This window comes from Bacillus cereus, assembly GCF_015071065.1.
GTDB classification, from domain to species: Bacteria; Bacillota; Bacilli; order Bacillales; family Bacillaceae_G; genus Bacillus_A; species Bacillus_A cereus_BA.
On record NZ_VOVA01000006.1, the window covers coordinates 1 to 230,052 of the forward strand.

Here is a 230,052-nt window from a genome sequence, read left to right on the forward strand (position 1 = left end):
CTTTTATTAACGGGAAGTGGCTCAGCTTGGTAGAGCACCTGGTTTGGGACCAGGGGGTCGCAGGTTCAAATCCTGTCTTCCCGATTTTCCCAAAAACATGGGGCCTTAGCTCAGCTGGGAGAGCGCCTGCCTTGCACGCAGGAGGTCAGCGGTTCGATCCCGCTAGGCTCCACTTTATTTTTTATATGTCGGAGGTATACCCAAGTTCGGCTGAAGGGATCGGTCTTGAAAACCGACAGGCGGCGAGAGTCGCGCGGGGGTTCGAATCCCTCTACCTCCTCCATTTTTTTAAAAAGTGGTTTAGTTACATATAAAAATGAATAAGATATTAATTTTTCCTTCATGGAGGTATACCCAAGTTCGGCTGAAGGGATCGGTCTTGAAAACCGACAGGCGGCGAGAGTCGCGCGGGGGTTCGAATCCCTCTACCTCCTCCATTTATTTTTAAAACATAATATCGTCGCGGGGTGGAGCAGTACGGTAGCTCGTCGGGCTCATAATCCGAAGGTCGCAGGTTCAAATCCTGTCCCCGCAACCAATGGTCCCGTGGTGTAGTGGTTAACATGCCTGCCTGTCACGCAGGAGATCGCCGGTTCGACCCCGGTCGGGACCGCCATTTTATGTTGGCTCGGTAGCTCAGTCGGTAGAGCAGAGGACTGAAAATCCTCGTGTCGGCGGTTCGATTCCGTCCCGAGCCACCATTTTTTTTATTTTTATTTTTATTTTTATTTATGCCGGCTTAGCTCAATTGGTAGAGCAACTGACTTGTAATCAGTAGGTTGGGGGTTCAAGTCCTCTAGCCGGCATCATTTAGGGGCATAGTTTAAAGGTAGAACTGAGGTCTCCAAAACCTCCAGTGTGGGTTCGATTCCTACTGCCCCTGTAAAGTATATGGGCCTATAGCTCAGCTGGTTAGAGCGCACGCCTGATAAGCGTGAGGTCGATGGTTCGAGTCCATTTAGGCCCACCATATATATTCCGCAGTAGCTCAGTGGTAGAGCTATCGGCTGTTAACCGATCGGTCGTAGGTTCGAGTCCTACCTGCGGAGCCATGGCCCGTTGGTCAAGTGGTTAAGACACCGCCCTTTCACGGCGGTAACACGGGTTCGAATCCCGTACGGGTCATAAAAAAAGAGTCAGCATATTGCTGACTCTTTTTTATTATGTATAAGCCTCTTTTTATCACCTTATTTTCCTGAAATAAATAAAGGGATTTAGGAAAAGCTATGGTATGTATTAAAAGGAGGAGATAAAAAATGACACAAGTTAGAGAACTTATGAGTACTCATATCGTACATTGTACACCATTAGACAATGTATATGAGGCGGCTGTAAAAATGAAGGAAGAATCGGTTGGATTGATTCCTGTTATTGAAAATCAAAAAGTTGTTGGGCTTGTTACTGATCGAGACTTAGTTGTTCGTGGGATTGCTGAAAAACATCCTGGATCTAATCAAATTACAAATGTAATGACAACAAACATTGTTTCAGTTTCTCCAGATGATTCTATTGAAAAAGCTACAGAATTAATGGCACAATATCAAGTTAGACGGTTACCGGTAGTTGAGAGAGGTCAACTTGTTGGGATGTTAGCACTAGGTGATTTAGCTATAAGAAAATCAGCAGATGATCAAGCAGGGTTTGCTTTAAGTGAAATCTCGGAGCATACGGAATAAATTATGTATAAAGATCAGATACATTATTCTAGTATATACGGATTAAACTAATATGTTAGCGTGATGTATCTGAGACATTATATAATAGGTATAGAGTCAATATTTTTGACAGTTTTTTTAAATTTGTCATTCCTAATTTTTAATAAGAGAAAAAATGATATACTGAGAGATATAAGTATTATGATAGATTTTGAATATAACAATATTTATTGTTAATGATGTAATAATGAATTAATATTTCCTACATAGATAAAAAGGGAAGGGGAATTATATGAGGGCTGTACAGGGCGATCCAAATTGGAATTTGGTTACAGATACATATATAGAACCAAATAATTTCGCTGAGTTATTTTCTTTGCTTGTACCTTGTCATCCAAAAGGTGAAGGGAAAGAGCGAACTATATTAGTATGGAAAGAAAAAGAATTTTATAAAGAAGAAAATTTAGCGGCATTTATCGTATATGGCATGAATAAAGTAAAGAATTTACCGCAATTTCATAAAGATGAAATTCCAACTCTAGTACGTATTCTTCGTTTATGTCAAGAGATTGGTTGGTATGAAGAGGCAAATGCTTTTATGATAACCCAAGGGCTAGATGAATTTGTCCAAACTTCATTGGAGTATGAAACATGGGATCTTTTGACGAAAGCAGTTGCTTTAAACTATTTAATTATTAAATATCGTATTGGTGAATTAACAGCTGAGGATGTAGAAATTTGGAATCGAGTTAAATTTAATGAGAAATGTATAACAGATTGCAAACATCTATTATCTCATAAAGAAGTATTGGAATTTACATTCTTTTATATGTGTAAACGAGCGAAAACATTATCAAAAGAGCAATTAAATAGTGATATGATGAGTCTGGCAATGTATTGTAATACTTTTGTGTATGATTTATATACACATGACTTATTACGAAAGTATCGTAAGTGTACAGACTTCCTATCATATTATGGACCTAGTCAAGCAGTTTTAGCTTGTCAAAGAGCTGTACTTTCACAAATTTCCGATCGATTAGACCCTTTAAAGACAACTCATGTAGATGATTATTTATATGTGATGAAAGAAATGATGGAGCATATGACGATAGGGATAATGGATCGGTATGGTCATTTTATTGGAAAGTTACTATCATATGTACCGTTTTTCGAAATGATCCAAGTTCCACAGCATGCATATTATTGTGAAGAATTACTGTATATTTGTAAGGGAATTGAATACAAAGAAGAAATACTACGCAATTATATATTTATACAATTACATGATTGTTTACCATCATTCTTTAAACTATTTCTTAAAAATAAGCGTTATGCAACGATTCATGATATTCTTTTCTATTGGTGCGACGATGAACAAAGAATGAGCTTAGAGAAAAAATATAATCTTAGTTTTATTTATGAAAAATATGCTTGTGGATAAACCGTATTTTACATATTAAAAATTAATATAAATTAAAAAGGATCTCAAGTTTATGTGAGATCCTTTTTTGTTAGTAAAACAAGGAAAAAGTAACTAAGATAAGAAATAACATTCCATAAAGGAGAAATTGTGCAGTATAACTTCCTTGTATACCAAAAAAAGTATTCGTTTTTTCATATAAATTCAATATATATTTCATTGGATTATCTTTGAAAGATTGGTACACAGTGTCTCCTCTTTCTAAGCTTCTTGTTCATGTTTTGGGTTATTAGGAACATGAACGTATCTAGCTATGAATAATAAAACACCTATAAAGAATACAGGAAGTACGGTAGATAAATAAAAACCATTACTAATTATATTTGTTATAAGAGCACTCAAAAGAAAAATTGCATTATAAATATGGGCAATTTTTTGTTTTAGCCGCATTTGTAATGCTTCCATAATGATTTCTAAAGCAACAAAAGCAATAATAATAGATAAAAATACAGTGTTCGTATTATAAATGACTAAACAACAGATTAAACTTAAAAAGGCCAGGTATTCAATAAAGAGAGGTATATTACGTGGCATATAATTTACCTAACTAAATATGGCAGTGGGTTCACTGCATTTGTTTTTTCAAAATTCCATTCCCCATTATGTAATTCAAAATGGAGATGTTGCCCGTATGAATGACCTGTGTTTCCCATATGACCTACTAATTGTCCAGTTTGTACTTGATCACCAGCTTGTACAGTGCGATCCTTCATATGAGCATAAACTGTTGTATATAATTTCCCATTTATTTGATGGGCGATGAACACGACATTGCCGTAGCTAGCCGAATAATAAGATTTCACAACTTTACCTGCAGCAGCAGCTTGAATAGAGACATTTCCTTGTGCTGCTATATCTATACCATAATGCATTTGCTCCCAGCGCATATCAAAAGTGGAGCTGATTTTCCCTTGAGTAGGGAATTTGAAAACTGCTGGAATTGATGAAGGTTGAGCTGTTTTAGCTTGTGATTGATTTTGATTTTGCACTACATAGTGTTTTGCTACATATCCGTACCCTGTGCCAAAACGAATTTTATACCAAGTACCTACCGTTTCTACTACTTGTACTTGTGTACCATTTTGTAATGAACCAAGTAGAGTACTACTTGTACTAGCGTTGCTACGTACATTTAATTTTGGTGTTGCAACAGTATAAGAAGGAGAACCTTGTACAGTTACACCTTTTACTAGAGGTGTGGAGCCATTAGATACAAATGTTTTTTGTACGTATCCAATTTGACCGTTATGTAATATTTTGTACCAATCTCCTTGTTCACCTTGAATGGTAATGAATTGACCATTTGGTAATATATCTAGAATAGAAGACTCTGTATTAGGTTCAGAACGAACGTTTAATGCGTTTGCATTTACGATATATTGATTATTTGGTTGAACATTTTTTTTGAATAGAATTGCATCTTTTTTCATATAGCCTGTTTTGTTGTTAACAGATACTTTATACCAATCTTGAGTTGTCTCAAGAATAGCAACCGGGCTATTAAATCGAATGTTATCAATTATTGCACTGTCTGCATGGTTATTTTGATGTAGTGCAACGTTGTCAATTTTTACATATCCAGTTTTTACTGTAGATGGTTGCTTAGCAGCCGCTGTTTGTATATCGGATTCTCCCATAGAAGGAAGTAAAGAAGCAATTGCGATAGTAGTTGCTGTTAAAGCTGTAGCTTTCATATTCATGTAATAAAGACCTCCTCTAGTTGTATAGTTGTAATTTTATTATAGTATAAAGATATAATATATTGGTCGTATTCACATAAATGTAATATGAAATCAATAAAAATAATGTTAGAAGAGAGATTCGTATATAAATATTGTATATATCATTTGTGGGGTCACATTTATATTTGTTTAACACGTTAACATTTAATGCACAATTAAGAAAATTAAAACAGTTGATGATGTCTTATGGCGGTGTTATACTGACAGTGATAATTTTATAGTTTGCTAGGAGGGCTGGTGTTGCCAGCTGAGAGTAGGGCCGTAAGCCTTTGATCCTTTTTATTACCTGATCTAGATTATGCTAGCGTAGGGAAGCAATTCGGACATTAACAATGAGTCCCCGTTTCTTTGCGTATAGAGAAACGGGGATTTTTTATTTGAAAATTTCATATTAACACCACTAGGGGTGCTTTTCGTGCTGAGAGAGGAATAATCCTTAACCCTTACAACACCTGATCTAGATAATACTAGCGAAGGGAAGTGGAACAACGAATAAATTATAATTTTATTTGCTGTAACCACTTCTTATATACAGAAGTGGTTTTTTTATTGAGATAAATAGATATATAGGAAGGGGAATTATTAATGAAATTTTGTGAAAGATTATTTGATACGGTGCAGCCTGTTTGGGAGAAAAGTCATAATCATCCGTTTGTAGTAGGTATGGGGGATGGTACGTTGGAAAAAGACAAATTCCAGTACTATATTATTCAAGATTATTTATATTTGTTAGATTATGCAAAGCTATATGCAATTGGGGTTGTAAAGGCAACGAATCCACAAGTTATGGCAAAATTTGCAGAGCAAATTGATGGGATTTTGAATGGTGAAATGACGATTCATAAACAGTATGCAAAAAGACTTGGCATTTCTGCACAAGAAATGGAATCTGCGAAACCATCTGCTAAAAATTTAGCCTATACAAATTACATGATGTCTGTATCTCAAAATGGCACACTTGCAGAATTAATATCAGCTTTACTTCCATGTATGTGGAGCTATTGGGAGATTGGAAAGCGTTTAAATGATATTCCTGGAGCAAGAGATCATGAGTTCTTTGGAGAGTGGATTCAAGGATATAGTTCTGAAGAATACGGTAGCCTTTGTATTTGGTTAATAGATTTATTAAATGAAATGGCAGTTGGAAGGTCAGAGAAAGAGCTAGACCGATTAGAGGAGATTTTCTTATATTCCAGCCGATTTGAATATTTATTCTGGGATATGGCTTATCGTAAGGAGATGTGGGGTTTTGAGGAGCAAGAACATACTACAGTTTCATAATGTTTCCTTTCATTATGATGAGAAGCCAATCATCGATGAATTAAATGCTTCTATACAAGATAAAGAGTTTGTAAGTATTATCGGACCGAGTGGATGCGGGAAAAGTACTTTATTTCGCCTTATTACAGGCTTAGAAGAGGCAAGTACTGGACAGATAGAGCTGACAGAAACAAAGAGTCATCCTGTAGGGTATATGCCCCAAAAAGATATGCTCTTGCCGTGGAGGACGATTATTGAGAATGCAGCTTTACCGCTAGAGTGCCAAGGTGTGCAGAAGAAAGAAGCGCAAGTAAAAGCGAAAGAACTGTTACATAAATTTGGTTTACAAGGGTACGAAAAAAAATTTCCGAAAGATTTATCTGGTGGTATGAGGCAACGCGTATCTTTTATCCGAACTTTATTAACAGGCGGGGAGATATTATTGTTAGATGAACCTTTTAGTGCATTGGACGCTTTAACGAAGGCGTCTTTGCAAGAATGGTTGTTTGAACAATGGAAAGAGTGGGAAAAAACAATTTTATTTATCACTCATGATGTTGAAGAAGCATTGTTTCTTTCTAATCGAATTTTGGTTGTGGAAAATCAACCGATAGCAACTTTAACTGAGAGAATTGTGCCGCTTGATCGTAATCGAACGAGAAAAGATTTATATAAGCCTGAAGTTTTAGCGCTTAAAGAAGAGCTCCTTAGTATGTTACAAAGGCAGGTACTCGTATGATGAATCGCTTGAAGGAGTTATTACCTGCCCTCATATTAAGTGGAATTTTACTTGCTCTATGGGAAGTAGGAGCAAGAATTGTAGATGAGATGTACATTTTACCGTCACCGTCTGCAATCGTAATGAAGATATGGAAACTAAAAGATATATTATTTACGGTTCATTTACCAGCAACATTATATGTTGTTTTAATAGGTGTTGTTATTTCTGTCGTACTGGGCGTAGGGCTAGCAATGTTAATGAATGCGAGTACGTGGATGGAAAGAGCATTTTATCCATTATTAGTAGCTTCTCAAACAATCCCGATTACAGCACTTGCGCCGCTATTTGTTTTATGGTTTGGATATACCATTTGGAGCAAGGTTGTTGTCACTGTCTTAATTACGTTTTTCCCAATTGCGGTAAATACGTATGATGGACTGCGTAGTACGAAGAAAGAATGGGAGGAGCTCTTAGTTACGTATGGTGCAACAAAAAAAGATATTTTTCTAAAGCTAAAGTTGCCATCTGCTCTTCCTTACTTTTTCTCAGCGTTAAAAATTGCAGTTCCGCTTAGTGTTATCGGGGCAGCAATTGGAGAATGGCTCGGTGCACAAGCTGGGCTTGGATATTTCAGTAAAAGAATGATGACGCAGTTAGACGGAGCTGGTGTATTTGCACCAATTGTATTGTTATCATTATTAGCTATTTTTTTCGTCATACTTGTTTCGATATTAGAAAAGAAATTCATTAGTTGGAGGAAGCATTCATGAAATTTTTAAAACGCATCTTTGTATTTACATTATTAGTTGCAATGATTGTAGGATGTTCGAGTAATTCAGCATCAGATAAGAGTAAAAAAGAGAAAGAAATAACGGTCATGCTTGATTGGTATCCAAATGCGGTGCATAGCTTTATTTATGCAGCAATTGAAAAAGGATACTTTAAAGAAGAAGGAGTAAAGGTAAATATTAAATTCCCTTCTAATCCGACTGATCCATTAACGTTAGCTGCAGCAGGGAAAGTGACAGTTGGTCTATATTATCAGCCAGACGTTGTCATGGCCAGAGCAAATGAACAAATTCCAGTGAAATCAATTGGAGCTGTCGTACGTTCGCCGTTAAATCATGTTGTATCGCTGAAATCAGCAGGTATTAAGTCACCTAAAGATTTAGAAGGAAAAACAGTTGGATATTCTGGAACCCCTTTAAGTGAGGCATATTTAAAAACGATGGTAAAAGAAGATGGTGGTAATCCAGATACAGTAAAAGTAGTTGATGTTGGATTCGATTTAGTACCAGCGCTAATTACGAAAAAAGTAGATGCTGTAACAGGAGCATACATTAACCATGAGGTACCTGTGATGCGTCATGAGGGCCATGAGCCGGCATACTTTAATCCAGCTGATTACGGTGTACCGAATTATCATGAACTTGTATTTGTAACAGGTGATAAAACTTTGAAAAAGGATAAAGAAGCATTACAGGCCTTTTTACGTGGTGCGAAAAAAGGATATGATTTCATGAAGAAAAATCCGGATGAAGCATTGAATATTTTATTAAATCATCAAGAAAAAGAAAACTTCCCACTTGTACCAGAAGTTGAAAAAGAAAGTATGAAAATTTTATTAGAGAAGATGGAAACGAAAGATGAGCCATTCTTATCAGATACAAAAGAATCATGGGAGAAACAAAAAAAATGGCTGAAAGAGAAAGGAATGACGAAAGAAATCGTTCCATCCGATGAATTATTCGAAAACATTTTAAAGTAGGCGAATGAATATGAAAAATGAGCTCCATGTAATTTCAAATGGTCACATGCCATTCGAAGAGTTAGTAAATGTAGCGATGCAAATTGAGAGCGAGATTGATTATTTGCATATTCGTGAGCGTGAGAAAAGTACGAAGGAATTGTATGAAGGTGTGGAAAGTCTTTTGGGGAAAGGCTTTCCAGCATCGAAGATAGTGATAAATGATCGAATTGATATTGCTATTTTATTGAATATCCCGCGTGTGCAGCTAGGATATCGAAGCGCAGATGTAGGGTCAGTGAAAGAAAAGTTTTCTTATTTGCATGTTGGTTATTCAGTACATTCTCTAGATGAAGCGATAGTGGCATTTAAAAATGGAGCGGATTCACTCGTTTATGGTCACGTATTTCCAACAGCTTGTAAAAAGGGTGTGCCAGCAAGAGGATTAGAAGAGATTGCTGATATGGCAAGGTGTTTATCAATACCGATTACGGCAATTGGAGGAATCACTCCTGAAAATACGGGTGATGTTCTTGTAAATGGTGTAAGTGGTATTGCTGTTATGTCTGGAATTGTAAGCAGTAGTAATCCGTATAGCAGAGCGAAATCTTATAAGGAATCAATAAGAAAGTGGGCGAAAAAACATGTGTAAGAAGTATGATGTAGCGATTATTGGCGGAGGTGTAATTGGTAGTTCAGTTGCACACTTTCTAGCAGAAAGAGGGCATAAAGTAGCGATTATAGAGAAGCAAAGAATCGCATCTGAAGCTTCGAAAGCAGCTGCTGGTTTGCTCGGTGTTCAGGCAGAATGGGATGAATATGATCCGCTGTTTGAGCTTGCTAGAGAAAGCCGTGCTATATTTCCACAACTTGCAGAAGTTTTACGTGAAAAGACAGGCATCGATATTGGGTATGAAGAAAAGGGAATTTATCGCATTGCTCAAAATGAAGCGGAGAAGGAAAGAATTCTGCATATTATGGATTGGCAACAGAAAACAGGTGAAGATTCCTACTTTTTAACGGGAGAGCATTTGCGGAAAAAAGAGCCATTTCTATCTGAATCAATAATTGGAGCGGTATATTATCCGAAAGACGGTCATGTTATTGCGCCAGAGCTTACGAAAGCATTCGCACATTCCGCGGCATTTTCTGGAGCTGACATATATGAACAAACAGAAGTGTTTGATATTCGTATTGAAAATAATAAAGTGACTGGGATTGTTACGAGCGAAGGTGTAATCACATGCGAAAAAGTCGTTATCGCTGGAGGGTCATGGAGTACGAAATTACTACATTATTTCCATAGTGATTGGGGTACATATCCTGTTAAGGGCGAGGTTGTTGCAGTAAGAAGCAGGAAACCGCTCTTGAAAGCTCCTATTTTCCAAGAGCGGTTTTATATTACGCCGAAGCGCGGTGGCCGTTATGTGATTGGGGCAACGATGAAGCCTCATACATTTAATAAATCTGTACAACCAGAAAGTATTACTTCCATATTAGAGCGTGCCTACACAATATTACCTGCTTTAAAAGAAGCAGAGTGGGAAAGTACGTGGGCTGGGTTAAGACCGCAGTCTAATCATGAAGCTCCTTATATGGGAGAGCATGAAGAAGTAAAAGGTTTATATGCTTGTACTGGGCATTATCGAAACGGTATTTTATTAAGTCCTGTTTCTGGTCAGTATATGGCTGATTTAATAGAAGGAAAGCAGGAGAATCATCTGCTAGATTCATTGCTTTCTAAATCGGTTTAGAAAGGGGATAGAAGTTTGAATTTAAAAATTAATGGTAAGCAAATTGAAGTGCCAGTGAGTGTGAAAACAGTAGCTGAGCTACTTACACATTTAGAATTAGAGAACAGAATTGTTGTAGTAGAGCGTAATAAAGATATTTTACAAAAAGATGATCATAAAGATACATCTGTTTTTGATGGAGACCAAATTGAGATTGTAACTTTCGTAGGAGGCGGTTGATTATGTTAAACATTGGACCATTTTCATTTCATTCTAGACTTTTATTAGGAACAGGGAAATTCTCTGATTTTGATGTGCAGCAAAAGGCAATTGACGTTTCTGAAGCTGAAATTTTAACATTTGCAGTACGTCGTATGGATATATTTGATGCGAAGCAACCTAATTTATTAGAGAAACTTGATGTGAAAAAATATACGTTATTACCGAATACAGCAGGAGCAAAAAATGCTGAAGAAGCTGTTCGAATTGCGAAATTAGCAAAAGCTTCAGGGCTTTGTGACATGGTAAAAGTAGAAGTTATTGGGGATGATAGAACGTTATTACCTGATCCAGTAGAAACATTAAAAGCATCTGAAATGTTACTAGAAGAAGGATTTATCGTTCTACCATACACATCTGATGATGTTGTATTAGCGCGTAAATTACAAGAACTTGGTGTGCATGCCATTATGCCGGGAGCATCACCAATTGGTTCAGGGCTTGGTATTGTAAATCCATTAAATTTAAGTTTTATTATTGAACAAGCGACAGTACCAGTTATCGTTGACGCTGGTATTGGTAGCCCAGCTGATGCGGCATTTGCAATGGAATTAGGAGCAGATGGTGTGTTATTAAATACAGCAGTATCTGGAGCAAAAGATCCTATTAAAATGGCATACGCAATGAAATTAGGTATTGAGGCAGGACGATTAGGGTTTGAAGCAGGTCGTATTGCACGTAAACGTTGTGCAACAGCAAGTAGTCCTTTAGAAGGAATGAGCGTAGTTGAATAATCGATATTCTCGCCAAGAACTATTTTCTCCAATTGGGGAAGAAGGGCAACAAAAGATAGGAGAAAAGCATGTACTTATTATCGGTGCAGGTGCATTAGGTAGTGCAAATGCAGAGATGTTTGTAAGAGCTGGCGTTGGTAAGGTGACAATTGTTGACCGCGATTATGTGGATTGGAGTAATTTACAAAGACAGCAATTGTATGCAGAGAGTGATGTAGAGAATAACCTTCCGAAGGCTGTGGCGGCAAAAAAACGTCTAGAAGAGATTAATAGTGAAGTAAGAGTAGAAGCTCTCGTTCAAGATGTAACGGCTGAAGAGTTAGAAGAATTCGTTACAAATGTTGATGTAATTATCGATGCGACTGATAATTTCGAAACGCGTTTTATTGTGAATGATATATCGCAAAAATATTCTATTCCATGGGTTTACGGGGCATGTGTAGGAAGTTACGGCCTTTCTTATACTATTCTTCCAGGCAAAACGCCATGTTTATCTTGTTTATTACAATCGATTCCGCTTGGCGGAGCGACATGTGACACAGCGGGGATTATATCACCTGCTGTATCTCTTGTCGTTTCTCATCAAGTAACGGAAACACTTAAACTGTTAGTAGAAGATTATGACTCGCTTCGAGATGGGCTTGTATCATTTGATGTATGGAAAAATGAGTATTCATGTATGAATGTGCAAAAGCTTCGTAAACATAATTGTCTATCGTGTGGTGAACAGGCATTATATCCGTATTTAAATAAGGAAAATACTTCAAAAACAGCAGTGTTATGCGGGAGAAATACAGTTCAAATTAGACCACCTCATAAAGAAGAAATGAATTTTGAGCAATATAAAGAATTGTTGAATAATCGCGTGAATGATTTGAATGTAAATCCATATTTACTATCATTTTCTGTTGAAGAAAAGAGATTAGTTGCTTTCAAAGATGGTCGTGTACTTGTGCATGGAACGAAAGATATAAGTGAAGCGAAAACAATTTATCATCGCTATTTTGGATAGAAAAGGATGAGTGAGATGAAAGTGAATAAGGCTTTAACGATTGCAGGATCTGATAGCGGAGGCGGCGCTGGAATTCAAGCAGATTTAAAAACTTTCCAAGAGCTTGGTGTGTATGGAATGACAGCTATTACAGCAATTACTGCTCAAAATACGCTTGGCGTTCAAGGGGTATATCCAGTTCCGTTAGAAGGTATTACGGAACAGCTGAATTCAATTGGTACGGATTTAACACCAGATGCTGTGAAACTAGGGATGCTATTTAGCAGTGAAATTATTCAAATTGTGGCAGAACATATTAAGAAATTTGGCTGGAATAATATTGTACTAGATCCTGTTATGATTGCTAAAGGCGGTGCGTCATTATTACAACAAGAAGCAGTACAAGCATTAAAAGAATATTTATTGCCACTAGCTACCGTTGTAACACCGAATGTTCCGGAAGCAGAAGTGTTAACTGGGATGGAGATTCAAAATATAGAAGATAGTAAAGAAGCTGCGAAAGTATTGCACGAATTAGGGACTAAATATGTTCTTATGAAGGGTGGACATGCAGAATATCAAGGTAATGAAGTAATTGATTTACTCTTTGATGGAGAAGAGTTTATTGAATTTAGAAGTGAACGAATTCCTTCGAAGCAAACACACGGGAGCGGATGTACATTCGCGTCTGCAGTTACAGCAGGACTTGCGAAAGGATACTCAATTGGAGAGGCAGTTCAAGAAGCAAAACGATTTATTAGTATAGCGATTGAAGAGCCGTTGAATATTGGTAGTGGTCATGGACCAACGAATCATTTTGCATATAAGATGAATAATACACGTGTATAAAGACATGAGAAGCCAGTTTGTTAACTGGCTTTTTTTATGTTTACTTTTTCCAAATACAGGAGTAATATATCAGCCAGAATACATTTTTTGTAATACGCTGAGTCCAAATTTATGGAGCGGAGGAACCAATTTGTGCTTCGTCACTAGGGGTGAATCTTTCAATTTTGAAAGTAGGGCTACTCTCAAAGTCCGAATCCGACAGCTAACTTCGTAAGCGTCTTGAGAGAGGACGGTGCCCTGATGGATACATCACTTTATCGGTCTGATTAGTATAGGAGGATATCAATCTATGTTTGGATTCTTTTATGCTAAGGAGGATGAGGTATATGGAATTAACACTTATTTGTGTTGGAGAAGAAGACAAGATAAATAGTTTAAGAGAGTTAGTAGCATTTCAGCATGAGTTAATTATTTTTACAGCAAATGAAGAGATAGCAGCTGAAGTTAGGGATTATGGATTCGAATCAGCTTATAGCTGTAATAAGGAGCAGGATTTTACTAGTATTTGCGAGCGGATTAAGAAAGTAATTTTATTAGGAGATGAGCTTCCGATAGTTAGCTTTTTCACAGAACTCATTCGTTTTTCTTTTCAAGCGCCTATTACTGTTGTTACAAAGAATAAACGCTATCCAGCCAGGCTCTATGAAACAATTGGAGCTAAATTTGTAGTGTTTACGAACTGTGATAATATTTCTTTTTTATTTTTTGAATAGGGCGGGGGAAACGAAGATGAAGGTATTGTTACTAGGAGATATAGCGAATCGTTGGGTGGTATCGGTAGAGCGAGTTCAAGAATTGGTAGTGCTCGATCCTATTTTTCCAAGACCATATATAATATTGCCATCGAAAGATGCCTTATATTTAAAAACAGATATTATCGAATATGAGCAGCTACATGCAGAACTGTCACAAGTTTATATTCGAGGTAGAAATTTACGTGCATTTTTGCGTGGAGAATAAAGTAAAACTTTAATCAGTGGGGATTTTCTCCATCCTCCACTGATTATTAGTTGAACGAATCGGGCTCTTACTGCCCGTTAATGCGGGATAAAGGTTGAATGAAAAGAGAGCGAATGCTGAGTGCAACAAGCTATGCACTTCATGTCATTCGCTCTTTCTATTTCATATTTAAAAGATCATTTCTATGAAAAAGGAAGAAAAGACAAGGAAATAGATGAAAGAACATTAATAATACTCAATGTAAGCGTTTAAACGGCAGAATATTTTCTTATTTTAAGTAATTTACCTCTTTACAAGTTAAATATAGAGGAGTATATTTACTCTCATAAATCATTCATGAAATTTCCAAAAAAACCTAAAATCGCTGAGTTCCAGAAATGGAGCGGGGGAACCAATTTTGTGCATTGTCACTTGGGGTGAATCTTTCAGTTTTGAAAGTAGGGCTACTCTTTAGGCCCGAATCCGACAGCTAACCTCGTAAGCGTTTAGAGAGGAGGTTTACTTTGTGTTGTTCACTTCGAACACTAAGTAGAGCTTAGTGTTCTTTTTCTGATGAGTAAATGTCAAATTTTAACAAAAGCGAGGGGTATCTATGTTAGATGTTGTGATGGTCGGAATTTTTGTTGTATTAGTAGCATCGATGGCAAGCCTGGCAAGTTGGTCAGATAAAGTTGTGAAAGAAGGGAAGCAATCATGATGATTGCCTTATCGGTTATTGTTGCAGCGATTACGGTGTACTTAGTATACGCATTATTAAATCCAGAAAAGTTTTAATTAGGGGGAATCATTCATTATGATTTGGGTTGCAGTCGTTATTACAATGCTCTTGTTTATTCTAGTAGCAAAGCCAATGGGGATTTATTTAGAGAAAGCTTTTCAAGGGAGTAATAAGTTAGATAAAGTGTTTGGGCCTTTTGAAAAACTTATATTTAAAATTACAGGGGTGAAACAATACAATCAAACGTGGAAGCAATACGCATTATCATTAGTTTTACTCAATGGATTCATGATTGTTGTCGTATATTTCATTTTCAGATTACAAGGTGTACTGCCGCTAAATCCAGCACATATTGAAGGAATGGAGCCTACGCTCGCTTTTAATACAGCAATTAGTTTTATGGCTGATACAAACTTACAGCATTATAGCGGTGAAAATGGCTTATCTTATTTATCACAATTAATCGGGATTACATTTTTAATGTTTGCAGCACCAGCAACGACGTTAGCGCTCGTTATGGCTTTTATAAGAGGACTCGCTGGAAAAGAACTCGGTAACTTTTTCGTTGATTTTACGAGAGCATTAACGAGAGTTTTTCTTCCTATCGCATTTATTGCAGCGCTAGTCTTTGTCGCACTTGGTGTACCACAAACGTTAGATGGGGCAGTTACAGCACAAACAATTGATGGTGCGAAGCAAAGTATTTTGCGTGGGCCAGTTGCATCATTCGTTTCAATTAAGGAACTTGGGAATAATGGTGGTGGTTTCTTCGGAGCAAACTCAGCACATCCATTTGAAAACCCAGGACAAATGAGTAATATTTTACAAATGATGCTTATGATGTTATTGCCAACAGCACTTCCATTTACGTACGGAAGAATGGTAGGAAATAAAAAGCAAGGACGTATCCTTTTTGTATCACTGTTCATGGTCTTTTTACTAGGATTTATAACGATTACGACATCCGAATTACATGGAAATCCAGTATTGAACCAAACGGGTATCCAGCATGTGCAAGGAAGCACAGAAGGAAAAGAAGTACGATTCGGAACTGTATTTTCTTCACTTTACGCGACAGTAACGACAGCTGCTGAAACAGGAGCGGTTGATACGATGCATGATACGTTAACACCAATTGGCGGTTTAGTTCCACTCGTAAATATGATGTTGAATACAGTATATGGCGGCGTTGGAGCAGGCTTTATCAATATTATCATGTATGCAATTATTGCAGTCTTTATATCAGGATTAATGGTCGGACGGACGCCAGAGTTTTTAGGTAAAAAGATTGAAGGTAAGGAAATGAAATTAATTGCGGTGACGATATTATTCCATCCGTTGCTTATTTTAGGATTTTCAGCATTAGCTCTTTCAACAAGTTTAGGAACAGATGCTATTTCTCATTCAGGTTTCCACGGTTTAACGCAAGTTGTATATGAATACACATCGTCAGCTGCGAATAACGGGTCTGGATTTGAAGGTTTAGGGGATAATACACCGTTTTGGAATATTACGACTGGTTTAGTTATGTTTTTAGGACGTTATTTCAGCTTAATTACGATGCTAGCTGTTTCTGCTTCACTGAAGGAGAAAACGGTCGTACCAGAAACAGTCGGAACATTCCGTACGGATAATAGTTTATTTGGTGGCATCTTCATCGGAACGATTGTAATTGTTGGTGCGTTAACATTCTTCCCGATGTTAGTATTAGGTCCAATTGCAGAATTTCTTACATTGAAGTAATGGAGGGTAAATGATGAGACCGGTAGTAGTAAAAGAAAAACAAGTAAATCAGTCACAAATACATGCTGTAGAAGATGAGGTTAGACAAGCAAAAACGTTGGATCGTGATATCGTGACGCATGCGATAAAGCAATCCTTTGCGAAATTGAATCCAAAAGTAATGATAAAGAATCCGATTATGTTCATTGTGGAAATTGGATTTATAATAACGCTACTTTTATCCTTTCTTCCAAGTAGTTCGAGTAGCATACCAGGATGGTTTAATATAACAGTTTCTCTCATTCTATTATTCACAGTTTTATTTGCTAACTTTGCAGAAGCGTTAGCTGAAGGTCGTGGTAAAGCGCAAGCCGATTCTTTAAAACAATCGAAAAAAGATGTATTTGCAAATGTTGTAAAAGAAAATGGAGACATTGTTCAAGTTTCAGCAACTGATCTGAGAAAAGGTGACGTTGTTATTGTAAAACAAGGGGAAATGATTCCGAACGATGGTGAAGTAATTAAAGGATTAGCATCTGTAGATGAATCTGCAATTACAGGGGAATCAGCTCCTGTAATAAAAGAGGCGGGCGGTGATTTTTGTTCAGTAACAGGCGGAACGATGGTCGTAAGTGATGAGATTACAATTGTAATTACGAGTAACCCAGGTGAATCATTTATCGATAAAATGATTTCTTTAGTAGAAGGAGCTGCTCGTCAAAAAACGCCGAATGAAATTGCCTTAAATACAGTATTAACGAGTTTAACTCTTATTTTCTTAATCGTTGTTGTGACGTTGCCGATTTTTACAAATTATTTAGGCTTTCAAATTGATACAGCTATACTTGTAGCACTGTTAGTTTGTTTAATTCCAACGACAATTGGTGGGTTATTATCAGCGATTGGTATTGCTGGGATGGACCGTGTGACAAAGTTCAATGTATTAGCGATGTCGGGTAAAGCAGTAGAAGCTGCGGGTGATATTAATACAATTATTTTAGATAAAACAGGTACGATTACTTTCGGAAACCGGATGGCACATACACTGCTTCCTGTAGGAAATGAAACGATTGAGCAAGTAGGAAAATGGGCTGCGATTAGCTCAGTTTTAGATGAAACACCAGAAGGTCGATCAGTTATAGAATATGTACAAACGAAATCTATATCATATAATAGAGAAATTGCAGAACAAGGTGAATTTGTTCCATTTAAAGCAGAAACGAGAATGAGTGGTGTTGATTTACAGGACGGAACGAAAGTGAGAAAAGGTGCTGTTAGTGCAGTTATTGAATGGGTTCAATCGCAAGGCGGAACAATTCCGAAAGATGTGAATCAAAAAGCAGACTTAATTTCAAAAGAGGGCGGGACACCGCTTGTAGTTGCAGTAGATGATCGTATTTACGGTTTAATTTATTTAAAGGATACAGTAAAACCTGGTATGCGTGAACGTTTTGAACAATTGCGCCAAATGGGGATTAAAACGGTTATGTGTACAGGGGATAACCCATTAACAGCAGCAACAATTGCCAAAGAAGCAGGGGTAGATGAATTCGTTGCCGAGTGTAAACCAGAAGATAAAATTGCGGTTATTAAAGCAGAGCAAGATAAAGGGAAACTTGTAGCGATGACAGGTGATGGTACAAATGATGCCCCGGCATTAGCACAGGCTGACGTTGGATTAGCGATGAATAGTGGGACGACAGCTGCGAAAGAAGCGGCAAATATGATTGATCTAGATTCGAACCCAACGAAAATTATTGAGGTTGTAGGAATTGGTAAACAATTGTTAATGACGCGTGGTGCATTAACGACGTTTAGTATTGCGAATGACATTGCGAAATATTTTGCGATTATTCCGGCGATGTTTACACTTGCGATTCCGCAAATGGAAGCATTAAACATTATGAAATTAACATCACCGCTTTCAGCAATCTTATCAGCATTAATATTTAATGCAGTTATTATTCCGTTACTCATTCCGTTGGCGATGAAAGGTATCGCATATAAACCAATGAGTTCTAATGCATTGCTTAGCAGAAACTTACTCATTTATGGGCTTGGCGGAGTGATCGTTCCGTTCATTGGAATTAAAGTAATTGATATGATTGTCGGCTTGCTCATATAAGGAAGAGGGGAAAAAAGATGGCGAAAAAACAAAGTATACTTTCACCAATTATTCGTATTACTTTTACATTTCTAGTCTTGTGTGGACTTGTATATCCGCTTATTGTAACTGGTATTGCGCAAGCGGTAATGAAGGATAATGCGGATGGAAGTCTTATATATAATGATAAGGATGAAGTAGTTGGTTCAAAATTAATCGGTCAAAATTTCACAAATCCACGTTATTTTCATGGACGTGTCTCTAGTATAGAATATAAAGCAGAAGCATCTGGTTCAAATAACTATGCACCGTCTGATCCAGATTTAGCAAAACGAGTTGAGAAAAGTATTGAAGACTGGAAGAAACAAAATCCAACCATTCCAGTTACAGAAGTACCGATAGATTTAGTGACGAATTCGGGTTCAGGTCTTGATCCTGACATTAGTCCAAAAGCGGCTTCTGTGCAGGTAGATCGCATCTCGAAATTAACGAATATTCCGAAAGAAAAGCTGAATCAATTGATTAAGGATCAAACGGAAGGTGCTGCACTCGGCTTGTTTGGAGAAGATCGCGTGAACGTCTTAAAGTTAAATTTAGAATTACAGAAATTAATGAAATAGTAACAGTGCTACCTCAATCTAACGGATTGAGGTAGTGTTGTTTCGAAAGAAAGGTTGTGAGTGTTTTGTATGCGGATGACTATAAACCGGCGTTTCAAAGGCGAACACCAGAAGAGTATTTAGAATACATTCATCAGCAAAACCGGGGGAAATTAAAGCTATATGTAGGAGCGGCTCCAGGAGTAGGAAAAAGTTATAAAATGCTCTATGATGCTAGAGAAATGAAAAAGGATGGTATTGATATTGTAATTGGTTTAATTGAAACACATGGAAGGGAAGAGACAGAAGAAGCAATTGCTGATTTAGAAAAAGTTCCTTTAAAAGAAATACAGTATAAAGGAAAGGTGTTTTATGAGCTTGATGTGGAAGGAATTATAAAGCGTGCGCCGCAAGTAGTTGTAGTGGATGAACTTGCCCATAGTAATATACCAGGTTCTAAACATAAAAAACGTTACATGGATGTGCAAGAATTGTTAGAGGCTGGTATATCTGTATTATCAGCGTTTAATATTCAACATTTAGAAAGCGTTCATGATATTGTAGCTCAAATTACGAATGTCAAAGTACGAGAGCGTATCCCGGATTTTATTTTGCAAAAAGCAAATGAAATTCAGCTTGTTGATGCAACGCCCGAGGTACTCCGGAAGAGATTAATAGATGGAAAGATATATAAGAAAGAAAAAATTCAACAAAGCTTACAAAACTTCTTTACGATAAATAATTTAGGGGCATTAAGAGAGTTATCACTTCGAGAAGTTGCAGATGATATGGATGAGAAAATTAGCCAAACAGTAATAGAACCGATCGGTGTGAAAGAAAAAATTCTCGTTTGTGTACAATACAGTTCAACAGCAGAGAAATTAATACGGAGAGGTTGGCGCATGGCTGATCGGTTAAACGCTGAATTGTATGTCTTAAACGTAGAAGGGGAAAATATAGATTCTATTTCAGCTGGCAAAAAGCAAACAATTGAAGAATGGAAATCGCTCACGAATCAATTTGATGCGAGCTTTGTATTAGAAGAAGCAAAGGGAAGAAAACCCGCTGATGTTATTATTGAAGTTGCGAAAAGACTACAGGTGACACAAGTTTTACTCGGGCAATCTGCGAGAACACGGTGGGAAGAAATTAGAAAAGGTTCTATTGTAAATGAAATTATGAGACAAACGAAGTATATTGATATTCATATTGTTGCTGATCAAAGAGCTTAAAATAGAGACCATTTGTAGGTCTCTATTTTTCTTTTTGTGCAGTATGAGAATGTAGCATTTTTATTGCGTGTAAAACTATAAGTAGAAATGTAACTGCTATTACGACAGAAATGGGAATGACGAAGGGCGCAATCTCTAAAATTTGTACAAAGTTGTTTCAAAAGCAATTCGTTGAGAAGATGCAAATGTTAGATAATCAAAACGAAATTTTATTCCGCTTAACGGAAAGCGGAAATGAAATATATAAAGCTCATGAAAAATTGCATAAACAAGCTGAAGAAAAGTGGCTGTTACTTTTAGATGGATATACGAAAGAAGAGCAAGATTTTATTCAAAGGTTTATAAAGGATGTCTCCGATCATTTGGAAATATAATTGGAAGAAAAAACTCCTTTTTTCAAGCCTTTTGAATATAATTTCTGAAAGAACTCATATATAATAGAGAAAGATACTTAACATAGTGAATAATTAAAGAGTCAATATATAAAGAGGAGAGAATAACATGCTTGAAAATACGGGGTTAGTATTAGAAGGCGGCGGTATGCGTGGTGTATATACGGGCGGGATATTAGAATACTTTATGGAGGAAGGTTTATATTTTCCATATGTAATTGGTGTATCAGCTGGTGCTTGTCATGCAGCGTCGTATCTTTCCAGACAAAGAAATAGAAATAAAACAGTAAATATTGATTATGCATCACACCCACAATATTTATCGTATAAAAACTTGTGGAAAAAACGTCAATTATTCGATATGGATTTCATTTTTCATGAAATTCCAGAAAAACATGTCCCATTTGATTTTGAAACATACTTTAATAGTCCAGAGCGTTTCCTTGTAGGAACAACTGATTGTGAAACAGGACAGTCTGTTTATTTTGAAAAAGAGGGAACGAATGATGATGCGCTAAATTTATTACAAGCATCTAGTTCATTACCGTTCATTGCACCGGCAGTAAACTACCGAGGTAAGCAATTGTTAGATGGCGGGATTTCAGATCCAATTCCAGTTCGTAAAGCACAGGAAGATGGATTTAAAAAATCAGTCGTTATTTTGACGAGAAATCATGGTTACGCGAAGAAAAAATCAAAGTTTGGCTGGGTTGCAGCGAAAGCTTATAAGAAGTATCCAAACCTTGTGAATACAATGCTCAGTCGTTATGAAGTATATAATGAAACACTTCACTACATTGAAAAAGAAGAACAAGCAGGTAATTTATTTGTTATTCGCCCAGAAGTTCCGCTTCAAGTAGATCGTATGGAAAAAGATACAGCAAAACTACAAAGTTTATATGAGCAAGGCTATGAAGATGCAAAGAGACAATTTGCAGATTTACAGGCGTTTTTGCAACAATAATAATTAGGCTGTGGAGAAGGAGTTCTCCGCAGTTTTTTTTATTATTGATTTATAACTGAATACCGTTTTAGAAACAATTATACATGTTTTTTGTTATGGTATAATATGGATAAAATTATACAAAGGAATGATACATATGGAAAATGTATATAAAGGACTTAGACATACTGGATTTACCATGATGCTTATTTTTGGTGGTGTATTTCTACTTCGTTGGTTCATTCATGATGAAATGCTACTGGATCAGCTTATTGGGTTTAGTGTAGGAATGGTGATGGTTGTTTCATCGGTTTTTATTCAAAAATATAGTAAAGAATTACAGGTAGCTGATAAGTATTAAGAGGTTGTAAGCTCTCCTTATATTTGGAGGGGGGCTTTTATAGTTAAGTAGTTTGGCTGAAGAGGAGGCTTTCGTATGATTGTTGCAAAAGGAAAGTAGCGCATCGGAATTCGATGCGCTACTTTTTTATTTATAAAAAAATCCCTCTTTATGAGGGATTTTAATGTGGTAAGAAAACTAATTGATAAGCGAACAAGATTCCGAATAAATACACAAGTGGGTGAACAGCACGGAATTGTCCTTTTGCCACTTTCATAAGTGGGTATGAAATAAATCCAAGTGCGATACCTGTTGAGATACTTGATGTAAGTGGCATGCTTAAGATTACTAAAAATGCTGGGAATGCTTCATCGAACGTATCCCAATCGATATATCGAACTGAACCCATCATAAGACTACCAACGATAATTAATGATGGTGCTGTAATAGCTGAAACGCCAGAAACAGCGCTCACTAAAGGTCCGAAGAATGCTGCTACTGCAAATAGAACAGCTACTGTCACAGTTGTTAAACCAGTACGGCCACCAGCTGCAACACCAGCAGATGATTCAATGTAAGCTGTTGATGGTGTTGTTCCGAACATAGCGCCAATTGTTGCTGAGAATGAGTCAGATAGAAGAGCTCGTCCTGCTTTTGGAAGTTTTCCGTCTTTCATAAATCCGCCTTGTTGTGCTACACCAAGTAATGTTCCTGTTGTATCAAATAGTGTAACGAGGAAGAATGAGAACACAACGCCGTATAATCCGTAATTAATTACATCAGAAACAGCAGTAATTGGGTTTGAAACGATAATTCCTTCTGGTAATCCAGGCATTGACGTAACGCCATTTGAGAACGTTAATTGCCCTGTGAAATAAGCGATAATACCAGTTAATAGCATTCCGATAAATAATGCGCCATTTACATTTAAAGACATAAGGATAATTGTAATTCCAAGGCCAGCTAATGCTAGTAGAACTGGAGCAGAGTGAAGATCGCCAAGCCCAACTAAGTTTGCATCATTTTTTGTAACAATTCCTGTTAAGCGCAAACCGATAAAAGCAATAAAAAGACCAATACCAGCAGTAAGTGCATGTTTTAAGTTTTCAGGAATTACTTCCATTAATTTCGTACGGAAAGATGTGAATGATAACAAAATTAAAATCATACCTGCTACGAATACAGCAGAGAATGCAATTGCAAAAGTCATGCCTTCATGAGCTTTTACAACAGAGTAAGAGAAGTAAGCATTTAATCCCATACCTGGTGCAATTGCGATTGGTAAATTTGTAAAGATCGCCATAAATAATGTTCCGACAACAGCTGCAATAATTGTTGCTGTAAATGCTTGTTCAAACGGAACACCTGCATCCCCAAGGATGACAGGGTTTACGACAATGATATATGCCATTGTTAAAAAGGTAATAATACCTGCCATAATTTCAGTTTTAATAGAAGTTTTATGTTTTGAAAGGTTAAACATATAAACATCCTTTCTTTTTACGAATAATTTCCACAACAGTTATATATAATATTCGTTTTTTATCTATATTGCAATAGTTTTGCATAAAAACTTTAGAACAATTCATATTTTATGTCTTAAATTCGAATATTAACCGTGAAAATGAGCGTGAATCGCGGTTTTTTAATGTAAGTAGTTTTTATAATTGTGCACATTATAAGGGAAAAGGAGTTGAAGGAAGTTATGCCGCAGCAAAAAAACTTTTTAACAATGCCAGCGCAGCATCAAAATAAACAGCCTGGTATTGAATCATTAATGAATCCTCTTCCAAAGTTTGAAGATCCAAATTATAAAGGAAGCGAAAAGTTAAAAGGAAAGAATATATTAATTACAGGGGGAGATAGTGGGATTGGACGAGCTGTGTCCATCGCTTTTGCAAAAGAGGGAGCAAATATTGCGATTGCTTATTTAGATGAGGACGAAGATGCAAATGAGACGAAACAACTTGTTGAAAAAGAAGGCGTGAATTGTGTATTGCTGCCGGGGGATTTGAGTAATGAACAACATTGTAAAGATATTGTGGAAGAGACCGCCCGGCAGCTGGGGAGTTTAAATGTTCTTGTGAATAACGTCGCACAGCAATATCCGCAGCAAGGGCTAGAGTATATTACAGCGGAACAGCTAGAAAAAACGTTCCGTATTAATATTTTTTCTTATTTTCATGTCACAAAAGCGGCACTATCTCATTTAAAACAAGGGGATGTAATTATAAACACGGCATCTATCGTTGCGTACGAAGGAAATGAAACGTTGATCGATTATTCTGCAACGAAAGGAGCAATTGTCACTTTTACAAGATCGCTATCTCAGTCGTTAGTACAAAAAGGAATTCGTGTAAATGGTGTTGCACCAGGCCCAATTTGGACACCGCTTATTCCATCGAGTTTTGATGAGAAAAAAGTATCACAGTTCGGGAGCAATGTTCCTATGCAAAGGCCTGGTCAGCCGTATGAATTAGCGCCTGCATATGTATATTTAGCGTCTAGTGATTCGGCATATGTAACGGGACAGATGATACATGTAAATGGCGGTGTTATTGTGAATGGATAGTTTTTATTTATAAGAGCAAAGTAAAGCTAATTGCATTTATCCCGTTATTTACGGGCAGTAAGACTCCTACCTCAAAATTCGGTGAATGCAAGGAAGTTAGGTGGGAGATAACTGCCCGTAAATGCCCGATTGGTCAAAACCCCCACCGAGTAAAGTTTCACTTTATTATGATGTTAGTGCTAGGGAGGATTTAGATGAAGAAAGTATGGTTTATCGTAATCCTATTTTTCTGCCTGCCAGCTAGCGTTTTTGCTAATACAGATCATTTAATATTAGTTAACCTTACGACGAATCAGCTGTCTTTTTTTGAAGAGGGAAACTATACTAGAACATTTCCGATAACGACAGGAAGAGACAGGACCCCAACGCCTGAAGGGAATTTTTGTATTATAACTAAATATAAAAATAAAGAATACCATCGTAAGAAAATACCTGGGGGTGCACCAAATAATCCTCTCGGTACGAGATGGCTAGGTCTGGATAAAAAGGAATATGCCATTCACGGGACAAATCGTGAAGGAACGATTGGAAGTCGGGAATCAAATGGTTGTATTCGAATGCATGACCGCGATATACAGTGGTTATATGATCGGGTACAATTGCAAACGAAAGTAATTATTTCTCGTTTTCATACGAGTCCCGAATATGAAGCGTATAAGCTTGGTTATCGTGTTGTGAGTTGGAATGGTCGTAAAGTAGAAGAAGAACAAATTGGAATGCTTACGTTAGTAGATCGGATAAATATATATTGGCAAGAACCAAATGGACAGTTGACTAAAGTAAAAACGGTATTGCCAAATGAAAAATACACAGTGTATTCCAAACGACAAGATGGAATATATTATATAGGAAACAATTTGTATATTGTGGATGAAACGGGAGAAAAAATTCGTTATGAGCAATTACCTTATTCGATTTTAAGTAATATATATAAAAGGAAATATGATGTTCCGTAATAGCTACCGTGTATAGGCGGTAGCTTATTTGTGGTTAAGTTTAGTTGTTTTTATTGATTTCCTACCAATCGCGTACCTACAAATAGTGAGATGAAAAAATTGAAACAGCAACTATTATGTTTTGCTGAATATAATACAGTACAGATTGGGGGGCGGTCACATTATGAAAAGTGAATTTGCATTTAAAATTTTCTTAATCACGACTTGTTTATTTATCGTGTATTTATATGCGTTACTCGTCTTCTCCTTTTATGTTCCATATATTGATTTAATATTGTTCGTCGGATTTATTTGGGCATTTGTTAAAGCGAGGGAAGGGGAGAAGAGTGTATATCGACGCATTACTTTATGCGGGACGGTCCTTCTCGTTATTTTGTACTTTTTTATGATGCATGATGTTTGGAGGGGAATGTAAAAAAGCATACGACTAATCGTATGCTTTTACATCTGCTATTGATGGAAGTGAAGCGATTGCTCCATAGTTTGTACATGTTATGGCACCTACTTTATTTGCGAACGAGACAAACTCGGCTAAATCTGTGAATTGTTGAGGAAGCGTTTGTTCATTTTTTGAAATTTGATATAACATCGCTCCGACGAAAGCATCACCAGCACCAGTTGTATCTACTTGTTTAATGGAAATAGAAGGTACAATGATTCGAGCTTCTTTTGTTGCGAGAAGGGTACCGTCTTTTCCAAGTGTGATAGCTACAACTTTAGCCCCGTAATTTAATAATTTTAGTGCTGATTTCTGTAAATCAGTCTCTTTAGAAAGCATCGTTGCTTCTTCTTGGCTTACTTTTACAAAATGTGCGTGTTTTATAAAGGATAGGCAATCTTGAGAAAATTGTTCAACATCAGTAACAAGTGCATCTCGATAATTTGGATCAAAAGAAATAAAATGATTATTGTCTTTTGCATATTGTAATAGTTGAAAGTATGTTTCTTTTAATGGACTTGCTAATAAGGCCGTTGCCGAACCGAAATGTATTAGATCATTACTTTTTATTTTTGATAAATCGATTTTATTAAAGGTGTATTCGCCATCAGCTCCGCGCATAAAAATAAAATCGCGTTCACCATCTTTATCGATAGATACGAAAGCAAGCGTTGTTTGTTTATCTTTTATGAGCATTGAAGTGTCAACATGAGCACGTTGTAAAGTTTGTTCTAGAAAATCACCAAACGGATCATTTCCTACTTGGCCCATAAATGTAGCGTGTCCACCTAATTTTGTAATAGCGGCGGCAACGTTAGCGGGAGCTCCACCAGCCTTCTTTTCGAAATCTGTACCGTCCACTAAAGAAACATTGGAGTTTCGGCAAACGAAATCAATTAATAATTCACCTATACAAAAAATATTTCTCATACAATCCCTCTTTTAAGTTTATATTGTGTAATTGTAAAGTTTAGTTTTGCATCTGAAAAGATGGCGATATGATGTGTAATGTCTTTTCGCGGAAATACTCTAGACGTAAAGACAGTGGAACCATCATATAAGAAAATTTCTACGATGCTATTATCTACAAATATTCTTAGTTCTATCGTATCGCGAATATCAATTTTTTTACAGCGTTCATATCCATACTCTCCGCCAAATTGGTGATGGAAGTTGCTTCGGTCTATAGAAACAGTCCCTTTCTCGCGGTTAAATGTAATCGGGAAAGACTCCTCTTCATTATGGAAGAGAGAAAGGCCGAATTTGTTCGCATCATCTGTTTTAAGAGTAGCAATTAATTCATATGAGCATCCATAGTCAAGGGCCGCTAATACGTTTAGCCCAGTTGATATGTCACCTGAAATCTCTTTTTTTATTGTTCTTAGTTTTTTTAGTTCTGAAACTGGTTTTTGTTTTAATATATTATTTTCTAATGCTAGTTCTCGTGGAAGTGTTAAACAATGAGCCCACATATAATCATCAGAAGGATAGGTTATTTCGCTTGAACCCGCCCAAGCAAATAAAAGGCGGCGCCCAGATTGATCTTCTAAAGTTTGAGGGGCATAAAAATCGAACCCTTTATCAACTTCGTAATACGAATCAATATGGAAATATAAATTTTCAATATCGAAATTTCCAATTGCATATACGACATTATATACATTTTGAAAATTTTCCTCGTCTCTTTCAATTCCTTGAGGTGAAAAGAGCAGCACATCTTTCCTTGATAATTGGAAATAATCTGGACATTCCCACATGAATCCGAATTCTTTTAAGTTTGTTTTGATCTCACCTTGGAAAATCCAATTGTATAGGTCTAGTGACTTATATAATAATAGTGTCCCCGTTTTATTTTCACGTTGTGCACCAAGCAACATATAGTACGTATCGTTATTTTTCCATACTTTTGGGTCACGTACATGCTTCGTATATCCAGCAGGAATCATATCAATAACAGGATTATTACTATATTTAGTCATCGTATATTGAGAATCCATGGTTACCATACATTGTTTAGCATCCCGAGAATCATCAGGTTTCTTTATATTCCCTGTATACAATAAGTGAAGAAGCCCATCTTTTATAATAGAACCACCAGAATATGCGCCGTGTGACTCATAGCTTTCGGTAGGGATAATGGCCACAGGCATTCTTTCCCAGTTAATAAGATCTTTTGATTTTACATGCCCCCAATGTTTCATTCCGTGAATCGGGCCAAATGGATACCACTGATAAAAAACATGATATTCATCATTGTAGTATGATACACCGTTAGGATCATTCATTAATCCATATGGCGGATGAATATGATAAATCGGTTTCCATAAATCTTGATTTGCAGTTTCATATAAAGAATTTAATTCTTCTTTATTGGATTGCAGTATTGTTTTATATTTCGACATAGGTTTTTACCTCGTTGTTATTTACTTTCTTTATATAAAATGAGAGTGGCAACAAAAGCAGTAATAACTGCAATAGCGAAGCCGATTACATAATGAATCACATTCATCATGCCAAGCGGTGCAACAATTGTAAGCATTGGAATACCTGTTAAACCGTATGCATTGGCTGCGACTTGCATCCAAACAACGTAAGCGCCTCCAATCGCCCCACCAATAGCAGCTGCAATAAATGGTTTACCAAGCTTTAAATTGACACCAAAAATAGCTGGTTCTGTAATTCCTAAAAATGCTGACGCTGCTGCTGGAATTGCGATTTCTTTTGTTTTTTTGTTTTTTGTTTTGAAATAAACTGCTAAAGTAGCTCCGCCTTGGGCGACGTTAGCCATTGACCAAATAGGGAGTAAGAAATTGACACCGATATCTTTATTAGCAAGTAAGCCAGCTTCAATAGCGTGGAAGCTATGATGTAAGCCAGTAAGAACGATTGTTGAATATAGACCACCGAATATAAGGCCCGCTACTGGTCCTGCAAATTGATAAATAGTATTTAAAAGGTACGTAATACCGTCACCGATTTTATATCCAATTGGTCCGATAATAATAAGTGATAAAAAGCCAGTTATAATAATTGTTAAGAACGGTGTAACTAATAAATCTAAAGAGTTCGGAACTCGTTTGCGGAGTTCTTTTTCAATTGTACTCATAACGTATACGCATAATAAAATAGGTAAAACAGTGCCTTGATAGCCAATCATATCAATATCCATACCGAGGAAATGTAAAACAGTTGGTTTTGCGTTTGCAAGAGTCCAAGGATTCGTTAAGTTTGGGTGAGTTAATATGCCACCAATAACTGCACCTAAGAAAATATTTCCTCCAAATTCCTTAGCTGCACTAACACCGATTAAAATAGGTAAAATAATGAAAGCTGCACTTGAGAACATATCAAGTAATTGGATAAGTGGGTGATCGCCAGGAACTAATTTAAACGCTTTCAACATTCCGAGTAGCCCCATAAGTAAACCACTTGCGACGATGGCTGGAATAATTGGAACAAAAATATTGGATAATGTTTTTGCTAGGCGAGTAATCGGATTCATTTTTTTCTTAGGAAGATCGTTTGATGCCGTAGAATCAAGTTCGGTTATTCCGATTAGTTTTGAAAATTCATCATACACTTTGTTTACTACGCCAGTGCCAAAAATAATTTGGTATTGCTCATTCGTTGCGAAAGCGCCTTTAACCCCATCAATGTTTTCGATTTCTGACGTGTTTATTTTTGTTTCATCTTTTAGTACAAGACGAAGGCGAGTAGCGCAATGAGTAGCGCGAATAATGTTTTCTGTTCCTCCGATGTTCTGTAAGACTTGAGTTGCAATTTGTTTCATATCCATAAAAATTCCCCCTTACTATATACTTTTAATTTGTGGAACCGGTTCCGTTTTTGTTTAAAATAAAAAACAGGGACATGATGTAAAAAATCCTGTTTTTAAAATGTGGAACCGGTTTTAATTTTATTATAGAGCGCCTTTAAATTTTGTCAACGCTTTCTTGAATTTTTAATGTATAGCGCGAATGTAATGTTTTTGGAATTGTTTTGTTTTCAACAAGCTGCGAAAGAGAAATAGCAGCAAGTTTACCAGCGTACTCATAGTCAAATGCAATTGTCGTTAAGCTAGGGTGTACCATTTCAGAAATATCATAACCGCCGAATCCTGTTACAGAAATATGATTTGGTACAAAAAGGTGATTGGAATGAATTACTTTCATTGCTCCAAGAGCGATATTATCTGTAGCACATACGATAATAGTAGGACGGTTATGATCTAAAATATGTTGTACTTGTTTCATTGCATCTGCTGTTTGGAAAGTTGTTTCGTAATAAGATACGGTGCAAGTAGGCTCTAAATTTTCAATTGCTTTTTGAAAACCATTTTTTCGATTTACACCAACTGAAATATCATCTCTTGCTACTCCTAAGTAGGCGATATGGCGGTGACCTTGTGATAATACGTATGCTCCTAGTTCATAAGCGGCGTCAAAATCATCGTGAACGAGGCAATATTGATCCTCATATTGTTGACCAACAAATAAAATAGGGGTATTAGAATTAGCGATGATGTGTTTATGTTCTTTAGTTAAAGTCTTCGTTAATAAAATAATGCCAGCTACTTTTTGATTTATAAAGTTTTCCATCGCTTGAATTTCTGTTTCGATTTTTTGATTTGCATTTGCAACAAGCATTTGATAGTTATTTTCCCGTAAAGTATTATCAATCCCAATAAGTGTTTTCGTTGTAGCGAAGGAGTCTAATCGGGGGATAATAACACCAATTAAATTCGTTGTTTTTGCTTTTAAACTTTGCGCAAATGTATTTGGAGAGAAATTTGTTTCTTGAATAATACTTTCAATTTTTTGTTTTGTTTTATCACTTACATATCCACCGTTTAAGTAGCGAGAGACAGTACTTTTTGCAACCCCAGCTAATTTGGCGATATCTGCAATTGTTTTAGCCATAATATTCCACCTTCGTATTCATAAAAAATGTTAACTTTATTATAGGGAGAATTAAAGGTTACGTAAACAAGAAGAGGGGAAGAAAAAAACCACCTCACGTAAATGAGGTGGAATAAGTGTTAATATTTTGGTTTGAATGTTTGACAACAAGTTTCTACACTCGTTGTTACAGAGCTATCAAGCGTTTCATTTGTTAAAGTTGCGCTTGTATAAGAATTGTTTTCAGTTTGAGCTGCTTCTTGTGCATCGGGCTGAACAACGATTGCACTTGCTTGACAAAAGTTACCTTGTCCCCAAAATGAGCAATTGGAAACAGAACATCTTACTTCTGGCATAAAACCCCCTCCTTATACATTAGTGTGGGATTTTACGCCCATTTCATGTGTAGAAGGAGTTTCCTTTTCTCATTATTTCTTCGTTTGCTCAAGCCATTCTTTTAATTTGTCTTTCGGTTGTTCGCCGCTAATACGGCTCACTTCTTTGCCATCTTTAAAATGAATGATTGTTGGAGTTCCTTTAATTTTATAATCATCCCAAGGAGCATCTAATTTTTCAATATCCATAACTTTCATATCAATATTCAAGTCTTTAGCCATTGGTACGACAATAGGAGATAATTTTTGGCAATGAACGCAAGATGTTTGATAAAAGTATACGGTTTGCTCTTTTTTCTCTTCTAAATTCTTTTGGAGATCTGAAAGAGAAATTTTATTTGTATAGTAGTCCGGACCATCTGTTTGACTAGTAGTATTATTAAGTTTTTGACTTGTTGATGCGCTTTTTTCTTCCATTTGTGTTACAGCGAAAATTGCTGCAAACAAGGCGATAATAATACCGCCAAATATAAGCATTTTTTTCATTTTTTCATCTCCTTATTTGTTTTTGATTACAATGAAGCTACAAATAGCGATTGTGATAAAGCCGATAAGTGCTAAAAACGGGATTGTCACAAAGCCGAACCAGTTTATGTATTCTCCCGTACAAGGTACGCGTCCGCAAGCTGCTCCTGCAGCTGATAGTGCTGAAATTTTTTGAATTGCATAATGATATAAAGAAATACAAGCACCAATACTTGCAATTGGTAAGGAATAACTTGCAATACGATAATCTTTTTTTACTACAGCAATGCCGAGCCATAAAACGAATGGATACATAAAGATGCGTTGATACCAACAAAGGACACAAGGCTCAAATTTCATGATTTCGGAAAAGTATAGGCTACCTAGCGTAGCAATAAAAGAAGCTCCCCATGCAGTAAATAAAGCATACTCTTGCTTTTTTTCTCGTCCCATATTTTATACCTCACTTATAATAGTTACATACTAAATTATAGTATGAAGTAGCATAGAAAAGAAAGAGGAAATATGTTTATCAATAAAAGTTTTGTAAAAGAAAACTTTTATTGATATAAAAATGTTCAAAAAAGCGCCATTCTCTAAGAGAGAATAGCGCTATATTTTACATTTGAATTTGCTCTACTACTTCTTCTACATGTGACTTCTGGGATGCATGGTCAATATATTGAAATAGGAGCTGCAATTGTTTGTCAACTTCTGGCAATTCTTTACTGTATTGATAAGCGTGTAAAAAGTGTTCAATACGCTTAGAAAATAGTTGATCATTCGTTTGAACCATTAAAACGAGTAGTTTATCCCAATTACAGCAATACGTGTAATAGAGAGCTTTGTCATAGTCGTTATATGTTTGCACTGTATACCCTCCTTACTGAGGAGTTATATATAGTGTGTGACAAGCGAGGAGAAATACACTTGAAAGAATTTGTTAAGAAAAAAAGTGAATGAAAAGAAAAAAACGAGGAGTCTCCTCGTTTTTTAAGCTTTTGGCATTGGCGTAGGTGTTGGTTTCCCATATCCTTCTTTGTATTTATTATCAATATAATTACGAATTTCAAGCGTTGATTTTCCTTTTTGTTTCATCGAAGCAGATTCAACTGCGATTTCTAAGCAATTTACACAAGTTGTTGCATGGGAATCCCAAACAACTTCACCATTCTTTTTGATTTCACGAATAAAGCAATTTTTATTATTTTTATGTCCTACACTTTCACCACAACCGCAGTAACAAGGAATCCAATCCAGTAGTTCAGCATTTTGTCCAGCGACAGTATAGATGTCTTTCATTTGTGGATCAAGCTTGTCTAGGAAGGCCGGGAGTGTGTCGACTCCTTTTGTCTTTTCTTGAATGTCAGCTTGCTGAGTATGTGATGCGTGGTCATGCTCTTCTTTTGATTCAGAAGATTTTTTTTCATTTGTACCAGTACTCCCGCATCCAGCAAGGATTAGGCTTAGTACGGCAAGTAAAGAAAATACATATTTCTTCATACGCTTGTCCCCTTTACAAATGTATTAATCAAATTGTATCAGACTAAGGCATACCTAGGGAGAGGTTTTTTTTGAACGATTTTTGAAGCGCCATCTTAGTGAATGGAATAGAAATAAAATTGGTATATAGGCGTATACAATATATAAACCAGCCTGAGATAGCACTGTATTTAATGTATTGATACTTTCACGGTTTGTGAAAAAAAGAGACGAAATAAATACAAGTGCTATAAAAAATGGCACTGTAATTTTAAATGGTATGTGAAAGGAGCATTTAATAGTACGACAAGAAGACCAAATTGTTAAACAAAGATTAGGTAAAATAATAAGAAACCATACGAAAATAATAATGTATTCAAACCGCTGAATAAAGGGAATTTTAATAATTTTTAGCATCGTTAATGTAGGCCAAATTGTGTGGTGCAGCTGTCCTTGGCTATAGTACATAAGGGAAACAACTGCTAATAATACGTATAAAATAGTTGTAAAAGCAATGCCGCCATGTGCCCACTTTTTTAAAGATTTTCCTTTTTCAATTAATGGATAAAAGATAAGTATTGCTTCAAATCCAAGAAATTCTAATGCAGCTGCTTTAGCTGAATGTAGAATTTCTACGGGTGAATGTGTGAGAATAGGTAAAATGTTACGGACATGTGCGTATTTCATCGGGAAAACTAAGAAAAATAGTACGAAAATCGGGATTATGACGCCCCAAAAGCATATTCCTGTTACAGAACGAAAGCCGCCCTTAATTATGTAATAAGCCACAAATAAAAATAGTAAAGTTAATTTCCACGGTTTAATTGTAGGAAAGACCCAAACTTGAATGACTTCAATATATGTACGAAGAACAGTAAGGCAAAATAATAGAAGGTATGCGGCAAAGCATACGGAAAAAAATGTTCCAATCCACTTTCCGAAACATGTCATATGAATATTCATTAAATCATTATCTTTTTCTAACATTTTAAGCATACAAAATAATACGATATGAGTTGCAATACCCGCAACAATAAGGGAAATCCAAGCATCATAGCCAGCATGTTGCGAAATAATTCGCTGATATCCTAATATACCTACTCCAATTTGAAGAGAGTGTAATAAAAGAAATACGAAATAAGGAGAAACAGTATTCTTTTTATTTTGCTCATCCATTTTAGCACCTCATTATTCTCCGATACCAGATTGTACGATATTAACTTGCACATTAACCGCAACGTCTACGCTAGGATACATTTCTTGAATTTGTTTCATGTTCCATTTTCTTGAGTGGCTACGAATTTCTTCACGTATACCTACTGGATCAATATCTTTTTCTTGGAATTGTGTTATTAATTCGTTTAAATGTTTTTCAAGTGTTTTTTCAACATGTTTTTTTACGTAAGTTACATTCTCCTTTTTAGATAAATCAAGCCAATCAGGAGTGTTTTTTATGAGTCCATTTAGTTTTAAGTTGATGTGAACTTTTGGAATACTACCGTTTTGAGAAACGTCACAAATACTTTTTCCAGACAAGTTTTGAGTAGCGACTACTCCTTTATGTTTACCTTGACGTATCGGAACTTCGTAACGTCCATTTTTAGTTGGATTAATGAGTAATTTTAATAAAAAAGAGCCCTTTTTATCTGTATACATAGCCACTTTATCTTTTTTTAAAAAAGCGATGCCTTTAATAGAAGCTGATTTGTCTTCGTCAACTTCAATATAGGGAAGAAAGGGATCGCCCCCTGATGAATAAAAGTTATACAAAAAAATATTTAAAGCGGTTCGAGGAATCGTTTCAGTTTCTATATTTTGCTCCAGTAAATCAGATAGATATAGCGATCCATTTGCTTTAACATGCTTGAGAAGTTCTTCTGTTGATCCATCTACAAGTGCTAGTTGTACATCTCGGCCAATGTTAGGGTCACGTTGTAAGTTGTTAATAATGTCAGCGAGCCCGCGTTCACCAAATGATTTTCCAAATAGGGCAACACGCATTTGACCTATGGCGATCGTATGTGGTGATTTGGCGTTTAGCTGTGAAGAGATTGTTTCAATTGTATTTGCAGTAGTTGATTGAGTTTCTGGTTTTGATTGTACGCCCTTTGTATAATCTGGATAGAGAATTGTCCCGCGAAATTTATTGTCTTTCGTTATATCAAATCCACTTACATGAATAATCCGCTGTGTATCCACTATATTCGATTGCGTACAACCTGATTGGAAAGTAAAAAGGATCATAGTAAAGCATAGTAAAATCTTTTTCATTTCTTTTCACCATCACGTTTCGTTTTCGCTTTGTCCGGATTATAGCGCCATTTTGTTTTCGGTCTAAGAAAAGAAGCACGTGCAGCGGTTTGACTAAATGGTAAACGAAGGAGACCTTCCGCAGTTTTTACACCTCGAAATGGGTATAAAGGTAATAAATATGGCGATCCAAGTGACTTCAAACGAATTAAATGAGCTAATATGAAGACGAATCCGACAATGAGACCTAATCCGCCAAATGCTCCAGCTAAAACGATGAGCGGAAATCGAAGTAACCGGATAGTAGAAGACATCTTTACCGTCGGTGTTGTAAAAGACGCGAGTGCAGATAATGCAACCGCAATTAATAAAATAGTGCTCGTTAAAGCAGCCTCAACAGATGCTTGTCCAATTACAATTCCCCCAACAATACCGATTGTTTGTCCAACCTTTGTCGGTAATCGTGCCCCTGCTTCGCGAAGTAACTCAATTGTAATTTCTAAAAATAGGGCTTCTAAAACAGGAGGAAACGGTACATTCGCTCTTGAATAAATGATTGGTCCAAGTAAATCAGCAGGAATCATTTGATAGTGATACGTTAATATAGCTGTATAAATAGCTGAAGAAAATAGAGAGAATGTCGCTCCGAAAAAACGCACCATTCGAAGAAATGAGCCTGCTACCCATGGTAAATAATAATCTTCTGGAGAGACAAAGAAATCGAGTAACGTCGCTGGTCCAGCTAATGCGTAAGGGGAACCGTCTGTTAAAATGATGACGCTTCCATTAATTAATGCAAAAACAGAACGATCTAACCGCTCTGTAGGTAGTAAAACAGGGAAGGGAGAGTTACTGTTATCGCTAATAAACTGCTCAATCATAGTTGCATCAAAAGGAACATCAAAGTCAATGTCTTGTAGGCGCTGCATCGCAGTATTAACGTGCTGCTCATTCGTAATGCCTTCAATGTAAGCAACTACGACTTTTGTTTTTGATATAGAACCAACTATAACTTCTTTGAAAACTAATTGTTCTGTTACGATATTTCGCCGAAGTAAGTGTATATTTGTATCGATATTCTCAACAAACCCAACCTTTGGACCGATGACACTATATTCATTTTCTGTATCGTTATATAATCGTGTACCTAAAACTGAACTTTCAGCACGAATAAGTGCATATTCCGCTGAGTGAGAATCATTTTTTAGCTGTATGAGTACATACCCACTTAATAATTTTTCACGGATATCATCAATAGAAGGGTTAGTGACAATCTCCTCAAGTGTGACGATATTTGCTATGTCACTTATATTTTTAATGTGATCTAACTCTCTTTTTATAGGTGTTAAAATGAATCGATTAATGAGGAGTGATTCGGCTGTAGATTTATAATAAAACAAACACAATGTTCCATCGTCTACTATGTTATAAGACACGAAATCACTGGATTCTTTCATAGTGTGGATAAACTCTGGAATAGAACAGAATGCTTTTTTCTTCTTTTTAGATGATAAACGGAACATTTCCTCACCCCTTATCTACATCATTTACTTGTGTTAGTTTTTGGGAAATGCGGGAATTTATACTTGAAAATTGAAAGTTCAAAAAGAAAAGGAAGAGTATTGTATATCTCTTCCTTTTTGGCGTGCTAATTTGTTTTCTTTTCTTTAATAGACTTCACTAATTTAATCATCTCTGCTCGTATATCTTCTCTTTTCACATTTAACTTTTCTGCAATTTGTTTAATATTCATCCCATCTTTTTTCATTTTCAGTACATCATCGAGAGAAGTATTACTTTTTTGGGAGATGATTGTTAACACTGCGAGATGACGTAAGCCGATGTCATACTCTTTCATCGTTTTTTTCAGTTGATCTGGTGTAGATTTTTGCATATCTGCTAACTGTTGTAGCAGTGCTTTTTTTGTTTCTTTATTCATATGATGCTTTTTCAATTTACTTGGGTCTACACCGAAATGCGCGGCTGTTTTCTCCCAAGATTTATTTTGCTTATAGTAAGCTAAAACGTCCTTAATTTCTTTTTTACTTATTCTTGCAATGTGTGCAGCTTTCCAAATTTCATGTTTGTTATAGCCGAGTTTTTCGAGCGACTGCATTTCTTCTTCTGAGATGGGCTTATGATGGTGCATTGTTACTTCTTTTGGCGTGGCAGCGGAAGCAGGGAAGACAGACACCCCGCATAATAATGCTGCCATAGTCATACTTACTACGATTTTTTTGTACATATAAACTCCTCCTAGATGGGTAATGTGGAAAACTTACACATATCATTTCCATAAAATGTGAAAAACTTGTGAACAAGTTAAGTTTTTTTATTCACAGTATAAAAAGAAGTTTTTCTTGGTTTTCCAACATAAAACATTGATTAATAGTGAAAAACTAGGTTATAATCGAAATTGAAAATCAATATCAATACGGATTTATACATATAGATAAAAATAAGGGAGAGAAAAATATGACTACATATACTTCCATCGCAAACGTTATTAAAGAAAGACGTTCTGTTCGTACATTTAAAGATAAAGCAGTAGAAAAAGAGCTATTAATTGAACTATTAAATGAAGCAACGTGGGCGCCGAATCATAAAAACCGTGAACCATGGAATTGTAAATTATACATAGGAGAAGGCCGTCAGAAATTAGTAGACGCAGTATTAAACTCTTTCACAGAAGAAGAAAGAGCGAAACGCGGCAAAAATTTATCTGACCGTTTCTTAAGCACACCTGCACAAATCGTTGTGTACATTAATGAAGATCCGCGTCAAATTCAACGTGACGAAGATTACGCTGCAACATGTGCATTTATGCAAAACTTCCAATTGCTTGCTTGGGAGCGCGGCTTAGGATGTGTTTGGAAATCAGGTGGATTAAACTACAATCCACTATTTATAGAAGGACTTGGCTTAACAAGAGGCCAACGTATCGTTGGAATTCTTCATATCGGCTATTTCGATAAAGCACCAGAAGGAAAAGCTCGTACACCGATTACGGAGAAGATGGAGATTATTGAAGGTTAATTTGGGAGGCATTCTCGTTTTTACGAGGGTGTCTTTTTATTATGCAATCAATCCTCATGAAAGCTTGTTCTCCATCATACACTTTCTTAAGGGAAAGTGTAAGGAGGGAAAATAATGAGAGTAAGTGACGATAAAGCACTACAATATGCGATTGCTGAAATTACTGAAATTGCGACTGGATTTGGGCTTGATTTTTATCCGATGCGCTATGAAGTATGTCCAGCGGAAATTATTTATACATTTGGTGCATATGGGATGCCGACGAGGTTTTCACATTGGAGTTTTGGAAAACAATTTTTCAGAATGAAATTACAATATGATTTGGGACTTAGTAAAATTTATGAACTCGTTATTAACTCTGATCCATGTTACGCCTTTTTATTAGATACGAATTCTTTAATTCAGAATAAATTAATCGTGGCGCACGTTTTAGCGCACTGTGACTTCTTCAAAAATAATATTCGTTTTTCTAATACGAAGCGAGACATGGTAGAAAGTATGGCTGCAACAGCGGATCGTGTGAAAGCATATGAGCATAAGTACGGAAAAGCAGAGGTAGAAACGTTCTTGGATGCAGTACTTGCCATTCAAGAACATATAGATCCATCACTTATGCGACCAAAACTTGCATGGAGTATTGAAGATTTAGAAGAGGATGTAGAAAAGAAAAAGAGATCACAGTACGATGATTTATGGAATTTAGATGATCGAAACAAAAAGAGAGAACGACCTAATATGCATAAAAAGAAGAAAATCCCTCCGCAACCAGAGAAAGATTTACTCCTATTTATCGAAGAATATAGCCGTGAGTTAGAAGATTGGCAGCGCGACATATTAACGATGATGCGCGAGGAAATGTTATATTTCTGGCCACAGCTTGAAACGAAGATCATGAATGAAGGCTGGGCTTCCTACTGGCATCAACGCATACTTCGTGAAATGGACTTAACATCTGGTGAAGCAATTGAATTTGCGAAATTAAATGCAGGTGTCGTACAGCCATCAAAAACAAGTATTAATCCATACTACCTCGGTATTAAAATGTTTGAAGATATTGAAGAACGCTATAACAATCCGACAGAAGAAATGAAAAGGCGTGGTGTGAAGCCAGGCTCTGGTCGTGAGAAAATGTTTGAAGTACGAGAAATTGAATGGGACGTATCATTCCTAAGAAATTACTTAAATAAAGAACTCGTAATGAGAGAAGATATGTACTTATTCCAGCGCCAAGGTAAAGAATATAAAGTAATTGATAAAGAGTGGGAACAAGTACGAGATCAACTTGTAAATATGCGTACAAATGGAGGTTTCCCGTACTTAGTGGTAGAAGATGGCGATTACTTAAAGAATGGGGAATTGTACATTAAACATAGTTACGAAGGAATTGAGCTCGATTTAAAATACTTAGAAAAGGTATTACCGTATCTTCATCAGTTATGGGGAAGAACAGTGCATATGGAGTCGATTGTGGAGAGTAAGGGCGTTGTGTTTTCTTATGATGGGAAGATGGTGCATCGGAAGTATGTGTGATAAAAAGAACGGACATAGAATTTCTTGTCCGTTCTTTTTATTATATGGAGTTTTTGTTTACCAAACAGGTCGTATGCTCGATGATAATTTACCTGTATTTTCTTTATTAACGAATGTTGTTAAATCTTCTTTGAGAATTTGCATTCGTTCTGCACCTATGTTTGCAATCCATCGCTGTTCTATTTCAGCTACTATTTCTTCTTTTGCTTGCATTACTGCTAAACCACGTTCGGTTAAAACAATGATTTTACCTCTTTTATCAGTAGGATGCGTTTGGCGCGTGACATAACCACTGTTTTCAAGAGAATCCACCATTTTACTTATAGCTTGTTTTGAAACCCCTAAATATTCAGCTAGTTCTATACCAGTTGCTCCATTAGGAAGGATGCGTTTGAACATAAAACCATGCGCTGGCCTAATATTTTCAAATCCCAATTCACTTAATTTGTCATGTAGCTCAGTAATTAATGTGCTGAAGGATAATGATAAAAGTGAAGTGAGATCTAATTCGTCAAATGTTTGATGATCCATGTATATAACCTCCTTACTTATAGTCAATCAAATTGACTATAAGTAAAATCTATTGTACTATATAAGATATAGTCAATCAAATTGACTATATGATAGTGGTAGAACAAATAAAGATTTATTTAAATAGAATCAATGGAGGTTTCACATGGTTAATATCGTTAAAATTAGAGGGAGTGTATTTGCACCGTATGCTTCGCTGAAACCTATTCAAGATCCTGCAACAGGAAGAGTGTTTGAATATGCCGGAGATGCACGTGAGTTTACACCATACGCTGTGAACACAAAGCGTTCAAGATTAGAACAAGAAGTGAATATTGATTTTTATAAAAGAGAAATTTTCACATATGCAGATGCTTGTATCGTTACTGTGAAAATTACAAATCTAGATGGCTCAATTGAGTATCAAAAAGGAGAAACAAGTACAGAAAATATTGCATGTACAAATATTGTATGGAGTGAAGATGAAGTTTCATTTGAAATGAGAGCAAGTGCAAGTAATCCGTTAAACGCGGCAGCACCTGCAGCTGATTATTTTTTGACTATACGAGTTAATGAAAGTGGTACTGTACATGTTGAAGGTGTACATGATGGTTTCCCTTGCTATGAATTTTATAAACAAATAGACTTTGGTTCATTTGAATTAATATATACACATGATTTCAGGGAAACGGATGATACCCCAGCAGCACTAGCTGGAGAAATGGAATATAGCTTTAAAACGAAAATCTAGATATAAATATAGCGCTATTTTTTAGAAGGAAGTAGCAAACGTAAAAGAGAAAGCTACTGATTATGGGAGCGAAATTGTGGTCTGTTTTACTCAATATTATGCAGTAGCTAAAATAAAATTATAGAGGTGTTTCTTATGACGAATATCGTTAAAATTAGAGCCAGTGTATTTATTCCAATGTCTTGGACAGAACCGAGTAAGGATGTACAAACAGGGAGAGTAATACAATTCGAAGGTGATTCACGTGAATTTACACCACATGCGGTAAATACTATGTGCTCTAGAGTTGAGCAAGAGGTAGTAGTGGACTTTCATAAAGAAGAAGTGTTTTCATATGCAAACACAGGTATTACGACAGAGAAGGTTACAAATCCAGATGGTTCTGTGAATAAAAGAACGGGAAAAGCAAGTACCGAAAATATTGTGTGTACTCATATTGCATGGAATTCTGACGGTGTCCAATTCAAGATGAGTGCGAGTGCTAGTAATCCGTTAAATGTGTATGCACCTCCTGTGGACTATTTATTAACTGTATGTGTGAACAAGGATGGTAGTATTGATATTCAAGGAGAACATGATGGATTCCCTTGTTTCGAATTTTATAAGCAAGTAGATTTCGGTTCGTTTGAGCAAATTTATACACATGATTTTAGAGAAACTGGTGATACAGCTGCAGCGTTAGGTGGAGATATGGATTATAGTTTTACAAAGAGATTATAAGAAGTAGGATAATAAAATGGTTGATTCCTTGATTCGTAAATGAAATGAATTTTTTGTAGTAGATATATTGTATTAGTCATAGTATCCCCGCCGAGTATTAGCCATCACCAATTGGGCATTTACGGGAAGTTGATCTCCCGCCTAACTCCTTTTCTGTACAGCCGAATCCTTGGAAGAACTAAGCTTTTTTAACTCAAAGTAAAGAATGTAAGTAATTTTATTGTTTTGTTAAGTCAATGTAATTAATAATGATAATCATTATTAATTACATTGACTTCTAAGAAAAGAAAAATTAGAATTTATAAAGGGGATCCTCAATTGTTCGCTATCATTTATATAGGAGGTAAATTAAAGTGTATAGCTTTATTTCTATAAGATGTAGATTGGCTCTTTACAGTTTTGGTGTTCTCTTTATCTTTTTTTATATGGTATTTTGGGTGAATCAGAAGGTATATGCAGAAGATGTACCTTGGACATCAGTTTCGAATGAGGGAGAAAGAGTACTTTTTCAAGAACAATCTTTGTATAGTAATGATCTAAGAGGAGAAGATCTTGTTTCGCCTTCGTTTGAAGGGCGTAAACATGGTAGGGAAGATTGGGGATATTTATTGGAAAATACTAAGTTAAATTATTCACCTAATATTCTTACCTATTCTGTTATAGGAATAGATGATCGAATACGGGTCAATGATACAACTTCATATCCGTATAGCGCTATAGTCCATGTAGCAACTCAGTATAATAATGGAGAAATTTATGGGTGTACAGGAGCACTAATTAGTAAAGATACAGTGCTTACAGCTGGACATTGTATTTACAATAAAGAAATTGGTGGATGGGCGACAAATGTTATTGTAACTCCAGGTCGTAATGGAGGACAAGCACCGTATTTACCTTTTAAAGGAACAAAACTTTACTCAGTAAGTGGATGGACTGATAATGGAAATTCAGATTATGATTATGGAACGATTAAATTAAATGGGTCTCCCGGAGATTATACAGGTTGGTTGGGATATAGAACTACCTATGTAGATTCACCAAAAGGTTTACTTGCGGTGATTCCTGGATATCCAGCTGATAAAGTAGGAAATGAACGTTACACAATGTGGAGAGACTATGGTCCAATTGAAGGCGTTAACCCTAGAATTTTAACATATAGGATTGATACTTATGAGGGGCAAAGTGGATCACCTGTATACCATTATTTTGATACGGGTGTCAGAATAATAGCCATTCATACAAGAGGAAATAAAAATATGAATTCTGGAAATCGGATAACAGACGATGTTTTTAATAATATTAAAAAATGGTCTGAATAAATATAGTAAGTCTATTGGGATTTTGTTTTGTATATTGGTCATAATCTTGATGTCTAGTTGTATAGCAAATAATGAGGAGAATGTTAGTAAGGTTGGTAATCCTATAACTTTCTATGTTCAGAATAAAGAGAAACAACCGATAAAAGATTTTGAAATTATGCTTATAAAAGATGAATCACCTGGGCCTAGCAAAGAAATCGTAATTTCGATAGGGAAGACTAATCAAGAAGGAAAATTCATTTGGAAGACTCCCAGAAAAGGGAAGTATATAATTTTACTGCCGAATAATGAGAAAAAAGCGATTGTGATTAATGATAGAAATGTAGCTGAATTAATAACGATTAACGTAAATTAATGAATAAGGATAGGCCGAAACCCGTCATATGGTTGATTCGGTCTATTTTTATATGGTTAGAAAGTATAAATTATAGGCTTAAAATTAAAAACTTTACAATATACCCTAAAGGGTATATGATGTTATACAAAGTTACAAAGTAATGTATAATATAGTTATAATTACGGAGGTGGTCTATAGTGGAATACAATCAAGATATGAAAAATAGATTGAAACGTATTGAAGGTCAAGTTCGTGGTGTGCTTCGCATGATGGAAGAGGGAAAAGATTGCCGAGATGTTATTACACAGTTAACTGCATCCCGTTCTGCGCTAGATCGTACAATTGGACTCGTTGTGGGAACAAATTTAGAGCAATGTTTGCGTGAACAGTTTGAAAGTGGCAATGGCTCAAATGAAGATTTAATTAAAGAAGCTGTTCAATTACTAGTAAAAAGCCGATAATCTGTCAAACATATGTGTTGACAGATTTTCAAAAACATTTTAATATACCCCTACAGGTATACGTATGCTGATTATGGAGGAAATGATTATGAATATAAAAGTTGATATGAGTTTAGATTGTAAAGGTTTGGCTTGTCCGATGCCAATTGTGAAGACAAAAAAGGCGATGGAAGGGTTGGTATCAGGGAAAGTTATTGAAATAGAGGCAACGGATAAAGGATCGACGTTAGATATACAAAGTTGGTCAAGTAAAGTAGGGCATCAATATATCGGAACGAAACAAGAGGGAGACATATTAAAGCATTATGTAAGAAAAGCACACGAACATGAAATGAATGAAGTTGTAAAGTATCCTCATACAATTACGAATGGGGAATTGCAAAATATATTGTTAAGTGGTGAAGAGTGCACTGTACTAGATGTTCGCGAAGCAGCAGAATTTGCCTTTGGTCATATTCCATCCGCAATTTCGGTGCCGTTAGGTGAATTGGATAGCGCTATGTTAGATCATGCGAATCCAATTTATGTTGTTTGCCGAACAGGTAACCGTAGTGATATAGCATGCCAAATGTTGAAAGAAAAAGGTTTTTCAAACGTGAGAAATGTCATTCCAGGTATGTTAGAGTGGCAAGGAGATATAGAAAAATAAAATTTTTTAAATATAAATATACCTCAGGGGGTAATGAAATGAGTGTTAAAACGTTACAAGCAAAAGAAATAGCAGAGAAAGTTTTATTTGGAGAGTTGTTTATTTTAGATGTTCGTAATGAAGTGGATTATGAAGATTGGAAAATTGAAGGAAAGCAAATTTCTTCAATGAATAAACCGTATTTTGATTTATTAGATGGTGTAGAACATATTGTAGATGAATTGCCGAGAGAGAAAGAGATTTTAGTTGTATGTGCGAAAGAGGGTTCTTCTCAGTTTGTCGCAGAGCAATTGTTAGATGCTGGTTTCAATAATGTTTACTATTTAGCTGGTGGTATGAAAGCTTGGAGTGAATATGTGAAGCCGTTAAAAGTAGGAGATGTACAGGGCGGGGGAAGTATATATCAATTTAATCGTCTTGGAAAAGGTTGTTTATCTTATATGGTAGTTTCAAACGGTGAAGCAGCAGTCATTGATGCGGTAAGAACGATTGAAGCATACGAAGATTTTGCAAAAGAACACGGAGTTACTATTACTAACGTAATGGATACACATTTACATGCAGATCATATTTCTGGTGGGCGTAAGTTAGCTGAAAAGATAGGTGGTACGTATTGGTTACCTCCAAAAGATGCGGAGGAAGTTGTTTTCTCTTATGAACCGCTAGTAGAAGGCACTGTTATTACGGTAGGGGGTACCCGAATTAATATTGATTTGCTATATTCACCAGGGCATACGATTGGGAGTACGTCATTTATTGTAGATAATACGTATTTATTATCAGGAGATATTTTATTTGTAGATTCAATTGGTCGTCCAGATCTCGCCGGGAAGGCTGAAGACTGGGTAGGAGATTTACGAAATACGTTATATAAACGTTATAAGGAACTATCTCAAGAGTTAATTGTTTTACCGGCTCATTATTCAAAAGTAAGTGAAATAGATGAGAATGGTATTGTAAGTGCTAACTTAAAGGAATTATTTGAGTCTAATGCAGGATTAAATATTGAATGTGCGGATGAATTTCGTAAAATCGTAACAGAGAATTTACCACCTCAGCCGAATGCTTATCAAGAAATTCGCCAAACGAATATGGGGAAAATCCATCCGAGTATGGAAGAAGAGCGTGAAATGGAGATTGGTCCAAATCGTTGTGCAGTTCATGAATAATGAAATAAAGTGAAACTTTAATCAGTGGGGGTTTTGTTCATCCCCCACTGATTATTAGCCTTCACCAATCGGGCGTTTACTGCCCACAAATAGCGGGATAAACAAAAAATGGAGGTATAGATGATGAATATAAAACAAGTATTAGATGCGAAAGGTTTAGCATGTCCAATGCCGATTGTAAGAACGAAGAGAGCGATGGATACTTTACAATCTGGAGAAGTGTTAGAAGTACATGTAACGGATAAAGGGTCGGTAAAGGATATTCCAGCATGGTCAAAAACAGGTGGTCATGAAATAGTAAAGCATATAGAAGAAGACAATGTGTTGAAGTTTTGGATTAAGAAGGCATAGGGAAGAACTAGTTTTGTAAATGCGGAGAGGGTGGTTATATGAATACAATATTAAGTACGCTGTTCATTGTACTTGCTGCATGGTTTGTTATTTCACGTTTTTTACCGGTGAAAGGTGTTCAAAATATAAATGGAAAAGAATTAAAGAGTATAGCGGGAAAAAAGGGAAAACAATTTATCGATGTTCGTACAGTAGGTGAATATAGAGGAAATCATATGAAGGGATTTCAGAATATCCCGCTAAATGAGTTAGCTAGTAAAGTAAATCAGTTAGATAAAAATAAGGAAGTAATAGTTATTTGTCAGAGCGGGGTGAGAAGTAAACAAGCAGCAAAAGTATTAAAGAAATTGGGATTTCAGCGCGTTATAAATGTTTCAGGCGGTATGAACGCTTTGTAAGGGGAAGATAGTATCGGGTGTAGCCAGATAATTTGAGCCTTTTTACAATTTTTAAAATACCCCTATAGGTAATTAGGAGGAGAACAACATGGAAAAACAGAAAAAAACGACAATTGTTTTATTTAGTGGAGATTATGATAAATCGATGGCAGCATATATTATTGCAAATGGTGCCGCGGCGTACGATCATGAGGTGACTATTTTTCATACTTTCTGGGGCTTAAATGCCCTTAGGAAAGATGAGCATGTGAAAGTAAAGAAAACTTTTATAGAGAAAGTGTTCGGAAAGATGATGCCGCGCGGCGCTGATAAGATGGGATTATCAAAAATGAATTTTGCTGGTATGGGGCCAAAGATGATTAAAGGTATTATGAAAAAGCATAATGTGATGCCTTTGCCAGATTTAATTGATATGGCGAGAGAGCAAGGAGTTAAGCTTGTAGCTTGTCAAATGACAGTAGATTTATTAGGGTTAAAAGAGGAAGAGATTATGGAAGGGGTAGAGTTTGCTGGAGTAGGTGCATATTTAGCAGATGCTTCGGATGGGAATGTGAATTTGTTTATTTAAATTACCTTCTTTTTAGAAGGCGGGGGATACAATATGAGTTTAACAGTACTACTTTTTATTATTGGGTTTATAGGGTCGTTTATTTCAGGAATGGTTGGGATTGGCGGTGCAATTATTAATTATCCGATGATCTTATACATTCCAGTATTGCTAGGATTTGCTGGATATACATCACATGAAGTGAGTGGTATTACAGCGATTCAAGTGTTTTTTGCAACTTTTGCAGGTGCATGGGCACATCGGAAAAGTAATGATATGGACAAAACGTTAGTTGTGTATATGGGGGCTAGTATATTAATAGGAAGCTTTGTAGGTAGCTTTAGTGCGAATCTATTAGATGAGCATGCTGTAAACGTTGTTTACACATTACTAGCTACTATTGCGGCTATTATGATGTTTATACCGAAGCGAAGCGATCATAAGGGATCAGAGGGAATTACGTATAATAAATGGCTAGCTAGTTTATTAGCGTTTATTGTGGGCAGTGTTTCCGGCATTATTGGGGCTGGTGGTGCATTTCTCTTAGTCCCGATTATGCTAGTTGTTTTAAAACTACCGATACGTACGACAATAGCAACATCTATCGCTATTACTTTTATTTCCTCGATAGGAATTACTACTGGGAAAGTGATTACCGGACAAGTAGTTGTTATCCCAGCTCTTATCGTTGCGGTAGCAAGTTTGTTTGCCGCTCCGATTGGGGTGAAAGTAGGGAAAAGAGTGAATCAAAAAATTTTGCAATATGTATTGTCTACTTTAATTGTAGGCACTGCGATAAAGATGTGGGTTGATATGATATCAAAATAAAAAGATGGTGCTGCTTGCTGCACCATCTTTTTATTTACGCCCAAATAACTTGCATTAAGTTCTTATATTCATCGTTCGCTAATTTATATAGCATTCTCGTATGTTCAAAGACAAGAGCGGGATTAAAGTTTGGTTCTGAGAATGCAAGAGATGTTGAAATATCAATTGCATTTTGTTTGTTTAGCGTGAATTTTGCAAATCGATAAGATGTGTTTAATTCATTGATGACATGTAAAATGTCATTTTTTGATGTTGAATCAGGTACAAGAGCAACATTGAAGCAGTATATATCCACAGCAGGATGTTCGTTTTGGAAAGCAGCGATAAGTTGAATTTTTGCGCCAGCTTCTGTTTCTAGTCCTACTGAGAAATGTACAGAACCATCATTTTCATCTATATTTTCTTCCATGTATATATCGTTTGATTTTAAGTAGTCCTTAAAATCTGAAATGTTATGTTTTACTGCAGCTTTCATATGTGTGAGCCCCCTGGTAATTGGAATAGATTACTATTATTTATTATAATTTAAAAATATTAAAAAAGATAGTTGGAAAGTTCTGATTTTTTGTTTTGAAAGCATTAAAAAGAAGCAGTGCTCTACCTCCATAGAGCACTGCTTCACTTTATTCATTGTCATTAGACGATGTTTCTGTATCTTCACTGTTATTTTTATTCTTATTTTGAGTTTCATTGTTACTTGATTCGCGTTCACTCGTATTTTCAGACTTAGATTCTTTTGTTTTCTCTGAGCTTGTTTTTTTCGAATCAGAATCAGAATCAGATTCTGATTTTGTATATGCAGGTAGTCCAAGGTGACTACGAAGTTCGTTTGTAACATTAGCTAATTCTTTTTTATCTGGATTGTAGTAGTAAGTTCGGCCACCACCAGATGACTTACTACATGTATCATCACCTTTTGCCATGTAACAGTCTTCACCTTCAATTTGTAATTTCTCAATTGAAGAATCTGCTCCATATTTATAGAATGAAAGCATATCGTCGAATGTTAAGTTTGTAACGAATTGTCCGTTAATATCATCAATTATGTTACCAACTTTTGTTACGGATCCAACGCTTGTTAGTTTCTTTAAAATGGCTTCGATAACGAGTTGCTGACGTTGACCACGCATCGCATCACTATCAACGTGTCGTGTTCTAGCAAGAGCAAGAGCTTCTTCACTATTTAACTTTTGAACACCTTTTTTCAGGTGAATTGCATCGGCGTTATCATTACTATCTTGTTCAGTAAACTCAACTGGTACGTCAACTTCAATGCCGCCTAAATCATCAACGATTTTCATGAATGATTTAAAGTTAAATTTTACAAAGTAATCGACGGGAACATTCATTAATTTTTCAACTGCATCAATACTAGCTTGTGGTCCACCATCTTTTCCGTTTTTAGTAGAACCAAATGCATGAGCGTGTGTAATTTTATCTTTTTTCTTTTCTACTGGAATATAAGTATATGTGTCTCGTGGAATACTTAATAGTTTTACAGTTTTGCTATCTTTATTAAACGTTGCAAGTAATAATGCATCCGTTCTTATAGCGTCACCATATTCTTTCCCACGGACATCACTTTCATCAACACCCATTATTAAGACAGAGACATTATTCGTAATAGGTTTTACAGCTTTATCACGTAAATCAGATTTATCACCGCGCGCTAAATCGTGAGCGGCATTTCGAATAGCAGAAGATGCTTTATTTACTAAAAACCAAGTATAACCGCCACCTATTATTAAAAAGAATAAAATAACGCTTATAATAATTTTTGTTTTTTTCTTACCTTTTTTCGATGTACTTCGTGTATTTTCTTGCAAAGATGGGTTTTGCTCCATTTCTTGTACTCCTTCAGTTGGATTGAAATACGACACTCATATCCACTTATTATAATGAAATTTAGCGAAAAAAAACATTACAAATCATTTACATTTCGTAAAAATTCAATTTATTTATAAAAAGTCAGATTTTCTATATTTTATTTTTAGAATGTAGGATAAGTATAAGTTGTTTTAGTAGAAATGAAAATATGTATTGTGAGAAAGTGATAGAGAAGTAAGATTTGTTGAAATATAGCCAAGAAGAAGCGAATAGATTTATGGATATTTCTTATATAATAAAGAAAGAATTTACGGATGAAGGAGAGAGCGTAATGAATCATACATCATTCCGAGCAATTGTCGTGAAAGAAAAGGAAAATAATCAATTTGAAAGAAATTTTGTTGAAAGAAAAATAAATAGTTTACCTGAAGGAGATGTGCTAATACGGGTTCATTATTCTTCATTAAATTATAAAGATGCCCTTTCAGCTACTGGTAATAAAGGTGTAACGAGAACATACCCTCATACACCTGGAATCGATGCAGCTGGAGAAGTTGTTAGTAGTGGAAATGACTCCTTTAAGGAAGGAGATCTAGTCATTGTAACGGGATATGATTTAGGCATGAATACTTCTGGTGGTTTCGGAGAATATATTCGCGTGCCATCATCTTGGGTCGTGCCTTTACCAAAAGGAATGTCTTTGAAGGAAAGTATGATGTACGGGACAGCAGGTTTTACAGCTGCCTTATCGGTATATAAGCTCATTGCATTAGGAATTACGCCTAGTATGGGAGATGTTTTAGTAACGGGTGCTACGGGCGGAGTAGGTAGTGTAGCAGTTAGTATTTTAGGAAGGCTAGGATATAGCGTAGTAGGGGCAACAGGGAAAATGGAAGAGAAAGAGATGCTGCTACGTTTAGGTGCAAAAAAGATGATTCGCCGCGCGGAATTGAGTGATGAATCAGGAAGAGCGATGCTTAAAGGAATATATGCAGGTGTTATCGATACTGTAGGCGGAAACATGTTAGAAAGTTCTTTAAAGGTGGTTAAGTATGGAGGCTGTGTAACGACGTGTGGTAACGTAGCAGGACATACATTAAATACAACTGTATACCCATTCATATTACGAGGGATTAGCCTTTTAGGAATAGATTCAGTTCAATGTCCAGTGGATGTGAGAAGAGAAGTGTGGACATTGCTAGCCGGTGAGTGGAAAAATTCAGAGCTATTATCTTATACAGAAGAATGTACATTAGAAGAATTAGATGAGAAGTTTGCACTTATACTGCAAGGAAAGTTAAAAGGAAGAACGGTTATAAAGATGAAATGAAAAAAGAGACGCTCAAATTAGCGTCTCTTTCCTATTATAATGATTGTTTTAAATTTACTTTTCCTTGTTCACCTAAAACGCCATCAGCAATATTTACAGCGTGATCACCGATACGCTCTAAGTTACTTACCATATCAACGAAAATGATGCTTGCATCACCTGAACAGCTACGTTCGTTCAGACGTAATACATGACGTTTACGAAGAACACGTTCCATTTGGTCAATTTTACGTTCTTTTGCAATAACTGTTTGTGCTAATTCAATGTCGAAGTTTGTTAAAGCTCCAATTGCGTCTTGTAATGTTGAAATTGTTAATTCAAGCATTTCATTTAGTTCAGCTAGTGCTTCATCTGATAGTGAAACGCGGTTTGAAATTTGGAAATCTACAAGTTCTACAAGGTTTTCTACATGATCACCGACACGTTCAATATCTCCAACAACACCTGCTAGAACTGAATGCTTTTCAGAGTCTGTATGTGAAAGTGGTTTTTCTGATAGTAAAACTAAATACTCGGTAATTTTTTTATCTAAATTGTTAATAGCTGCTTCTAATTGAGTAGCCATATCCGCGTGTTTCTTTTCTTGTGTATTTAAAAATTGGTTTGCTTCTTTTAATCCGTGTAATGAAAACTCAGCCATACGAATCACTTCTTTTTGTGCTTCTGTTAGTGCAATGGATGGAGATTGTTCAATAAAAATCGGATTCAAATGCTGTGGTTTAAAGTCAATAGCAGCATCTTCACCGCGAATGATTTTTGTTACAATCCATGCTAATGCTGCAATGAATGGGAACTGAATAACTGCATTTGTTACGTTAAATGTTCCGTGTGCAAATGCGATTGTCATTTCTGGATTTAAGTTTAATGATGTTTGGAAATATTGAATTAAACTTGTAAATGGTACTAATAAAATTGTAAAGATGATTGTACCGACAATATTAAAGATAACGTGAACCAATGCTGCACGTCTTGCTGCAATAGAAGTACCGATTGCTGCTAATATAGCTGTAATTGTTGTACCGATGTTATCACCGAATAATACAGGAAGGGCAGCTTGTAAATCAATTGCACCTTGACCGAATAATTCTTGTAAAATACCGATTGTCGCACTTGAACTTTGTACAATTAAAGTGAAGACTGTACCAACAACGATTCCTAAGATTGGGTTATCACTCATGCTAACCATTAATTCTTGGAATGATTCTAAAGAGCGAAGAGGTTTCATACCTGAGCTCATTAATTCTAAACCGAAGAATAACATACCAAAACCGAATATAACTTGACCTAAAGAATGTACTTTTTTATTTTTAAAGAAGAATAGTAAGATTGCTCCAAGCGCCATAATTGGAAGAGCGTATTCTCCAATTTTAATTCCGATAATAAATGCAGTAACTGTCGTTCCGATGTTCGCACCCATAATAACACCAATTGCTTGTCTTAATGTCATAAATCCGGCACTTACAAGTCCGACTGTTAAAGCGGTTGTTCCTGAACTTGATTGAATTAATACTGTAACTAACATACCTGCTAGTACACCCATAAGAGGGTTTGTTGTAAAACGATCTAGAATATCGCGAAGACGATCTCCAGCTGCTTGTTGCAGTCCATCGCCCATGTATTTAATCCCGAATAAGAAAATACCTAATCCACCAATGAACTGGAAGATCATATCTTGAATATTGTATTCCACGCATTCCACTCCTTAAATTTCATGTACGATGTAATTATTAACTAAACCTTGAGGCACTGTAAACGGTTTATCAGTAAAATTTACACTAAATTTACAAAGTGATAAAAAGTTTACAAATCTTTAAAGAAACACCTGGATTTAATTGGTTTTTTAGATGATATATCGGATCGGTTTGTAAAGAAGTCACATTTATCACACTATTTGCGGATAGTAAAAATAGGAGAGGTAAACTATCCAAATTGGATGCGCTAAGTAAAGTGTCACCTTATTTATAATAATGGTTCTTTGCATATTTTTTGATTAAAGTTAGAAAAATATGTAGGGGAAATGGGGAGGTTTGAAATGAATGTATTAAATGAAAATGAAAAAAGCAGTGTGATTTTTTTAGGAATCCACTGCTTTTTTCAAATGTGTATACATGATTTTTTGGTCTAAGTACTTCGAAAGAGAACCAATTAGCATTACCCAACGGCTTTTTCTTTTGTTTTATTCCCCTGTTTTTGCTTCCGTAAGCTTGTGATGTAAATGAAAAGAAAAGCGATAAGTAATAGAGAGGAATATCGATATACAGTTGCATAGTTGGTAAAGTGTGCAAGGAATCCAAAAATAATCGCTCCAGCACCAATTCCAAGATCAAATGCTGAGAAGAATGTTGCTGTTGCTACTCCTCGTCGGTGTGGTGCTACTCGGTCAATCATCCATGCTTGTAGTGCTGGTTGAATTGCACCGAAACCACTTCCATAGCAGGCTGCCGCAATAATTAAACTAGGAATTGTAGTTGTATACGACAGTAAAATAATACCAGTAAACGTAAGGATAACTCCTGGAATGATGACGAATGTATGGCCTTTCGCATCATATAATCTTCCAGAAAACGGACGAGTTACAGCGATTGCAAGTGCGTTAAATAAAAAGAAGAGACTAATATCAGCAATCCCGACTTCCGTAGCAAATAATGTGATAAAGCTCCCAATTCCTCCGTACATTAACGTAATACATAATATTAATAATGAAGGAAGTAAAGCTTTACGCTCAATAAATCCATCTAGAAAAGTACCAGGTGATTGCTGTGGTGGTTGCGGCGATTTTTTGATTTGAAGTAGTTTCGTTAATATTAATGAAACTATTGTGCATGAAAGTGCACATAAAAAAAGAATCGTGAAGTTATATGCTTGCATAAGCCAAAGTCCGATAAGCGGACCGAGCGCCATGGCAATAGTTCCAGAAAGACCGAAATACCCCATACCTTCACCGCGGCGAGCTTGCGGAATTAAATCTGAAACGACAGTTCCGTATGTAGTCGTTGTAATACCAAAACCAGCTCCGTGTAAGATTCGAACGGCAAGTAATAGGAAAACGGTTGAAGCGAAAAGATAACTGCCCATAGCGAGTAAACAAATAGCGGTACCGATCATTAAAATGATTTTTTTGTTAAATTTTTGCAAGGCATTTCCAGTTAGCGGCCTAATAAAAAGTGCTGCAACGGTAAACATGCCGACAACGAACCCGATATTTGAACTTGTGCCTCCAATTTCTTTCACATAAACAGGTAAAGTTGGAATTAACATTTGAAATCCTAAAAACATACATAAGTTTGCTAGAATTAGCGCAATAAACTCTTTTGTCCATAACGGTTCTCGTTTTACGAGTACTGCCTCTCCCATATATTCATCCCCTATATAAAAGTTTTCCTGCTATTTGCCGGGCAGTAAAACTCCCACCTCAAAATCCGGCTGGAGCAAAGAAGTTAGGTGGGAGATCAACTGCCCGTAAACGCCCGATTGGTGAAGGCTAATAATCAGTGGGGGATGAACAAAACCCCCACTGATTAAAGTTTCACTTTATCTCTTTTCTTTCGAGTATATGTATTGGCCAATGTAACAGTCAAGGAAGGTGCCTTGAAAACGTATAACAATTTTTAAGGCAGAAAACTGACAAATTTGTGGAAAGGCTACACAACTATGAAAAAAAGATGTAAAGTATAGATGTATAGACTAGTAGTTGTTATGAATGATAGAAATTATTTTTTCTTTAAAGAAAGCGGATTCAAATGGTAGTGGGCGAGAAGGGGATACATACTTTTTCACTACATATATTTGAAAAGGTTTACAATATGATGAAGAAAGAGGCGTGTACATATGAGACGATTAGGTATTTCTATTTATCCAGAACATTCAACAGTAGAGAAAGATAAGGAATATTTAACATTAGCAAGTAAATACGGATTTACACGTGTATTCACATGTTTACTATCTGTGGATGGTGAAAAAGAGACAATTATAGAAGAGTTTAAGGAAACGATCTCTCATGCGAATGCATTAGGGTTTCAAGTATTAGTTGATATTAGTCCAGCTGTTTTTGAACAACTAGGTATTTCGTATAATGATTTATCGTTCTTCCATGAACTAGGTGCTTATGGTATTCGCTTAGATGTCGGTTTCTCAGGTTTAGAAGAATCGATTATGACATACAACCCGTACGGTTTAAAAATTGAGATTAATATGAGTAACGGTACGAAGTATGTAGATAACATTATGAGTCATAGACCAAATCGTGAAAATTTAATTGGTTGTCATAACTTTTATCCGCACCGTTACTCAGGATTATCATACGATCATTTCATTAAATGCTCGAAACAATTTACAGATTACGGTATGAGAACAGCTGCTTTTATTTCATCATTTGATGCAACATATGGACCTTGGCCAGTAACAGAAGGGTTATGTACGTTAGAGCAGCATCGTGAATTACCGATGACAACACAGACGAAGCATTTATTTGCGACGGAATTAATTGATGATGTTATTATTGCAAATGCTTATGCGTCAGAAGAGGAATTACAAGCACTAGGTGCATTAAATAAAGAGAAACAAACATTTGATATAGAACTATATGATACAACAACAGAATTAGAAAGAATTATCGTGTTAGACGAACCTCATTTTTATCGCGGAGATGTATCTGAATATATGATTCGTTCTACACAAAGTCGTGTGAAATATAAAACAGAAGAGTTCAAACCGCATAATACGCGCGAAATTAAGCGCGGTGATCTTTTGATTGATAATGAACAGTATGGTCAATATAAAGGTGAATTGCAAATTGCTTTAAAAGATATGGTGAATACAGGAAAAACAAATGTAGTTGGCCGAGTTGTAGAGGAAGAAATCTTCTTATTAGATTATTTACAAGCCTGGGATAAGTTTGGATTTACGCTAAAGAAATAATGAAAGCGGGATAAAAGGGAAAAAAGGGAAAAAACTACTGATTTCAGTGGCTTTTTCCCTTTTATATAAAGAGCGAGAGGAAGAGCTATGACAAAAGTGCATCAGCGATTAATTTCTATTTTAGAGGAGTTTTTAGAAGAGAAATCGATGTTAAATCGAGCTTTTTTAGCGAGCCGTTTATATGTATCAACGAAGACGATTCAAAAAGATATAAAATTATTAAATGATATATTGGCAGAAAACGGAGCGAAAATCGAATCGCAAAGAGGGAATGGGTACGAACTAGAAATTATACAAACGAAGAAATTTGAAGATTTTTGCGTAAATGTATTTCAAAAACAGACAGAAAAGATTCCCACTTCTTATGAAGAAAGAGTAGCGTATATTTTACAACGTATTTTAACGACAGATGGGTATGTGAAGCTTTCACAGCTAGCGGAAGAGATTTATGTGAGTAAATCTACTGTAAACTTAATTATGAAAGATGTTACGGATATTTGTAGTCGCTATGAGTTACAAATTGAAAAAAGACCATATTATGGTATACGTATTGTGGGAGAAGAATTTAATATTCGTTCTTGTTTATCACAATATGGTTTACCGCGGTATGACCATACTCCGTTTCATGAGAACTATGAGCAGACGGACACATATTTATCGTTACCCCATATTTCTCTCATCCGCTCAGTTATACTAAAGTATATCGAGGGAGGAACGATATATTTATCAGATATAGAAATTGATAATTTATCAATTGGAAGCGACTGAAGTAGAGAAGAGGGCGACTCTGCAAGAAGTACACGTAAGACGCGGTGACATAACAGAATATATGGTACGTTCTACAGAAGTACGTAAGAAGTATAAAGACTATGACTTCCCGGTACGCGAAAGTGTGCTGCAGGAAAGAGGCCAAGTTGTAATTGGTAACAACTCATTCGGAAAATATAAAGGTGAGCTACAAATCATCTTGAAAGAAATGCCGATAGATGAACGGAAAAATATTGTCGGTACAATTGCTGAAGAGGAGTTGTTCTTACTAGATTACGTAGGAGCTTGGACGCAGTTTACTTGTGTGGAATAGGGAAGATAGGGAGGGGATGCTATGGCATCCTCTTTTTTCTGTTGAAATGATAGTTTATCGTATATAGAATTCAAGGGAATAGATTTAAGAATGTAAGAATCATAAAAAAGAGTCAGCCTCAACGTTGAGACTGACTCTTTTTTATATAGTAATTAGTTTAAAACTTTCACTGTAACTGTTTTACGTCCCCAGTTACTTGATGTACCTTTATCTGGCATTAAAACATCAATTTTATTTCCTTTAATAGCTCCACCAGTATCACCAGCGATTGCTACTCCGTAACCTTCAACCCATACTTTTGAACCTAATGGAATTACACTTGGATCAACTGCAATTAGTTTCATGTTTGGATTAGCTGTTAAGTTATGACCCATAGCTGATTTTACTTGGTCTCCGGCTTTGTAACCATTTTCAAGTGGGTCTGCTGTGTAAGCTGTTGCTTCAACTCTTAATTCACGAGAAGAAGATGGTGCACTTGTTTCAGTTTCTTTCGCAACAGGTTGTTGTGTAGCTGGTTTTTGAGCTTTAGCCGCTTCACGAGCTTTAGCTGCCTCTTGAGCTGCTGCTTCACGAGCTTCAGCCGCTGCCTGAGTTTTAGCTGCTTCACGAGCCTCAGTCGCTGCTTGAGCTTCAGCTGCTTCACGAGCTTTAGCCGCCTCTTGAGCTTTAGCTGCTGCTTGAGCTTCAGCCGCTTCTTCGGCTTTAGCTGCTTCACGAGCTTTAGCCACTTCTTGAGCTTTAGCCGCTGCTTGAGCTTCAGCTGCTTCTTGAGCTTTAGCTGCCTCTTGAGCTTTAGCTGTCTCCCCGGCTTTAGCTACTTCTTGAGCTTTAGCTGTTGCTTGAGCTTCAGCTGCCTCTTGAGTTTTAACTGCTTCACGAGCTTTAACCGCTTCTTGAGCTTTAGTTTTTGCTTGAGCTTCAGCTGCCTCTTGAGCTTTAACTGCTTCACGAACTTTAGCTGTATCTTGAACTTTAGTTACTTTTTCAGCTTTAACTATTGGTTGAACTTTAACTGGCGCTTTCCCTGTTAAGTAAGGAACGTGTACATAAGCTGTTTTGCCGTTATATTCAAATTGAATCCAATCATTTTGTACTTGGTGTGTTGTTTCGATTACATCATCTTTTTTCAATTTACCAATAATCTCTGAATCTGTATTTGCTCCAGCACGTACGTTTAATACGTTTGCTGTTACGTAGTAAGTATCTTTTGTGTAGTCAGCGCTTATGAAAGCCTCTTTACCACTATTTAATTTAACTTTTGACCATCCGTTTTCTGTATGTAAAACGTCAACCTTATATCCATCTAATAACTTTCCGACAACTTGTGATTCAGTAGTTGGGTTTTCTCGTACATTTAGTACATCAGTTGTTACAATCGTTTCTGCTTTAGCAGATGTTGTGAAAATCCCAAGACCAAAAACCGCTGCTGTTGCTATGCCCATAAATTTTTTCATAATAGCCTCCATTGCATTTGTTTTCGTTGACCTCATTATAGCAACCATTATTTTCTTATTTGCGGAAAACACAAAACTACAAAGCATTCGTAACGAGGCATTAATATTCTGTAATAATTCCATTAATATCCTGATAGCGCTTTCTTTGCGTTTTTTGGGGGATTAGAACATATGATTCATAAAATCAATAGTTTTTTAATTACTAATAGATTAATAATGTAACGATAATATTACTGAGATGTTTCTGTAATGTTACAAAATGGAGGTGTTTAGCAGCTTGAACGATAATATAGTTATGGAAATATAATCTTTTTGTGTGTGAAGTCATATATATAGGGTGAATTTTAATGAAATAGAGATATAATTGTTACAAAATAAGTTGTAGTATGGAAAAAATTACGCCTTGAATTTGTTCTATTGCATATTATTTTTGCAATAATATGATTGAATGATAGCTTTAGCAAGAAGTGAAAGTTTAAATGATAAAAAGACTTCGAAAGATATTCGTAACTTAAAACATATATAATAGAAGAAACACAATTTGAAGGGGAGATATCGTTATTAATTGGTTCGCGAATCGCTGTAGATTTATATAATAGAAGTTAGAGGTTCTTATTTTTGTCAAACCGTCGATAAAATTGCATTTGCCTTCAACAAAATAAAAAACGTAGGAGTGTAAACTCCTACATTTTTTATTTACTCATATCGTAAACATTCGATTGGATCAAGTTTTGCAGCTTTGTTAGCTGGTAGTAAACCGAATGCAATCCCGATTAGCATTGAGATACCTACTGAAAGAAGTCCAAGTTCTTTTGAGATAACAAGTGGCCATCCGGCAAAGATTGAGACGATCCAAGCGAAGAAAATACCGAGCATGAATCCGATGAAACCACCGAGTCCTGTTAAAATACAAGATTCAATTAAGAATTGCGTTAATACTTTACCGCGTGTTGCACCAAGTGCTTTACGAATACCAATCTCACGTGTACGTTCTGTTACGGATACAAGCATAATATTCATTACACCGATACCACCAACAAGTAAGGAGATAGCAGCAATACCACCGAATACCATTTTCATCATGCCAATTGATTCGTCTAATTGCTTCGTAAATTCACCCATATCTTGGGCCTCAAATTTATGCTCAAATTTAGGAGCTTTCATTTCGTTTAAAACAGAAGCAGCTTGTTTTTCTACACTTTTACGTTCTGCTGGAGAAACTAGTGTTAGTCTTACAGAGTCATACTCATTTACTCCTGAGATTACAGGAGCGTTTTCAAGTGATGTATAACCTTCTGACATAGCCATTCCGAAATCATTTTTCGTTTCATAAACACCGACTACTTTATACGGCTTTCCTTTTATGTCTGTATATAAATTTGATTCCCAACCATTAAATAATTTGTTGAAAGCTTCTTCATTTAAAATAACAGCAGGAATTGCTTGTTTTAATTCACTATCATTTAATTCACGACCGTGAACTAATTTTATTTTTGCATCTGTCATGAAGGCGCCTGTTCCACCTTTTAAATCAAGAGAGACATCTTTTGAACCAGAAGATGCTTTTACTTTCATACTCACATCTGGATAAACATCTTTAACGCCTGGTACAGTTTGAAGACGTTTTAGCATATCAGCTGTAATTTTGGCACTATCAGTTCCGTAGTCAGGGTTGTTATAGTAAATCGTTACTTCAGTATCTTTTCCTTGGCCTAACTCTTTTTTAAACTTTGCGTTTGTACCATCACCCATTGAAATGATAGTAATAATGGCACTAATACCGATAATAATACCTAACATCGTTAAGATAGAACGCATTTTATGAGCAAAGATAGAGGAAAGGGCCATGCGTATATTTTCACTCGTGTTCAAAATTAACCTCTCCAATCTTGGACGATATTTCCGTCACGAATTACAATTTGACGTGCTGCAGCTTCCCCGATTTCACGGTCATGGGTAATCATAATGATTGTTGAGCCTTGTTTATTTAATTCGTAAAAGAGGTCCATAATTTGTGTACTCGTTTTCGTATCAAGTGCACCCGTTGGTTCATCGGCTAAGATGAATTTCGGGTTATTTACGATTGCACGGGCAACTGCGACACGTTGCTTTTGACCACCTGACAATTCGTTCGGTAAGTGAGTAGCACGATCAGCTAAACCTACTTTTGTTAAAGCAGCTAATGAGCGTTCGCGTCTTTCTTTTTTATCGACTCCAGCGTAAATAAGAGGTAGTTCTACATTTTGCATTGCTGTAAGTCTCGGTAATAACATGAAGTTTTGGAATATGAACCCGATCTCTTTATTACGAACGTGTGCAAGTTCTGTCTCAGACATGTTTGAAATGTTTTGACCAGCTAGTTCGTACGTACCTGTCGTTGGTTTATCTAAGCAACCGATAATGTTCATTAATGTTGATTTACCAGAACCAGATGGTCCCATAATAGAAGTGAATTCTCCTTGGTTCAGTGTTACATCAATTCCGTGTAATATTTGAACGGATTCTGCACCGTTTTGGAAGGACTTCGTGATGCTTTTTAAGTTAATCATTCCACGACAACCTCCACACCGTCTTTTAAGTCTTTTTCAGGTTTAGAGATAATTTGCTCTCCTTTTTTCACTCCAGAAACTTTTGCTTCGCTATCTGTCTCGAATTCAACAGTAACTGCTTGTTCTTTCGCTTTTCCATCTTTTACAACGAAGACAACATTTTTGTCACCTTTTTTCACAATACTGCTTTTTGGAACGATTGTACCAGTTGCTTCACCAGATTTACTTGTTACGTAAACATGAAAACCGTTTTGTAATTCTTCACTATTATCTAATGTGACAGTGAATTGATAATTAGAAACAGTTTTATTTTCGTCCATGCTCTTTACTGGTGTGGAACCGATTTCTGTTACTTTTCCTGTCCAAGTCTTACCAGCGACAGTTTTTGATGAAACAGTTACTTCTTGCCCAACTTTCATACTAGCAAGCTCATATTCAGAAAGTTGACCTTTTACTTTAAATGGACCAGCGTGACGAAGTGTAATGCCGCTCATACCTGTTTTTTCATCAGCAGTTTTCACGATATCATCAATTACACCATCAGCAGGACTCGTTACAGAAAGAGTGTTTACTTTCTCTTTTGCAGTTTTAATCATTTCATCGGCTTTTTCTACTTCAAACTTTTTCATTTCAAGTTGTGATTCTATTTGTTGCACTTCAATTTCCGATGCTTTTAATGCTTCCTGAGGAAGGCCTGCATTTTTATCTTTTTGTAATTTTTGTTTCGCTGCATCAATTTGTTTTTGATACAATGTTACTTCTTTTTGTGCGATTTTCTTTTGCATTTCCGCTTCCGTTACACCTTGTTTAGCAGTAGGGTCATTATATTTAAACAGAAGCTGACCTTTTTTTACTTCATCACCTTTTTTAACTGCTAACTCATACGTGCCTTTTGTTGGATCGAATGAAATTGTTTCAATTCCATTTGGAATAACTTCGCCGCCAAATTTTTGTGCATTTTCAATTTGTTTTTCCGTAACTTTATAACCGCTATATGCCATGGCTACTTCTGAACTACTGCCAGCTAAAGCAAAATATGATCCAGCTGCAATTCCGATTGCTACTACACTAGTAATTAACACTTTATTTTTCTTCTTCATCTATTTATCACCTTTTCGTTCGTTTTAGTATCTACATTAAGTATAGAAGAGATGAAGAATCTGACAAATCGTTTTAGCTTACAATAACCTTACAGTTTTGTAAGGTACGAATATGTAAATGTAAGGTAGAGGTTGTCCTAGCCTAAGCAAATGAATTGACTCGTTGTTTCTTTCCTACAATAATATTGGAGGAAGGAAAGGAGGAAGGAAGATGGAAGCTTATTTTAGTGCGCATCCATTAAAACCATTTATTCCATACTCAAGGCAACATGCCATTATATTATTTATTATGTTGGTGGGGATATTTCTTCTGTATCAATACCAAGATGTATTACGTCAAAGTGAGTGGAATATAACGGTTCGATATGCGATTGCATTTCTATTTATCGGAAGTGAAATTGGACTTCATATGTGGGAATGGAAAGTAGGCATTTTTCAGCTAGGCACGTCACTGCCATTTGAGTTATGTACAATTAGCTTATTGTTAGCATCGATTATGATTGTAACGAAAAGTTATAGAATATATGAGATTGTGTTTTTCACAGGAATTATCGGTGCATCACAAGCTATTTTAACGCCAAACTTGCAATACGCTTTTCCGCATTTTCGCTTTATAGAATTCTTCATTGCACATGTATTACTCATTTGGGCACCGCTCTTTATGACGTGGGTAGAAGGATATAGACCGACCTTGCAATCTATTAAGCGTACGATGATATTTTTAAACATAGTAATTCCAATCGTTTCATTCGTGAATTATAAAACAGGCGGTAATTATATGTTTTTAGCTCATAAGCCAGAAACGGCCTCATTACTCGATATGTTAGGGCCGCATCCTTACTATATTATTTCATTAGAACTTGCAGCGCTTATTGGATGTTTTATTGTGTATATGCCGTTTGCAAAAAGAGAAAAACATGTGCATAAAGAATCGCTAGGATCATAACCTAGTGATTTTTTTGTATTGTTTATATGATTATGAGTAGTTCACCGCGTATACAACATCGAATTAAATCATTTCTCATCTTCCTAGAATCCATTCCAGACATTCTTCTTATTTTAGGATCACAAATTTTAGTTATATGGTTTTTTAAACAAACAGGTTTTTTACCTTTTCAAATTGCGTCAATTGGAGGCGAGTCGATTAGAGGATTGCCAATATTTTGTTTGAGTATACCGACTACGATTATGTTTGTAAAAATGTTAGTGCTTCGTTTTGAAAACGAGCTAGAAAAAGATTATGTACTATTTGCTAAGGCGAAGGGGCTGGATTGCTTTCATATTTTAAATCGTCATATGTTACGAAATGTGTTGCTTAGTACACTTTTCTTTGCGAAAATGAATGTTTTTTTTATGTTATCCAATTTATATATTATAGAATGGATTTTTAATACGGGTGGTATTTTTATGTTTTTGAAATCGTATGAGGGTATTAGGGTTGAGGTTTTCATCGTTAGTGTGCTACTTATTTATATTCCGATTTTTATTTTATTTAAATTGTTTCATTATCTCATTCCAACTGCGATGAAGGAGAGCTTATAATATGTGGACGTATATAAAACGCGATAAAAGATTTTGGATAAGCATTGGGTTTCTTCTCATATTAGTTCTTTTGAGCATCGGAAATACGATATGGAATGATGGACAGATTAAAAAAGTTACACTGCAATATGATGCAGCTGGAAATCCAGAAGTGCCACCGTTTTCACCTTCATTACAATTTTTACTCGGGACAGACCGGAAAGGATATGACCTTTTACATTTAGTCATTGAAGGCGCGAAGTGGACGATTGGTATATCTATTTTAATTGCGGCACTTAGAATGGTAATAGGTGTGTTTTTCGGTGTTGTACTCGGAACATATATAAAAAGAGGATTTTCGAAGATTGAGGCTTTTTTTGATAGTTTCACAGTTATTCCGACGGTTATGATTGCGTATTTCTTTCTTCAATCTGTGAATAGATTTGGAAGTGGAGAGGAAACAACAACTTTTTTTGAAAGGGCTTCGTTTCAAGTTGTATTACTTGTAATGCTTGTGATGCCAGTTATTGCACTGTATGTTGCGAAGGAAGTTCGTAAATTACAAACGGAAGAATTTATTGATGCCGCGCGCATATTAGGTGGATCGAGAAGACATATTGTTATAAAACATCTTTTTCCACATCTCTATATGACGTTTATACTCGTATTTCTTCAGCAGTTTACGCAGACTCTTACTATTTTACTGCACTTAGGGTTACTGGAAGTATTCTTTGGCGGGACTGTTAGTTTTTTAGGGCCGGTAGAAGAAGTAGACTCTTACACACATGAATGGTCAGGTTTAATAGGAGTCTATTTTAGATCATTAACAGTGCATCCATGGATTCCTCTCGTCCCAATTACATTTTTCGGGCTTACCATTTTTTCAGGAAATATGATTGTGAAAAGTATAGAAGAAGCGATGATGAAAGTAAGGCTAGGCGGTGAGATAAAGAAGACAGATGTAGAAAAGGAACAACCTGCTGTGCAGTCAAAAGAAGAGTTGTTTACGTTTAAACATACGATGTGAAAATAAAGAAGAAGCAAGCATAATCAATGCTTGCCTCTTTTTTTTATTTTGTAGAAACTTCACCTTCAGCTTCTGTTTGCGGAATAAAGTATCCGATTATACCACCGATAATTGCTGGAACGATCCAACCGATTCCTAAGTTGTAAAAAGGAATTGTCTGCACGATATTAGCGATAAAACTTGGAATCATTCCCATATTATCAAGTGCATGAATACAGCTAATAATGAATGCCGCGATCATCGCTCCGATATAGACAGAAGGTTTACGTTTCGTATATTTATCAATAAATGATACGAAAATTAAAATGATTGTAATTGGGTACAAAATAATTAATACAGGTAATGTAATTTTGATTAATAAGCTTAATCCTAAGTTTGAAATAATAAAGCTAAAGATACAAACATATAGTACAAGCTTCTTGTATGAAACATTTGTTAATACTGTTGTGAAATAGTTGGCGAATGCACTTACAACACCGATTGCAGTCGTTAAACAAGCAGCTATAATCGCGATACTTAATAAAACATTCCCGCTTGTCCCAAAGAATTGATACATAACAGTAGCTAATAGCTGACCGCCGTTTTCAAATTGTCCTAAGTTCCCGTTTGAAGCTCCGATATAACCGAGTAAGAAATAAACAATTGTTAAGAAAATGGCAGCAATGCTTCCGCAAATAATTGTATATTTCGCAATGGATTTCTTATCTTGTATACCGTTTTGGCGAATTGCATTTACAACAATTGTTGATAATACGAGAGCTCCGATTGCATCTAATGTTAAAAAGCCTTCGAGAAATCCTTTGAAAAATGGGATTTCTTTATAGTCACCAACAGGTTCTGCGAACGATACTGGTGAAAGAATCGCTTTTGTTGCCATAATCGCAATAATTCCAAGTAAAATTGGCGTTAATATTTTACCGATATGATCTACTAATTTGGATGGATTTAATGATAAGAAGTAGACGACTGTAAAGAAAATCGCACTAAAGACTAACATAGAGTACCATTGATCTGGGAAAAGTGGTGCGATCCCAATTTCGTAAGATACAGTTCCAGTTCGTGGAATAACAAATAGTGGGCCGATTGAAAGGTAAATAATGATAGCGAATACTGCTGCGAATTTTGGATGAACACGGCTTGCTAAAGTATTAAAACTACCACCAGCAAGGGCAACAGCGACGATAGCAAGTAAAGATAAACCGACGTCTGTAATAATAAATCCTGTAATGGAAACCCACATGTTTTCTCCGGAAGAAAGGCCGAGAAGAGGCGGGAAGATCATATTACCAGCACCGAAGAAAACCGCGAATAGTAATAAACTAATCGAAAGTATTTGCGCTGGTTTTAAAGTTGTACGCATATAAAGAAAATCCTCCTAATGAGTGTTTTTGTCGAAAATTCAAATAATTTGTCGAGTAACTGTTATTATTTTAAAGGTCTGATGACTATAAAGCAAGAGGGAATTTTATAAATATTAAAAAATAATGCATTAAATTGAATAAATATACTATTTATATGTTATTTAGGAAGGATTTTACTTTTAACGTAAAAAAACACATATCGCTAGGATACGTGTGTTAAAAATAAATTTTTCGATCACGCTCTTCTTTTAAAATTTCGACTGCTTCTCGGAAGCGTTGTGAATGTACAATTTCTCGTTCGCGTAAAAAGCGTAAGCTATCATTTATGTCCGGATCATCTGATAAATCAATTAGCCATTGATAGGTTGCTCTTGCTTTTTCTTCAGCTGCAATATCCTCGTATAAATCTGCAATAGGATCTCCTTTCGCTTGAATATAAGTAGCAGTAAAGGGAACGCCACCTGCATTATGATAAAATAAAGCGCTATCGTGATTAGCGTATTGTGCGTCTAATCCGGCAGCTTTCATTTGTTCTGGTGTCGCATCTTTTGTTAATTTATAAATCATTGTGGCGATCATTTCTAGGTGTGCGAACTCCTCGGTGCCAATATCGGTCAGTAAGCCAACGACTTTGTCAGGAATAGTGTAACGCTGATTTAAATAGCGAAGGGCAGCAGCCAGCTCACCGTCCGCACCACCATATTGTTCAACTAATAGTTTGGCGAGTGCTGGATTACAAGTACTCACTTTAACAGGATATTGTAATTTCTTTTCATAAATCCACATATTTTCCTCTCCTTTATCCCGCTATTTGTGGGCAGTAAGACTCCCACCTCAAAATTTGGCTGGAGCAAAGAAGTTAGGTGGGAGATCAACTTTCCGTAAACCCCCACTGATTAAAATTTCACTTTATATTTGCCATGGCCAAGGTCCTTTACTCCATTCCCATGGAGCATTTGAATAACTATTTCCAAACTGCTGAAGTGGACCGTATTTTTCTTCAATTTTTTGTTGTAATACTCTTCGTTTATAGGAGAAATCGTTGAATTGATTTATAGCTGCAGTATCGTCTGGATGCGTATCTAAATAGAGGGTAAGTTCAACTAATACAAAATCAAATTCTTGTAGTTCTTCAATCCATTTGTAATATTCATCAGGCAATGTTTGTGTCACGTTTTTGTTCACCGTCCTTTTTTGTGAGGGTTTTCATAATAATCATAAAATGCAGGCCATAAAGTCCCTTTTTTTAAAGCTTCTTTTGGTGAGAATTGCGGTAAATTAGTTGGTTGAAAGCCCATGTATAAGTGGGGGGGAGTTGAGTAATATTTTTTTTCGATTGGAGGACAAGGATCGTTTGGGCCGTGATAAGGTATGAAGGATTTCATGAATTTATCCATGTTACACTCCTCCTTTATAAATGAAATATTCATCACTATGTATTGTATTCGTACATAATTGTAAATTATGACTCATATAGAAAACTAATAGAGACAGGGGGAGTGCGGATGGAAAGTATTACAACATGTATTGTATTAGAATCTAAAAACTTAAAGGAAACATTATATTTTTATGAAGGAATTTTAGGTTTTAAACCGAGCAAGGAAAGACCACAATTACGTGTAACAGGTGTTTGGTATGATATTGGTTCGACGAGAATTTGTTTTGTTGTAAATCGGAATTTTGGGAAGTATGGAGAGACTGTCACATCATCAGTGAAGGAAATATTTTTAAAAACTACAAATATCGAGCGAATAAAGAAAAAGTTAGAGTTTTATCAAATATCATTTGTAGAGGAATGCTGTGGTGAAGAAGTAAGAATAACTTTCTATGACCCAGATCGTTTTAAACTCCAAATTGCATTAAAAGAGAATACAGAATAGAGTCTTTTATAATGTAATAACCTTGATGTGATATGAAAAAAATATTGACAAGCCTCTCCAAATATTTTAATGTGATTGTATAAAATTGTGTATATAAAGGGGAGTAACTTATTACAGTAAAGTCGTCATTACAGGGAGAAACCCTCGGCTTTATTGGCAACGTTTCGTTGTTAGTGAGACCTTTACCAACAATGGTAAAGGCCCCCTTCTGTCTTTTTAGGACCCTTACCATATTGGTAGGGTCCTTTTTGTATACAAAGAGAGGAGATATTAAATGAAAAAACTTATAAGTAGATTAAGAGTTGTATTTCATGTCCGCCGATTTGTTCCATTTTTATTTGACTTTTTTACTTCAAAAGAGGTTTCCATAAAGAAGAAAATCTTATCTATTGCTTTTTTAGTTGGGTATGTTGCTATGCCGCTCGACTTCATTCCAGACTTCTTGCCGTTTATTGGTATTTTAGATGATATTGGAATTGTGTTATTCATTTTGAACCGAATCGTAAAGATGGCACCAGTTCAATTGCAAGAAAAGCATAATGTGAATATAGGATAGGGGTTAAAAGTATGGAGCAAATTATTTTAGATATAATTGAGTATTTAAAGCAGTTTTCTTATTTTGGAGTTGTGTTAGCTTTAACTTTTGAATTTATTCCAGCAGAGGTAGTTTTACCGCTTGTTGGGTATTGGGTGTACGAGGGTGATATGAATTTTTGGCTTGCTGTGTTAGCTGGAACAATCGGTGGAACGACAGGCCCATTAACGTTATATGCACTCGGTTATTACGGTGGTCGTCCTCTGTTAATAAAATACGGGAAATACTTCTTTATTAAAGAAGAACAAATTCAAAAAGCAGATGATTTCTTTGAGAAATATGGGCCGGTTGTAGCATTTTTAGGACGCTTCATCCCGGGAGTTCGAACACTTATTTCCGTTCCATGTGGTATGGCGAAAATGAATATATGGAAATTTAGCATATATACATTTGTAGCAATGTTCCCGTTAACGACTTTGTATATTTATTTTGGAATGAAATTAGGTCCGCATTGGGAAAAAGCGGCGGATGTTGTTGGACAATATATGCTACCGATATTAGGAGGCGTTCTTCTTATCGTGGCTAGTATCTTTATCTATAAATTTATGAAAAAACGAAACAAAACTGAATCTATCTAGTTATTAGCACTGAGTTTTGATTAATTTTTGAAAATGGATGAATAGTACAGGCAAAAGACTCTGAAGGACATACACATATAGGGAATAAAACAGAGAGAGGGGACAATTCTATGTCTTGTGAGTGCTCAGGGGCAGCGTTAACTTGTTGTCCAGATAAAAATTTTGTACAAGATAAAGTGTGTAGTCCATGGTCAGGAACTGTAGTTGCTACTGCAATTACAAATGTGCTGTATAACAATAATATTAATCAAAATGTAATTGGAACGGGGTTTGTTCAATATGACGTAGGACCAGTAGCAATAACGTTAACAGTTCTTGATTCAGCTGGTAATACAATTGATACCCAAACTTTAAATCCAGGAACTAGTATTGCTTTTACGTATCGCCGTTTTGAAACAATTGAGGTAACTTTACCGGCCGCAACACCTGGAACATATCAAGGTGAGTTTTGTATCACGACGCGTTATCCACTTTCATAGAAGAATAGGAGAGGGCTGAAATGGGAAATTCAAGTTTATCTTGTTGCTCTAATAATACGCTTGTACAAGATCAAGTATGTATAGATTGGTCAGCTACTGGTGCGGTAACGGAGACGGTGTATACGAATAATATTACGCAAGACTTATATGCATCAGGCTATGTGAAATATGATGTAGGTACAGCTCCAATTACAGTGAATTTTTTAGTAGGAGCGACAGTAGTGAATACAATTACTGTACAACCACAAAGTAGTGGTGCGTTCACAGTGAGATACTTTACTACAATTCAAATCGTTACAACAGGAACGGGAACGAGCCAAGGACAATTATGTCTTACAGTACGTTATCCGATCTCATAAGGAAAAGCATACCGTAATGGTATGCTTTTTTGTATAGTTTGTAAGTTAAGGTAGTGAAGAACTTTATAAGCAAAATGAGAATTGACAACAATATTTTCCTTCTATATATTGAGTTGGGTTATTTGGAATATTAATAATTGTCACAGATTGTAATGATTGACCTGTATATGACATTGTGTTGCCAGGATAGACAGTAAAAGTATTTGTCACCTGGCCAATAATTTGAACGGTAACTCCTCCAGTACTACTAGTACTATTATATACAGAAATGGTACCCGAGATTTTGAGTATACCATCTCCTTCCCATAAAATTAATGTAGAGTTTTCAGAAGGTGGAGGGATTTCTTTTGTTATAAAAAAATTACCAGCAAATTCATTTGTGACTAATTCACAAGTTGGTGGGATTGGGGGATTCGGCGGATTGTAGGGAGGGCATATGATAGATAAAGGGGCATAGCAGCCGATATTTTTTTTACAAGCCATTCGTAGAGCCTCCTTTCGTAGAGTTCCTTCATTACTATTAAATGTTGGAGGACGATAGTTGTGTTAATAAAGGACAAAAATTTTTAATTAAGTTTGTTTAATAGGCTTACATCGTATAAAAATCTATTAGACAATATGTGGTTGTTTCATATAAATGTGGGATGTCACGAAAAATTGACTGTATATTTACAAAACTTAAATAAATTTCATTCTTAATTTAAACGAAGTTAATATACGTTCGATACAATAACCATTGTAATTAGTTTATTATATGAGGAGGATTTACGTGGAAAGAACTGCTTTAAGAAAAGTAAAAGGACTTATTGGATTATTGATGGTTTTTGTATTAGCATTCGTGTCATTTCCGTGGAGTACGTCGGTTAAAGCGGAAGAGAAAAAGCAAGAAAAGGCACCAAGTGAGAAGAAAATCGTTTTCCCAGTTGTAAGTGATGTGCATATTAAGAATAGTGGAACAGATGATACGTTTCGTTGGAAACGAGCGATTGAGCAATTTAATACGCTTGCACCGAAGCAAGATGCATTTGTTATTGTAGGTGATTTTACAGATTCGGGAACAGTGCAGCAATACGACCGTTTCATGCAAGTTTATAATGAAAATGCAAATAAAGATGCGGTACGAATGAATTCTCTAGGTAATCATGATTATTGGAACGGTTTATCTGTAGAGGGAGCGCAGAAGCGTTTTTTAGAAAAGACAGGAATGGAATCAATTTATTATCATAATGTAGTAAAAGGGTATCACTTCCTTGTTATGTCACCAGAGGATGGAACAACGCATGGCTATTATTCGGACAAGCAAATTAATTGGTTAAAAGAAGAAATGGCAAAGGCACAAAAGGATGATCCGGAAAAACCAATTTTTGTGTTTTTACATCAACATATTAAAGATACAGTATACGGTAGTCATGAATGGGGAACACAAGATAGTGCAAAAATTAATGCAGTGTTAAAAGAGTACCCACAAGTCATTACGTTTTCAGGTCATTCACATTATCCATTAGATGATCCAAGATCGATTCATCAAAAAGACTTTACGTCTGTTGGTACATCTTCTGTAAGTTATATGGAAGTTGAAGGCGGTAAAGTGCAAGGAAATATCCCGCCAGGGGCTAGTACATTAAGCCAAGGTTTATTAGTAGAAGTGGATGATAAAGAAGTAACAATTAATCGCCGTGATTTCCATACAAACTCTTGGACAGGTGAGCCTTGGAAAATTAAATTACCAACGAAAAAAGAAGGATTTAACTATGTAGAAGATCGTGATAAAGAAAAGCCATACTTTGCGAAGGATGCAAAGCTTGCTGTATCAAATGTAACAGAAAATGCGGCAACAGTAACATTCCCGCAAGCGTTGGATAATCTGCTTGTTCATTCTTATCGCGTACAGGCAAAGGATAAACAAACAGGTGAGATTAAAAATAAGTTATTAGCATTCTCAGAGTTTTATCGTGATCCAGTTCCAAAAGAACTTACATTTACACTTGCAGGATTAGATGGCGGGAAATCATATACACTTGAAGTAGTTGCGATTGATTCGTTTGGCAATGAAAGCGCGCAGCCGTTAACGGCTGAAATTACTACGAAAAAAGATAATATTGATCCGAATGTAAAAGTGCCAAAGGCAGACGTTTTTGATGTGAATTTCTTAGATGGTACATTTAAAGATAACTCACCGTTTGGAACAAAGGGTGATGTGAAAGGGAATGTATCTATTGAATATGATAAAGCGTTGAAAACAAATGTAATGAAATTAAATGGAAAAGCTAATACATTTGGGTATCTTCCATTTTCAGCAGCACAAAAAGAAAAAGTAGCAAATTCATTTACGTTAGAAACTGTATTTTCAATGAATGAAATTCGCGGACAGGGTATTTTGCAAAATACAGAGAGTGGTGGAATTGGTTTTGAGTCTACAGGAAGTGGCTATGTAGAATTATGGGCTCATATTGGCGGAAGCTATAAACGTGTTGGCGTTCAATTAGAAGCAAACAAAACGTATCATTTAACAGGGACGTATAACGGAAGTGAAGTAGCAATTTATGTAGATGGTAAAAAAGTAAATAGTCAGCCAGCTAATGGGAAAGTGTATCATCCGAACGTGCCATTTGCACTTGGTGCAGATCCAGATGGCAACGGAAATGGCGGTATTCCGTTAAATGGACAAATTGCGTTGGCGAAATTATATAGTAAAGCATTAAGTTCCTCAGAAGTATTAGCAGCGTACAATCAGTTTTCTAATCGTACAAAATTAGAGCAAGTAAATGCTTTATATGAAGAGATTGGAAAAGTGAAAGAAGTGTTAGCTGGTACGTATGAATTTGGTGATAAGCCAGGTCAATATTCAAAAGAGGCATTTCAAGAATTAGAGAAAAGCTATAATAATGCAAAGCAAGTGTTTGAAAGTGTAGCAAGTACAGGAGAACAAATTGTTCAAACGTATAATGAATTAAAAACAGCAAACCAAACATTTGTACAATCAAAGGTAGCAGAAGAGCAGCCAAAAACACCGAAAGAAAAATTACAAGCGAATATTGAATCTGCAAAAGCTTTAGTAAAGAAAGCACAAGATGGAAATGTAACAGACGGTTCTGTTAAATCATTAAGTCAAAAAATCACAGTTGCAGAATCGGTGTTAAAAGATAAAAATGTAAAAGATGAGTATGTAGAATCAATGAATCGTACGCTAGAGCATGCTATTTCACTTGTTGAAAAAAGCATCAACAAATAAGGTATAAGAAAAAGAAGCTTATCATGATAGGCTTCTTTTTTGTTATACTAAAAGTAGTATAGAAAAAGGAGCGAATAATTTGGAAGAGAAAAAGCTAAAGAGAATTCTTGAATATGTATGGATCGCCGTTGTGCTCCTTGTAGGATATTATTTATTAAAAGATAAAAGTATATGGGTTCTATTTTTAATGACATTTTTATTAGCTGGATTAGGAACGCTATTTATTAACTTTTTCTTTGATAGTGTAAACGCGTGGAGAAAGAAAAAGAAAGAGGCGAAGTAAGGGAGAAGAAGTATACAAAAAGTTGCAGGTTATGTACTAACTTGCATCGATATATTTTTCCCGCTATAAACGGGCAGTAAGACTCCCACCTCAAAATTTGGTGAATACGAGGAAGGCAGTGGGGAGACAACTGCCCGTAAAAGCCCGATTGGTGAGAGATGGACAACGCCCCTCACTGATTAAAGTTTCACTTTATCATTTTACAGTCGTTAACGAAAAAACATTATAGAACATGAAAATAGCTCGCCTTTATTATAGGCGAGTTATTTTTTATGCTTCTTTTTTCTCATCACCTGTTTTTTCAGTAGCTAAATGACTTCACTTTGGACTCTCCCCCATTTTTCATCTCCATAACTGCGAATAGTGTGAACCGATTGGAAAAGAGTACGTAAGAGAATGAAGGTACAGTTATGGTATGTGGTTTTTTGAAATTTCCGGATTGATTTTATTTTAAATCTCAATATTCCGTCAAATAAAACTTTAACAAATAAAATGCTGGTTTTAAGGAGAAACTATGTGCAGAAATAGATGCAGGTTAACAAAAAGATTTATTTTATATAGTAGGAGAAGATGCTATGTTATTTTATTTCGAACTTGTTGTCATTTTACTTTGTACGAAATTAGCTGGTGATATTAGCGTTAGGCTTGGCCAGCCTTCTGTACTCGGTAAATTAATCGTTGGTATTATTATCGGTCCTGCTGTGCTTGGTATTATTAATAGTTCAGAACTTATTGATGAGCTTAGCGAGATCGGTGTTTTGCTACTTATGTTTATGGCGGGACTCGAAACAGATTTAGAAGAGTTAAATCGGAATTTAAAAGCGTCATTTGCAGTAGCGGCTGGTGGAATTATTTTTCCTTTCATCGGTGGATATGTAACGGGACTGCTTTTCGGATTGATGCAATCCCACGCTATTTTTTTAGGATTATTACTTTGCGCAACATCGGTTAGTATTACGGTGCAAACGTTAAGAGATTTAGGGAAAATGAATACGAGAGAAAGTACAACGATTTTAGGAGCAGCTGTATTTGATGATGTGATAGTCGTTATTTTATTAGCATTTGTAATGAGCTTTTTAGGAACGCAAGATGTGAATATAACACTTGTCATTGCAAAGAAAATTATTTTCTTTGTAAGTATCGTTTTTATCGCATGGAAAGTTGTTCCGTGGATTATGAAAATGCTCGTACCACTTCGTGTATCGGAAGCGTTAATTAGTGCGGCTCTTATTATTTGTTTCTCTTTTTCGTATTACAGTGAAATGATGGGAATTGCAGGTATTATTGGAGCATTTGCAGCAGGAATTGCAATTTCTCAAACAGAGTATAAGCATGAAGTGGAGCATAAAATTGAACCGATTGCTTATGCGATATTTGTACCAATTTTCTTCGTAAGTATCGGAATGGAAATTACATTTCAAGGTATCGGGAGCCAACTTTGGTTCATTATCATTATGACGCTCATCGCAATTTTCACAAAGTTAATTGGATCGGGTTTAGGAGCAAGACTAACGGGATTTAATTTACAATCTTCTATTAGTATTGGGGCAGGGATGGTATCGCGCGGTGAAGTAGCGCTTATCATTGCAGCAAATGGACTTGCAGCAAATTTATTAGCGCAAGAAAATTTCACAGCGATTGTCATTGTTGTCATATTAACGACAATTATTACACCGCCGCTTTTGAAGAAATATTTTGTATAGAGAGAACGGGCTTATCTTATATAGGTAAGCTCTTTTTTTTATCGCAAAAAGCAATGGTTATGTAGCATGAATAGGTTGTAATTATGGTAAAATCTACGTATATGCTAGGGTAAGGAGAGAAATTGATGAAGATTACCGAATTTACGATACGGGAAAGCCCACGCAGGACTTTAGTCCGTCTTTAGACGTGGTATGAAAGCATCGTTTTTGCATAGCAAAACAGGGTATACTTTATTCATAGTCATGCAAAAGACTCTAAAACGACTGTTCTCTGAAAACAGAATACATATGAGGTTGGGTAGCAAATTCTTCTACTCCGTAAAATGTATTAAGTCGTCATGCAAAAGACGTAAAAACATGTGAGAACCAACAATCTGTACGGTATGGTCACAGTACCGTAGCCCACGAACCTATATGGTCTGTTGTGGGAGTGGTGATGGCACACCGCAATCTTGCACGTCAGCGATACCAGAAATGGACTTCGCCTTTGGTAGCAAGAATCCCACTGACGTTAGTCAGCTGGCCCCTTTAGGGGTGGGAGTGTCAAGAAGGGAAAAGTTATAGGCGTAGTTATACTTCTTTCATTGTGCATACCATTTATTATAGGAAAAGAATCAAAGGTGAAAGATTTTCCAGTTTCCATGTTTTCTTCTCACGTGGAAGGCCGTTATCCACAAGAATATAAATACACTGCATTTTTGCCAGACTTTGCAGTTTGGATAAATGGATGGGAAAAGAAGTGGACGGAAGGGAAAAGAACCGTTTATCAAAAAGGGAAGCGTATTGTAAATGTGTTTCATCCTCCTGGTGATGATGGCTATTATCTTCATGAAGAAGTGGAATATACGAAATAAAAAGTAGCCACAAGAAGTGGAGGTTAAATGGTGAAAGCTTCAACATTACTATTTAAAATTGAAAATAATATGGATCAATTTTCACCAGCTGAGAAGAAGGTTGCCATGTATATAATGGGGAACGCAGAGATTGTTCCGAATTTAACGACGAAAGAAGTGTCTACAAATGCAGGAGCGAGTGAAGCGAGTGTTGTACGTTTTTGTAAAACAATCGGTATTGGAAGCTTTAAAGCATTTAAGCTAGCACTCGTTCGTGAATTAACAATTGCTGATTATAATATTAACGATTTTTCAGTGATGAATACAGAAGATGGGCCGTACGATTTGTTCAATAAAGTTACATATGTGAATAAAGCTGCAATTGAGGCGAGCGTTACTGCGATAGATAAAAAGGAACTTGAGAAAGCAGCAAATAGTATTGTGAAGGCTGGCAAGATTATATTTTATGGTGTAGGTGGATCAGCTACACCGGCAATGGACGGAGCTTATAAATTTACTCGGCTTGGATTTACTGCGATGATGCTATCTGATTTTCATATGATGTTGCCACTTGTAACGAATTTAAAAGAGGGAGATATATTTGTGGCGATTTCAACTTCTGGGCGGACGAAAGATGTGCTCGAAATGGCGCAATATGCGAAGAAGCGAGGAGCTACAGTTATTGCGATTACGAAGCTAGATCAATCATCTCCTTTATATAAAGCGGCAGACATTCGCCTTTGTATGCCGGATGTAGAGCAAGATCATCGTATTGCAAGTATTGCTTCACGAATGACGCAACTGAATATGATTGATGCTTTATACGTTATTACTTTTAATCGTATTGGTAATAATGTGATAGATCAATTTATGGAGACGAGAGAAGAAGCAGTAAGGCTACGGAAGTTAAAGTGAAAAGATGGGGCAACCCATTTTTTTTTGTGGCCGGACATAAATTTGTCATGAAGAGAAATAAAATTTCATAAAATAAGAAAGTGATATTGATTTTAAATTTCTTAAAGTTATAATTAAATTGTGAAATTAAATTTCAAAGAGGGTGGCAATATGTTAGAAAATTTATCTACAGAACATCGCAATGAAAAGACGATGAATTTAGATGAGATGAGTATAAAAGAAGTTTTACAAAGCATGAACCAAGAAGATCGAACTGTTGCGCTAGCAGTTGAAAAAGAGATAGAACAGATTGAAAAAGTTGTCCAAACTGTTATTACATCTTTTGAAGAAGAGGGCCGATTAATTTATATTGGTGCTGGTACGAGTGGCCGTTTAGGTATTTTAGACGCAGTGGAATGTCCGCCGACATTTGGCACAGATGACAAAATGGTGCAAGGATTTATAGCAGGTGGATTGAAAGCGTTTACTAAAGCGGTAGAGGGTGCTGAAGATCGCGAGGAGTTAGCGGTAGAAGATTTAAAAAGTATTGGGTTAAACGAGAAAGATACGGTTATTGGAATTGCAGCAAGTGGTAGAACACCTTATGTAATTGGCGGATTGAAATACGCAAATAGCGTGGGAGCGAGTACAGCTAGTATTTCCTGTAATAAAAATGCTGAAATAAGTAAATATGCAAAACTAAATGTGGAAGTGGAAACAGGCGCAGAAATTTTAACAGGCTCAACTCGTTTGAAGGCCGGCACAGCGCAAAAGTTAGTACTGAATATGATTTCTACAGCGTCTATGATTGGTGTAGGGAAAGTATATAGAAACTTAATGGTAGATGTTCAATCTACCAATGAAAAATTGGTAGAACGCTCAAAACGAATTGTTGTTGAAGCGACAGGCGCTAGTTATGAAGTAGCTACGGAGTATTATGAGAAAGCAGATCGAAATGTGAAAGCTGCAATCGTTATGATATTACTACAGTGTGAATATGGGGAAGCACTAGAAAAATTAAAAGAGGCAAAAGGATTTGTGAAGAAAGCACTTTAAACTCTGGGGAGGGGGATTCTATTATGAAGAAAGAAGAGATAATGGCGAGTAGGATTACGGAGCAACTTGGGGGAATAAAAAATATTCGTGGTATTGCTCATTGTATGACGAGGTTACGATTAACGCTTCATGATGAAAGTAAAGTGAACATGGACCTTTTGAAAAAGGTTGAAGGTGTTATGGGTGTTATTGAAGATGAAACACTTCAAGTTGTCGTTGGTCCAGGAACGGTAAATAAAGTAGCAGCTGAAATGGAAGTTTTAACAGGACTCAGAATTGGTGAGGTTGCAGATCATCACCTTGAAGATCTCGGCCGGGAGATAAAGTCAGAGATGAAGAAGAAAAATAATACACCAGTGAAAAACTTTTTAAGAAAAATAGGAAGTATTTTCATTCCGTTAATACCTGGTCTTGTCGCATCAGGAATTATAAACGGAGTCGCTAACTTTGCGAAAAACGCAGGTGCTGATCCGAATGCAACATGGCTACAAATGTTACTTCTAATTGGCGGGGGTATCTTTACATTCTTAGGGATTTTAGTCGGTTGGAATACTGCGAAAGAATTTGGCGGGACACCAGTTCTTGGGGCAATTGCAGGTATTTTAATTTTCAACCCAGCGATGGCAAATGTAAAACTATTTGGTGAAGCGCTAGTACCCGGACGGGGCGGATTATTTGCAGTTATTTTTGCAGCATGGCTCATGGTTGTAGTTGAGAGACGAGTACGAAAAGCGGTGCCAAATGCAGTTGATATTATCGTAACACCTCTTATTACTGTATTAGTGGTAAGTGTAGTAACGATGTTAGCGATTCAACCAATTGCAGGCTTCTTATCTGAGGGAATTACAAACGGAATTAATGCTATTTTAAATGTTGGTGGAGCATTTGCAGGAGCGGTGCTTGCCGGAACGTTTTTACCTCTCGTTATGGTCGGATTACATCACGGTTTAACACCGATTCATATGGAATTTATTAATCAAACTCACGTAACGCCTTTATTACCAGTACTCGCAATGGCTGGCGCGGGGCAAGTAGGAGCAGCGATTGCTATTTATGTGAAAACAAAAAATAAACGACTTCGAAATGTGATTAAAGGTGCATTACCAGTCGGTTTTTTAGGAATTGGTGAGCCGTTATTATACGGGGTTACATTACCACTTGGGAAACCGTTCCTTACTGCTTGTCTAGGTGCAGCTGTCGGTGGTGCATTCCAAGCAGTTATGAAAACAGCTGCACTCGGAATCGGCGTATCAGGATTATCATTAATTCCGTTAATTGCTGATAATAAATATTTATTATATTTCTTAGGGTTAGTAATTGCATATACTTTTGGATTTATCTTTACGTACTTCTTCGGATTTAAAGAAGAAATGGCAGAAAACATATAGAGAAAGGGATTCCTTTCTCTTTTTTTATATTAATAGAAGGAGAGATTTATATGATAGGAGTTTCAATTTATCTTTCAAAAGAGCGAGTAGAGAAGCAAGAACAATGGTTAAAAACAGTGAAAGAAAACGGATTTTCATCTATTTTCACATCTCTTCACATTCCAGAAGACGATCCGAATACGTATAAAGAGTTAATACAAATACTTGGGGAACAAGCGATGAAGTATGAAATGGAATTAATGGTCGATGTCTCTCCAAAATCTTTACATCACTTAGGAATGACATATGAAAATGTGGAAGAGTTAGTCGAGTGGGGCATTACTGGTTTACGAATGGATTACGGCATTGCTCCAAAAGAAATAGCACGCGTATCTCATAAGATGAAAGTGGCTTTAAATGCGAGTACGATTACAGAATCATTTTGGAAAGAGTTACTTGTGGAAAGTATAAGAGTAGATCATGTAGAAGCGTGGCATAATTTTTATCCGCGTCCAGAAACAGGACTAGCCAAATCATTTTTGAAAAAACAAAATAAGTATCTACATGAGTGCGGAATAAAAACGATGGCATTTATTCCTGGAGATGGTGTAAAACGAGGCCCTTTATTTGAGGGTTTACCAACTTTAGAAAAGCATCGCTATATGCGCCCGCTTGAAGCATATTTAGAACTTATTCAAGAATGTGATGTCGATAAAGTGCTAATTGGAGATATAAGCGGGAGCCTAGAAAGTGTACAAGAAATCGCGATGGCGCGTAATGGGATTATTCCAGTGCGATATGAGTCATTTATAAATGAAAGTGAAGTATTAAAAGTGGTAGAGCAAGTGCATACAAATAGGTTAGATCCGGCTCGTGATGTCATTCGCTCTGTAGAATCGCGTGAAGAAAATAAAGTTGTATTACAACCGATGAATACAATTTCAAGAAAACGAGGCAGTATTACAATTGATAATGAATTGTACGGTAGATATGCTGGGGAGATGCAAGTTGTTATAAATGATTTGCCTACAGATGAGAAGGTGAATGTTGTCGGAATGGTTGTGGAAGAGGACATGTCGTTATTGCCTTATATTGGTGCTGGAAAAAAGTTTCAACTTTTTCTGTGCGATAGAGTAAAAACTTGAATGAGCGCTATTTTGTAAAAAACATTATTCGTAAAACGGATAATGTTTTTTGTTTTCTTTCAAAAAAGTATTTGACGAATGAAAAGAAATATCGTATTGTTTTGTCTTGTGAATAAATGTTCACCATAACAAAACAAAAAGGAGAGCTCAGAATGAATCAATATATTGGTAATTTAATTATTCGTATCGTGTTAGGAGTTACGTTTTTTGCACACGGTTTAGCAAAGTTTCAATCGGGTATCGATAACGTAGCAGGATGGTTTACAAGCATCGGCTTACCAGGTGGTCTTGCATACGGCGTAGCAACAGTTGAATTAGTAGGTGGTATATTATTAATTATCGGTTTAGGTGTGAGATATGTAGGATTGTTATTCGCTCTTATTTTGGCTGGAGCTATCGTAAAGGTAAATGGAGCAGCAGGCTTATTAGGAGATGGAAAGAATCCGGGATATGAATTAGATCTTGCATTATTATCGATGGGTGCGTATTTATTCGTTGTAAAAGCAGAAGGATATGTAGATCGTTTCTTAAAAGAGAAAGTAATGAAAACGAAGTAAATTTCACTTTTAATGTGTTGACTTGACGACTTGGTGTAACTATAATGATTACATCAAGTTAATTAATAATAAAATGATTCGTATATTTTTTTATTCAAGTTGTAACTAAATTAGTTACAACTTGAATAAAGCTTAAAGAATAAAGAAATATAAAAGAGTAAATAAAAAGTGGAGGAAATAACATGTCAAAATTACATTTAGAGGTTTTTACAGGATCTAAGCAAGCATTTCAAGTTACATCCACAATTGTATATGGAGAAAAAGATGCAATTCTTATCGATGCACAATTTTTATTAAGTGATGCGCACCGTTTAGCAGCTCAAATTATTGAAACGGGAAAGAATTTAACTCATATTTATGTGACTCATTTTCACCCGGATCATTATTTCGGATTAAATGTATTACATGAAGCATTTCCAGAAGCGAAAATTGTAGCGTTACGAAATACAGTAGAAGATATTCGCAATACGTTTGAAAAGAAAGTGGAACAATGGAAACCATCTATTGGGCATAATGTTCCTCATCAACCAATTATTCCAGAGGCATTAACAGAAGAGAAATTAATTTTAGAGGGGAACGAGTTAATCATTAAAGGTGGCCTGCAAGGTGACACGCCGAATAATAGTTATGTATGGATTCCATCATTAAAAGCTGTTGTTACAGGAGATATCGTTTATAACAATACTTTCGTATGGACGTTAGAAACAGATGCTGAAGCTCGTCATAAATGGTTAGAAACATTAAGTGAAATTGAAAATCTTCATCCTGAAATTGTTGTAGCTGGACATCGTGATTATGATGCACCAAATACAGCAGATGCGATTAAGCATACTCGTAAATATTTAGTAGCATTTGATGAAGTCCTTGCAGGAAATCCTTCAAGTGAAGAAATTCAAACGGCAATAAAGGAACGATTCCCGCACGTTAAAGCGTTAGAAATTGGACTTGTTTTAGCAGCAAACGCATTTGGGGTGAAAAAATAATGGTACAAAAAACAAATTTAGAAATTGTTCGAAGCACATATGAAGGACCATCTTCTTCAAATGCAAAACATTTAGCGGAAGCTCTCTCTGAAAAAGTAGAGTGGACAGAGGCAGCCGGTTTTCCGTACGGCGGAACGTATATTGGTGTAGAAGCAATAATGGAAAATGTATTTAGCCGTTTAGGATCAGAATGGGATAATTATAAAGCGAGTGTAAATACGTACCATGAAGTAAACGGAAAAGATGTAATCATTGCTGAAGGTGTTTACTCAGGAGTTTATAAAGAGACGGGAAAATCCTTTGAAGCAGACTTTGTTCACGTATGGAAACTTGAGAACGGAAAAATCGTGAAGTTTAGGCAGTATGTGGATAGTTATATTGTACGAGAAGCGATGAAGGCTTAAAATAAAATAAGGAAACAAATGGAATCGACTATGTGCAGGCGATTCCATTTGTTTATGTAATTATTAGGGGGAATGTGGAGTACATAATATGAAAAAATGGATAATAGGGACAATTACAATGATTGTAATTGCGGTAGGAGCTTTATTCGGTGTTACTAAATTTCTTAATTATATAGAGGAGGAGGAGAAGAGCCTTAAAGTACAAAAAGTGATGGATCAACAGGAGAAGAGGGTAAAGGAAGAAAAGCCACAAGTTAGTGAAGATGAAATTATTTCTACAATGCATAGGATGGTACATCAAAAAGTGAAATCCTCTGAGAAATGGGGATTTATCGAAATGACAAATAAGGAAATTAGTAGTGCGAAAAACGCAGTAGAAAGCAGTACTAATTTAAAATATAAATCAAAGCTGCTTTCTACGTTGGAGCGCTGGGAGAAAGGGGATTTTTCACAAACGGTTGAGGAGCATAACTTTTTGTGGGAAATTCAAGGTGGTGATACTGGAAAGGCAACAGAACGCTTATCGCCAGAAGAAGAAAAACAGTATGTGAAAGAAATGAAAGGTAAATAAAAACATCGCCACTCTGGTGGCGATGTTTTTTCATTAAGAATGCTTTCGCACTAAAGCTCTAGTTGGCTGAGCAGTCATAGTTTTGAAATGTGAAAATAAATAACATCCTGTCACGACGATAATTGTTCCGAAAATTTGAATCCATGTTAGTTCTTCTCCGAGGAAAATAAATGCTAAAATAGCTGTAAAAATTGGATTGAAATTTAGAAAAACACCTGATGTAGTAGCGCCTAATTTCTGTACACCAATGTTCCAAAATACCATACAAAGTACTGTTGAAATGAGTCCTGTATATAAAAGTGATGTAATGAAAGAAGAATTGATATTGGAAATAGTGAAGTTCCCTATGTTAAATGGAAGCAATAAAATGACGCCAAAAATGCCAGAATATAACGTCGCCATTAGTGGTGTAACTGTTTTTGTTGCCCATTTACTGCAAACAGAATAAATGCCCCAAATACAAACAGCCGCAATCATCCATAAATCTCCGCTATTAAAATGTAGTGAAAATAAAAGTGCGAAATTTCCTTTTAAAAGGACGAGCATAACCCCGAAAAATGAAAGAATCATAGAAAGAATTTGAAATGTATTTACTTTTTCTTTTAGAAATAACACAGAGAATAATGCAATCGAAATAGCGCTTAATGTAGAAATAAGTCCTACATTCGTTGCGGATGTTTTTTCTAGTGCTAAAAATTGAAAAATGTTAAAAAGAACGACTCCTGAAATTCCCATAAGTATTAACGGAAGTATTGCAGAGCGTGGTGGAATGATTTTCTTCTCTTTAAACCATACCATTGGTAATAAACAAACAATCGCAATAATCCATCTTAAACTTGTCAGTGTCATCGGAGATGCATGATCGACGAGTGATTTCCCAACAACAAAATTTCCTCCCCATAATAAGCTCGTTAATAATAATAAAAAGACGTAAAAATAAGGCATGCTAAAAACCCCTTTTTTGAAATAAGAATGAACTGTAAATAATTTTAGCATTTTTCTTTATTATCTAATATATTCTTTTGTATAATGGTTAAAACTCGATAAAATGTTTTGTTAGAAATCTTATTCACAGAAAAATATTCAGTTTTATATAAGTTATGGGATGTTTCTTCGAATAATCATCGGTAAGAAAAAAGGAGGAATTTTGATGGAGTCATCTGTTATTAAAGTGCTTGATGATTTGGATGTAAAAATTTTAGATATATTGCAGAAGGAGTCACAAGTAAGTAATGCAGAGCTAGCACGCCGCGTTAATTTATCACCGGCTGCTATGCACGCAAGAATAAAAAGATTAGACGGGGAAGGATTCATTGATAAGCAAGTTGCGATTTTAAATCAAGAAAAGCTTGGGTTTGATTTATTATGCTTTATTTTTATGAGTACGAATATTCATCAATCAGATAAGCTAGAAGTGCTGGAAAAAGAATTAGAAGCGATGCCTGAAGTGTTAGAATGTCACTGTTTAACAGGAGAGTATGATTATTTATTAAAAGTTGCAAATCGTGATCGTAAGGAACTGGAGCAGTTTATTAGAAAGCTGAATAAGTTAGGGATTACACGGATACAGACAAGTTTAGCACTGCGTGAAATTAAATATTCGACGGTATTGCCGATACGAAATGAGGAACCAAGCATTGATTAGATTGCTTGGTTTTTGTTTGTGTAAAGTGAAACTTTAATCCGTGGGGGTTTTGTTCATCCCCCACGGATTATTAGCCTTCACCAATCGGGCGTTTACGGGCAGTTGATCTCCCACTTAACTTCTTTGCTTCAGCCGAATTTTGAGGTGGGAGTCTTACTGCCCGTTAATGCGGGATAAAATTCAGAAAAGTGATTGACGGAGAGAAAAGAGAGATGTATTATTATATGAAATTATGTATTAATATGTATTTGCTCTTATAAATATTATGGTGCTAGGTAAGGGGATATAATATGAAAATCTTTAATGCGGTTACAAGTGATGTGAAAGAAATTTATAATCTCATTGAAATGTATGCAAAAGAGGGAGTTGTTTTACCGCGGTCTATTCTGTCTCTCTATCAATATTTACAATGTTTATATGTCATGAAAGAAGGAGAGAAAATTATTGGAGTTGCTGGTTTACATGTGTTAGGAGAGGATCTTGCAGAAGTACGGTCGTTAGTAGTTTCGCATACATATGCAGGAAAAGGGATAGGGCGTATGCTCGTGAGTCATGTGATGGAGGAAGCGACGAAAATAAATGTAAAAAGAGTGATTTCTTTAACGTATGAAACAGTATTTTTTCAAAAGTGTGGATTTGATTTTGTAAATAAAGAATTGCTGCCAGAGAAAGTATGGATTGATTGCAGACATTGTCCAAAAGTCAATTATTGTGATGAGGTGGCGATGATTCGTTATGTTGGATGAAATTCTAGAGAAAAAGCACCCACTATTATTCAAATAATAGTGGGTATCTATATTTTAATACAAAATGAGATGGTATTAGGAATTTGAATTCGTTTTTCTCACGGCAAAATTATAAAGTGGATCTCTAAGTTCATAGTTATACGTAGAACCATCGACAAGTCCTACAACTTTATCGTTATCATAAAGGTCGAGCATAAATTGTGCCATTTGTTTTGCAGTATGAAATTTAGGTACAACACTATCATATTGAAACTCATCAATATCAAATGAACGTTTCGCAAATTCTGTTTCAGTTGCAGCAGGAGCTAAAACTTTTGCTTGTAGTTTTGCACCTTGTTCTTTCAGTTCGTGAGATAGTCCTTCTGTAAATGCACTTACATAGAATTTCGTAGCACAGTACGTAACAGCATTTGCAACAATCGTGTATCCACCGCCTGATGAAACGTTAATAAGCTGTGTTCCTTCGGTCATTGAATAATCTCGAACGAAAAGGGAAGATAGTATTGTTAGTGCTTCTATATTTACATGCAACATCGTTTCTATCTTGTTTAAATTTTGTTCAGCAATTGAGGCGAAATTACCAAAACCTGCGTTGTTAATCCACGTTTCGATTTGAAAACTTTGTAGACTTTCATAAAATTTATAAACTTCTTCAGTGACGGATAAATCAGTTCTTCGAATGACAACATCCAATTCCGGATTCATTTCGTTAATTTTCAATTTTAATTCTTCTAATTCTGCTTGTCTTCGAGCTACAAGTATTAAGTTTTTTCCGCGAGATGCAAAGGCTAAAGCGGACTCATAGCCAATTCCTGAACTAGCGCCAGTAATAACAGTATATTTCATATAAAAGCCTCCTAAATTCAAATTAATTTATTATGGTTAGATTGTATTTGTTAGAGTATACTCTAAGTCAAATGTTTTTTATAAAGTGAAACTTTAATCAGTGGGGGGGTGTTCATCCCCCACTGATTATCAGCCCTCACCAATCGGGCGTTTACGGGCAGCCCGACTCCCACCTTGCTTCTTTGCTCCAGCCGAATTTTGAGGTGGGAGTTTTACTGCCCGCAAATAGCGGGATAATTTGGATAAGGCAGTAAAATATATGAGAGTAAATGGCGTGTGGAGGGAGTATGATTATGTACACAATTAGCGAGGTAGCTAAATTATTAGGAGTGAGCACACATACATTACGTTATTATGAAAAGGAGAATATATTAATTGCAAATCGCGATGCAAATGGGAATAGATTGTATGAAGAGTCACATATAAAGTGGTTGCAGTTTGTAATGAAGTTAAAACAAACACAAATGCCGATAGCAAAAATAAGAGAATACGCTAGATTATATACAGAAGGTGAGCATACAACCGGAGCTCGTTTACAACTTTTAGAAGATCATAAAAAATCTATTCAAACTCAAAGAGAAAACTTAGAAGTTACAGAGAATATGCTTGAAAATAAAATTATTGCATACAAAGACTCGTTGGAAAGTAAATAGCGTACAAAATATTTTGTTCTTTGTTGCATGTTGAAAAGGGAGTACAGGTCTTTGTTTTGGAATTTATCTATGAGTATTTTATTATAATGTGCCGATAAATTAAAAAGGAGCAGTTAGCTAAAAGCAACTGCTCGATTCAAAGGGATCTCCAAGGGGGAATGGAGAAAATATTTTGTTACTACCATTATTGACAGATTATTAAGAAATATACATGTGAATTTAAGAAATTTAAAATATTTTTGGGTTAATAGAATCCGGGTGTTGACATTTTATCAATTGGTCATGTAGAATGTTTATGAATGACATTCAGTCATTTTTTATGTGAAAGGGTGTAGATAAGTAACTTTTATATGTAGTTAGCTTAATAACGGAACAAATATAAGGATAAATGAGGATGATATTGGTTTTTTAAATAGTAGTTAGCGTGAGATTATATTTTTTAAATTAAAAATGACTGACGGTCAGTCAGTAAAAAATAGAAGGTGAGAGATATGAAAAATAAAGCTTGGTTATATGTCATATTAACATGTATTTTTGAAGTCTTTTGGGTGTTTGGTTTTAATACGGCCCACACTTGGTGGCATTGGGCCATTATTGTAGGAGTTATCGCTGTTGATTTTTACTTCCTATCGAAAGCGTGTGAACATCTTGCAACAGGGACTGTATATGCTGTGTTTGCCGGAGCTGGTACGGTAGGTACTTTCCTAATGGATGTATTCCTTTTCGGCGGCAGTTTCAGTGTAGGAAAACTATTCTTTATCGTGATGGTCGTAGCGGGCGTTATCGGTTTAAAATTGGCTGATAATAAAGAAGAAACAGTGGAAGAAACTATGGAAGGAGCTGCTTAAAAATGGGTTGGATTTTCGTATTTTGTGCTGCAATTAGTGAAATAGTTGGTGTGATAGGCCTTAAAATGTATAGTAAAGATAAGACGTTAGCAAATGGAGCGATTTATATAGGTGGATTTGCAACTTCCTTCGCGTTTTTATACACATCTTTCTTGTTCTTACAAGTAAGTGTGGCTTATGCGGTTTGGATTGGCATTGGGACTGCCGGAGCAGTGTTATTAAACATGTTCCTGTTTGGAGAATCGAAAAGTAAAGCTCGTATCATTAGTGTAGCCCTTATCGTATGTGGAGTTACGGGATTAAAGGCTCTTTCATAAGAAAATGATATTAAAGTTGAATCTCCTAACGATTTGTTGGGAGATTTTTATTATGAAAAGTGCACTATAATTGACAGTACAGCTAGTTATTTTATAAAATGAGTGACAGTCATTCAATACGCGTGTGAAAGGGTTTAGATGATGAATAAAAAAGAAAAAATTGTCTATGCAGCTATTGAAGTATTTCAGGAAAAGGGCGTTGAAAAAACGAAGATTTCTGATATCGTGAAATTAGCTGGCATTGCGCAAGGAACTTTCTATTTATATTTTCCTTCTAAGTTATCTGTTATGCCTGCAATAGCAGAAGTGATGGTTGAGAAGATGATACTTGCAGTGAAAGAAAAAGTACAGAACGATGCACCTTTTTCAAGTAAAGTTGAGCAGGTAATAGATGCAGTGTTTAACTTTATAGCTGAATATCGTGAAATACAAGCATTAATGTATGCGGGCCTTGCATCTACTGAACATATAAAAGAATGGGAAGCTGTATATGAGCCTCTTTATATATGGCTAAGCGAATTTTTAAGTGCTGCAAAAGAATCAGGTGAAATTCGCGATTCGGTTCACGCAGAGCGAACAGCAAAGTTATTTATCGCTCTTGTTGAATCAGCAGCGGAACAAGTTTATTTATATGATCATAAAGATGATGAGCAAGTCGAGCTACAAAAGGCAGAAGTACTAGATTTTTTAACACATGCACTACATATAAAGAAGTAGTAAGATGAACCTGTCTGAAAAAGGTAGGTTCATTTCTATGAAAAACTGAATGATAATCATTCACCCTGTACTTATGTATGTGTGGAAGGATAGAGTGAAATTTTAATAAGTGAGGGCAATATCCACTTTTTATGAGCTCACGAATAGCGGGATAAAGAGAAAGTTTCCTGGGCATTATTTTTGAGAGGAACTTACGGGAAGAGGTGTTAAAAAGTGAAGAAACCGATAAAAGAACAAAAGATGGTATTAATCATTCTTTTGAGTAATATATTTATCGCTTTTTTAGGGATTGGATTAATCATTCCGGTTATGCCATCCTTTATGAATGATATGAATTTAACAGGAAAGACGATGGGCTATCTCGTTGCAGTATTTGCAATGGCTCAGCTTATTACTTCACCAATTACAGGCCGGTGGGTCGATCTTTACGGTAGGAAGAAAATGATAATCATTGGATTATTTATTTTTGGTGTTTCAGAGCTTCTTTTTGGATTAGGAAAAGATGTATGGATGCTTTATGCAGCGAGGGTGTTAGGCGGAATTAGTGCTGCGTTTATTATGCCGGGTGTTACGGCATATGTTGCTGATATTACATCTATTAAGGAGCGTCCAAAGGCGATGGGATACTTATCTGCGGCTATTAGCACCGGATTTATTATAGGGCCTGGAATCGGCGGGTTTATTGCAGAATACGGAATACGTGTACCGTTCTTTGTGGCAGCAGTTATAGCCTTTATAGCATGCATTATTTCTATATTTATTTTGAAAGAGCCGTTAACGAAAGAACAAATTGCAGAGATTTCTGCTAATACGAAAGAATCAAGTTTTATCGGGGATTTAAAGAAATCTTTAAATCCAATGTATGCAATCGCATTTATTATTGTATTTGTACTCGCTTTCGGTTTATCAGCATATGAAACAGTTTTTAGTCTGTTTTCTGATCATAAATTTGGTTTCACACCGAAAGACATTGCTGCCATTATTACGATTAGCTCAATCTTTGGGGTAGTTGTGCAAGTATTTATGTTTGGAAAATTGGTAGACATGTTCGGTGAGAAAGTATTAATTCAAATATGTTTAGTTGTAGGAGCAGTGTTAGCATTCGTTTCAACTATAGTCTTTAATTATTGGAGTGTACTTCTTGTTACTTGCTTTATTTTCTTAGCATTTGATTTACTTCGTCCAGCTTTAACGACGTTTTTATCGAAAGCAGCTGGAAAAGAGCAAGGATTCGTTGCTGGTATGAACTCAACTTATACGAGCTTAGGAAATATTGCAGGACCGGCGATGGGCGGAATATTATTTGATATAAATATTCATTATCCATATGCTTTCTCAGGCGTTGTTTTAATAGTTGGTCTCGGCATTACATTTATGTGGAGAGAGAAGCAGTTAGCTGAAAGTTTCGCGAAGTAATAAAACCCCTTACCATTGTAAGGGGTTTTTGTTTTACAAACTTAATCCAAACCGCTTTAATTCAATAAAAATCCCCTCTAATTGCTTTCCTTTATCCGTTAATGTGTATTCTACACGAGGCGGAACTTCTGGATATACTTTTCTCGTTATAATCCCTTGTGCTTCTAATTCTTTGAGGCGAAGTGATAATGTTTTCGGACTAATCCCATCCATTGATTTTTGTAAATCACTAAACCGTAATGTCCCTTCAATAAGAAGGTCACGAATAATTAAAAATGTCCATTTTGTACTAATTACGTCAAGAGTTTTAGCGATAGGACATGGGATTCCAGGTAAGCCTTTCGTTAATACAACCGGATCTATATTGTTCATGGAACTAGCCTCCATAAAAATTTTTTGAATGAATTTGCTTTATAGTATCACAAAACTATACTTTTGGTAACTATATGAAAAAAATATCACTACTTCCATAAAGGAAGTTAGTGCATATACAATAGCAATACGAAATACAAAGGGTTTGTATGAAGAGGAGGTGATTTCCATGGGTATAAAAAAGTTGTTTGCGTTCCTTAGTTTTTTTGTCATTTGCATTGTGCTTGTAGCATGTAGTGGTGAGCAAAAAACTGAAATTCAGTTATTAAAGGAAATGCCGAAGCCAAAAGCAATGACAATTGATCCTTCATTAAGTAAAAAGGAAGCGACAGAAATCGTGCATGCAGCTCAGCGTTTTTATGCATTTTGGGATACAGGTAAAGAGGAGCTTATTCCGCAGACTGTTTCTGAAAAATTTTTCGATAATACGTTGCCGAAAGGCCGTCCACAAGGCATTGAAGGATTAAAGTTTGCAGCGCAAAATTTTCGTAAAGTCGTTCCAGACATACATTGCGAGATTGAAGATTTGTTAGTTGTTGGAGATAAAGTAACAGCTCGTCTTTCTTTTACAGGAACTCATAATGGTCAGAAAATCAATTTTTTTGCGATTGATATTTTGCATGTGAAAGACGGAAAGGTAACGGAAGATTGGCATTTAGAAGATAATCTTACACTGAAACAGCAACTGGGCTTAATAGCTGAAGAGTAGATCATATAGGGGAGAGAAAAGCGATGAAAAATGTATTGATTATAAATGGACATGAAAAATACGGTTCGAAAGAAGGTCGATTAAATAGAACGTTAGTTGAGTATATGGTAACTGTATTAAGCGAGAATCATCATGTGAAAACAACAACGATTCAAGATGGCTACAATAGTAAAGAAGAACAAGATAAATTTCTATGGGCGGATGTTGTAATTTATCAAACACCAATTTACTGGTTTAGTGTTCCTGGATTATTTAAAACGTATATGGATGAAGTATATGAATATGGCTTGTTCTTTAAAGGTGCGGATGAATACGGAACAGGTGGTTTACTAAAAGAGAAGCAGTATATGTTTTCTACAACTTGGAACGCACCTGAAAAAGCATTCGGAGATAAGACGAAGTTCTTTGAAGGAGAAAGTTTAGAATCAGCGCTTAGTCATTTACATCGTGTGCAGAAGTTTCTCGGTATGAGTCCGTTAAAGAGTTTTGCTTGCTATGATGTGGTGAAAAATCCGGATATTGAGAAATTTTTGATGGACTTGAAGAATCATTTGGCTGAAGTAATTTAATAATAGTTTGCATCTTTGTGCGTAAAAAGGTTCATCTTTAAAAATGTAAAAGAAGGTACTACTAAGGATGTAGTACCTTCTCTTGCATTCATAAAAATTGCTTAGTTTTTCTTAGCTTAAAGTCTTCATAAGCGGAAATTAACCTTTTATGAAATACGTTGAAAATCTTTACTCATACAGGACTGTTTTAGTTTTTTTGATTTTATCAAATATTTAATATCAGAGGTGTTATCGTATGAAAGCTGAGTATGATAATAGTTAATATACTCAAATAATGCAAAAACATAAACAAATAGAGCGAATGATAGCCCGCCTAAAGGTAAGTGGGGATACCAAATTAAAAAATCGATAATAAACATAATAAGTCCTGTGATAATCAATCCGATATTTATTTTTTTTAGTATTTTTAAATATTGAATAATCCAAATAGGTGTAACAGATGTTTTTTCTTTTTTTAGTCTTTTCCACTTTACGTACCAGTAAAAAGTTCCTTGTAGTAAGAGAAACTCTAAAAGAAGAAATGAGACCCAAAAAGAATATAGGGAATATAAATATAATGTAGGATAAGCATAATTAAGTAAGTAACTTGTGAAAATAAAGGTAATGACTGAAAATAATTCACCTGTGTATAGATAGGAAAGCCTTTTTTCTAGGTTGCTTTTCATGGTTCTTCTCCTTTTATAAAAAACTTCACATTTTAACGCGGGGATGGCTGTATCCATAACTTCGCAAAATTTGCCCAACCGAATGAATCTATTGTTACATTTTTTAGAGAAGAGGGATATGTTTTCCTTTTTAAAACGTGATAGTTAAATAAAATGATGTGTTCTGCTTGTAAAAACTCTTCGATTTCATACATGAGCTCATAGCGCTTGTCTTTATTTCCTTCTAATAAAAAGGTATCTAGCAAACAAATAATTTGTTTTTCATAGTGCGGGTCCATGAACCGATTTACGAAGCAACTTTTATTTTTAAATACATTTAAGAATGCAATTTCATGATCGGTAGCAAATACTTCTCCCATTAAAATAATATCGGCATGTCTATCAATAGAACGATCCATATAATCTGAAACGAGAAATGGGTGAAGTTCTACGTGCACTCCTAATTGTTCGCAACGTTCTTTTAGGAAGTCTGCGTCATTTGCGCTATCTTTAAATGCGAAGAAGTAAATATGTATCGTCTCTCCATTATAGGTGCTCTTTTTCAAATACTCTTTTGCTTTTTCTAAAGAGTAGGATCTTCCCAGAGCTTGGCGGCTTCTTTCAGGGAAAAAGCTTGATGCAGCAATTGTTCGTCGCCCCTCTATATTACGAAGTATCGTTTCAACATCATATATTTCTCTCCAAGATTTACGAAAGTAAATGTCGTGGTGGGGACCAGGTTTTGTAAAGTTGAAGCCAGCATAAATACAGCCTATTTCTTCTATTTGTATGTCATGTCTTTCATTTTCATTCTCATTTGGTAATTCATAATCAGAATGTATTTTCACATGATCTGGAATACGCCAAAACTCAATACGGTCTAGTAATGCACGTTCTTTAAAATAATGCGTGAAAGCTTCTAGTACGATATTATCTTCAGAATAATGATTAAGTTTAAAAGGTCCAGTACCTATATAGTGATGATTTTGGATTACCGTATCATAGGGCAAAATTGCGAGTTGTATTGAACTTACATAATGTAAGAAAAACAAATTCGGTTTTGCTAAATGGAACCGTACTTGCAGTGGTGACGGTGTTTCAATTTGGACAATTTCCTGTGTTAACCATGTGTAAGGAGATTGAGCTTGCTGCAATCTTTCAAATGAAAATTGAACATCTTTAGAAGTTAAAAGAGTTTCATTATGAAAATGTATATCTTTTCGTAAATAAAACGTCCACGTAAGTTGATCCTGACTTAATTCCCACGTATGAGCAATGTGCGGTTCCATTTTTTCTGTAATATCGTTATAAATGACTAATGTATCAAAAATTTGGCTAATAAGATGACCCTCGGTTGTTACAGCCGTAAAAGCGGGATCTAATGGTAATATCTTTCTTGATATAGGGATCTTCAATATGTCATACATATCATTTGAAGGTTCGTATCCAAAATGATGATGTAGTTTATTTTCTATCTTTTTTTGAATTGCAAGAGGAAGGGGCTCTTTTAAAAGAAGAAAGACATCTTTTAATTTTTCTTGGGTTAACAGTTCATCTGTATAGGATTCAATCGCTTCTGCTAAAGTATGTGCAAATATAATTTCTGTTTTATTTCCGCGACCACGCCCTGGAGTCCAGTAAATTAGCTGTTCTTCGCTCATTTTCTTTAATAAAATCTTCACGTTTTTCGTACTGCAATATAAAACATCCGCTAATTCTTGTAAGCTATTTCGTATATGTTGTTGGTCTTGTGCATGCAACCTTAGTCTAATGTAATAATCCATAATTTTCATATGTATACACTTCCTTCTATAATAAAAGGGGAAACTCTTTAGAATATTCTAACCTTTTTCTTCCTCTTTTTCAAAGTAAAATGAATAAGCATAAGGAGGAGGAAACAATGGGATTTTGGAGTATGCACCGAAATATAAAAATTAGAATTATAACTTCGTTTTTAACACGTACTGTGTCCACAATGATTTTTCCATTTATGGCGATTTATTTTTCAATAAAGTTAGGTAGTGCTGTTGCGGGTGCTTTACTACTAATTAATGTAATAGCTTCATTAGTAATTGGTTTATACGGTGGGTATATTGGCGATCGGCTTGGGTGTAAAAAAGTAATGATTATAGGTCAAAGTATACAAGTCATTTCAATTGCTTGTATGGGAATTGCGAATTCGGATTATGTAGATTCACCTTGGTTAACGTTTTTGTTTATGTTAGGGAACAGTTTAGGATCTGGGCTTATGAATCCAGCAACCGAGGCGATGTTAATCGATGTGAGTACACCTGAAAATCGAAAAGTGATGTACAGCATTAACTACTGGGCTATTAACTTATCGATTGCGATTGGAGCGATATTTGGCGGATTACTATTTGAAAACTATAGATTCCAATTGTTTATCGTATTAACGGCTGTTGCTGTCATCACTTTATATATTATGGCTGTATATATGGAAGAAGTGTATGTGGCTCGAAAAACAGTAGCGAAGAAAAGCGTATTAAGAGATATGGCGGATAGTTATAAAGTTGTTATGAAAGACCGAGCGTTTTTAATTTTTTGTACAGCAAGTATATGTACATTATCTTTAGAGTTTCAAATTAATAATTATTTAGGGGTACGTTTGCAGAAGGAATTTGAAACGATTCACTTTTTCTTTGGAAATGGTTTTACGTTTGATTTAACAGGTATAAGAATGCTGAGCTGGATATCTACAGAGAATACAATTTTAATTGTATTATTTTCGGCGCTTGTTATTAAAATGTTGAAGAGCTTCAACGATTTAAAGATTTTATATGTAGGCTTATTCATTTATACAATTGGATTTACCATACTTGGAACGAGCAATAGCCTATGGATTTTATTAATTGCGGGGCTTTTCCAAACTGTAGGAGAGATGATGTATGTACCGGTTCGTCAATCTATTATGGCAGATATGGTGCCAAATGAGGCGAGAGGTTCTTATATGGCGATAAATGGAATGGTCTTTCAAGTGGCGAAAATGAACGGTGCATTAGGGGTTATGTTAGGTTCATTTATTGCCTCTTGGGGAATGAGTGTGCTGTATTTTATTGTTGGTATGAGCAGTATTTTATTATTTATGAAGGCGATCGGAAAAGAGAAGTATGAGGATGAGAAAGGAGTTTCTCAGATTGGATAAAGTTATCTAAAAAGCGAACCGGTTATGCTGGGACTCGCTTTTTAGATAGCTTCTAAAACGGATCAACTTCAGCTAAATTAGGATTGGCATTCGGGTTTGTTAATAAGTTTTTCAGTTCACCTACTTCTGAGAGAGCGACGAGAATATAACCACTAATGAGGACAATGAGTCCGATGACCCGTAATGTTTGCAATTTAATGTCACGGCTATTTTCTTCTGAGTTGTTTTGGGGCGTTGAAGGCGGATTGTTGTTCATAATAGAGCTCCTATCTTTTTTATTTATCCCGCTATTTGTGGGCGGTAAGACTCCCACCTCAAAATTCGGCGAATGCGAGGAAGTTAGGTGGGAGATAACTGCCCGTAAATGCCCGATTGGTGAAGGCTAATAATCAGTGGGAGATGGACAAAACCCCTACTGATTAAAGTTTCACTTTATATGTGCGAAATCATTATTTAACTTATGGATAGGAATCGTATAGTCATTTTCACTATATGAGAAATGCCTACGAAAAGTGATTAGAAATTTTAGGACGAGAAAAGAGGCTGCTGTGCGCAGCCTCTTTTTTAGTTATAAAGAAGAAATCCGTTTCTTCGTTTTTGGTACAATAATAAACTTTATCCATAGTACTCCGATTACTACAATGATCAAACTATGTAGTAATTGTCCTGTAGCAATGAGTATAACAACTGAAAATACAGCTAACTGAATGCTTATTAATGTGAAAAGTAAGCTGAGAAATTGATTCAGTCTTTCTTCAGTAGCAATCGGATATAATGCCACAATAATATTTCCCGAAAAATACTTCCACAGCGAACGAAGCTGCATAGAGATCATATATAGGACGCAGTAAGTGATAGCGCCTTTTACATATAGATTCGGTACGAAATATACGATAAAGGAACCGATAATACTTAAGCGAATATATATACCGAAATAATCATTCCCACGTAAAAACGATAGTGTATGTAAATAGAAGAAAGTAGCTTGTTTTTTATGTAGTAAAGGTTCAATCCAATTTGTAAGCCATTTTCTACCGTTTACTTGTTTTTTTAGCTGCGGAACATCAGTGAAGATGCTAGCGAATTGATAAAAGCGAATGTCCATTTTTTCTTCTTGCTCGATTACGTATTCCCACGGTATTCGTTTTGCGGGCTGTTTTTTTGTATATAGAAGTAGGAAAGCAAGAAGTAAGAGTAAGCCACCCAATACGATAACATTTGCTGCATAAAACAGCATGTAAAGAATAAGTGCATTACAAAAGGCGCGCACTATAAGCCATATGTTTTTTTCATGACTATCACGCCATATCCAATGTATGTATATATTCCAGCCTTTTAAAATCATTAAAACTATAAAGATTGTACATAAAAAAGGTACGGTTAGTTGTAATGATTGCATGGCAAGCGGTACGATAATAAGGAACATAAATACAAGCGGGAAAAGCTGAATGATGTAATTATATAGAAGAGATTTTTTGAAATAAGATGTTAATTTCTCTTCTAGTGCTAGTAAATAGACAGCGTCAGGTTTTTGAATAAATGTGCGAACTTGGCATCTCGTTATAATGAGTGTAAGTACGATCGTGATGAGTAATAAAGATATTCCTTTAGAAGGATCCGTTTTAAGAAACTTTGCGTAATAATATGCACCTACACATGAGACGAAGATGAAGCTATATAGCAAACCGTTAATCATACGTGCAAAGTATGTGATGGCATTTTGAATATGTTGTTGAAAGCGAGAGCTCCATAGTGATTCGATTGACATGTTTTTCACCTCTTTTTTCTATTATATATGTTTTATTAAGCAAAAAACGAGCAAATTGCGTTATGCAACTTGCTCGTTTTTCTTTTCTTTATTTTTTTTCTGATCACGATTCATTAATGGATAGAAGGCAAAGCCAATTACGAATAAACCAATTCCGAGAAGGAATGTTTTTATATCGGATGCTCCGGTTTTAATAACCCATAGTGCGTAGCAAATTGCGATCACTGCGACTATGCCATCCGTAATTCTTGCCCGCATTTCATTTTTATATGTTTCACCAGTTGCGACTAGCTTTAACTGGAAGATTGGTGAAACTAGATATGGAATGAGATAGGCTAAAGTTGATACGGTAATAACGAATGTATAAGCTTCCGCGATTGTTCCTGATAATGTTGAGAATAAGAACACTTGCGACATAATGTTTGTTAATCGTAGTGAGTAAATTGGACTTCCTTTTTTATTTGTTTTTGTGAAGAAGGAAGGGAAGAAACCTTCTTTCGCTGCTTGATAAGGTACTTCTGAGCTTAATAAAATCCAGCCTAATATGGAACCGAATAGGGAAGTAAGAGCAAGTAATGCCATAAGTTTCCCGCCGCCGTGACCCATTGCAGCGTTTAAAGCATCTGCTAATGGACGTTCAGAAGCTTGTAATTTATCAACGTGAAGTACACCCATTGTTAAAATTGTAATTCCTAAGTAAATTGCAACTGTAATTAGTAAACCAGCAACAGTGGCGCGTTTTACCGTTTTTGGAGAGGTAGCTCGGTTTGATAAAAGAACTGCTGATTCAATTCCGATAAATGCCCAAAGTGTTGTAAGAGCAGCTAAGTTCACTTGTGAAAGGAGGCCGTGTGATACGCCTTCTTTATCGATCATAGGTGTGTACCATTGCCCAAACTTTGAAGCTTCAAATGCAAATAAAGTAACGATGATGAATAGAAGGAATCCAGTTACTTTCGTTGTTGTTGCTAAAAAGTTTAATTTTCCAGCTCCACTTACACCGTTTGTTAAAATTAAATGTGTTCCCCATAGTAAGACGGAACAAATGGTAAATGTAATTAGTTTTCCAACTTCTATATCGAAAGAGCCAATTGAAAACAATAGACGTGTATCTTTCATAATCGGGAAGAAGAGTGATAAATATCCCGCGAAAGATGTAATAATGGCAACGTTACTTGCCCAGTTTGCTACCCAATATCCCCACACCATACTGAAACCAGCCATTTTCTTCTTTTTTGGTGATGAAAATAAAGCATATGCATGACTTTGTGGTCCTGTCGTTAAATCAGGACGACGAATTGCTAAATTACCGAAAACAAGAGCTAGCATTAAAACACCAAACCCTGTTGTTAACCAAGCTAAAGTGACACCGAGTGGGCTTGCTGTTTGTGCCAACGTACTTGGTACCATGAAAATACCAGCGCCAACCATGTTACCGACAACGAAAGCTGTTAGTACCCAAAAGCCCCATTTTTTTTGTTGCATAGAAAATACCTCCAAAGTTAGTATAACCAAGTCAAGCGAGGAGATATGTATGTCTTCCTAAGTCAGGAAGAGAAGTTCCAAACAAAACAAAAAAAGCACGTAAACTTGCCGCTACATGCTTTCTATCTTATAAGAAACCCACGCGACATACCTCTCGATAGCTCTCCACAAACGAAACGTTTGTGACAGTTCTGCACTTATTAAATGCAGACCCAGCAAGCGTGCATGGTGGACACATCTTACTTCGGCAACCATTCCTTTCTCATTCATTCATCAATGCCACTACATCTCCTGAAATGATACTCTTAATGATTGCAACCTCTACCTCACCGAGATACGAATGAGGATTTATGTATTAAATTAACATGTTTAAGAGTAACAAATGTATTTTTATACGTCAATGGATATAGCAATAATCAGATTATAGGGAAGAGTTTGTTATTAAGGGGTGGAGGGTTTGAAACGAATTCATTGAATAAATATATATTGAATTTTTAACAGGAAATTTACTTTTAATGGGGATGGAGAGTATTTAAATGATACGTGCTTATAGTGAAAAAGAGGATAGAATCGGTATGTTAAATTTAATAAAAAGTATGGGGATAGAAGAAGAGGTAGGTTCCTTAGATGATATTGTATCGAATTCCACGCATTTTCTTTTATATAACCAAAATGGGATTGAAGGGTTCGCATATTCATCTTTTTATACAAATAGTAATGAAGAGTCTATTGCTCAAATAAGTGTGTATGTGGAACAGGGTTCTCGATTGAAAGGTATTGGTTCTGCATTATATAAGGCAATAGAAGAGTTGATTTTTAAAATGAATCCGGATTTTGTGTGCACTTATATGAGAACAGAATCAGAAAATTGTATTGGTTTTGCTAAGAAAATGGGATTTGAAAGATGGTGGGGATCACTTGAATTGATATATAAGGGAGAGAGCTTTCCTGAAACGAATATGACGTTTATTAAATATGAGGATAGATTTTTTGAGCAGTTTGTAACAATGGTACAGGAATGTTATTACGAATTGCATGAAATGAATGATATGAAGCCTTATCTTGCTCCGAAAGATAGTATAAAGAAATACAAATTGAACAATGAAAGTAATGTGTATGTGGTTTTAAAAAATGACCAGTTTGTTGCATCAGTTACGGTAGGGGAAGGGACAGTAGAGAATTTAATGGTTGCACAAAGTCATCAAGGAAATGGATATGGGCGTAAAGCTTTACAATTTGTTATCAACAAGTTGTTAGAAGACGGGTACGAAGACATTAGACTATGTTATATAGAAGGAAATGAAAGTGCTGAGAGGTTATACAACTCTGTAGGATTTAAACCGCTTCGTAATACACAAGTGTACCGGAAATTTTTTTGAATAAAAAGAAGCTGATCTAAACATTAGATCAGCTTCTACATATAAGATTAAACTAAGTTTAATACAGTTACTTTTTGACGAGTCATAGACTCAAGGCTCTTACGAATACCTTGTGCGCCCATACCTGAACCTTTTACACCGATGAACGGGAAGTGGTCAGGGCCGCGCTCTGTGCGTCCGTTAATTTGAACAGAACCAGTGTCGATTTTGTTAGCAATTGCAAATGCTTTGTTAATGTCTTTTGTGAAGACACTTGCTTGCAGGCCGAACTCTGATTTGTTAGCAATTTCAATTGCTTGTTCATCAGAAGAAACACGGATGATTGGAAGGATTGGACCGAATGGCTCTTCCCAAGCGACTTTCATTTCTTCTGTTACGTGGTCGATTAATGTTGGATAAATTAAGTTACGCTCACGTTTGTTACCGATAACAATTGTTGCACCTTTTTCAGCAGCATCGTCAATTAAACCTTGAACGAAGTCAGCAGATTTGTCGTCGATTAATGGAACGATTGTGCTGTTTTGTTCTGGAGATCCAACTGATAGTTCAGCCACTTGCTCTTTTAATAAGCCAGCTAGTTCGTCTGCTACATTTTCATGTACAAGTACACGTTTAATAGCTGTACAACGTTGACCTGAGTAAGAGAATGCACCGCTTACGATATGCTTTGCAGCTTCTTGTAAGTCTGCATCTTCACAAACGATACCAGGATCTTTACCACCAAGTTCTAATACAAGTGGAATCATCGCAGCTTTTTTCGCTAAATGCTTACCTGTATTTGTACCACCTGTGAACGATACCATATTTACGCCAGGATGTTCTACTAAGTAGTCACCAATTACAGAACCGCGTCCTGTAGCTACGTTTACAAGACCTTTTGGTAGGCCTGCTTTATGAAGTGCTTCAACCATTTTAATACCGCTAATAGCACCTTGAGTTGCTGGTTTGAAGATAACAGCGTTACCCATAATAAGTGCTGGTGCAAGTTTTGCAGCAGATAAGTTTACTGGGTAGTTAAACGGTGCGATTGCTAATACAACACCAAGTGGTGCACGCTGAATAATCGCAAGTTTAGATTTAGATCCACCAGGGAAGCTATCACCCATCATGCTTTCTCCGTGCATATGAAGTGATTCGTCAACAGTGTAACGAATTAAGTCAGCTGTACGAACGACTTCTTTTTGCGCATCTTTATATCCTTTACCGACTTCTTTCATAATGATATCGGCAATTTCATCTTGCATATTTACGAGCTCATCAGCCCATTTATATAAATATTTTGCACGATCTTGTAGAGAAGCTTCAGCCCATGATTTTTGAGCTTCTTTTGCAGATGCAATTGCTTCATCAACTTCTCCGCGAGTAATTGCTTGTACTTGACCAATTACTTCGTGTAAGTATGGAGATGGAATTTCGATTGTTTGACCTGAAGAGCTTTCTCTCCATTCTCCGTTTAAATAAAATTTGTACGTATTGCTAGTTGTCATGATTAGTCCTCCTAAAATAGCAACTTGTAAGAGTGAGTATAAGGTGATTGTAGGTGGTTTGATAATATTTTTCAAATGAAATGTTTGTGAAAACGATTTCTTATTATTTTTTTATTTTGTATGCCCTTTCTTACAGAAGATTCCCTTATTTCAAACTGAATTATAAGTAGAATACATCACTTTCATTTTTTGTGATAAAAGATTATTTTATTCTAAAGCGAAAAAAACAATTGACAGAATACTCAATAAAGTTGTAAGATTATAAATGGAAAATAAATGAAGGGGGTGTGCGTAATGATTGTAATCGTAAATGTAATGGGCTTAGCTCTGTTAAATGGCGGAAAACATTCATATCATTACGCAACCCGTGCGGATATATAGGACCTTTTTGTCTTATGAGAAGCGTACGTTGCGTATATCGTAACGTACGCTTTTATGCATTCTATTGCATATCGTCAAGCGGCGGTATGCTTTTTTTTGTTTATTTTCCTTGTACCCATGCTTTGTATGGTTACTATAAAAATCAGAATTTGGAAGGTGGAAAAATGTGATGAAATTGTACGACTTACGAAATGTAAATGTGATGGATTTGGATAGCGGATAAAGAAATGTGGGTCAAACGAGAACGAGAAAGGAGAGGTTATATTGTTTTCAGTATTACTAAAGTTAAGCTGGTTTTTTAGGGAGCATTGGAAAAGGTATAGTATCGCAATTGGGGTGCTTTTAATTGTAAACGTGATAGAGGTAATTCCTCCGAAAGTGTTAGGAATTACAATTGATAATATTAAAACAGGAGCCTTAACGAACGAGGCGATTATGCAATATATTTTTATTTTACTTGGGGTAACGATTGGTGGGTATGTGCTTACCTTCATTTGGCAGCACCAACTATTTGGTGGTGCATTCGTACTTGAGAAAACGATGCGTTCAAAATTTATGGGGCATTTACTTAAGATGACACCGACGTTTTATCAAAAAAATCGTACTGGTGATTTAATGGCGAGAGCGACAAATGATTTAAAAGCAATCTCCATGACAGCAGGTTTTGGTATATTAACGCTCGTTGATTCTAGTCTATATATGCTTACAATCGTTTGTATGATGGGCTTTTCAATTAGTTGGCAGCTAACATTTGCTGCGCTTATACCGCTTCCGATTATGGCGTATGCGATGAATAGATACGGAAAGAAATTGCATGAAAGATTTACAGTCGCGCAAGATGCGTTCGGGGATATGAACGATAAAGTGCTCGAATCAATTGCGGGTGTACGCGTGATTCGTGCGTATGTACAGGAGAACGCTGATCAAGAAAGGTTTCATCATTTAGGAGATGACGTATACGAGAAAAATATGAGAGTAGCAAGAATCGATGCATTATTCCAGCCAACTGTGAAAATGCTCGTCGGTCTTAGTTATTTAATTGGTTTAGTGTACGGTGCATATCTCGTATTCCAATCAAAGCTGACACTCGGTGAGCTCGTTTCTTTTAACGTCTATTTAGGGATGATGATTTGGCCGATGTTTGCAATTGGTGAATTGATTAATGTTATGCAAAGAGGAAATGCGTCGCTCGACCGTGTAAATGAAACTTTAGCTTATGAACCAGATGTAAAGAATCCGAAAGATCCAAAGGTTGTACAAGAGCCAGATTACATTCAGTTTGATAACGTTACTTTTTCATATCCTTCATCAATTGAAACAAATTTAAAAAATGTTTCGTTCTCATTAAAACAGGGAGAGACACTTGGAGTTGTTGGGAAAACAGGAAGCGGGAAAACGACGCTCGTTCGTCAGCTTCTTCGTCAATACCCACTTGGAGAAGGTGATATTGCGGTTTCTGATGTGAAGCTAGATAAAATTACGAATGATAACGTACTTGGATGGATTGGGTATGTACCTCAGGAACACATTTTGTTTTCAAAAACAGCGAAGGAAAATATTTTATTTGGAAACAGAGAAGCGACTGAAGAAGAACTTGAAAAAGCGATTGAAATAGCTGCGTTTAAAAAGGATTTAGAGTTTTTACCAGAAGGTTTAGAAACGCTTGTTGGAGAGAAAGGTGTTTCTTTATCAGGTGGGCAAAAGCAAAGGATTTCTATTGCGAGGGCTGTTATTCAAAATCCGGAAATTTTAATTTTGGACGATTCTTTATCAGCTGTTGATGCTCGCACAGAAGCAGCAATTATTGAAAATATACGAACAGAAAGAAGCGGGAAGACGACGATTATAACGACGCATCGTTTGTCAGCGGTGCAGCATGCTGATTGGATTCTCGTTATGGATAACGGTGAAGTTATTGAAGAAGGTTCGCACGAGGCGCTCGTTCGAAATGGGGGCTGGTACGCTGAGCAGTTCGAAAGGCAGCAAGGTGAAAGTGAAAGTGCGGATAGTGGGGTGAAAATATGAGTGTTTCAAAACGGTTGTTTCAATATGCGATGAAAGTGAAAGGGCCGATTTTTGCAGCGATGGCAATGCTATTTGTTTTCGTCATTGCAGAACTCGCGGGTCCTTTCGTCGCAAAAACGATGATTGATGAGCATATCGTTGGAATAGAGAGACCTTGGTATGAAACAGAAAAGAGTGAGGATGCTGTTTCATATAATGGCGCCTTGTATAAGCGAAGTGATCGCTTTGAGGAAGGTGAGAAAAAAGGGAAAGAAGTCCGAGTGATTCAAGTTGGTTTTCAGTACTATTTTGTACCGAATAAAATAACGCTTGAAGGAACTCGTTCTGTTAAGGGTGATATAGTTACAGTAAAAAGTGGTAAGGCAGTGCAAGTGTATAAAGTAAAGCCATTAACGAAAGAAGAAGTATTTGCGTTTTATAAACCAGAAATAAGTCGGTTACTACTACTTGGCGGTGGATATTTCGCTTTATTAGTAGTCGTATCATTATTTGCATACGGAAAGCAGTTCTTCTTACAGAAGGCGGCAAACAAAATTATTCAAATTATGAGAGAAGACGTCTTTTCTCATATTCAAACGTTGCCGATTCGTTATTTCGATCATTTACCAGCAGGGAAAATTGTATCGCGTGTAACGAATGATACAGAAGCGATTCGTGACTTATATGTGACAGTGCTTGCGACATTCGTCTCTAGTATCATCTATATTATCGGGATTTTCGCTGCGCTATTTTTACTTGATGTGAAACTCGCGGCGCTATGTTTACTTATCATCCCAATTTTAATTGTTTGGGCGATTATGTATAGAAAGTATGCGTCTGTATACAATCATAAAATGCGTTCGCGTTTATCGGATATTAACGGAACAGTGAATGAATCGATTCAAGGGATGCCAATTATTCAAGCATTTCGTCAAGAGCGTGAAACGAAGAAGGAATTTGAAGAACTCAATGGTGATTATTTTAAATATCAAAATAAAATTTTAAATTTAAATGCAGCAACTTCGCATAATTTAGTGTCTGTATTAAGAAACATAGCTTTCACAGGCGTGATTTGGTATTTCGGTGGTGCTTCATTAAGCGCTTCGGGCATCGTTTCACTCGGGATACTTTATGCTTTCGTCGATTATTTAACGAGGTTATTCTCGCCAATTACGAACATGGTGAATCAACTTGCTAACTTAGAACAATCGCGTGTTGCATCAGAGCGTGTCTTTGAATTGCTAGAGGAAAAGGGAGAGGCAGTAGAAGAAGAACGTATGCCTCGCTTAACCGGAAATGTGAAATTCGATAATGTTTCGTTTTCTTACAATGGAAAAGATGAAGTGTTAAAAAATATTTCTTTTGAAGCGAAACAAGGGGAGACAGTGGCACTTGTCGGCCATACTGGATCAGGAAAAAGTTCAATTATGAATGTGCTCTTCCAGTTTTATGAATTTCAAAAAGGGAAGCTTACGATTGATGGTCACGATGTAACAGAGATGCCGAAACAAGCAACACGTGAACATATGGGAATTGTATTGCAAGATCCGTTTTTATTTAGCGGGACAGTGGCATCCAATGTAAGCTTAGAAAATGAAGGAATTTCAAAAGATCGCATCGTAAAGGCGTTACGTGATGTTGGTGCTGAAAGGTTTGCAAACAACATAGATGAAAAAATTACGGAGAAAGGAAGTACACTTTCAACCGGAGAACGTCAGCTTATATCGTTTGCTAGGGCACTTGCTTTTGATCCGGCGATTTTAATTTTAGATGAAGCGACTTCCAGTATTGATACAGAAACAGAAGCGATGATTCAACAAGCGCTAGAAGTTGTGAAAAAAGGACGAACGACGTTTATTATCGCTCATCGTCTTTCAACAATTAAGAGCGCTGATCAAATTATTGTGCTTGATAGAGGAACGATTTTGGAAAAAGGTTCCCATGATGAATTAATGAAAAAGCGCGGGCGTTATTACGATATGTACAAAACGCAAATGGAAGGAAACCAGAGCGCTTAATTTTTAGAAGAACTTGCGATTTTCGCAAGTTCTTTTTTGATCGTATTGTCCATTGAGAAGTTAATATATTTCACTGGCAGGAAAACTTATAAATAAGTAAGTATTGTTTTACCTTTTTCTTTATAAATGCTATATTTAAAAATGTTACTTATTTTTTGTATGTAGCAGTATTTTTCCATTTTGTTTGATTATGAAGAAAAAGGTTAAACTAAATAAGAACATTTTCATTGAAAAATTGTTCGAAATTGCATACAATCAATATAGTTTTTAAATTCCTATCAGAATACTTGGAGGACTACTATCATGAAAAAATTATTTTCAGTGCTTGCAGTAACTACATTAGCGATTGGGATTGTAGCCGGCTGTGGCAAAGAAGAGAAAAAAGATACAGCTAGTCAAGATGCATTACAAAAGATAAAACAAAGCGGTGAACTTGTAATTGGAACAGAAGGTACATATCCACCGTTCACATTCCACGATTCAAGCAATAAATTAACTGGATTTGACGTTGAATTATCAGAAGAAGTTGCAAAACGTTTAGGTGTAAAGCCTGTATTTAAAGAAACACAATGGGATAGCTTACTTGCTGGTTTAGATGCAAAACGTTTCGACATGGTTGCGAATGAAGTTGGTATTCGTGAAGATCGTCAAAAGAAATATGACTTCTCTAACCCATACGTTTCATCTTCAGCGGTATTAGTTATTGCAAAGGATAAAGATAAACCTGCTACATTTACTGATGTAAAAGGATTAAAAGCAGCACAATCTTTAACAAGTAACTATGCAGATATTGCTAAGAAAAATGGTGCGGAAATCACTAATGTAGAAGGCTTTAGCCAAGCGGCAGAATTATTAAACACTGGTCGCGTTGATTTCACAATTAATGATAAGTTATCAGTATTGAACTACTTAGAAACGAAGAAAGATGCAAAAATTAAAATTGTAGACACAGAAAAAGAAGCGTCACAAAGTGGATTCTTATTCCGTAAAGGTAGCGACAAGCTTGTACAAGAAGTAAACAAAGCGTTAGAAGATATGAAAAAAGATGGTACGTACGACAAAATAGCGAAAAAATGGTTCGGTGAAAATGTATCTAAGTAGTGCATTGATGTCAGATCGATTGTCTACTTGGATGGATATTATGCAGACTTCCTTCGCGCCTATGCTGAAGGAAGCCGTTTTTACGACAATTCCATTAACGCTTATTACATTTATTATCGGTATTATACTCGCGACGTTAACAGCGCTCGCGCGTATATCAGGTAGTCGTATTTTACAATGGATTGCTCGTATCTATGTATCTATCATTCGCGGAACGCCACTTCTTGTACAGTTATTTATTATTTTCTATGGTCTCCCAACTCTTAATATTGAGGTTGAGCCATATACAGCAGCAGTTATTGGATTTTCATTAAATGTAGGTGCGTATGCATCTGAAATTATTCGTGCTTCTATCCTTTCAATCCCGAAAGGACAGTGGGAAGCAGCTTACACAATTGGGATGACATACCCGCAAGCATTAAAACGTGTTATTTTACCGCAAGCAACGCGCGTATCAATTCCGCCGCTTTCAAATACATTTATTAGTTTAGTGAAGGATACTTCATTAGCGTCGCTAATTTTAGTAACAGAAATGTTCCGAAAAGCACAGGAGATTGCGGCAATGAACTATGAGTTTTTAATTGTTTATTTCGAAGCAGGTCTTATTTATTGGGCAATTTGCTTCTTATTATCTATCGTGCAACAAATATTAGAAAAACGTTCAGAACGTTATACTCTAAAATAACCCTTTCATAAAAGGAGTTTTTGTTTTTATGATTTCAATTCAACATTTACAAAAAAGTTTCGGAGATAATACCGTACTAAAACATATAGATTTATCAGTTGAGAAGGGCGAAGTTGTTGTTATTATCGGGCCATCTGGATCTGGTAAAACGACATTCTTGCGTTGCCTCAATGTATTAGAAACACCAAAAGCGGGTGTTATCCGTATTGGCGAGAAAGAATTAGATTTCTCGAAAAAAGTGACGAAAAAAGATATTGTAAACCTTCGTACGCAAACAGGCATGGTGTTTCAGCAACATAATTTATTCCCACATTTAACAGCACTTCAAAATGTAATGGAAGGGCTCGTTACAGTGAAAAAGATGGGAAAAGAAGAAGCAAAGAAAAAAGCGAACTATTTCCTTGAAAAAGTTGGTCTTGCGGATAAAGTGGATTTATATCCGTTCCAATTATCAGGCGGACAACAACAGCGCGTCGGAATCGCTCGTGCGCTTGCGATGGAGCCGGAAGTATTACTATTTGATGAGCCAACGTCAGCTCTTGATCCTGAACTAGTTCAAGAAGTTTTAAAGGTTATGAAAGAACTTGCTAAAGAAGGAATGACGATGGTCATTGTAACGCATGAGATGCGCTTTGCTCATCAAATTGCGAACCGTGTTATTTTCATGGATGGTGGTGTCGTTGTCGAACAAGGTACACCAGAAGATGTATTTACAAATCCAAAAGAAGAACGCACGAAGAAGTTTTTACAAATGTTGCAGTAAATAAGAAAGGTCTCAAGGCATATGCCTTGAGACCTTTTTGCCATGTATATTTATTTTTGGAATCCGCCAAGGCTTTGCTCAGCCATTGCAACTAAACGTTTAGTAATTTCTCCACCAACAGAACCATTAGCGCGAGCCGTAGAATCTGCTCCTAATTGTACACCAAATTCTTGAGCGATTTCGTACTTCATTTGATCGATTGCTGCTGTTGCACCTGGTACTACTAATTGATTGTAAGAACTTTGGTTTGCCATAGGAATATATCCTCCTTAGAGTTATAAAAGTTTTTTTGGTTGGACTAGCTGGATTTGAACCAGATTATCGCCCCGTTTGGCGCTAATCCATCGGTAATTAAGTTTGTACTCATAGTATGGATGTTACCTAGAAAGATATACGAAATAATAATTTGTAAATTTTGTAAAAAAATCCTCGTTATTTTGTAAATTATGAAATAAGAGTAATCGTTGTATTTTTAAGAAAGAAGGCTAAACTAAGAGCGAAATCATATGCGTTTTTTTCTTTGTATAACCAGCTTGGCTTACAGCTTAGTAAAATAAAAAGTAAATCGGCAACAACTGCATAGTTCTGTTTTAACCAGGGATGGGGAAGAAAAAGGAACTGACCGCTCCTATGCAAGGCTAGATGCTCTCTTCCATCTAAAAAAAAGAGTCTTTTTAATTGTTTTTAAACGATAACGTAATGGAGGAATCATGATGGGAATTTGCCCGCTTTGCAACGCACTAGAATCACAAACATATTCTTGTCAAAATTGCCAAGGAATACTCCAAGATTATGGGAAAGCCGTAGATTACATAGACGATTACAGTGCATATATGGATCAGGAATTATTAAGTGCGGTAGACGGTTTAACACATAATAATTCAAATGAGTACTGCAATCATATTTTTTATTGCGGAGTATGTAATGTGGAAACAGAAGTTGTAGTGAAGTTTGTATAAAGTGAAACTTTAATCAGTGGGGGTTTTGTTCATCCCCCACTGATTATTAGCCTTCACCAATCGGGCTTTTACGGGCAGCCCGACGCCCACCTAACTTCTTTGCTCCAGCCGAATTTTGAGGTGGGAGTTTTACTGCCCGGCGAATAGCGGGATAAATAGAAAACTTCCACCTTATGAGTGAGGTGGAAGTTTTTGTATTTGTATTTGCGAGTTAATCATAGGGGACGGGATATTTCCGGTGTTAGGTGCAGGATTTGATTGTATTTGAGATGTTTTTTCTTTCGGACCGCACAAAGAATGTTCAGTTAAATAGATGGCATATTCATAAAATAATTGGCGCGTAAGTTCACTTTGTTCTTTTAACTTTTCATCTTGGAATACAGTGCGCCCCGGTTTAGAATTTGCTTCAAATAGCCACGGATTTTCCGCGGTGTCTAAACCAATGTCAAAACCAATTTCTCCAATGTTCCCGGTTACTTGCCCATCGAGTGCATAACTGATTTGTAAGGCTGTTTGTTTTAGTTTATTTTCAATTTGAACTTGCTTTGTTGAATCCGGAAACAGTTCCTGAAGTAATTTTGTATCACCACCGCTATTTACATGAGTTGTTAAGCTACCTTTGCCGGCGATTTTTGCGACGATTGCACTGACTACCCAATTACCAAAATGGTTTTTATTTGTATGAATACGAAAATCGACGGGTTGACCTTCGAAGCGGAGCAGTGAGATACCTTGTTGTACGATAAACTTTTTTAAATCATGTCCTTTTAATACATGGTTCAGAAGTGTTTCTAATGATTGATACTTTCTTAGTTTATTTTGTTCATTTTCACGATAACGACAATAGTAGCGATTATCAGTTTGAGAATAGAGTATTTGATGGATATTTCTTCCGAAGCTACCGTGTATTGGTTTCATATAAATGTACTTATACGTACCGAGAAGTCGTTCTACTTGTTCAAAATGTTGAAACACTTCTGTATTTGGTAAGAATTGTTTAATTGAATCTTCTTTCATTAAAAGTTGATGCACTTCCCATTTGTTGAAAAATCCCGGATTAAACCATGGAATCGCATAGTCGCTTTCTAAACGTTTTTTTGCTCTTACGATAGGTTTGTAATTTTCTGCTTGGCGATTGGGTAAACGGTCGTAAATGACATTTGGTAAAGGGACTTTGTTTTTTACCCATTTGCTTTCTTGAAAGAAGTACCCTTCAATTGTTTCCTCTTCCCAGTTTATATGTTGAATGCCAAAGACAAATACAAATGGCTGCAATGTGAATGGTGGTGTTAGTAACTCACCGAGGGAGATGGAACGATTTCCTAAGGGAGAATTAGAATCATCGTTAAAGCCAGTTGTGAAAATCCCGATTAATGGACCGAAAACAATTGTTTGATTTTGTATGAAGGCATGGATTGTTGCTGAATGCGGTAGTAAAAGTTTAGCTGCAATTTGTTCTCCAATAATGATTTCTCGAGTGAATGAATAATGAATTTTAATATTCTCACATGTAATATAACGTAAGCCAAAGGAAAGGGATGTAATTGGTGGTGTAATAGAAAAAACGTAAGGTAAAGTAATACTATTTGGATTCTCATCTGAAATACTTAATGTATATATGTGCTCTTTCAACGGGGATTTCCTCCTTTTGTTATGGTGTAAATCGGCTAAACTTTAATGGACCATGAAAAATTTGTTCAGCCAGTTCGTCGTTGTACCTAGTATAAACTTCGTAAGACGGCATCGTATTGACGTACATAAGCCAAATGGCACCTTTTTGATCCATAATGGTAGAAAGCTCTAATTCAAATAATGACGAATAGGACTGATCGAGTGTTTTAAACACTTCATTTACAACATCATGTAAAGCATTTTTCAATAATTGAACACCAGTTGAAGAAAGCAAATATTTAATTTTGGAAAATGGATGTAACATGGACCGCTCTGTTACTGAAAGTAAAAATTGCGCTGGGAATGAAGACTTTTGTATGAATTGACCGAGCACTTTCCAAGTCTGTTCTTTATTTTTTTGCATAATGGTTCGAATATGAATTGGATATGATAGTTGATTTGGAGGTTGTAACATCGGATGGATCATATAACGGGATGAGTGTACGTTACATTTGCACCATGATATAAATTCATCTGTCCGTTTGAATTGCGTAGAGGTATGATGCTGTTCATTTATTGTATTGATATGAAATGTTTTGTTTTTGTAAGTGACCCGATATAAATTTTCATTGGAATGTATATTGAGAGGTCGTATAATAATATCTCTTGTTTCTAGTAGTAATTTGAAAATTCCTTGTACGGTTCCTTTTTTTATTTTTGGTATGTAAGGGGAAAGACGTTTGTTAGTAAGAAAAAGATTGTGCAAATCACTTGGATTAATAAGCGTGTTATTTAAAAAAGTAGTGGAAGAACGTTTGTGTAATGAATGAATAATTGGCCTTGCTTGTTGGAATTCCTCCTCCTTTTTGAAATGACAACGATCATATATATATGAAGGAATGGGAAATGTTTGATCGATCCAATTTCCTGTATCTGTATCGTAAATAAGACCGGAAACAAGATCTGTCTTTGAATCAATGCTAAACGGTGTGAATTGGGCGACGACGCTATGATAAAGACGAGCTCGTTTAGCGATTTCGGTGTAATACATTTGCTCGTGATGAAATTTAGAAGTTAAAAGACCAAGAACCAACGAAATCACTCCTTTATTAACAGGATGTTTGCATAATAGGCGAAGCTATATATTGCAAATACATTTTTATACCATTATACTTTTGTCCGTATGACGATATGCTATAGTTTTGGAGAAGTGAAAGGTTGATAATGATGAATATATGGTTAAATATGCTAACAACGACAGGACTCGGGGCGATTATTGGAGGATACACAAATCATTTAGCAATAAAAATGTTATTCCGTCCTCATCGTCCTATTTATATTGGGAAGTTTCAAGTTCCATTTACGCCAGGGTTAATTCCAAAGCGTCGTGATGAGCTTGCTGTCCAATTAGGGAAAATGGTTGTAGAACATTTGTTAACACCAGAAGGAATCGGAAAGAAATTAACAAATGAAGAGTTTCAAGCCAGCTTAATTCGCTGGGCACAAGTGGAAGTTGATAAAGTAATTACAAATGAACAGTTGTTACGGGATATGTTAGAAAAATGGAATTTAGAACATGTAGAAGAAGAGGTGACTCAAAAAATCGAACATGTTATTACAGAAAAAATTCATGCATTTTTAGCAGAGTACTATACATATACATGGGAACAGGCTTTACCTCATTCTGTTCATGAAAAGGTAGAAAATGCGATTCAAAATGTCGCATCTTTTATTTTGAATAGAGGAATTAGCTTTTTTGAAAGTGAAGAAGGAAAAGCACGCCTTTCAAAAATGATTGATGACTTTTTCGCTTCCAGGGGAACGTTGCTTAACTTAGTTGGTATGTTTTTAGGGAATGTAAGTTTAGTGGATCGTGTGCAGCCGGAAGTCATTAAGTTTTTAGGACAAGATGGAACAGAGCAGCTTTTAAGTGATGTACTGCAAAAAGAGTGGGAAAAGTTAAAAGGAAGAGACGTAAAAGAATTAGAAACGTTCGTAGAGAAAGAAATGATTGTGAGCTCTATATTGTCAGCGGTTAAAGTAGAGGAAACAGTGAGTAGATTTTTAAATCAGTCTGTGCAACAAGTATGTGAGCCAGTTCGAGAAACAATCGTTGAAAAAGTGGTCCCTAGCGCAGTAGAGAAAGGCTTGAAGTGGGGGACAGAAAACGTGGAGAGTATACTAAACAATCTACACCTTGCGGAAATTGTCCAGCAAGAAGTTTCTACATTTTCAACAGAGAGACTAGAAGATCTCGTATTGTCCATTACAAAAAACGAGTTAAAAATGATTACATATTTAGGAGCGTTATTAGGAGGAACAATTGGATTTATTCAAGGCTTGTTACTCTTGTTCCTTACGTAATAAAGATGGGTGCATAGAAATAAAAGTGAAATTTCTTCACATCTCTTGCATAGTTTGATATGGTAAGAAGAGGTGCATATGTAAACGCACTTAAAAGGCAGTGCGAGCGAAAAGCGCTAGCCTTCTAAAGGAGGAAAAATAAAATGACAAAAAACATTCATGATGTTGCATATGAATTACAAAAAGCAATCGCTGAAAATGAAGATTTCCAAACATTAAAAGCAAGCTACGAAGCAGTACAAGGAGATGCAGAGTCAAAGAACTTATTCGAAGAGTTCCGCATGGTGCAACTTGGTTTACAACAAAAAATGATGCAAGGCCAAGAAATCACTGAAGAAGATAATCAAAAAGCACAAGAAGTTGTAGCTCGCATTCAACAAGATGCAAAAATCACAAAGTTAATGGAAACTGAGCAACGTTTAAACATCGTTATTACTGACGTTAACAAAATCATTATGCAGCCACTTGAAGAATTATATAGCGCGCAACAACAAGCTTAATGATGGAAGACGCTCCTAGTATAGGGGGCGTTTTTTTTGTGTAGGAAATTTGATAGTCCTTCCACAAAAAAAACCTTCAAAATAGCCATGTGTTAGTGACTATTTTGAAGGGGATGTATGATGTATCTTTCAATTTTTCTTTTACATATATAATTATTTGTTGAAATACTCAGTTCTAATATTCTTTTCCTTCAAAAACTTTTCAATTTCTTTTTGCTTTCTACCATTAACTTTTTCAAAGCGCTTTGTAAAAGAAAAATCTGCATTGAATAAGTTACCATCTTGAGCGATTTTTTCTATTTCTTGATCTAGTTCTACTGAAAGTGCTGTAGACGATGAAATAAATTCATAGATTTCTTTAGAAGGCTTTTTGTAATCATCAGGTATAGTATTGTTACTAATAAAATCATGGAAATTCGCATCATTTTGTTTCGCTAAATCGATTAGTTTTTGTAATTTCTCTCGGTCGGATTCAATGACATTCTCGTCAGACATGGCTGATGAAAGTGGAACGATGTTTTCAAATAACTCTCCGCTATAATCCAAATAACTTTTTATACTTTGTTTCATTTCATTTTCATTAATAGTTTCATTTTTCTTTGAGGAAGTGAATATATGTTCTGGAATTTTAATAGTAACATCTTTAATAGATTGTACATCGTTTTCTTCGTTAGATTGTGCGCTGTTTGAACAAGCTGATAGAAATAAAAGGGTAAGCAACATAAGTGAATATAAAGTATATTTCTTCATTTTAATCTCCTTTTTCATTCATTAATATCTTTGTAAAATGGCCAAATTCCACTTTAAATATTTTACTAAAAGTGAGTATACATGTTTTATCATTTGGTAAGATATCACAGAGATTAGTAAGCCGATGCAAAAAGCTACAAATACATTATAAACATTTGAATAACTGATTTGATGAAACCCTTTAAAGAGGCCTACTCCTATTAATAAGATAGGTGAAATGATTAATAATGGAGTGGCAATTATAAGTGCTAGAAGAAGCGGTAATAGAAAGAGTAATACGAAAAAGGCGATAATGATAAATATAAAGTTTAAAAAACTTAAGCTCATAACAGAAAATAAAGCGGTTATAATGTTTTTGAGACTTCGTTTATTGTCAGCGTTGCTTATTGCATATGTAACATTAAGTTCTTTAGCGATAGTTTTAGGGTTTCCTAGTTTTTTAGAAATTTCTTCTTCAGATTTTCCATCCTGTTTACCACTGATAAAATGAGTTTCATACTCCGAGATAATATCCTTCTTTTCTAAATTAGGCATATTCCTTAGGGAGGAACTAAGTTGTTCTAAAAATTCACTTTTGTTCATTACAATCACTTTCCTTTATAAAATGATTAATCACATCTGAGAATCTTTTCTATTTTTTTATAAACAGCACAACCTTTCTGCAACTTTTGAAATGGATATATACTAATTTCAGTCCATATTCCAATTAATGGTTATTCAATTATTTACAAATATACCACTTACTAGTGTTCTTTGCAAGGTACCGTAATATTGTTAATACTATGAATAGATGAAAGTCTATTTATATATTTCTAGAAGAAGATATCAGAATGGTATTTTAAGATAAATAAATGATTGAAAGCGCATTCTATAATTATTGTAAAAATACTGTCAAATTAACATCATTGGAAAAATAATGAATTTGTACTATAATGATAAACGATACTTCACCACATTAATTAACTAGGTGAAGTTAAAATCTTTATTACACACATTATGAAATAAAGGGATGATTAGTTTGAGTACAGGTGTAAAAGCAAACGACGTGAAAACAAAAACAAGAGGAGCAGATCTTGTTGTTGATTGTTTAATTAAACAAGGTGTTACACATGTTTTCGGTATTCCAGGAGCGAAGATTGATTCTGTATTTGATGTACTGCAAGAAAGAGGACCAGAGTTAATTGTTTGTCGTCATGAACAAAATGCAGCATTTATGGCAGCTGCTATTGGTAGATTAACAGGGAAACCGGGGGTATGTCTTGTAACTTCAGGACCAGGGACATCAAATTTAGCGACAGGTCTTGTTACTGCGAATGCGGAGAGTGATCCCGTTGTTGCTTTAGCTGGTGCAGTTCCGCGTACTGATCGATTAAAACGTACGCATCAATCTATGGATAATGCTGCACTATTCGAACCAATCACTAAATATAGCGTAGAAGTAGAGCATCCAGATAATGTGCCAGAAGCACTTACTAATGCATTTCGAAGTGCGACTTCTACAAATCCGGGAGCAACTTTAGTAAGTCTTCCGCAAGACGTTATGACTGCGGAAACGACTGTAGAGTCTATCGGTGTGCTTTCTAAGCCACAGCTTGGAATCGCTCCCACACATGAAATTACATATGTAGTAGAAAAAATAAAATCAGCGAAATTACCAGTTATTTTACTCGGTATGAGAGCGAGCACGAATGAAGTAACGAAAGCGGTTCGTGAATTAATTGCTGATACAGAACTTCCTGTTGTTGAAACATATCAAGCAGCTGGCGCGATTTCACGGGAGTTAGAAAATCATTTCTTCGGCCGCGTTGGATTATTCCGTAACCAACCAGGTGATATTTTACTAGAAGAAGCGGATCTTGTTATTTCAATCGGTTACGACCCAATTGAGTATGATCCGAAATTCTGGAATAAACTTGGCGACAGAACGATTATTCATCTTGATGACCACCAAGCGGATATCGATCATGATTACCAACCAGAGCGTGAATTAATTGGTGATATTGCTTTAACTGTAAATAGCATTGCAGAGAAATTACCGAAGCTTGTATTAAATGCGAAATCAGAAGCAGTTTTAGAACGATTACGCTCGAAATTATCAGAGCAAGCAGAAGTTCCGAACCGTGCTTCAGAAGGTGTTACGCATCCACTTCAAGTCATTCGTACACTTCGTTCTTTAATTAGTGACGATACAACCGTTACATGTGACATCGGTTCCCATTCTATTTGGATGGCAAGATGTTTCCGTTCTTATGAACCACGTAGATTATTATTTAGTAACGGTATGCAAACGTTAGGTGTTGCACTTCCTTGGGCAATTGCCGCTACTTTAGTTGAACCGGGCAAGAAAGTTGTTTCCGTGTCAGGTGATGGCGGTTTCTTATTTTCTTCAATGGAGTTAGAAACAGCAGTACGTTTAAATGCACCGATTGTACATCTTGTATGGAGAGATGGTACGTATGATATGGTTGCGTTCCAACAAATGATGAAATACGGTAGAACATCAGCTACAGAGTTTGGCGATGTTGATCTTGTGAAATATGCAGAAAGTTTCGGTGCAATAGGTCTTCGTGTCAATACACCGGACGAATTAGAAGGTGTATTGAGAGAAGCGTTAGAAGCTGATGGTCCTGTCATTATTGATATTCCAATTGACTATCGTGACAACATTAAATTAAGCGAGAAACTATTACCAAACCAATTAAACTAATGGGGGCATGAGTGAGATGACTGTTGCGCAATTAATTGATATTGATGCAAAAAGAATGAAAACGAATAATGAAGTATATCAAACATCTACAATGCTTGCACTATTAGATGGTATATATGATGGTGTTATTAATTTTGAGGAATTGAAAGAACGTGGTGATTTCGGCATCGGCACATTTGATCAATTAGATGGTGAAATGATCGCATTTGATAACGAATTTTACCATTTACGTTCAGACGGCTCAGCAGAAAAAGTAGAACTGGAAGAAACAACACCATTTGCGACTGTAACGTTTTTTGAAAAAGAAATGAGTTATACGGTAGAGCGTCCGATGAATCGTGAAGAAGTTGAAGCGTTATTACATGAATTAATGCCAAGTAAAAACTTATTTTATGCGATTCGAATGGATGGTACGTTCCGTGAAGTGAGAACGAGAACTGTTCCAAGACAAGAAAAACCATATACACCGCTTGTTGAAGTGACGAAATCACAACCGATCTTTTCATTTAAAGATACAGAAGGTACGCTAGCTGGATTTTGGACACCAGATTACGCGCAAGGTATTGGTGTAGCTGGTTTCCATTTACATTACATTGACGATGAAAGAAGCGGGGGCGGACATGTTTTCGACTATGTTGTAGAAAACTGTACGATTCAAATTTGTCAAAAAGCTCATATGCATTTAGCACTTCCGGAAACAGCTGATTTTATGGGAGCTGAATTATCAAGAGAAAACTTAGAGAATGATATTGCGGCCGCGGAAGGTGCGGAGTAAAAAGGAATCGAAATTATGTATTCTCTATATAAAGAACCGAAGTCTTGTTCAGGCTTCGGTTCTTTATCATTGGTTCGCAATCTTCTCGTGAAATTCCTCGATCCAATTTCACTGCAGGCCTCATTATGTTTAATTTGTAAAATGAAAACTCAATTTTGAAGCAAAAGAAATATAAATTTCTCTCCAAACATATACATCAAAAGGATAGGGGGGATACGATGGAAAACTCCATTACTATTAGTTTATGCATGATTGTAAAAGATGAAGAACAGGCTATATCAAAATGCTTAGAATCGGTCAAAAGTGTTGTGGATGAAATTATTATTGTAGATACAGGTTCAACAGATGCTACAAAAGAAATTGTGAAGAAGTACGATGCGAAAGTTTATGATTTTCAATGGATTGAAGATTTTTCAGCGGCACGAAATTTTGCATTTTCTAAAGCTACAAAAGAATATATTCTTTGGCTAGACGCAGATGACATAATAGATACGGATGATGGAAAGAAATTGCTACAGTTAAAACGTACGTTAGATCGTAGTACGGATGCAGTATCTATGAAATATTATTTAACTTTTGATATAGAAGGAAATCCAACACATTCTTTAAGGAGATATCGATTAGTCAACAGAAGTAAAAATTTTCAATGGTATGGATTTGTTCATGAATATTTAGAGGTGTATGGAAATCTTATAAATAGCGATGTAGGGGTAAGTCATAAAAAAGACAAAGCATATACTAATCGTAATTTGAAAATATATGAAAAACATCTTGAGAGTGGAAAAGAATTTAGTCCCCGCGATGTGTACTATTATGCAAATGAATGTAAGGATCACAGATTATATGATAAGGCTGTTGAGTGGTATTCAAGGTTTTTAGATGAAGAAAAGGGTTGGGTTGAAGATAATATTCAAGCTTGTTTAAAAAGAGCCGAATGTTATTTTGAATTGGGGGACTTAAAAAAATCTATCCATTCTTGTTTACAATCATTTATGTATGATACACCTAGAGGAGAACTTTGTTGCCACTTAGGACGTGTATTTTTGCAACAAAGCGAATATTCCAAAGCAATATATTGGTACCATGCAGCAATTGACGGACCACGATCAAAAGATTCTCCATTTGTCCGGGAAGAGTGTCATACATGGTTGCCGCATATTCAACTATGTATTTGCTATGATCGAATAAAAGAATATGAAAAGGCAATTTATCACAACGAACAAGCTGCACAGTTCATACCTAATAATCCAAGTATTGAATATAATAGAAAATATTTTGATGGTTTATTCAAAAAATAGTATTAAATAATACTAGATAATCATTTCGGCTGCTGAGAGGAGTCTGATTCATGCTCACAAGTATAATTATATTAACTCATAATCAATTACAGTACACAAAAGAATGCATCCAAAGTATTAGGACTTATACAGTGGAACAAGAGTATGAGTTAATAGTTGTGGACAATGCGTCAACAGATGGTACTGTAGAATGGTTACAAAAACAATCGGATATTATACTAGTGGAAAATGCGGAAAATATGGGTTTTCCAAAGGGATGCAACCAGGGAATTAAAAAGGCGCAAGGTGATAATATTCTATTATTAAATAATGATGTGGTCGTAACTAAAAATTGGTTAAGAAACTTAATTTGGTGTTTGTATGAAAACAAAGATACTGGAGCTGTAGGGCCCGTAACGAATAATGCCGCTTACTATACTGCTATACCAACCTTTTATCAGGATATTCAAGGGATGCAGAATTTTGCAACTTTATATAATCAAAGTGATAAAAATAAATGGGAAGAACGTATGAAATTAATAGGGTTTTGTATGCTTATCAAAAAATCAGTGCTAGATGAAGTTGGAGTATTCGATGAACGATTTACACCGGGGAATTATGAAGATGATGATTTGTCATTAAGAATTTTTGAAAAGGGATATAAATTGTATTTATGTAAAGATACATTTATTCATCACTATGGAAGTGTATCGTGGAGAGAAGATAGTGTTAAATTTTCCGTGGTTTTACATGAAAATAATATAAAATTGTATGAAAAATGGGGATTTTATGGTGAAAGTTTATACATTCATTATGATTTACTAGCAATTGTAGATCGATTTGCGCCTGATCAAGTAAATATTCTTCATATAGGAGCTGGATGTGGTGCAACTTTATTAGAAATGAAAAGGCGTTATCGAGCGGTTTCCATATTCGGAGCAGAAGTTAATGAAAAAGCGGCAGCTCTTGCAAATAGGGTAGCTCCTACAACTTCTGGTGAGTATGAGAAGTTACATGAGGTATTTACAGATGAAAAATTCCAGTACATCCTGCTATCACATCCTATTGATCCAGCGCAATTACCTCATGTCATACAATCTATTTCTCAACTTTTAACTCCAACAGGAAATTTCATTATGTCGAAATTCAATCTAGATAATTATAATGCATTAAAAAATTCATAAAAAAATTAATGTTTTTTTAGGGTTTCCTCTTCGGAGGTGAACTGCATTTGGGGATTTTGGAGAGAAAATGGTTCCTTCAATATATGCAAAACCGAAATCCAAGCCCGGATTTCGGCTTTTTGATTTGCGATGAAATACGAAATTACCTTCGTATTTTTGTTAGTGTGGTCACTTGCAAATATACAGGATGGGGCGATTTTTTTATGCAAAAAAAAGAGCTATCCTATAAGTCAGTGAAACCAACTTATAGGATAGTTCCTTTACTTTGACACAAACGGATGCTTTTCATAATAAAACCGCCATGGATAGTGAACGGCTTCTTCTGCATAATCAATGTTAATACGAGGACCAGCTAGTATGTTATGTGTGGATGATAAATGCTCTTCTTCAGGAACTAATTCAATATGTAACGTATCACTTTGAAGTGATACGCCGCGCTCTTCTAAAGTGATTCCGAGTGCGCGGCATAGTTTTCCGGGGCCATTTGTTAAGTTTTTATACTGAGCTTTCGTAATGTCATTTTTGTTGTAGCGCGCTAGTTTCATGTCTTCGATTCCGTCTACAGGTTCAAGAGCACGAATGAGAACTCCTTGCGGGGTGCCGATTGGTGCTGTAATTACGTTAAAGCAATGATACATACCGTAAATTAAATATACGTAAGCATGTCCTGGTGCGCCGAACATTACTTCTGTTCGATTAGTCCGTCTTCCTCCGTAACTATGAGCGGCCTTATCATCTGGACCTTTGTATGCTTCTACTTCTACAATAATCCCGCTCCGCTTTATGCCGTCTACAATATGAACGAGTTTATGTCCGAGTAACTTCTTTGCGACTTCTAACGTATCGCCTTCATAAAAAGAAGGTGGTGCTTGCATTGTACTATCTCCTTTGCCAGTTGTATATGTATATAGTAAACCAAATTTACAGTAGTAATTCTAACTCGTTCTATTTACTACATTTATTTCATAAATTATGGATAGAGTACAACAGCGAAGAGGGGGAGTGCGACATGATTTATCGCTTACTAGCTCTTAATATAGATGGGACACTACTATACAACAACGGAAAAATCGCAAAAGGGTTACGGGAGACAATTGACTTTGTGAAAAGAAAAGATGTATACGTTACATTATTTACGAATCGTAATTTTCAATCTGCTCATAAAATAGCGAAGGCGTTAAAATTAGATTCTATACTAGTTACACACGGTGGTGCCTTCGTTTCAGCATCGTTAGATAAGCCGTTCGCTCAAAGGAGATTATCTGAAGAGAAAACCTTTAATATCGTGCAAGTGTTAGAGCATTTTGATTGTAATGTTCGCATTTCTCATGAACGATTTTCAATTGGGAATCGTGAGAGAAATACACCAAACTTAATTGCGCGTACTGTATTATCAAGCGCAGATCCTTTATTTTATCCGGTTCAATTTGTAGATTCACTAGGGGATGCCCTGCGTGATCATCCAGTAGCTGCACCAAAAATTGATATTGTTTTCCATACGAAAGGTGAAAAAGAAAGAGGGATGAATACGTTAAGAAAGGCATTTCAAGATGTAGAGTACGTCGAGTGTGATGCGAGGCGTATAGAAATTCTCCCTCAAAATGTATCAAAACTACGTGGTTTACAATTACTTGGGGAGCATTTAAATATTAACCTTAGTGAAATGGTTGCGATTGGAGATAGCATAGACGACTTAGATGTGATTGAAAATGTTGGACTCGGGGTAGCGATGGGGAACGCTCCTGTAGAATTAAAGCAAGCCGCAGACTGGATTACACGTTCTAATACTGAGAACGGCGTAGAGTATATGATTAAAGAGCATTTTCGTAAGCAATTCCCGCTTCCTTTTTTAAAGAATCATAAAAATACACCGAAACGATGAAAGAAAAACGTAGCTTTGTGGCTACGTTTTTTTGTCTAACTTATTTGAAAAGTTTAAGTTCATATTCCAATGAAAAATGAAAGCGTTTCAGGTGGAGAATTGTGTCTGTAATCCATGCAATTCACTTGAATACTTTAGAAAACTGTTGTAGAGTGGATGATGTTGCCAAAACAGTTACACCACATAAAATATTCTTCAGGTTAATTTCATTGAGCTCCCATAAGCAAAAGTGCTCCCGCATGTTAGTTTAGTTCACGTATTATCTCAAAAAATGAATTGTAGTAGTTTCGCCAATTAGTTGTAGAGCTTCTTTGTTTTATTTAAATGGATTATTTGTAAATTAGTATGAATAGGTTTTAAGTACATCTGAAATGTACTTCTTGTTATAAGTTTTTGAAATTTGAAAAGGGGGAATGAATTTCTTGAGGAAATCATTAAGTCAAAAAGTAAAAAAGATATGCAGTAGTTTTATAATTATATTGTTAGTATGTATGAATTTTTTAATCCATTTACCGTATAAAGCAGAGGCAGCTACAACAGAATTAAAAGGTTTAGGCGATACATCTTATTATAACGCAATCATTTTTGGTGATCATAGTGCAACGAGTGCAGATATTGAGGGTGCGATGGCTGTTCAAAAAAATATGAACGCATCGAGCTATACAGTCGTGGCGGCTGCAACTGGAGCGAACAACTTAGCTGGAGCAACATGGATAGATGAAGGATATCCATCATTATTATTAGGTGGTCAATTTAAGAAAGCGGGAACAGGACAAGTAATTATCCAAGATGGAACAGTGGCAATGACAAAAGATGGTGACCCAGAAGGCGCAATGAAATCATCATATGACCGTATCTCTTATAAAGAGCAAGCGGAGATTGATGCTAAATTTAAAGAATTTAGAAAAGATGTTGATGGTGTAATTGGGGATGCGGGTCAATTACACACTGATAAGCCAAAACCTAATATGAGCTTTGGGATCGGTGAAGATGTAAACAACCCTAATATTTATGTTTCTTCAGGCCAAACTGGAAAGAAAACATTTGATGTAAAAGATGTTTTTCTTCCGAATGTAAATAACAAAGATTTTATTGTTATTTATTCAGATGCAGAAGAAGTGAATTTTGCTAGTGGCGCAATTTTGTATGATACGGGAAATACCGGGATGGCAACAGATTTAATTAATACATCTCAAGCATATGATCCTAATTCACCTTTTACTGAGTTAGCTAGTAAAGTAATTTGGGTGTTTCCAAATGCTACAAAAATATCAACAAAGGGATATGGTGTAGTAGGAAGTGTATTTGCTCCAAATGCTGTTGTAGATACAAAGGGTGGCTCTATTAACGGACAAGCCTATGTTGGTGGACTGCATCAAAGAGATGGGTTTGAGGTTCACAATTTTAAATTTAACTGGCCAAAATGGAAAAAGCCATCAGTGGAAAAAGGAAATTTACAAATTAAAAAAGTTGATGCAAATGATGAAAACATTGTTTTAAAAGATGCAAAATTTGATGTTATAGACAAAGAGAATAATGTTGTGGCTACTGTTACAACGAATAGCAAGGGTATTGCTGAAGTTAAAGATTTACCACTCGGTGACTATTTTGTAAAAGAAATAAGTGCACCAGAAGGATATATAAAAGTTGATACACCAGTAAAAGTAACTATTGATAGCACAAACGTAATGGAAATTGTTATGAAGAATACGAAAAAAGTAGAAAATGGCCAATTTAAATTATTGAAAAAAGATAGTGAATCTGGTCAACTTCTACCAGGTGCAAAATTTGATGTTATAGATAAAGATGGAAATGTTGTTGAAACAATTATTACAGATGGTAAAGGCGAAGCTGTATCAAAACAACTTCCAGTTGGAACATATACATTAAAAGAAGTTGAAGCGCCAAAAGGCTATGAACTATCATCTAGCTCAGTCCGTGTTGATGTAGTATCTAATAAGGTTGTGACGGTAGATGCGTTGAATAAAAAAATCGTTGAAAAAGTAACAGGTCAATTTGAAATCGTAAAAGTAGATGCGAATGATAAAACGAAGCTATTATCGGACGCGGAATTTGAAGTGTATAAAGATGGTAAAAAAATAGATACATTACGAACAGATAAAACAGGTAAAGTCATCTCTAAGAAATTAGAACCAGGAAAATACACATTAAAAGAGACGAAAGCACCACAAGGATATAAATCACTAAAAGAAGAAATTGAAGTTACTGTGGAAGCGAACAAAGTAGTACCGGTAACAGTTGAAAATGCGAAAGAACTTGGAAGCTTACAAGTAATCAAAAAGGATGCTGAGAGCGGAAAAGTTCTAGAAGGCGCGGAATTTAGACTAAATGACGAAAATGGTCAAAAAGTTGGAGAGGCAAAAATAACAAATAAAGATGGTGTTGTTACATTCGAAAACTTAGTGCCAGGTAAGTACACGTTAGAAGAAACGAAAGCACCAGAAGGCTACAAAGCGGTAGAGGTTACAGTAGAAGTAAATGTTGTAGCAAATGAAGTAGCAAAACAAGAAGTTACGAACGAAAAGGTAACAGGTCAATTTGAAATCGTAAAAGTAGATGCGAATGATAAAACGAAAGTATTATCAGGTGCAGAATTCACAGTGTATAAAGACGGTAAAAAGGTAGCGGAACTGAAAACAGATGAGAGTGGAAAAGTGATGTCACCGAAATTACCATTAGGTGAATACACAGTGAAAGAAACGAAAGCGCCAGAGGGCTACAAACTTTCTAATAAAGAGTGGAAAGTAACAATTCAAAATGAAAAAGAAATCGTAAAAGTAGAAGCAGAAAATGAGAAAATATTAGGTTCTTTACAAATTATTAAAACAGACGAAAAAGATCAAGCGAAACGTTTAGCAGGTGCAGTATTTACTTTGAAAGATGCTAAAGGAAACGTTGTAAAAGAGGAAATTACAACAGATGAGTCTGGAAAAGTTAAGGTAGAGGGACTTGTGCCAGGGGAATATACATTAGCAGAAACAAAAGCACCAGAAGGTTATGAGCTAACAAAACAGGTAATTCATGTAACTGTTGATGGTGAAAAGGTTGTTGATGTAAAAGTAACGAACAGTAAGAGCCTTGGTCAATTTGAAATCGTCAAAGTAGATGCGAATGATAAAACGAAGCTATTATCGGACGCGGAATTTGAAGTGTATAAAGATGGTAAAAAAATAGATGTATTACGAACAGATAAAACAGGTAAAGTAATCTCTAAGAAATTAGAACCAGGTAAATACACATTAAAAGAAACGAAAGCACCAGAGGGATATAAATCACTAAAAGAAGAAATTGAAGTTACTGTGGAAGCGAACAAAGTAGTACCGGTAACAGTTGAAAATGCGAAAGAACTTGGAAGCTTACAAGTAATCAAAAAGGATGCTGAGAGCGGAAAAGTTCTAGAAGGCGCGGAATTTAGACTAAATGACGAAAATGGTCAAAAAGTTGGAGAGGAAAAAACAACAAATAAAGATGGTGTTGTTACATTCGAAAACTTAGTGCCAGGTAAGTACACGTTAGAAGAAACGAAAGCACCAGAAGGCTACAAAGCGGTAGAAGTTATAGTAGAGGTAAATGTTGTAGCAAATAAAGTAACGAAACGAGAAGTATTGAATGAAAAAGTGAAAGAAAAAATTACAGGCCAAGTAGAAATTACAAAGATAGATGCTAAGGATACAGATAAAACATTAGCGGGCGCAGTGTTTGAAATTTGGAAAGACGGAACAAAAATAGACACATTAACAACAAATAAAAACGGTAAAGCAATTTCTAAGAAGCTAGAACCAGGAGATTACATTTTAAAAGAAGTTCAGGCACCAGAAGGATATAAATTATCTGATAAGGAAACTAAATTTAAGATTTCTAATGAGAAAATAGAAGTTAGAAAGCTTCAAATTGCAAATGAAAAAGAAACAGGAAAAGGTCCAGAGAACCCAGGTGGGGAGACAGAAACACCAGGTGGAGAGACAGAAACACCAGGTGGAGAGACAGAAACACCAGGTGGAGAGACAGAAACACCAGGTGGAGAGACAGAAACACCAGGTGGAGAGACAGAGACACCAGGTGGAGAGACAGAAACACCAGGTGGAGAGACAGAAACACCAGGTGGAGAAACAGAGAACCCAGGTGGAGAGACAGGAACACCAGGTGAAGGAACAGAAAAGCCAGGTGAAGGAATAGAAAAGCCAGGTGAAGAAACAGAAACACCAGGTGGAGAAACAGAAAAGCCAGGTGAAGAAACAGAAACTTCAAGTGAAGAAGTAGGAAAGCCTAACTTACCAGAAAAAGAACAAGGCGTTTCTAATAATCAAAAACTTCCAGCTACAGGGCATAATACGAATTACCTTCCATTTATAGGTGTAATTCTTATGTTATTAGGAATACGTTTAAGATTTATGATTAAAAATAGCTAATAGGTTTATAAAAGGCATAAGAGAAATGTTATTTCTTATGCCTTTAAGTTTTTAATAGAAGAAATAAGGTAAAAGCTTCTGTATTGACCTGCAAACGCCCTTCAAGTAAACTAAAGAGAGTTTGCAAATGAAAAGGTGATAATGTTGTTAATTTCAATTAAAACGTTACAAGATGATCGTTTTTTACGTCCGCTACAAAATATTGGCGGTTTATTTTTTGAAGAGAGCACGATAGGGTTTGATAAAGAAGAAGCAAATCTTATCGTTGATATACAGATAGAAGGTAATGTGACAGCATCGGCTCGTTTAACAGATGTTGCAACCGGAAATGTATATGAAGAAACATTCGCGAAAGATTTATCTGCTTTCACAGAAGAAAAAGAACGTATGAAGCAAGTGAAACATGTCGTTTCTTACGTATATCTTTCTGTTCTTCAGCAGCTAACTGGACTTGAACAGAGCTGGGGAATATTAACTGGGGTACGCCCAACGAAGCTTCTTCACAAATTGCTTCAAAATGGTATGTCAAAAGAAGAAGCGCATAAAGAACTTCGTGAAAGTTATTTAATTCATGAAGAAAAAATTGAACTTCTTCAGCGTATCGTTGATTGCCAATTAGCGGTTGTTCCGGATTTATACCGTTTGAAAGAAGAAGTAAGTATTTACATCGGTATTCCGTTTTGTCCTACAAAATGTGCGTACTGTACGTTCCCAGCTTATGCAATTAACGGACGCCAAGGATCAGTTGATTCGTTCTTAGGCGGGTTACATTATGAAGTTCGTGAAATTGGTAAGTTTTTAAAAGAAAAAGGTGTTACAGTTACGACGATTTATTACGGCGGCGGTACACCGACGAGTATTACAGCAGAAGAGATGGATATGCTTTATGAAGAAATGTACGAAGCGTTCCCTGATGTGAAAGATGTGCGTGAAGTAACAGTTGAGGCAGGTCGCCCAGATACGATCACACCAGCAAAGCTAGAAGTGTTAAATAAATGGAATATTGACCGTATTAGTATTAATCCGCAGTCATACCATCAAGAGACACTAAAGGCAATTGGACGTCATCATACTGTAGAAGAAACAATTGAGAAGTATCATTTAGCACGTGAAATGGGAATGAACAATATTAACATGGACTTAATTATTGGTCTTCCTGGTGAAGGATTAGACATCTTTAAGCATACGTTAGATGAAACAGAAAAGTTAATGCCAGAATCGTTAACAGTTCATACGTTATCATTTAAACGTGCTTCTGAAATGACGCAAAACAAACGTAAATATAAAGTAGCAGGTCGCGAAGAAATTACTGCGATGATGCATGAGGCGGAAGAGTGGACGAAGAACCATAATTACGTGCCATACTATTTATATCGCCAAAAGAATATTTTAGGTAACTTAGAAAACGTTGGGTATGCAATGCCGACGCAAGAAAGTATCTATAATATTGTTATTATGGAAGAAGTACAATCGATTATCGGACTTGGTTGCGGTGCATCAAGTAAATTTGTTCACCCACAAACAGGAGCAATTACACACTTTGCGAATCCGAAAGATCCAAAATCATATAACGATGGCTTCGTGAAATATACAGAAGATAAACTGAAAATTTTAGAAGAGCTATTCGTGTAAGGAGAAGAAGGCTGTCCCAATTTTGGGATGGCCTCTTTTTAATATAGGGGACTATTGTTGTCAGTTTTTGTTGATAAATCGATATATCTTAAAAATCGCCAATATAATTTCATTTACCGTCGAGCGGTCCATTTGTAAAACTATGTCGATAATAATCAGAAAAATTAGTCATATTATTAGAGGACAATGTCTACTTATAGACGAAATGATAGATTTATGAAAGAGAAAAGGGGGAAATTGTTGGCATGTACATGACGATAGGGAGAATTTTTGATTTGGCAGTTGGCAAGTATCCGAATAAAGAGGCGTTAGTAGAACCAGAAAAAAATATTCGTTGGACATATAAACAGTGGGATGAGCAAATAAATAAAACAGCGCAAGCTCTATTGAAAGAAGGAGTAAGAAAGGGAGATTGTGTATCTGTTTACTTATATAACTGTCGTGAATTTGTAAACGTTTACTTAGCTTGTGCCAAAATTGGAGCGATCTTTAACCCGATTAATTTCCGCTTAAAAGCAAAAGAATTATCGTATATCCTCCAAGATGCAGCCTCGAAAGTAGTTGTCTTTGAAAAAGCAGTTGAATCAACTGTTACTATGATTGAACGAGATTTTCCAAATTCGTCTTTTTGGTATGTAGAAGACGATGCACCTTCCTATGCTAGTTCTTACCATGAAAAAGTAAATGAAGCATCAGCTGAAAGAATAGATATTGTAGTCGATGAAATGGATTATTGCTCTATGCTTTATACGAGTGGTACGACTGGTCATCCGAAAGGCGTACTACATCGCCATCGTGATATGGCTGAGCATAGTATGATTTGTACGTATTTCATAAAATATAACAGGGATAGCGCCGGGCTTGTGGTAGCCCCTTTATATCATTGCGGAGAGTTAAATGCTGGAATCATACCGCGCATTCAAGTTGGCGGAAAGAATGTTATTTTGCATCATTTTGATACGGATAGAGTATTACATACCATTCAAGAAGAGAAGATTACGACGTTTTTTGCAGCACCGACGATGTGGAATATGTTATTGCAAGAAGATCTAGCTGAGTATGATTTAACTTCGATGAAAATCGGTGTATATGGCGGGGCTGCGATGGCTCCAGCGCTAGTGAAGGAATGTAAAGAGCGTCTTTATATTGATCTTGTCCAAATTTACGGAATGACAGAAATGGGACCAGTTGTTGCGTTTCTTGTAGAAGAGGATCAAATTACGAAAGCTGGTTCAGCAGGAACACCATGCTTTAGCCATGAAATTCGTATTGTCAAACCGAACGAAGACGCACCAGCAGAGCCAGATGATATGTTGCCTCCTTATGAAGTAGGGGAAATTATTTTGCGCGGTCCAACTATGATGGCTGGATATCATAATCGAGAAGAAGCAAATGCAAAATCGATGTATAAAGGATGGTATCATTCTGGTGATTTAGGCTACTTCGATAAAGACGGTTATTTATTCGTTGCAGACCGCGTTGATGATATGGTAATTAGCGGTGGTGTAAATATTTATCCTCGCGAAATTGAAGACTTCCTTCATAGTCACCCTGGTGTATTAGATGTTGCAGTACTTGGTGAGCCAGATGAACTATGGGGAGAGCGTGTCGTTGCGATCGTTGTAAAGAAAGATGAAAATATTTCAGAAGCTGATTTAGAAACGTATTGCAAGGAAAGTGATGAATTAGCAGATTATAAACGTCCGCGTCATTACTTATTTGTAGATGAACTTCCTCGTAATGCGAGTGGAAAATTGCAAAAGTTTGTGCTGAGAGAGTCGTTGAAAGGTGCGAAAAAGTAAGTGGTAGAGCGGTTGTCTATACAAATAAGGCTATCTTTCTTAATAAGGAAAGGTAGCTTTATTTTTTAAAAATTATTAAATATGATATATAGAGGGATCAAAAATAGTATGTACCTTCTATTTATAATTACTTCCTATTATTATAGTAGAATATATTTTACGACTTAACGTTTTGACTTCAAAATCATATTATTCGTTTTAAATAAGGGTGTTTTTGAAGAGGATGAGAAATGCGAAAAATAGTAACGGTTGGTTTGTAATTTTGAAATATGTTCGTACTTTAGTACTAGTGGAATAAAGTTATTAGAGGAGAACGGCGGTGGATAATATTTGAAAGAGAAAGATTATCGGTCATCAGATGACCTTATGACCAAAGGGGTCAATTAGTATTTTTTGGTAGTATGAATATAGTAACAAATTAATATACAAATAAACAGTCTTGTAATGCATTTTCATAAGTACTAATATTTATTGTTGGCTGCCAAAAAAAAGAAGTAGAAAGGACAATATGGTTAATGAAGCGTGTTGTTTACTGCTTTGTTTTGCATAATTAAAGATAGTTTGATGCTGCAAATATTCTTTAGTTGTAACCTTTTTTTAAGGTGGTTTAGGGTGAAAAGAATTTCATAATAGAAAAATGTGATAATTAAAATTGGAGGCGTTATGAGTACATATTTAAAAAGAATATCTGTAGTTTGTTTTATTTTTACTGTTATTATTGGACAAGTTTTTATGCCTATCATAGGGCATGCTCAAGAATTAAACACAACAGGATTTGTTGATACATTTAAGTTCGACAAAACGGATCTAACTTACGGAGAACGAACGGGAATAAAAGTTGATTTTAGTGATAAATCTGGAAATCAAATGAAGGCTGGAGACACACTAACATTAACATTACCACCTGAATTACAGGGGTATGCTAGAACGATTGATTTAAAAAATGATGCAGGTGTAAGCTTTGGTACTTGTCAAGTAACGTCAACGAATGTGGTATGTACATTTAGCGATGTTGCTGAGAAACTTCAAAATATTAGAGGATATTTTTATTTTGGAGTTCAAGCAACTAAGAATGTAGCAACGGGACAAACGCTCACAGTTGATACAAACTTAGGTACACAATTACAAACACAAAGTATCACAATTAAGGGTCCAACTGAAGGTGGTGGAGGTACAGCACCATTTGTCTATAAAACAGGTAGAATGGATGCGGATGCTCCAACTAAAGTGAAGTGGGAAATACCTATAAATAATAACCAGCAACAATTTAGTTCTGATATAGTTTTGACTGATACTTTAGAGGCGGGACAAACGCTGGATCAAGATGGTTTTAGTATAGGTGTTGGAAATCAAAATTTAACACCTCAACAATTTAATGATGGGGGTTATGGGACGATTACCTTTAATGGTAATTCTTTCGAAGTTAGGTTTTATAAAGAGCAGAGTAGCGGTAAGAACCTATTTTTAAGATATACAGCTACTGTAACTGATAGTGGAATGAAGCAAAAAACTTTTTTCAATAACTATACGATTAATTACCAAATTTCAAATGAGCAACCAGTAACGTTTTCAGAGCAGGCCTGGGCTGATAATATAAACGTAGGTGGGGGTGCTGAAGGAGATTTACCTCCTAAAGGAACGTTAAGAATCGTGAAGCACATTGCCGGAGATGAAACAAAACTCCTTCCGGATGTTACGTTTAAGTTGTATAAGGAATCGGGTGAACAAATTGGCGATACTTATACAACGGATGGACAAGGTATGGTTGAGGTCCCTAATCTAGACTCAGGAAATTACTATGTAACAGAGATTAAAGCTCCAGACTATGTGGATTTTGATCCTCAAGTAAAAGTGCCTTTTACAGTTGATGCAAATGCTGAAACAGGCGTAAAGCTTAAGATCCCGAATAAAGTGAAAACGACATCCGTTTCAGGAACGAAGACTTGGAATGATAACAATGCAACAGATCGTCCGAGCACGATTCAAGTAGACTTACTGAAAAATGGTGACGTAATCCAGACACAAGACGTAACAGCAGAAAACAATTGGAATTATACATTTGCAAATATACCTGCATATGATAATGACGGTAATGCCTATACATACACAGTGAAAGAGCAACCAGTATCAGGATATCAATCGAAAGTTAACGGATATGATATTACAAATGTAAAGATACAGGAAGCAACAGAAGTTGAAGCAGAAGGTAAGTTGGAAACAACAGAAGAAATAAAAGATCTAGAAAAACCGGAAGAACCAAAGGTAACAGAAGAACCGAATGTGCTAGAGAAGCCAGAGGTAACAGAAAAACCGGAAATCTTGGTAACACCGATCGAAGAAGAAACTAAAGAAGAAACAACAGAAGAGTTAAAAGAAGAAAAACCGGAAGAGCCAAAGGTGACAGAAGAGCCGAATATGCTAGAGAAGCCAGAGGTAACAGAAAAACCGGAAATCTTAGTAACGCCGATTGAAGAAGAAACTAAAGAAGAAACAACAGAAGAGATAGAAGACCAGTTAAAACCGGAAACACCGAAGGTAACAGAAGAGCCGAATGTGCTAGAGAAACCAGAGGTAACAGACAAACCGGAAATCTTAGTAACACCGATCGAAGAAGAAACAACAGAAGAAACAACAGAAGAGTTAAAAGAAGAAAAACCGGAAACACCGAAGGTAACAGAAGAGCCGAATGTACTAGAGAAGCCAGAGGTAACAGACAAACCAGAAATCTTGGTAACACCGATCGAAGAAGAAACTAAAGAAGAAACAATAGAAGAGTTAAAAGAAGAAAAACCGGAAGAGCCAAAGGTGACAGAGGAGCCGAATGTGCTAGAGAAGCCAGAGGTAACAGACAAACCGGAAATCTTAGTAACGCCGATTGAAGAAGAAACTAAAGAAGAAACAACAGAAGAGTTAAAAGAAGAAAAACCGGAAATGCCAAAGGTGACAGAAGAGCCGAATGTGCTAGAGAAGCCAGAGGTAACAGACAAACCGGAAGTACAAAATAAAGTAGAAGTACAAAACAAACAAGATGTAAAAAATAAATCTGAAGTACCATCTAGTAAAGAAAATAATAAGCAATCAAAGTTACTTCCTCAAACAGGGGGAGCATCAACTGAATCTACTTCTATTATTGCAGGTATGTTCGCATTAATTTTTGGAGCGATGTTGTTTAGACGTAAAAAAAATTAATGAGCGTGAGAGTTAGTTCGGAAATAAAATGTATGTGAAAAAGCGGAGACTATGGGTCTCCGCTTTTTATTATTTTTGTACATAGCTAAGTGGGATGCTACTTATTGATGAAAGATTTAAATGAAATGATTATTATTTTAATGTATACGTTTTAAAATTACATGCTTTATTTTTTTGCGAAATCGGGTGATTAGCGTAATGATAATAATACCGAAGATAATTTTCCAAATGTGTTGTTCAAGTACTAGGAATATATTTTCTAAGTTTTCCCCTAGCCAGTAACCACCGATTAAGAAGAATGATACCCAAAATAGGGCGCCTGAATAAATTGTCATCGCAAAGCGGCGAAATGGTAAGTTGATAATTCCTGCAAAGTATCCTGTGAAGTGGCGGACGCCTGGAATGAAAAAAGCGATAAAAATTAGAAAATATCCGTATTTATCGAACCACGTTTTCGTTAAATTAATTTTTCGTTCTGTTAAAAATACATATTTCCCGTATTTTTGAATGAAAGGCATGCCAAGTTTATTTCCTAAAAAGTATTGGAATGTCATACCTACGCTTGTCCCAATAAAGGATAAAATAATTAAAATTGGTAAACTCAAATCACCTTGATGTGATAAAAATCCTGCATAGGCTAATGTTGGCTCTCCTGGAAACGGAAGAGCAATATATTCTAAAAGTAATCCGACAAGTACTACATAATACCCATATTGCTGAAATAATTCATGAATCCATTCCATGTTGTGCGCTCCTTTTTAAATTGAAGTTGTTACACATCTTCCTCTTTTTCGCACTAATCGAACTGAAACAATAGTAGTAGAAGAGTTTGGCTGGAGGATTTAAGCTAGTATGATTTTTTGATAACCACTCGCTGCATTTATAGATAGGAGTGATATCATACTGAATATAGCTCTTTGCTAATTAGCAAAGAGCATCGAAGTGTAAATGTTACTATTAGTTAAAGTCATAACGGTATAAAAATATGTTGAAATCTTCTTCTTTTGGTCCAAAATCAACTGCTTTTTCTTGTATACGTTGGAAGTTTTGTTTGTCATAAAATCCGTAGTTACAGTTATTGTCTGTATATAAATATAAAGATGTTACATCTTCGGTTGTCATATATTGGAACAAGTAGTTCATTAAAGTTTTCCCAACCCCAAGACCTCTAGATTCTTCGGATACGATGAATAATTGTATACAGCCTTGAAAATGATCTTCTTTTCCTTGAATGAGTTCTTTATATGTTTTTTTAACTTTTATAAATGCTTTTAAAAATTCTCTATTCTCTTTATTAGTCATGAATAGTTTCATCATGTTAAAGGTAATGCTAACAGTATTATCGAATCTTTTTAAACGGTTTTTATCTTTTTTGGAATCGCCTAAAATGACACCGATAATTTTATTATCTTTTTCAGCTACCTTACTAAAGGAACTTCCTAAAATGCAACTGTGTAGATAGAAGTTTAATACGGAATCTAAAAATTTTTTATCTGTAATGAATTCATTAAATCCAAATGCCTCGCCAATTAAATGTTTTATAGGCTCATAGTCTTCCTTAGCTAGACTTCTATATTTTACTGTGTTCATAATTGTATACTCCCTTTATCAATGTAAATGACTTATTATAAATAGTAAGGTCTCCTCTAAGGGGAGAGTCAATGGTTGTGTGAGAAAAATATGAGGGAAGAGATTCAAATGAAAAAAATATTCTCTATTGGAGAAGTTGCAAAAATAAAGGATATAACGATAAAGGCGTTAAGGTACTATCATAAGATGGGAATTCTTATTCCAAAACATATTGATGAATCAACAGGATATAGATATTATTCTATAGATCAATTCATTCACATTGATATTATAAAAAGCTGTAGAGAGTTGAACACGAGTATAGTAGAACTTCAAGAGATTTTTAAGGAATGTGATATGGATAAGTTGCTGCGATTTTTACAATTGAAGAGGGAGGAAGCGGAAGAGCATATAAAGAAAATGAAAGAGGTAATTGAAACGATTGATGACTTAAATGCAAAAGTAGGGAGTTCACAGGAAATATTAAAGAATGATGAAATAGCTATTAAGTTCTTTGAACAGCGTTATGTAGTTGTGGCGCCTTGTAAAGAAGTAGGGAGTTTACAGGAGTTACTGTATTATTCCGATTTAGAGAAAATCGCTCAAGATTATGAAGAGAAAATGTCAATGGAAATGGGTATTCTATACAATGTCAATGAAAAGTGGGATGTAGAACCAAAGTATGTTTTTAATAAGGTACAAGATTATGTACATATGGAAGAGATGCAAAATATAAAAGTATTACCGAGCGGGAAATATGTAACATTAGCGTATAGTAAAGAAAATGAAGAAGAACGTAGAAATACTATGATTAAATATATAAAAGAAAACGATATAGAAGTGGAAAGTTTTATTGAAGTGGAGTTAGTTAATGATTTTTTTAATACGGAGACGTATAGTTGTCAAATTCAAATTTTTATAGGGGATAGTGAGAATAAGAAGTTTTGATTCCATAATTTTATGGAATGGAGTTATGTTCTTATTGGGTAAAATTGCAACATAACTCTCATTATATCGACTTAAATACAAAATACGACAATAATAGCCTACCTATTAATAAAAAAAGGGCCGTCCCCAAAAAACTTTTGGGACGGCCTCATTAGTAGTAAGGAACGTATTATTTACGTGAGAAACCTTCTTCATCAAGGTATTCCGCAGCTTCTGGATAAGAGTTGAATGTACCGTCTAAGTTTACGCCAGCGTAAACGTTCCACATATCGTCTTCCTGAATAAGAGTAAGGATATGGCCGTCTTCGTTACGCCATTCCTCTTCCTCAGCAGGTGCCATCGGTGCAACAATTTCTTCTTGCTCCTGTGATAGACGTTCAATTACTTTTTCAATTAATGAACGCAGTTCTTCTTCTGAAAATTCACGGATGTTAATCATGCCTTTATCATCTGTTCTATAACCTTTAATGAAGTTTGCATATACAAATCCGTTTCCATTTGGGTGTAAATGATATACAACGTTCTTTTTATCTAAACGACTTTCTTCAAAGTGAAAGTTTACGCGTTTTAACGATACGTTCTTTCTTTCTAATTCCGGGAAAGATTCAATAATTGATAATTTTTCTTCAAAAGTTAGCATAGTGCCTCCAAGTATATAGTAAAAGATTTAATTTGTTCATTATAGCATAGTCAAGTTTGTTTCCAAAGGTAGATTCGTCATATTGCTGTTTTTTAGTTTGACTTGGGAAGGCTATTTGTAAATGTAGGCGTTTACTTCACGAGACTGTAAAGAGTTTTTTATAAATACGCTAACGAATGATTTGTTTTAGATGTACAATGGAACGTGGACTTTATCCCGCTATTTGCGGGCAGTAATTCTTCTTTTTAGTAAAAATCTAGAAGATAGATGGGAGTAACTGCCCGTTACTGCCCGATTGGTGGGAGCTAATAACCAGTGGGAATGAAAAGCTCCTCACTGATTAAAATTTCACTTTATACGAAGGTGGTTATTTATATGTTTCAAAAAATAGCAAAGGAATGTTTAGCTGGGTTTACTGTTGCGATTGTTGCTTTGCCGCTAGCAATTGCATTTGGTATTGCAGCGACGGGAACGTCTGAAGGAGCGCTAGTCGGATTGTATGGTGCGATTTTTGCAGGTTTATTTGCGGCGTTATTTGGCGGTACACCGGGGCAAGTAACAGGTCCGACTGGGCCGATTACAGTTATTGCAACAGGCGTTATTGCAACTCACGGATTAGAAGCAAGTTTTATTGCATTTATGATGGCAGGGTTATTTCAAATCTTATTTGGTGTATGTAAGCTCGGCTCTTACGTTCGTTATATTCCGTATCCTGTTGTTTCAGGATTTATGAATGGGATTGCACTGATCATTATTTTAGGTGAAATGAAGCACGTACAAAATAGCTTTCTACTTGTGTTATTAACGATCATTGTAATGATTGTTTCTGGAAAATGGATTAAGGCCATTCCATCAAGTTTAGTAGCATTAGTAGGTGTTACAGTAACGTTACCGTTATTTTCTTCTATGCTACAAGGAATTACGGTAAACTTACCAGTTGTCGGAACTCTTTCTTTAAATAAGATGATTGAAAAGATAGGTGCAATTCCAGAGGCGATGCCATCTCTTCACGTACCGACTTTAGACGCACATGGCATGTTAGCACTTGTATTACCAGCACTTAGTATTGCTTTACTAGGATCAATTGACTCATTATTAACATCTGTCGTAATGGATAATGTGACGGGGACACGTCATAAAAGTAATAAAGAGTTAATCGGACAAGGTATTGGTAATGTTGCGAGCGGTTTGTTCGGCGGATTAGCAGGAGCAGGTGCAACTGTTAGATCCATCGTCAATATAAGAAGCGGGGGGAAGACGGCACTTTCAGCTTGTATGCATAGTGTCATCTTATTCATTTTCATTATGGGACTCGGTTCAGTGGTACAATATATTCCGCTTGCGGTATTATCAGGCATTTTAATTTTAACTGGCATCGGGATGTTTGATTGGGAAAGTATGAGGAAAGCGCATGTAGCTCCAAAGGGTGATGTGATTGTTATGTTCGTGACGATGGTTGTGACAGTGAAATTCGATTTAATGGTTGCTGTTGCGTTTGGCATTATTCTTTCCTTCATTATATACATGGTGAAGTGTAAAGAACGTAAAGCTTCTATTATAAAAGAAAAAGAAGCGACGTATACGATTCAGGGACCACTTTCATTTTTATCAGTAGATCGTATTTTTGCTTCTTTACAACATGTGAAGTCACCAGTTATTTTGCGTATGAAAGATGTACGCTATATGGATGTATCAGGAGCTATGGCGTTATTAAACTTTGTTGAGCAATCGGATAAAGCAGGAGCGAGTGTGACACTTGAACATGTACATCCGCATGTTGAAAAGACGATAGTAATGATGGCGAATGATGAGCAAAAAGAGAAATTACAATTTTTGAAAACTAAAGCGATATAAAAATAATAAGAACTTTCACACTCTACAAAGTATTTCGTGTGAAATTCGTATATCTAGATGTTGCGCGTTTGTTGACAATTGATTTTCTACACAGTATAGTAACATCTTAGATTAGCAATGTGCTATTATAATAAGGTATATGAATTTTGAGATTCCTTTATATTCAGAAGGAAGAGCTTTAAGCTGGAGGGAATATTTGATGTACAAACAGTTACCACATGGAGTGAAGATCGGGATTACACGATCAATTGTTGTTTCTTTTGAGAAATATATGAAAGAAATTGAATGGAATGAAGAAAAATTTGATATGCAGCAATTTGTTGAACAGTGGAAACAATATTTATACACAAAATCAACTTGGATTAATAAAGTAGACGACGAGTTGAAAGGACATCCAGATTTCCATCAAGCATTAGCGATGAAAGTAAATGAAAAAATTAATGAGCTTATTAGTGAGCAGCCGAGCGAAGAACAATTAGAGCTGTTAAAAAAGAGAAACGTAAAGCATGTAGATGAAATGTGTAAACTAGAAGCGGAGTATCATATTGAACGTTTATTAGTAACGAAGTAGATTTTACATAAAAAAGAGCCTATCCTAAAAGGTGTGATGACCATCTTTTAAGATAGGCTTTTTTGTATATTAGTCTTGTGGTACAAATGCTTTCCAGCTAGATAAATCCATATTTTGTTTCAAGATGGATGAAGCAGGGAAAACAAATGACCATGGTTTTGTAGTATTTGCTTTAATTTCAAGATTCGGCAACGTGAAAGCACCTTTAACAACGACTTCTCCAGAAGCATCTTCAATGTGAAGAGGAAGTTGTTCTAGTTGAATGTTATCTTTACAGCCGTTACGGATTAGAAGCGTTGTATGTAAATCGCCGTTCTCTTTCAATGCGGCTTGTAAACCTAGGAAGTTAATTTCACCTTCATTTGGAGGTGTTAAATTATCTACAAAATTACGTAAAGCTTCTTTGCTTGCTTCAGGTAACTGAGCTTCCCAAGATGGATCTAAATCTAGTTGATGTTTACTTTCAAGTTCGAAAGCTAATTCCCAATCTGATTGAGATAGCTCATTTTCAGTTATTGTTTCTTGCTCAAATGTAAATACGAACGGCATATTTACATTTTCAGGAATATCGCCAAGAGCAGACAGGTTAAATGTTTTACGTGCGCAAAGCTTTTTATCTTTGTTTAATAGAAGTAATGTAACTTCTTCGAAAGAAATCGGTTTTGGGACACTGCTGCGAATGAAAGCAGCTACATCGTATGCGCCATCACGTTTTTCAATTTCAATTCCTGATAAAGAAATTTGATATTCTTGTAACCGTGGTAATTCTTTATGTAAGAACTGATAAATGTATTTTTGTTCTTGTGCTACGTCACCCCAGCTAGGATGGAAGTAAAGAACGGGCTTTACCGTTTTATTTTGAGAAGTAGTTTCTTCTTGTCCAAATAATTGATTACTAGAAACAGTAGTATCTTTTCCTTGTTTCTTTGCCTTTTTCAGGAATGATAACATAAATTTTCACCTCATGATTGTACGTTTTCTGGAACTGCTAAATGTCTCGCGATATAGCGGCACATTTCTTTTTCGAAATTACCGTAAGTGTATAAGAAAATATCCAAACCTTCTTTTTGGTAAAGGCGAGTTGGATCTTCTTGTTGATATTGTCTTAAGCCAATACCTTCTTTCAAGTGAGTCATTGCATCTAAGTGATTTACCCAGTTTTGATCTAGGAAGTGTAAACCAACGTAGCGCAGTGATTGTTGTAAATCCGCATGGTCATTTAATTCTTGTACACGCCCTATATAGCTAGAAATTGTATCTTTTAAAACGATTTGTAAATCCTCAGGCGAATGTACGTCGTTCGCAGATAATGGCGGCAAAGTTTCAGCCGGTAAAACTTCTTTAATAGATGCTGTTAAACTAGTGAAATCCCATTCTTCAGGAAGCATTCCTTCGAAAAGGTGCTGCTTAGCAATTGCATCCACAGAGTGTTCAATCATTGGAATAACGAGTTCTATCATATTTGTTTCTTCTTTTAGAAGGTTGTTACGTAGTGTGTATATAACATTACGTTGATCATTAATTACGTCATCTAATTTCAAATTATATTCACGCATTGAGAAATGACCACCTTCACAAATTAATTGTGTACGGTTGATGAAATCATGAACTTTAGGCGCGTTAATAAGTCCCGTTTTGTCAGGTTTCAGTGATTTTATTAGCTTTTCTATTTCTTCATGAGCAAAGCGTTTTAGCATCTCATCTTCTAAAGATAGGAAAAATTGAGAGCTTCCCGGATCACCTTGTCGGCCAGCTCGTCCTTTAAGTTGGTTATCAACACGGCGAGATTCATGACGTTCTGTTCCAATTACATGTAATCCACCAAGGGCGTGGACACCTTCACCTAGTAAAATATCAGTACCTCGGCCTGCCATATTGGTAGCAATTGTAATTTGACCTTTTTGCCCAGCAGTTGCAATTAAGTCTGCTTCTTGCTCTGCACTTTTAGCGTTTAATAATTGATACTTTATGTTTGCCTCATCTAAATAACGAGCAACAGTTTCAGATTGCAGGATAGACATCGTCCCAATTAAAATAGGGCGTCCTTGCTTATGCTGTTTTAGAACTTCTTCACGCACAGCTTTATATTTATCATCAGCTGTTACATATACTACGTCATTTTTATCTTCACGAAGAAGAGGACGGTTTGTTGGAATTGGAATAACTTCCATATTGTATACACGGTTGAATTCTTTTTCTTCCGTTTTTGCTGTACCTGTCATACCTGATAATGCCGGATACATACGGAAGAAGTTTTGAATTGTAATAGAAGCTTGTGTTTGGTTTTCTTCTGTAATTTCTAAACCTTCTTTTGCTTCTAGTGCTTGATGTAAGCCGTCACTTAAAGAGCGACCATCCATAACACGTCCTGTGAAAATATCTACAAGTAGTATTTTTTCATCATGCACAATATAGTCCACGTCAAGCTGGAAAGCGACATTGGCACGTAATGATTGAATCATATAATGGTATAGAGTTTGATGCTCTAAATCATATAAGTTATCGATGTCAAATAAATCTTCTATTTTTGTAATACCGTCTTCTGTAAAACTAGCTGATTTCGATTCTGCATCGTATGTATAGTGAAGGGTATCTTGGAATGATTTAATAACTTTTGCACATAAATAATGCAAATCAGAGCTACCTGATTTCTTCCCAGCAATGATAAGTGGCGTTTTCGCCTCATCAATTAAAACGCTATCAATCTCATCGATAATAGCAAAGTGATAGGGGCGCTGAACTTGCTCATTTTGTGAAGAAGCCATATTATCGCGAAGATAGTCAAAGCCAAACTCTGTTCCAATACCGTATGTAATATCAGCTTCGTACGCAAGTTTCTTTTCAGAAGGATCGATTTGAGGAATATTTAATCCAACTTGTAAGCCGAGAAATTCATGGACTTGGCCAATTAACTCTTTATCACGCTTCGCTAAGTAATCGTTTACAGTAATAACATGAACGCCTTTTCCTTCAAGGGCACGTACATATGTTGGGAGAGAGGAAACTAATGTTTTTCCTTCACCAGTTGGCATCTCCGCAATATTACCTTCTAGTAATACAAGTCCTCCGATTAACTGCACATCGTAATGGCGTAATCCAAGCACACGTTTTGCGGCTTCACGTACAACAGCGAATGCTTCTACTTTTATGTCATCAACTGTTTTACCATCCTTAAGCATACTTTTGAATGTGACAGTTTTGTGACGTAATTCTTCGTCAGGTAAATCAGACATTTGTTTTTCTAAATCATTAATATCTTGAACGAGTTGTTCATATTTTTTTAGCTTTCTTTTTTGAGAATCTCCTAACAATTTCTTTACCGAATTCAGCATGTTGCAAACACTCCTCTTACTGACAATAGCTACATTATAGCACATGTTTATCTTGAACAAGTAGAAGTAGTAAATTGAAGAAAAAACTGGATAAAAATACGCGTATCTTGCACATATTATATTTGAAGCATGAGAAGAAAGAGAGTATTCAATTTATAAGAAATTTGGTATGATAACTAAATGAGATAAAGTGATAATTCTCAAGATGCATGAACAATACGGATTTAATATTTTATGTAGATTATATATTGAAAGAAAAGAGATAGAAGATGAATAAAAAGTTTGTAAAAGGCGCTGCGATTTTAACCGTTACAACGTTTATATCGAAAGTAGTGGGGAGTTTTTTTCAAATTCCATTGCAAAATATAGCAGGGGATGAAGTACTTGGGATTTTTCGCCTTGTTTTTCCTGTATATATGATAGCCTTAACTTTATCAGTAGCGGGAGTCCCGCTAGCAATATCCCAGTTAATAGCTGATCTTCATGAAAAGAATGATCGTGACGGAATAGCTAAATTGTTTACGTCCGCATCTATTATCGGTGTTATATTTGGGGTGCTCGGATTTTTAATTATTATCATTGGATCGAGTAGCATTGCAAATATGCTTGGTGGACAAGAGACGAGGCTAGCATTAATTATTACTTCGTTTGCTTTATTAATCGCACCGTATATGGCAGTGTACCGTGGATATTTCCAAGGGTTCGGAGATATGATACCTACCGGTGTATCACAAGTAATTGAACAGTTGATTCGCGTGTTCTTTATGCTAACAATTGCTTATATATTTGTATATTGGAATAAAGGTAGTGATATCATAACAGGCGGAGCGATGATTGGTTCTTGCTTTGGTGTTATTACGTCACTTATATATTTGCGAGTGAAATATGTGAAAAGCACGTATCGCTATAAGAGTGAAACATATTCATTACAAGACTTTAAGAAAAACGCGAAAAACATACTCCGTGTTTCAGTTCCTATTGCAATTGGAGCGTTATCGATGCCTGTTTTAAATTTAGTTGATTCTGTAACAATTCCACATGTATTACATGAATCTTCTACAACGATTCAGGAACAATTTGGTATATATAGCCGTGGTTTTGCATTTACGCAATTAATTGTTGTATTTGCAAGTGCGATAGTATTTCCGTTAATTCCATTATTAACAGCTGCTTTAACAAAAAAAGATATAGATTTAGCTAAACTGACAGTAAAACGTACAAATGAGTTTGCGCACGTTTTAACAATGCCAATAACGATATGGCTTATGGCGCTTGCAGTACCGCTTAATGTTGCGTTATTTACAGATACAAAAGGAAGTGGCATGTTAGCTATTTTAATTGGTAGCTCGTATTTCACATCACTTATGGTATTATCAATAGGAATCTTGCAAGGGATTAATCGTTCGATGCGAGCAGCATGGATTGTCATCGGTGCAAGTTTTGTAAAAATTATATTAAATATAGCGCTAGTAAACCAATTCGGTATAAATGGAGCAGCGTATAGTACTCTAATTATTTATATAATGATTTGTATTGCAAATCATATTTATATTAGAAAAGATCTTTCCTATCCAATAGCTATAGGGAAATTTTTGGCTGTGATTGGAGTATCTAGTATTTTAGGTATAGCATTATACTTTGTGTCTACATTAATCAATGTGACAGATTCCAGGATTTTAGCAATGATATATAGTGCCGTAGCGCTAAGTGTAGCTTCAGTATTATATGGCATATGTGCATTGAAACTAAACTGGATATCGAAAGAACAAATTCCATTTTTACGTAAATAAAATCGTTTATTATAGAAAATGAAAAATATTATAAATAGGTATGACTTGTTAGATGTTTGTGAAAGAAATCAATTTGAAGTTATCAAACCTTTCTCGGCAAGGAATGGATAACAATTTGTTTAATTACAAAAAGAGTTGATTGCGAAATGTTGGAGGAGATTAAGAGTGCGGTTAGTTTTATCAGGATATTATGGTTTTTATAATGTTGGGGACGAAGCAATTTTGCAATCAATTATTAAAGCGCTACATGAAGAGGATCCTACTCTTGAGCTTGTTGTACTTTCAAATGACCCTGACTATACAAGTAAAATGTACGGTGTAGAAGCAGTAAATCGCTGGGATATAAGAGCAATTTACCGAGAAATAAAGAGAAGTAATGGTTTAATTAGCGGAGGCGGAAGTCTCTTGCAAGATAAGACAAGTATTAAGAGTATTTTATACTATACGGGTATTATGCGGCTTGCTCGTTTTTTGAAAAAGCCGTATTATATTTACGCCCAAGGAATCGGACCTATTACGAAGAAGCAAAATCGTTTATTAGTGAAATGGCATGTATCAAAGGCTGAATATATATCAGTGCGTGATGAAGACTCTTTTTTGTACTTAAAAGAAATTGGTATTAAGAAAGACATTGAACTTGTTCCAGATCCAGTATTAGCTTGTCAGCCAGAAGAAAAGAAATCCGATTGGCTTCAAAAACATTCTCTGCAAGGAAAAGTCGTTGCGGTTAGTGTAAGGTACTGGGATGCAAAAGAAGATTATATGAAGAAGTTAGCAGATACGCTGAAAAAGCTTAAGCAAGAGGGATACCATATTTTATTTGTACCGATGCATGGACCATTTGATCAAAATGCATCAAGGGATATCATTAATTTGATGGGAGAAGAAGCGCACATGCTCCCTTATAAAATGGATATTCATGAGAAAATCTCTATTTTATCAGAATGCTCTCTTTTAATAGGGATGAGACTTCATGCTCTTATATTATCGGCAGTTGCAAACACACCTATGATTGGGATTTCATATGATCCAAAGATCGATTCATTTTTACAACAAGTAAATCAGCCGATTATTGGGAATGTGGATGGAGACTGGACGACAGAAACATTACATAGTATGGCGATTAAACAATTAGAGCAAACAGTATATGTACAGGAAACGTTAGGACAAAGGGTAGAGGAATTGCGAGAACAAATTTCCATAGCGTCCAAATATATTATTAATGACTTACATGCAAAAGAGTCTATAAAAAGAGGAATGGAATCTTAGAATGAGAGGCCATTCCTCTTTTAATTCAATAATTGAGTGGAAAGAAGGACAGGAATCACCTGTTCTTTTTTTTGTTATGTAAGTAAGAATTTGAAAGAGAAGCGTATGAAAGAAAAAATAAAAGGTCGACAAAAATATAAAAATGTAGAATAATGTCGAAAAAAATAACGAGTTGAAGTTTTAGTTGTTCCTGAATAGGTATGTTTTTATCTTGAAATCTTAACATTAGCATATAGAGAATATCGTTATAAAGCGTTTTATATAGAAACACCTGACTGATGGAGCGGGTTTTGTTCAAAAAAACGAATTTAAGAATAATGTCGAAAATTTAAAAAATATAGTGTCGATTAATGTCGTAATATCTTTATAGTTAAATATTGAAATTGCAAACGCTTTTCTGCTATAGTTGTAAATGGTTATATAAATATTGCTCAAATGTAGTTCTGATGCATTGTTTCGTACATTTAAAATATTCTGTTATTATAATCAGGTTATTTGAATTTAAAGTCGAAAAAAATGGACGTTAGAATTACGAAAATTCACTTTTTTGTCGAATTTAAGGATTTAAATTCGAATAAAAATGGTGTATTATTCTATATTGTGGAATCATTTCTACATATAGGATATTTTAACTACATTTATATTTACTAGTTTCAACATTAAATAGAATATCTATTTAAAACATTACGGAACTAGTATTACATTCCTGAAGGAGGAAATATATAAAATGGCAAAGACTAACTCTTACAAAAAATTAATCGCTGGTACAATGACAGCAGCAATGGTAGCAGGTGTTGTATCTCCAGTAGCAGCAGCAGGTAAAACATTCCCAGACGTAGATGGTCACTGGTCTAAAGAATCAGTTTACTACCTAGTAGAAAAAGGTGCTATCGCAGGTAACGACGATGGTACATTCGCTCCTGATCGTGAAGTAACTCGTGCAGAAGCAGCTACAATGATGGCTAAAATCTTAAACTTACCAATCGATAAAGATGCTAAACCATCTTACACTGATTCTCAAGCACACTGGGCTACTCCAATCATCGCAGCTGTTGAAAAAGCTGGCGTAGTTAAAGGTAAAGGTGAAGGCAAATTCGATCCAGACGGAAAAATCGACCGCGTTTCTATGGCATCTCTACTTGTAGAAGCTTACAAATTAGATACTAAAGTAACTGGTACTCCAGCAACTAAATTCAAAGATTTAGAAGATAGCTGGGGTAAAGCGAAAGCTAACATCCTAGTTGAATTAGGAATTTCTGTTGGTACTGGCGACAAATGGGAGCCAAACAAAACTGTAACTAAAGCAGAAGCAGCTCAATTCATTGCTAAGACTGACAAGCAGTTCGGACAAAAAGAAGAAGCTAAAGTTGAGTCTATTAAAGCAATCAACGCTAAAGAGATCGAAGTTAAACTTGGTGCTACAGTGAAAGAAGAAGATGTGAAGAACGCGAAATTCACTCTTTCTCAAGGAGCTAATAACGAAATAAAAGTTACTGCAAAAATCGGTGAAGATAAAAAATCTGTAATCTTAACTTTAGAAGGTACTAAAAAACTTGAGAATAACAATGCTTATGTTGTAACTGTTGAAAATTTAAAAACTGCTGAAGGTAAAGAAATTCCAAAGGCATTAGAAGTTATCTTCTTTAACGATGAAGTAGCTCCAACTGTATCTACAGTATCTACTCCAGAAGGAAAAGTTAAAGTTGTATTCAGTGAGAAATTAGATACAAATAAACCTGTTAGAGTAGTAATTAACGGTCAAGAAGTTGCAGGAGCAGTTAAAGATAATACTTTCACTTCTACTAACGCTTTAAACCTTGAGAATGGTAAAGAATTCTCAGTTATCGTAACGGGTGCTCAAGATTTATCAGGTAACGCAATGGAAATGTACGAAGGTAAAGCTACTTACAAAGTAGAAAAAGACACTACAGCTCCAGAATTTAAAGATGTTAAAGTGAAAGAACTTGTTGAAGGTACAGCTACTTTAGAAGCTACATTCTCAGAAGAACTTTCTGCAGCAGGTAATGTAGTTGTTAAAAAAGGCAATAAAGTAGTAGAAAGTGCTACAATTGCTCTTGATCAAGATAAAACTAAAGCAATCGTAACAGTACCAACTGCTCTTACAAAAACTGAAACAGCTGCAAACCTTACAGTTGAATTTGTTGGCTACAAAGATTTAGCTAACAACGTAGGTAAGCAAGTATCTAAAGAAGTAAAAGTTACAAAAGACGTTGTAGCTCCTAACTTCGTAAAAGCTGTAGCAGAAAAAGAACAAGATAAAGCAGCTACATTTACATTTGATAAAGAAATGGATATTAATAAAGTCAACAAAGCACACGTTCGTGTTATTAACCAAGATACAAGTGAAGATGTAACAAAAGATGTAGCAGTAACAGAAGTTAAAGATAATAAAAAAGCTATCACTTTAACATTCCCAGCTGAAGGTAACTACAAAGTTGCTGCTTCAAAAGGCTTCATTACAGATACAGCGGGTAATGAATCAGCAGCATTCACTACAGAAGTAAAAGTTGCGAAGAAAGATACTGTAACACCACCAGTAGTAGATAAAGTAGCTCCAAAAGTAACAAATGATGATATTGCATTTAATAAAGAGCAAAATACTGTTACAGTAAAATTCGATAAAGAAGTAAAAGGTGGCCAAGCTGCAGAATCTGCTGCTAACGTAAACAACTACACATTAGCTGGCGCTAAATTACCAGAAGGTACTTTAATTACTCTAACTAATGAAAAAGAAACAGTAGATGGAAAAGAAAAAATTAAATCAACAACAGCAACAATTGAACTACCAAAAGCATTCACTTTCGAAAAATCAGAAACAGTGAAGTTCACAGTAGCTAATGTTGCAAATGCATCTGGAGTAAAAATGGGTACAACAAACCTATTATTAAAAATTGAAGATACAAAAGCTCCTGAATTCAAATCAGCTAAAGTTACAAATGTAGGGAAACAAGAAGTAACTCTTACATTCTCTGAAGCTGTAAAAGTTGATGCAACTGATTTTGAATTCGACTTAAATGGTGTTCCATTTACAGTAGCTACAGCTCCAACAGAAGCTTCTAAAGAAGTAGTACTTGGGCTAAAAGCTAAAAATGATGCTGATGTTAACTTTGCAACTGGTACATTAACGCTTAAAGCTAAAGAGCTTAAAGATAATGCAACTTTAAATACAGTTGATACAGCAAATAACAAACTTGTTGCTTTCAAACCAGTAACAGTAGCTCGCTAATTGAAATTTATTTCAATGGAAAGAGCCCACATTATGTGGGCTCTTTTTTATGGTCTAATTTTCATATAAAACGATCTCTGAAAAACAGATCATATTTTGAAGATTAATAGTTAATTTTATTGAGAAATAAATTGACAGCGTTTTCAAAAATGGAAAACCACCCCATTAATATGTAAATCTTTTGTAAATTCACACCTTTTCTCGTTAAAAAAACATTCGAAAAGAAGAAGAAAATGTCGAATTACAATAATTTAAGTCGAATATAGTCTGAAAATTGTATTTATTGTAAAAAATATTTAGGTGATGAAGTGGAAATATATGCTATAATTCCAATTGTGTATTTGATATGAAAAATATACGAAGAGCAGTGTGAGTAGTTTTATAGGAAAAAAGTTTGTTCATTTCTATATTTTAGTATTATTAATATCTTAATAATACGATCAAAAGACCGAATTATCAGAATGTGTCGAATCTTCTTTTGAGAAAGTTCTTGATAACGAATAGTTTTGTATAGTATGATGAACTTGTTTCAAAAAATGGTATTTAAACCTTATATTTACATTTAACGGTTTGTATCATTTTATTATGTGAACTACTTTATAGTATTTTGTAGTTTTGTTTATGTTCTTATTGTTTTATGGCTTTTTTAACTAACTAGTTTTCAAATTACATATGATATGAAACTAGTAGCACATAGTCCTGAAGGAGGAAATTTATAAAATGGCAAAGACTAACTCTTACAAAAAAGTAATCGCAGGTACAATGACAGCAGCAATGGTAGCAGGTGTTGTGTCTCCAGTAGCAGCAGCAGGTAAATCGTTCCCAGATGTTCCAGCTGATCATTGGGCATTAGATTCTATCAACTATTTAGTAGATAAAGGTGCAATCAAAGGTAAGCCAGACGGTACATATGGTCCAGCTGAAGCAATTGATCGCGCTTCTGCAGCTGTAATTTTCAGTGAAATTTTAGGTTTAAAAGTTGATGAAAATGCTAAACCTTCTTTCAAAGATGCTAAAGATTCATGGGCTGCTAAATATATCGCAGCAGTTGAAAAAGCTGGTATCGTTAAAGGTGATGGAAAAGAAAACTTCTATCCGACCGGCAAAATTGATCGTGCTTCATTCGCATCTATGTTAGTAAGTGCTTATAACTTAAAAGATAAAGTTAACGGTGAGTTAGTTACAACATTTGATGATTTAAGAGACACTTGGGGTGAAGAAAAAGCAAACATCCTAATTAATCTTGGAATCTCTGTAGGTACTGGCGGTAAATGGGAGCCAAATAAATCTGTATCTCGTGCAGAAGCAGCTCAATTTATCGCATTAACAGATAAAAAATATGGAAAAAAAGATAATGCACAAGCATATGTAACTGATGTGAAAATTTCTGAACCAACGAAATTAACATTAACAGGAACTGGCTTAGATAAACTTTCTGCTGATGATGTAACTCTTGAAGGAGACAAAGCTGTTGCGATTGAAGCAAGTGCTGACGGTACATCTGCAACTGTAACACTTGGTGGTAAAGTTGCTCCAAATAAAGATCTTACTGTAAAAGTGAAAGATCAATCATTCGTAACGAAATTCGTATACGAAGTTAAAAAATTAGCTGTTGAAAAACTTACATTTGATGATGATCGTGCTGGTCAAGCAGTTGCCTTCAAATTAAATGATGAAAAAGGTAACGCTGATGTTGAGTACTTAAACTTAGCAAACCATGACGTCAAATTTGTAGCAAATAACTTAGACGGTTCACCAGCAGAAATCTTTGAGGATGGAAAGTCAACTTCTTCTACAGGTAAACTTGGTGTTGGTCTTTCACACGGTGATTACAAAGTAGAAGTGCAAGTTACAAAACGTGGTGGTTTAACGGTTTCTAACACAGGTATCATTACAGTGAAAAACCTTGATACACCAGCTTCTGCAATTAAAAACACTGTATTTGCGGTAGATGCTGATAAAAATGGTGTAGTATACGGTAATACACTTACTGGAAAAGACTTCAAGCTAAACAGCCAAAATTTAGTTGTTGGTGAAAAAGCACAAATTCATAACGTAGTTGCTACAATCGCTGGAGAAGATAAAGTAGTTGATCCAAACTCAATTAGCATTAAATCTTCAAATCATGGTATTATCTCTGTAGTAAACAACTACATTACTGCTGAGGCTGCTGGTGAAGCTACACTTACTATTAAAGTAGGCGATGTAACGAAAGATGTTAAATTTAAAGTAACTACTGATTCTCGTAAATTAAAATCAGTAAAAGCTAACCCAGATAAATTACAAGTTGTTCAAAACAAAACATTACCTGTTACATTCGTAACAACTGACCAATATGGCGATCCATTTGGTGCTAACACAGCTGCAATTAAAGAAGTTCTTCCAAAAACAGGTGTAGTTGCAGAAGGTGGATTAGATGTAGTAACGACTGATGCTGGTTCAGTTGGTACAAAAACTGTGGGTATTACAGGTAACGAAGTAGGCGAAGGCACAGTTCACTTCCAAAACGGTAATGGCGATACTTTAGGTTCATTATATGTGAACGTAACAGAAGGTAACGTTGCATTTAAAAACTTTGAACTTGTATCTAAAGTAGGTAAATACGGCGAATCACCTGATTCAAAACTTGACCTAAATGTTTCTAACAAAGTTGAGTATCAATTATCTAAGTACACTTCAGAGCGCGTATACTCTGATCCTGAAAACTTAGAAGGTTATGTAGTTGAATCTAAAAATCCAGCAGTAGCTACAGCTGAAATTGTTGGAAATAAAGTTGTTGTTAAAGGTTTAAAACCAGGTAAAGTTGATATCCACTTAACGAAAAATGGTGCAACTGCTGGTAAAGCAACACTAGAAATCGTTCAAGAGAAAATCGCTATTAAATCTGTAAACTTCAAACCAGTTCAAACAGAAAACTTCGTTGAGAAGAAAATTAACATCGGTACTGTATTAGAGCTTGAAGGAAGTAACCTTGATGATATCGTTAAAGGTATTAACTTAACGAAAGAAACACAACATAAAGTACGCGTTGTGAAATCTGGTGAAGACCAAGGTAAACTTTATCTTGATACAAATGGCAATGCTCACTTCGATTTATTCGATCAAGAGCTTGGTCATGTAACAGTATCTCAAACAAGTGATTCTGCACTTCCAAACTTCAATGCAGACATCTACAATACTTTAACAACTAAGTACACTGACAAAGGTACATTAGTATTCAAAGTATTAGGTGAGAAGGATGTTCTAACAAGCGAAATCGGTTCACAAGCTGTACACGTGAACGTGCTTAACAACCCAAATCTATAATTCGATTATAGATAAAGTGAAAAGTCAGTGGGAATGAACCCCCACTGACTTTTTGCTGCCCGCAAATAGCGGAATTAATACAAAGAAGCCTCTTGTAAAAAGTACAAGAGGCTTCTTTTAGTGTTTAAATTTAAACATCTCACCACTCAAGTTCGAATCACTATACACAAACAATACCATGTTAATGTTGTTGTCTTTAATGTATTGATATACATCCTTTTCGTGATAGTGACGGAGGTCAAGGATGGATGTGTGTTTAAAGCTTTGTGCTAAGTGAGGCACGATTGCGTTTGCGAATGAATCTTTTAGGACTAAAGCTCGTACATTATTTGGTGCATTGTTATTTTCGATGACGATTTCTGGATAGTCGTTTGTGTAATAACCTGCGTATGATGTTGTATCATTTTGTTTTTCTACACCGTATATTGCGTCTAAGTTTTGATAAACATTACCACCCGCATCTTTTGCGGCTACGCTCGTGAAGTTGAAACCGTCTTTCGGTGTGTAGTAGCATAGTTTTTCTCCAGTCGCATCGATCAGCTGGTATAGCTGGTTGTTAAAGCTTCCGACTAGATGTTTATTGGGAGCACACGTACGAGTGTAATCTTCTTTTTTTATTTCTTTTCCTTTATATATAGAAGATTGTTGCGCGATTGTGTTCATTATATATTGATAGCCTAAGAAGGCGCCATCCATATTCCAGTGATGGTCTGTTTTGAAGTACATACTTTGTATTTCTTCATTTGTATAGTTTTGCTTAAAATAATCCATGAGTTTAATTGGCTTTACGTCCGCCGGAAGTTTGTTTAGAAAATAATTTAAATTTTCCTGTGCATATGTGTGAACATGAGAAGGTAATTTAAATGATAATGCATTCGTTTTGGATGGTGGTAAAGCAAAGTAAAACTCAATATTTTGTTCTTTTAAAAACTGAGATAAGTCGTTTACAGCTGGCATAGCTTGGTCGATTTCATTATATTTTGTAGTCCAAGCAGGGTTTTTTAGAAGCCATTTATCATCAGTTAGAATAATATCGTTAATGAGAGACTTGCCCATTTTAATTTGAGTAAGTGTATAGTTTTTTATGAGATCATCTCTTCCGATTAATTGATCGTTTGTATATGTCTCAAAGTCTTTAAAGAAGCTTCCTTTTACAAGGGCTTCTTTTGTAAGAGCTGGTTTTTGAGCGAGCGGACGATTTTCAACGGGTGAAATTGCTCGGTCAGTTTTGAGAAGCGATAATATGCCAAATGAAAAGATAATGGTGAGAAAACCGATAAATAGGACGATGTTCCCCAATTTTTTCATAATAACTTTTCCTTCCTACATAAAGTGAAACTTTAATCAGTGGGGGTTTTGTTCATCCCCCACTGATTATTAGTTGAACCAATCGGGCTTTTACGGGCAGCCCGCCCCCTACCTAACTTCGTTGCTTTCGCTGAATTTTGAGGTGGGGGTCTTACTGCCCGGCGAATAGCGGGATAAGTTAAAACCTGAAGTAAATAAATGGATTATAAGTCGAATTAATTAAATACATAATCGAAATCATAAATAATGATAGTAATAATATAGGACGTACAACTTGCATCGTGAACATGTACGTTTTGGGTGCAAGTTCTAATATGTTTTTAACACGTTTCAAAATCGGTGTCGCTGCGATAAAGGCAATGATAAATATGACAATGTATTCATGTATATATAGCATTGTGTTGTCATCGATGAAAGATTGTCTTTGCATGCAAAACATCGCTTTTAAATATTGGAACGAGTAAGCGAAGTTATCAGCTCGGAAGAAGACCCAACCGATCATAACGATGATTAGTACATATGCATGTTGCAGCGGCTTCCATAGCCTATTTAATATTTTCTCAAATCCAGCTTTTTCAATGGAAATAATAAAGCCGTAATATAATCCCCAGGCGATAAATGTCCAGCTTGCTCCGTGCCATAAACCGGTTAATCCCCATACGATGAAGAGGTTACGATAATTTGCTAGTTTGGAAACACGGTTTCCGCCGAGCGGAATGTATATATAGTCGCGGAACCAAGAACCTAGTGTAATGTGCCATCTTCTCCAAAATTCTGAAATAGATTTCGAGATGTATGGATAATTGAAGTTTTTTGGGAAATCAAATCCGAACATTTTTCCAAGTCCAATTGCCATATCAGAGTATCCTGAGAAATCGAAATAGATTTGAAGTGTATAGGCGATAATACCGATCCAAGCTGTTCCAACACTCATTTCAGACGGCGGTAAGGCAAAGATTTTATCTGCGACAAACCCGACTTGATTGGCGATTAACATTTTTTTTGCTAGTCCTAAGACGAAAATTTGAATACCTTCTGTAAATCGTTCAAAAGAATGGATGCGCGTTTTAATTTGCTCAGCAACGATATTGTAACGAACGATTGGTCCGGCAATAAGCTGCGGGAAAATTGATATATATAACGCTAAGTTAAGTGGATTCTTTTGAACTGCGCCATCTCTACGGTATATATCGATGACGTATGACATCGCTTGGAACGTATAGAATGAAATTCCAATTGGTAGTGGAATAGGTTCCACATGAATAGATAAGTGTAATGTTTGATTTAAAATGTCTGTGAAAAATGAAATATATTTAAAATAAGAAAGTAATAAAATATTCCCGACCACAGCCATAATTAAAAATGTGACTTTCATATTTTTTTGTTTATCATAATGATGCACGAGTAGGCCGAAGCAGTAGTTTAAGAGAATAGAAAAGAGCATTAAGAGGACGAATCGAGGTTCTCCCCATGCATAGAAAATTAAACTAAATGCAAGTAATACGAAATTACGTAGCTCGGCACGCACTATAAAATAGAAAAATAATACGAGAGGTAAAAAGATAAATAAGAAAACAGAACTACTAAATACCAAAGGACTCTCCTCACTTTTTCAAAAATACATTTCGTGCAAAAAACCGACATTTCTATTATATATTTTTTTATATAAAAGCGCCTTTAATATTTTATCATGTTAATAATTCGATTAAAATGATTAATATATATAATAGAAGAAAAGAGGAGCGGAATCCTTTTGACACTCACTATTTGGATAAGATAAGATGAATAAGGTGTGATTTGTTTGGAAGGGAAGAGATGGTGTGTTATTTAACTCATTTGAGTTTATTTTTTTATTTTTACCGATAGCATTTCTTTTATATTTTCTATTAAATAAATTTGGACATGCTACATTAGCGAAAGCTTGGCTCGTTGCGGCCTCTTTATTTTTCTATAGTTATTGGAATGTGAAATATTTACCGCTTATGTTAGTGTCGCTCATTGTGAACTACTTTATCGGAATGAGGCTCGTAAAACATAAGAGTAAATTTCTTTTAACGGTAGGATTAATGTTTAATATAGGGATGCTTAGTTATTTCAAGTATTATGATTTTTTCTTACAAAATGTGAATGCATTAATTGGAACTCATTTTACATTATTATCATTAACGTTACCGCTCGCGATTAGTTTCTATACGTTTCAAAAGATCGCATTTTTAGTAGATACGTATCGCGGGGAAACGAAGGCATGTCATTTTCTTGATTACGCATTGTTTGTAACATTTTTCCCACAGCTTATCGCAGGGCCGATTGTACATCATGCGCAAATTATGCCGCAGTTTGCGGATAGTAGTAAAAAGAACTGGCAATCGAAGTATATCGTTCTTGGGATATTCGTATTTGCAGTTGGTATTTTCAAGAAAGTAGGTATTGCAGATGTATTATCACCCCTTGTACGTGAAGGGTTTGATGTACAGCAATCATTAACATTTGTTGAAGCATGGCTTTCGTCGTTAGCGTTTACGTTCCAGTTATATTTTGATTTTAGTGGATATAGCGATATGGCAATTGGAATCGCTTTAATGTTTAATATTAAATTACCTCAAAACTTTAATTCGCCGTATAAAGCAGTGAATATACAAGATTTTTGGCATCGTTGGCATATGACGTTAAGCCAGTTTTTAACGAAGTATGTATACATTCCTCTTGGTGGGAACCGAAAAGGGATTACGCGTACATACGTGAATATTATGATTATATTTTTAATAAGTGGACTTTGGCATGGAGCTGGTTGGACATTTATTTTTTGGGGTTTTCTGCACGGTTTGGCTTCTGTTATTCATCGTTTATGGAGTAAAGGAGGAGGGCGTATGCCAGCCTTTGCTGGTTGGTTCGTTACGTTTTTCTTCATTAATATAACGTGGGTATTCTTTAGGGCAACATCTATGTATGATGCAGTGAAAGTGTTAAAAGGAATGTTCGGACTAAATGGAATCGAATTAGCAAATAGCGTATTCCCGGCATTTATAATAGAGAAGCTGCAATTTTTAAAAGAGTACGGTGTTTCATTTACAGAAGGGTACCATGTTTCTTTATTAGATCCGACAATGGTAGCGTATATTTTCGGAGCGTTATGTATTAGTTTCTTCTTAAAAAATTCAATTCAGTTAAAAGATTCATTCCGTCCGAATGTATGGACTGCTTTATTTACTGCAGTATTGCTCGTATATAGCGTGTTACATTTAACGAGTATTAGTGAGTTTTTATACTTTAATTTCTAGGTGGAGAATATGAAAAACAAACATTGGCTTATTTTCGTTTTTGTATGTGTTTTTGTTCCTCTGGCAGGTGTCGGGATATTTAATAGCTATATAGATTCACTTTGGTTATTCCCGCATAAAAACAAGTGGAATGATGTTCAGTACGGGTTTAACGAGAGACAACAGAAAACGAATTATATAACATACCGTCCGTTTACATATGATGGAGTTATACTTGGAAGTAGTAGAACGACTTTTATCAATGAGAATGACTTCACCGGGTTAAACGCATTTAATTATGCGGTAAGCAGTACAGACCCGCGTGAATATGATGCATATATTGAATATGCAAAAGAACAAAAAGGTAGTGAACTCGAGTCTATTGTACTTGGTTTAGATTTCCTTGGAACGAACAAAAATAGGGAAATTGGTTTTGATAAACCAGAAGCGTATATTAATCAGGCGCAAAGTTTATTGTATCCGATTAAATCGTATGTAAGTATGGACGGGATTACTTATTCAAAGAATACAATTGCAAATTCCACTCATCATAGTACGAATCTTGACCGGTACAATCGAGAGAATATAAAATCGATGCGCGATTATACGAAAGAAGAACGTGATGCGCAAGTCACGGCGCAAGTAGATAAGTTTAGTAACGAGATTTATGGCGGGAATTATGAGTATCAAAATATGAAAGAAATATTAGGAACAGTAAAGGCCCATAATCCGAATACGAAGTTTTATATTTTTACAACACCTGTTTCAGAGCCTTTATTCCGTACGATGATTCAATCAGGACGATGGGAAGATTATAAAAAATGGCTTCATGACGCTGTAGATGTATTTGGAGAAGTTCACCATTTCATGTATCTCAATTCCGTTACAATGAATTTAGACAACTATATGGATGGGCATCATTTCAGACCGGAAGTTGGAAAGTTGATTGCGCATAAAGTTGTGAATGAAGAAGATAGCAACGTCCCGAAAGATTTCGGTATTGTCATTACGAAGGATAATATTGATGAAGTGTTGGAGCAGATTCATGCATCTTTTCAATAGGGAAAGTTTGAAAGGCTAGATCATAATGTGATCTAGCCTTTTTTTGTAGATTGCCGCTATTATTATATGTTGTCGGTAAATCGATATCTTCTGTAGAATCGTTAATATAATTTCATGTAGTACTTTCAACAGAAGAAGCAGCATCCATTTGGATGCTGCTTCTTTTATTCCGCCTCTAAATCAACAATTAAGTAAGCGAGTATAACAACGAAGAAAATACTAACGGACGGTGCTGTTAATACGTGCCCGGACATAAAGGCAATTCCAAGTGATAGTACAATGGTGCTAGCTAGTAGCATATATTTCACAGTTAATATTTTCTTGAAATTTGTAATGATGCTGAGTAATAATTTAATACCGAAGTAAAGGAATGGTAGGAAGTAAATAAGAGAACCGATGATTCCGAATGCAAAGAATATGTCATGGAAGTCCATTTCGATTAATTTAATTTTAACCGTATAGTTACCAGCATAGCCCATTCCGAATAATTTTTGTGATAGTGGTGCGTCTTTATAGTATTGTTTGTATACTTTTAAAAACTTATCGCGATCACTGTAAATTAAACTTTTCACTTCAGAGTCTGTTAGCTCACCTTTTGCGTGTCTTTTCTCTGCGTCTGGATCTTCTTTAATTACTTTTCCTTCTTTTCTATCCTTTTCTTCTTGTACTGATTTTTTGTATTCGTATATTTGCATGTGGATGCCCATATTTTTTGCGATAGGAGTATGCGGTGTAAGGGCAATTAAACCTCCTAGTACAATAGCGGCAACAACTGTATTTATGAGATATGTGAATCTTTTTCCTTCTTTTTTGCGATGAATCATATATTCAATGAATGAGAATAAAAGTGCCACGCCAAGCGTTAGAACAATTGCACCATACCCCACTTTCGTCCCGACCATAATACTTGCATACATCGCAAGTATTGTTGGAATCCAGTAATAGACTTTCGAGAAAGAAGTTGTTTTATGAATCGAATATAACACTACGATTGGGAACATAATTGCAAAAATAGAACTTAAATCATTTCCAGCAAAGAACCAACCTCTTGAACCAATCTTTGAGTGAGGATAGCTTGGGAAATCTGTACCCGTTTGCATGGCAACAATCAGTGTGATGCTTAAAATTAAAGTTGCATATAAGAAATATGTAATGATTTTATGAAACGTATATTCTTTATTTTTTAACTCTTTAAAGACGATAATATATCCAAACAGTAGCACAATTGGATATATGCTCTTTAAAATAAATTTCACTTCTTCGCCAAATGAAACTGGAGATTTAATCATCATATTATTTGCAAGACCAATTGCTAGTACGATCCCGAGTAGGCATAAATAGAGAATGTACTTTTTCGCCCCATGTTGTTTTCTATGAAGAAGTAGATAACCTAATGCAAGAAGCATAAAGGCGAAACGGACTACGATTCCAACTGTTGCGCTCATGTGTAATACATAGATTGAAAAAGACGTTAATAAATCTAAAATTGGTTGAAACACAATGAATAGCAATAGGAAATGCGGGAAGTAGTTATCCGTTTGTTTCAACTTAGTAACCATATATTCCTCCATTTCTTCATTCCTTTAGTTCAATACCCAAGAGATGGGGATAAAAGCCTTATTTACATAATAAGGCGAATGAATTTCAATATTTGTTTTTTTGCATCAAACTTAAGAATACACCATTTCATTGTAATGGTAAATAGATGAAAAGCATTGATAAACCGACTTTAATTTCTATATTTTTTAACGAAATTGTATGTTTTATACGGAGATATATATACAAATTATGAGGGTATTAGACAGAAAATTAAGAAAAAAGAAGGATTTTTCATGTGCTTTCTATAATTATATAAGTATAATCTTTATGTGGAAAAGAGGGGTATATATAATGGAAGTAACAAGTAAAACAGAATCTGTTGTTGTGAAATATGAAGGGCGCGTGGCGACGGTTATGGTCAATCGCCCAGAGGTTTTAAATGCATTAGATGAACCAACGTTAAAAGAGTTATTACAAAAGTTGAAAGAAGTGGCGGAAAGTTCTGTTCACGTTGTTGTGTTATGCGGAAGTGGCCGTGGTTTTTCTGCGGGTGGAGATATTAAATCGATGCTTTCAAGTAATGATGAAAGTAAGTTTGAAGGCATCATGAATACAATTTCTGAAATCGTTGTGACGTTATATACGATGCCGAAGCTTGTTATTAGTGCAATTCATGGGCCAACTGCTGGACTTGGATTAAGTATTGCATTAACAGCTGATTATGTCATGGCAGATATATCATCAGTTATTGCGATGAACTTTATTGGAATCGCTTTAATTCCAGATGGTGGTGGCCATTTCTTCCTTCAAAAGCGCGTCGGTGAAAATATGACGAAGAAAATCATTTGGGAAGGGAAGAAATTATCAGCGACAGAAGCACTAGATATCGGTTTAATTGATGAAGTAATCGGTGAGGATTTCCAAACGGCTGTGAAGCAAAAAATTAATGAATGGTTACAAAAACCAATCAAGGCGATGATTCAAACGAAACAAATTTTATGTGAAGTAAATCGTTCTAATTTAGAACAAACGCTTCAGCTCGAAAAGCGTGGTCAATATGCGATGAGAAAAACGGCTGATCATAAAGAGGGAATTGCTGCATTTCTAGAAAAACGTTTACCAGCATTTAAAGGGGAATAAAGTGAAACTTTAATCCGTGGGGATTTGTTTATCCCCCGCGGATTATTAGTCTTACTGCCCGTTAATTCGAGATAAAGGGAAGAAAGTGCTAACACATTTTAGTATAATTGTGTTAGCACTTTTTTTAGGAGTAATAAATGAAGAAAATGATCGGTGTTATCGTTATTATTTTACTTACATATTATGCTTTGCATAGTACACCATCTCTTGCGGTACGGGCTGCATTATTCTTTGAGGGACATCCAACTGTTGCTTTCTCTGGTGAAGTGAAGAAAGAACGGGATGTGAAAAAAGAGGCGATTCCTGATGAGTATCAAACCTTATACAGCAATAAGAAAGAAGAACCAGAGCATTACTTCTTTCCGGTAGTAAGGGCGCACGGATCAGGAATTGATATGTTAAGTGCTTGTGTGAAAAAAGAGTGGTTTTTCTATAAAGCAGAGCTTGGGTGTTATTAAAAATAGGAGGAACAGTGATGTCAACTTATAACAAGTTAGTAAGAGATCGTGTCCCAGAGAAAATTTTAATGTCTGGAAAAACATATACAGCACAAAAATTAACAGGACAAGCTTACATACAAGCGTTAGCGAAAATTGGTACTGAAGAAATTCGTGAATTTGCTTCGATGAAAGATCGTGAACATGCGCTAGATTCACTTGCAGATGCACTTGAAGTTATTGTTTCATTAGCTCGCGCAGAAGGTGCAACAATTGAAGATGTAGAGCTTATTCGTAAGCGGAAAGAAGAAGAGCGCGGCGGATTTACAAGAGGGATTTATTTGATGGACGTTTCGGAAGAGTAGTTTCATAGAAAAAGCACAGCTTACTTAGTAGCGCTGTGCTTTTTTGCTGCAATTAAGCTAACGATTAAAAAGATAGCTGTTAATGTCCAGCCGATTGCAATAGAAGTATTAGTGTGAACGACATAAGAAACTTGTAAACATAGTAATGATGATAAAAACCAAATAAGTACAATATGAACATGTTTTTTCGTTACATTCATTTTTGTTATCTCCTTTTAACTTACTAAATCTAATTTTACTATAATTTAGAAAATTAGAATATATGAGTAGAGGTTTTATCGTAATTTCGCTATACTAAATAGTAGAAAAAATGAGGAGGAAAACGACAATGGCACATCATGCAAAAGAAACGATGGAACTCATTAAGGAGCTTGTCTCTATTCCGAGTCCATCTGGAAATACAGAGAAAATCATTCGTTTTATTGAAAACTATGTAAGTGAGTGGAACGTAGAAACGAAGCGTAACAATAAAGGAGCACTTATTTTAACGGTTAAAGGGAAGAATGATGAGCAGCATCGTTTATTAACTGCACATGTTGATACGTTAGGTGCGATGGTGAAAGAAATTAAGCCTGACGGTCGTCTTCGTCTATCTATGATTGGTGGATTTCGCTGGAACTCTGTAGAAGGGGAATATTGCGAAATTGAAACGTCAAGCGGTAAGAAGTATACAGGTACAATCTTGATGCATCAAACTTCTGTCCATGTGTACAAAGATGCAGGGGAAGCGAAGCGCGATGAGAAAAATATTGAAGTTCGTATCGATGAGCGTGTGTTTTCAGCAGATGAAGTACGTGAGTTAGGAATTGAAGTAGGAGACTTCGTTTCATTTGATCCACGCGTTCAAATTACAGAGAGTGGATACATAAAATCACGTCATTTAGACGATAAAGTAAGTGTAGCAATTCTATTGAAATTAATTAAAAGATTGCAAGATGAAAAGGTAACATTACCATATACAACACATTTCTTAATTTCTAATAATGAAGAAATTGGGTACGGTGGAAACTCAAATATTCCAGAAGAAACGGTAGAATATTTAGCAGTTGATATGGGAGCGTTAGGTGATGGACAAGCATCTGATGAATATACAGTATCCATCTGTGCGAAAGATTCTAGCGGTCCATACCATTACGCTTTACGTAAACATTTAGTTGAACTGGCGAAAGCGAACACTATTGAATATAAAGTGGATATTTATCCATACTACGGATCAGATGCATCAGCTGCGATTCGCGCCGGATTTGATGTGAAACATGCATTAATTGGAGCTGGTATTGATTCTTCTCACGCATTTGAACGTACGCATGAAAGCTCGATTGCACATACAGAAGCACTTGTTTATGCATATGTGTTATCAGAAATGATAGTAGAATAGTGAGAGGGTGGTTGATTCTATGAATCAGCCACTTTTTTGTGTATAAAAAATACTTTAAGTGTATTTTATTTTACAATATTGAGAAAGTAGGTTTACTACAGAATTCTAGTATTATAAAATGATAGAGGCGCACTAATTTTTTTTGTTCGTTTTTATTATGATTTGCATATTAAGATTACGCGTTATTATAAGCGATTTTTGAGAGGAGTATTATTTTTTATGAAGTATCGTGCAGTCGCGGCAGGTCTTTTAGCCGCAAGTTTATTATCGTCTCCAGTTAGTAGTTTCGCAGCAGCGAAGAAGTTTTCGGATGTTCCTACATGGGCGCAAGAATCAGTTGATTATTTAGTAGGAAAAAATGCACTTGATGGAAAACCAGATGGAACATTCGCTCCATTTGAAGCAGTAGACAGAGGGTCAGCTGCAAAGTTATTGGCGACCGTTCTTGGTTTACAAATTGATCCAAAAGCGAAACCATCTTTTAAAGATTCACAAAATCATTGGGCAGCACCATATATTGCTGCAGTAGAAAAAGCAGGTGTAGTTAGTGGAGATGGTACTGGGAATTTCAAGCCATCAAGCCAAATTGATCGTGCATCTATGGCAGCTATGCTTGTACAAGCATATTCATTAGATAAGAAAATTATTGGAGAACTTCCAACACAATTTCAAGATTTAGAAAAGCATTGGGGTAAGCAAAAAGCTAATATTTTAGTAGCTTTAGAGATTTCAATGGGTACAGGAAGTGGCTGGAATCCTGATGGTACTGTAAGCCGTGCTGAAGCAGCTCAGTTTATCGCAATGGCAGATAAAAATAAAACAAATACATCGAAAAGAATGTATATGAATAGAAACTTTATCACATATCATCAAGCATCATTATCATCTGGTATTACTGACACTCAACATAAACCACAAATGATTGAAGTGAAAGAGCAAAGAGCGGATGGTTGGTTGAAGGTTGTAACAAGTAAAGGTGAGAAGTGGACACCTTTAACAGAGAAAACAGATGTTATTAATGAAGGATTTACTGCATACGAACAAGCTTCACATGGGTCTAAAGTGCTAGGTACATATAATGCACAAAAAGTAACGATTATCGAAGAAAAAGATAGCTGGATTCGTATTCGTATGGGCGCTGGTTTCCAATGGGTGGATAAAAATCAATTAAACCCAGTGAAACAAGGTAATTTCTTAGAAGGTAAAGCGATTATTATTGATCCAGGTCATGGTGGAATGGACTCAGGGAATCCTGGTTATTATGAGAAAGAAAGTCAAACCGTATTAGATGTATCATTACGATTACAGAAAATATTTGAGAAAAAGACACCGTTTACTGTGTTATTCACTCGTACAGATGATACACGTCCAGGAACAAGTGGTCCTGATTCTTTAAAGAAACGTGTAGAATTTGCACAGCAAAATAATGGAGATATTTTTGTAAGTATCCATGCTAATGGCTCTGACTTGAAAAATGGACAAGGCACAGAAACTTTCTACTATGAATCAGCGACAGCAAGAGGAACAAACCCGAATGTATCAGAAAGTCGTTTATTAGCAGAGAAAATACAAAAGCGTCTTGTACAAGCACTTGGAACAAAAGACCGTGGTGCGAAACCAAATGACTTATACGTAACTAGAGAAAATACAATGCCAGCTGTATTAACAGAATTAGCATTTGTAGATAATAAAAGTGATGCAGATAAAATCGCTACACCAGCACAGAGACAAAGTGCAGCGGAAGCTATTTATCAAGGTATTTTAGATTACTACGAAGCAATGGGTAACGACGTATCTTCTTTCCGTTAATAAATAAAAGAGATTGCCAATAGGCAGTCTCTTTTTATTCATGAAACAAATTATAAAGGTTTCTCTTTATTTCGGGCATGTGATATCATTTAATTTTATATAAATAGTATTCGAGTAATTGTAATAATAACAATTTAAAACGATAAAGGATGATCATAGATTGAATAATCATAGTAAAATACCTGCATGTATATATACGTATGCGTTTCGCGAAGAGGAGCGTGCTTTATGTTACTTGGAAATGCGCTCGTTCTTTGGGATGGAGTCTCACGTTAATATTTTGAAAAGTGAAGTCAAGATTGCTCCGAGTAGAAGTCCGTTTATTAAAGAGCGCGTTGAGGTTATGTATGAAGGGGACGACTTAGAAAGCATTTTAGAACAAGTGGAACAAATTGATTTAGCGGGAGCGACATTCAAAGTTATCTTCGTTAAAATCAATGATCTTGGTAAAGAAAATAAAATTGAATATGGGGAAAGACGTCTTATTGAGCGAGACCTCGGCATGCATATTGAAGGAGAAGCGGATGTTCGTAATCCAGAGCGTGTATTCGGGATTGTTCCTCTTGGAGGACGCTGGTACTTCGGACACTATGTAGAAAGTGATCCGGTTTGGTATCATCATATAAAAAAACCGCATAGCTATTCGACATCACTGAGCACACGTGTTGCTAGAGCTGTCGCAAATATCGCTGTGCCAAACCCAGATGGAGTGCGAGCAATTGACCCGTGCTGCGGCATTGGAACAGTAGTAGTAGAAGCACTTTCTATGGGGATTAACATCGTTGGTAGAGATATAAATCCACTTGTAGTTCTTGGAACGAGAAAAAACATCGCACATTTCGGGTTTGAAGGAACAGTAACAAAAGGACCGATTGAAGAACTTACTGAGAACTACGACGTCGCAATTATCGATATGCCGTACGACCTATTTACGCACGCAACACCAGAAGATCAACTCTCGATTCTTTCAAGTGCGCGCCGCATTGCAAAAAAAGTAGTCGTTGTCACGATGGAAACAATGGACGACATGATTCATGAAGCGGGATTTGAAATTACAGACCGCTGTATCACAAGAAAAGGATCATTTTCTAGACAAATTCTTGTTTGTGAATAAGAAAAAAAGGTCACCCATTTGGGTGATCTTTTTTAGTTTGCAGTCTGTTTTGTAATTGATTGCTAGTTTAGTTACAATTGTGAATTTAGTTAGCAGAATGAAGAAGAGGTTTGGCGTAATTTGTCGAAACGTCGATATATTTTGAGTTGTGTTCGATATCATTTTATTAGTAAATTACTTTTCTTCGTTTTTCTCTTGTTGTGCGATTAATAAATTGCGTAATACGTGTCCGCGGTAATTTTCTAGTTTACGTCCGTCATGATAACGAATACCTAATTTTTTTAGTTCAGCTACGTACCAGCCTTTTGTTCCGTAGTACATGAGATCACTTCCTTTTTGCTTTTGAACAGTATATGTGCTGGGGCGAGAGAATTTTCTTTTTTTATTCATGAAATTTGCGAAAGTGAACATTGAATATTCAGTCTACTTGTATTATGATTAACTTATTATCGGATGACAGTGATTAGCCTCTCTGTAAGCCCGAATGCCTTTTTGAAAATGAATAGAGGAACAACACTTCTTTCCACTTGAACTTCCTTAGCAGGAGGACGAGCCATAAGGATAGGGGCAGTAAAATTCAATGCAGTTGTATGCGTTGTTTTTCTGGCTCTTTTTATTTTTTCTTGAGAAGTAGGAGGGGGTTTTTAGAAAGCGTTATCAATGGAGTATGGTGCACGTTCACGCTAATGGAGGGGCTGGTGAATTGTTTGGCTAAAGAGAAAAAGGAGTTACAGAAGGATTTAAAAACTCGGCATATAACAATGATTTCGATTGGCGGGGTTATCGGGGGCGGTTTGTTTGTAGGAAGTGGAACGATTATTCAATCGACGGGTCCAGCAGCGATTTTGTCCTATATTATCGGCGCTTTAATGGTTGTGCTCGTGATGCGGATGTTAGGAGAGATGGCAGCAGAAAATCCTGATAGCGGTTCTTTCGCAACGTATGCGAACAAAGCAATTGGGCCGTGGGCAGGGTATACGATTGGTTGGTTATATTGGTTTAACTGGGTCATTATTATCGCAATCGAAGCGGTGCTTTTAGGCGTGATGATTAACAATTGGTTCCCTTCGGTTCCAGCATGGCTGGCGAGTTTATGTATGGTCCTTTTAATGACGATGACGAATGTATATTCAGTAAAATTGTACGGTGAGTTTGAATATTGGTTAGCATTTATTAAAGTTATTGCGATTGTTGCATTTTTAATTTTAGGAATTTCTATGTTTTTTGGACTTGTTCCAGGAGTGGAGAGACCGAGTCTTGCTATTATTACGGAACACGGTGGGTTCTTCCCGAATGGAATTGTCCCTGTCTTACTGAGCGTTGTTTTTATTTCTTTCTCTTTATCGGGAAGCGAAGTAGCCGCTATTGCAGCCGGGGAATCGGAAGATCCAGAGAAGAATGTTATAAGGGCTATTAATAGTGTAGTATGGCGACTTATGCTTTTCTTCGTAGGGTCGGTAACAATTTTAATTATGTTTATTCCGTGGACGGATAAGGAGTTATTAAAACTTCCGTATGCAAGTTTATTTAATATGGCAGGAGTACCTGCAGCCGCAGAAATTATGAATGGTGTTGTATTTCTATCATTGCTTTCCGTTATGAATTCAGGTATATATACGAGTTCGCGTATGTTATTTTCACTTGCTAAAAAAGGCGATGCTCCGGCTAGTTTCTCACGGTTAAATAGTAGAGGAACACCGGTTGTAGCGATATATGCAAGTATCGTATTTGCATTCATTTGCGCGATGTTGAAATTTATATCTCCTGATAAACTGTTTGCGTTTTTAGCGAATAGTTCAGGCGGGGTAACGATGCTGATGTATATGTTCGTTGCAGTTTCACATGTCAGGTTAAGACGAGAAAGGGAAAGAGAAAGAGAAGGGGCTGGAAAGCTGAAAGTGAAAATGTGGTTATTCCCTTATCTCACATATGCAACGCTTTTAATGATTATTACGATATTTGTTTCACAAGCATTTATAGCAGATATGCGGATGCAGTTTTACATGACATTACTAGCTACAATCCTAGTAATAATAAGTTATTTTCTAAGAGTTAGAAATTTCGATAAGCAAAAGTTGAATGATTTTACGATTATAAAAGATTCGGAAGTTAGCATAGAAAAAGAATAAGAAAAGGGGTTATGTTCCATGTTGAAAGAAAAGAAAGATATTACAACTACAAAGTCTAGCATATTACATGAAAGAAGAAAAAATGCGGTGCCAGAAGGGCCTTACAATATTACAGAGTTGTATGTGCAATCAGCAAAAGGAGCGATTATTACTGATGTAGATGGTAATGAGTTAATCGATTTTGCGGGCGGAATTGGTATGCAAAACGTCGGGCATTGTCATCCGAAAGTAGTAAAAGCGATTCAAGATCAAGTGGAATCTTCTATTCATAGTTGTTTTCATGTAGCGCCTTATGAAAGTTATATTGCATTAGCTGAAAGGCTGAATGAGTTAACGCCAGGTGATTTCAAGAAAAAAACGATGTTTGCGAATAGCGGAGCTGAAGCAGTAGAAAATGCGGTGAAGATTGCTAGAAAAGCAACGGGAAGAAGCGCGATTGTTTCGTTTGAGCGTGCATATCACGGGCGTACACTTTTGACGATGTCATTGACAAGTAAAGTGAAACCGTACAAGCATGGATTTGGGCCGTTTGCATCAGAAGTATACAAATTACCATATCCGTACTATTACCGTGCTGAAGAAGGACTGACACCAGAAGAAGTAGACGCGCAAATTTTAGCGTATTTTGAGCGCTTTATGTTAGAGGAAGTAGCAAGTGATAATATCGCTGCGATTATTTTGGAACCGCTTCAAGGAGAAGGCGGATTTATCGTTCCGACGACTACATTCATGCAAGGTGTCCGAAATGTTTGTGATAAGTACGGAATTGTTATGATTGCGGATGAAATTCAAACTGGTTTTGCTCGTACGGGAAGCTTATTTGCAATGGATCATTTCGGCGTAGCTCCTGATTTAATGACATTTTCAAAATCAATTGCTGCTGGAATGCCGCTTAGTGCAGTAACAGGAAGAGCAGATTTGATGGATGCACCTGGACCAGGTCAATTAGGTGGTACTTTTTCAGGAAGTCCGGCTGCTTGTGCGGCTGCATTAGCTGTTTTAGATGTAATCGAAGAAGAGAATTTAGTAAAGCGTGCTGTAGAAATTGGTGCACGCATGATGGAAGTGTTTAATAGCTGGAAAGATAAATACGAACTAATTGGTGATGTCAGGGGTCTTGGTGCTATGACTGCAATCGAGCTTGTGAAGGATAAAGAGACGAAAGAGCCAGCAGCAGAAGAGGTTAAAGCGATTATGAAGGAAACACATAGTAAAGGGGTCATTACGATAAGCGCTGGTATTTATAGTAACGTACTTCGCTTCTTACCACCTCTCGTTATAACAGATGAACAGCTTGAAGAAGGGCTTACTATTTTAGAAGCTGCTATTGCGAAACTATCAAAATAAAAATGGTGGGGGCAGGGGCATGAGGTTTTTCAATTATATAAATGGTGAGTGGAGAGAACCTTCCACGAATGCATACGTTAAAAATTATAATCCGCATAACGGGGAAGTGCTAGGTGAATTCCCGTTTAGTTCAGTAGAAGATACACGAATAGCAATTGCATCGGCGAAAGAAGCTTTTCATAAATGGCAAAGGTTATCGTTTCAAGAAAGAGCGAGTTATTTATGGAAAGCGGCAGCTATTTTAAAAGAAAAGGTAAATGAAATTGGTTTAGATGTAACAAGCGAAGAAGGAAAGACGATTGCGGAAGGAAGAGGAGAAACGAAGCGAGCGATTAGCATTCTTGAATATTACGCCGGGGAAGCGAATCAGCCGATCGGAGAGCTCATCCCGTCTGCTAATGAAAGTACAATGCTTTACAGTAAACGTGTGGCAGTAGGGCCGGTTGGATTAATTACGCCGTGGAACTTTCCGATTGCGATTCCGGCGTGGAAAATGGCGCCGGCATTTATTTACGGAAATACGATTGTCATTAAGCCGGCTGAAGTGACGCCAAAGTCTGTGTACCATCTTGTGAATGCTTTTCATGAGGCAGGCATTCCGGCAGGGGTTATCAATTGTGTGTTCGGTAAAGGCTCTGAAGTTGGGGCAGAATTAACGGGAAATCCTGATATACAAGCGGTATCGTTTACTGGTTCTAATCACGTTGGAAATATCATTCACAAAGCAGCCGTTGAAACAGGGAAAAAAGTACAATTAGAGATGGGCGGGAAAAATCCGTTAGTTGTATTAAAAGATGCGGATATTGATAAGGCAGTAAATATTGCGATAAAAGGTGCGTTTATGTCAACTGGGCAAAAATGTACCGCAACAAGTAGAGTGATCGTGGAAGAGGATATTTATGAAGCGTTTCGCGATCAACTTTTGCAGCGCACTGAGTCTCTTACAGTTGGAAACCCGCTAGAACCGGATACATTTATGGGTCCATGTGTTTCAAAGGGGCAGCAGCAATCTATTTTATCGATGATTGAAGTAGGGAAAGGAGAGGCTTCTTTACTTTATGGAGGCAGCGTGCCGCAAGAAGCTGAATTGAAGCAAGGGTGCTATGTTTTACCGACTATTTTTGAAAATGTCGATAAAGATGCAAGCATTGCAAAAGAAGAGATTTTCGGCCCAGTTATATGTTTATTTAAAGTGAATAGTTATGAAGAAGCAGTTTCTTTAGCGAATGATACAGAATACGGACTAAGTGCATCGATTTGTACGAACAATTTAAGTTTATCGCAAAGGTTTATTGATGATATGGAAGTTGGAATGGTACACGTGAATTCAGAAACTGCAGGAGCAGAACCACAAGTTCCGTTTGGCGGAATGAAAAACTCTAGTGCTGGACCACGTGAACAAGGAAAAGCGGCTAAAGAATTTTATACGAGAATCAAGACCGTATACGTAGATCAAGTATAAGCGACAAAAAACATAGTAACGGAGGATGAAATATGCGTAAAGGGACATTTTTTATGGCGGGACATTCGAGACTTCCGAAAGGGATGGCTGTTCGCAGTATGTATGAGACATTAACAATTACAATTGAGGCAGATCATAAATATCATGTCATTATTGAAGCATCATGTACGCTTGCGACAGAGCACGGTAGAGACTTCGTCGCTCAAATTTTGAGAGGACATAGTTTGCAAGATGGTATTGAAGAAATCGTTCAAGATATTATGGAACATTATCAAGGAAAAGCGCAAAATGCTATCGTCAGTGCGGTAAAAGATTTACATCGCCAATATGTAAGTTATTTAAATGATGAACAGCCTGGGCGTGAGTACGAGGAAACAACACCATAAAAACTGTCTAGTTTATCGCATTTATGTTCATAAACGAGAGCCAGTTGTATTTCCTTTAAAGGGATACGACTGGCTTATTTTATTTGGGAGGCAAGGAACATGAAAAAATTAAGTGAAGTTCAAGCTGTGAAACAAGAGACGAAAAAAAGAGGATGTGGGGAAAGTAAGGGGATTTGTAAAATGTGTAAAGTATGTAGGGAAAAAAATAAAAAACGAATTGACAGTTATAATATTTTGAATTATTATTTAATTAATAAGATCCATACGAGAAATTAGCCTTCTCTATATCCGATCTTGCTTTCCTGTTTTACAAATATTTTCATACAAACTGTCTATTATTATTGTACTTTAAGAGATTAAAGAACACTCGTAATTATGAGCCAGTTGTACGTTTCTACGGTTTTATTTCGTGGATGCGTATGACTGGCTTTTTCGATGTTAGGGCAGTAAGACCGAATCTCAGCATAAGAAGATAAGGATAACTGTCTGTAAAAAGCGTCAATAAGTTCTTCATATTTAAATTAGGGAGGAATTGAAATGTCGATTATTACAGAACAAAGTACAAAGATGAAATTTGCAAAGAAATATGGGGGATATGAGATTGTTCCTCATCCAGAGCATAAGCGTTTATATCATATTGTGTTAAATCAGCAATTGCTTAGGCAGTTTTTTGAAGAGGTAAAAGAACATTCAGAGCAGTCATTACAATACATTCCTTATTCTCGATTTAATCTTGCTGATGGAATGAGAAAGATTTTTGGGCAATCATTTATGGATAACATTCGCGGCATTGTTCATGACCGTGAAACGGGCGGATTTACAATTGGGGTGCAAGGTGAAACGTCAGATCCAGCAGACTACGTGAAATTTGCAACAGCATTAACACATTTAATCGGGGCGCCAAACTTTGATGCAATGACAGGAACGTATTATGCTAGATTTAATGTGAAAGATACAGATAGTAGTGATTCTTACCTTCGTCAAGCGTATCGATTGTTTACACTTCATACAGACGGTACATTCGTTGATGAACCGACAGATTGGCTTCTTATGATGAAAATTGAAGAGCAAAATGCAGTAGGAGGGGAATCCCGTTTACTACATTTAGACGATTGGGAAGATCTTCAAAAATTTAGAGATCATTCGCTCGCATCTGTTAAGGTTACGTATAAAGCGCCACCAAGTAAAAATGCGCAAGAAATCGTCTATCGTGAAACATTTTTTGATGTGAATAACGCACCATGTATTTGCTTTATTGATCAGTTCGCTTATCCAGATAATATTGAACAAGCAAACTATCTGAAAGACTTATCATATTCTGTTGAAAACTCACCAGCAACACATGCATTGAAATTACCAATTGGTGACTTAGTTCTTTTAAACAACTTATTTTGGATGCACGGAAGAGCTGCGTTTGAGAAAAATAAAGATTTATATAGGGAACTAATGCGTCAACGTGGTTGTTTTTCTAAATAATATGTACGGCGGGTCTTTCAAGGAGACCTGCCTTTTATCCCGCTATTTGTGGGCAGTAAAACTCCCACCTCAAAATTCGGCTGGAGCAAAGAAGTTAGGTGGGAGTCGGGCTGCCCGTAAACGCCCGATTAGTGAAGGCTAATAATCAGTGGGGGATGAACAAAACCCCCACTGATTAAAGCTTCACTTTATACTATTAAGGGGGAAGTAGGATGTATGACTTTATAATTATTGGCGGGGGAATTGTTGGCCTTTCAACTGGAATGGCTTTAACGAAAAAATTCCCTCGTGCGAAAATCGCGATCATTGAAAAAGAAAAGGAACTTGCACATCATCAAACCGGACATAATAGCGGTGTAATTCATTCTGGAATTTATTATAAACCAGGGAGTTATAAAGCAAAGTTTGCCAAAGAAGGAAACGCAGCTATGGTTCAATTTTGTAAAGAAAATGACATCGCTTATGACATGTGCGGAAAAGTAATTGTTGCTACAGAAAAGGACGAACTTCCTCTTTTACATAATTTATATGAGAGAGGCTTACAAAACGATTTACATATTTCAAAAATAGATAAGGAAGAATTAGCTGAAATTGAACCTCATGTAAAAGGACTTGGGGCAATCCGTGTTCCTTCTTGCGGGATTGCTGATTATAGAGGAGTAAGTTATGCATTTGCCCGCTTAATTCAGGAAAGCGGGGGAGAAGTACATTTAGGAACAACAGCGCAGCGAATCGCTGAGAAGAAAGACGCTGTAACAATTGAGACGAATCAAGGTGTATTTAAAACGAAATTTCTTATTAACTGCGCTGGATTACATAGCGATCGTATTGCGAAAAAGACAGGTATATTAACTGATATGAAAATTGTTCCGTTTCGTGGTGAATATTACGAACTTGTCCCAGAAAAACGCCATCTTGTAAAACATTTAATTTATCCAGTTCCAAATCCAGAATTTCCGTTTTTAGGTGTTCATTTTACAAGAATGATAAACGGAGACGTACATGCAGGGCCAAATGCAGTATTAAGCTTTAAGCGAGAAGGCTATACGAAAACGGACTTCGATATTAAAGACTTCATGGAAACAATGACATACACAGGCTTTTGGAAAATGGCGATGCCAAATATGAAAGAAGGCATAAAAGAAATGGTGCGCTCATTTAGTAAACAATCATTTTTAAAAAGCTTGCAGCGCTTAATACCAGAACTTACAGAGAAAGACATCGTGCCAACACATGCAGGTGTAAGGGCACAAGCCATTTTATCAAACGGAAATATGGTTGATGACTTCTGCATTATCCCTGGCATAAATTCCCTGCATATTTGCAACGCACCATCCCCGGCGGCAACAGCAAGTATAAAGATTGGTGAGGAGATTGCTAAGCAAGTACCGGATGTGGTGGCGGTTAGGGTATGATGGGGTCCCCCGGGTTTCGGGGGATTTTTTTAGTTTTGGATGTCTGAGTGTCCTCAGGTGGACCGGTTGTGGGATTGGTTGGTGGTCCCCCGCACTGATTAATGTTCTACTTCGTAAGTAATCCCGTACTTCTTCAGTTTCTTATATAAATTAGCCCGGGACATACCTAACTTTTTCGCAGCGATGCTTTTGTTTCCGTACGTATCTTCGAGAGCTTGTAAAATGCGAGTTTTTTCTAAGGTCTTTTTCTCATCAGTAAGTGAACGTTCCGTTTGATAGACAGATTTTTGCGAAGGCAATAGCTGCAAAATATTTGCTTCACGTATTTCTTTACCTTCATGAAGGACAATTAATCTTTCTATTATATTGCGCAGTTCGCGAATATTACCTGGCCAAAAATATGTATGCAGTCGATTCATTGCTTCTTGATGAACGAAGGGTGCGGGCTTGTTATATTTAAAAGAAAATTCCTTTAAGAAATGATGAGTTAAGAAGGAAATATCGTCTGTTCGCTCTCTTAGCGGCGGGATGTGCGCTGTGAAAACATTTAACCTATAAAACAAATCAGATCGGAATGTCCCGCTGAGCACCATGTCTTCTAACATACGATTCGTTGCGGCGATAATTCTTACGTTTATTTTTTTCGGTGTTTGCCCCCCAATTCGGTAAATCTCTTTTTCTTGTAAAGCGCGAAGTAGCTTCACTTGCATATCAAGCGGGAGTTCTCCTACTTCATCTAAAAATAATGTACCGCCACTTGCTAATTCTAGCTTTCCTGCTTTGCCGCCCTTAGCGGCACCAGTATATGCCCCGGATTCATAACCAAATAGCTCACTTTCAAAGAGGGCGGCAGGAATAGCGCCGCAATTAATTGGGATAAAAGGTTGCTTGCTTCTAAGGCTCGCTTCATGAATGGCCTGAGCAAATAGCTCCTTCCCAACGCCACTTTCTCCTGTAATTAAAATCGTCGCATCAGTTTTCGCTACCTTTTTCATGTTGTGGATAATGTGCTGAAGTGTTGCGTTATTTCCTTTAATCGTGCTGAAGGGGTCATCTTGTTGATGTTGAATCATTTGCTTTAATTGCTGTAATTCTTCAGAAGTAGAGGATAATTTTTCATTTAACTTAATCGTTACGGAAATATCTCTTTCTACAGACATAGATCCAATTAATTCATTGTTTTCGTCATAAATAGGAGTCGTACTAATTAATACGTGCTTATCTGGCCGCGGAAGGTGATAAATATCCCGGACTGGTTGCCCATTCTCAAGAACTTTTAAATTCATAATATCTTCCTTTGAAAAAAACTCTTGCACATTTCTACCGATAATATCTTCTTTCTTAATGTCATACATTTTTTCTGCTGCCTCATTCCAGTACAACATAACGCCCTTCGTATTTACGATAGAAATCGCTTCTTCCACGTAAGAGAGGAGTGTATGCAACGTTGGAACTGCAAAGTTATCGAATTGTTTCATAGCATGGCCTCCAAAGAATTTATCCCGCTATTTGTGGGCTAATAATCAGTAGGGGATTTATAAAACCTCCACTGATTTTATAAAAAAGTAGACAGTAGTATACAGATTTGTTGCCAAAAGGATACACCTTTTTCAGAAAAATGTAAACAAATTAACGCTCTGCACTTTGGCATGGTATTTGCAATGAAAATGATATAAAGATATGAAGGAGAGATAGAAATGAAGATTAGTAAAATATACACAACAATTGATGCTCACGTAGCTGGGGAACCACTTCGAATCATTACAGGCGGAGTGCCAGAGATAAAGGGAGAAACGCAGCTAGAAAGACGCGCGTACTGTATGGAACATTTGGATCATCTTCGTGAGGTTCTTATGTATGAACCGAGAGGACATCACGGCATGTACGGTTGTATCATTACGCCGCCCGCAAGTGCTCACGCTGATTTTGGTGTATTATTTATGCACAATGAAGGCTGGAGTACGATGTGTGGTCACGGAATTATCGCTGTTATTACAGTAGGAATTGAAACTGGTATGTTTGAAGTGACAGGTGAAAAACAAAAATTCATTATTGATAGCCCTGCCGGGGAAGTCATTGCGTACGCAAAATTTAACGGGAGCGAAGTAGAGTCCGTATCATTTGAAAACGTTCCTTCGTTCGTATATAAGAAAGACGTTCCTATCAAAATAGATAACTATGAATTTCAAGTAGATATTGCATTTGGCGGAGCATTCTACGCTGTTGTAGACTGTAAAGAATTTGGTTTGAAAGTCGATTTCAAGGATTTACCTGCTATTCAAACGTGGGGCAGTAAAATTAAGCACTACATTGAGAGTCAAATGGAAGTAAAACATCCACTTGAAGAAGATTTAAAAGGAATATACGGCGTTATTTTCTCAGACGAACCGAAAGAAAAAGACGCTACTCTGCGAAATGTAACGATCTTCGCTGATGGGCAAGTAGACCGTTCCCCTTGCGGCACAGGAACTTCCGCAAGAATCGCAACCCTTTTTGAAAAAGATGCCTTACAAAAGGGAGAAACTTTCGTCCACGAATGCATTACTGACGGCCAATTTGAGGGGGAAGTATTATCCGTAACAGCGGTAGATACATATGAAGCAGTCATTCCGAAAGTAACGGGGAATGCATTTATTACAGGATTTCATCAGTTTGTTGTAGATCCGAGGGATGTTTTGAATCGGGGGTTTTTGTTAGCTTAATGTTTTCTTAAGGGAGGGACCTTTGGATGAAGTGGTGGCGAAAATTAAATTTACCTGTGAAAATTTTGATAGGGGCATTAATCGGTATTGCGTTAGGGGTAGTATTTGGACCGAAAGTAGCTGTTTTAAAACCGATTGGGGATATATTTATTCGTTTATTACAAATGATTATCGTGCCGTTAACTTTTTTAAGCATCGTCTCAGGTATTGCCGGGCTTGAAAATCCGAAAATGTTAAGGGCAATTGGCGGAAGAATTTTCATTTACTATGCAATGACAGCTGTAGTAGCGACAAGTATTGGCGTAGTAATTGCTTATATTATCAATCCTGGTAAAGGAGTAGAAGGTCTTCTTGCGAATGGGCAGAAATTTAAAGAAGAGAAGTTTAGTTTTATAGATAATATCGTACAATGGTTTCCTTCTAACGTCATTCAAGCGGCTGCAGAAACAAGTATGCTTCAAATTATTATCTTTGCTATTTTTGTCGGCATGGCACTTATTCTTCTTGGCGATCAAGCGAAAGGAACTCGTAAGTTAGTTCATGAAGGATCAAAAATAATGATTAAAATTGCGGAGATCGTTATTGGATTTGCTCCGTACGGAATTATGGCGTTAATTGCTCATGTAGTTGGCACATTTGGAGCAGACATGCTTACTGCGGTCGTTAGCTATGTAGTAGCTGATTATTTATCATTGCTACTCATTGTGTTCATTATGTATCCAATTATATTGAAAGTCTTCGGGAAAATTGGCCCTATTCATTTCTATAAACAAGTGAGTCCAGCTATGATTGTAGCTGCTAGTACAACATCAAGTAGCGCAACTCTTCCGGTAACGATGGAAGTTGCACAAAAAAGACTTCGTATCCCTGAGTCAGTAGCTGGTTTCACCATTCCGCTTGGGGCTACTGTTAATATGAACGGACTATCAGCAGCGCTCGGTGTTTTAGCGGTCTTCGCATTAAATGTATATGGTATTCCGATTACATTTGGTCTTATTATGCAAACTGTATTTTTAGGAATCGTCCTTGCAGCTGGCTGTGCCGGAGTAAAAGGTGCGGACGTTATTACTGCGACCATTTTACTCTCTACACTAGGGCTTCCGCTAACAATTATCCCGATCATCGCAGCTGTTTCTCCGCTCGTTGACATGGGTCACACAGTTGTAAATATTACGGGTGATTTAGTAGGAGTACAGGTCGTAAACGAAAATATTGCATCTAGTGAAGAGAAGAATTTAGAAAAGGGTGAACAAATATGCTAGTCATAAGCGCAAACGAACAAAGAAATTTAGTAAATATGAATGAAGTCATTGAATACGCGGCGCTTGCTTTAAAAGAGTTTTCCGCAGAAAGAACGATTACACCAATTCGCGCCTCATTACCATTTGCGAGTGAACAAAATACCGCGTTAATTATGCCTTCAGTCGCGGAAGGACTTGAGGCGCTTGGAGTAAAAATAGTAACGGTAGCCCCTCATAATAAGAAGCTCGGAAAGAAAACGATAAACGGGATTGTGATGCTATCAGACTTTCAAACGGGAGAACCACTCGCACTTTTAGAAGGTTCTTATTTAACAATGATCCGAACAGGCGCCTTATCAGGAGTAGCGACAAAACATTTAGCTCGTCATAACGCAAAAAACTTATGCATCATCGGCACAGGGGAACAAGCGAAAGGAATTGCAGAAGCTGTATTCGCGGTTAGGGACATTGAAAAAGTCATACTGTATAACCGAACGGAAGAAAAGGCCTATGCATTTGCACAATATATACAAGAAAAATTCAATAAACCGGCTTATGTCTACAGGGATCCAAATGAAGCAATAAGTGAAGCAGACATCATCGTCACAACAACAAATGCATCCACACCAGTCTTCACAGAAACATTGCAAAAAGGCATCCACGTAAACGCCGTCGGTTCATTCAGGCCGAGCATGCAAGAACTACCATCCCATGCCATCGCTAACGCAAACAAAGTAGTAGTTGAGTCAAAAGAAGCAGCACTAGAAGAAACAGGTGACCTCCAAGTGCCGATAAAAGAAGGCTTATTTGATGCGAGCGGCATCCATGCTGAACTTGGTCAAATAATAAGTGGAGAAAAACCTGGCCGGGAAAACGATGAGGAGATTACGGTTTTCAAATCAGTTGGTTTAGCGGTAGTAGATATTATCGTTGCGAAGTACTTGTATGAAAAAGCGGTGGAGCGTGGAGTGGGTACTACGATTCAGTTGTGAGGCTGCCTTTGGGTGGTCTTTTTTTGTATGGTGAGGTTGGTTGGCAGGTTATACAAAGAGGCCACCTCTTTCAAGGTGACCTTTTGTAATTTATTATTTTGAGCCAGTACCGTTCTTTAAAGTGTTTCCACCACTCAACTCCGCCTCAATCTGCGAAGTCTTCGAAGACTCAGCCATACGCCAATACGTAATAAAGCTTATCGCGATACATCCAGCTACGTAGAAGTAGAATAATGATTCCATTCCGATACTTTTTAGCCATAATGCGATGAACTCAGCTGTTCCGCCGAATATCGCAACTGTTAGTGCATAGGGTAAACCTACGCCAAGTGCGCGAATTTCAGTTGGGAAGAGTTCTGCTTTTACAATTGCGTTAATTGATGTATAACCAGTAACGATAATGAGACCGACCATCATAAGTAAAAATGCTACGATTGGTTCTGTCGTTTTTTCCATAAAGAAGAAAATCGGTGCTGTTAGTAACGTTCCGAGAATACCGAAAGTCATTAATAGTGGGCGACGCCCAATTTTATCTGATAGTAGCCCCGCAATCGGTTGAAGTACTACGAATATAAGTAGTGCGACAAAGTTAATCCAGCTTACAATTTCTTTCGGAAGACCAACTGTATTTACCATGAATTTTTGTAAATATGTTGTGTACGTATAGAATGCGACAGTGCCTCCTAGTGTTAGTCCAACTACTGTTAATACTGCTTTCGGGTGTTTCATAAGAGCGCGAATTGTTCCAGCACTTTCGCGATTTTTAGATTCCATTTTTGAGAACTGCTCCGATTCATCCATCGTGCGGCGAAGCCATAATACAGCTACTGCGCCCATCGCTCCAATAATGAATGGAATACGCCATCCCCAAGCTTTCATATCTGGTTCGCTTAGTAATTGCTGAAGAACAATTTGAACGCCTAACGCAACCATCTGTCCAGCAACGAGCGTTACATATTGAAAACTTGAATAAAAACCACGGCGACCACTACTAGCCATTTCAGATAAATACGTTGCGGAAGTTCCGTACTCTCCGCCGAGTGATAACCCTTGAAGCAAGCGGGCAAGAACTAAAATAATTGGTGCCATAATACCGATGCTTTCGTAACTAGGTGTACAGGCAATAATTAAAGAACCACCGGCCATAATCGTAATGGAAAGAGTTAATGCTGCCCGGCGTCCGTGCCGATCTGCATAACGCCCCATTAATAAACTTCCGATAGGGCGCATTAAAAATCCAACTGCGAAAATAGCGGCTGTGTTCAGTAATTGACTTGTTGGATCTCCTTTAGGAAAGAACTCTGCTGAAAAATAAACAGCGAAAGCAGAGTAAACGTACCAGTCATACCATTCAATTAAATTGCCGACAGAACCTTTGAAAATATTGCCAGCGACTCGGTTAGATTTTGCTTGAGCCATAATAATTCCTCCTCTTGCTTATAAATAAAAGTTATATATGAAAGCGTGTTCATTGTAGTTGAATTGTACTGTCTTTTAATAGAAATCTCAATATTATGACAATTTTATTCTTTTTGTACTTTATGTACATGGGTATTTTTAATAGTTGCTTCATTTTCAGTTTTGTCATAATAATAGAAAAGGAGATTGATATTTTTGAATATTTTATCAAAGGGTATGAGATATGAAGAAATTACGTAAAGTGTCATTACAAACGAAAATATTAGGCTTAATTATTACATTAATTTTATTTGTCGTTCTCCTACTAGCGGGAATATTTGTTTACATTCAGTCCGTTGATACGAAACGTCAAGTGGAGCAGTTAGCTCTGCAAACGGCTAAGTCACTTTCTTTTATGCCAGCTATAAAAGAGGCTTTTCAATATAACGAGCATAAAAATACCATTCAATCCATTGCGGAACAAGTTCGCGAGCAGGCTGGTGCCGATTATGTAATTGTGGAAGATCGCTATGGGATTATGTATTCACATTCTAATTCGGAGTTGATTGGCACGAAGAGTAACAATCCATATAACTATGAAGCACTTACTTTTGGAGGGTATTATACGCTCGAAGGAAATGGTGAAAGTGGTCCGGCTTTAATGGCGAAGGCACCTATTATTATTCATAACGGAGACTACGATCAAGTCGTAGGCGTTGTTACAGTAGAGTTTTTAATAAAAGGTATTGAATCTAACATATTGAGCAGAACGGAAGAAATTATACTCTTTTCCTTAGCGGTATTACTAGTTGGAATTGTTGGTGGCATTCTTTTAGCGCGTAGCATCAGGAAAGATACACTAGGTTTAGAACCGAATGAAATCGCAGCGCTATACCGGGAACGAAGCGCAATACTACTATCTATAAAAGAAGGAATCATTGCCATTGATCAAAACGGTTTTATTACTATGATGAATACGTCTGCGGAAGAGATGCTGCATGTAAGTGGTGATTATATGCAGCAGCACATTTCAAAAATTTTACCGGATTTTAATATGGAAAGAGTGCTAGAGAGCGATCAAGAAATAGCGTTTCAGGATAAAGTGTTTATTTTAAACATGACACCGATACTCGAAAATAACAGTACGGTAGGCGTTGTATGTAGTTTTAGAGATAAAACGGAATTGCAAAACCTTGTTAACACAATATCTGAGGTAAGAAAGTATTCAGAGGACTTACGTGCTCAAACACATGAATTTACAAATAAACTTTTCGTGTTATCTGGTTTATTGCAGTTAGGACATTACAGAGAAGCGATTGAATTTATCCAGCAAGAATCTACTATTCATCAAAGCCAAAATCATATTTTATTCCATCAAATTCATGATGCGAAAGTACAAGCTATTTTATTAGGGAAACTTGGAACGGCGTCTGAGAAGAAAATTGATTTTCATATTGAAGGAGATAGCGCGCTTAATGCGTTACCAGACCATATAAAAGTTTCGCACCTTATTACGATTCTTGGAAACATGATCGACAATGCGTTTGATGCGGTGGGTGAACAGGAGGAAAAGAGTGTTTCCTTCTTTGTTACTGATATTGGGCACGATATTGTGTTTGAAGTGATAGATAGTGGGATAGGAGTACCGGCAGAAAAAATAAGTACCATTTTTCAAAAAGGATTTTCGACGAAAGGAAACAATCGTGGTTACGGCCTAGCAAATGTGAAAGAAATGGTAGATCTACTACAAGGAACAATTGAAATTCAGAACGAGAAAAATAGGGGAGCTATTTTTACAATTTACCTTCCGAAAACATTGAGAGAAAGTAAATGACAAACAGGGGGATGGGCATATGTTGAAGGTCGCAATTGCAGAAGATGATTTCCGCGTAGCGCAAATTCAGGAAGAGTTTTTATCGAAAATAAAGGATGTAAAAGTGATTGGAAAAGCATTGAACGCAAAAGAAACGATGGAACTACTACAAAGGGAAGAAATCGATTTACTTCTATTAGATAATTATTTACCAGATGGAATTGGAACCGACTTATTGCCGGAAATTCATGCTGACTTTCCAAACGTTGACGTCATTATGGTAACAGCGGCGAATGAAAACTATATGTTAGAAAAAGCAATTCGAAATGGCATAAGCAACTACCTTATAAAACCGGTCACGTTAGACAAATTTGTTCGCACAATTGAAGATTATAAAAGAAAGAAGCAACTATTACATAGTAACAATGAAGTAAATCAAGCACTAATTGATAACTTCTTCGGCACTTCGCAAATACAAGACATGAAAAACTTACCGACAGGTGTTGATCCTTTAACACTGCAAAAAGTGAAAGGAATTATAAAAGGATTCGAAGAGGGAATTACAATAGAAGAAATGGGAGAACAAATGGGGGCATCCAGAACAACCGCAAGAAGATATTTAGAATACTTAGTAGCAACAAACGAATGCACAGTAGAATACACATACGGCATTATCGGACGACCAGAACGAAAGTACCGAATAGGACGAGGATTATGAAAAAACGATTATTATTATGTATATGGATCATGACAGGAGTATTAGCTGGTTGTTCTTCGGAAAAACCTCAAACGAATACAGTAAACATAGACAAAGTAGAAATCGTTGCGCCAAACGTTCAAGGAGCCGGATGGGACTTAACAGCACGAGCGATGCAAAAAACGCTGACAGAAGAAAAAATCTTCACAAAACCAATCACTGTCACAAACAAAGTAGGTGGCAGCGGTGATGTCGGATGGAAATATACGAAACAAAAAGGCGGACACGTACTGGCGATTAACTCAAGCTTACTCATAACGAACAACCTACTAGGCCACAGTAAACTAACATATAAAGACTTCACCCCGCTCGCAACATTAGCGTCGGATTGGGAAGTCGTTGTCGTATCAAAAGACTCAAATATAGACAACGCAAAACAATTGATGGAACAACTAAAGCAAGACAAGAAAAACTTCAAAATCGGAGTTGCCCCCGGTCTAGGAAACGACGATCACCTATCCTTCGTACAAGTAAGCAAAGCCTTCGGCATAAACCCTGCCGAACTACAATTCTTTGTCTACGAAAACAAAGAAAAAATCATAAACGCCCTAACGAACAAACAAATCAACGCCGCAACCATGACCCTATCCGAAGCCGAAAAACAATACAAAGCCGGCAAAATAAAAATACTAGCCGTATCCTCCGAAAAACGACTAGACCGACTACCGGACATTCCAACGTGGAAAGAACAAGGAATCGATGTTGTATTTCAGCACTGGAAAGGGATTATGGGGCCGAAAGATATGACGGAGGACGAGGTTGCTTATTGGGATAGTATTATTAAGAGGATGGTGGAGAGTGATAGTTGGAAGGGGATTTTGAGGGAGAGGGGTTGGAATTCTTTTTATAAGAATAGTGGGGAGAGTAGGGTGTTTTTCGAGGAATGTGATTTTAGGTATGAGGAGATGATGAAAAAAGAGGCTTAAGAGGGAAGTATTCGATCATGCTTTATTTTTGTAGTTACTTCTATATAATATAAAAGAGATGAGAGTGTTAGGCTAATTACATTAAAGGTGCTAGATAGGAATAGATAAAATCTATCTTACTGATTAAAAATATATTAGTCGTTAAAAGATATAAAAGGCATTTTTCAGTCTATAAGGTGTGGAAACGTAAATTATAGAGTTTCTGTGAGATTTAAGGAGGACATAATGAAGAAAAATATTTATGTTGTTGGAGCAGTAATTGTCCAAGATGAGAAAATTTTATGTGCACAAAGAGGACCATCTAAATCGCTACCTCTTATGTGGGAATTTCCAGGTGGGAAAATAGAAGAGGGAGAAACACCTCAAGAGGCGTTAAAGCGTGAAATCAATGAAGAAATGCGTTGTAGCGTGCAGATTGGTGAACAAATTGATTATACAGCCTATGAGTATGATTTTGGTATTGTTCATTTGAAAACTTTTTATTGTAAACTTGTTGAAGGAAGTCCAGTTTTAACTGAGCATGTAGCAATTAAATGGTTATATCCGAATGAACTAGCAGCTTTAGAGTGGGCACCTGCGGATATCCCAACTATTGAGAAATTATCAAAGGAATCGCTTGTAAAGTAATTTGATTAAAAACTATTCGTTTTATGCGGATAGTTTTTTATATTGTAATAAATTTGCACTTTAAATCAGTGAGTAATACAATTAGTATAAAAATTTGTCATAAATGGTGATCATATGGAGAATTTCATTCAAAAATTAGAGGCATCTTTATATAAGGGATTTATTGATCAAAAACATAATCATCCTGGAATATATAAGCCTAAATTATTAGTAAATAATACGAAAAAAAATGAAAATGTTTTAAATTCATTGTTAGAAGAGCTTGAAAATAGTACATCCTTTATTTTTTCGGTTGCTTTCATTACAGAGAGTGGGCTAGCAACTTTAAAATCACATTTCCTTGACCTTAAACAAAAAGGAGTTAAAGGGCGTATATTAACATCTACATTCTTAAATTTTAATACACCAAAAGTGTTTAGAGAGTTAATGAAACTTGAAAATGTAGAAGTAAGATTAACGAACTTAGCTGGTTTCCATTCAAAGGGATACATATTTGATAACAAAACACATTGTTCGCTAATTGTCGGTAGTTCTAATCTAACTGCACATGCTTTGAAGGTAAACTATGAATGGAACGTCAAGTTAACATCGCATGAAAATGGAGAGATTGTTCACCATTTTAAGAATCAATTTGAAGAAGTTTGGGAGCATTCTCAAGTATTAACTGAAGAGTTAATTGGAAATTACGAAACAATATATGAACAAGTTGCAGAAAATAAGTTACTAGATCGAGTTATAGAATTACCTGGTCAATATCATAATTCAATTGAAGAAGCTTTGAAAATTACTCCAAATAAAATGCAACAAGCTGCGTTAAAAGAAATACAAGCTATTCGAGACGCTGGAAAAGAAAAAGGATTAGTTATCTCTGCCACAGGAACGGGGAAGACATATCTTTCAGCATTTGATGTCAGAAATTTTGCACCTAAACGAATGCTATTTATTGTTCACCGAGAGCAAATATTAAATAAAGCGAAATCAGATTTTCAAAAAGTTCTTGGTGGGATAGATGAGGACTTTGGAATTTTATCAGGATCAAATAAACAAATAAATGCTAAATATTTATTTGCGACGATCCAGACTATTTCAAAGGAAGAAAATTTACAACAATTTGATCCTGAGCTGTTCGATTACATTCTAATAGATGAAGTTCATAAAGCGGGTGCTAGTTCTTATCATAGGGTTATTGATTATTTTAAGCCGAAATTTTTAATGGGAATGACTGCTACACCTGAACGTACAGACAATTTTAATATTTATGAGCTATTTGATTACAATATTGCTTATGAAATTCGTTTGCAAGAAGCACTTGAAGAAGATATGCTTTGTCCTTTCCATTATTTTGGAGTAACTGATTTTGAATATAATGGTGAAAAGATAGATGACACTACGGTTTTATCTAAACTTGTTACGGAAGAACGAGTGGATCATATAGTTGAAAAAGTAAAATATTACGGTTTTTCCGGTGAGAAAGTAACAGGACTAATGTTTTGCAGCCGAAAAGATGAGGCAGAACAATTATCATATGCCTTAAATAATAGAGGTTTTCGCACATTTGCATTAACCGGCGATCATTCCCAACAGGAAAGAGAACTGCGCGTGAATCAATTAGAAAATGGCATACTCGATTATATTTTAACGGTAGATATTTTTAATGAAGGAATTGATATTCCGAGTGTGAACCAAGTTGTTATGTTAAGACAAACTCAATCAAGTATTATCTTTATACAGCAGCTGGGGCGTGGACTTCGAAAACACGATTCGAAAGATTTTGTTACGATTATTGATTTTATTGGAAACTATAAAAACAACTATTTAATTCCGATTGCCCTTTCAGGAGATAGATCGCAAAATAAAGATAACATACGTAGATATACAAATGATACGAGTTATATTAAAGGTATTTCAACAGTTAACTTTGAAGAGATAGCGAAAAAGCAGATCTTTAAAGCAATTAATAATAGTAATTTAAAAGAAATGAAAGTATTGAGGGAAGCTTTTGCTGAATTGAAAAATCGAATAGGCAGAATTCCATATCTATATGATTTTATAGTAAATCATTCCATTGATCCAGTTGTACTTGTGGAAGGACATTCAAACTATTATCAATTCCTAATGAAAATGAAAGAAAAGGTTCCTACATTAACAGAGTACGAGAATAAAATTTTAACAATGCTTTCGTTGGAAGTATTGAATGGAAAACGTAAAAATGAAATTACTCTGTTGGAATTGTTACTAAAGCAAGAAAAAGTTGATAAAGATGAGTATATAAAACAACTTGAAAAATCTAATTGCTTAACAGATGATGATACGATTACTTCTGTGCAGCGGATTTTTGAGTTATCGTTTTTCACACAGAATAACCAGAAAAAATATGGTGAAAAGCCAATTATCGCATTGCAAGAAGATAAGACGTACATGTTTAATGATCTAATCCGAGAAAGTTTAGAACAGAATGAATACTTCAAGTATATGGTAATGGACATCATTAAAAGTGCGAAAGAAAAGAACAAAAACTATGAGTGTGATAGTAACCTTACTATATATAAAAAATACTCAAGAAAAGATGCATGTAAACTTTTAAATTGGCACATTGATGAGACTTCAACTATGTATGGCTATAAAACCAAATACTCTACTTGCCCAATATTTGTCACATATCATAAAAACGATGAGGTAGAATCCAGTGTGAACTATGGTGATGAATTCCTTAATCAAGATGTTCTGAAATGGTATACAAGAAGTAATAGATCATTAAAGTCAAAGGAAGTTCAGACAATTATTGATGCTAAAGAAAATAATATTGATGTCCATATTTTTGTGAAAAAAGATGATGATGAGGGAAGCGACTTTTACTATTTAGGAAAAGCGAAACCTGATAAAGCAAGTGTAGAACAAACTGAAATGCAAGATAAAAATGGGAAAGAACTACCGGTTGTGACAATGAATATGATTATGGAGAAATCAGTTGATAATAAGCTCTATGATTATTTAAAGGATGGTAATGTTTTGTAGGTAGATTTGATTTTAAATGCTTGTATAGCTCAAAAATGATTAAGGGAATAGTAGTATTAGTGGATAAGATAAGGCTGTATCAAAATGGCATAGGAGTATGCTTTTGATATGGTCTTATTTATTGGATTGTAGTGTTTTTTTGTTGATTTTTGTAGGTTCATTTCAGTGATGTAGGCAGAATGGGATGGATCTTTCTCATATGCTGCAGTGTGTAAATAGAGGTTATCAGAGTAGGTGATGATAAGGCTTATATTATTAGTGAGTTTGCAAATGATGGGGATAGGATGTTACGGTGCGGGCGCTTCGCTCTCCATTAAGACGTTATCCAAGTTAAGCAAGACGATTTATATGTAACGTTAGATGAAAGTAAAACTGCAAAAAGAACGTTCAAACATCCAGAAACAGACGAGGTAATAGAACTTTACTTCCAGAAAAGAAAGGGTTAACTGGGAAATTCAGTAATAGCAAGCAAACGTGATTCCGGTTAGGCTCGAACTCACGACCTCCACCCTGTCAAAGTGAAAGTCTTATTTTATCTATATTAGTATTACTAAATTTTTTCTATATAATCCCCTTGCACGTCCCCCAACGTCACCTCCTAGCCTAAAGAAGACAAAACAAAAAGGGAGGCCAAAACCAATCATGAAAACCACCACAAAAAAAAAAGAAAAACCATCATCATGCTATTACTCTCAGCCGTAATAGGAATATTTTCACCACTACTCATGTACATCACACTGGCACGTAAAAATGAGGTATACAAATACCATTGCCAAAAAGTATTCAATTTTCATTTATTAATCCTTCTTCTATTTAATATTAGTTCGCGTATTAGTGATGTTTGGTTTTGGATTGTGTTTGCCTTTGAGGTAGTTCAAGTGATTATTGTTGCGTGGAGAGTAATACGTGACGAGTCATATCGTTATTTCATTCGAATTCCGTTATTTAAAGGAGATAAGTATGTAGTGGAAGGAGAATAGGTGATGAAACAAGAAGTGGAGATAAAGGGAAAGCGAATTTTATCATGGTCGTAGAGTTGTTTATTGCGATTTATATAGTTTTACGAAAAAGAAAGTATGAGTATTTTTATGATGGTATTAGTGAGTATGAAAATCGTTATAGAGGGAATGTTCCTTTTTTATTGTTTGTTGTAGGTAGAATGAGATGAGTTTTTCTTATCTGCTTCAGTATGTGAGAGAGAAGTTATTGGAGTCGGTGATGGTATGGCATGGATGATTAGTGAGTTTGCAAGTGTTGGGGATGTTCTGGTGCGGACGCTTTGTATGTGCTGCAGCAAATTTCATCATTTTTATTTTTTGTTTGAGGAAGTTCAAAACATTATATTGAGGTGCGTGTCCCTTTCCAAACTAGATAAGGTATACAAAGAACAATGAAAAGGCTTCCCAAAGGGGAAAGCCTTACCTTCTTTTATTCGCAGGATGCTTGTTATTTTTTGGGGACCTACCTTGAATTTGTTGCAGTTGTTCCTGTAATTTACCTAATTCTTCTAATCCATTCGCAATATTTCCAAATGCTGAACTATCACCCATCATCATATTAGTAAATACATCTTTTGTAACATCTACTTGTGCTGTTTTTTCATAGTTTTCAATCTGTTTTTCCATTTCAAATTTCATTTTTTCTATATCAAGCAAAGTTTGTTCTCTCATTCGTTGTAACTCTGCATTTTGTTGTTCTCTCATTTTTTGTATCTCTACTTGTTGCTGTTCCTTTATCTTTTCTAAATCTGCTTTCTGTTGTTCTCTTAATTTTTGTAATTCTGAAGTGTGTTGCGCTTGTGCTGTTTTTAGTGCATTTTTCGTCTGATTTCGAGTACCTAAATATGTAAGGATTGAAGGCACTAAAGCGACACCAAGAGGAACCATAACACTTGTCAAAATATCAGCCAATAAACATCCCTGCCTTTGCATTATTCTCCTATTGATTTTATCATATTCTACCATTAAATTGAAAAAGAAAGCCTCTATATTTAGCGAAGAACTTCAGGGGAATAAGGAAAAGGGAACCCTAAAACTAAATCATGAGCTTGGGAGAGTATAGTGAGCTCGTGCTTTTTTATTGTTTTGCTTTATTAGCTGTATGTAGTTATTTTGTTAATCAAGAAAGGATTTTCATAGATAATTCGATTAGTGGATTATAACTTCATTATCTGACAAATCAATCAAATAATTTATTGTTGAAAAAAACATTAAAACATGGGAATATATAGTTGGTATGAAATGAATTGTAATTATATTTAGGAATGAGAGGACTAATTGATTTGAATACTTTATTTGGATTATTGTTTTTTGTATGTTTAATAGCATTAATTATTGGGATTATTAAACCTCAAGTAGTAGTTAGATGGGGATCAGAAGAAAAACGAAATAGAAAAAGTGTACTAAAGTTCTATGGAATAGGCGTAATAGCAATGTTTATTTTATTCGGTGTAACTTCTGATAATACGAAAAAAACAGAAGAGGCGAACACTGAGGCTAAGCCAGCTAAAGCTGAACAGAAGAAAGAGTTAACAGCAGAGGAAAAAGCAGCAGCAGAACAAGCAGCGGCAGAGAAAGCAGCGGTAGAGAAAGCGGCAGCAGAGAAAGCAGCAGCAGAGAAGGCAGCAGCAGAACAAGCAGCGGCAGAGAAAGCAGCAGCGGAGAAAGCGGCGAAAGAGGAAGAAGAGCGAATTGGATATGAAACAGGAATTACATATGATCAATTAGCTAGAACACCGGATGATTTTAAAGGAAAGAAAGCTAAATTTACAGGAAAAGTCCTTCAAGTAATGGAAGGACAAGGTGAGACACAATTAAGAGTAGCAGTTAATGGGAATTATGATAAAGTATTATACGTTGCTTATAAAAGTGATATTATAAATTCAAGAGTGTTAGAAAATGATAATGTTACTATTAAAGGGAAATCTGCAGGTATATATACTTATAAATCTACTATGGGTGGCGAAATTAGTATCCCAGCAATGTTAGTAGAAAAGATTGATATTAATTAATAAGAAGAAAAGAAGGAGCTGTTCCATAAGTCGGTTTTACCGGATTATGGGCAGCTCTCTTTTTTATGAGTAACCATTTGACTACTTTCATTAATTAAAATATGGAACAATTAATATTAACAATGAATTATAGCAATTTCATTCCAGTGGATCCTATTGTGAGAGCCATTCATGATATGGTGGTCGTGGCTCGTATCATTAAAAAATAATACTTTTCTAAGAGAAAAGGGGGTTCTAGAACCAGTCCCTTTTTAATTAACAATACTCAATAGAGAGAGCGTTATTTGTTTACCTTGTTAAATATTTCGTTGTTGTGATAGTCAATAAACTCTTTAGAGATGTTATGGACTTTAACGTTTTTTAACATGGAATGATTTAATAGAATGGCACCATAATCACATAGTGCGTGATGATTAGGGCACAAAACAATAATATTTTCACGTATGTCTGGGCCATCATGAGGGCTACCTAATGGTTTTATGTGATGAGCTTCCGAATAATGTTTATCTTGAGATAATTCGAGTCTTTCACCGCAAATTTGGCATGTATGTTTGTGTAATCTTTTTAAGTCACGAGTTAAATTTGTATCTCGTATAATTCTATTTACCTCTATTTTAAATTTTTTTGGTGGGATTGCAATATCAGTAGCTTCAATTAATGTTTCTTCATTTCTAAGCGCCCAAGTCCCTTCTCCTAATCCGTCTACTGAATAAAATAAATCTTTTTTTTCATTAAATATTTTTGAATGAGACGAATGTAATTCAATTGTATTTCTTATAATACTTTTCCAAGATTCTGGTAATGGCTCAGTTCTAACTTTTTTTACTTCTGCATAAAGGTCGTCATAATGGCTGACACCATCTAAATTATTAAAAGCTGTTATAATGTCTTCTAACCAAGTTGTCATAGTGTATCTCCTATTCTTCTGAAAATATATTAATATACTTTATATATTATTCCTGTTATTGGAATATCCTCTTTTTTGGATGGGAAATTAGAAAAAATTTGATTTAATTATAAACCACCCCCTTCCATACCCCTACAAAGCCCCTACCAAGTAATAAATCACTAAGAAAAAACATAACAAAACAAAAACAACTACAAACACCGTAGTAGTAGTCAAAAAAAATTTGAAATAACACGCCAAAAACCCACCCCTCCTTCCTATATATAGTACAAAGAGGAATTTTTCATTTTTGAATGAGGACGGGAGGAACTTTGATGGCGGTGTATCGTAATGTGCAGGTGAATTTTTGGCAGGATGATTTTGTTTTGGATTTGACGCCGGAGGAGCGGTATTTTTATGTGTATTTGTTAACTTGTTCGAAGACGACGCAGTGCGGGATTTTTCCGTTTCCGAAGCGGTTAGCTGAGATGGAGACGGGTTATAACAGGGAGACTGTTGATAAGCTTGTGCAGCGTTTTATTGATTATGGAAAGATTCTTTATGATGCGGAGACGAGGGAGTTATTCGTTTTAAATTGGCTTCGTTATAATCCTGTGACGAATACGAATGTGGAGAAGTGTGTGCTTCGTGAGCTTAAGGGTGTGAAGAATAAGGAGTTTGTACATATGTTTCTTCATAAGTGTGCGGAGGAGGAGCTGAATGTTCCGATGCTTTTAGCACATTTCGGTATGCCTAGTGATTTGGCTATGGATGATGTTGATCCGGTTTGTGAGGAGATAGAAGAGGAAGAAGAGGTTGTAGAGGAAGAAACGGGAAGTAAGGTGTTCACGTTTTATGAGCAGAATTTTGGTAGTTTGTCTTCTCATACGGTAGAGGAATTGAGTGCGTGGATGGTTGATTTGTCAGAGGAGCTTGTGCTGAAGGCTCTTCAAATTGCGTATGAGAATAATAAGCGGACGGTTGCTTATGTGAAGGGGATTTTGAGGGGTTGGCATGGGAAAGGATTTACGAAAGTGTCGGAGGTTGAGGCGGATACGGCGAGTTTTCGGAAGAAGGAGTCGTCTGTTAGCGGTGGGGAGACGGAGAATTTTTTGGCGAAGTGTGAGGAGTGGGAGAAGAATGCACCGTCAGAGGAAGAGTTGCAGCGCTTTTTAGCGGAGCGCGGGTGGCGACCATGAGTATTCAAAATGTGGAGGCGGAAAAGACGGTGTTAGGTTCTCTATTACTTGATGGAGAGCTTATTAAGGAGTGCCGTTTGACGGAGCAGTATTTTTCTATGCCAGTGCATAAGTCTATATTTCAGTTAATGCGAAAAATGGAAGAAGAGGGGCAACCGATTGATCTTGTGACGTTCATTTCTAGGGTAGATCCGAATTTTTTGAAGGGGATCGGGGGAATGGAGTATTTTATAGGATTAATGGATGGTGTGCCTACAACTGCCAACTTCTCTTATTATGAGGGGCTTGTTCGAAGTGCCTGGAAAATGTATCAGGCGGGTGTTCTCGGGCACAAGATGGGAGAGCGTCTTATTGCGGAGAAGGACGAGAAAATTATTGGTGAGACGATTACGGAACTTTGTGAGTTAGAGGAAAAGGACTGTGTATGTGAGTTTGATTTGACGGATGCGTTAGTTGGTTTGTATGAGGAGCTTCATCAAGATACGAAAGAGAATACTGGGATTGAGACTGGTTATACATCGTTAAATAAGATGACGTGCGGCTTGCAGGAAGGTGATTTTGTCGTTCTTGGTGCACGTCCTTCTATGGGGAAGACTGCTTTTGCGTTAAATGTTGGACTACATGCGGCGAAGTCTGGAGCGGCGGTTGGGTTGTTTTCATTAGAGATGAGTAGTAAGCAATTGTTAAAAAGGATGGCTTCTTGCGTAGGTGAAGTGTCAGGAGGTAGGCTGAAAAATCCGAAGCACCGTTTTGCGATGGAGGACTGGGAAAAGGTGAGTAGGGCGTTTGCGGAGATCGGTGAGTTACCACTTGAGATTTACGATCATGCAGGCGTTACGGTGCAAGATATTTGGATACAAACTCGTAAGTTAAAGAGGAAGCACGGTGATAAAAAGCTTTTAGTCATTGTAGATTATTTGCAGCTTATTACGGGCGATCCGAAGCATAAGGGCAATCGGTTTCAAGAGATTAGTGAGATTTCTCGTAAGCTTAAGTTATTAGCGCGTGATTTGAATGTTTGTGTAGTGGCGTTGTCGCAATTGTCTCGTTCTGTAGAGTCACGTCAAGATAAGCGCCCTCTTTTATCTGACTTAAGAGAGACGGGACAAATTGAGCAAGATGCAGATGTCATTATGCTTATGTATCGCGAAGATTATTACGATAAGGAAACGGTGCAGAAAGAGATGACGGAGATTCATGTGGCGAAGCATCGGAATGGGCCTGTGGGGAGTTTTAAGCTGAGGTTTTTGAAGGAGTTTGGGCGGTTTGTGGAGGGGAAATAGTTAAAAGACTGGAGTATCACTTTGTAAATAGAATAAAGCATAAGTGTTCCATTTCATTAACTTATGCTTTATTTTTTGATTCTTTGAATATGTTTCTTATTTTTCCATAAAGAAGGATTTTCTCTCTGTAGTAATCCATTGCTCCAAATCATCTTGGCTACGTTGTACAAGTCGATTCACTAAAACATCATGCCATACATAATCCTCTAATAGGTATATATGAACAGGGTCATCTGTATAGAAAGCAACATTACGCTCCTCAAGTGATGGTCCATAAATCATCTCTTTAGAATCTATCGATAAAATAAACCAATGTTCTGTAGACCGGGTTTCTGTATAAGGTGTTATACGGTGGGTTTCTAGATTTTTAATGGGATTTTCAACATGTAGGGTAATACCTTGTACCGTGACTTTATCAGTTACCTCAGATAGTTCCTGTTTTAACACTTCGTACATATCATCCCACATCGAAATGACAATACGCTTTTCTGCTTTTTTTATTAATGCCTGACAATAGCTAATTATTGCTTTTTTATCTTTTAAAGTAATCACCCGATTATCCGCTTTTTCCTCGGAAGTTTCTAGGTTTTTTAACGAATCACTGATTACTTCATAAGTAGATTGCCATTCTGATTGAGCCTTCTGCAAAAAGATTTCGACAGGTAGAGGTGAATAGCGAGTGGTGTCATTTATTTCTTCCTTCATGACAATTCCTTTTTCTACAAGGTTACCCAAAACCTCATAAATTCGCGCTCTTGGGATACCTGAATCCTTACTTACTTGGTAGGCTGTAACAGGCCCTTGTTTAACAAGAGATACATAAGATTTAGCTTCATATTCATTAAAACCAATTTTTTTAAGCTGTTGCACTATGTAGTCCACTTTTTTCGTCCTCCGATGTTTGCTTTTATATTTCAACGTTACAATAACTCTTTACATTTAGCAAATTATTAGTTACTATTCCAATAGTGACTAAAGGGGAGGCTGATAGTATGGATTTTTATTTAGACCCATCAGTATTAATTATTTTGATTGTTTTTGGATTTTTAACTGCATTTATTGATTCAGTTGTAGGTGGTGGTGGACTGATTGCCTTACCAGCTTTATTATTTACAGGACTGAATCCAGCAAGTGCAGTAGCTACGAATAAACTAGCGTCGACAATGGGGTGTGCAACTAGTAATATTGTGTTTTATCGTTCTGGTAATCTTGATTTGAAATCGGCGTTTAAATTATTTCCACTCACTTTCATAGGTTCCATAATAGGGGCATGGACCGTTCATTTAATGAACCCAGAAGTACTGAAGCCATTGATGCTGATCATGCTTGGTGCGGTTGCTATTTATACGATATTCAAAAAGGATTGGGGTAGTATTTCCACTCATAAAAAATTGTCTGGTCGACACGTCATTATCTTTACTTTTTTTGTTTTTGCTATTGGTTTTTATGATGGATTTCTAGGTCCTGGAACAGGTTCGTTTTTAATGTTTTCTCTTTTATTTATTGGGTATGATTTTTTAAAAGCAGCAGGTAATGCGAAGTTTCTTAATTTAGGAAGTAATATTGGTGCATTGTTGATGTTTATGTATGTAGGACAAGTAAACTATGCGTATGGTTTCATAATGGGAATTGCTCAAATTGCTGGAGGGATCATTGGCTCCAAATTTGCTATAAAAAAAGGAAGCGGGTATGTTCGTGCCCTTTTCATTACAGTAACCTGTTTATTGTTAGCGAAAAATCTTTATGATTATATTCATTAAGTAATTTTTAACATTTTTTAGATGCTACCTTATTCGAAGATAGCATCTAAAAAAAGGCTCATTTAAAAGAAAATTTAAGTTAAGAGAATGAAAATAATACAAACGACTATTTTCGGGGTATGTTTATCTATCTTAGTGAAATACCTATTCCACATTCTTCTTATAATTCACCTTCAACAACCCCTTAAAATCCACCTCAGCAATCAACACACTTACTAATATAAGCGTCGCCCCTAAGTATCCTTTTCCTGTAAGTGTTTCACCTGTGAAAACGAAAGCAAAGCCTGCGGAAAAGACAGGTTCTAGTGAAAAGATAAGACCTGTATGTGTAGGCGTAGTGTATTGCTGGGCAATCACTTGCACAATGAAAGCGACTGCGGTGCAAAATATGCTTAACGCTAAGATTATTAGCCATGAGTCGATAGTGCCAGGAAGTTTTGGGGTTTCCATAACTAATGAAAAAATAAGACTAAATAGGCCCACGAAACCGAGTTGTATTACTCCAAGTGCAATGGAATTTACATGTTTCGTTACGTTTCCGGTAATGATGACGTGAATCGCATAAAATAAGGCAGACAGTATGCAAAATATATCGCCGTTACCGATCTTGAATTCACTAGTTAATGTTAATAAGCCAATTCCTATTATCGTTAACACAATTCCTAATATAACTTTCTTTTCAGGAATGTGCTTTAAAAAGATAGCTGATAATATTGGAATGAAAATGACTGTGAGACATAGTAAGAAACCAGCATTAGAAACGCTTGTATACTTTGTACCGAAAGTCGCGAAAATGTAAACGATAAATAAAACAGAAGCTAGTATAAATGCATATTTTACAGTTTTAAAATCGATCTTGAATAAGTGTTTGTAAAATATTAAACCTGATAAAAGAAAGGCAATAATAAATCGCAATGCGATTAAATTATATTCTTCTATGCCATCAAGTCCAAGCTTTGTAAGTAGGATGGATGCACCCCAAAAAAATGTAACTAATAGTAGCATTAAATCCGCTTTTAATTGAATTCTCATTTCTATTCCCTCGTTATGTATAATTTGTAATACCCGTAGCTCCATTTTTTATTTTAATATTAATTCTGAATATTTGGAACAAAAATTTATCGACGGTTTTTTCTCCATAATAAAGAGGCTATTCTATAACCCGGTAAAACCGGTTTATAAAATAGCCCCTTTGCATTTGAAAATTCCTATCCAACAACAACCCAAGCTGCTCCGCAACGGTCAGGAAGTCCCTTCATGAAGTACATTTTTACTACTCCTATGATGGTTGCTCCGAAGAATGTAACGATCATGGCTTAGCTGAACCCTTTGTTTATTCCTTTATTTTTGGAATAATATTTTCTTCTACGATTATGAGAAATTTTTTATATATTTCTCATACATTCATCATGTTTCTTTCATTCTCTTCTCACGTATAAGTCGTACACTCATATGTATCAAAGGTAAAGGGAGGTAATACATTTTTTACTTATCTCAAAACGAATGATAGATGGTGGTGAACAGATGAAAAAGAATAAACGTAAAAAATTGCGTTGGTTAAAATGGATTTTGATCCTTCCGTTACTTCTGGCATTACTATTGTTTGGATTACATAGTATGAAGTTTGACAGGTGGGATCATGAGAAGCATAAGCAAGCGGCGTATACTGTTTCTCACGATAAAGAAAGAGACGCTTTCGTTACACAAAAAGAAAAGTTTAATAACTTTGAACGAGATCAGCATCATGAAAAAGAGTTTGAAGGTTTATTCTTTATACCATTCCTGTTAGCGTTTGGATTTGTTCTTTTCGGATGGTTCATGCTTCGTAAGTCTGAAGGGAATATGGTTAAAAAGTGGACAGGCATATTGCTTCTAGTTATTGGTTTATTACCGGTCCTTCCGATGCTTGCATTTGTTGCAGCGATTGTTTGGGCATATAAAAAGTTTAAAGAAAAAAGAATGGCAACTGATATAGATTTATACAGCGATTTTCAAGTACAACAACAAGTAGATGTTTTAGATCAATGGGAACGCAACATTCGTAAGGAGGAGAAGTAATAATGGGTATTTTAAAACGTATTAAAAATATTGTCGTAGCGGATGTGCATCAAACGTTAGATAAGGTAGAAAATCCTGTTAGCATGTTGAAGCAATATCTTCGCGAAACAGAACAGCAAATTACGAAAGCTCAAAAAGCACTCGCTCATCAATATTATTTAGAAAAGAAATACGAAGCTTTAATTTCAGAAACGGATGCTCTTATTGCGAAGAGAACTCGCCAAGCTGAGCTTGCAGTATCACGCGAAGAAGATCAAATGGCACAGTTAGCCCTGCAAGAAAAAATCGTGAATGAGAAAAAAGCGGAGCTATATCGCAAGCAGTACGAAATAACAAAAGAGCAAACAGCGACGCTTTATGAACAAATTGACAAATTGCAAAAGAAATATGGAGAGTTGCAATATAAAGAACTAGTTCTTGTCTCGCGGTTAAATGCGGCGCGAGCGATAAAAGAGAGCAATACGGCAATTGATTCTTTCCATTCAGAAAGTACATCGAAAGGCTTTGCACGAATTGAATCTTATGTGCAAAAACTAGAAGCAGAAACAGCTGCTAGTAACTATTTTTATAATTTGAAGTCTCCTAATCAACAAGAAGTATTAGATCAAAATTTGCAAGAAGAAGTACAGCGGGAGTTAGAGAAGTTAAAAGAGAATAAATAGTGTGTAAAAAAGAGACCGTTCCAAAAGGTATTTTGGGACGGTTTTATACTCTATATAGGTAGGTTATTGTTGTCGTGTTTTGTGGTTAAGTCGATTGGAATTTTACACAATAAGAACATAACTCCAGTCCAGAGTTTGACTTATAGGACAGCTCCTTTTAAGTTTTAGAAACTAAAGACGCTTCAATAATGTATCGATCTGGAGCCTCACCGATGTAGTTGAAGGGATAACGGTTTAACATCTGGCTCCCAAGGTGCATGTACACTTGGATTAATCTGTATCGTTTTTCTTAAAAGAACATAAAAGCAACGGGGATTTTATGCTTTTTTAAGAAGTTGTAGATTCATGTAAGAAGACATCTTTATCTCGTAAAGATGTCTTCTTACATTTCTCTCGTAATATCATACTGCAACAATTGCCTTTGATCATAAAATCTCTCAAAAATAATGCACATTATATAGAAGAATAATAGACCGAAGCAAATGTGAATGAGTGTAAATGTAGCTCCGAATGAAGAAAATTCATATACGATAATCGGTAATTTCGCAGTTGTCCAAACGCCTAAGAAAAATACGATGTATCTAATACTTGCGCCTTTTTTTAATAGTAGTGCTGCAATCGGAAAGGCAACATAGAGGGGACCAGCTGCAATTCCGCCTAATAATAAAGAAAATAAGATTCCATATATGCCCGATTTTTCTCCCATGTATTTCATTAGTGTTTCTTTCTTCACCCACTGATCAAGTAACCCTACAAATATTAGGACAGGGGGGAGTAGAAACAACATATCTAAAATGCTATTCCCTGTTAATTGTAATGCGCTCCATCCTAAAGATTGGTTTATAAAAGTTAATAAGAGGAGCCCAAACAGTAATATGAAAAAGAAGCGATATCTTTTTAGTTCATTCATACCATCACCACCCAAATGATATATGAGAATAGGAGTGACATGAGTAATGCAGATGCATTACGAGCGTAAGCAAAGCTTCGTCCGAATATCTTTTGTTCCATCGGCAAGGTTGTAATTCCTACTGACATTAATGTAGACATGAGCGCCGCAACTTGAGGAAGGCCTGCGCCGTGCTGTACTAACGTATTACCAAGTGGGAACACGACAAAGCTTGGAATGAGTGCCACAGAGCCGAGGATCGCAGAATAAACAATACCTAAGAATCCAGACTGTTCTCCAATGATGGAAGAGATGAAGGGCGGTGTTAAGATAGAAAGTGATAGTCCAACGAAAAGCATAATGGAGAGCATGGCAGGGAGGAGGTTTTGGAATATTTTCCATGATTTTAATAGGGCAGCTTTCGTTTTATTCTGATCCTTCATAAAAGAAATCCATGTAAGAATAATGGCCAAAGTGTAAAGGATAGCGCCATTAATCATGATTAGATTCCTTTAAGTCTTTATATTTGTCTAAGAAAAATGATAAGTTTTTCATTTTTTCCTCAATATCCATTTGAAAATCCGCTAATTGTTCTTTGCCGGCTGTAGTTATTTTGTACATCTTTCTCGGTTTATCTGGAACGGATGTACTTACATAAGATTCAATAGCACCTTCGTTTTCTAATTTCTTCAGCGTGCGGTAAAGGATGGCACTATCGATTGGATTGACCGGAAGTTCTTCTTCACATTTCTGAAGTAGCTGTCCGCCATAGTTATCACCTTCTGCTAAAAATAACAAAAGAAATGCACCTGTATGTCTTCCTGTATGTTTCATGAATATACCTCCTAGAATGAATTGGAATGTATACTGTTAATGACAGTATACTGTTGTTAACAGTATATGGTGCATGAAGTGCTATGTCAATTTTAAAATGTGCGATTCAAATGTCACTGAGGAGAAATGGTGATCCCTGTTCTAATCTTATTAAATAACAAAATAAAAGCCTACTGTTTTCTTGTGACAGTGGCTTTCATAGTTGGTAAACTACTATATTACGCTTAGGGAATCTCGCACTTTGATAGTAACACATATATGTTAGTTGCATATTGAGAAATAAAAAAAAGACACTCTCAAGAGTGCCCTTCCTTAGCAGCCTAATCCGCCGCCCCAACAGCTAGCTCCAACGATGATTAACAAAATAAAGAGCACAACAAGTAAGGCGAATCCACCGCCAAAACCACAGCCTCCACCACAACTACCACCATAGCCTCCACCACAACTACCACCATAGCCCATATTAACTCCTCCTTCCATAAAGTCCATATATTAATGGATTTATTTCACTTTATGTTTTTACGGATAAACTTGAGCAGGTCCTTTTGAAAAATAAAAGGGAGTCAATATTTTAAGAGAGTTGACGAACTTATTTTTGTCACGAGTATTAGACTTATTACATATGGTATTTTATTCTGTGCATTGGGGGGAAAGGAGATCGTTATGGCTAATTCTGAGATGATATTACGTTTACTTACGGATTTAAAGATTGAGCAGCAAGCTTTAAGAGAACAGCTGGAGAAAATGCAAACAGCATTGACCATTCTTGAAGAAAAACCAACTATTCTTGAAGAGAAATCAACTACTCTTGAAGAGAAACCAGTTGTTACAAAGCAACGTGGACATTCTGGGTTTCCAACATCTTTTCGTGATTGGAGAGCATCTACTCAAAAGAATTAAGGAATCCTGTTATAGTGAGTTATACAAAATCATAAATAAAAAAGTACAGTCTACTGTAGTTAATACAGAGGCTGTACTTTTTTGTTATGTTAGTATAAGTTGTGATAGGCGGTTTATCTATTTTGTAGAAAAACCACTTTTACATTTTCTTTTGACTATTCAACTTTTAACTCGATCCCTTTATCCAACATATCGCCACTCACTTTTAAAGTTAATCCTTGCGTATTTTTCGGTACATCGAATACAATATTCCCTTCCGAATTTTCATTAGGATTAAGAACACCAAATTTAAATGTAGCGGTATTTGCAGCTTTAAGTACTAATTGAGATTCATTAGAAATGTAATATTCTCTTCCGATTCCGTCAATTAATTTAAAGTTGTTGCTGTTTAGTGTAATGGGTTCTTCTTGACGATTATAAACTACCACGTCTAATACTTTAAATACACCTTGTGCTTTAACTTCTCCATTACCTATAACATCTAATGAATCGACAGAGCCTATTGATATGTATACATCAGAAGAATCTCCATGGGTGGGAAGTTCTTTTTGAGGATCCTTGTTGCTAAGTTCATCATTCTTTGTTTCTTTAGAAGTCTCCTGTTCGTTTTTCGTGTCATTGCTAGATGTATCATGTGAACTGCAAGCTGATAATCCAAATAAAAATGCGCTACATAATAATGATGGTAATAACTTTTTGTTCATAGTTTGTTCCTTCCTTCCAAAATAAAAGCACTTTCATGGGTGCCATAATGATTTAATAAATCTATATTTTTCTTTATATGTATTAAAAACTATGTTTTTACTATATCTTATTATATTGATTTTAAAGAAATAAAGACACCTTAAAGGTGTCTTTATTTTGGTAGATAAGAAGTTAGGTTTCCAATCTAAAATAAAATATTGTATCAGCTCTTTGAGAGTATATCACAATCGATTAATGAATTAGCATGCATTATTGCATATTCGTTTGTTTATAAAAAAAGAAAAGACACCAGAAGGTGCCCTCACTATGACTTGAGGATTTTTATGTATTAATAATGAACAGTTATAATAATGCAATCCCATTGTGCTTTAAAATGATCCCCATAAGAAATAAACCATACCACTAACAAAAAACACTAACCCTAACACAAAAACAATTAAAGCAAGTACTCCATTTTTATTATGTTCCATAAAATTAGCTCCTTTTTATAGGTGTTTATTTTTTTACAAAAAAAGCCTTTAGTCATAATTATGGCTAAAGGCTTCGATCATCATACTTTTTAGTTAATAAAAATTTATCCCGCTATTTACGGGCTGCTCGTAAAAGCCCGATTGGTGAAGGCTGATAATCAGTGGGGGATGAACCCCCCGACTGATTAAAGTTTCATTTTATAATGAGATTTTTCTTATGAATAAAATCTAAATTTGGAACTGAAAATGTACTAGCTTGATAATGAAGCTTGGCTATTAGAATTGAAAAATTTTAGTTTTATTATAATGAATAGAAATGATAGTAGTGTGAATATAAATCCGCTCCAAATAAGCTGATGAATACCTAGGTTTGAAATGAACCAGCCTCCAATAGTTGTTCCTAAAGTAATTCCAAGATTTGAGAACGAAACGAATAGACTATTACCAAATTCAGGTGCTTCTTTTGCTTCGCTTATTAACCATGTTTGACCAACAATTAATCCGCCAGCATGTACGATTCCCCAAATGAATACTATAAAAATCATTGGAACAAGGTAGGAGCCTAAATAATAAACCAATACGTAAACAACAGAATATAAAATAGGGAATGATATTACGGTGTTTATTATGCTTTTTTGCAGGAGACTACCAAATAAATGATTCCCTAAAATCATAACTATACCAAATATGAATAGCATGATACTGATGAGAGATCCATTCATGGAAGTTACTTTTGCAAGGTACTCGGCGAAGTAGCTGTATACGGAAAACATGGCTGCAAAAAGGAATGTGACGGTTAAAATATTTAACCATAATCCTGGTTTGCCGAGTATACGAATTTGTTTTCCGGAAGACATTTTTTCTGTAACAGGCATAGAAGGAAGGAAGAGTAGTATTCCAATGAATGCAAGAGTGTTAACAAATGCTCCGAATAAGAAAGCAATTTCGAGTGAAAATTGGTCTGCAAGGTAAGAGGTTAATGGTACACCTAAAGCAAAGCCAACAGTAATTCCCATAAAAACTTTTGTAACCGCTTGACCGCTCTTTTCTGGAGGGACAAGTTTAGCAGCTGTTACAAGGGCGATTGAAAAGAAGAGTGGATGAAGTGCTGCCGGTAAAATACGAAAAATAAGCATGATTTCAAATTGTGTTGTATAAGCGTAGATTATATTTGAAATAACAAATATAAAAATTGCTGTTAATAAAATTATTTTGCGATTAATACTAGAGACGAGCAGAATTAAAAATGGACCAGAAATAGCAACAACTAGTGCGAATATACTTACTAAAAATCCTGCTTGAGCAGTTGAAATACCAAATTTCTGAGTGATTTGTGGTAATACACCGACAATACCCATCTCGGTAGTAATAATTCCGAACACACCTATTGCGAGTGTCAGAATAAGTAAAGGATTTACTTTTTTCATTTATAAAACTCTCCATTCGTATCAGTATTTTGAAAGTGAATTCATTAGCAAAGAAGCATTATTACAAGCATAATTGGATGTCAATATTATTAGGATTATGTAATTTGAAACACAATAACAGATATCTAAATAACTAGATGTGATATATTAAAAAATTTTCTCCTTTCTATGTTTCTTGCTTTTATAGGTAGTGCAATTTTATAAAAAAGTAATTGGATACCTGTAAAAAAGCAGAATGTGTGAAAGCTACTAATCAATTGATATGCTAATTGATTAGTAGCTTTTACTTTATAATTCGTTTTGGACGTATTCAGAAAACCTTTGTATTGTTTTTTCATTTCGACGATAGTATGTCCATTTTCCAATTCGTTTAGATTCTAGTAAGCCTGCTTTTTTCATAGTTAATAAATAACTAGAAATAACCGATTGGGCTAGGCCAGTTTTAAGCTGGATATCTCCTACACACACTCCAACTTGAAAGTTAAGGTCTTGTTCTAGATAAGGTTTTTCATCGAAATGGTTTTCTGGATTTTTCAACCATGATAAAATTTGACATCTTGTTTCATTTGACAATGCTTTATAAATTAATAAAGGTTCCATAAGGATATTATATCTACTTTTATAGATTTGTAAATGGGTTTTGTTGATTTTAAGGAAAGAAGGTATATGTAGATTCTTTTACATGTGAATGAGATGCTCTAGTAATAGAGCTTTTTTTCTGGATGTGAATTTATAAAAAGTTGCACTGTAATATCGCTTTAGAATACTTTTGTCTAAAGAGTAGGTGATGAATATATGCAGGAAACAAAACAATTCAAAAAGAAAAGACACCCATATTAAGAGAGTGTCTTTTCCGATAGTTTTTTTAGCAGAAGCAAGAAGCTCCAACTATGATTAATAAAATGAATAACACAACTAATAAAGCAAAGCCTCCAGAAAATCCACAGCCGCCACAACTACCACCAAATCCCATAATAGTTCCTCCTTTAGATAAGAGGGGAAAACAAAAGGTCACTCATGTATTTTAACGGATTCAAATTACTTTATGTTTTTACGCATGAATTGAGCAGGTCCTTTTGAAAATAAAGAAAAGACACCTTAAAGTGCCTTCTATCGATTTGAATTATGTATTGTATGTAATTCATATTCGTCAGCATAAAATTCTTTTATTAGTTTTATTTCATATGTATCTGGGTTAAACTTAAATATTTTAATTTGATTAGATTCGTCTTTGTATGCAAATGTATTCTCGCTAATTTGAGTCACATTACTGATGTTTAAGGTAGGATCGCTATCATGATCAGTGATCTCCACAGTTTTCTCACGATCCCAGAATGCACCGACAATGATTAAGCTGATAAGGCATATACGTATGTTACGTAGTTCTCTTGTGACAGAATTATCTATTTAATAGTCTCCTTTGTTGTTTGATAGTTTTTGTGTATAAAAGAGATAATTCCTATGAGAAAATAATGAATAGAATATAAATAAAAAAGACACTTTACAGTGTCTTTTTTATTTGAGTTATGCGCATTGCTTAATAAGACGCTAGTTCCTCAGTCTGACTATGAGTAACTATGTAGGGTGATTTAATTGTAACATTTTAACTAATAATGGGTCTATATGGAATTTGGAAAAGAACTGAAAAATTAGTATGCCGTTGTTTTCCCTTGTAAAAAAATGTTCAATAATTCGTTATTGCAAACGCTTACTAACTGTGTATAATAGAGTTAAGTTAATAATTAAAAGGATTGTTACTGTTCGGCAGGCAAAACCTAAATTGATCTGGAGGCTACGGGTGTAGTGCGGCTTTTGGAATCAGTTTAGGTTTTTTTATTACCTTTTGTGATTTTATAAGAAAAAGAAGGCGGAACAATATGAAGATCCATAAAATCTTAAATAATAATGTTGTTTGTACGACAAAGGAGAATGAAACTGAAGTAGTACTAATGGGCAGAGGTTTAGGCTTTCAGAAAAAAATAGGTGATAGAATCGATGAATCTAAGGTAGAAAAAATCTTTGTTTTAGAAACAAAAGAATTATCGGAGAAACTTGCTAGGTTGTTAACTGAAATTCCTGTGCAGAATTTAGAAATTACGGAGAGAATTATTCAATTCGCTAAAACAGTTTTGCCGGGACCTTTAAGTGATTATATTTACCTTACATTAACGGATCACTTAAGTTTCGCATTGACACGGCATAAAGAAGGAATGGATCTCAAAAATACTTTGCTTTGGGAAATTAAGAGGTTCTATCAGAAAGAGTTCGAAATCGGTCTACAAGCTTTGAACATTATTGAAGAAGAGACTGGGTTTAGACTTTCTGAAGATGAAGCAGGGTCAATCGCGTTGCATTTAGTTAATGCGCAGCAAGGAGAGCCGGCGATGCAGCAAACGGTGGCGATGACGAAAATCGTCCAAGATATTTTAAATGTTGTTAAGTACCACTATAAGATGAACTTAGATGAAAATTCATTTAATTATAGTCGGTTTTTAACACATTTACGATATTTTGCCCAGCGTTTAATGCAGAAGGAATTAAATTCGGCAGATGATGATTTTTTATATGAGCAAGTGAAAAGTAAGTATCATGAAGCGTATTGTTGTACAGAAAAAATAGAAGCATACTTACGAAAAGCACATAATAGTCATCTTTCAAAAGATGAAAAAGTTTATTTAACGTTGCACATTCATCGTGTAACGAAACGCAATGAATTATGTAATTGAATAAACGGGATTGTTACTGTTTGGCAGGCAAAACCTAAATTGACTTTTAATGGAGTGATTCGTATGTATCACGCCGTTATGGTTAGTTTAGGTTTTTTCTTTTATAAAAATGATAAATGGGATGATTGTAAGGAGGGAGAACTACTATGAAGTATGAACAATTGGCAAAAGACATACTGAAACATGTTGGCGGAAGAGAAAATATAAATAGCGTTGTACATTGTATAACGCGTTTACGATTTCAGTTAAAAGATGAGGGAAAAGCAAATACGGAAATACTGAAAAGTATGGAAGATATTGTGACTGTTATGAAAAGCGGTGGACAGTATCAAGTTGTTATTGGTAACCATGTATCTGACGTGTATAAAGCGGTTATTGTTGCCGGAGGATTTCAAGAAACAGAAGAAGAAGCTACGAGTGAGAAGAAAAAGAGTAGTCTTATAGATATTCTTTCTAGCATTTTCACTCCTATTTTAGGAGTATTAGCTGCAACAGGGATGATTAAAGGATTTAATGCACTATTTGTAGCGTTAGGTTGGTTAAGTACTCAGTCAGGGACGTATCAAATATTAAACGCGGTTGGGGATTCGTTATTTTATTTCTTCCCAATCTTCCTAGGATATACAGCAAGTAAGAAGTTTGGAGGATCGCCGTTCATTGGTATGGCAATTGGGGGAGCTTTAGTCTATCCGGCTTTACCCGGTTTAAAAGCAAGCGAGCCATTATTTACGCTATTTGCAGGAACACTGTTTGAATCACCAATTCATATTACGTTTTTAGGAATACCAGTTATTTTAATGAATTATGCATCATCTGTTATTCCAATTATTCTCGCTGCTTATTTTGGAGCGAAAGTAGAAAATTCTTTAAAGAAAGTTATTCCGGATGTTGTGAAAACATTTTTAGTACCATTCTTCACATTACTAATCGTTGTACCAGTCACATTTCTTGTTATTGGCCCAATTGCGACGTGGGCAGGACAATTTTTAGGACAGGCTACACTTTGGATTTACAATTTAAGCCCGTTAGTAGCAGGTGTAGTACTTGGTGCTTTCTGGCAAGTACTCGTTATTTTCGGACTTCATTGGGGAATTGTTCCGATTGGCTTTAATAATTTAGCAGTGCACGGTATCGATCCTATATTAGCGCTCATATTCGCTACTTCATTTGCTCAAATTGGTGCTGTTCTTGGAGTTTGGATGAAAACGAAAGACCAGAAATTAAAAACGCTAAGTATTCCAGCTTTTATTTCAGGTATTTTCGGAGTTACAGAGCCGGCGATTTATGGTATTACACTTCCTCTTAAAAAGCCGTTTATTATGAGTTGTATTGCTGGAGGAATTGGCGGCGGAATACTTGGTGTATTCGGTACACAAGGGTATATGACAGGTGGACTTGGCATATTTGCGCTTCCAACATTTATTAGCCCTAAAGATGGTATTACAGCTGGATTTTGGGGAGCGATTATTGCGATGGTTGTCTCCCTCATACTAGGTTTCATTCTTACTTACTTGTTTGGTTTCAATAAAAAACAACAATCTACAGAAACAGAAGAACCAATTGTTAGAACAGCTGCATCAGAGCAAGGTGAAATAATTTTCAGTCCTTTTAATGGTGAGGTAAAGCCGTTACAAGATATTGATGATGCTGCATTTGCATCAGGTGCTTTAGGAGAAGGCGTTGCGATTGAACCTTCAGAAGGAAAGTTGTTTTCGCCGGTTTCAGGTACAATTTCTGCACTTTTCCCAACGAATCATGCGGTAGGAATTGTAACGGATGCAGGTGCTGAAATTTTAATCCATATTGGGATGGATACTGTGAAACTAGATGGTGAATTTTTCTCTTCTCGTATTGAGCAAGGAGCGATAGTAGAAAAAGGTCAATTACTTATTGAATTTAACATAGCTGAAATTAAAAAGGCGGGTTATATTGTGACAACACCAATTGTTGTGACAAATTATGATAAATATAGTATCACGACAGCTGAAATAGGAAATGTTCAAGCAGGAGAATCTTTAATAAAACTAGGAGTTAAATAGTATTTACATTTCATACGGTTTAAAACGAAGAAGGACATTTTTTAAGTGTTAAAATGTTCTTTCTTCGCTAATTCTTATACAAAGGAGTTTTTATATATGTCTAAAGTTATTTTTCCTAAAGGATTTTTATGGGGTGGCGCAATTGCTGCCAATCAAGTTGAAGGAGCATATTTAGAAGATGGAAAAGGATTAACGACAGTTGACCTATTACCAACTGGTGAAAAACGCTGGGATATTATGAAAGGGAAAATTCATTCTTTTACACCGATAGAAGGAGAGTTTTATCCATCACACGAAGCAATTGATTTTTATCATCGTTATAAAGAGGATATTGCTCTTTTTGCAGAAATGGGCTTTAAAGCGTTACGCGTATCTATTGCTTGGACACGTATTTTCCCAAATGGTGATGATGAACAGCCGAATGAAGCAGGGCTAAAGTTTTATGATGATTTATTTGATGAACTGTTGGAGCATGGCATTGAGCCAGTCGTTACGATGGCGCACTTTGATGTTCCTGTTCATTTAGTAGAAACGTATGGAAGCTGGAGAAGTAGAAAACTTGTAAACTTCTTTGAGACGTATGCAAAAACTATTTTTAATAGATACAAAGATAAAGTGAAATATTGGATGACATTTAATGAAATTAATATGCTTTTACATTTACCTTTCATGGGAGCAGGACTAGCTTTTAAAGAAGGTGAGAACAAAAAACAAATTCAATATCAAGCAGCGCATCATCAACTTGTCGCAAGTGCTTTAGCTGTGAAAGCGTGTCATGAAATTATTCCAGATGCAAAAATCGGTTGTATGCTTGCTGCAGGTGCGACGTATCCGTACACATGTAATCCGGATGACGTTCTTCGTGCGATGGAACAAGACCGTGAATCATTCTTCTTCATTGATGTACAAGCAAGAGGTGCATACCCTGGATACGCAAAACGCTTCTTTACAGATAACAATTTAACAATTGAAATGGAAAAAGAAGACGAGGAAATTTTGAAAGAGCATACAGTTGATTATATCGGTTTTAGCTACTATTCAAGCCGAGCAACAAGTACCGATCCAGAAGTGTTAAAAAGTATAACGAGCGGAAATGTATTTGGTTCTGTTGAAAACCCATATCTTGAAAAATCAGAGTGGGGCTGGACGATTGATCCGAAAGGCTTCCGTATTACAGCGAACCAACTTTACGATCGTTACCAAAAACCTTTATTTGTCGTTGAAAATGGTCTTGGTGCAATTGATCAATTAAATGCTGAAGACGAGGTAAACGACGACTACCGTATTGATTACTTACAAAAACATATGATTGAAATGTCAGAAGCAATCCAAGATGGAGTAGATCTTATCGGATATACAAGCTGGGGCCCAATTGACCTTGTAAGTGCCTCTACTGGAGAAATGAAGAAACGTTACGGATATATATACGTTGATAAAGATAATGAAGGAAAAGGTTCATTAAAAAGATCGAAGAAGAACAGTTTCAATTGGTATAAAGAAGTAATTGAGACGAATGGTGAGAGTCTTGATTCTTAAGTATGAATTAATATAGTAATGATTGTATAAGAAAAGAAGACATCAATGAAGATGTCTTCTTTTACTTGTACAATCCAAATGAGTTAAGAAGGTATATCAGATTGCTTTAAAACTAAGAAGAAAATAACAATTGTCGACTCCTATTTTAGTATAGCATTTAATAATAAGAATTTTTTATGTAAAAATGCATATGTTGTGCTGAAACGTCAATATATCTTAAAAAGGAGCTCTCTTTATCAAGAGAGCTTCTTTTCCTATTTCTTCTTCTTTTCTGTCGGTTGACTTTGTTTAGCAAAATTAGATGAGTCATCGAAATTCGGTTGCTTTTTACCAGCATTATTACTTCTACCTTTTCCCATATGTAATGCACCTCCCCTCACCCTTACTATTCCCAATAAAAAAATCCTCTTGCATCCAAGAGAATCTTTTATTTGGCTCTTATTAATAATGCCCAACTGTTCCCGTGCATCATTGTTTATAGGGGTAGCGTCAGGTTTATGCGGATTTACAACGTTTAGGAATTTTTAACCCATTAAAAAAGTCGATCTTGTTGAAGTGACCCCAATTGTTAGACAGTGTCTAATAATTGGGGTGCATTTCAAAGTAAAGTGAACCCAGTGGAATGCATGTGTGACCTCACGTTTTCTCCTAAAAGAGAGGGATTAATATGGGATATGGCGGTAGTTGCGGTGGAGGCTGTGGTGGCGGATTCGCATTACTTGTTGTGCTCTTTATCTTATTAATAATAGTTGGAGCTAGCTGCAGCGGATTCGGTTGCTAAGGAGAGGCACTCATGAGAGTGTCTTTTCTTTATAGGGTACTACACCGTAAAATGAAGAAATTCATTGTTCTCCATAACGGAAATTTGATTTTTTTACAGTTATTTAAGATAAGAGGTTCTGGTGCAAAAATAGGTCTAGTCTTACTTTCATTCCCAGATACAACTTGTTGAACTGATAAATAGGAGTGATGAAAGGGTAGTTGGTACTACTCCTTAACGTAGAATGGTGAAGGGGAAATTTTTTGTCGTAGAGAATATATACAGAATAGGAATATAAGTATGTACTTTCAGGTGGAGGGAGAAATCTCATGGATAAATTTGTGAATGACAAGTTTTATGAAACGAGAAATAACCTACTAAAGGAGATTACTTTATTAAGTGATGCTCAATTCGATAGTAAGCCAGATATGAATAAATGGAGTATAGCACAAGTTTGTCATCACTTAGTTTTATTAGATGAGGCAGCTATAAAAGTTATTTCATTTGGATTAAAAGAGATTGATAGTACCCAAAAAGAGCGTCAAGAAATTCACTCTATATTGTTAGATAGAACGAAAAAATTTACGGCTCCAGAAATTCTTGAACCAAGCTTGGAACCATTTGAAGTTCAACAAATGATTGATTTGTTAAACGATTCGAGAAAAAAGTTGATGACTTTTCTTAGTACAATAGAAGATGAATCCATGTTAGCGAAAAAATCAGTGAAGCATCCTGCTCTGGGAGAGTTACTTCTTGATCAATGGATAGAACTGATATATTTGCATGAACAGCGTCACATAGAACAAATAAAAGAGATGAAATTACTTTTGAAAATAGTTTAAAATAAGGAAGTATTTTATAAATATATATTTATAAAAATAAGGACAAATCATAGTTACATAAGCAAAAAGACACCATTTATGGTGTCTTTAATAATTAAATCTATAATTTATATAATGCATCGTATAATTTCGATTTGAAAATTCCAGGCTTCATTTTACTAACTGATTTATAATTACTATAGAATAAGCCAATGGAAGAGAAGAAGGGGATGGATATTTATATTGGATAGTATAAACCCCTATATTCTCTGATCAATTTTATTTAATCTTACCAACTACCCACACCAACATCCGCCTGCAACCACTTCACCCAATCCAAATCCTCTACCTTAAGCAGACTGAGCGAAACACCTTTCATATCTAAAGAAGTTAGAAGGGTACCGACCTTGACGAATTTAATCTGTAAGCCTTCCAGCTCACATAAACGGCGAATGTCGTTTGCGAAAATGTATTGTTCCATTAATGGTGTCGCACCGAGTCCATTAATGAGGATCGCAAAGTTGTCACCTTTTCTCCAGCGATAAATGCTTTTAAGTTTGTTCATCAGTTCAATCGCTAATATTTCAGAAGAGGATAGCGCTTCTTTACGGTAACCTTGTTCGCCATGGATGCCGACGCCGTAAAAGACTTCATCGTCGTTTAATGTAAATGAAGCTTTTCCTTTCACTGGATCATTCGCAGGTGAAAGGGCGACTCCTAATGTGTGTAAGTTTTCGGTGACAGAACGGCCAAGTGTTGTTAGTTCTTCTAAAGAATGTCCGTGGGGAGCGGCCGAGCCTAGTATTTTTTGAACGAAAACGGTGCCAGCTACGCCGCGTCTTCTTTTATTAAAAGAAGCATCATCTTCAATTGAAACGTCGTCATTTACGATGACATGGTCAATTTGTCTTCCTTCTTCTTTGGCGATTTGTTCTGCCGCTAAAAAGTTTTCTACGTCATCTTTAAAGTTTTTAATGATGAATAAAATACTTTTATCTTTTGGCATGAGGCGAGTTGCCGCTAATATTTGTTCCACTGTAGGCGGAGCGAAGATACTGCCGTTTACTGCCGCTGTAAGCATTCCTTTTCCTACATAACCAATATCAGCTGGTTCATGTCCGCTACCACCGCCGCTTATAAGGACAACGTTTTGCTTCAGTTTTTCGATATCTTTTACATAAATGATGTTATTCGTTTCGTCGTAATTTACTTTGTCGTTATGTTCAAAATAAAAGCCATGCAGCATATCTTGAACGATATTTTGTACATCATTCATAATCTTTTTCATTGCTTTGGCCACCTTATGATTACTTTGCTGATTGCTCGAGTAAAAGTAGTAATTGATTGTTTATCATATTTTTCATGAGAGAAGACATAATGGATGGATCTACTTCGCACTTGCTTTCAATCCAATCTTTTATCGTTCCAACGAAGCCGTGACTATAAAAAGAGGCAATCGTATTTTTTGTTTCAATCGAAAGAGTTAATTTACAGCTCAAAGATAGCTCATCAATAATCTTCATATATAAGTTTTTCGTATGCTCAAATAAATAGTGATTAAACGAGTTTTGCTCAATGACTTTAAAAGCATTTCGGTAAAATTTTTGATTTTCATAAAAGTAATCAAATAATAAATCGAAAATATTTTCCCATGTTTCATAATCAAGAAAGTCTATAATGTTTTCTTTCGTTTCTTCTCTATAAATCCAGCTTAATAGTTCGAATTTATCTTTAAAATGATAATAAAAAGTTTGCCTACGCATTTGACAGTGTAACATAATATCGCTCACTGATATTTTATGAAACGATTCCGTTGCCATTAAATGTTTCAATGAATTCGCGATTATCTTTTTAGAAATTATAGAAGAGGTCATCTGAATCATCCCTAGAATGTAGTAATATGAAAATCCTATCTATAAATGAGAGCGGTGTCTTTAGACAGATTGTCCATTTTGTCCGTTTACTATAAAACGCTTTCATTTTAACATGAGTAGTAAGAAGAAGATTTCAAATATATCACAATATATTAAAGGAATTGAGGGAGAATCACAATGAAAAAGATTATAAATAAACCAGAAACATTAGTAATGGAAATGTGCAACGGAATGGTTATGGCTCATCCAGAGCTTGAGCTTTTGAAAAAATATAAAGTGATTAAGAAGAAAGAGATGAATGAAAATAAAGTAACGCTAATTAGTGGCGGAGGTAGTGGTCATGAGCCAGCACATGCAGGATTAGTCGGAAAAGGAATGTTAGATGCGGCAGTGTGCGGAGATGTGTTTGCTTCTCCTTCGCAAATCCAGATATATCAAGCAATTAAAGAGACGGCTAGTAAAAAAGGTACATTATTAATTATTAAAAATTACAGCGGCGATATTATGAATTTCAAAAACGGTGCGCATTTAGCGACTGAAGATGGAATTGAAGTAGACTACGTAAAAGTGGACGATGATATTGCGGTAGAAGATAGTCTATATACAGTAGGGCGCCGCGGCGTTGCGGGAGTTATTTTCGTTCATAAAATTGCCGGCGCAGCAGCGGAAGCAGGTATGGATTTAGGAGCGGTGAAAGCTGTCGCAGAAAAAGCAGCGGCTAACGTGCGCACAATCGGTTTAGCGTTAACTTCTTGCACAGTTCCAGCGAGCGGATCACCTACTTTCACACTTGCGGAAGATGAAATGGAATACGGCGTAGGTATTCACGGTGAACCAGGTATTAAACGTGAAAAAACGCTGTCAGCAGATGACTTAGCTAACCGTATGACAAATGATTTAATGAAAGATTTAGGAGTAAAAGATGGCGAGGAAATCGCGCTTCTTGTAAATGGTTTTGGCGGAACACCGCTGCAAGAACTTTACTTATTTAACAATGCAGTGACGAGAGAATTAGCTGCTAGAAACATTAAAATCAATAGAGTATTCGTCGGTAACTATATGACGAGTATCGATATGGCTGGTATGTCTTTAACAGTAATGAAGCTAGATGATGAGCTAAAAACGTTATTATCGAAAGAGTGTAATACACCTGCGTTTAAAGTAGATGGACCAGTTGAGAGTGTAGAGTACGTGAATGTGCTTGAAGATGTAGAAGAGAAGGAAGTTTCCTTTGAAATAGAAACGGCGGAAGAGCATGCTGTTATGAAAGATAATGTCATTACATTAAACAATATGATCTATCTCGTTGATAAAATGAGCGACATTATTATTAAAAATGAAGTACCGTTCTGTGAGTTAGATACACATGCAGGTGACGGAGACTTCGGAATGAGTGTTGCGAAAGGATTTAAGCAATTAAAACGTGAGTGGCATTCTATTGTAGGACAAGAGAATGTAACGATTGGCTCGTTCCTTGACGGTTGTTCGATGATTATTATGGAACATTGCGGCGGTGCATCTGGTCCAATTTGGGGCGGTGCATTCCGTGCAGCTAGTAAAGCGGCAGGCGAAAAACGTGAGTTAACAGCCAAAGAATTTGCTGAAATGTTACAAGCGGCACTTCAAGGTATACAATCTATCGGTGAAAGATCGTTCGGTAGAGGAGCGGTAGTTGGTGATAAAACGCTTGTTGATGCACTTGCTCCATGTGTAGACTCTTGGTTAGACAGCGCTTCAAACGAAGTAGACGTAAAAACTGCCTTTGAAAAAGGAGCAGAAGCAGCGGTTAAAGGCGCAGAGTATACGAAAGAAATCGTCGCTCGCATGGGCCGCGCCGGTACAGTTGGCGAAAGAAGTTTAGGATATCCAGATGCAGGCGCACATGCGCTTGGGGTTATCTTTACGGAGATTGCGGGTAGTTTGAAATAGAAATTAGAAGATCCCCTCTACCTTATGGTGGAGGGGATTTTTCTATAGTTGATTGATATATAATTTTGCTAGATGCTCTCTCCGTAAAGATATGTATGTTTATAAATACTAAGATAATAGTTTTAAAAGAAGCAACGTGAGCTCCTATAAATATGGAATTCACGTTGTTTAATTGTATTTTTGCAAAACTGCCCATTCGACAGAAATTACTTCAAAAGGTGGTATTAATTGTTTTGTGATTCAAAATTATGGTTGGATATCTTGGGAAGTGGGTTTGGGAGGGATCAAGATATTATTTTATAAGGTGTACCTTTGTAGACTATGAAAGTTTTTAAGAAATTACAAAGTAAGAAGAAGGGTTTTTCATTTTCTTTTTCCAATGACAATTATCAAGTTATTAGGAGGAAGTTCAAATGGAATTACTATCTTTAGATTTTTGGGTATTTACACTGGAATTATCGGTGAATTTATCTTCTCCATTGTTAATGTTAAAGGTATTTTTACTGGTATTGGGTACGTCCATTATGGAATGGGGGTGTCCTTACTGTTTTTGCTATAATTAAATGATCGTTTCTTAAAAATATAATTTTACAGTGGTTTCAGAAAATTTTTAGGGGGTCTAGCTGCCATGGCGGAAAATGAAGAGAAGATGCTTGAACAGATATATGCAAAGGTATGTGAAATGGAGAAGAAGGTAGATAAATTAGATGGTAGAATGGATAGCTTAGATAATAAGTTAGATAAGTTAGAAGGTAGTTTTAAAGGATTACAATCCACATTCACCCAAGGCTTTGCTGATGTACATAAAGGATTAAATGAGATAATCGAAATAAATAAGAATCGCAAGGCAGCAAAGGAAATCGTTGAGGGCATCGCTGGGAATGGAAAATAAAAGGAGTTTTTATAAGTTGAGAAAAAACAAATCGAAAAGTTATGTGAAAGTGTTTATTCTTTATTTCATTATATTGATCCTATATGCTGTATTGTTTGAGTCTGGTAAAGAGTATATGGAGGTAAGAATGGATAATGTTCTTTTACCTCAATTGTATTTGGCTGTAGGGCGTACGCTGTTGGGATTGTCGATATGGCTTCTTCCGGATAAGTTAGGTATTAAGATTCATTTTATTTGTAAAATTCTTATATATGTCATTACGATGATACCCGTGTTTATCTTTTTAGATGTGTTGGGTTTGTTGGAGTAGTAGAGTTTGATACTTCCACCCCTACTAGAAAAATTGTCTCCGCGTGAACGTGAAGAACTTGAAAAATTTAAAAAAGAAGCAAGTATCTCTAAACTAGAGGAAAGTAAACAATAAAGAAAAGAGGTTGCCTAAAAGTAACTATTCAGCGACTTTTGGGACAACCTCTTCTTTTTGTTGTCGATTTTCAAGAAAATTTAGAATAAAATAAAAATATAGTCACCTACCTATTATTCACTAATGAAAAGAAAAGGGGATAGCGAAATGCACTTGAAGTATGGGAAGCACATTAATATATTATCTATTATTCTAACTTTGTTCTCTTTTTTCGCAATTGTAAGTTTCTCTACCTGGTTGAGTGAATATTCAATTCCCAACATTTCTAAAATGCTTAAGGTAACAATGTTGAGTGCATTTATTCTTGGAATTATAGGGTTTAGACAAGAGAAAAGCGCACTAGCGATTATAATTATGGGAATATGTGCCTTTGCTCTAGTCGTTCTATATATTTATGCGGTTATAAGTTTTCTTGAGCATTGAACACCATGAAAAAGAAACGAACATTTTTGTTCGTTTCTTTTTTTGGGATGATTATTATAAAATAGCCTCTTCTAATGATTGAGTGCTGAATCCAAGAATTGATTTTTGAGTGTTATTTTCATGATCTTTTACAATGATATATGGAACGCCCTGTACGTTAAAGGATTCAAACTCTTCTTTTCCTTCTGGGGTATTAGGGGTACCACCCCATGCCCATCAACTTAAGAAGGAAAATAAAGTGAACTTTCGTTCATATGAACGAAAAAAACTTAAAATATTTTGTGTCCTTAAAAATGAACATACCAAATAAACCTAGATAGGTATCATTTTTAAAAATTATGCTGCTTTCTTTTGTTTTCCAAGCCTACTATACTCATAGACAACACCTATAATATCAAAGACTGTCTTTTTCTCATATCTATGAGATTTCCGTCCATTCTTCTCTAGGAGGTGGAATAGGCGGATTAGAATCTTTGTCATTTCTATGGTGCTTTGTCGTATAGCTTGATACAACAGGTGTAAATGATCTTGAATCATTCCAATCGCTTTATATTCGTTTAATTCTCTTTTCTTCTTTTTTAAAAGAAGTTGACGCATTTTAAACATAGTAGAGGAGCACAGGAAGATAGCGATTAGCTTTCCATATAATTGGCACTCTAATCGTTCCTGTTTTACATGACGATAATGGTCTATTTTGAAAAGTGATTTCCACGTTTTAAAGATAATCTCTATTTGCCAACGTAAAGTATATAATTCATGTACCTGTTCCATCGGAACCCATTCCCAAGGTATATTCGTCACGTACACGTTTAATCCAGCTACCAATTTACTTTTCTCTGAGTACGTTCTATTTTTAGATTTTTCTTTTTCCGCAATCTTCGCTTGTCTTTTTTGAAGTTGCTCTTCTGTTAATCGATTAAAAATAACACGTGCAAATAGTTGTTGTTTATCACCTATATAAGCATGTTTTAATTCAAATGTTTCTCCAGGCTGTAGTTGTTTCAAAATCTGTTTCACATCGACTTGTATGTATTCCGATTGTTTCTTAATGGCACCATTTTTAAAGTATTCTGGAGCTGGATTCTTCACATATACATTCGTATTTAATTTTAAACGAGAAATATAGTATGTACCTCGTTGATCCATTTGATCTAAGTCTTCCAATGAAAAATAACCCAAATCACGAATACATAAATCTCCTGGTCCAACTTGAAAGTTAAGAAATTTCCCACTGTGCAGATCATATTCTAATTGAATTTTGATTCCGGCTGTTTGAGCACAGCCTCCAGAGCCTGGATATACATCCTCTAAAGCACTTGGCGCCTGAAATACGGTAGCATCTAGGATACGGATTCGTTGAAAATAAGAGAAGAGATGGTTAGAGATTTGTGTTTGTTCACATACTTTTTGTTGTAATAGTAAAGAAAAAATATGTTTTAAAAACAAAACTGCTTTAGCGTTTAAACGTTTATTTAAGCCCTCAGGGCTGAGTAAAGTACCAGTGGCTGCATGAAGCCTACTACATAATCGTACTAAAGGATCACTTGCTACTCGTTGACTGATCCAAATACAAATCGTAGCTAAGTCTGAGCCAGAAAACTTACGTTTTCGCTTTATAAATCCGATTTCTCTTGCGAGTTCGTCTAAAAATACAGGTGTAATATATCGTTGTAATTCTTCCACAAATGGTTGTAGTTCATCTTGTATCGAGAGATTCATAAGAAAATGTCATCCTTTCTAATCTAGCTTCTTTAGAAAGAATAACGTTTTTGAGGCTTTTGAATAAAGTTTGTTAATGTATAATAAAAATTGATCGTTTGTAATAAGGTTTGGTTAAAATCCTATAATAAAAATTCGGAATTTTCACTCGGTTAAACTGACGGATGAAGGATAGTTAAAAGAGAATACATGAGAGGGTGTTTTATATGTTTTTTGTTCAAATGTCAGGTTTCCCTGGCTCTGGTAAGTCAACACTTGCTCGAAAAATCGCTAAGAGAACAGGAGCAGTTATTATTGACCACGATATTGTAAAAACCGCTTTATTACTTTCCATTGAGGAAGCTCCAATTGATGTAAAGCTTGCTGGTAAGATTTCATACAATATTGATTGGTCTTTAATTGAATTTCACTTATCAGAGGGACAGGCTGTAATATTTGATAGTCCTTGCTTGTATGAAGAAATGGTTGAAAAAGGAACAGATTTATCAAAAAAATATAATGTTAAATATAAATATATTGAATGTTACCTAGATGATAGTAATGAAATAAATTTCAGATTAAAAAACCGTGATAGAATGCTAAGCCAAATTAAAGAGATACAGTCTGAAGAATCTTTTAAATATACTATCAAGAATAGTAAAAAACCTCCTGAATATAAGTGTTTAGTTGTAGATACTAAACAGCCTTTAGAAAGTTACATTCGAGCAGTTATGAATTACATACATGAATAACATTCTCTTTACCCAGGTAAAGGGTGCTAATGCTCAATAACATATACTCCAAAATATTCATGTTTTTCAAAATTCAAATTCATTAATTTACCAATGGTTGTTAGCACATGATTGATAAAACTTTATTTTAAAGAAACAGATTTTTGGTACTTGGGGGTATTAAAATCTCTTAAGTTGATGGACATGGGTTCGTGTCACCAAAATTATAAAATTATACCTCACGTCACAAATTAGACGCATTTCAATTGATTTCTTGTACTCTTTGGTATGTTAAAAATTCCTAATCCGTATAACGGCTGTAATTTAAATATATTTATTATCAACTATAGTTTGTTGAATACACGAGATTTTTTTGGAATTATGAAATTAGTGGATAGTAGAAAGAAAGCAGAAATACACAAGGTGGTTTTAACTGAAAAAATGATGATAGCTATAAAAGATAAGTCATATTTAAATAAAGAAGTTTACTTGATCAATTTTAAATCTAAAAAGAGTTACATTAGTAGGACAACATGTTTATATTGTTTCTACGGACTCGCACTATCTTTACCTACCTTTGAAATTCCATCGCTTAATCACGGGTTTTCGTACTATGAAGTACAAACAGATGGACAGATTAGGCAACTTGTGAAAGTAAATTCTAAAATTTGGGATTATAATCCTTCCCTAGAAAAAGAACTCTTTAAACAAAGAAAAGATTACATAATAGAAATTAAACCTTTCGTATTACAAGTAGATCCATTGCAGTTTCAAGAGGAGATTAAATATTTACATTCTCATATGAAATCCGGCACGATACTTCCACATGTAAAAGGAATTTACTTTAAAAGTAATGTAGAGCCATTAACTTTTCATGCAGATCATGAATTTAAACAAAAAGTAGTGCAAATGGCAGCGGATGCTGGTATGGGACAGGAAGAATTCTTATTGCAAGCTGTAAAATCTTATATAACAGATTTAAAAAAACTTAGCGTGGTTTTTGCATGAAATGATAGGGTGGTACGCCTAAAAGAAAATTATCTTATAAGTTAATCTTTTGATTATCTTTACTATAAATTTCAATGGTAAATGAATCATTACCGATCCATTTACTTACTTCTTTTGTTTTAAGCAAATCAGCAATTTCTGTTTTTAATTTATTCCCAAACTCTTTGGCTCCTGGATCAGGATTATTTATCTTTGTTTTTATAGTCAGAGTATATGGTTGTTTTGCTTCAAAGTTCATTTGATGAATCCCAGAATCTTTGTACTCATTTTTGTTAAACACATTATCAAAAATAGCACCGATAACTTTATTCCACCTATTTTCTTTTTCCACAATTTTCATATCTCTTTCTTTTATATTGATAGTGTACGGCTTAATTCCTTGTTTTTTTAGTTGATTATTAATTTCTTTTTTTACTTTAGAGGAATCTTCAGTATCAGCAATTTCTATATCTAATCTTCTTGTATTCTCGTCCCATATAGCAGCACTAACAAAAGATTTTTTATTTACAGTTCTGTTAACAGCATCCATGACCTTTGACCCTTCACTCTTTGGCTCCTCTGTATCAATCTGACAGGAACAAAATAAAGCAAGTGATAATAAAGACAAACATAAAATTTTTTTCTTTCCCATTTAATAACCTCCTCTATTATTCTCGGATTGTAATATTCGGTATATATGTTATGTTAATTCTATTTTATATGAAATATTCTTTCTATCTTTAAATTTAGTAGAACCGCAATTATCACATCTTTTATTTTTCATGTTACTAACACCTCTTTAGGTTGATATTTATTTTGGCGTATTCTTTATTTCCTTTACGATAGAAGTAAAGCAACTTAGTTATAAATGATGTTTTCGGCATGATACAACATATCCCTTTTTAAAACTTTGTGAAATATGCTGCGAATGGCTGTTTGTATGTTGTATTTCCTTAGTATTGTAAATAAGCATTTTACTCCATCGTCATCAAGATAAAAGAACAAGTGATCATACTTTATGGTTATGTAAAAAACTTAAAAAAGCATAAACAAGCAGAACCTTTGTATTTTGCTATCTTACATATTTCACCCTGCACAAAAAAATATTTCTCAACATTTAATTGTTGAAAAATATTGAATATTCTCTATAAAGAGAATATTATGTTCCTATCGGCAAAAAAAACGATAATTCGCAGACACTGGGGAGGAAATACATTGAAAAAGAATAAGAAGTTAAAACCTTTATCAGTTTTAGCAACAGCGGCAGTACTAAGTAGTAGTTTTGCTTTTGGAAGTCATGCAGCATATGCTGATGCGCCATCATCTCTACCAATAGATGAGCATTTAATACCAGAAGAGCGTTTAGCAGAAGCGCTAAAACAACGGGGCGTAATTGATCAATCTGCATCACAAGCTGAGACGTCAAAGGCTGTCGAAAAATATGTTGAGAAAAAGAAAGGGGAAAACCCTGGGAAAGAAATCTTGACAGGAGATAGTCTTACGCAAGAAGCTTCTGATTTTATGAAAAAAGTAAAAGATGCAAAAATGAAGGAAAATGAACAGGCTCAGCAGCCGGCAGTAGGGCCAGTAGCTGGACAAGGTGCAGGGTTGAATTCTAGTAAATTAAATGGAAAAGTACCTACTGCACCAGCGAAGCAAGAAGAGTACAACGGAGCTGTTCGAAAAGATAAAGTACTTGTTTTACTCGTAGAATTTAGCGATTTTAAGCATAACAATATTGATCAAGAGCCAGGATACATGTATTCTAAGGACTTTAATCGTGAACATTATCAAAAAATGTTATTTGGTAATGAACCATTTACGTTATTTGATGGATCGAAGATTAATACATTTAAACAATATTATGAAGAACAATCTGGTGGCAGCTACACAGTTGATGGAACTGTAACGGAATGGCTTACTGTTCCAGGAAAAGCTTCAGATTATGGTGCGGATGCGGGCACTGGGCATGATAACAAAGGTCCTTTAGGGCCACGCGATCTTGTGAAAGAAGCATTAAAAGCAGCGGTAGCAAAAGGAATTAACTTAGCTGATTATGACCAATTTGATCAGTACGATCAAAATGGTGATGGAAATAAAAACGAGCCAGATGGCATTATTGATCATTTAATGGTTGTACATGCTGGTGTGGGTCAAGAAGCTGGCGGCGGTAAATTGAAAGATGATGCGATTTGGTCTCATCGTTCAAAACTTGGATCAAAACCATATGCGATTGATGGCACAAAATCTTCTGTTTCAAATTGGGGCGGAAAGATGGCTGCATACGATTATACAATCGAGCCTGAAGATGGAGCGGTTGGTGTGTTTGCGCATGAGTATGGTCATGATTTAGGATTACCAGATGAGTACGATACGAAGTACTCGGGACAAGGTGAACCTGTTGAGTCATGGTCTATTATGAGCGGCGGCAGCTGGGCTGGAAAAATTGCAGGAACAGAGCCAACAAGTTTCTCACCACAAAATAAAGAGTTTTTCCAAAAGAATATGAAGGGCAACTGGGCGAATATCGTTGAGGTAGATTATGATAAACTTCGCACAGGAGTCGGTGTTGCAACCTATTTAGATCAAAGTGTTACAAAATCAAAACGACCAGGAATCGTTCGTGTTAACTTGCCAGACAAAGATATCAAAAATATCGAATCGGCATTTGGTAAGAAGTTTTATTACAGCACAAAAGGAAATGATATTCATACAACACTTGAGACACCAGTATTTGACTTAACAAATGCAAAAGATGCTAAGTTTGATTATAAGGCATTCTACGAACTTGAAGCGAAGTATGATTTCCTTGACGTATATGCGATTGCAGAAGACGGAACGAAGACACGTATTGATAGAATGGGCGAAAAAGATGTAAAAGGCGGCGTGGATACAACTGATGGTAAGTGGGTTGATAAATCATACGATTTAAGCCAATTCAAAGGGGAAAAAGTCAAACTGCAATTTGAGTATTTAACAGATATTGCAGTAGCTTATAAAGGATTTGCGTTAGATAATGCAGCATTAACTGTAGATGGCAAAGTTGTTTTCTCTGATGATGCAGAAGGCCAGCCAGCAATGACATTAAAAGGATTTACTGTGTCTAACGGATTGGAACAGAAAAAAAATAACTACTATGTAGAGTGGAGAAATTACGCTGGTTCTGACACGGCGTTACAACATGCGCGTGGCCCTGTATTTAATACAGGAATGGTTGTATGGTATGCGGATCAAAGCTTTACAGATAACTGGGTAGGTGTTCATCCAGGTGAAGGATTCTTAGGAGTAGTAGATTCTCATCCAGAGGCAATCGTAGGAACATTAAACGGACAACCGACTGTGAAGAGCAGTACGCGTTATCAAATTGCCGATGCGGCATTCTCATTTGATCAAACGCCGGCATGGAGAGTGGACTCGCCAACTCGCGGTATCTTTGACTATAAAGGATTACCAGGAGTTGCAAAATTTGATGATTCTAAGCAGTACATCAACAGCGCGATTCCAGATGCAGGACGTAAGTTGCCGAAACTAGGATTGAAGTTTGAAGTAGTAGGTCAAGCTGAAGACAAGTCTGCAGGTGCAGTTTGGATTCATCGATAGAATAAAGTGAAATGAAGAGGAGCTGCCCGATAAGTTGGTGAAACCGACTTATGGACAGCTCTCTTCTTATTGTAGAAACGGGGCAGTTTAGTTTAGGAACCAGTTCATTGGAAAGCAATTCTTTGAAAGTGAAAGAGACTATAGTAAAAAATATATAGACTATCAAATATGGAAATGGAATTAAAACTCTATACTTTCGGAATTTTTTACGCAAGCAAACCATTGACCTATTATGTCGTTATGATGCTTAATAATTTGAGACGCCGATAATACTGTAGAATTATATGTACTATGTCCATTCTTTACAAGAGTAACGTCATATCCTAAGCTGTATGCACGCCGGCATGTTGCATCTATGCAAATTTCAGATTGAATTCCTGCTATAACAACTCGGTTTATATTTCTCATTTCCAGCTCTTGTTGAAGACTCGTTTTATGAAAAGAATCAGGATGATTCTTTTCGAGAACGACATCTCCTGTTGCTGGAGCAATTGATTTATGAATTTCCCATCCAGGTGTCCCTTGGCTAAGCGAGGAACCAGACTTCCCGTTAAACTTCATATAAAAGATAGGGGCTGAAGCAGAACGGGCTTTAGAAATCAATAATTGAATAACTCTTAATAATTCCATTCCATTATATAGGACTTTTCTCTCTTCAAATGAACCTACCTGTACATCAATAATAAGGAATGCTGTACAGCTTTTCATCATAAATACCCTCCTAATACTTGGTTCAAAAATACAAAAGTGAAATATATACAAACTACAATGCTATGCATATTTAATGTATCCAAAAGTTCCAAAGAATATTGCATGGAGGTATGAAGTGGATTCCAATAATTATAATTAGTAAAAACTGTTTTAAATAAAGGATATGAAATTGGCAATCATATAATGAATCATGTTAAAAGGTATGTTCTCAAGATTCTATTGCGGTTTTAATGGGGATAGCATTGTTTTTATAGGCTACATTTTAGCGAAATAAAAGCTCAAAAAGCGATATGTATATTAACAATGTTACATTCGTGTTTTTCTTTTTATTTATATATTCGCAAGTAAAATAGCATAATATCAGTACGAATCACTATAGTAATATGAGTTTTTGCATGTTTTGAAATTTAATATATCCTCCGAAAAGTTTTAATTGTATAATGTGTCTTGTCATAGTCTTTTAGATTTTTCGACAAAAAATAACAAGAATAGAAGATGTATGGGGAGAGGGTATTATGTACATAAAACTATTAAAATCAATTACATCATTAACGCTTATTGGTAGCGCTTTATTATATACAAATGTTGATGAGATGAAAGCTGCTGAAGCAGGTGCTTTTTCCGATGTGCCGACATCGCACTGGTCTTATCCTGCTATTAAAGATTTATCGAGTAAAAATATTATTTCAGGTTATGGAAATGGGATGTTTGGGTTTGGTGATGTTGCGACGAGAGAGCAAGTTGCGGCTTTAGTTTATCGAGTGTTAGTACCGAATAAGCAAGGTGGTACGTTTAGTAATGATGGTGCTCGTTACGCATTAAAAGATGGGTCTACTTTAAACAATCCTTATCGTGATATTCGCTCAGGTTCTACACTGTTTCCTGAAGAGGTTTTGACGTTAACGAAATTGGGGATTTTTAAAGGTGATGGAAATGGTGGTTTTAGACCGAAAGATTCTGTTAGTCGTGCGGAAATGGCGCAAATTCTTACAAATGCTTTTCATCTTTCTGCTAAGCAAACACACACATTTAACGATGTTCCAAATGGTTTTTGGGCAGAAAACGCGATTAGTGCCGTGCAGTCAAACGAGATTGCAGCTGGTACTGGGGAAGGTAAGTTTGGGCCATATAATACGGTAACGCGTGAACAGTATGCACAGTTTTTATATAAAACTTTACAATATAAAAATACTAATAAGCAAGATACAGAGGATGCGGCACTATTATCTGCCTTCAAAAATGAAGTACAAAAGCGTATTGATACATACGAAACGAATATTACACGTCCTTATTACACGAGAAATAGTAATAAAGAAGAAGTGATGAATACCCTTTTTAACGCATATAAAGAAGTCGCAAGTAAAAATGAGTATACAAATTATAATAGATCGAATGTTTCATATGGACTATCTGGATCACCTGGAAATTATACATTTACGCTACATATTACATATCGCGAAACGAAAGAACAAACAGAGTATGTGATGAAACAAGCGAAAGCGATCGTTTCTTCTATTATTCAAACGGGAATGGATGATCATGAAAAAGTGAAGTCGGTTCATGATTACGTAGTAAAACATGTTTCTTACGATACGTCTTATAAAGCGTATACAGCATATGAAGCGTTAGCGAATCGTTCAGCAGTTTGCCAAGGTTACGCACTATTAACCTACCAATTATTAAAAGAAGCTGGAATTGAGAATCATTTTGTAGTAGGAACTGGAGACGGACAACCTCATGCTTGGAATTTAGTGAAAATCGATAATAAATGGTACCACCTTGATACAACATTCGATGATCCAGTGCCAGATGAACAAGGCCGAGTAACATATTCTTATTTCAACTTATCAGATGAACAAATTGCAAGAAATCATGAGTGGAACCGCGGGGACTATCCGCAGGCTACTACAAATTATTATGATACACTTACAAATAAAATTGCAGGGGGAAGCTCTAAGTCAGCTGTGTACCAACAAATTTTGAAAGATACAAAGTTAAATTATTTAGGAAATGAATACATCGCAAATAACTATAATGAATTAAAAAATAAAATGCAGCAACGTTATAGCGCAAAGCCAGAAAAAATTGAAATTTTGTATAAGCAATCAATGAATGGTGCACTGCAAGATGTGAAAAAGGCAATTGGTGAAATCGGTTATCCGCAAGGGTCAAACCGCGTTTCGTATAAAGCGGAGCCGTATAATGCGAAAGAAGGATATTCTTTGGTGACGATTACGTTTATGTAGTGAGAATGAGAAAAAGCATCTGTTTCAGGTGCTTTTTTTATTATTTCGGTTCGACATAATGTGACAAAGGAACATACCTGCATCTGTTATGATAACTTTGGAAATTTTACATTTTGGAGGATTAGTAATGAACAAAAAGAAGATTTTTTCTGTGTTAATAGGAATCGCAGTTTTAATTGTAATTATTAATGTAGTTGTAACGAAAGGGAAACCGGCATCCACTAGTGAAAAAATGTATACGGAGAAAGAGTACAATAAATTAGTAGATGAGTATTTTGAAGAAACGCAAAAGTTAAAAAGTGATATGAGTATACTAGAAACTGAAAAAAAATCTTTTGATGCACAAGTTAAGAAGTTAAAAGATGAATTGGCTAAAAAAGAACAGCAAGTAGCGCAGCAGCCAGTTCAACAAGAACAACCTAAGCAACAACCACAGCAACCTGCACCAACTCCACAGCCAGAAAAGAAAGAAGAACCTAAACCGGAACAACCTACTGGTGCATTTGCAAATCCTGTAAAAAGTATAAATAAAACAGAGGCAATGAATAAAGTGAAAGAAAAGGCGAAGCAAGACTTCCAAGATGACTACATGACGCAAAACTTTGTTGCTGATGAGCAATCGAAAGCATTGGACTTCTTAAATGGGATTGAAATTAAATCACAAGAAGAATTGAATGTTATGAAGAAAGCGATAGGAGATTTTCCTAATGATTTTATGACAGCTAAGTTTGTTTATGAGGAGCAAATGAAGGCGAAGAATAAGCAAGGGTAATACAAAAAACGCTATCTTTTAAAAAGATAGCGTTTTTTGATTCGTTATGGATAATAAAAGGTTTCCTACATTTGACATATACAGTTAGACTGTATAAAATAAAACTATATAGTTCAACTGTATAGTTTGGCTATATACTTATCGTTACATTGGAGGTCTTTATGAATAGAGATAAAAATTTACCATTAACGGAAACAACGTATTACGTCCTTTTAGCTTTATTAGAGCCAGCTCATGGATATTTAATTATGCAAAAGGTGGAGGAGCTTAGTGATCATCAAGTGAAAATCGCGGCGGGTACATTGTATGGTGCGGTTGAAAACTTATTGAAACAACAATTAATACAATCGGTAAAAAGTGAAGATAAACGAAGAAAAGTGTATGTAATTACTGAACGCGGGAAAGAAGTATTGCATTTAGACTTTATGAGAATGCAGCACATTGTTGGGGTTACAAAAAGTTTATTAAATGTATAGTTAGGGGGAAGTGATGATGTGGAGATTGAAATTCTTTTTAGACTTTGAGAAAGAGGAAAACTGGTTAGAAGAGATGGCTTGGAAAGGCTATCAACTAAAAAGTAATACATTCGGTTATAGATTTAGAATCGCAGAACCGGAAGATACGAAAATTAAAATAGATCATAGAATATTTAATAGACGAAGTGATTTTATTAATTATTGTACGTTATTTGAAGATAGTGGCTGGAAGCATATAGCCGGTAAATGGTGGTCTGGTACGCAATATTTTAAAAAGGTAAATGAGGAAAGCGAAGATGACATTTTTTCAGATCAAATGTCACGAGCAGGGAAGTATAAACGTTTATCTAAGACATTTCTAGAATTGGCGATATGTTATTCGCCGATATTAATCCTATTTATGTTTAATAACACGATTAATTTAGGCGCACTTGTAAATCCGAAAGAACTATACTTTACGCCAGGACTATGGGACAAGCAAGGCGCGGCATTTTTAGGATCATTCTTATTTGAAACGCCATTTGCATTAATGAGGGGCATGGCATGGATATTTATCCCGGTTGCTATTGGTATGTTTTTCGTTTGCTCGTATAAAGCAAATCGGTTGTATGAAGAGAAAAAATGATATGAGAGATCCCCTTAAAGCTTATGCTTTGAGGGGATTATTTTGGATTCGTAAATGTATCTTCTTAAAATAGATTAATGAAAAGGATGCGGATTGGAAACAAATTATCATGATTTTACTTTTTATAAATCAAAAAAGGCATTTAATTAAGTAGGAGTCTCGACACATTTCCTATAATGATTGATATGTTACGTCTTTCAAAAGAATCTACTTTATAGAGCATGCCTACAATTTATATTTTACTATTTGTATTTTCACGAATATGTATAATTACATAAAATTTAAGGGGAAAAGAGAGTATACTTTGGTATTGTGTAATAAAGATAAGGCCCGCCTACGGAAATAGGTGGGATTTTTTAACGTATAAAGAAAAGACACTCATATAAGAGTGTCTTTTCCGATAGTTTTTTAGCAGAAGCAGCTAGCTCCAACTATGATTAATAAAATAAATAATACAACTAATAAAGCAAATCCTCCAGCGAAGCCACCGCCGCCACAACTACCACAACTACCACCAAAGCCCATAATAGTTCCTCCTTTAGATAAGAGGATAAAACAAGGGGTCACTCATGTATTTTAACGGGTTCACTTTACTTTATGTTTTTAAGTATTAATTGAGCAGGTCCTTTTGAAAATAAAGAAAAGACACCCTAAGGTGCCTTCCTCCGACTTGAACCACTTTACTTTTAATAATATGTATTGGACATTAAGTAAACACGTCCTATAAAACAGAATCATTTATTTTCACCAGATTGTTAGTGTACAAATACAAGAGAATCGAGATCGTTTGTTTGGCTAGATTAAAGCAACGCCACATCTATATGGTTGAGATGTGTTACGCCTTCTAATCGGAGAATCTGCTTTATAGAACGTGTCCACAAGTTATATTTTGCTACATGTAATATTTATTTGGTGTAATTTTACCGAATATGTATAATTGTATTAAG

General features: G+C 35.9%; 214 protein-coding genes, 12 tRNA genes, 9 pseudogenes and 5 riboswitches. Of the genes and pseudogenes, 159 read left to right on the forward strand and 76 right to left on the reverse strand.

Annotated elements, in window-relative coordinates; all coding sequences use genetic code 11:
- Positions 1–10: 10 nt before the first annotated feature.
- The 14 genes from FT637_RS16805 (at position 11) to FT637_RS16870 (ending at position 3,099) form a co-directional block, all read left to right on the forward strand.
- Positions 11–84, forward strand: a tRNA-Pro gene (locus FT637_RS16805).
- A gap of 15 nt (positions 85–99) precedes the next feature.
- Positions 100–172: transfer RNA gene (locus FT637_RS16810), tRNA-Ala, on the forward strand.
- A gap of 18 nt (positions 173–190) precedes the next feature.
- Positions 191–283, forward strand: a tRNA-Ser gene (locus FT637_RS16815).
- A 61-nt stretch (positions 284–344) separates the two neighbouring features.
- A tRNA-Ser gene (locus FT637_RS16820) sits at positions 345–437 on the forward strand.
- Between the two features lie 24 nt (positions 438–461).
- A tRNA-Met gene (locus FT637_RS16825) sits at positions 462–538 on the forward strand.
- A gap of 2 nt (positions 539–540) precedes the next feature.
- A tRNA-Asp gene (locus FT637_RS16830) sits at positions 541–616 on the forward strand.
- A gap of 9 nt (positions 617–625) precedes the next feature.
- Positions 626–701 (forward strand) — tRNA-Phe (locus FT637_RS16835).
- A 32-nt stretch (positions 702–733) separates the two neighbouring features.
- Positions 734–806: transfer RNA gene (locus FT637_RS16840), tRNA-Thr, on the forward strand.
- Between the two features lie 6 nt (positions 807–812).
- Positions 813–883 (forward strand) — tRNA-Trp (locus tag FT637_RS16845).
- A gap of 10 nt (positions 884–893) precedes the next feature.
- Positions 894–970: transfer RNA gene (locus FT637_RS16850), tRNA-Ile, on the forward strand.
- A 7-nt stretch (positions 971–977) separates the two neighbouring features.
- Positions 978–1,052 (forward strand) — tRNA-Asn (locus tag FT637_RS16855).
- A gap of 1 nt (position 1,053) precedes the next feature.
- Positions 1,054–1,125, forward strand: a tRNA-Glu gene (locus tag FT637_RS16860).
- 131 nt (positions 1,126–1,256) lie between these two features.
- Positions 1,257–1,676 carry a CBS domain-containing protein gene (locus FT637_RS16865; protein ID WP_193647271.1) on the forward strand — a complete coding sequence of 140 codons (420 nt, stop codon included), beginning with the start codon at positions 1,257–1,259 and terminating at the stop codon, positions 1,674–1,676.
- Positions 1,677–1,947: 271 nt separating this feature from the next.
- The gene (locus FT637_RS16870) at positions 1,948–3,099 is read left to right on the forward strand and encodes a DUF3965 domain-containing protein (RefSeq protein WP_193647272.1); all 1,152 of its coding nucleotides are present in this window, start codon (positions 1,948–1,950) and stop codon (positions 3,097–3,099) included.
- A gap of 240 nt (positions 3,100–3,339) precedes the next feature.
- On the opposite strand, the gene FT637_RS16875 is transcribed toward FT637_RS16870, so the two are convergent.
- Positions 3,340–3,672 carry a hypothetical protein gene (locus FT637_RS16875; RefSeq protein WP_193647273.1) on the reverse strand — a complete coding sequence of 111 codons (333 nt, stop codon included), beginning with the start codon at positions 3,670–3,672 and terminating at the stop codon, positions 3,340–3,342.
- Positions 3,673–3,677: 5 nt separating this feature from the next.
- Positions 3,678–4,838 (reverse strand): SH3 domain-containing protein, encoded by a 1,161-nt coding sequence (locus tag FT637_RS16880; protein WP_193647274.1) that lies wholly within the window; start codon positions 4,836–4,838, stop codon positions 3,678–3,680.
- A 259-nt stretch (positions 4,839–5,097) separates the two neighbouring features.
- Positions 5,098–5,210, forward strand: a riboswitch (TPP riboswitch).
- Positions 5,211–5,272: 62 nt separating this feature from the next.
- Positions 5,273–5,376, forward strand: a riboswitch (TPP riboswitch).
- Between the two features lie 89 nt (positions 5,377–5,465).
- Between FT637_RS16880 and tenA the strand changes: the two genes are divergently transcribed.
- The 21 genes and pseudogenes from tenA to FT637_RS16985 all read left to right on the forward strand — a co-directional run bounded on the left by tenA (position 5,466) and on the right by FT637_RS16985 (position 22,225).
- Positions 5,466–6,161, forward strand: coding sequence for a thiaminase II (gene tenA / locus FT637_RS16885; protein WP_193647275.1), 696 nt, complete (start codon positions 5,466–5,468; stop codon positions 6,159–6,161).
- Complete coding sequence (locus tag FT637_RS16890) at positions 6,130–6,879, forward strand: ABC transporter ATP-binding protein (protein ID WP_193647276.1); 750 nt, start codon at positions 6,130–6,132, stop codon at positions 6,877–6,879. The genes tenA and FT637_RS16890 overlap by 32 nt, the downstream gene beginning before the upstream one ends.
- A complete protein-coding gene (locus FT637_RS16895; RefSeq protein ID WP_193647456.1) occupies positions 6,879–7,631 on the forward strand; it encodes an ABC transporter permease in 753 nt (250 codons plus the stop codon). The genes FT637_RS16890 and FT637_RS16895 overlap by 1 nt, the downstream gene beginning before the upstream one ends.
- The gene (locus FT637_RS16900; RefSeq protein WP_193647277.1) at positions 7,628–8,629 is read left to right on the forward strand and encodes an ABC transporter substrate-binding protein; all 1,002 of its coding nucleotides are present in this window, start codon (positions 7,628–7,630) and stop codon (positions 8,627–8,629) included. The genes FT637_RS16895 and FT637_RS16900 overlap by 4 nt, the downstream gene beginning before the upstream one ends.
- A gap of 10 nt (positions 8,630–8,639) precedes the next feature.
- Positions 8,640–9,260, forward strand: coding sequence for a thiazole tautomerase TenI (gene tenI, locus FT637_RS16905; RefSeq protein ID WP_193647278.1), 621 nt, complete (start codon positions 8,640–8,642; stop codon positions 9,258–9,260).
- Positions 9,253–10,362 carry a glycine oxidase ThiO gene (gene thiO, locus FT637_RS16910; RefSeq protein WP_193647279.1) on the forward strand — a complete coding sequence of 370 codons (1,110 nt, stop codon included), beginning with the start codon at positions 9,253–9,255 and terminating at the stop codon, positions 10,360–10,362. The genes tenI and thiO overlap by 8 nt, the downstream gene beginning before the upstream one ends.
- 15 nt (positions 10,363–10,377) lie before the next feature.
- Positions 10,378–10,581, forward strand: a complete 204-nt coding sequence (gene thiS / locus FT637_RS16915; RefSeq protein ID WP_193647280.1) for a sulfur carrier protein ThiS — start codon at positions 10,378–10,380, stop codon at positions 10,579–10,581.
- Between the two features lie 2 nt (positions 10,582–10,583).
- Complete coding sequence (gene thiG / locus FT637_RS16920; protein ID WP_193647281.1) at positions 10,584–11,354, forward strand: thiazole synthase; 771 nt, start codon at positions 10,584–10,586, stop codon at positions 11,352–11,354.
- Positions 11,347–12,366 (forward strand): thiazole biosynthesis adenylyltransferase ThiF, encoded by a 1,020-nt coding sequence (locus FT637_RS16925; RefSeq protein ID WP_193647282.1) that lies wholly within the window; start codon positions 11,347–11,349, stop codon positions 12,364–12,366. The genes thiG and FT637_RS16925 overlap by 8 nt, the downstream gene beginning before the upstream one ends.
- Before the next feature lie 6 nt (positions 12,367–12,372).
- Positions 12,373–13,194 carry a bifunctional hydroxymethylpyrimidine kinase/phosphomethylpyrimidine kinase gene (gene thiD / locus FT637_RS16930; protein WP_193647283.1) on the forward strand — a complete coding sequence of 274 codons (822 nt, stop codon included), beginning with the start codon at positions 12,373–12,375 and terminating at the stop codon, positions 13,192–13,194.
- A gap of 85 nt (positions 13,195–13,279) precedes the next feature.
- Positions 13,280–13,427, forward strand: a riboswitch (cyclic di-AMP (ydaO/yuaA leader).
- A 93-nt stretch (positions 13,428–13,520) separates the two neighbouring features.
- Positions 13,521–13,907 carry a hypothetical protein gene (locus tag FT637_RS16935; protein WP_193647284.1) on the forward strand — a complete coding sequence of 129 codons (387 nt, stop codon included), beginning with the start codon at positions 13,521–13,523 and terminating at the stop codon, positions 13,905–13,907.
- A gap of 16 nt (positions 13,908–13,923) precedes the next feature.
- The gene (locus FT637_RS16940) at positions 13,924–14,154 is read left to right on the forward strand and encodes a hypothetical protein (protein WP_071679177.1); all 231 of its coding nucleotides are present in this window, start codon (positions 13,924–13,926) and stop codon (positions 14,152–14,154) included.
- A gap of 352 nt (positions 14,155–14,506) precedes the next feature.
- Positions 14,507–14,652, forward strand: a riboswitch (cyclic di-AMP (ydaO/yuaA leader).
- A gap of 94 nt (positions 14,653–14,746) precedes the next feature.
- On the forward strand, positions 14,747–14,851 hold the full coding sequence (locus tag FT637_RS16945) for a SipW-dependent-type signal peptide-containing protein (RefSeq protein ID WP_002170453.1): 105 nt from the start codon (positions 14,747–14,749) through the stop codon (positions 14,849–14,851).
- Positions 14,848–14,928 (forward strand): K(+)-transporting ATPase subunit F, encoded by an 81-nt coding sequence (gene kdpF / locus FT637_RS16950; protein ID WP_000972378.1) that lies wholly within the window; start codon positions 14,848–14,850, stop codon positions 14,926–14,928. Before FT637_RS16945 ends, kdpF begins: the two co-directional genes overlap by 4 nt.
- A 19-nt stretch (positions 14,929–14,947) precedes the next feature.
- A complete protein-coding gene (gene kdpA / locus FT637_RS16955) occupies positions 14,948–16,615 on the forward strand; it encodes a potassium-transporting ATPase subunit KdpA (RefSeq protein WP_193647285.1) in 1,668 nt (555 codons plus the stop codon).
- A 13-nt stretch (positions 16,616–16,628) separates the two neighbouring features.
- Positions 16,629–18,719: a potassium-transporting ATPase subunit KdpB gene (gene kdpB, locus FT637_RS16960; protein WP_193647286.1), complete on the forward strand. Its 2,091-nt coding sequence runs from the start codon at positions 16,629–16,631 to the stop codon at positions 18,717–18,719.
- A 17-nt stretch (positions 18,720–18,736) separates the two neighbouring features.
- The gene (gene kdpC, locus FT637_RS16965; protein ID WP_193647287.1) at positions 18,737–19,318 is read left to right on the forward strand and encodes a K(+)-transporting ATPase subunit C; all 582 of its coding nucleotides are present in this window, start codon (positions 18,737–18,739) and stop codon (positions 19,316–19,318) included.
- A 56-nt stretch (positions 19,319–19,374) separates the two neighbouring features.
- Positions 19,375–20,529, forward strand: a complete 1,155-nt coding sequence (gene kdpDN, locus FT637_RS16970; protein ID WP_193647288.1) for a KdpD-like non-kinase potassium sensor — start codon at positions 19,375–19,377, stop codon at positions 20,527–20,529.
- A gap of 86 nt (positions 20,530–20,615) precedes the next feature.
- Positions 20,616–20,903 (forward strand): annotated as a pseudogene (locus FT637_RS16975) (MarR family transcriptional regulator); the annotation flags it as partial.
- 127 nt (positions 20,904–21,030) lie between these two features.
- Positions 21,031–21,885, forward strand: a complete 855-nt coding sequence (locus FT637_RS16980) for a patatin family protein (protein ID WP_193647289.1) — start codon at positions 21,031–21,033, stop codon at positions 21,883–21,885.
- 127 nt (positions 21,886–22,012) lie between these two features.
- The gene (locus FT637_RS16985; RefSeq protein ID WP_193647290.1) at positions 22,013–22,225 is read left to right on the forward strand and encodes a hypothetical protein; all 213 of its coding nucleotides are present in this window, start codon (positions 22,013–22,015) and stop codon (positions 22,223–22,225) included.
- 160 nt (positions 22,226–22,385) lie between these two features.
- Here FT637_RS16985 and FT637_RS16990 read toward each other — a convergent pair whose 3' ends face one another.
- Positions 22,386–23,687, reverse strand: coding sequence for an NCS2 family permease (locus FT637_RS16990; protein ID WP_193647291.1), 1,302 nt, complete (start codon positions 23,685–23,687; stop codon positions 22,386–22,388).
- 222 nt (positions 23,688–23,909) lie between these two features.
- On the opposite strand from FT637_RS16990, the gene FT637_RS16995 reads away from it, so the two are divergent.
- The 3 genes from FT637_RS16995 (at position 23,910) to FT637_RS17005 (ending at position 26,147) form a co-directional block, all read left to right on the forward strand.
- On the forward strand, positions 23,910–24,776 hold the full coding sequence (locus FT637_RS16995) for an SDR family oxidoreductase (protein WP_193647292.1): 867 nt from the start codon (positions 23,910–23,912) through the stop codon (positions 24,774–24,776).
- Between the two features lie 194 nt (positions 24,777–24,970).
- Positions 24,971–25,732, forward strand: a complete 762-nt coding sequence (locus tag FT637_RS17000; protein WP_193647293.1) for a L,D-transpeptidase — start codon at positions 24,971–24,973, stop codon at positions 25,730–25,732.
- 163 nt (positions 25,733–25,895) lie between these two features.
- A complete protein-coding gene (locus FT637_RS17005; protein ID WP_002029881.1) occupies positions 25,896–26,147 on the forward strand; it encodes a hypothetical protein in 252 nt (83 codons plus the stop codon).
- 12 nt (positions 26,148–26,159) lie between these two features.
- On the opposite strand, the gene FT637_RS17010 is transcribed toward FT637_RS17005, so the two are convergent.
- From FT637_RS17010 to FT637_RS17070, 13 genes are all read right to left on the reverse strand, one after another.
- A complete protein-coding gene (locus tag FT637_RS17010; protein WP_193647294.1) occupies positions 26,160–27,101 on the reverse strand; it encodes a carbohydrate kinase family protein in 942 nt (313 codons plus the stop codon).
- Positions 27,098–28,573 carry a glycoside hydrolase family 32 protein gene (locus FT637_RS17015; protein ID WP_193647295.1) on the reverse strand — a complete coding sequence of 492 codons (1,476 nt, stop codon included), beginning with the start codon at positions 28,571–28,573 and terminating at the stop codon, positions 27,098–27,100. The genes FT637_RS17010 and FT637_RS17015 overlap by 4 nt, the downstream gene beginning before the upstream one ends.
- A gap of 17 nt (positions 28,574–28,590) precedes the next feature.
- Positions 28,591–29,967: a sucrose-specific PTS transporter subunit IIBC gene (locus FT637_RS17020; RefSeq protein ID WP_193647296.1), complete on the reverse strand. Its 1,377-nt coding sequence runs from the start codon at positions 29,965–29,967 to the stop codon at positions 28,591–28,593.
- A 136-nt stretch (positions 29,968–30,103) separates the two neighbouring features.
- Entirely contained in the window at positions 30,104–31,090 is a 987-nt protein-coding gene (locus FT637_RS17025; protein WP_193647297.1) for a LacI family DNA-binding transcriptional regulator, read from the reverse strand.
- Between the two features lie 119 nt (positions 31,091–31,209).
- Positions 31,210–31,425, reverse strand: coding sequence for a DUF1540 domain-containing protein (locus tag FT637_RS17030; RefSeq protein ID WP_193647298.1), 216 nt, complete (start codon positions 31,423–31,425; stop codon positions 31,210–31,212).
- Positions 31,426–31,497: 72 nt separating this feature from the next.
- Positions 31,498–31,950 (reverse strand): thioredoxin family protein, encoded by a 453-nt coding sequence (locus FT637_RS17035; RefSeq protein ID WP_193647299.1) that lies wholly within the window; start codon positions 31,948–31,950, stop codon positions 31,498–31,500.
- 12 nt (positions 31,951–31,962) lie between these two features.
- Positions 31,963–32,382 carry a disulfide oxidoreductase gene (locus tag FT637_RS17040; RefSeq protein ID WP_002150462.1) on the reverse strand — a complete coding sequence of 140 codons (420 nt, stop codon included), beginning with the start codon at positions 32,380–32,382 and terminating at the stop codon, positions 31,963–31,965.
- Positions 32,383–32,548: 166 nt separating this feature from the next.
- Complete coding sequence (locus tag FT637_RS17045) at positions 32,549–32,800, reverse strand: YhdB family protein (protein WP_002150460.1); 252 nt, start codon at positions 32,798–32,800, stop codon at positions 32,549–32,551.
- 122 nt (positions 32,801–32,922) lie between these two features.
- Positions 32,923–33,432: a PCYCGC domain-containing protein gene (locus FT637_RS17050; protein ID WP_193647300.1), complete on the reverse strand. Its 510-nt coding sequence runs from the start codon at positions 33,430–33,432 to the stop codon at positions 32,923–32,925.
- Positions 33,433–33,486: 54 nt separating this feature from the next.
- The gene (locus FT637_RS17055; protein ID WP_193647301.1) at positions 33,487–34,587 is read right to left on the reverse strand and encodes a GerAB/ArcD/ProY family transporter; all 1,101 of its coding nucleotides are present in this window, start codon (positions 34,585–34,587) and stop codon (positions 33,487–33,489) included.
- A 12-nt stretch (positions 34,588–34,599) separates the two neighbouring features.
- Entirely contained in the window at positions 34,600–35,682 is a 1,083-nt protein-coding gene (locus FT637_RS17060; RefSeq protein ID WP_193647302.1) for a Ger(x)C family spore germination protein, read from the reverse strand.
- Complete coding sequence (locus tag FT637_RS17065; protein WP_193647303.1) at positions 35,679–37,184, reverse strand: spore germination protein; 1,506 nt, start codon at positions 37,182–37,184, stop codon at positions 35,679–35,681. Before FT637_RS17065 ends, FT637_RS17060 begins: the two co-directional genes overlap by 4 nt.
- 125 nt (positions 37,185–37,309) lie before the next feature.
- Entirely contained in the window at positions 37,310–37,906 is a 597-nt protein-coding gene (locus tag FT637_RS17070; RefSeq protein WP_193647304.1) for a hypothetical protein, read from the reverse strand.
- Between the two features lie 230 nt (positions 37,907–38,136).
- Between FT637_RS17070 and FT637_RS17075 the strand changes: the two genes are divergently transcribed.
- The gene (locus tag FT637_RS17075; RefSeq protein ID WP_193647305.1) at positions 38,137–38,697 is read left to right on the forward strand and encodes a nitroreductase; all 561 of its coding nucleotides are present in this window, start codon (positions 38,137–38,139) and stop codon (positions 38,695–38,697) included.
- A gap of 114 nt (positions 38,698–38,811) precedes the next feature.
- A complete protein-coding gene (spoVR, locus tag FT637_RS17080) occupies positions 38,812–40,227 on the forward strand; it encodes a stage V sporulation protein SpoVR (protein WP_193647306.1) in 1,416 nt (471 codons plus the stop codon).
- A 57-nt stretch (positions 40,228–40,284) separates the two neighbouring features.
- Here spoVR and FT637_RS17085 read toward each other — a convergent pair whose 3' ends face one another.
- Entirely contained in the window at positions 40,285–40,758 is a 474-nt protein-coding gene (locus tag FT637_RS17085; protein WP_193647307.1) for a MarR family winged helix-turn-helix transcriptional regulator, read from the reverse strand.
- A 145-nt stretch (positions 40,759–40,903) separates the two neighbouring features.
- Between FT637_RS17085 and FT637_RS17090 the strand changes: the two genes are divergently transcribed.
- From FT637_RS17090 to FT637_RS17140, 11 genes are all read left to right on the forward strand, one after another.
- Positions 40,904–41,488: a DUF3238 domain-containing protein gene (locus tag FT637_RS17090; RefSeq protein WP_193647308.1), complete on the forward strand. Its 585-nt coding sequence runs from the start codon at positions 40,904–40,906 to the stop codon at positions 41,486–41,488.
- Positions 41,489–41,623: 135 nt separating this feature from the next.
- A complete protein-coding gene (locus tag FT637_RS17095) occupies positions 41,624–42,208 on the forward strand; it encodes a DUF3238 domain-containing protein (protein WP_193647309.1) in 585 nt (194 codons plus the stop codon).
- A 425-nt stretch (positions 42,209–42,633) separates the two neighbouring features.
- Positions 42,634–43,527 carry a trypsin-like serine peptidase gene (locus FT637_RS17100; RefSeq protein ID WP_227493848.1) on the forward strand — a complete coding sequence of 298 codons (894 nt, stop codon included), beginning with the start codon at positions 42,634–42,636 and terminating at the stop codon, positions 43,525–43,527.
- Entirely contained in the window at positions 43,493–43,882 is a 390-nt protein-coding gene (locus FT637_RS17105; RefSeq protein ID WP_193647311.1) for a DUF2606 family protein, read from the forward strand. Before FT637_RS17100 ends, FT637_RS17105 begins: the two co-directional genes overlap by 35 nt.
- A gap of 179 nt (positions 43,883–44,061) precedes the next feature.
- The gene (locus FT637_RS17110) at positions 44,062–44,325 is read left to right on the forward strand and encodes a metal-sensitive transcriptional regulator (protein ID WP_070140967.1); all 264 of its coding nucleotides are present in this window, start codon (positions 44,062–44,064) and stop codon (positions 44,323–44,325) included.
- Positions 44,326–44,413: 88 nt separating this feature from the next.
- The gene (locus FT637_RS17115) at positions 44,414–44,974 is read left to right on the forward strand and encodes a sulfurtransferase TusA family protein (RefSeq protein WP_193647312.1); all 561 of its coding nucleotides are present in this window, start codon (positions 44,414–44,416) and stop codon (positions 44,972–44,974) included.
- A gap of 38 nt (positions 44,975–45,012) precedes the next feature.
- Positions 45,013–46,143 (forward strand): MBL fold metallo-hydrolase, encoded by a 1,131-nt coding sequence (locus tag FT637_RS17120; protein ID WP_193647313.1) that lies wholly within the window; start codon positions 45,013–45,015, stop codon positions 46,141–46,143.
- A gap of 120 nt (positions 46,144–46,263) precedes the next feature.
- The gene (locus tag FT637_RS17125; protein ID WP_193647314.1) at positions 46,264–46,494 is read left to right on the forward strand and encodes a sulfurtransferase TusA family protein; all 231 of its coding nucleotides are present in this window, start codon (positions 46,264–46,266) and stop codon (positions 46,492–46,494) included.
- Positions 46,495–46,532: 38 nt separating this feature from the next.
- Positions 46,533–46,892 (forward strand): rhodanese-like domain-containing protein, encoded by a 360-nt coding sequence (locus FT637_RS17130; protein WP_193647315.1) that lies wholly within the window; start codon positions 46,533–46,535, stop codon positions 46,890–46,892.
- An 88-nt stretch (positions 46,893–46,980) separates the two neighbouring features.
- On the forward strand, positions 46,981–47,460 hold the full coding sequence (locus FT637_RS17135) for a DsrE/DsrF/DrsH-like family protein (RefSeq protein ID WP_193647316.1): 480 nt from the start codon (positions 46,981–46,983) through the stop codon (positions 47,458–47,460).
- Positions 47,461–47,493: 33 nt separating this feature from the next.
- Positions 47,494–48,267, forward strand: coding sequence for a sulfite exporter TauE/SafE family protein (locus FT637_RS17140; RefSeq protein ID WP_193647317.1), 774 nt, complete (start codon positions 47,494–47,496; stop codon positions 48,265–48,267).
- Positions 48,268–48,301: 34 nt separating this feature from the next.
- On the opposite strand, the gene FT637_RS17145 is transcribed toward FT637_RS17140, so the two are convergent.
- Positions 48,302–48,742: a hypothetical protein gene (locus tag FT637_RS17145; RefSeq protein WP_193647318.1), complete on the reverse strand. Its 441-nt coding sequence runs from the start codon at positions 48,740–48,742 to the stop codon at positions 48,302–48,304.
- Positions 48,743–48,890: 148 nt separating this feature from the next.
- Complete coding sequence (locus FT637_RS17150; RefSeq protein ID WP_193647319.1) at positions 48,891–50,111, reverse strand: LCP family protein; 1,221 nt, start codon at positions 50,109–50,111, stop codon at positions 48,891–48,893.
- 314 nt (positions 50,112–50,425) lie between these two features.
- On the opposite strand from FT637_RS17150, the gene FT637_RS17155 reads away from it, so the two are divergent.
- On the forward strand, positions 50,426–51,424 hold the full coding sequence (locus tag FT637_RS17155) for a YhdH/YhfP family quinone oxidoreductase (RefSeq protein ID WP_193647457.1): 999 nt from the start codon (positions 50,426–50,428) through the stop codon (positions 51,422–51,424).
- A 34-nt stretch (positions 51,425–51,458) separates the two neighbouring features.
- On the opposite strand, the gene FT637_RS17160 is transcribed toward FT637_RS17155, so the two are convergent.
- Both FT637_RS17160 and FT637_RS17165 read right to left on the reverse strand, forming a co-directional pair.
- Positions 51,459–53,114 carry a Na/Pi cotransporter family protein gene (locus FT637_RS17160; protein ID WP_193647320.1) on the reverse strand — a complete coding sequence of 552 codons (1,656 nt, stop codon included), beginning with the start codon at positions 53,112–53,114 and terminating at the stop codon, positions 51,459–51,461.
- Positions 53,115–53,575: 461 nt separating this feature from the next.
- On the reverse strand, positions 53,576–54,778 hold the full coding sequence (locus tag FT637_RS17165) for an MFS transporter (protein WP_193647321.1): 1,203 nt from the start codon (positions 54,776–54,778) through the stop codon (positions 53,576–53,578).
- Between the two features lie 474 nt (positions 54,779–55,252).
- Between FT637_RS17165 and FT637_RS17170 the strand changes: the two genes are divergently transcribed.
- The 3 genes and pseudogenes from FT637_RS17170 to FT637_RS17180 all read left to right on the forward strand — a co-directional run.
- A complete protein-coding gene (locus FT637_RS17170; RefSeq protein ID WP_193647322.1) occupies positions 55,253–56,341 on the forward strand; it encodes a DUF871 domain-containing protein in 1,089 nt (362 codons plus the stop codon).
- A gap of 87 nt (positions 56,342–56,428) precedes the next feature.
- Positions 56,429–57,097, forward strand: a pseudogene (locus FT637_RS17175) (BglG family transcription antiterminator); the annotation flags it as partial.
- Position 57,098: 1 nt separating this feature from the next.
- A pseudogene (locus FT637_RS17180) lies at positions 57,099–57,422 on the forward strand (phospho-sugar glycosidase domain-containing protein); the annotation flags it as partial.
- Between the two features lie 152 nt (positions 57,423–57,574).
- Here FT637_RS17180 and entC read toward each other — a convergent pair.
- The 4 genes from entC to FT637_RS17200 all read right to left on the reverse strand — a co-directional run bounded on the left by entC (position 57,575) and on the right by FT637_RS17200 (position 62,525).
- Positions 57,575–58,999, reverse strand: coding sequence for a cell wall-binding protein EntC (entC, locus tag FT637_RS17185; protein WP_193647323.1), 1,425 nt, complete (start codon positions 58,997–58,999; stop codon positions 57,575–57,577).
- A gap of 573 nt (positions 59,000–59,572) precedes the next feature.
- A complete protein-coding gene (locus FT637_RS17190; RefSeq protein WP_413773234.1) occupies positions 59,573–60,724 on the reverse strand; it encodes an ABC transporter permease in 1,152 nt (383 codons plus the stop codon).
- Positions 60,725–60,750: 26 nt separating this feature from the next.
- Positions 60,751–61,425, reverse strand: coding sequence for an ABC transporter ATP-binding protein (locus FT637_RS17195; RefSeq protein ID WP_193647325.1), 675 nt, complete (start codon positions 61,423–61,425; stop codon positions 60,751–60,753).
- A complete protein-coding gene (locus FT637_RS17200; protein ID WP_193647326.1) occupies positions 61,422–62,525 on the reverse strand; it encodes an efflux RND transporter periplasmic adaptor subunit in 1,104 nt (367 codons plus the stop codon). Before FT637_RS17200 ends, FT637_RS17195 begins: the two co-directional genes overlap by 4 nt.
- Before the next feature lie 211 nt (positions 62,526–62,736).
- Between FT637_RS17200 and FT637_RS17205 the strand changes: the two genes are divergently transcribed.
- The 3 genes and pseudogenes from FT637_RS17205 to FT637_RS17215 all read left to right on the forward strand — a co-directional run bounded on the left by FT637_RS17205 (position 62,737) and on the right by FT637_RS17215 (position 65,073).
- On the forward strand, positions 62,737–63,471 hold the full coding sequence (locus FT637_RS17205; protein ID WP_193647327.1) for a TIGR02206 family membrane protein: 735 nt from the start codon (positions 62,737–62,739) through the stop codon (positions 63,469–63,471).
- An 11-nt stretch (positions 63,472–63,482) separates the two neighbouring features.
- Positions 63,483–64,067 (forward strand): annotated as a pseudogene (locus tag FT637_RS17210) (ABC transporter permease subunit); the annotation flags it as partial.
- A gap of 1 nt (position 64,068) precedes the next feature.
- On the forward strand, positions 64,069–65,073 hold the full coding sequence (locus tag FT637_RS17215; protein WP_193647328.1) for an ABC transporter permease: 1,005 nt from the start codon (positions 64,069–64,071) through the stop codon (positions 65,071–65,073).
- Positions 65,074–65,116: 43 nt separating this feature from the next.
- On the opposite strand, the gene brnQ2 is transcribed toward FT637_RS17215, so the two are convergent.
- From brnQ2 to FT637_RS17235, 4 genes are all read right to left on the reverse strand, one after another.
- The gene (gene brnQ2 / locus FT637_RS17220) at positions 65,117–66,433 is read right to left on the reverse strand and encodes a branched-chain amino acid transport system II carrier protein BrnQ2 (protein ID WP_193647329.1); all 1,317 of its coding nucleotides are present in this window, start codon (positions 66,431–66,433) and stop codon (positions 65,117–65,119) included.
- Positions 66,434–66,650: 217 nt separating this feature from the next.
- Positions 66,651–67,220, reverse strand: a complete 570-nt coding sequence (cotJC, locus tag FT637_RS17225; protein ID WP_002170510.1) for a spore coat protein CotJC — start codon at positions 67,218–67,220, stop codon at positions 66,651–66,653.
- 123 nt (positions 67,221–67,343) lie between these two features.
- Positions 67,344–67,607: a spore coat protein CotJB gene (locus FT637_RS17230; protein WP_002116426.1), complete on the reverse strand. Its 264-nt coding sequence runs from the start codon at positions 67,605–67,607 to the stop codon at positions 67,344–67,346.
- A gap of 8 nt (positions 67,608–67,615) precedes the next feature.
- A complete protein-coding gene (locus tag FT637_RS17235; RefSeq protein ID WP_193647330.1) occupies positions 67,616–67,831 on the reverse strand; it encodes a spore coat associated protein CotJA in 216 nt (71 codons plus the stop codon).
- 108 nt (positions 67,832–67,939) lie between these two features.
- Between FT637_RS17235 and FT637_RS17240 the strand changes: the two genes are divergently transcribed.
- The 5 genes from FT637_RS17240 to FT637_RS17260 all read left to right on the forward strand — a co-directional run bounded on the left by FT637_RS17240 (position 67,940) and on the right by FT637_RS17260 (position 70,325).
- Positions 67,940–68,314 (forward strand): VOC family protein, encoded by a 375-nt coding sequence (locus tag FT637_RS17240; RefSeq protein ID WP_193647331.1) that lies wholly within the window; start codon positions 67,940–67,942, stop codon positions 68,312–68,314.
- Positions 68,315–68,588: 274 nt separating this feature from the next.
- Positions 68,589–68,870, forward strand: coding sequence for a YkvA family protein (locus FT637_RS17245; RefSeq protein ID WP_002159169.1), 282 nt, complete (start codon positions 68,589–68,591; stop codon positions 68,868–68,870).
- Between the two features lie 11 nt (positions 68,871–68,881).
- The gene (locus FT637_RS17250) at positions 68,882–69,487 is read left to right on the forward strand and encodes a DedA family protein (protein ID WP_193647332.1); all 606 of its coding nucleotides are present in this window, start codon (positions 68,882–68,884) and stop codon (positions 69,485–69,487) included.
- Between the two features lie 110 nt (positions 69,488–69,597).
- On the forward strand, positions 69,598–69,966 hold the full coding sequence (locus tag FT637_RS17255; protein WP_193647333.1) for a DUF3992 domain-containing protein: 369 nt from the start codon (positions 69,598–69,600) through the stop codon (positions 69,964–69,966).
- Positions 69,967–69,986: 20 nt separating this feature from the next.
- Positions 69,987–70,325 carry a DUF3992 domain-containing protein gene (locus FT637_RS17260; protein WP_193647334.1) on the forward strand — a complete coding sequence of 113 codons (339 nt, stop codon included), beginning with the start codon at positions 69,987–69,989 and terminating at the stop codon, positions 70,323–70,325.
- 63 nt (positions 70,326–70,388) lie between these two features.
- On the opposite strand, the gene FT637_RS17265 is transcribed toward FT637_RS17260, so the two are convergent.
- Positions 70,389–70,808 (reverse strand): S-Ena type endospore appendage, encoded by a 420-nt coding sequence (locus tag FT637_RS17265; RefSeq protein ID WP_193647335.1) that lies wholly within the window; start codon positions 70,806–70,808, stop codon positions 70,389–70,391.
- 286 nt (positions 70,809–71,094) lie between these two features.
- On the opposite strand from FT637_RS17265, the gene FT637_RS17270 reads away from it, so the two are divergent.
- The 12 genes from FT637_RS17270 to FT637_RS17325 all read left to right on the forward strand — a co-directional run bounded on the left by FT637_RS17270 (position 71,095) and on the right by FT637_RS17325 (position 83,353).
- Positions 71,095–73,557 (forward strand): LamG-like jellyroll fold domain-containing protein, encoded by a 2,463-nt coding sequence (locus FT637_RS17270; RefSeq protein WP_193647336.1) that lies wholly within the window; start codon positions 71,095–71,097, stop codon positions 73,555–73,557.
- Positions 73,558–73,636: 79 nt separating this feature from the next.
- Entirely contained in the window at positions 73,637–73,840 is a 204-nt protein-coding gene (locus FT637_RS17275) for a hypothetical protein (RefSeq protein WP_002201657.1), read from the forward strand.
- A gap of 575 nt (positions 73,841–74,415) precedes the next feature.
- The gene (locus FT637_RS17280) at positions 74,416–75,543 is read left to right on the forward strand and encodes a cation:proton antiporter (protein ID WP_193647337.1); all 1,128 of its coding nucleotides are present in this window, start codon (positions 74,416–74,418) and stop codon (positions 75,541–75,543) included.
- A 584-nt stretch (positions 75,544–76,127) separates the two neighbouring features.
- Positions 76,128–76,397, forward strand: coding sequence for an outer surface protein (locus tag FT637_RS17285; RefSeq protein WP_227493841.1), 270 nt, complete (start codon positions 76,128–76,130; stop codon positions 76,395–76,397).
- A 30-nt stretch (positions 76,398–76,427) separates the two neighbouring features.
- On the forward strand, positions 76,428–77,291 hold the full coding sequence (locus tag FT637_RS17290) for a MurR/RpiR family transcriptional regulator (protein ID WP_193647338.1): 864 nt from the start codon (positions 76,428–76,430) through the stop codon (positions 77,289–77,291).
- 150 nt (positions 77,292–77,441) lie between these two features.
- A complete protein-coding gene (murQ, locus tag FT637_RS17295) occupies positions 77,442–78,326 on the forward strand; it encodes an N-acetylmuramic acid 6-phosphate etherase (RefSeq protein WP_193647339.1) in 885 nt (294 codons plus the stop codon).
- 23 nt (positions 78,327–78,349) lie between these two features.
- Positions 78,350–79,714 (forward strand): PTS transporter subunit EIIC, encoded by a 1,365-nt coding sequence (locus tag FT637_RS17300; RefSeq protein ID WP_193647340.1) that lies wholly within the window; start codon positions 78,350–78,352, stop codon positions 79,712–79,714.
- Between the two features lie 50 nt (positions 79,715–79,764).
- Complete coding sequence (locus FT637_RS17305) at positions 79,765–80,838, forward strand: DUF871 domain-containing protein (RefSeq protein ID WP_193647341.1); 1,074 nt, start codon at positions 79,765–79,767, stop codon at positions 80,836–80,838.
- A 152-nt stretch (positions 80,839–80,990) separates the two neighbouring features.
- Positions 80,991–81,395: a DoxX family protein gene (locus FT637_RS17310; RefSeq protein ID WP_001077751.1), complete on the forward strand. Its 405-nt coding sequence runs from the start codon at positions 80,991–80,993 to the stop codon at positions 81,393–81,395.
- A gap of 182 nt (positions 81,396–81,577) precedes the next feature.
- A complete protein-coding gene (locus FT637_RS17315) occupies positions 81,578–82,378 on the forward strand; it encodes an MBL fold metallo-hydrolase (RefSeq protein ID WP_193647342.1) in 801 nt (266 codons plus the stop codon).
- Positions 82,378–82,782, forward strand: a complete 405-nt coding sequence (locus FT637_RS17320; protein ID WP_193647343.1) for a nuclear transport factor 2 family protein — start codon at positions 82,378–82,380, stop codon at positions 82,780–82,782. The genes FT637_RS17315 and FT637_RS17320 overlap by 1 nt, the downstream gene beginning before the upstream one ends.
- An 88-nt stretch (positions 82,783–82,870) precedes the next feature.
- The gene (locus FT637_RS17325) at positions 82,871–83,353 is read left to right on the forward strand and encodes a PRK06770 family protein (RefSeq protein ID WP_193647344.1); all 483 of its coding nucleotides are present in this window, start codon (positions 82,871–82,873) and stop codon (positions 83,351–83,353) included.
- Between the two features lie 33 nt (positions 83,354–83,386).
- Here the strand turns inward: FT637_RS17325 and FT637_RS17330 are convergent, their stop codons facing one another.
- A complete protein-coding gene (locus tag FT637_RS17330; RefSeq protein WP_193647345.1) occupies positions 83,387–84,298 on the reverse strand; it encodes a DMT family transporter in 912 nt (303 codons plus the stop codon).
- A 205-nt stretch (positions 84,299–84,503) separates the two neighbouring features.
- On the opposite strand from FT637_RS17330, the gene FT637_RS17335 reads away from it, so the two are divergent.
- Both FT637_RS17335 and FT637_RS17340 read left to right on the forward strand, forming a co-directional pair.
- On the forward strand, positions 84,504–84,998 hold the full coding sequence (locus tag FT637_RS17335; protein WP_002159151.1) for an Lrp/AsnC family transcriptional regulator: 495 nt from the start codon (positions 84,504–84,506) through the stop codon (positions 84,996–84,998).
- 290 nt (positions 84,999–85,288) lie between these two features.
- On the forward strand, positions 85,289–85,744 hold the full coding sequence (locus FT637_RS17340) for an N-acetyltransferase (protein WP_193647346.1): 456 nt from the start codon (positions 85,289–85,291) through the stop codon (positions 85,742–85,744).
- A gap of 75 nt (positions 85,745–85,819) precedes the next feature.
- On the opposite strand, the gene FT637_RS17345 is transcribed toward FT637_RS17340, so the two are convergent.
- Positions 85,820–86,590, reverse strand: a complete 771-nt coding sequence (locus FT637_RS17345; protein ID WP_193647347.1) for an SDR family NAD(P)-dependent oxidoreductase — start codon at positions 86,588–86,590, stop codon at positions 85,820–85,822.
- A gap of 293 nt (positions 86,591–86,883) precedes the next feature.
- Between FT637_RS17345 and FT637_RS17350 the strand changes: the two genes are divergently transcribed.
- The 5 genes from FT637_RS17350 (at position 86,884) to FT637_RS17370 (ending at position 90,541) form a co-directional block, all read left to right on the forward strand.
- Positions 86,884–87,243: a MerR family transcriptional regulator gene (locus tag FT637_RS17350; RefSeq protein ID WP_193647348.1), complete on the forward strand. Its 360-nt coding sequence runs from the start codon at positions 86,884–86,886 to the stop codon at positions 87,241–87,243.
- A 491-nt stretch (positions 87,244–87,734) separates the two neighbouring features.
- On the forward strand, positions 87,735–88,091 hold the full coding sequence (locus tag FT637_RS17355) for a DMT family transporter (protein ID WP_193647349.1): 357 nt from the start codon (positions 87,735–87,737) through the stop codon (positions 88,089–88,091).
- A 2-nt stretch (positions 88,092–88,093) separates the two neighbouring features.
- Positions 88,094–88,408, forward strand: coding sequence for a DMT family transporter (locus tag FT637_RS17360; RefSeq protein ID WP_048373562.1), 315 nt, complete (start codon positions 88,094–88,096; stop codon positions 88,406–88,408).
- Between the two features lie 138 nt (positions 88,409–88,546).
- Positions 88,547–89,125, forward strand: coding sequence for a TetR family transcriptional regulator (locus FT637_RS17365; RefSeq protein ID WP_193647350.1), 579 nt, complete (start codon positions 88,547–88,549; stop codon positions 89,123–89,125).
- Between the two features lie 213 nt (positions 89,126–89,338).
- Positions 89,339–90,541, forward strand: a complete 1,203-nt coding sequence (locus FT637_RS17370; protein WP_193647351.1) for an MFS transporter — start codon at positions 89,339–89,341, stop codon at positions 90,539–90,541.
- A 33-nt stretch (positions 90,542–90,574) separates the two neighbouring features.
- Here FT637_RS17370 and FT637_RS17375 read toward each other — a convergent pair whose 3' ends face one another.
- Entirely contained in the window at positions 90,575–90,913 is a 339-nt protein-coding gene (locus FT637_RS17375) for a winged helix-turn-helix transcriptional regulator (protein WP_001059473.1), read from the reverse strand.
- A 169-nt stretch (positions 90,914–91,082) separates the two neighbouring features.
- Between FT637_RS17375 and FT637_RS17380 the strand changes: the two genes are divergently transcribed.
- Positions 91,083–91,622 carry an ester cyclase gene (locus FT637_RS17380; RefSeq protein ID WP_193647352.1) on the forward strand — a complete coding sequence of 180 codons (540 nt, stop codon included), beginning with the start codon at positions 91,083–91,085 and terminating at the stop codon, positions 91,620–91,622.
- Between the two features lie 23 nt (positions 91,623–91,645).
- Positions 91,646–92,191 carry an NAD(P)H-dependent oxidoreductase gene (locus tag FT637_RS17385; RefSeq protein ID WP_193647353.1) on the forward strand — a complete coding sequence of 182 codons (546 nt, stop codon included), beginning with the start codon at positions 91,646–91,648 and terminating at the stop codon, positions 92,189–92,191.
- 146 nt (positions 92,192–92,337) lie between these two features.
- Here the strand turns inward: FT637_RS17385 and FT637_RS17390 are convergent, their stop codons facing one another.
- Positions 92,338–92,856, reverse strand: coding sequence for a general stress protein (locus FT637_RS17390; protein WP_193647459.1), 519 nt, complete (start codon positions 92,854–92,856; stop codon positions 92,338–92,340).
- A gap of 32 nt (positions 92,857–92,888) precedes the next feature.
- A complete protein-coding gene (locus FT637_RS17395; RefSeq protein WP_193647354.1) occupies positions 92,889–94,628 on the reverse strand; it encodes an SgrR family transcriptional regulator in 1,740 nt (579 codons plus the stop codon).
- A 107-nt stretch (positions 94,629–94,735) separates the two neighbouring features.
- Here FT637_RS17395 and FT637_RS17400 point away from each other — a divergent pair, with 107 nt between their 5' ends.
- On the forward strand, positions 94,736–95,998 hold the full coding sequence (locus FT637_RS17400) for an MDR family MFS transporter (RefSeq protein WP_193647355.1): 1,263 nt from the start codon (positions 94,736–94,738) through the stop codon (positions 95,996–95,998).
- 52 nt (positions 95,999–96,050) lie between these two features.
- Here FT637_RS17400 and FT637_RS17405 read toward each other — a convergent pair whose 3' ends face one another.
- From FT637_RS17405 to FT637_RS17415, 3 genes are all read right to left on the reverse strand, one after another.
- On the reverse strand, positions 96,051–96,254 hold the full coding sequence (locus FT637_RS17405) for a hypothetical protein (protein WP_193647356.1): 204 nt from the start codon (positions 96,252–96,254) through the stop codon (positions 96,051–96,053).
- Between the two features lie 312 nt (positions 96,255–96,566).
- Positions 96,567–97,766: an ABC transporter permease gene (locus FT637_RS17410; protein WP_193647357.1), complete on the reverse strand. Its 1,200-nt coding sequence runs from the start codon at positions 97,764–97,766 to the stop codon at positions 96,567–96,569.
- A 60-nt stretch (positions 97,767–97,826) separates the two neighbouring features.
- Positions 97,827–99,251, reverse strand: a complete 1,425-nt coding sequence (locus FT637_RS17415) for an amino acid permease (protein ID WP_193647358.1) — start codon at positions 99,249–99,251, stop codon at positions 97,827–97,829.
- A gap of 150 nt (positions 99,252–99,401) precedes the next feature.
- Positions 99,402–99,583: riboswitch (Lysine riboswitch) on the reverse strand.
- A gap of 204 nt (positions 99,584–99,787) precedes the next feature.
- Between FT637_RS17415 and FT637_RS17420 the strand changes: the two genes are divergently transcribed.
- Positions 99,788–100,630 (forward strand): GNAT family N-acetyltransferase, encoded by an 843-nt coding sequence (locus FT637_RS17420; RefSeq protein WP_193647359.1) that lies wholly within the window; start codon positions 99,788–99,790, stop codon positions 100,628–100,630.
- A gap of 47 nt (positions 100,631–100,677) precedes the next feature.
- On the opposite strand, the gene gapN is transcribed toward FT637_RS17420, so the two are convergent.
- A complete protein-coding gene (gene gapN, locus FT637_RS17425; protein WP_193647360.1) occupies positions 100,678–102,117 on the reverse strand; it encodes an NADP-dependent glyceraldehyde-3-phosphate dehydrogenase in 1,440 nt (479 codons plus the stop codon).
- Positions 102,118–102,762: 645 nt separating this feature from the next.
- Between gapN and FT637_RS17430 the strand changes: the two genes are divergently transcribed.
- The 5 genes from FT637_RS17430 to FT637_RS17450 all read left to right on the forward strand — a co-directional run bounded on the left by FT637_RS17430 (position 102,763) and on the right by FT637_RS17450 (position 109,069).
- Entirely contained in the window at positions 102,763–104,523 is a 1,761-nt protein-coding gene (locus tag FT637_RS17430; RefSeq protein WP_193647361.1) for an ABC transporter ATP-binding protein, read from the forward strand.
- On the forward strand, positions 104,520–106,520 hold the full coding sequence (locus FT637_RS17435) for an ABC transporter ATP-binding protein (protein ID WP_193647362.1): 2,001 nt from the start codon (positions 104,520–104,522) through the stop codon (positions 106,518–106,520). The genes FT637_RS17430 and FT637_RS17435 overlap by 4 nt, the downstream gene beginning before the upstream one ends.
- A 303-nt stretch (positions 106,521–106,823) precedes the next feature.
- Positions 106,824–107,621 carry an amino acid ABC transporter substrate-binding protein gene (locus FT637_RS17440; RefSeq protein ID WP_193647363.1) on the forward strand — a complete coding sequence of 266 codons (798 nt, stop codon included), beginning with the start codon at positions 106,824–106,826 and terminating at the stop codon, positions 107,619–107,621.
- A complete protein-coding gene (locus FT637_RS17445; protein ID WP_193647364.1) occupies positions 107,608–108,306 on the forward strand; it encodes an amino acid ABC transporter permease in 699 nt (232 codons plus the stop codon). Before FT637_RS17440 ends, FT637_RS17445 begins: the two co-directional genes overlap by 14 nt.
- A gap of 28 nt (positions 108,307–108,334) precedes the next feature.
- Positions 108,335–109,069 (forward strand): amino acid ABC transporter ATP-binding protein, encoded by a 735-nt coding sequence (locus FT637_RS17450; protein WP_193647365.1) that lies wholly within the window; start codon positions 108,335–108,337, stop codon positions 109,067–109,069.
- A gap of 50 nt (positions 109,070–109,119) precedes the next feature.
- Here the strand turns inward: FT637_RS17450 and sasP are convergent, their stop codons facing one another.
- Positions 109,120–109,323 carry a small acid-soluble spore protein, SasP family gene (sasP, locus tag FT637_RS17455; protein WP_000013349.1) on the reverse strand — a complete coding sequence of 68 codons (204 nt, stop codon included), beginning with the start codon at positions 109,321–109,323 and terminating at the stop codon, positions 109,120–109,122.
- Positions 109,324–109,782: 459 nt separating this feature from the next.
- On the opposite strand from sasP, the gene FT637_RS17460 reads away from it, so the two are divergent.
- Positions 109,783–110,028, forward strand: coding sequence for a hypothetical protein (locus FT637_RS17460; protein ID WP_002159132.1), 246 nt, complete (start codon positions 109,783–109,785; stop codon positions 110,026–110,028).
- A gap of 171 nt (positions 110,029–110,199) precedes the next feature.
- Here FT637_RS17460 and FT637_RS17465 read toward each other — a convergent pair whose 3' ends face one another.
- Both FT637_RS17465 and FT637_RS17470 read right to left on the reverse strand, forming a co-directional pair.
- Positions 110,200–111,660 (reverse strand): YheC/YheD family protein, encoded by a 1,461-nt coding sequence (locus FT637_RS17465; RefSeq protein ID WP_193647366.1) that lies wholly within the window; start codon positions 111,658–111,660, stop codon positions 110,200–110,202.
- Positions 111,661–111,679: 19 nt separating this feature from the next.
- Positions 111,680–112,732, reverse strand: coding sequence for a YheC/YheD family protein (locus FT637_RS17470; RefSeq protein ID WP_193647367.1), 1,053 nt, complete (start codon positions 112,730–112,732; stop codon positions 111,680–111,682).
- Positions 112,733–112,857: 125 nt separating this feature from the next.
- Here FT637_RS17470 and FT637_RS17475 point away from each other — a divergent pair, with 125 nt between their 5' ends.
- Together FT637_RS17475 and FT637_RS17480 are read left to right on the forward strand one after the other, a co-directional pair.
- Complete coding sequence (locus FT637_RS17475; RefSeq protein WP_193647368.1) at positions 112,858–114,003, forward strand: DUF445 domain-containing protein; 1,146 nt, start codon at positions 112,858–112,860, stop codon at positions 114,001–114,003.
- A 143-nt stretch (positions 114,004–114,146) separates the two neighbouring features.
- On the forward strand, positions 114,147–114,503 hold the full coding sequence (locus FT637_RS17480; protein WP_193647369.1) for a YlbF/YmcA family competence regulator: 357 nt from the start codon (positions 114,147–114,149) through the stop codon (positions 114,501–114,503).
- Between the two features lie 153 nt (positions 114,504–114,656).
- Here FT637_RS17480 and FT637_RS17485 read toward each other — a convergent pair whose 3' ends face one another.
- Both FT637_RS17485 and FT637_RS17490 read right to left on the reverse strand, forming a co-directional pair.
- Positions 114,657–115,253, reverse strand: a complete 597-nt coding sequence (locus FT637_RS17485) for an NDxxF motif lipoprotein (protein ID WP_193647370.1) — start codon at positions 115,251–115,253, stop codon at positions 114,657–114,659.
- 21 nt (positions 115,254–115,274) lie between these two features.
- Positions 115,275–115,835 carry an HAAS signaling domain-containing protein gene (locus FT637_RS17490; RefSeq protein ID WP_193647371.1) on the reverse strand — a complete coding sequence of 187 codons (561 nt, stop codon included), beginning with the start codon at positions 115,833–115,835 and terminating at the stop codon, positions 115,275–115,277.
- Positions 115,836–116,271: 436 nt separating this feature from the next.
- Here FT637_RS17490 and alsS point away from each other — a divergent pair, with 436 nt between their 5' ends.
- The 4 genes from alsS to FT637_RS17510 all read left to right on the forward strand — a co-directional run bounded on the left by alsS (position 116,272) and on the right by FT637_RS17510 (position 121,196).
- A complete protein-coding gene (alsS, locus tag FT637_RS17495; protein ID WP_193647460.1) occupies positions 116,272–117,960 on the forward strand; it encodes an acetolactate synthase AlsS in 1,689 nt (562 codons plus the stop codon).
- Between the two features lie 16 nt (positions 117,961–117,976).
- Positions 117,977–118,735 carry an alpha-acetolactate decarboxylase gene (gene alsD, locus FT637_RS17500; RefSeq protein ID WP_193647372.1) on the forward strand — a complete coding sequence of 253 codons (759 nt, stop codon included), beginning with the start codon at positions 117,977–117,979 and terminating at the stop codon, positions 118,733–118,735.
- A gap of 218 nt (positions 118,736–118,953) precedes the next feature.
- A complete protein-coding gene (locus FT637_RS17505) occupies positions 118,954–120,033 on the forward strand; it encodes a glycosyltransferase (protein ID WP_193647373.1) in 1,080 nt (359 codons plus the stop codon).
- 50 nt (positions 120,034–120,083) lie between these two features.
- A complete protein-coding gene (locus FT637_RS17510) occupies positions 120,084–121,196 on the forward strand; it encodes a glycosyltransferase (protein ID WP_193647374.1) in 1,113 nt (370 codons plus the stop codon).
- A gap of 260 nt (positions 121,197–121,456) precedes the next feature.
- On the opposite strand, the gene FT637_RS17515 is transcribed toward FT637_RS17510, so the two are convergent.
- Positions 121,457–122,071 (reverse strand): DNA-3-methyladenine glycosylase, encoded by a 615-nt coding sequence (locus FT637_RS17515; RefSeq protein ID WP_193647375.1) that lies wholly within the window; start codon positions 122,069–122,071, stop codon positions 121,457–121,459.
- A 134-nt stretch (positions 122,072–122,205) separates the two neighbouring features.
- Here FT637_RS17515 and FT637_RS17520 point away from each other — a divergent pair, with 134 nt between their 5' ends.
- The 5 genes from FT637_RS17520 (at position 122,206) to FT637_RS17540 (ending at position 134,131) form a co-directional block, all read left to right on the forward strand.
- On the forward strand, positions 122,206–123,078 hold the full coding sequence (locus FT637_RS17520; RefSeq protein ID WP_193647376.1) for a Cof-type HAD-IIB family hydrolase: 873 nt from the start codon (positions 122,206–122,208) through the stop codon (positions 123,076–123,078).
- Positions 123,079–123,500: 422 nt separating this feature from the next.
- Entirely contained in the window at positions 123,501–127,508 is a 4,008-nt protein-coding gene (locus FT637_RS17525; RefSeq protein WP_193647377.1) for a SpaA isopeptide-forming pilin-related protein, read from the forward strand.
- 141 nt (positions 127,509–127,649) lie between these two features.
- Positions 127,650–129,140 carry a coproporphyrinogen III oxidase gene (locus FT637_RS17530; RefSeq protein WP_193647378.1) on the forward strand — a complete coding sequence of 497 codons (1,491 nt, stop codon included), beginning with the start codon at positions 127,650–127,652 and terminating at the stop codon, positions 129,138–129,140.
- 245 nt (positions 129,141–129,385) lie between these two features.
- Complete coding sequence (locus FT637_RS17535; RefSeq protein ID WP_193647379.1) at positions 129,386–130,942, forward strand: fatty acid--CoA ligase; 1,557 nt, start codon at positions 129,386–129,388, stop codon at positions 130,940–130,942.
- A 663-nt stretch (positions 130,943–131,605) separates the two neighbouring features.
- Positions 131,606–134,131, forward strand: a complete 2,526-nt coding sequence (locus FT637_RS17540; protein ID WP_193647380.1) for a Cna B-type domain-containing protein — start codon at positions 131,606–131,608, stop codon at positions 134,129–134,131.
- Between the two features lie 137 nt (positions 134,132–134,268).
- On the opposite strand, the gene FT637_RS17545 is transcribed toward FT637_RS17540, so the two are convergent.
- Both FT637_RS17545 and FT637_RS17550 read right to left on the reverse strand, forming a co-directional pair.
- Entirely contained in the window at positions 134,269–134,874 is a 606-nt protein-coding gene (locus FT637_RS17545) for a DedA family protein (RefSeq protein WP_193647381.1), read from the reverse strand.
- Positions 134,875–135,088: 214 nt separating this feature from the next.
- Positions 135,089–135,721, reverse strand: a complete 633-nt coding sequence (locus FT637_RS17550; protein ID WP_193647382.1) for a GNAT family N-acetyltransferase — start codon at positions 135,719–135,721, stop codon at positions 135,089–135,091.
- A 108-nt stretch (positions 135,722–135,829) separates the two neighbouring features.
- Between FT637_RS17550 and FT637_RS17555 the strand changes: the two genes are divergently transcribed.
- Positions 135,830–136,648 (forward strand): MerR family transcriptional regulator, encoded by an 819-nt coding sequence (locus tag FT637_RS17555; RefSeq protein WP_193647383.1) that lies wholly within the window; start codon positions 135,830–135,832, stop codon positions 136,646–136,648.
- Positions 136,649–136,817: 169 nt separating this feature from the next.
- On the opposite strand, the gene FT637_RS17560 is transcribed toward FT637_RS17555, so the two are convergent.
- Positions 136,818–137,288 (reverse strand): hypothetical protein, encoded by a 471-nt coding sequence (locus FT637_RS17560; RefSeq protein ID WP_193647384.1) that lies wholly within the window; start codon positions 137,286–137,288, stop codon positions 136,818–136,820.
- 375 nt (positions 137,289–137,663) lie between these two features.
- On the opposite strand from FT637_RS17560, the gene FT637_RS17565 reads away from it, so the two are divergent.
- Positions 137,664–139,142: a SulP family inorganic anion transporter gene (locus FT637_RS17565; RefSeq protein ID WP_193647385.1), complete on the forward strand. Its 1,479-nt coding sequence runs from the start codon at positions 137,664–137,666 to the stop codon at positions 139,140–139,142.
- 199 nt (positions 139,143–139,341) lie between these two features.
- Positions 139,342–139,713 carry a hypothetical protein gene (locus FT637_RS17570; protein ID WP_193647386.1) on the forward strand — a complete coding sequence of 124 codons (372 nt, stop codon included), beginning with the start codon at positions 139,342–139,344 and terminating at the stop codon, positions 139,711–139,713.
- 69 nt (positions 139,714–139,782) lie between these two features.
- On the opposite strand, the gene FT637_RS17575 is transcribed toward FT637_RS17570, so the two are convergent.
- Positions 139,783–140,664 carry an accessory Sec system S-layer assembly protein gene (locus tag FT637_RS17575; protein ID WP_193647387.1) on the reverse strand — a complete coding sequence of 294 codons (882 nt, stop codon included), beginning with the start codon at positions 140,662–140,664 and terminating at the stop codon, positions 139,783–139,785.
- Positions 140,665–140,675: 11 nt separating this feature from the next.
- Positions 140,676–143,045 (reverse strand): accessory Sec system translocase SecA2, encoded by a 2,370-nt coding sequence (secA2, locus tag FT637_RS17580; protein ID WP_193647388.1) that lies wholly within the window; start codon positions 143,043–143,045, stop codon positions 140,676–140,678.
- Positions 143,046–143,314: 269 nt separating this feature from the next.
- Here secA2 and FT637_RS17585 point away from each other — a divergent pair, with 269 nt between their 5' ends.
- From FT637_RS17585 to FT637_RS17600, 4 genes are all read left to right on the forward strand, one after another.
- Positions 143,315–144,835, forward strand: coding sequence for an oligosaccharide flippase family protein (locus FT637_RS17585; protein ID WP_193647389.1), 1,521 nt, complete (start codon positions 143,315–143,317; stop codon positions 144,833–144,835).
- A gap of 165 nt (positions 144,836–145,000) precedes the next feature.
- Positions 145,001–146,104 (forward strand): polysaccharide pyruvyl transferase CsaB, encoded by a 1,104-nt coding sequence (csaB, locus tag FT637_RS17590; RefSeq protein ID WP_193647390.1) that lies wholly within the window; start codon positions 145,001–145,003, stop codon positions 146,102–146,104.
- A gap of 727 nt (positions 146,105–146,831) precedes the next feature.
- On the forward strand, positions 146,832–149,351 hold the full coding sequence (locus tag FT637_RS17595; RefSeq protein ID WP_193647391.1) for an S-layer homology domain-containing protein: 2,520 nt from the start codon (positions 146,832–146,834) through the stop codon (positions 149,349–149,351).
- 720 nt (positions 149,352–150,071) lie between these two features.
- The gene (locus FT637_RS17600) at positions 150,072–152,657 is read left to right on the forward strand and encodes an S-layer homology domain-containing protein (RefSeq protein WP_193647392.1); all 2,586 of its coding nucleotides are present in this window, start codon (positions 150,072–150,074) and stop codon (positions 152,655–152,657) included.
- Positions 152,658–152,774: 117 nt separating this feature from the next.
- Here the strand turns inward: FT637_RS17600 and patB1 are convergent, their stop codons facing one another.
- Together patB1 and FT637_RS17610 are read right to left on the reverse strand one after the other, a co-directional pair.
- The gene (gene patB1 / locus FT637_RS17605; protein ID WP_193647393.1) at positions 152,775–153,965 is read right to left on the reverse strand and encodes a secondary cell wall polysaccharide O-acetyltransferase PatB1; all 1,191 of its coding nucleotides are present in this window, start codon (positions 153,963–153,965) and stop codon (positions 152,775–152,777) included.
- 178 nt (positions 153,966–154,143) lie between these two features.
- Positions 154,144–155,559, reverse strand: a complete 1,416-nt coding sequence (locus tag FT637_RS17610; RefSeq protein ID WP_193647394.1) for an MBOAT family O-acyltransferase — start codon at positions 155,557–155,559, stop codon at positions 154,144–154,146.
- Between the two features lie 226 nt (positions 155,560–155,785).
- On the opposite strand from FT637_RS17610, the gene FT637_RS17615 reads away from it, so the two are divergent.
- Together FT637_RS17615 and FT637_RS17620 are read left to right on the forward strand one after the other, a co-directional pair.
- Complete coding sequence (locus FT637_RS17615) at positions 155,786–157,243, forward strand: MBOAT family O-acyltransferase (protein ID WP_193647395.1); 1,458 nt, start codon at positions 155,786–155,788, stop codon at positions 157,241–157,243.
- Between the two features lie 9 nt (positions 157,244–157,252).
- Positions 157,253–158,284, forward strand: a complete 1,032-nt coding sequence (locus FT637_RS17620) for a hypothetical protein (RefSeq protein WP_193647396.1) — start codon at positions 157,253–157,255, stop codon at positions 158,282–158,284.
- Positions 158,285–158,448: 164 nt separating this feature from the next.
- On the opposite strand, the gene FT637_RS17625 is transcribed toward FT637_RS17620, so the two are convergent.
- Positions 158,449–159,843 (reverse strand): O-antigen ligase family protein, encoded by a 1,395-nt coding sequence (locus FT637_RS17625; RefSeq protein ID WP_193647397.1) that lies wholly within the window; start codon positions 159,841–159,843, stop codon positions 158,449–158,451.
- 331 nt (positions 159,844–160,174) lie between these two features.
- Between FT637_RS17625 and FT637_RS17630 the strand changes: the two genes are divergently transcribed.
- The 3 genes from FT637_RS17630 to FT637_RS17640 all read left to right on the forward strand — a co-directional run bounded on the left by FT637_RS17630 (position 160,175) and on the right by FT637_RS17640 (position 161,765).
- Positions 160,175–160,963 carry an enoyl-CoA hydratase gene (locus FT637_RS17630; RefSeq protein ID WP_193647398.1) on the forward strand — a complete coding sequence of 263 codons (789 nt, stop codon included), beginning with the start codon at positions 160,175–160,177 and terminating at the stop codon, positions 160,961–160,963.
- Between the two features lie 137 nt (positions 160,964–161,100).
- A complete protein-coding gene (locus tag FT637_RS17635; protein WP_193647399.1) occupies positions 161,101–161,421 on the forward strand; it encodes a hypothetical protein in 321 nt (106 codons plus the stop codon).
- Between the two features lie 17 nt (positions 161,422–161,438).
- Positions 161,439–161,765 carry a nucleoside triphosphate pyrophosphohydrolase gene (locus FT637_RS17640; protein WP_193647400.1) on the forward strand — a complete coding sequence of 109 codons (327 nt, stop codon included), beginning with the start codon at positions 161,439–161,441 and terminating at the stop codon, positions 161,763–161,765.
- Between the two features lie 20 nt (positions 161,766–161,785).
- On the opposite strand, the gene FT637_RS17645 is transcribed toward FT637_RS17640, so the two are convergent.
- Positions 161,786–161,965 carry a hypothetical protein gene (locus tag FT637_RS17645; RefSeq protein ID WP_193647401.1) on the reverse strand — a complete coding sequence of 60 codons (180 nt, stop codon included), beginning with the start codon at positions 161,963–161,965 and terminating at the stop codon, positions 161,786–161,788.
- 128 nt (positions 161,966–162,093) lie between these two features.
- On the opposite strand from FT637_RS17645, the gene FT637_RS17650 reads away from it, so the two are divergent.
- The 3 genes from FT637_RS17650 to FT637_RS17660 all read left to right on the forward strand — a co-directional run bounded on the left by FT637_RS17650 (position 162,094) and on the right by FT637_RS17660 (position 166,066).
- A complete protein-coding gene (locus FT637_RS17650; protein WP_193647402.1) occupies positions 162,094–163,143 on the forward strand; it encodes a M42 family metallopeptidase in 1,050 nt (349 codons plus the stop codon).
- Between the two features lie 219 nt (positions 163,144–163,362).
- Complete coding sequence (locus FT637_RS17655; protein ID WP_193647403.1) at positions 163,363–164,952, forward strand: N-acetylmuramoyl-L-alanine amidase; 1,590 nt, start codon at positions 163,363–163,365, stop codon at positions 164,950–164,952.
- A 160-nt stretch (positions 164,953–165,112) separates the two neighbouring features.
- On the forward strand, positions 165,113–166,066 hold the full coding sequence (locus tag FT637_RS17660; protein WP_193647404.1) for a TRM11 family SAM-dependent methyltransferase: 954 nt from the start codon (positions 165,113–165,115) through the stop codon (positions 166,064–166,066).
- Between the two features lie 174 nt (positions 166,067–166,240).
- Here FT637_RS17660 and FT637_RS17665 read toward each other — a convergent pair whose 3' ends face one another.
- The gene (locus tag FT637_RS17665; RefSeq protein WP_193647405.1) at positions 166,241–166,456 is read right to left on the reverse strand and encodes a YflJ family protein; all 216 of its coding nucleotides are present in this window, start codon (positions 166,454–166,456) and stop codon (positions 166,241–166,243) included.
- Between the two features lie 308 nt (positions 166,457–166,764).
- Here FT637_RS17665 and FT637_RS17670 point away from each other — a divergent pair, with 308 nt between their 5' ends.
- The 7 genes from FT637_RS17670 (at position 166,765) to lhgO (ending at position 174,281) form a co-directional block, all read left to right on the forward strand.
- Positions 166,765–168,195 (forward strand): amino acid permease, encoded by a 1,431-nt coding sequence (locus tag FT637_RS17670; protein ID WP_193647406.1) that lies wholly within the window; start codon positions 166,765–166,767, stop codon positions 168,193–168,195.
- Positions 168,196–168,213: 18 nt separating this feature from the next.
- Complete coding sequence (gabT, locus tag FT637_RS17675; protein ID WP_193647407.1) at positions 168,214–169,542, forward strand: 4-aminobutyrate--2-oxoglutarate transaminase; 1,329 nt, start codon at positions 168,214–168,216, stop codon at positions 169,540–169,542.
- 19 nt (positions 169,543–169,561) lie between these two features.
- Positions 169,562–171,004: an aldehyde dehydrogenase family protein gene (locus FT637_RS17680; protein WP_193647408.1), complete on the forward strand. Its 1,443-nt coding sequence runs from the start codon at positions 169,562–169,564 to the stop codon at positions 171,002–171,004.
- A gap of 32 nt (positions 171,005–171,036) precedes the next feature.
- Complete coding sequence (locus tag FT637_RS17685) at positions 171,037–171,390, forward strand: DUF3870 domain-containing protein (RefSeq protein ID WP_193647409.1); 354 nt, start codon at positions 171,037–171,039, stop codon at positions 171,388–171,390.
- Between the two features lie 99 nt (positions 171,391–171,489).
- A complete protein-coding gene (locus tag FT637_RS17690) occupies positions 171,490–171,666 on the forward strand; it encodes a hypothetical protein (protein WP_193647410.1) in 177 nt (58 codons plus the stop codon).
- A 261-nt stretch (positions 171,667–171,927) separates the two neighbouring features.
- Positions 171,928–172,866: a glutarate dioxygenase GlaH gene (gene glaH / locus FT637_RS17695; protein WP_193647411.1), complete on the forward strand. Its 939-nt coding sequence runs from the start codon at positions 171,928–171,930 to the stop codon at positions 172,864–172,866.
- Between the two features lie 212 nt (positions 172,867–173,078).
- Complete coding sequence (gene lhgO / locus FT637_RS17700; protein WP_193647412.1) at positions 173,079–174,281, forward strand: L-2-hydroxyglutarate oxidase; 1,203 nt, start codon at positions 173,079–173,081, stop codon at positions 174,279–174,281.
- A 98-nt stretch (positions 174,282–174,379) separates the two neighbouring features.
- On the opposite strand, the gene FT637_RS17705 is transcribed toward lhgO, so the two are convergent.
- Positions 174,380–175,759 carry a sigma-54 interaction domain-containing protein gene (locus FT637_RS17705; RefSeq protein WP_193647413.1) on the reverse strand — a complete coding sequence of 460 codons (1,380 nt, stop codon included), beginning with the start codon at positions 175,757–175,759 and terminating at the stop codon, positions 174,380–174,382.
- 219 nt (positions 175,760–175,978) lie between these two features.
- Between FT637_RS17705 and FT637_RS17710 the strand changes: the two genes are divergently transcribed.
- Genes FT637_RS17710 through FT637_RS17720 form a run of 3 tightly spaced genes read left to right on the forward strand, consistent with a single transcriptional unit; the run spans position 175,979 to position 179,216 of the window.
- The gene (locus FT637_RS17710) at positions 175,979–176,983 is read left to right on the forward strand and encodes a proline racemase family protein (RefSeq protein ID WP_193647414.1); all 1,005 of its coding nucleotides are present in this window, start codon (positions 175,979–175,981) and stop codon (positions 176,981–176,983) included.
- A 26-nt stretch (positions 176,984–177,009) separates the two neighbouring features.
- Positions 177,010–178,245, forward strand: a complete 1,236-nt coding sequence (locus tag FT637_RS17715) for a dicarboxylate/amino acid:cation symporter (protein ID WP_193647415.1) — start codon at positions 177,010–177,012, stop codon at positions 178,243–178,245.
- On the forward strand, positions 178,239–179,216 hold the full coding sequence (locus FT637_RS17720) for an ornithine cyclodeaminase family protein (RefSeq protein ID WP_193647416.1): 978 nt from the start codon (positions 178,239–178,241) through the stop codon (positions 179,214–179,216). The genes FT637_RS17715 and FT637_RS17720 overlap by 7 nt, the downstream gene beginning before the upstream one ends.
- A 93-nt stretch (positions 179,217–179,309) precedes the next feature.
- Here the strand turns inward: FT637_RS17720 and FT637_RS17725 are convergent, their stop codons facing one another.
- Positions 179,310–180,635, reverse strand: a complete 1,326-nt coding sequence (locus FT637_RS17725) for an MFS transporter (RefSeq protein ID WP_193647417.1) — start codon at positions 180,633–180,635, stop codon at positions 179,310–179,312.
- A gap of 223 nt (positions 180,636–180,858) precedes the next feature.
- Here FT637_RS17725 and FT637_RS17730 point away from each other — a divergent pair, with 223 nt between their 5' ends.
- The 8 genes and pseudogenes from FT637_RS17730 (at position 180,859) to FT637_RS17765 (ending at position 188,988) form a co-directional block, all read left to right on the forward strand.
- Positions 180,859–182,448 carry an ATP-binding protein gene (locus tag FT637_RS17730; protein ID WP_193647418.1) on the forward strand — a complete coding sequence of 530 codons (1,590 nt, stop codon included), beginning with the start codon at positions 180,859–180,861 and terminating at the stop codon, positions 182,446–182,448.
- A 19-nt stretch (positions 182,449–182,467) separates the two neighbouring features.
- Positions 182,468–183,145: a response regulator gene (locus tag FT637_RS17735; RefSeq protein WP_193647419.1), complete on the forward strand. Its 678-nt coding sequence runs from the start codon at positions 182,468–182,470 to the stop codon at positions 183,143–183,145.
- Positions 183,142–184,110, forward strand: a complete 969-nt coding sequence (locus FT637_RS17740) for a tripartite tricarboxylate transporter substrate-binding protein (protein WP_193647461.1) — start codon at positions 183,142–183,144, stop codon at positions 184,108–184,110. Before FT637_RS17735 ends, FT637_RS17740 begins: the two co-directional genes overlap by 4 nt.
- Positions 184,111–184,335: 225 nt before the next feature.
- Positions 184,336–184,737 carry a (deoxy)nucleoside triphosphate pyrophosphohydrolase gene (locus tag FT637_RS17745; RefSeq protein WP_193647420.1) on the forward strand — a complete coding sequence of 134 codons (402 nt, stop codon included), beginning with the start codon at positions 184,336–184,338 and terminating at the stop codon, positions 184,735–184,737.
- A gap of 114 nt (positions 184,738–184,851) precedes the next feature.
- Positions 184,852–187,752, forward strand: coding sequence for a DUF3427 domain-containing protein (locus FT637_RS17750; protein ID WP_193647421.1), 2,901 nt, complete (start codon positions 184,852–184,854; stop codon positions 187,750–187,752).
- A 317-nt stretch (positions 187,753–188,069) separates the two neighbouring features.
- Positions 188,070–188,195: pseudogene (locus FT637_RS17755) on the forward strand (nuclease domain-containing protein); the annotation flags it as partial.
- A 199-nt stretch (positions 188,196–188,394) separates the two neighbouring features.
- Positions 188,395–188,732: pseudogene (locus FT637_RS17760) on the forward strand (DUF4870 domain-containing protein).
- A 3-nt stretch (positions 188,733–188,735) separates the two neighbouring features.
- Positions 188,736–188,988 (forward strand): annotated as a pseudogene (locus FT637_RS17765) (hypothetical protein).
- A 182-nt stretch (positions 188,989–189,170) separates the two neighbouring features.
- Here FT637_RS17765 and FT637_RS17770 read toward each other — a convergent pair.
- Positions 189,171–189,662 (reverse strand): hypothetical protein, encoded by a 492-nt coding sequence (locus FT637_RS17770; protein WP_193647462.1) that lies wholly within the window; start codon positions 189,660–189,662, stop codon positions 189,171–189,173.
- A gap of 371 nt (positions 189,663–190,033) precedes the next feature.
- Between FT637_RS17770 and FT637_RS17775 the strand changes: the two genes are divergently transcribed.
- Complete coding sequence (locus FT637_RS17775; RefSeq protein WP_193647463.1) at positions 190,034–190,762, forward strand: hypothetical protein; 729 nt, start codon at positions 190,034–190,036, stop codon at positions 190,760–190,762.
- A gap of 280 nt (positions 190,763–191,042) precedes the next feature.
- Here FT637_RS17775 and FT637_RS17780 read toward each other — a convergent pair whose 3' ends face one another.
- Entirely contained in the window at positions 191,043–191,669 is a 627-nt protein-coding gene (locus FT637_RS17780; RefSeq protein ID WP_193647423.1) for an HNH endonuclease, read from the reverse strand.
- Positions 191,670–191,983: 314 nt separating this feature from the next.
- Here FT637_RS17780 and FT637_RS17785 point away from each other — a divergent pair, with 314 nt between their 5' ends.
- Positions 191,984–192,847 (forward strand): DnaD domain-containing protein, encoded by an 864-nt coding sequence (locus FT637_RS17785; protein WP_193647424.1) that lies wholly within the window; start codon positions 191,984–191,986, stop codon positions 192,845–192,847.
- Positions 192,844–194,130 carry a replicative DNA helicase gene (gene dnaB / locus FT637_RS17790; RefSeq protein WP_193647425.1) on the forward strand — a complete coding sequence of 429 codons (1,287 nt, stop codon included), beginning with the start codon at positions 192,844–192,846 and terminating at the stop codon, positions 194,128–194,130. Before FT637_RS17785 ends, dnaB begins: the two co-directional genes overlap by 4 nt.
- A gap of 96 nt (positions 194,131–194,226) precedes the next feature.
- Here dnaB and FT637_RS17795 read toward each other — a convergent pair whose 3' ends face one another.
- Positions 194,227–195,012 carry a TrmB family transcriptional regulator gene (locus FT637_RS17795; protein ID WP_193647426.1) on the reverse strand — a complete coding sequence of 262 codons (786 nt, stop codon included), beginning with the start codon at positions 195,010–195,012 and terminating at the stop codon, positions 194,227–194,229.
- A gap of 110 nt (positions 195,013–195,122) precedes the next feature.
- Here FT637_RS17795 and FT637_RS17800 point away from each other — a divergent pair, with 110 nt between their 5' ends.
- Complete coding sequence (locus FT637_RS17800) at positions 195,123–195,890, forward strand: TSUP family transporter (RefSeq protein ID WP_193647427.1); 768 nt, start codon at positions 195,123–195,125, stop codon at positions 195,888–195,890.
- Positions 195,891–196,034: 144 nt separating this feature from the next.
- Here the strand turns inward: FT637_RS17800 and FT637_RS17805 are convergent, their stop codons facing one another.
- Complete coding sequence (locus FT637_RS17805) at positions 196,035–196,922, reverse strand: DMT family transporter (protein ID WP_193647428.1); 888 nt, start codon at positions 196,920–196,922, stop codon at positions 196,035–196,037.
- A 492-nt stretch (positions 196,923–197,414) separates the two neighbouring features.
- Between FT637_RS17805 and FT637_RS17815 the strand changes: the two genes are divergently transcribed.
- Both FT637_RS17815 and FT637_RS17820 read left to right on the forward strand, forming a co-directional pair.
- Positions 197,415–197,948 carry a hypothetical protein gene (locus FT637_RS17815; RefSeq protein ID WP_193647429.1) on the forward strand — a complete coding sequence of 178 codons (534 nt, stop codon included), beginning with the start codon at positions 197,415–197,417 and terminating at the stop codon, positions 197,946–197,948.
- A 2-nt stretch (positions 197,949–197,950) separates the two neighbouring features.
- A complete protein-coding gene (locus FT637_RS17820) occupies positions 197,951–198,610 on the forward strand; it encodes a PspA/IM30 family protein (RefSeq protein ID WP_193647430.1) in 660 nt (219 codons plus the stop codon).
- Between the two features lie 382 nt (positions 198,611–198,992).
- On the opposite strand, the gene FT637_RS17825 is transcribed toward FT637_RS17820, so the two are convergent.
- From FT637_RS17825 to FT637_RS17840, 4 genes are all read right to left on the reverse strand, one after another.
- Complete coding sequence (locus FT637_RS17825; protein ID WP_193647431.1) at positions 198,993–199,520, reverse strand: permease; 528 nt, start codon at positions 199,518–199,520, stop codon at positions 198,993–198,995.
- Positions 199,517–199,999 (reverse strand): hypothetical protein, encoded by a 483-nt coding sequence (locus FT637_RS17830; RefSeq protein ID WP_193647432.1) that lies wholly within the window; start codon positions 199,997–199,999, stop codon positions 199,517–199,519. The genes FT637_RS17825 and FT637_RS17830 overlap by 4 nt, the downstream gene beginning before the upstream one ends.
- Complete coding sequence (locus FT637_RS17835) at positions 199,992–200,333, reverse strand: PadR family transcriptional regulator (RefSeq protein ID WP_002159060.1); 342 nt, start codon at positions 200,331–200,333, stop codon at positions 199,992–199,994. The genes FT637_RS17830 and FT637_RS17835 overlap by 8 nt, the downstream gene beginning before the upstream one ends.
- A 312-nt stretch (positions 200,334–200,645) precedes the next feature.
- Positions 200,646–200,795, reverse strand: a complete 150-nt coding sequence (locus tag FT637_RS17840; protein WP_002150194.1) for a YjcZ family sporulation protein — start codon at positions 200,793–200,795, stop codon at positions 200,646–200,648.
- Positions 200,796–200,996: 201 nt separating this feature from the next.
- On the opposite strand from FT637_RS17840, the gene FT637_RS17845 reads away from it, so the two are divergent.
- Entirely contained in the window at positions 200,997–201,233 is a 237-nt protein-coding gene (locus FT637_RS17845; RefSeq protein WP_193647433.1) for a preprotein translocase, read from the forward strand.
- A 155-nt stretch (positions 201,234–201,388) separates the two neighbouring features.
- Here the strand turns inward: FT637_RS17845 and FT637_RS17850 are convergent, their stop codons facing one another.
- A complete protein-coding gene (locus FT637_RS17850) occupies positions 201,389–201,937 on the reverse strand; it encodes a DUF4352 domain-containing protein (RefSeq protein WP_193647434.1) in 549 nt (182 codons plus the stop codon).
- Positions 201,938–202,659: 722 nt separating this feature from the next.
- Positions 202,660–203,835 (reverse strand): MFS transporter, encoded by a 1,176-nt coding sequence (locus tag FT637_RS17855; RefSeq protein WP_193647435.1) that lies wholly within the window; start codon positions 203,833–203,835, stop codon positions 202,660–202,662.
- Between FT637_RS17855 and FT637_RS30635 the strand changes: the two are divergent.
- Positions 203,807–203,899 (forward strand): annotated as a pseudogene (locus FT637_RS30635) (hypothetical protein); the annotation flags it as partial. The gene FT637_RS17855 and the pseudogene FT637_RS30635 sit on opposite strands and share 29 nt — an antisense overlap.
- 224 nt (positions 203,900–204,123) lie before the next feature.
- On the opposite strand, the gene FT637_RS17860 reads toward FT637_RS30635, so the two are convergent.
- The 3 genes from FT637_RS17860 to FT637_RS17870 form a co-directional block, all read right to left on the reverse strand.
- Positions 204,124–204,435, reverse strand: a complete 312-nt coding sequence (locus tag FT637_RS17860; RefSeq protein WP_193647436.1) for an ArsR/SmtB family transcription factor — start codon at positions 204,433–204,435, stop codon at positions 204,124–204,126.
- Positions 204,436–204,700: 265 nt separating this feature from the next.
- Positions 204,701–204,808: a YjcZ family sporulation protein gene (locus tag FT637_RS17865; RefSeq protein WP_000505673.1), complete on the reverse strand. Its 108-nt coding sequence runs from the start codon at positions 204,806–204,808 to the stop codon at positions 204,701–204,703.
- 137 nt (positions 204,809–204,945) lie between these two features.
- Positions 204,946–205,242, reverse strand: a complete 297-nt coding sequence (locus tag FT637_RS17870; protein ID WP_193647464.1) for a YmzC family protein — start codon at positions 205,240–205,242, stop codon at positions 204,946–204,948.
- Between the two features lie 470 nt (positions 205,243–205,712).
- Between FT637_RS17870 and licT the strand changes: the two genes are divergently transcribed.
- The 5 genes from licT (at position 205,713) to FT637_RS17895 (ending at position 211,738) form a co-directional block, all read left to right on the forward strand.
- Complete coding sequence (gene licT, locus FT637_RS17875; protein WP_193647437.1) at positions 205,713–206,561, forward strand: BglG family transcription antiterminator LicT; 849 nt, start codon at positions 205,713–205,715, stop codon at positions 206,559–206,561.
- Between the two features lie 146 nt (positions 206,562–206,707).
- Positions 206,708–208,600 carry a beta-glucoside-specific PTS transporter subunit IIABC gene (locus tag FT637_RS17880; protein WP_193647438.1) on the forward strand — a complete coding sequence of 631 codons (1,893 nt, stop codon included), beginning with the start codon at positions 206,708–206,710 and terminating at the stop codon, positions 208,598–208,600.
- 96 nt (positions 208,601–208,696) lie between these two features.
- Positions 208,697–210,136, forward strand: coding sequence for a 6-phospho-beta-glucosidase (locus FT637_RS17885; RefSeq protein ID WP_193647439.1), 1,440 nt, complete (start codon positions 208,697–208,699; stop codon positions 210,134–210,136).
- A gap of 667 nt (positions 210,137–210,803) precedes the next feature.
- Entirely contained in the window at positions 210,804–210,917 is a 114-nt protein-coding gene (locus tag FT637_RS17890; protein WP_193647440.1) for a YjcZ family sporulation protein, read from the forward strand.
- A 308-nt stretch (positions 210,918–211,225) separates the two neighbouring features.
- Entirely contained in the window at positions 211,226–211,738 is a 513-nt protein-coding gene (locus tag FT637_RS17895; RefSeq protein WP_193647441.1) for a DinB family protein, read from the forward strand.
- Positions 211,739–212,006: 268 nt separating this feature from the next.
- On the opposite strand, the gene dhaQ is transcribed toward FT637_RS17895, so the two are convergent.
- Positions 212,007–213,005 carry a DhaKLM operon coactivator DhaQ gene (dhaQ, locus tag FT637_RS17900; RefSeq protein WP_193647442.1) on the reverse strand — a complete coding sequence of 333 codons (999 nt, stop codon included), beginning with the start codon at positions 213,003–213,005 and terminating at the stop codon, positions 212,007–212,009.
- A gap of 19 nt (positions 213,006–213,024) precedes the next feature.
- Positions 213,025–213,591, reverse strand: a complete 567-nt coding sequence (dhaS, locus tag FT637_RS17905) for a dihydroxyacetone kinase transcriptional activator DhaS (RefSeq protein ID WP_193647443.1) — start codon at positions 213,589–213,591, stop codon at positions 213,025–213,027.
- 177 nt (positions 213,592–213,768) lie between these two features.
- Between dhaS and dhaK the strand changes: the two genes are divergently transcribed.
- The 3 genes from dhaK (at position 213,769) to FT637_RS17920 (ending at position 217,259) form a co-directional block, all read left to right on the forward strand.
- Positions 213,769–215,520 (forward strand): dihydroxyacetone kinase subunit DhaK, encoded by a 1,752-nt coding sequence (gene dhaK, locus FT637_RS17910; RefSeq protein WP_193647444.1) that lies wholly within the window; start codon positions 213,769–213,771, stop codon positions 215,518–215,520.
- 628 nt (positions 215,521–216,148) lie between these two features.
- Positions 216,149–216,412 (forward strand): chromosome segregation protein SMC, encoded by a 264-nt coding sequence (locus tag FT637_RS17915; protein ID WP_193647445.1) that lies wholly within the window; start codon positions 216,149–216,151, stop codon positions 216,410–216,412.
- Positions 216,413–216,983: 571 nt separating this feature from the next.
- On the forward strand, positions 216,984–217,259 hold the full coding sequence (locus FT637_RS17920; RefSeq protein WP_193647446.1) for a hypothetical protein: 276 nt from the start codon (positions 216,984–216,986) through the stop codon (positions 217,257–217,259).
- Between the two features lie 336 nt (positions 217,260–217,595).
- Here FT637_RS17920 and FT637_RS17925 read toward each other — a convergent pair whose 3' ends face one another.
- The gene (locus tag FT637_RS17925) at positions 217,596–218,978 is read right to left on the reverse strand and encodes an IS4 family transposase (RefSeq protein ID WP_193647447.1); all 1,383 of its coding nucleotides are present in this window, start codon (positions 218,976–218,978) and stop codon (positions 217,596–217,598) included.
- A gap of 206 nt (positions 218,979–219,184) precedes the next feature.
- Between FT637_RS17925 and FT637_RS17930 the strand changes: the two genes are divergently transcribed.
- Together FT637_RS17930 and FT637_RS17940 are read left to right on the forward strand one after the other, a co-directional pair.
- Complete coding sequence (locus FT637_RS17930; protein ID WP_193647448.1) at positions 219,185–219,709, forward strand: AAA family ATPase; 525 nt, start codon at positions 219,185–219,187, stop codon at positions 219,707–219,709.
- Between the two features lie 705 nt (positions 219,710–220,414).
- A pseudogene (locus FT637_RS17940) lies at positions 220,415–220,696 on the forward strand (excisionase); the annotation flags it as partial.
- A 34-nt stretch (positions 220,697–220,730) separates the two neighbouring features.
- Here the strand turns inward: FT637_RS17940 and FT637_RS17945 are convergent.
- Positions 220,731–221,327: a DUF4030 domain-containing protein gene (locus tag FT637_RS17945; protein ID WP_193647449.1), complete on the reverse strand. Its 597-nt coding sequence runs from the start codon at positions 221,325–221,327 to the stop codon at positions 220,731–220,733.
- Positions 221,328–221,890: 563 nt separating this feature from the next.
- Here FT637_RS17945 and FT637_RS17950 point away from each other — a divergent pair.
- Positions 221,891–224,275, forward strand: coding sequence for an immune inhibitor A domain-containing protein (locus FT637_RS17950; RefSeq protein ID WP_193647450.1), 2,385 nt, complete (start codon positions 221,891–221,893; stop codon positions 224,273–224,275).
- Positions 224,276–224,455: 180 nt separating this feature from the next.
- Here the strand turns inward: FT637_RS17950 and FT637_RS17955 are convergent, their stop codons facing one another.
- Complete coding sequence (locus FT637_RS17955; RefSeq protein ID WP_193647451.1) at positions 224,456–224,986, reverse strand: cysteine hydrolase family protein; 531 nt, start codon at positions 224,984–224,986, stop codon at positions 224,456–224,458.
- A 515-nt stretch (positions 224,987–225,501) separates the two neighbouring features.
- Between FT637_RS17955 and FT637_RS17960 the strand changes: the two genes are divergently transcribed.
- The 4 genes from FT637_RS17960 to FT637_RS17975 all read left to right on the forward strand — a co-directional run bounded on the left by FT637_RS17960 (position 225,502) and on the right by FT637_RS17975 (position 229,105).
- Positions 225,502–227,232, forward strand: a complete 1,731-nt coding sequence (locus tag FT637_RS17960) for an S-layer homology domain-containing protein (protein WP_193647452.1) — start codon at positions 225,502–225,504, stop codon at positions 227,230–227,232.
- 127 nt (positions 227,233–227,359) lie between these two features.
- A complete protein-coding gene (locus FT637_RS17965; RefSeq protein ID WP_193647453.1) occupies positions 227,360–228,004 on the forward strand; it encodes a hypothetical protein in 645 nt (214 codons plus the stop codon).
- A gap of 161 nt (positions 228,005–228,165) precedes the next feature.
- Positions 228,166–228,480, forward strand: coding sequence for a PadR family transcriptional regulator (locus tag FT637_RS17970; protein ID WP_193647454.1), 315 nt, complete (start codon positions 228,166–228,168; stop codon positions 228,478–228,480).
- Positions 228,481–228,496: 16 nt separating this feature from the next.
- On the forward strand, positions 228,497–229,105 hold the full coding sequence (locus FT637_RS17975; protein WP_193647455.1) for a DUF2812 domain-containing protein: 609 nt from the start codon (positions 228,497–228,499) through the stop codon (positions 229,103–229,105).
- Between the two features lie 408 nt (positions 229,106–229,513).
- Here the strand turns inward: FT637_RS17975 and FT637_RS17980 are convergent, their stop codons facing one another.
- Positions 229,514–229,630, reverse strand: coding sequence for a YjcZ family sporulation protein (locus FT637_RS17980; RefSeq protein ID WP_002069235.1), 117 nt, complete (start codon positions 229,628–229,630; stop codon positions 229,514–229,516).
- Positions 229,631–230,052 lie beyond the last annotated feature (422 nt).

Bases quoted from the DNA above. Each gene is read 5' to 3' on its own strand.
- FT637_RS17800 (WP_193647427.1), top strand. From the start codon at position 195,123: ATGGATTTTTATTTAGACCCATCAGTATTAATTATTTTGATTGTTTTT.
- FT637_RS17690 (WP_193647410.1), top strand. From the start codon at position 171,490: ATGAAAAAATTAAGTGAAGTTCAAGCTGTGAAACAAGAGACGAAAAAA.
- FT637_RS17725 (WP_193647417.1), bottom strand. From the start codon at position 180,635: ATGGCTCAAGCAAAATCTAACCGAGTCGCTGGCAATATTTTCAAAGGT.
- FT637_RS17070 (WP_193647304.1), bottom strand. From the start codon at position 37,906: ATGTACAAAAAAATCGTAGTAAGTATGACTATGGCAGCATTATTATGC.
- gabT (WP_193647407.1), top strand. From the start codon at position 168,214: ATGTTGAAAGAAAAGAAAGATATTACAACTACAAAGTCTAGCATATTA.
- FT637_RS17135 (WP_193647316.1), top strand. From the start codon at position 46,981: ATGGAAAAACAGAAAAAAACGACAATTGTTTTATTTAGTGGAGATTAT.
- FT637_RS17065 (WP_193647303.1), bottom strand. From the start codon at position 37,184: ATGTTCCGTTTATCATCTAAAAAGAAGAAAAAAGCATTCTGTTCTATT.
- FT637_RS17835 (WP_002159060.1), bottom strand. From the start codon at position 200,333: ATGAAACATACAGGAAGACATACAGGTGCATTTCTTTTGTTATTTTTA.
- tenI (WP_193647278.1), top strand. From the start codon at position 8,640: ATGAAAAATGAGCTCCATGTAATTTCAAATGGTCACATGCCATTCGAA.
- FT637_RS17115 (WP_193647312.1), top strand. From the start codon at position 44,414: ATGAATATAAAAGTTGATATGAGTTTAGATTGTAAAGGTTTGGCTTGT.
- FT637_RS17860 (WP_193647436.1), bottom strand. From the start codon at position 204,435: ATGGAACCTTTATTAATTTATAAAGCATTGTCAAATGAAACAAGATGT.
- FT637_RS17340 (WP_193647346.1), top strand. From the start codon at position 85,289: ATGAAAATCTTTAATGCGGTTACAAGTGATGTGAAAGAAATTTATAAT.
- FT637_RS17635 (WP_193647399.1), top strand. From the start codon at position 161,101: ATGAAGAAAATGATCGGTGTTATCGTTATTATTTTACTTACATATTAT.
- FT637_RS17920 (WP_193647446.1), top strand. From the start codon at position 216,984: ATGCACTTGAAGTATGGGAAGCACATTAATATATTATCTATTATTCTA.
- FT637_RS17655 (WP_193647403.1), top strand. From the start codon at position 163,363: ATGAAGTATCGTGCAGTCGCGGCAGGTCTTTTAGCCGCAAGTTTATTA.
- FT637_RS17190 (WP_413773234.1), bottom strand. From the start codon at position 60,724: ATGGCCCTTTCCTCTATCTTTGCTCATAAAATGCGTTCTATCTTAACG.
- FT637_RS17885 (WP_193647439.1), top strand. From the start codon at position 208,697: ATGTCTAAAGTTATTTTTCCTAAAGGATTTTTATGGGGTGGCGCAATT.
- thiD (WP_193647283.1), top strand. From the start codon at position 12,373: ATGAGTGAGATGAAAGTGAATAAGGCTTTAACGATTGCAGGATCTGAT.
- licT (WP_193647437.1), top strand. From the start codon at position 205,713: ATGAAGATCCATAAAATCTTAAATAATAATGTTGTTTGTACGACAAAG.
- FT637_RS17545 (WP_193647381.1), bottom strand. From the start codon at position 134,874: ATGGAATGGATTCATGAATTATTTCAGCAATATGGGTATTATGTAGTA.
- FT637_RS17625 (WP_193647397.1), bottom strand. From the start codon at position 159,843: ATGGTTACTAAGTTGAAACAAACGGATAACTACTTCCCGCATTTCCTA.
- FT637_RS17390 (WP_193647459.1), bottom strand. From the start codon at position 92,856: ATGAAAAGCAACCTAGAAAAAAGGCTTTCCTATCTATACACAGGTGAA.
- FT637_RS17255 (WP_193647333.1), top strand. From the start codon at position 69,598: ATGTCTTGTGAGTGCTCAGGGGCAGCGTTAACTTGTTGTCCAGATAAA.
- FT637_RS17200 (WP_193647326.1), bottom strand. From the start codon at position 62,525: ATGAAGAAGAAAAATAAAGTGTTAATTACTAGTGTAGTAGCAATCGGA.
- FT637_RS17355 (WP_193647349.1), top strand. From the start codon at position 87,735: ATGAAAAATAAAGCTTGGTTATATGTCATATTAACATGTATTTTTGAA.
- kdpF (WP_000972378.1), top strand. From the start codon at position 14,848: ATGATGATTGCCTTATCGGTTATTGTTGCAGCGATTACGGTGTACTTA.
- FT637_RS17585 (WP_193647389.1), top strand. From the start codon at position 143,315: ATGAATAAAAAGTTTGTAAAAGGCGCTGCGATTTTAACCGTTACAACG.
- FT637_RS16935 (WP_193647284.1), top strand. From the start codon at position 13,521: ATGGAATTAACACTTATTTGTGTTGGAGAAGAAGACAAGATAAATAGT.
- FT637_RS17410 (WP_193647357.1), bottom strand. From the start codon at position 97,766: ATGTCAATCGAATCACTATGGAGCTCTCGCTTTCAACAACATATTCAA.
- FT637_RS17145 (WP_193647318.1), bottom strand. From the start codon at position 48,742: ATGAAAGCTGCAGTAAAACATAACATTTCAGATTTTAAGGACTACTTA.
- FT637_RS17890 (WP_193647440.1), top strand. From the start codon at position 210,804: ATGGGATATGGCGGTAGTTGCGGTGGAGGCTGTGGTGGCGGATTCGCA.
- FT637_RS17420 (WP_193647359.1), top strand. From the start codon at position 99,788: ATGATACGTGCTTATAGTGAAAAAGAGGATAGAATCGGTATGTTAAAT.
- FT637_RS17715 (WP_193647415.1), top strand. From the start codon at position 177,010: ATGAAGTGGTGGCGAAAATTAAATTTACCTGTGAAAATTTTGATAGGG.
- dnaB (WP_193647425.1), top strand. From the start codon at position 192,844: ATGAGTATTCAAAATGTGGAGGCGGAAAAGACGGTGTTAGGTTCTCTA.
- FT637_RS17570 (WP_193647386.1), top strand. From the start codon at position 139,342: ATGTACAAACAGTTACCACATGGAGTGAAGATCGGGATTACACGATCA.
- FT637_RS16865 (WP_193647271.1), top strand. From the start codon at position 1,257: ATGACACAAGTTAGAGAACTTATGAGTACTCATATCGTACATTGTACA.
- FT637_RS17980 (WP_002069235.1), bottom strand. From the start codon at position 229,630: ATGGGCTTTGGTGGTAGTTGTGGTAGTTGTGGCGGCGGTGGCTTCGCT.
- sasP (WP_000013349.1), bottom strand. From the start codon at position 109,323: ATGGCAAACCAAAGTTCTTACAATCAATTAGTAGTACCAGGTGCAACA.
- kdpC (WP_193647287.1), top strand. From the start codon at position 18,737: ATGGCGAAAAAACAAAGTATACTTTCACCAATTATTCGTATTACTTTT.
- FT637_RS17240 (WP_193647331.1), top strand. From the start codon at position 67,940: ATGGAAAGTATTACAACATGTATTGTATTAGAATCTAAAAACTTAAAG.
- FT637_RS17855 (WP_193647435.1), bottom strand. From the start codon at position 203,835: ATGAAAAAAGTAAATCCTTTACTTATTCTGACACTCGCAATAGGTGTG.
- alsD (WP_193647372.1), top strand. From the start codon at position 117,977: ATGACTGTTGCGCAATTAATTGATATTGATGCAAAAAGAATGAAAACG.
- FT637_RS17435 (WP_193647362.1), top strand. From the start codon at position 104,520: ATGAGTGTTTCAAAACGGTTGTTTCAATATGCGATGAAAGTGAAAGGG.
- FT637_RS17030 (WP_193647298.1), bottom strand. From the start codon at position 31,425: ATGCCAGAAGTAAGATGTTCTGTTTCCAATTGCTCATTTTGGGGACAA.
- gapN (WP_193647360.1), bottom strand. From the start codon at position 102,117: ATGACAACTAGCAATACGTACAAATTTTATTTAAACGGAGAATGGAGA.
- FT637_RS17975 (WP_193647455.1), top strand. From the start codon at position 228,497: ATGTGGAGATTGAAATTCTTTTTAGACTTTGAGAAAGAGGAAAACTGG.
- FT637_RS17845 (WP_193647433.1), top strand. From the start codon at position 200,997: ATGGCTAATTCTGAGATGATATTACGTTTACTTACGGATTTAAAGATT.
- dhaK (WP_193647444.1), top strand. From the start codon at position 213,769: ATGAAAAAGATTATAAATAAACCAGAAACATTAGTAATGGAAATGTGC.
- FT637_RS17960 (WP_193647452.1), top strand. From the start codon at position 225,502: ATGTACATAAAACTATTAAAATCAATTACATCATTAACGCTTATTGGT.
- FT637_RS17245 (WP_002159169.1), top strand. From the start codon at position 68,589: ATGAAAAAACTTATAAGTAGATTAAGAGTTGTATTTCATGTCCGCCGA.
- FT637_RS17265 (WP_193647335.1), bottom strand. From the start codon at position 70,808: ATGGCTTGTAAAAAAAATATCGGCTGCTATGCCCCTTTATCTATCATA.
- FT637_RS17730 (WP_193647418.1), top strand. From the start codon at position 180,859: ATGAAGAAATTACGTAAAGTGTCATTACAAACGAAAATATTAGGCTTA.
- FT637_RS16900 (WP_193647277.1), top strand. From the start codon at position 7,628: ATGAAATTTTTAAAACGCATCTTTGTATTTACATTATTAGTTGCAATG.
- FT637_RS17010 (WP_193647294.1), bottom strand. From the start codon at position 27,101: ATGAGAAATATTTTTTGTATAGGTGAATTATTAATTGATTTCGTTTGC.
- FT637_RS16980 (WP_193647289.1), top strand. From the start codon at position 21,031: ATGCTTGAAAATACGGGGTTAGTATTAGAAGGCGGCGGTATGCGTGGT.
- FT637_RS17260 (WP_193647334.1), top strand. From the start codon at position 69,987: ATGGGAAATTCAAGTTTATCTTGTTGCTCTAATAATACGCTTGTACAA.
- dhaS (WP_193647443.1), bottom strand. From the start codon at position 213,591: ATGACCTCTTCTATAATTTCTAAAAAGATAATCGCGAATTCATTGAAA.
- FT637_RS17205 (WP_193647327.1), top strand. From the start codon at position 62,737: ATGGAAGCTTATTTTAGTGCGCATCCATTAAAACCATTTATTCCATAC.
- cotJC (WP_002170510.1), bottom strand. From the start codon at position 67,220: ATGTGGATTTATGAAAAGAAATTACAATATCCTGTTAAAGTGAGTACT.
- FT637_RS17530 (WP_193647378.1), top strand. From the start codon at position 127,650: ATGTTGTTAATTTCAATTAAAACGTTACAAGATGATCGTTTTTTACGT.
- FT637_RS17090 (WP_193647308.1), top strand. From the start codon at position 40,904: ATGGTTAATATCGTTAAAATTAGAGGGAGTGTATTTGCACCGTATGCT.
- FT637_RS17710 (WP_193647414.1), top strand. From the start codon at position 175,979: ATGAAGATTAGTAAAATATACACAACAATTGATGCTCACGTAGCTGGG.
- entC (WP_193647323.1), bottom strand. From the start codon at position 58,999: ATGGAATTATTACAGAATATTAATGCCTCGTTACGAATGCTTTGTAGT.
- FT637_RS16995 (WP_193647292.1), top strand. From the start codon at position 23,910: ATGCCGCAGCAAAAAAACTTTTTAACAATGCCAGCGCAGCATCAAAAT.
- FT637_RS17945 (WP_193647449.1), bottom strand. From the start codon at position 221,327: ATGGGAAAGAAAAAAATTTTATGTTTGTCTTTATTATCACTTGCTTTA.
- FT637_RS16990 (WP_193647291.1), bottom strand. From the start codon at position 23,687: ATGTTTAACCTTTCAAAACATAAAACTTCTATTAAAACTGAAATTATG.
- FT637_RS17490 (WP_193647371.1), bottom strand. From the start codon at position 115,835: ATGAACAAAAGTGAATTTTTAGAACAACTTAGTTCCTCCCTAAGGAAT.
- FT637_RS17170 (WP_193647322.1), top strand. From the start codon at position 55,253: ATGAGACGATTAGGTATTTCTATTTATCCAGAACATTCAACAGTAGAG.
- FT637_RS17400 (WP_193647355.1), top strand. From the start codon at position 94,736: ATGGGATTTTGGAGTATGCACCGAAATATAAAAATTAGAATTATAACT.
- FT637_RS17385 (WP_193647353.1), top strand. From the start codon at position 91,646: ATGAAAAATGTATTGATTATAAATGGACATGAAAAATACGGTTCGAAA.
- FT637_RS17640 (WP_193647400.1), top strand. From the start codon at position 161,439: ATGTCAACTTATAACAAGTTAGTAAGAGATCGTGTCCCAGAGAAAATT.
- FT637_RS17360 (WP_048373562.1), top strand. From the start codon at position 88,094: ATGGGTTGGATTTTCGTATTTTGTGCTGCAATTAGTGAAATAGTTGGT.
- FT637_RS17680 (WP_193647408.1), top strand. From the start codon at position 169,562: ATGAGGTTTTTCAATTATATAAATGGTGAGTGGAGAGAACCTTCCACG.
- FT637_RS17235 (WP_193647330.1), bottom strand. From the start codon at position 67,831: ATGGATAAATTCATGAAATCCTTCATACCTTATCACGGCCCAAACGAT.
- FT637_RS17970 (WP_193647454.1), top strand. From the start codon at position 228,166: ATGAATAGAGATAAAAATTTACCATTAACGGAAACAACGTATTACGTC.
- FT637_RS17130 (WP_193647315.1), top strand. From the start codon at position 46,533: ATGAATACAATATTAAGTACGCTGTTCATTGTACTTGCTGCATGGTTT.
- FT637_RS17620 (WP_193647396.1), top strand. From the start codon at position 157,253: ATGAAAAACAAACATTGGCTTATTTTCGTTTTTGTATGTGTTTTTGTT.
- FT637_RS17365 (WP_193647350.1), top strand. From the start codon at position 88,547: ATGATGAATAAAAAAGAAAAAATTGTCTATGCAGCTATTGAAGTATTT.
- FT637_RS17395 (WP_193647354.1), bottom strand. From the start codon at position 94,628: ATGAAAATTATGGATTATTACATTAGACTAAGGTTGCATGCACAAGAC.
- FT637_RS17785 (WP_193647424.1), top strand. From the start codon at position 191,984: ATGGCGGTGTATCGTAATGTGCAGGTGAATTTTTGGCAGGATGATTTT.
- FT637_RS17195 (WP_193647325.1), bottom strand. From the start codon at position 61,425: ATGATTAACTTAAAAAGCATCACGAAGTCCTTCCAAAACGGTGCAGAA.
- FT637_RS17305 (WP_193647341.1), top strand. From the start codon at position 79,765: ATGATAGGAGTTTCAATTTATCTTTCAAAAGAGCGAGTAGAGAAGCAA.
- FT637_RS17350 (WP_193647348.1), top strand. From the start codon at position 86,884: ATGTACACAATTAGCGAGGTAGCTAAATTATTAGGAGTGAGCACACAT.
- FT637_RS17125 (WP_193647314.1), top strand. From the start codon at position 46,264: ATGATGAATATAAAACAAGTATTAGATGCGAAAGGTTTAGCATGTCCA.
- FT637_RS17565 (WP_193647385.1), top strand. From the start codon at position 137,664: ATGTTTCAAAAAATAGCAAAGGAATGTTTAGCTGGGTTTACTGTTGCG.
- FT637_RS17720 (WP_193647416.1), top strand. From the start codon at position 178,239: ATGCTAGTCATAAGCGCAAACGAACAAAGAAATTTAGTAAATATGAAT.
- thiG (WP_193647281.1), top strand. From the start codon at position 10,584: ATGTTAAACATTGGACCATTTTCATTTCATTCTAGACTTTTATTAGGA.
- FT637_RS17645 (WP_193647401.1), bottom strand. From the start codon at position 161,965: ATGAATGTAACGAAAAAACATGTTCATATTGTACTTATTTGGTTTTTA.
- FT637_RS17055 (WP_193647301.1), bottom strand. From the start codon at position 34,587: ATGGATGAGCAAAATAAAAAGAATACTGTTTCTCCTTATTTCGTATTT.
- FT637_RS17310 (WP_001077751.1), top strand. From the start codon at position 80,991: ATGAATCAATATATTGGTAATTTAATTATTCGTATCGTGTTAGGAGTT.
- FT637_RS17215 (WP_193647328.1), top strand. From the start codon at position 64,069: ATGTGGACGTATATAAAACGCGATAAAAGATTTTGGATAAGCATTGGG.
- FT637_RS17150 (WP_193647319.1), bottom strand. From the start codon at position 50,111: ATGGAGCAAAACCCATCTTTGCAAGAAAATACACGAAGTACATCGAAA.
- FT637_RS17460 (WP_002159132.1), top strand. From the start codon at position 109,783: ATGGGAATTTGCCCGCTTTGCAACGCACTAGAATCACAAACATATTCT.
- FT637_RS17685 (WP_193647409.1), top strand. From the start codon at position 171,037: ATGCGTAAAGGGACATTTTTTATGGCGGGACATTCGAGACTTCCGAAA.
- FT637_RS17820 (WP_193647430.1), top strand. From the start codon at position 197,951: ATGGGTATTTTAAAACGTATTAAAAATATTGTCGTAGCGGATGTGCAT.
- dhaQ (WP_193647442.1), bottom strand. From the start codon at position 213,005: ATGAAAAAGATTATGAATGATGTACAAAATATCGTTCAAGATATGCTG.
- FT637_RS17345 (WP_193647347.1), bottom strand. From the start codon at position 86,590: ATGAAATATACTGTTATTACTGGCGCTAGTTCAGGAATTGGCTATGAG.
- FT637_RS17740 (WP_193647461.1), top strand. From the start codon at position 183,142: ATGAAAAAACGATTATTATTATGTATATGGATCATGACAGGAGTATTA.
- FT637_RS17825 (WP_193647431.1), bottom strand. From the start codon at position 199,520: ATGAATGAACTAAAAAGATATCGCTTCTTTTTCATATTACTGTTTGGG.
- FT637_RS17315 (WP_193647342.1), top strand. From the start codon at position 81,578: ATGTCAAAATTACATTTAGAGGTTTTTACAGGATCTAAGCAAGCATTT.
- FT637_RS16945 (WP_002170453.1), top strand. From the start codon at position 14,747: ATGTTAGATGTTGTGATGGTCGGAATTTTTGTTGTATTAGTAGCATCG.
- FT637_RS17535 (WP_193647379.1), top strand. From the start codon at position 129,386: ATGTACATGACGATAGGGAGAATTTTTGATTTGGCAGTTGGCAAGTAT.
- FT637_RS17540 (WP_193647380.1), top strand. From the start codon at position 131,606: ATGAGTACATATTTAAAAAGAATATCTGTAGTTTGTTTTATTTTTACT.
- FT637_RS17060 (WP_193647302.1), bottom strand. From the start codon at position 35,682: ATGAAAAAGATTTTACTATGCTTTACTATGATCCTTTTTACTTTCCAA.
- FT637_RS17515 (WP_193647375.1), bottom strand. From the start codon at position 122,071: ATGCAAGCACCACCTTCTTTTTATGAAGGCGATACGTTAGAAGTCGCA.
- FT637_RS17105 (WP_193647311.1), top strand. From the start codon at position 43,493: ATGTTTTTAATAATATTAAAAAATGGTCTGAATAAATATAGTAAGTCT.
- FT637_RS17025 (WP_193647297.1), bottom strand. From the start codon at position 31,090: ATGGCTAAAACAATTGCAGATATCGCCAAATTAGCTGGGGTTGCAAAA.
- FT637_RS17000 (WP_193647293.1), top strand. From the start codon at position 24,971: ATGAAGAAAGTATGGTTTATCGTAATCCTATTTTTCTGCCTGCCAGCT.
- FT637_RS17705 (WP_193647413.1), bottom strand. From the start codon at position 175,759: ATGAAACAATTCGATAACTTTGCAGTTCCAACGTTGCATACACTCCTC.
- FT637_RS17780 (WP_193647423.1), bottom strand. From the start codon at position 191,669: ATGACAACTTGGTTAGAAGACATTATAACAGCTTTTAATAATTTAGAT.
- FT637_RS17750 (WP_193647421.1), top strand. From the start codon at position 184,852: ATGGAGAATTTCATTCAAAAATTAGAGGCATCTTTATATAAGGGATTT.
- thiO (WP_193647279.1), top strand. From the start codon at position 9,253: ATGTGTAAGAAGTATGATGTAGCGATTATTGGCGGAGGTGTAATTGGT.
- lhgO (WP_193647412.1), top strand. From the start codon at position 173,079: ATGTATGACTTTATAATTATTGGCGGGGGAATTGTTGGCCTTTCAACT.
- glaH (WP_193647411.1), top strand. From the start codon at position 171,928: ATGTCGATTATTACAGAACAAAGTACAAAGATGAAATTTGCAAAGAAA.
- FT637_RS17165 (WP_193647321.1), bottom strand. From the start codon at position 54,778: ATGGGAGAGGCAGTACTCGTAAAACGAGAACCGTTATGGACAAAAGAG.
- FT637_RS17965 (WP_193647453.1), top strand. From the start codon at position 227,360: ATGAACAAAAAGAAGATTTTTTCTGTGTTAATAGGAATCGCAGTTTTA.
- FT637_RS16940 (WP_071679177.1), top strand. From the start codon at position 13,924: ATGAAGGTATTGTTACTAGGAGATATAGCGAATCGTTGGGTGGTATCG.
- FT637_RS17520 (WP_193647376.1), top strand. From the start codon at position 122,206: ATGATTTATCGCTTACTAGCTCTTAATATAGATGGGACACTACTATAC.
- FT637_RS17850 (WP_193647434.1), bottom strand. From the start codon at position 201,937: ATGAACAAAAAGTTATTACCATCATTATTATGTAGCGCATTTTTATTT.
- FT637_RS17555 (WP_193647383.1), top strand. From the start codon at position 135,830: ATGAAAAAAATATTCTCTATTGGAGAAGTTGCAAAAATAAAGGATATA.
- FT637_RS17325 (WP_193647344.1), top strand. From the start codon at position 82,871: ATGAAAAAATGGATAATAGGGACAATTACAATGATTGTAATTGCGGTA.
- FT637_RS17650 (WP_193647402.1), top strand. From the start codon at position 162,094: ATGGCACATCATGCAAAAGAAACGATGGAACTCATTAAGGAGCTTGTC.
- FT637_RS17600 (WP_193647392.1), top strand. From the start codon at position 150,072: ATGGCAAAGACTAACTCTTACAAAAAAGTAATCGCAGGTACAATGACA.
- FT637_RS17630 (WP_193647398.1), top strand. From the start codon at position 160,175: ATGGAAGTAACAAGTAAAACAGAATCTGTTGTTGTGAAATATGAAGGG.
- FT637_RS17510 (WP_193647374.1), top strand. From the start codon at position 120,084: ATGCTCACAAGTATAATTATATTAACTCATAATCAATTACAGTACACA.
- FT637_RS17075 (WP_193647305.1), top strand. From the start codon at position 38,137: ATGACTACATATACTTCCATCGCAAACGTTATTAAAGAAAGACGTTCT.
- brnQ2 (WP_193647329.1), bottom strand. From the start codon at position 66,433: ATGCGTACAACTTTAAAACCAGCGCAAATACTTTCGATTAGTTTATTA.
- FT637_RS17320 (WP_193647343.1), top strand. From the start codon at position 82,378: ATGGTACAAAAAACAAATTTAGAAATTGTTCGAAGCACATATGAAGGA.
- secA2 (WP_193647388.1), bottom strand. From the start codon at position 143,045: ATGCTGAATTCGGTAAAGAAATTGTTAGGAGATTCTCAAAAAAGAAAG.
- FT637_RS17665 (WP_193647405.1), bottom strand. From the start codon at position 166,456: ATGAATAAAAAAAGAAAATTCTCTCGCCCCAGCACATATACTGTTCAA.
- FT637_RS17335 (WP_002159151.1), top strand. From the start codon at position 84,504: ATGGAGTCATCTGTTATTAAAGTGCTTGATGATTTGGATGTAAAAATT.
- FT637_RS17745 (WP_193647420.1), top strand. From the start codon at position 184,336: ATGAAGAAAAATATTTATGTTGTTGGAGCAGTAATTGTCCAAGATGAG.
- kdpB (WP_193647286.1), top strand. From the start codon at position 16,629: ATGAGACCGGTAGTAGTAAAAGAAAAACAAGTAAATCAGTCACAAATA.
- FT637_RS17840 (WP_002150194.1), bottom strand. From the start codon at position 200,795: ATGGGCTATGGTGGTAGTTGTGGTGGAGGCTATGGTGGTAGTTGTGGT.
- FT637_RS17035 (WP_193647299.1), bottom strand. From the start codon at position 31,950: ATGAAAAAAATGCTTATATTTGGCGGTATTATTATCGCCTTGTTTGCA.
- FT637_RS17445 (WP_193647364.1), top strand. From the start codon at position 107,608: ATGTATCTAAGTAGTGCATTGATGTCAGATCGATTGTCTACTTGGATG.
- FT637_RS17480 (WP_193647369.1), top strand. From the start codon at position 114,147: ATGACAAAAAACATTCATGATGTTGCATATGAATTACAAAAAGCAATC.
- FT637_RS17300 (WP_193647340.1), top strand. From the start codon at position 78,350: ATGAAGAAAGAAGAGATAATGGCGAGTAGGATTACGGAGCAACTTGGG.
- FT637_RS16880 (WP_193647274.1), bottom strand. From the start codon at position 4,838: ATGAATATGAAAGCTACAGCTTTAACAGCAACTACTATCGCAATTGCT.
- FT637_RS17405 (WP_193647356.1), bottom strand. From the start codon at position 96,254: ATGAACAACAATCCGCCTTCAACGCCCCAAAACAACTCAGAAGAAAAT.
- FT637_RS17050 (WP_193647300.1), bottom strand. From the start codon at position 33,432: ATGAAGAAATATGTATTTTCTTTACTTGCCGTACTAAGCCTAATCCTT.
- FT637_RS16985 (WP_193647290.1), top strand. From the start codon at position 22,013: ATGATACATATGGAAAATGTATATAAAGGACTTAGACATACTGGATTT.
- FT637_RS17440 (WP_193647363.1), top strand. From the start codon at position 106,824: ATGAAAAAATTATTTTCAGTGCTTGCAGTAACTACATTAGCGATTGGG.
- FT637_RS17120 (WP_193647313.1), top strand. From the start codon at position 45,013: ATGAGTGTTAAAACGTTACAAGCAAAAGAAATAGCAGAGAAAGTTTTA.
- FT637_RS17375 (WP_001059473.1), bottom strand. From the start codon at position 90,913: ATGAACAATATAGATCCGGTTGTATTAACGAAAGGCTTACCTGGAATC.
- FT637_RS17560 (WP_193647384.1), bottom strand. From the start codon at position 137,288: ATGCTAACTTTTGAAGAAAAATTATCAATTATTGAATCTTTCCCGGAA.
- FT637_RS17040 (WP_002150462.1), bottom strand. From the start codon at position 32,382: ATGGGACGAGAAAAAAAGCAAGAGTATGCTTTATTTACTGCATGGGGA.
- FT637_RS16895 (WP_193647456.1), top strand. From the start codon at position 6,879: ATGAATCGCTTGAAGGAGTTATTACCTGCCCTCATATTAAGTGGAATT.
- FT637_RS17095 (WP_193647309.1), top strand. From the start codon at position 41,624: ATGACGAATATCGTTAAAATTAGAGCCAGTGTATTTATTCCAATGTCT.
- FT637_RS17595 (WP_193647391.1), top strand. From the start codon at position 146,832: ATGGCAAAGACTAACTCTTACAAAAAATTAATCGCTGGTACAATGACA.
- murQ (WP_193647339.1), top strand. From the start codon at position 77,442: ATGTTAGAAAATTTATCTACAGAACATCGCAATGAAAAGACGATGAAT.
- FT637_RS17955 (WP_193647451.1), bottom strand. From the start codon at position 224,986: ATGATGAAAAGCTGTACAGCATTCCTTATTATTGATGTACAGGTAGGT.
- FT637_RS17915 (WP_193647445.1), top strand. From the start codon at position 216,149: ATGGCGGAAAATGAAGAGAAGATGCTTGAACAGATATATGCAAAGGTA.
- FT637_RS17505 (WP_193647373.1), top strand. From the start codon at position 118,954: ATGGAAAACTCCATTACTATTAGTTTATGCATGATTGTAAAAGATGAA.
- FT637_RS17330 (WP_193647345.1), bottom strand. From the start codon at position 84,298: ATGCCTTATTTTTACGTCTTTTTATTATTATTAACGAGCTTATTATGG.
- FT637_RS17450 (WP_193647365.1), top strand. From the start codon at position 108,335: ATGATTTCAATTCAACATTTACAAAAAAGTTTCGGAGATAATACCGTA.
- FT637_RS16875 (WP_193647273.1), bottom strand. From the start codon at position 3,672: ATGCCACGTAATATACCTCTCTTTATTGAATACCTGGCCTTTTTAAGT.
- FT637_RS17930 (WP_193647448.1), top strand. From the start codon at position 219,185: ATGTTTTTTGTTCAAATGTCAGGTTTCCCTGGCTCTGGTAAGTCAACA.
- FT637_RS17895 (WP_193647441.1), top strand. From the start codon at position 211,226: ATGGATAAATTTGTGAATGACAAGTTTTATGAAACGAGAAATAACCTA.
- FT637_RS17280 (WP_193647337.1), top strand. From the start codon at position 74,416: ATGTTATTTTATTTCGAACTTGTTGTCATTTTACTTTGTACGAAATTA.
- FT637_RS17485 (WP_193647370.1), bottom strand. From the start codon at position 115,253: ATGAAGAAATATACTTTATATTCACTTATGTTGCTTACCCTTTTATTT.
- FT637_RS17805 (WP_193647428.1), bottom strand. From the start codon at position 196,922: ATGAGAATTCAATTAAAAGCGGATTTAATGCTACTATTAGTTACATTT.
- FT637_RS17830 (WP_193647432.1), bottom strand. From the start codon at position 199,999: ATGATTAATGGCGCTATCCTTTACACTTTGGCCATTATTCTTACATGG.
- FT637_RS17020 (WP_193647296.1), bottom strand. From the start codon at position 29,967: ATGGATATGAAACAAATTGCAACTCAAGTCTTACAGAACATCGGAGGA.
- spoVR (WP_193647306.1), top strand. From the start codon at position 38,812: ATGAGAGTAAGTGACGATAAAGCACTACAATATGCGATTGCTGAAATT.
- FT637_RS17925 (WP_193647447.1), bottom strand. From the start codon at position 218,978: ATGAATCTCTCGATACAAGATGAACTACAACCATTTGTGGAAGAATTA.
- tenA (WP_193647275.1), top strand. From the start codon at position 5,466: ATGAAATTTTGTGAAAGATTATTTGATACGGTGCAGCCTGTTTGGGAG.
- FT637_RS17005 (WP_002029881.1), top strand. From the start codon at position 25,896: ATGAAAAGTGAATTTGCATTTAAAATTTTCTTAATCACGACTTGTTTA.
- FT637_RS17085 (WP_193647307.1), bottom strand. From the start codon at position 40,758: ATGGATCATCAAACATTTGACGAATTAGATCTCACTTCACTTTTATCA.
- FT637_RS16870 (WP_193647272.1), top strand. From the start codon at position 1,948: ATGAGGGCTGTACAGGGCGATCCAAATTGGAATTTGGTTACAGATACA.
- kdpA (WP_193647285.1), top strand. From the start codon at position 14,948: ATGATTTGGGTTGCAGTCGTTATTACAATGCTCTTGTTTATTCTAGTA.
- FT637_RS17415 (WP_193647358.1), bottom strand. From the start codon at position 99,251: ATGCAACAAAAAAAATGGGGCTTTTGGGTACTAACAGCTTTCGTTGTC.
- FT637_RS17100 (WP_227493848.1), top strand. From the start codon at position 42,634: ATGGTATTTTGGGTGAATCAGAAGGTATATGCAGAAGATGTACCTTGG.
- FT637_RS17815 (WP_193647429.1), top strand. From the start codon at position 197,415: ATGAAAAAGAATAAACGTAAAAAATTGCGTTGGTTAAAATGGATTTTG.
- FT637_RS17155 (WP_193647457.1), top strand. From the start codon at position 50,426: ATGAATCATACATCATTCCGAGCAATTGTCGTGAAAGAAAAGGAAAAT.
- FT637_RS17880 (WP_193647438.1), top strand. From the start codon at position 206,708: ATGAAGTATGAACAATTGGCAAAAGACATACTGAAACATGTTGGCGGA.
- FT637_RS17250 (WP_193647332.1), top strand. From the start codon at position 68,882: ATGGAGCAAATTATTTTAGATATAATTGAGTATTTAAAGCAGTTTTCT.
- FT637_RS17015 (WP_193647295.1), bottom strand. From the start codon at position 28,573: ATGTCGAAATATAAAACAATACTGCAATCCAATAAAGAAGAATTAAAT.
- FT637_RS17140 (WP_193647317.1), top strand. From the start codon at position 47,494: ATGAGTTTAACAGTACTACTTTTTATTATTGGGTTTATAGGGTCGTTT.
- FT637_RS17865 (WP_000505673.1), bottom strand. From the start codon at position 204,808: ATGGGATTTGGTGGTAGTTGTGGCGGCTGTGGATTTTCTGGAGGCTTT.
- patB1 (WP_193647393.1), bottom strand. From the start codon at position 153,965: ATGAAAAAATTGGGGAACATCGTCCTATTTATCGGTTTTCTCACCATT.
- FT637_RS17735 (WP_193647419.1), top strand. From the start codon at position 182,468: ATGTTGAAGGTCGCAATTGCAGAAGATGATTTCCGCGTAGCGCAAATT.
- FT637_RS17550 (WP_193647382.1), bottom strand. From the start codon at position 135,721: ATGAACACAGTAAAATATAGAAGTCTAGCTAAGGAAGACTATGAGCCT.
- FT637_RS17575 (WP_193647387.1), bottom strand. From the start codon at position 140,664: ATGTTATCATTCCTGAAAAAGGCAAAGAAACAAGGAAAAGATACTACT.
- FT637_RS17380 (WP_193647352.1), top strand. From the start codon at position 91,083: ATGGGTATAAAAAAGTTGTTTGCGTTCCTTAGTTTTTTTGTCATTTGC.